The sequence below is a fragment of the Thalassotalea sp. G2M2-11 genome (assembly GCF_017168195.1).
GTDB lineage: Bacteria > Pseudomonadota > Gammaproteobacteria > Enterobacterales > Alteromonadaceae > Thalassotalea_E.
Window position 1 is genome coordinate 403,701 of record NZ_JADNYL010000003.1, and the last position, 230,686, is coordinate 634,386.

At 38.7% G+C, this 230,686-nt stretch carries 211 protein-coding genes, 12 tRNA genes and 2 pseudogenes (1 of these 225 running past the window's edge); 104 read left to right on the forward strand and 121 right to left on the reverse strand.

Annotated features, from left to right (window positions below; translation table 11 throughout):
* Window positions 1–334: 334 nt before the first annotated feature.
* Together IV514_RS12735 and uvrB are read left to right on the forward strand one after the other, a co-directional pair.
* Entirely contained in the window at window positions 335–1,711 is a 1,377-nt protein-coding gene (locus tag IV514_RS12735; protein WP_206485644.1) for an MATE family efflux transporter, read from the forward strand.
* Complete coding sequence (uvrB, locus tag IV514_RS12740) at window positions 1,708–3,714, forward strand: excinuclease ABC subunit UvrB (RefSeq protein WP_206485645.1); 2,007 nt, start codon at window positions 1,708–1,710, stop codon at window positions 3,712–3,714. Before IV514_RS12735 ends, uvrB begins: the two co-directional genes overlap by 4 nt.
* A gap of 21 nt (window positions 3,715–3,735) precedes the next feature.
* Here the strand turns inward: uvrB and IV514_RS12745 are convergent, their stop codons facing one another.
* The 3 genes from IV514_RS12745 to IV514_RS12755 all read right to left on the reverse strand — a co-directional run bounded on the left by IV514_RS12745 (window position 3,736) and on the right by IV514_RS12755 (window position 7,419).
* Window positions 3,736–3,948 (reverse strand): hypothetical protein, encoded by a 213-nt coding sequence (locus IV514_RS12745; RefSeq protein WP_206485646.1) that lies wholly within the window; start codon window positions 3,946–3,948, stop codon window positions 3,736–3,738.
* A 261-nt stretch (window positions 3,949–4,209) separates the two neighbouring features.
* A complete protein-coding gene (locus IV514_RS12750) occupies window positions 4,210–6,255 on the reverse strand; it encodes a diguanylate cyclase (protein WP_206485647.1) in 2,046 nt (681 codons plus the stop codon).
* Window positions 6,256–6,258: 3 nt separating this feature from the next.
* Window positions 6,259–7,419, reverse strand: a complete 1,161-nt coding sequence (locus IV514_RS12755; protein ID WP_206485648.1) for an extracellular solute-binding protein — start codon at window positions 7,417–7,419, stop codon at window positions 6,259–6,261.
* Window positions 7,420–7,679: 260 nt separating this feature from the next.
* Between IV514_RS12755 and IV514_RS12760 the strand changes: the two genes are divergently transcribed.
* The 5 genes from IV514_RS12760 to IV514_RS12780 all read left to right on the forward strand — a co-directional run bounded on the left by IV514_RS12760 (window position 7,680) and on the right by IV514_RS12780 (window position 14,834).
* Window positions 7,680–10,649 carry a M6 family metalloprotease domain-containing protein gene (locus IV514_RS12760; protein WP_206485649.1) on the forward strand — a complete coding sequence of 990 codons (2,970 nt, stop codon included), beginning with the start codon at window positions 7,680–7,682 and terminating at the stop codon, window positions 10,647–10,649.
* Between the two features lie 310 nt (window positions 10,650–10,959).
* A complete protein-coding gene (locus IV514_RS12765; protein ID WP_206485650.1) occupies window positions 10,960–11,232 on the forward strand; it encodes a DUF4242 domain-containing protein in 273 nt (90 codons plus the stop codon).
* A 530-nt stretch (window positions 11,233–11,762) separates the two neighbouring features.
* Window positions 11,763–12,884 carry an MBL fold metallo-hydrolase gene (locus IV514_RS12770; protein WP_206485651.1) on the forward strand — a complete coding sequence of 374 codons (1,122 nt, stop codon included), beginning with the start codon at window positions 11,763–11,765 and terminating at the stop codon, window positions 12,882–12,884.
* Between the two features lie 147 nt (window positions 12,885–13,031).
* On the forward strand, window positions 13,032–13,595 hold the full coding sequence (locus tag IV514_RS12775; protein WP_206485652.1) for an SOS response-associated peptidase family protein: 564 nt from the start codon (window positions 13,032–13,034) through the stop codon (window positions 13,593–13,595).
* A gap of 168 nt (window positions 13,596–13,763) precedes the next feature.
* Window positions 13,764–14,834: a flagellar hook-basal body complex protein gene (locus IV514_RS12780; protein WP_206485653.1), complete on the forward strand. Its 1,071-nt coding sequence runs from the start codon at window positions 13,764–13,766 to the stop codon at window positions 14,832–14,834.
* A 434-nt stretch (window positions 14,835–15,268) separates the two neighbouring features.
* Here the strand turns inward: IV514_RS12780 and IV514_RS17540 are convergent.
* A pseudogene (locus tag IV514_RS17540) lies at window positions 15,269–15,445 on the reverse strand (tyrosine-type recombinase/integrase); the annotation flags it as partial.
* A 475-nt stretch (window positions 15,446–15,920) separates the two neighbouring features.
* Between IV514_RS17540 and IV514_RS12785 the strand changes: the two are divergent.
* The 5 genes from IV514_RS12785 to IV514_RS12805 all read left to right on the forward strand — a co-directional run bounded on the left by IV514_RS12785 (window position 15,921) and on the right by IV514_RS12805 (window position 18,792).
* A complete protein-coding gene (locus IV514_RS12785) occupies window positions 15,921–16,580 on the forward strand; it encodes a hypothetical protein (protein WP_206485654.1) in 660 nt (219 codons plus the stop codon).
* 287 nt (window positions 16,581–16,867) lie between these two features.
* Window positions 16,868–17,074: a hypothetical protein gene (locus tag IV514_RS12790; protein WP_206485655.1), complete on the forward strand. Its 207-nt coding sequence runs from the start codon at window positions 16,868–16,870 to the stop codon at window positions 17,072–17,074.
* Between the two features lie 113 nt (window positions 17,075–17,187).
* Window positions 17,188–17,514, forward strand: coding sequence for a hypothetical protein (locus IV514_RS12795; RefSeq protein ID WP_206485656.1), 327 nt, complete (start codon window positions 17,188–17,190; stop codon window positions 17,512–17,514).
* A 435-nt stretch (window positions 17,515–17,949) separates the two neighbouring features.
* Window positions 17,950–18,453: a GNAT family N-acetyltransferase gene (locus IV514_RS12800; protein WP_206485657.1), complete on the forward strand. Its 504-nt coding sequence runs from the start codon at window positions 17,950–17,952 to the stop codon at window positions 18,451–18,453.
* Window positions 18,454–18,483: 30 nt separating this feature from the next.
* Window positions 18,484–18,792: an antibiotic biosynthesis monooxygenase gene (locus IV514_RS12805; protein WP_206485658.1), complete on the forward strand. Its 309-nt coding sequence runs from the start codon at window positions 18,484–18,486 to the stop codon at window positions 18,790–18,792.
* 304 nt (window positions 18,793–19,096) lie between these two features.
* On the opposite strand, the gene IV514_RS12810 is transcribed toward IV514_RS12805, so the two are convergent.
* Together IV514_RS12810 and IV514_RS12815 are read right to left on the reverse strand one after the other, a co-directional pair.
* Window positions 19,097–19,173 (reverse strand) — tRNA-Val (locus IV514_RS12810).
* A 125-nt stretch (window positions 19,174–19,298) separates the two neighbouring features.
* A complete protein-coding gene (locus tag IV514_RS12815; protein ID WP_241242352.1) occupies window positions 19,299–20,621 on the reverse strand; it encodes an MATE family efflux transporter in 1,323 nt (440 codons plus the stop codon).
* Between the two features lie 108 nt (window positions 20,622–20,729).
* Between IV514_RS12815 and IV514_RS12820 the strand changes: the two genes are divergently transcribed.
* Window positions 20,730–21,353 carry a riboflavin synthase subunit alpha gene (locus IV514_RS12820; RefSeq protein ID WP_206485659.1) on the forward strand — a complete coding sequence of 208 codons (624 nt, stop codon included), beginning with the start codon at window positions 20,730–20,732 and terminating at the stop codon, window positions 21,351–21,353.
* Here IV514_RS12820 and IV514_RS12825 read toward each other — a convergent pair whose 3' ends face one another.
* The 3 genes from IV514_RS12825 to IV514_RS12835 all read right to left on the reverse strand — a co-directional run bounded on the left by IV514_RS12825 (window position 21,354) and on the right by IV514_RS12835 (window position 23,276).
* Window positions 21,354–21,575 carry a CPXCG motif-containing cysteine-rich protein gene (locus IV514_RS12825; RefSeq protein WP_206485660.1) on the reverse strand — a complete coding sequence of 74 codons (222 nt, stop codon included), beginning with the start codon at window positions 21,573–21,575 and terminating at the stop codon, window positions 21,354–21,356.
* A gap of 78 nt (window positions 21,576–21,653) precedes the next feature.
* Entirely contained in the window at window positions 21,654–22,520 is an 867-nt protein-coding gene (locus IV514_RS12830; protein ID WP_206485661.1) for a fructosamine kinase family protein, read from the reverse strand.
* Between the two features lie 63 nt (window positions 22,521–22,583).
* On the reverse strand, window positions 22,584–23,276 hold the full coding sequence (locus IV514_RS12835) for a hypothetical protein (protein ID WP_206485662.1): 693 nt from the start codon (window positions 23,274–23,276) through the stop codon (window positions 22,584–22,586).
* Between the two features lie 197 nt (window positions 23,277–23,473).
* Between IV514_RS12835 and thrS the strand changes: the two genes are divergently transcribed.
* The 7 genes from thrS to IV514_RS12870 all read left to right on the forward strand — a co-directional run bounded on the left by thrS (window position 23,474) and on the right by IV514_RS12870 (window position 29,781).
* Window positions 23,474–25,384, forward strand: a complete 1,911-nt coding sequence (thrS, locus tag IV514_RS12840) for a threonine--tRNA ligase (protein ID WP_206485663.1) — start codon at window positions 23,474–23,476, stop codon at window positions 25,382–25,384.
* Window positions 25,385–25,483: 99 nt separating this feature from the next.
* Window positions 25,484–26,029, forward strand: coding sequence for a translation initiation factor IF-3 (gene infC / locus IV514_RS12845; protein ID WP_206485664.1), 546 nt, complete (start codon window positions 25,484–25,486; stop codon window positions 26,027–26,029).
* Between the two features lie 189 nt (window positions 26,030–26,218).
* Complete coding sequence (gene rpmI, locus IV514_RS12850; RefSeq protein WP_206485665.1) at window positions 26,219–26,413, forward strand: 50S ribosomal protein L35; 195 nt, start codon at window positions 26,219–26,221, stop codon at window positions 26,411–26,413.
* Between the two features lie 15 nt (window positions 26,414–26,428).
* Window positions 26,429–26,785, forward strand: a complete 357-nt coding sequence (gene rplT / locus IV514_RS12855; RefSeq protein ID WP_184422580.1) for a 50S ribosomal protein L20 — start codon at window positions 26,429–26,431, stop codon at window positions 26,783–26,785.
* Between the two features lie 268 nt (window positions 26,786–27,053).
* Entirely contained in the window at window positions 27,054–28,157 is a 1,104-nt protein-coding gene (locus tag IV514_RS12860) for a phosphoribosylaminoimidazolesuccinocarboxamide synthase (protein WP_206485666.1), read from the forward strand.
* A gap of 124 nt (window positions 28,158–28,281) precedes the next feature.
* On the forward strand, window positions 28,282–29,361 hold the full coding sequence (locus IV514_RS12865; RefSeq protein WP_206485667.1) for a porin: 1,080 nt from the start codon (window positions 28,282–28,284) through the stop codon (window positions 29,359–29,361).
* Between the two features lie 9 nt (window positions 29,362–29,370).
* Entirely contained in the window at window positions 29,371–29,781 is a 411-nt protein-coding gene (locus IV514_RS12870) for a phosphate ABC transporter substrate-binding protein (RefSeq protein WP_206485668.1), read from the forward strand.
* A gap of 84 nt (window positions 29,782–29,865) precedes the next feature.
* On the opposite strand, the gene IV514_RS12875 is transcribed toward IV514_RS12870, so the two are convergent.
* Entirely contained in the window at window positions 29,866–30,426 is a 561-nt protein-coding gene (locus IV514_RS12875; protein ID WP_206485669.1) for a hypothetical protein, read from the reverse strand.
* A 132-nt stretch (window positions 30,427–30,558) separates the two neighbouring features.
* Complete coding sequence (locus IV514_RS12880) at window positions 30,559–31,773, reverse strand: HDOD domain-containing protein (protein WP_206485670.1); 1,215 nt, start codon at window positions 31,771–31,773, stop codon at window positions 30,559–30,561.
* 272 nt (window positions 31,774–32,045) lie between these two features.
* On the opposite strand from IV514_RS12880, the gene pheS reads away from it, so the two are divergent.
* Genes pheS through IV514_RS12895 form a run of 3 tightly spaced genes read left to right on the forward strand, consistent with a single transcriptional unit; the run spans window position 32,046 to window position 35,731 of the window.
* Window positions 32,046–33,026, forward strand: a complete 981-nt coding sequence (gene pheS / locus IV514_RS12885) for a phenylalanine--tRNA ligase subunit alpha (protein ID WP_206485671.1) — start codon at window positions 32,046–32,048, stop codon at window positions 33,024–33,026.
* Between the two features lie 11 nt (window positions 33,027–33,037).
* Window positions 33,038–35,437, forward strand: a complete 2,400-nt coding sequence (gene pheT / locus IV514_RS12890) for a phenylalanine--tRNA ligase subunit beta (RefSeq protein ID WP_206485672.1) — start codon at window positions 33,038–33,040, stop codon at window positions 35,435–35,437.
* 3 nt (window positions 35,438–35,440) lie between these two features.
* Window positions 35,441–35,731, forward strand: coding sequence for an integration host factor subunit alpha (locus tag IV514_RS12895; RefSeq protein WP_206485673.1), 291 nt, complete (start codon window positions 35,441–35,443; stop codon window positions 35,729–35,731).
* Between the two features lie 67 nt (window positions 35,732–35,798).
* Here the strand turns inward: IV514_RS12895 and IV514_RS12900 are convergent, their stop codons facing one another.
* The gene (locus IV514_RS12900) at window positions 35,799–36,317 is read right to left on the reverse strand and encodes a DUF2937 family protein (RefSeq protein WP_206485674.1); all 519 of its coding nucleotides are present in this window, start codon (window positions 36,315–36,317) and stop codon (window positions 35,799–35,801) included.
* 119 nt (window positions 36,318–36,436) lie between these two features.
* On the opposite strand from IV514_RS12900, the gene IV514_RS12905 reads away from it, so the two are divergent.
* From IV514_RS12905 to IV514_RS12920, 4 genes are all read left to right on the forward strand, one after another.
* Window positions 36,437–38,239 carry an ABC transporter ATP-binding protein/permease gene (locus IV514_RS12905; protein ID WP_206485675.1) on the forward strand — a complete coding sequence of 601 codons (1,803 nt, stop codon included), beginning with the start codon at window positions 36,437–36,439 and terminating at the stop codon, window positions 38,237–38,239.
* A gap of 1 nt (window position 38,240) precedes the next feature.
* Window positions 38,241–38,789 carry a DUF1415 domain-containing protein gene (locus tag IV514_RS12910; protein WP_206485676.1) on the forward strand — a complete coding sequence of 183 codons (549 nt, stop codon included), beginning with the start codon at window positions 38,241–38,243 and terminating at the stop codon, window positions 38,787–38,789.
* Between the two features lie 104 nt (window positions 38,790–38,893).
* Window positions 38,894–39,676 (forward strand): hypothetical protein, encoded by a 783-nt coding sequence (locus tag IV514_RS12915; RefSeq protein WP_206485677.1) that lies wholly within the window; start codon window positions 38,894–38,896, stop codon window positions 39,674–39,676.
* A gap of 20 nt (window positions 39,677–39,696) precedes the next feature.
* Complete coding sequence (locus tag IV514_RS12920) at window positions 39,697–40,524, forward strand: glucosaminidase domain-containing protein (RefSeq protein WP_206485678.1); 828 nt, start codon at window positions 39,697–39,699, stop codon at window positions 40,522–40,524.
* Between the two features lie 29 nt (window positions 40,525–40,553).
* Here the strand turns inward: IV514_RS12920 and IV514_RS12925 are convergent, their stop codons facing one another.
* The 5 genes from IV514_RS12925 to IV514_RS12945 form a co-directional block, all read right to left on the reverse strand.
* The gene (locus tag IV514_RS12925; protein ID WP_206485679.1) at window positions 40,554–41,846 is read right to left on the reverse strand and encodes an NCS2 family permease; all 1,293 of its coding nucleotides are present in this window, start codon (window positions 41,844–41,846) and stop codon (window positions 40,554–40,556) included.
* Between the two features lie 26 nt (window positions 41,847–41,872).
* The gene (gene ttcA, locus IV514_RS12930; RefSeq protein ID WP_206485680.1) at window positions 41,873–42,805 is read right to left on the reverse strand and encodes a tRNA 2-thiocytidine(32) synthetase TtcA; all 933 of its coding nucleotides are present in this window, start codon (window positions 42,803–42,805) and stop codon (window positions 41,873–41,875) included.
* A gap of 108 nt (window positions 42,806–42,913) precedes the next feature.
* Window positions 42,914–43,843, reverse strand: a complete 930-nt coding sequence (gene uspE / locus IV514_RS12935; protein WP_206485681.1) for a universal stress protein UspE — start codon at window positions 43,841–43,843, stop codon at window positions 42,914–42,916.
* Window positions 43,844–43,987: 144 nt separating this feature from the next.
* The gene (gene fnr / locus IV514_RS12940; protein WP_206485682.1) at window positions 43,988–44,707 is read right to left on the reverse strand and encodes a fumarate/nitrate reduction transcriptional regulator Fnr; all 720 of its coding nucleotides are present in this window, start codon (window positions 44,705–44,707) and stop codon (window positions 43,988–43,990) included.
* Window positions 44,708–44,752: 45 nt separating this feature from the next.
* Entirely contained in the window at window positions 44,753–45,421 is a 669-nt protein-coding gene (locus tag IV514_RS12945; RefSeq protein ID WP_206485683.1) for a sulfite exporter TauE/SafE family protein, read from the reverse strand.
* 250 nt (window positions 45,422–45,671) lie between these two features.
* On the opposite strand from IV514_RS12945, the gene IV514_RS17545 reads away from it, so the two are divergent.
* From IV514_RS17545 to IV514_RS12995, 10 genes are read left to right on the forward strand one after another with little or no spacing between them, the layout of a single operon-like run.
* On the forward strand, window positions 45,672–46,031 hold the full coding sequence (locus tag IV514_RS17545) for a cytochrome c (protein WP_206485684.1): 360 nt from the start codon (window positions 45,672–45,674) through the stop codon (window positions 46,029–46,031).
* Window positions 46,018–47,259: a cytochrome D1 domain-containing protein gene (locus IV514_RS12955; protein ID WP_277601507.1), complete on the forward strand. Its 1,242-nt coding sequence runs from the start codon at window positions 46,018–46,020 to the stop codon at window positions 47,257–47,259. Before IV514_RS17545 ends, IV514_RS12955 begins: the two co-directional genes overlap by 14 nt.
* 2 nt (window positions 47,260–47,261) lie before the next feature.
* Window positions 47,262–47,747, forward strand: coding sequence for an Lrp/AsnC family transcriptional regulator (locus IV514_RS12960; protein WP_206485685.1), 486 nt, complete (start codon window positions 47,262–47,264; stop codon window positions 47,745–47,747).
* 3 nt (window positions 47,748–47,750) lie between these two features.
* Window positions 47,751–48,341 carry an Lrp/AsnC family transcriptional regulator gene (locus tag IV514_RS12965; RefSeq protein WP_206485686.1) on the forward strand — a complete coding sequence of 197 codons (591 nt, stop codon included), beginning with the start codon at window positions 47,751–47,753 and terminating at the stop codon, window positions 48,339–48,341.
* Window positions 48,334–48,804 (forward strand): Lrp/AsnC family transcriptional regulator, encoded by a 471-nt coding sequence (locus IV514_RS12970; protein ID WP_206485687.1) that lies wholly within the window; start codon window positions 48,334–48,336, stop codon window positions 48,802–48,804. The genes IV514_RS12965 and IV514_RS12970 overlap by 8 nt, the downstream gene beginning before the upstream one ends.
* Window positions 48,779–49,330: an Lrp/AsnC family transcriptional regulator gene (locus IV514_RS12975; RefSeq protein ID WP_206485688.1), complete on the forward strand. Its 552-nt coding sequence runs from the start codon at window positions 48,779–48,781 to the stop codon at window positions 49,328–49,330. The genes IV514_RS12970 and IV514_RS12975 overlap by 26 nt, the downstream gene beginning before the upstream one ends.
* A gap of 14 nt (window positions 49,331–49,344) precedes the next feature.
* Window positions 49,345–50,547 carry a heme d1 biosynthesis radical SAM protein NirJ gene (gene nirJ, locus IV514_RS12980; protein ID WP_206485689.1) on the forward strand — a complete coding sequence of 401 codons (1,203 nt, stop codon included), beginning with the start codon at window positions 49,345–49,347 and terminating at the stop codon, window positions 50,545–50,547.
* 42 nt (window positions 50,548–50,589) lie between these two features.
* Window positions 50,590–51,453 (forward strand): uroporphyrinogen-III C-methyltransferase, encoded by an 864-nt coding sequence (gene cobA / locus IV514_RS12985; protein ID WP_206485690.1) that lies wholly within the window; start codon window positions 50,590–50,592, stop codon window positions 51,451–51,453.
* A gap of 28 nt (window positions 51,454–51,481) precedes the next feature.
* Complete coding sequence (locus IV514_RS12990) at window positions 51,482–53,110, forward strand: nitrite reductase (RefSeq protein ID WP_206485691.1); 1,629 nt, start codon at window positions 51,482–51,484, stop codon at window positions 53,108–53,110.
* A gap of 46 nt (window positions 53,111–53,156) precedes the next feature.
* Complete coding sequence (locus IV514_RS12995; RefSeq protein WP_206485692.1) at window positions 53,157–53,792, forward strand: DsbA family protein; 636 nt, start codon at window positions 53,157–53,159, stop codon at window positions 53,790–53,792.
* A gap of 66 nt (window positions 53,793–53,858) precedes the next feature.
* Here the strand turns inward: IV514_RS12995 and IV514_RS13000 are convergent, their stop codons facing one another.
* A complete protein-coding gene (locus IV514_RS13000) occupies window positions 53,859–54,905 on the reverse strand; it encodes a succinylglutamate desuccinylase/aspartoacylase family protein (protein WP_206485693.1) in 1,047 nt (348 codons plus the stop codon).
* Window positions 54,902–56,362, reverse strand: coding sequence for a glutamate-cysteine ligase family protein (locus IV514_RS13005; RefSeq protein WP_206485694.1), 1,461 nt, complete (start codon window positions 56,360–56,362; stop codon window positions 54,902–54,904). The genes IV514_RS13000 and IV514_RS13005 overlap by 4 nt, the downstream gene beginning before the upstream one ends.
* Before the next feature lie 121 nt (window positions 56,363–56,483).
* On the opposite strand from IV514_RS13005, the gene IV514_RS13010 reads away from it, so the two are divergent.
* The 9 genes from IV514_RS13010 (at window position 56,484) to IV514_RS13050 (ending at window position 70,823) form a co-directional block, all read left to right on the forward strand.
* Entirely contained in the window at window positions 56,484–57,407 is a 924-nt protein-coding gene (locus tag IV514_RS13010) for a MoxR family ATPase (RefSeq protein ID WP_206485695.1), read from the forward strand.
* 11 nt (window positions 57,408–57,418) lie between these two features.
* On the forward strand, window positions 57,419–58,390 hold the full coding sequence (locus tag IV514_RS17715; RefSeq protein WP_206485696.1) for a DUF58 domain-containing protein: 972 nt from the start codon (window positions 57,419–57,421) through the stop codon (window positions 58,388–58,390).
* A complete protein-coding gene (locus IV514_RS13020; protein WP_206485697.1) occupies window positions 58,380–60,431 on the forward strand; it encodes a DUF3488 and transglutaminase-like domain-containing protein in 2,052 nt (683 codons plus the stop codon). Before IV514_RS17715 ends, IV514_RS13020 begins: the two co-directional genes overlap by 11 nt.
* Before the next feature lie 174 nt (window positions 60,432–60,605).
* Window positions 60,606–60,932, forward strand: a complete 327-nt coding sequence (locus IV514_RS13025; RefSeq protein ID WP_206485698.1) for a hypothetical protein — start codon at window positions 60,606–60,608, stop codon at window positions 60,930–60,932.
* A 148-nt stretch (window positions 60,933–61,080) separates the two neighbouring features.
* The gene (recC, locus tag IV514_RS13030; protein WP_206485699.1) at window positions 61,081–64,482 is read left to right on the forward strand and encodes an exodeoxyribonuclease V subunit gamma; all 3,402 of its coding nucleotides are present in this window, start codon (window positions 61,081–61,083) and stop codon (window positions 64,480–64,482) included.
* On the forward strand, window positions 64,479–68,039 hold the full coding sequence (recB, locus tag IV514_RS13035) for an exodeoxyribonuclease V subunit beta (RefSeq protein WP_206485700.1): 3,561 nt from the start codon (window positions 64,479–64,481) through the stop codon (window positions 68,037–68,039). Before recC ends, recB begins: the two co-directional genes overlap by 4 nt.
* Window positions 68,036–69,946 (forward strand): exodeoxyribonuclease V subunit alpha, encoded by a 1,911-nt coding sequence (gene recD, locus IV514_RS13040; protein ID WP_346776927.1) that lies wholly within the window; start codon window positions 68,036–68,038, stop codon window positions 69,944–69,946. The genes recB and recD overlap by 4 nt, the downstream gene beginning before the upstream one ends.
* Before the next feature lie 12 nt (window positions 69,947–69,958).
* A complete protein-coding gene (locus IV514_RS13045; RefSeq protein ID WP_206485701.1) occupies window positions 69,959–70,498 on the forward strand; it encodes a DUF3087 family protein in 540 nt (179 codons plus the stop codon).
* 64 nt (window positions 70,499–70,562) lie between these two features.
* Window positions 70,563–70,823: a DUF5062 family protein gene (locus IV514_RS13050; protein ID WP_206485702.1), complete on the forward strand. Its 261-nt coding sequence runs from the start codon at window positions 70,563–70,565 to the stop codon at window positions 70,821–70,823.
* Between the two features lie 15 nt (window positions 70,824–70,838).
* Here IV514_RS13050 and IV514_RS13055 read toward each other — a convergent pair whose 3' ends face one another.
* On the reverse strand, window positions 70,839–71,648 hold the full coding sequence (locus IV514_RS13055) for a crotonase/enoyl-CoA hydratase family protein (RefSeq protein WP_206485703.1): 810 nt from the start codon (window positions 71,646–71,648) through the stop codon (window positions 70,839–70,841).
* 163 nt (window positions 71,649–71,811) lie between these two features.
* Between IV514_RS13055 and IV514_RS13060 the strand changes: the two genes are divergently transcribed.
* The 6 genes from IV514_RS13060 to IV514_RS13085 all read left to right on the forward strand — a co-directional run bounded on the left by IV514_RS13060 (window position 71,812) and on the right by IV514_RS13085 (window position 79,059).
* Window positions 71,812–72,855, forward strand: a complete 1,044-nt coding sequence (locus IV514_RS13060) for an isoaspartyl peptidase/L-asparaginase (protein WP_206485704.1) — start codon at window positions 71,812–71,814, stop codon at window positions 72,853–72,855.
* Entirely contained in the window at window positions 72,848–73,333 is a 486-nt protein-coding gene (locus IV514_RS13065; RefSeq protein ID WP_206485705.1) for a CreA family protein, read from the forward strand. Before IV514_RS13060 ends, IV514_RS13065 begins: the two co-directional genes overlap by 8 nt.
* Before the next feature lie 5 nt (window positions 73,334–73,338).
* Window positions 73,339–74,115, forward strand: a complete 777-nt coding sequence (locus IV514_RS13070) for a hypothetical protein (protein ID WP_206485706.1) — start codon at window positions 73,339–73,341, stop codon at window positions 74,113–74,115.
* A 101-nt stretch (window positions 74,116–74,216) separates the two neighbouring features.
* Window positions 74,217–74,636, forward strand: coding sequence for a CBS domain-containing protein (locus IV514_RS13075; protein ID WP_206485707.1), 420 nt, complete (start codon window positions 74,217–74,219; stop codon window positions 74,634–74,636).
* 117 nt (window positions 74,637–74,753) lie between these two features.
* Window positions 74,754–78,653 carry an ATP-dependent RNA helicase HrpA gene (hrpA, locus tag IV514_RS13080; RefSeq protein ID WP_346776932.1) on the forward strand — a complete coding sequence of 1,300 codons (3,900 nt, stop codon included), beginning with the start codon at window positions 74,754–74,756 and terminating at the stop codon, window positions 78,651–78,653.
* Window positions 78,654–78,759: 106 nt separating this feature from the next.
* Complete coding sequence (locus tag IV514_RS13085) at window positions 78,760–79,059, forward strand: PilZ domain-containing protein (protein WP_206485708.1); 300 nt, start codon at window positions 78,760–78,762, stop codon at window positions 79,057–79,059.
* 18 nt (window positions 79,060–79,077) lie between these two features.
* Here IV514_RS13085 and IV514_RS13090 read toward each other — a convergent pair whose 3' ends face one another.
* A complete protein-coding gene (locus IV514_RS13090; protein WP_206485709.1) occupies window positions 79,078–80,268 on the reverse strand; it encodes a class I SAM-dependent methyltransferase in 1,191 nt (396 codons plus the stop codon).
* Between the two features lie 102 nt (window positions 80,269–80,370).
* On the opposite strand from IV514_RS13090, the gene IV514_RS13095 reads away from it, so the two are divergent.
* Together IV514_RS13095 and IV514_RS13100 are read left to right on the forward strand one after the other, a co-directional pair.
* Window positions 80,371–80,640 carry an acylphosphatase gene (locus tag IV514_RS13095; RefSeq protein WP_206485710.1) on the forward strand — a complete coding sequence of 90 codons (270 nt, stop codon included), beginning with the start codon at window positions 80,371–80,373 and terminating at the stop codon, window positions 80,638–80,640.
* A gap of 18 nt (window positions 80,641–80,658) precedes the next feature.
* Window positions 80,659–81,627, forward strand: a complete 969-nt coding sequence (locus tag IV514_RS13100; RefSeq protein WP_206485711.1) for an NAD(P)H-quinone oxidoreductase — start codon at window positions 80,659–80,661, stop codon at window positions 81,625–81,627.
* A gap of 24 nt (window positions 81,628–81,651) precedes the next feature.
* Here the strand turns inward: IV514_RS13100 and IV514_RS13105 are convergent, their stop codons facing one another.
* Window positions 81,652–81,843: a hypothetical protein gene (locus tag IV514_RS13105; RefSeq protein WP_241242387.1), complete on the reverse strand. Its 192-nt coding sequence runs from the start codon at window positions 81,841–81,843 to the stop codon at window positions 81,652–81,654.
* A 144-nt stretch (window positions 81,844–81,987) separates the two neighbouring features.
* Here IV514_RS13105 and IV514_RS13110 point away from each other — a divergent pair, with 144 nt between their 5' ends.
* Window positions 81,988–82,203, forward strand: coding sequence for a helix-turn-helix transcriptional regulator (locus tag IV514_RS13110; protein WP_206485713.1), 216 nt, complete (start codon window positions 81,988–81,990; stop codon window positions 82,201–82,203).
* Window positions 82,204–82,209: 6 nt separating this feature from the next.
* On the opposite strand, the gene IV514_RS13115 is transcribed toward IV514_RS13110, so the two are convergent.
* From IV514_RS13115 to IV514_RS13140, 6 genes are all read right to left on the reverse strand, one after another.
* Complete coding sequence (locus IV514_RS13115; protein WP_206485714.1) at window positions 82,210–82,419, reverse strand: DUF1653 domain-containing protein; 210 nt, start codon at window positions 82,417–82,419, stop codon at window positions 82,210–82,212.
* Between the two features lie 10 nt (window positions 82,420–82,429).
* Window positions 82,430–85,192 (reverse strand): formate dehydrogenase subunit alpha, encoded by a 2,763-nt coding sequence (fdhF, locus tag IV514_RS13120; protein WP_206485715.1) that lies wholly within the window; start codon window positions 85,190–85,192, stop codon window positions 82,430–82,432.
* Window positions 85,185–86,864: an NADH-ubiquinone oxidoreductase-F iron-sulfur binding region domain-containing protein gene (locus IV514_RS13125; protein ID WP_206485716.1), complete on the reverse strand. Its 1,680-nt coding sequence runs from the start codon at window positions 86,862–86,864 to the stop codon at window positions 85,185–85,187. The genes fdhF and IV514_RS13125 overlap by 8 nt, the downstream gene beginning before the upstream one ends.
* Entirely contained in the window at window positions 86,849–87,739 is an 891-nt protein-coding gene (gene fdhD, locus IV514_RS13130; RefSeq protein WP_206485717.1) for a formate dehydrogenase accessory sulfurtransferase FdhD, read from the reverse strand. The genes IV514_RS13125 and fdhD overlap by 16 nt, the downstream gene beginning before the upstream one ends.
* Window positions 87,740–87,987: 248 nt before the next feature.
* A tRNA-Met gene (locus tag IV514_RS13135) sits at window positions 87,988–88,064 on the reverse strand.
* 192 nt (window positions 88,065–88,256) lie between these two features.
* Window positions 88,257–88,333 (reverse strand) — tRNA-Met (locus IV514_RS13140).
* A 284-nt stretch (window positions 88,334–88,617) separates the two neighbouring features.
* Here IV514_RS13140 and rlmKL point away from each other — a divergent pair.
* Genes rlmKL through IV514_RS13160 form a run of 4 tightly spaced genes read left to right on the forward strand, consistent with a single transcriptional unit; the run spans window position 88,618 to window position 94,674 of the window.
* Window positions 88,618–90,753 carry a bifunctional 23S rRNA (guanine(2069)-N(7))-methyltransferase RlmK/23S rRNA (guanine(2445)-N(2))-methyltransferase RlmL gene (rlmKL, locus tag IV514_RS13145; protein WP_206485718.1) on the forward strand — a complete coding sequence of 712 codons (2,136 nt, stop codon included), beginning with the start codon at window positions 88,618–88,620 and terminating at the stop codon, window positions 90,751–90,753.
* A gap of 3 nt (window positions 90,754–90,756) precedes the next feature.
* Window positions 90,757–90,990, forward strand: a complete 234-nt coding sequence (locus tag IV514_RS13150) for a glutaredoxin family protein (RefSeq protein WP_206485719.1) — start codon at window positions 90,757–90,759, stop codon at window positions 90,988–90,990.
* On the forward strand, window positions 90,990–92,903 hold the full coding sequence (locus IV514_RS13155; RefSeq protein WP_206485720.1) for an ABC transporter ATP-binding protein: 1,914 nt from the start codon (window positions 90,990–90,992) through the stop codon (window positions 92,901–92,903). The genes IV514_RS13150 and IV514_RS13155 overlap by 1 nt, the downstream gene beginning before the upstream one ends.
* A gap of 25 nt (window positions 92,904–92,928) precedes the next feature.
* On the forward strand, window positions 92,929–94,674 hold the full coding sequence (locus IV514_RS13160) for a DUF3466 family protein (RefSeq protein WP_206485721.1): 1,746 nt from the start codon (window positions 92,929–92,931) through the stop codon (window positions 94,672–94,674).
* Between the two features lie 81 nt (window positions 94,675–94,755).
* Here the strand turns inward: IV514_RS13160 and IV514_RS13165 are convergent, their stop codons facing one another.
* From IV514_RS13165 to gap, 11 genes and pseudogenes are all read right to left on the reverse strand, one after another.
* Window positions 94,756–95,157 (reverse strand): GFA family protein, encoded by a 402-nt coding sequence (locus IV514_RS13165; RefSeq protein ID WP_206485722.1) that lies wholly within the window; start codon window positions 95,155–95,157, stop codon window positions 94,756–94,758.
* Window positions 95,158–95,300: 143 nt separating this feature from the next.
* Window positions 95,301–95,531, reverse strand: a complete 231-nt coding sequence (locus IV514_RS13170; protein WP_206485723.1) for a hypothetical protein — start codon at window positions 95,529–95,531, stop codon at window positions 95,301–95,303.
* Window positions 95,532–95,569: 38 nt separating this feature from the next.
* Window positions 95,570–95,902, reverse strand: coding sequence for a hypothetical protein (locus IV514_RS13175; protein ID WP_206485724.1), 333 nt, complete (start codon window positions 95,900–95,902; stop codon window positions 95,570–95,572).
* Between the two features lie 138 nt (window positions 95,903–96,040).
* Window positions 96,041–97,129: an endonuclease/exonuclease/phosphatase family protein gene (locus IV514_RS13180; protein ID WP_206485725.1), complete on the reverse strand. Its 1,089-nt coding sequence runs from the start codon at window positions 97,127–97,129 to the stop codon at window positions 96,041–96,043.
* A 38-nt stretch (window positions 97,130–97,167) separates the two neighbouring features.
* The gene (locus IV514_RS13185) at window positions 97,168–98,445 is read right to left on the reverse strand and encodes a DUF2254 family protein (protein WP_206485726.1); all 1,278 of its coding nucleotides are present in this window, start codon (window positions 98,443–98,445) and stop codon (window positions 97,168–97,170) included.
* Between the two features lie 122 nt (window positions 98,446–98,567).
* Window positions 98,568–98,726: pseudogene (locus tag IV514_RS13190) on the reverse strand (transposase); the annotation flags it as partial.
* Window positions 98,727–98,809: 83 nt separating this feature from the next.
* Entirely contained in the window at window positions 98,810–99,142 is a 333-nt protein-coding gene (locus tag IV514_RS13195; RefSeq protein ID WP_206485727.1) for a hypothetical protein, read from the reverse strand.
* 110 nt (window positions 99,143–99,252) lie between these two features.
* A complete protein-coding gene (locus IV514_RS13200) occupies window positions 99,253–99,855 on the reverse strand; it encodes an ankyrin repeat domain-containing protein (protein ID WP_206485728.1) in 603 nt (200 codons plus the stop codon).
* An 85-nt stretch (window positions 99,856–99,940) separates the two neighbouring features.
* Window positions 99,941–101,554: an ATP-binding protein gene (locus tag IV514_RS13205; RefSeq protein WP_206485729.1), complete on the reverse strand. Its 1,614-nt coding sequence runs from the start codon at window positions 101,552–101,554 to the stop codon at window positions 99,941–99,943.
* Between the two features lie 93 nt (window positions 101,555–101,647).
* Entirely contained in the window at window positions 101,648–102,010 is a 363-nt protein-coding gene (locus tag IV514_RS13210) for a hypothetical protein (RefSeq protein WP_206485730.1), read from the reverse strand.
* Between the two features lie 493 nt (window positions 102,011–102,503).
* Window positions 102,504–103,508 (reverse strand): type I glyceraldehyde-3-phosphate dehydrogenase, encoded by a 1,005-nt coding sequence (gap, locus tag IV514_RS13215; protein WP_206485731.1) that lies wholly within the window; start codon window positions 103,506–103,508, stop codon window positions 102,504–102,506.
* Between the two features lie 256 nt (window positions 103,509–103,764).
* Here gap and gndA point away from each other — a divergent pair, with 256 nt between their 5' ends.
* Window positions 103,765–105,288 carry an NADP-dependent phosphogluconate dehydrogenase gene (gndA, locus tag IV514_RS13220; protein ID WP_206485732.1) on the forward strand — a complete coding sequence of 508 codons (1,524 nt, stop codon included), beginning with the start codon at window positions 103,765–103,767 and terminating at the stop codon, window positions 105,286–105,288.
* A 9-nt stretch (window positions 105,289–105,297) separates the two neighbouring features.
* Window positions 105,298–105,675, forward strand: coding sequence for a peptide-methionine (R)-S-oxide reductase MsrB (msrB, locus tag IV514_RS13225; RefSeq protein WP_206485733.1), 378 nt, complete (start codon window positions 105,298–105,300; stop codon window positions 105,673–105,675).
* Here msrB and IV514_RS13230 read toward each other — a convergent pair whose 3' ends face one another.
* Window positions 105,676–106,479: a DUF2989 domain-containing protein gene (locus tag IV514_RS13230; RefSeq protein WP_206485734.1), complete on the reverse strand. Its 804-nt coding sequence runs from the start codon at window positions 106,477–106,479 to the stop codon at window positions 105,676–105,678.
* A 153-nt stretch (window positions 106,480–106,632) separates the two neighbouring features.
* Between IV514_RS13230 and IV514_RS13235 the strand changes: the two genes are divergently transcribed.
* Entirely contained in the window at window positions 106,633–108,081 is a 1,449-nt protein-coding gene (locus tag IV514_RS13235) for a glyceraldehyde-3-phosphate dehydrogenase (RefSeq protein ID WP_206485735.1), read from the forward strand.
* 140 nt (window positions 108,082–108,221) lie between these two features.
* On the forward strand, window positions 108,222–108,422 hold the full coding sequence (locus tag IV514_RS13240; protein ID WP_206485736.1) for a cytoplasmic protein: 201 nt from the start codon (window positions 108,222–108,224) through the stop codon (window positions 108,420–108,422).
* Between the two features lie 21 nt (window positions 108,423–108,443).
* On the opposite strand, the gene IV514_RS13245 is transcribed toward IV514_RS13240, so the two are convergent.
* The 6 genes from IV514_RS13245 to IV514_RS13270 form a co-directional block, all read right to left on the reverse strand.
* Window positions 108,444–108,776, reverse strand: a complete 333-nt coding sequence (locus IV514_RS13245; protein WP_206485737.1) for a TusE/DsrC/DsvC family sulfur relay protein — start codon at window positions 108,774–108,776, stop codon at window positions 108,444–108,446.
* Window positions 108,773–109,066, reverse strand: a complete 294-nt coding sequence (tusB, locus tag IV514_RS13250; protein WP_206485738.1) for a sulfurtransferase complex subunit TusB — start codon at window positions 109,064–109,066, stop codon at window positions 108,773–108,775. Before tusB ends, IV514_RS13245 begins: the two co-directional genes overlap by 4 nt.
* Window positions 109,067–109,076: 10 nt before the next feature.
* Entirely contained in the window at window positions 109,077–109,445 is a 369-nt protein-coding gene (gene tusC, locus IV514_RS13255) for a sulfurtransferase complex subunit TusC (protein ID WP_206485739.1), read from the reverse strand.
* Window positions 109,442–109,813 carry a sulfurtransferase complex subunit TusD gene (gene tusD, locus IV514_RS13260; RefSeq protein ID WP_206485740.1) on the reverse strand — a complete coding sequence of 124 codons (372 nt, stop codon included), beginning with the start codon at window positions 109,811–109,813 and terminating at the stop codon, window positions 109,442–109,444. The genes tusC and tusD overlap by 4 nt, the downstream gene beginning before the upstream one ends.
* An 85-nt stretch (window positions 109,814–109,898) precedes the next feature.
* Window positions 109,899–110,567 carry a Bax inhibitor-1/YccA family protein gene (locus tag IV514_RS13265; protein WP_206485741.1) on the reverse strand — a complete coding sequence of 223 codons (669 nt, stop codon included), beginning with the start codon at window positions 110,565–110,567 and terminating at the stop codon, window positions 109,899–109,901.
* Window positions 110,568–110,690: 123 nt separating this feature from the next.
* Window positions 110,691–111,293 carry a DNA-3-methyladenine glycosylase I gene (locus IV514_RS13270; RefSeq protein WP_206485742.1) on the reverse strand — a complete coding sequence of 201 codons (603 nt, stop codon included), beginning with the start codon at window positions 111,291–111,293 and terminating at the stop codon, window positions 110,691–110,693.
* Between the two features lie 235 nt (window positions 111,294–111,528).
* Here IV514_RS13270 and IV514_RS13275 point away from each other — a divergent pair.
* The 8 genes from IV514_RS13275 to IV514_RS13310 all read left to right on the forward strand — a co-directional run bounded on the left by IV514_RS13275 (window position 111,529) and on the right by IV514_RS13310 (window position 119,386).
* A tRNA-Ser gene (locus tag IV514_RS13275) sits at window positions 111,529–111,619 on the forward strand.
* Window positions 111,620–111,965: 346 nt separating this feature from the next.
* Window positions 111,966–112,056 (forward strand) — tRNA-Ser (locus tag IV514_RS13280).
* A 441-nt stretch (window positions 112,057–112,497) separates the two neighbouring features.
* A complete protein-coding gene (locus tag IV514_RS13285) occupies window positions 112,498–113,730 on the forward strand; it encodes a CoA transferase (protein ID WP_206485743.1) in 1,233 nt (410 codons plus the stop codon).
* Window positions 113,731–113,967: 237 nt separating this feature from the next.
* Entirely contained in the window at window positions 113,968–115,161 is a 1,194-nt protein-coding gene (locus tag IV514_RS13290; protein ID WP_206485744.1) for a tetratricopeptide repeat protein, read from the forward strand.
* Window positions 115,158–116,108: a M20/M25/M40 family metallo-hydrolase gene (locus IV514_RS13295; protein WP_206485745.1), complete on the forward strand. Its 951-nt coding sequence runs from the start codon at window positions 115,158–115,160 to the stop codon at window positions 116,106–116,108. Before IV514_RS13290 ends, IV514_RS13295 begins: the two co-directional genes overlap by 4 nt.
* A gap of 130 nt (window positions 116,109–116,238) precedes the next feature.
* A complete protein-coding gene (locus tag IV514_RS13300) occupies window positions 116,239–116,796 on the forward strand; it encodes a phosphoribosyltransferase family protein (protein ID WP_206485746.1) in 558 nt (185 codons plus the stop codon).
* 80 nt (window positions 116,797–116,876) lie between these two features.
* Window positions 116,877–118,082 carry an ectonucleotide pyrophosphatase/phosphodiesterase gene (locus IV514_RS13305; protein ID WP_206485747.1) on the forward strand — a complete coding sequence of 402 codons (1,206 nt, stop codon included), beginning with the start codon at window positions 116,877–116,879 and terminating at the stop codon, window positions 118,080–118,082.
* A 92-nt stretch (window positions 118,083–118,174) separates the two neighbouring features.
* On the forward strand, window positions 118,175–119,386 hold the full coding sequence (locus IV514_RS13310; RefSeq protein WP_206485748.1) for an HDOD domain-containing protein: 1,212 nt from the start codon (window positions 118,175–118,177) through the stop codon (window positions 119,384–119,386).
* 111 nt (window positions 119,387–119,497) lie between these two features.
* Here IV514_RS13310 and IV514_RS13315 read toward each other — a convergent pair whose 3' ends face one another.
* The 6 genes from IV514_RS13315 to yejK all read right to left on the reverse strand — a co-directional run bounded on the left by IV514_RS13315 (window position 119,498) and on the right by yejK (window position 125,692).
* Entirely contained in the window at window positions 119,498–120,739 is a 1,242-nt protein-coding gene (locus IV514_RS13315; RefSeq protein ID WP_206485749.1) for a site-specific integrase, read from the reverse strand.
* Window positions 120,740–121,030: 291 nt separating this feature from the next.
* Complete coding sequence (locus tag IV514_RS13320) at window positions 121,031–121,825, reverse strand: transporter substrate-binding domain-containing protein (protein WP_206485750.1); 795 nt, start codon at window positions 121,823–121,825, stop codon at window positions 121,031–121,033.
* A gap of 17 nt (window positions 121,826–121,842) precedes the next feature.
* Window positions 121,843–122,655, reverse strand: a complete 813-nt coding sequence (locus IV514_RS13325) for a M23 family metallopeptidase (RefSeq protein ID WP_206485751.1) — start codon at window positions 122,653–122,655, stop codon at window positions 121,843–121,845.
* Window positions 122,648–123,529 carry a 6-carboxytetrahydropterin synthase gene (locus tag IV514_RS13330; protein ID WP_206485752.1) on the reverse strand — a complete coding sequence of 294 codons (882 nt, stop codon included), beginning with the start codon at window positions 123,527–123,529 and terminating at the stop codon, window positions 122,648–122,650. The genes IV514_RS13325 and IV514_RS13330 overlap by 8 nt, the downstream gene beginning before the upstream one ends.
* 9 nt (window positions 123,530–123,538) lie before the next feature.
* A complete protein-coding gene (gene pyrC / locus IV514_RS13335) occupies window positions 123,539–124,567 on the reverse strand; it encodes a dihydroorotase (protein WP_206485753.1) in 1,029 nt (342 codons plus the stop codon).
* A gap of 60 nt (window positions 124,568–124,627) precedes the next feature.
* Entirely contained in the window at window positions 124,628–125,692 is a 1,065-nt protein-coding gene (gene yejK / locus IV514_RS13340; protein ID WP_206485754.1) for a nucleoid-associated protein YejK, read from the reverse strand.
* A gap of 81 nt (window positions 125,693–125,773) precedes the next feature.
* On the opposite strand from yejK, the gene IV514_RS13345 reads away from it, so the two are divergent.
* From IV514_RS13345 to IV514_RS13355, 3 genes are all read left to right on the forward strand, one after another.
* Window positions 125,774–125,986 (forward strand): DUF1414 domain-containing protein, encoded by a 213-nt coding sequence (locus IV514_RS13345; protein WP_206485755.1) that lies wholly within the window; start codon window positions 125,774–125,776, stop codon window positions 125,984–125,986.
* Window positions 125,987–126,051: 65 nt separating this feature from the next.
* On the forward strand, window positions 126,052–127,728 hold the full coding sequence (locus tag IV514_RS13350; protein WP_206485756.1) for a DUF3413 domain-containing protein: 1,677 nt from the start codon (window positions 126,052–126,054) through the stop codon (window positions 127,726–127,728).
* 86 nt (window positions 127,729–127,814) lie between these two features.
* A tRNA-Pro gene (locus IV514_RS13355) sits at window positions 127,815–127,891 on the forward strand.
* A 154-nt stretch (window positions 127,892–128,045) separates the two neighbouring features.
* On the opposite strand, the gene IV514_RS13360 is transcribed toward IV514_RS13355, so the two are convergent.
* On the reverse strand, window positions 128,046–129,662 hold the full coding sequence (locus IV514_RS13360; RefSeq protein ID WP_206485889.1) for an AMP-binding protein: 1,617 nt from the start codon (window positions 129,660–129,662) through the stop codon (window positions 128,046–128,048).
* Between the two features lie 113 nt (window positions 129,663–129,775).
* Window positions 129,776–132,151: a TonB-dependent receptor gene (locus IV514_RS13365; protein WP_206485757.1), complete on the reverse strand. Its 2,376-nt coding sequence runs from the start codon at window positions 132,149–132,151 to the stop codon at window positions 129,776–129,778.
* 151 nt (window positions 132,152–132,302) lie between these two features.
* Between IV514_RS13365 and IV514_RS13370 the strand changes: the two genes are divergently transcribed.
* From IV514_RS13370 to pepE, 3 genes are all read left to right on the forward strand, one after another.
* Window positions 132,303–133,313, forward strand: coding sequence for an AraC family transcriptional regulator (locus IV514_RS13370; RefSeq protein ID WP_206485758.1), 1,011 nt, complete (start codon window positions 132,303–132,305; stop codon window positions 133,311–133,313).
* Window positions 133,314–133,709: 396 nt separating this feature from the next.
* Window positions 133,710–134,108: a type II toxin-antitoxin system HicB family antitoxin gene (locus IV514_RS13375; RefSeq protein WP_206485759.1), complete on the forward strand. Its 399-nt coding sequence runs from the start codon at window positions 133,710–133,712 to the stop codon at window positions 134,106–134,108.
* A gap of 22 nt (window positions 134,109–134,130) precedes the next feature.
* Entirely contained in the window at window positions 134,131–134,862 is a 732-nt protein-coding gene (pepE, locus tag IV514_RS13380) for a dipeptidase PepE (protein ID WP_206485890.1), read from the forward strand.
* 9 nt (window positions 134,863–134,871) lie between these two features.
* On the opposite strand, the gene bioD is transcribed toward pepE, so the two are convergent.
* Genes bioD through bioB form a run of 4 tightly spaced genes read right to left on the reverse strand, consistent with a single transcriptional unit; the run spans window position 134,872 to window position 138,562 of the window.
* On the reverse strand, window positions 134,872–135,537 hold the full coding sequence (gene bioD, locus IV514_RS13385; protein WP_206485760.1) for a dethiobiotin synthase: 666 nt from the start codon (window positions 135,535–135,537) through the stop codon (window positions 134,872–134,874).
* Between the two features lie 5 nt (window positions 135,538–135,542).
* Window positions 135,543–136,328: a malonyl-ACP O-methyltransferase BioC gene (bioC, locus tag IV514_RS13390; protein ID WP_206485761.1), complete on the reverse strand. Its 786-nt coding sequence runs from the start codon at window positions 136,326–136,328 to the stop codon at window positions 135,543–135,545.
* A complete protein-coding gene (locus tag IV514_RS13395) occupies window positions 136,328–137,470 on the reverse strand; it encodes an 8-amino-7-oxononanoate synthase (protein ID WP_206485762.1) in 1,143 nt (380 codons plus the stop codon). The genes bioC and IV514_RS13395 overlap by 1 nt, the downstream gene beginning before the upstream one ends.
* A 15-nt stretch (window positions 137,471–137,485) precedes the next feature.
* On the reverse strand, window positions 137,486–138,562 hold the full coding sequence (gene bioB / locus IV514_RS13400; protein WP_206485763.1) for a biotin synthase BioB: 1,077 nt from the start codon (window positions 138,560–138,562) through the stop codon (window positions 137,486–137,488).
* Window positions 138,563–138,680: 118 nt separating this feature from the next.
* Between bioB and bioA the strand changes: the two genes are divergently transcribed.
* The gene (gene bioA / locus IV514_RS13405) at window positions 138,681–139,982 is read left to right on the forward strand and encodes an adenosylmethionine--8-amino-7-oxononanoate transaminase (RefSeq protein ID WP_206485764.1); all 1,302 of its coding nucleotides are present in this window, start codon (window positions 138,681–138,683) and stop codon (window positions 139,980–139,982) included.
* On the opposite strand, the gene IV514_RS13410 is transcribed toward bioA, so the two are convergent.
* Window positions 139,979–140,347: a hypothetical protein gene (locus tag IV514_RS13410; RefSeq protein WP_206485765.1), complete on the reverse strand. Its 369-nt coding sequence runs from the start codon at window positions 140,345–140,347 to the stop codon at window positions 139,979–139,981. The genes bioA and IV514_RS13410 overlap by 4 nt on opposite strands.
* Before the next feature lie 145 nt (window positions 140,348–140,492).
* Between IV514_RS13410 and asnS the strand changes: the two genes are divergently transcribed.
* On the forward strand, window positions 140,493–141,893 hold the full coding sequence (gene asnS / locus IV514_RS13415) for an asparagine--tRNA ligase (protein WP_206485766.1): 1,401 nt from the start codon (window positions 140,493–140,495) through the stop codon (window positions 141,891–141,893).
* Window positions 141,894–141,960: 67 nt separating this feature from the next.
* Here the strand turns inward: asnS and IV514_RS13420 are convergent, their stop codons facing one another.
* Entirely contained in the window at window positions 141,961–142,509 is a 549-nt protein-coding gene (locus tag IV514_RS13420; RefSeq protein WP_206485767.1) for an NAD(P)H nitroreductase, read from the reverse strand.
* Entirely contained in the window at window positions 142,506–143,213 is a 708-nt protein-coding gene (locus tag IV514_RS13425) for a DoxX family protein (RefSeq protein WP_206485768.1), read from the reverse strand. The genes IV514_RS13420 and IV514_RS13425 overlap by 4 nt, the downstream gene beginning before the upstream one ends.
* Window positions 143,214–143,371: 158 nt before the next feature.
* On the opposite strand from IV514_RS13425, the gene sppA reads away from it, so the two are divergent.
* Both sppA and ansA read left to right on the forward strand, forming a co-directional pair.
* Complete coding sequence (sppA, locus tag IV514_RS13430; protein ID WP_206485891.1) at window positions 143,372–145,228, forward strand: signal peptide peptidase SppA; 1,857 nt, start codon at window positions 143,372–143,374, stop codon at window positions 145,226–145,228.
* 74 nt (window positions 145,229–145,302) lie between these two features.
* Entirely contained in the window at window positions 145,303–146,310 is a 1,008-nt protein-coding gene (gene ansA / locus IV514_RS13435) for an asparaginase (protein WP_206485769.1), read from the forward strand.
* On the opposite strand, the gene IV514_RS13440 is transcribed toward ansA, so the two are convergent.
* The 13 genes from IV514_RS13440 to lrp form a co-directional block, all read right to left on the reverse strand.
* Window positions 146,300–147,394, reverse strand: a complete 1,095-nt coding sequence (locus IV514_RS13440) for an ABC transporter substrate-binding protein (RefSeq protein ID WP_206485770.1) — start codon at window positions 147,392–147,394, stop codon at window positions 146,300–146,302. The two genes, ansA and IV514_RS13440, sit on opposite strands and share 11 nt — an antisense overlap.
* A gap of 44 nt (window positions 147,395–147,438) precedes the next feature.
* A complete protein-coding gene (locus IV514_RS13445; protein WP_206485771.1) occupies window positions 147,439–150,231 on the reverse strand; it encodes a DUF349 domain-containing protein in 2,793 nt (930 codons plus the stop codon).
* Entirely contained in the window at window positions 150,228–150,539 is a 312-nt protein-coding gene (locus tag IV514_RS13450) for a DUF1315 family protein (RefSeq protein ID WP_206485772.1), read from the reverse strand. The genes IV514_RS13445 and IV514_RS13450 overlap by 4 nt, the downstream gene beginning before the upstream one ends.
* Window positions 150,539–150,868: a zinc ribbon domain-containing protein gene (locus IV514_RS13455; RefSeq protein WP_206485773.1), complete on the reverse strand. Its 330-nt coding sequence runs from the start codon at window positions 150,866–150,868 to the stop codon at window positions 150,539–150,541. The genes IV514_RS13450 and IV514_RS13455 overlap by 1 nt, the downstream gene beginning before the upstream one ends.
* A gap of 83 nt (window positions 150,869–150,951) precedes the next feature.
* Window positions 150,952–152,430 carry an alanine/glycine:cation symporter family protein gene (locus tag IV514_RS13460; RefSeq protein WP_206485774.1) on the reverse strand — a complete coding sequence of 493 codons (1,479 nt, stop codon included), beginning with the start codon at window positions 152,428–152,430 and terminating at the stop codon, window positions 150,952–150,954.
* Between the two features lie 68 nt (window positions 152,431–152,498).
* Complete coding sequence (locus IV514_RS13465) at window positions 152,499–153,626, reverse strand: M14-type cytosolic carboxypeptidase (protein ID WP_206485775.1); 1,128 nt, start codon at window positions 153,624–153,626, stop codon at window positions 152,499–152,501.
* 98 nt (window positions 153,627–153,724) lie between these two features.
* Window positions 153,725–154,129, reverse strand: coding sequence for a TlpA disulfide reductase family protein (locus tag IV514_RS13470; RefSeq protein ID WP_206485776.1), 405 nt, complete (start codon window positions 154,127–154,129; stop codon window positions 153,725–153,727).
* Between the two features lie 192 nt (window positions 154,130–154,321).
* Window positions 154,322–155,602 (reverse strand): serine--tRNA ligase, encoded by a 1,281-nt coding sequence (gene serS / locus IV514_RS13475; protein WP_206485777.1) that lies wholly within the window; start codon window positions 155,600–155,602, stop codon window positions 154,322–154,324.
* 24 nt (window positions 155,603–155,626) lie between these two features.
* Complete coding sequence (gene crcB / locus IV514_RS13480; protein ID WP_206485778.1) at window positions 155,627–156,028, reverse strand: fluoride efflux transporter CrcB; 402 nt, start codon at window positions 156,026–156,028, stop codon at window positions 155,627–155,629.
* A complete protein-coding gene (locus IV514_RS13485) occupies window positions 156,009–157,376 on the reverse strand; it encodes a replication-associated recombination protein A (RefSeq protein ID WP_206485779.1) in 1,368 nt (455 codons plus the stop codon). The genes crcB and IV514_RS13485 overlap by 20 nt, the downstream gene beginning before the upstream one ends.
* Complete coding sequence (gene lolA, locus IV514_RS13490; RefSeq protein ID WP_206485780.1) at window positions 157,363–158,034, reverse strand: outer membrane lipoprotein chaperone LolA; 672 nt, start codon at window positions 158,032–158,034, stop codon at window positions 157,363–157,365. Before lolA ends, IV514_RS13485 begins: the two co-directional genes overlap by 14 nt.
* Window positions 158,035–158,037: 3 nt before the next feature.
* The gene (locus IV514_RS13495; protein ID WP_277601508.1) at window positions 158,038–160,527 is read right to left on the reverse strand and encodes a DNA translocase FtsK; all 2,490 of its coding nucleotides are present in this window, start codon (window positions 160,525–160,527) and stop codon (window positions 158,038–158,040) included.
* A 101-nt stretch (window positions 160,528–160,628) separates the two neighbouring features.
* Window positions 160,629–161,111, reverse strand: a complete 483-nt coding sequence (gene lrp / locus IV514_RS13500) for a leucine-responsive transcriptional regulator Lrp (protein WP_206485782.1) — start codon at window positions 161,109–161,111, stop codon at window positions 160,629–160,631.
* 132 nt (window positions 161,112–161,243) lie between these two features.
* On the opposite strand from lrp, the gene ald reads away from it, so the two are divergent.
* From ald to infA, 5 genes are all read left to right on the forward strand, one after another.
* Window positions 161,244–162,365 carry an alanine dehydrogenase gene (gene ald / locus IV514_RS13505; RefSeq protein ID WP_206485783.1) on the forward strand — a complete coding sequence of 374 codons (1,122 nt, stop codon included), beginning with the start codon at window positions 161,244–161,246 and terminating at the stop codon, window positions 162,363–162,365.
* Between the two features lie 256 nt (window positions 162,366–162,621).
* The gene (gene trxB, locus IV514_RS13510; protein ID WP_206485784.1) at window positions 162,622–163,569 is read left to right on the forward strand and encodes a thioredoxin-disulfide reductase; all 948 of its coding nucleotides are present in this window, start codon (window positions 162,622–162,624) and stop codon (window positions 163,567–163,569) included.
* 13 nt (window positions 163,570–163,582) lie between these two features.
* The gene (gene aat / locus IV514_RS13515) at window positions 163,583–164,284 is read left to right on the forward strand and encodes a leucyl/phenylalanyl-tRNA--protein transferase (RefSeq protein ID WP_206485785.1); all 702 of its coding nucleotides are present in this window, start codon (window positions 163,583–163,585) and stop codon (window positions 164,282–164,284) included.
* Window positions 164,285–164,299: 15 nt separating this feature from the next.
* Window positions 164,300–165,001 (forward strand): arginyltransferase, encoded by a 702-nt coding sequence (locus IV514_RS13520; protein WP_206485786.1) that lies wholly within the window; start codon window positions 164,300–164,302, stop codon window positions 164,999–165,001.
* 83 nt (window positions 165,002–165,084) lie between these two features.
* Window positions 165,085–165,303, forward strand: coding sequence for a translation initiation factor IF-1 (infA, locus tag IV514_RS13525; protein WP_011043571.1), 219 nt, complete (start codon window positions 165,085–165,087; stop codon window positions 165,301–165,303).
* A gap of 103 nt (window positions 165,304–165,406) precedes the next feature.
* Here the strand turns inward: infA and clpA are convergent, their stop codons facing one another.
* The gene (gene clpA, locus IV514_RS13530) at window positions 165,407–167,665 is read right to left on the reverse strand and encodes an ATP-dependent Clp protease ATP-binding subunit ClpA (protein WP_206485787.1); all 2,259 of its coding nucleotides are present in this window, start codon (window positions 167,663–167,665) and stop codon (window positions 165,407–165,409) included.
* A 29-nt stretch (window positions 167,666–167,694) separates the two neighbouring features.
* The gene (gene clpS / locus IV514_RS13535) at window positions 167,695–168,015 is read right to left on the reverse strand and encodes an ATP-dependent Clp protease adapter ClpS (protein WP_206485788.1); all 321 of its coding nucleotides are present in this window, start codon (window positions 168,013–168,015) and stop codon (window positions 167,695–167,697) included.
* A gap of 209 nt (window positions 168,016–168,224) precedes the next feature.
* Between clpS and cspD the strand changes: the two genes are divergently transcribed.
* A complete protein-coding gene (gene cspD / locus IV514_RS13540) occupies window positions 168,225–168,449 on the forward strand; it encodes a cold shock domain-containing protein CspD (RefSeq protein ID WP_206485789.1) in 225 nt (74 codons plus the stop codon).
* 62 nt (window positions 168,450–168,511) lie between these two features.
* Here cspD and icd read toward each other — a convergent pair whose 3' ends face one another.
* The 3 genes from icd to putP form a co-directional block, all read right to left on the reverse strand.
* Window positions 168,512–169,762, reverse strand: a complete 1,251-nt coding sequence (gene icd, locus IV514_RS13545) for an NADP-dependent isocitrate dehydrogenase (protein WP_206485790.1) — start codon at window positions 169,760–169,762, stop codon at window positions 168,512–168,514.
* A gap of 767 nt (window positions 169,763–170,529) precedes the next feature.
* Window positions 170,530–174,354 carry a bifunctional proline dehydrogenase/L-glutamate gamma-semialdehyde dehydrogenase PutA gene (gene putA, locus IV514_RS13550; RefSeq protein WP_206485791.1) on the reverse strand — a complete coding sequence of 1,275 codons (3,825 nt, stop codon included), beginning with the start codon at window positions 174,352–174,354 and terminating at the stop codon, window positions 170,530–170,532.
* 88 nt (window positions 174,355–174,442) lie between these two features.
* The gene (gene putP, locus IV514_RS13555) at window positions 174,443–175,930 is read right to left on the reverse strand and encodes a sodium/proline symporter PutP (RefSeq protein WP_206485792.1); all 1,488 of its coding nucleotides are present in this window, start codon (window positions 175,928–175,930) and stop codon (window positions 174,443–174,445) included.
* A gap of 354 nt (window positions 175,931–176,284) precedes the next feature.
* Between putP and IV514_RS13560 the strand changes: the two genes are divergently transcribed.
* From IV514_RS13560 to IV514_RS13575, 4 genes are all read left to right on the forward strand, one after another.
* Window positions 176,285–176,860 carry an RNA polymerase sigma factor gene (locus IV514_RS13560; RefSeq protein WP_206485793.1) on the forward strand — a complete coding sequence of 192 codons (576 nt, stop codon included), beginning with the start codon at window positions 176,285–176,287 and terminating at the stop codon, window positions 176,858–176,860.
* Window positions 176,857–177,894, forward strand: coding sequence for a FecR domain-containing protein (locus IV514_RS13565; RefSeq protein ID WP_206485794.1), 1,038 nt, complete (start codon window positions 176,857–176,859; stop codon window positions 177,892–177,894). The genes IV514_RS13560 and IV514_RS13565 overlap by 4 nt, the downstream gene beginning before the upstream one ends.
* A 328-nt stretch (window positions 177,895–178,222) precedes the next feature.
* Window positions 178,223–180,796: a TonB-dependent receptor gene (locus tag IV514_RS13570; protein WP_206485795.1), complete on the forward strand. Its 2,574-nt coding sequence runs from the start codon at window positions 178,223–178,225 to the stop codon at window positions 180,794–180,796.
* Between the two features lie 390 nt (window positions 180,797–181,186).
* A complete protein-coding gene (locus tag IV514_RS13575) occupies window positions 181,187–184,015 on the forward strand; it encodes a TonB-dependent receptor (RefSeq protein WP_206485796.1) in 2,829 nt (942 codons plus the stop codon).
* Window positions 184,016–184,192: 177 nt separating this feature from the next.
* Here the strand turns inward: IV514_RS13575 and IV514_RS13580 are convergent.
* From IV514_RS13580 to IV514_RS13625, 10 genes are all read right to left on the reverse strand, one after another.
* Window positions 184,193–184,279, reverse strand: a tRNA-Leu gene (locus tag IV514_RS13580).
* Window positions 184,280–184,345: 66 nt separating this feature from the next.
* Window positions 184,346–184,421 (reverse strand) — tRNA-Gly (locus tag IV514_RS13585).
* Window positions 184,422–184,448: 27 nt separating this feature from the next.
* Window positions 184,449–184,524, reverse strand: a tRNA-Gly gene (locus tag IV514_RS13590).
* Window positions 184,525–184,596: 72 nt separating this feature from the next.
* A tRNA-Leu gene (locus tag IV514_RS13595) sits at window positions 184,597–184,683 on the reverse strand.
* A 4-nt stretch (window positions 184,684–184,687) separates the two neighbouring features.
* Window positions 184,688–184,761: transfer RNA gene (locus tag IV514_RS13600), tRNA-Cys, on the reverse strand.
* Between the two features lie 55 nt (window positions 184,762–184,816).
* Window positions 184,817–184,892: transfer RNA gene (locus IV514_RS13605), tRNA-Gly, on the reverse strand.
* Between the two features lie 158 nt (window positions 184,893–185,050).
* Window positions 185,051–185,632: a CDP-diacylglycerol--glycerol-3-phosphate 3-phosphatidyltransferase gene (gene pgsA / locus IV514_RS13610; protein ID WP_206485797.1), complete on the reverse strand. Its 582-nt coding sequence runs from the start codon at window positions 185,630–185,632 to the stop codon at window positions 185,051–185,053.
* 122 nt (window positions 185,633–185,754) lie between these two features.
* On the reverse strand, window positions 185,755–187,593 hold the full coding sequence (gene uvrC, locus IV514_RS13615) for an excinuclease ABC subunit UvrC (protein WP_206485798.1): 1,839 nt from the start codon (window positions 187,591–187,593) through the stop codon (window positions 185,755–185,757).
* A 14-nt stretch (window positions 187,594–187,607) separates the two neighbouring features.
* Window positions 187,608–188,252 (reverse strand): UvrY/SirA/GacA family response regulator transcription factor, encoded by a 645-nt coding sequence (gene uvrY, locus IV514_RS13620; protein ID WP_206485799.1) that lies wholly within the window; start codon window positions 188,250–188,252, stop codon window positions 187,608–187,610.
* Window positions 188,253–188,406: 154 nt separating this feature from the next.
* Window positions 188,407–188,679, reverse strand: coding sequence for a hypothetical protein (locus IV514_RS13625; protein ID WP_206485800.1), 273 nt, complete (start codon window positions 188,677–188,679; stop codon window positions 188,407–188,409).
* Between the two features lie 161 nt (window positions 188,680–188,840).
* On the opposite strand from IV514_RS13625, the gene fabA reads away from it, so the two are divergent.
* Window positions 188,841–189,356 (forward strand): bifunctional 3-hydroxydecanoyl-ACP dehydratase/trans-2-decenoyl-ACP isomerase, encoded by a 516-nt coding sequence (fabA, locus tag IV514_RS13630; protein ID WP_206485801.1) that lies wholly within the window; start codon window positions 188,841–188,843, stop codon window positions 189,354–189,356.
* A 149-nt stretch (window positions 189,357–189,505) separates the two neighbouring features.
* On the opposite strand, the gene IV514_RS13635 is transcribed toward fabA, so the two are convergent.
* The 5 genes from IV514_RS13635 to zwf are packed head-to-tail and all read right to left on the reverse strand — an operon-like array spanning window position 189,506 to window position 195,145.
* Window positions 189,506–190,156, reverse strand: a complete 651-nt coding sequence (locus IV514_RS13635; RefSeq protein ID WP_206485802.1) for a bifunctional 4-hydroxy-2-oxoglutarate aldolase/2-dehydro-3-deoxy-phosphogluconate aldolase — start codon at window positions 190,154–190,156, stop codon at window positions 189,506–189,508.
* Window positions 190,157–190,165: 9 nt separating this feature from the next.
* Window positions 190,166–191,143 (reverse strand): glucokinase, encoded by a 978-nt coding sequence (locus IV514_RS13640; protein ID WP_206485803.1) that lies wholly within the window; start codon window positions 191,141–191,143, stop codon window positions 190,166–190,168.
* A gap of 2 nt (window positions 191,144–191,145) precedes the next feature.
* On the reverse strand, window positions 191,146–192,966 hold the full coding sequence (gene edd / locus IV514_RS13645) for a phosphogluconate dehydratase (protein ID WP_206485804.1): 1,821 nt from the start codon (window positions 192,964–192,966) through the stop codon (window positions 191,146–191,148).
* 15 nt (window positions 192,967–192,981) lie between these two features.
* Entirely contained in the window at window positions 192,982–193,674 is a 693-nt protein-coding gene (pgl, locus tag IV514_RS13650; protein ID WP_206485805.1) for a 6-phosphogluconolactonase, read from the reverse strand.
* A 1-nt stretch (window position 193,675) separates the two neighbouring features.
* Entirely contained in the window at window positions 193,676–195,145 is a 1,470-nt protein-coding gene (gene zwf / locus IV514_RS13655; RefSeq protein ID WP_206485806.1) for a glucose-6-phosphate dehydrogenase, read from the reverse strand.
* 289 nt (window positions 195,146–195,434) lie between these two features.
* On the opposite strand from zwf, the gene IV514_RS13660 reads away from it, so the two are divergent.
* From IV514_RS13660 to IV514_RS13670, 3 genes are all read left to right on the forward strand, one after another.
* Window positions 195,435–196,283, forward strand: a complete 849-nt coding sequence (locus tag IV514_RS13660) for a MurR/RpiR family transcriptional regulator (RefSeq protein WP_206485807.1) — start codon at window positions 195,435–195,437, stop codon at window positions 196,281–196,283.
* A gap of 43 nt (window positions 196,284–196,326) precedes the next feature.
* Window positions 196,327–197,778, forward strand: a complete 1,452-nt coding sequence (gene pyk, locus IV514_RS13665; RefSeq protein ID WP_206485808.1) for a pyruvate kinase — start codon at window positions 196,327–196,329, stop codon at window positions 197,776–197,778.
* A gap of 173 nt (window positions 197,779–197,951) precedes the next feature.
* Window positions 197,952–198,947 carry an ATP-dependent 6-phosphofructokinase gene (locus IV514_RS13670; protein ID WP_206485809.1) on the forward strand — a complete coding sequence of 332 codons (996 nt, stop codon included), beginning with the start codon at window positions 197,952–197,954 and terminating at the stop codon, window positions 198,945–198,947.
* A gap of 12 nt (window positions 198,948–198,959) precedes the next feature.
* On the opposite strand, the gene IV514_RS13675 is transcribed toward IV514_RS13670, so the two are convergent.
* The 6 genes from IV514_RS13675 to IV514_RS13700 all read right to left on the reverse strand — a co-directional run bounded on the left by IV514_RS13675 (window position 198,960) and on the right by IV514_RS13700 (window position 207,240).
* Window positions 198,960–199,784: a LytTR family DNA-binding domain-containing protein gene (locus tag IV514_RS13675; RefSeq protein ID WP_206485810.1), complete on the reverse strand. Its 825-nt coding sequence runs from the start codon at window positions 199,782–199,784 to the stop codon at window positions 198,960–198,962.
* The gene (locus IV514_RS13680; protein WP_206485811.1) at window positions 199,781–200,854 is read right to left on the reverse strand and encodes a histidine kinase; all 1,074 of its coding nucleotides are present in this window, start codon (window positions 200,852–200,854) and stop codon (window positions 199,781–199,783) included. Before IV514_RS13680 ends, IV514_RS13675 begins: the two co-directional genes overlap by 4 nt.
* Before the next feature lie 169 nt (window positions 200,855–201,023).
* Entirely contained in the window at window positions 201,024–201,374 is a 351-nt protein-coding gene (locus IV514_RS13685) for an HIT domain-containing protein (protein WP_206485812.1), read from the reverse strand.
* Window positions 201,375–201,385: 11 nt separating this feature from the next.
* Complete coding sequence (locus IV514_RS13690) at window positions 201,386–204,478, reverse strand: efflux RND transporter permease subunit (protein WP_206485813.1); 3,093 nt, start codon at window positions 204,476–204,478, stop codon at window positions 201,386–201,388.
* The gene (locus IV514_RS13695; protein ID WP_206485814.1) at window positions 204,475–205,776 is read right to left on the reverse strand and encodes an efflux RND transporter periplasmic adaptor subunit; all 1,302 of its coding nucleotides are present in this window, start codon (window positions 205,774–205,776) and stop codon (window positions 204,475–204,477) included. The genes IV514_RS13690 and IV514_RS13695 overlap by 4 nt, the downstream gene beginning before the upstream one ends.
* Before the next feature lie 3 nt (window positions 205,777–205,779).
* On the reverse strand, window positions 205,780–207,240 hold the full coding sequence (locus IV514_RS13700) for an efflux transporter outer membrane subunit (protein WP_206485815.1): 1,461 nt from the start codon (window positions 207,238–207,240) through the stop codon (window positions 205,780–205,782).
* 316 nt (window positions 207,241–207,556) lie between these two features.
* Here IV514_RS13700 and IV514_RS13705 point away from each other — a divergent pair, with 316 nt between their 5' ends.
* Window positions 207,557–208,180: a LysE family translocator gene (locus IV514_RS13705; protein ID WP_206485816.1), complete on the forward strand. Its 624-nt coding sequence runs from the start codon at window positions 207,557–207,559 to the stop codon at window positions 208,178–208,180.
* Between the two features lie 10 nt (window positions 208,181–208,190).
* On the opposite strand, the gene IV514_RS13710 is transcribed toward IV514_RS13705, so the two are convergent.
* Window positions 208,191–208,637, reverse strand: coding sequence for a hypothetical protein (locus tag IV514_RS13710; protein ID WP_206485817.1), 447 nt, complete (start codon window positions 208,635–208,637; stop codon window positions 208,191–208,193).
* A gap of 162 nt (window positions 208,638–208,799) precedes the next feature.
* On the opposite strand from IV514_RS13710, the gene IV514_RS13715 reads away from it, so the two are divergent.
* The 8 genes from IV514_RS13715 (at window position 208,800) to ccoS (ending at window position 216,537) form a co-directional block, all read left to right on the forward strand.
* On the forward strand, window positions 208,800–209,546 hold the full coding sequence (locus IV514_RS13715; RefSeq protein WP_206485818.1) for a helix-turn-helix domain-containing protein: 747 nt from the start codon (window positions 208,800–208,802) through the stop codon (window positions 209,544–209,546).
* A 416-nt stretch (window positions 209,547–209,962) separates the two neighbouring features.
* Window positions 209,963–211,384 (forward strand): cytochrome-c oxidase, cbb3-type subunit I, encoded by a 1,422-nt coding sequence (gene ccoN, locus IV514_RS13720; RefSeq protein WP_206485819.1) that lies wholly within the window; start codon window positions 209,963–209,965, stop codon window positions 211,382–211,384.
* A gap of 11 nt (window positions 211,385–211,395) precedes the next feature.
* The gene (ccoO, locus tag IV514_RS13725) at window positions 211,396–212,040 is read left to right on the forward strand and encodes a cytochrome-c oxidase, cbb3-type subunit II (RefSeq protein ID WP_206485820.1); all 645 of its coding nucleotides are present in this window, start codon (window positions 211,396–211,398) and stop codon (window positions 212,038–212,040) included.
* 4 nt (window positions 212,041–212,044) lie between these two features.
* On the forward strand, window positions 212,045–212,236 hold the full coding sequence (locus IV514_RS13730; RefSeq protein ID WP_206485821.1) for a cbb3-type cytochrome c oxidase subunit 3: 192 nt from the start codon (window positions 212,045–212,047) through the stop codon (window positions 212,234–212,236).
* A complete protein-coding gene (gene ccoP / locus IV514_RS13735; RefSeq protein ID WP_206485822.1) occupies window positions 212,229–213,200 on the forward strand; it encodes a cytochrome-c oxidase, cbb3-type subunit III in 972 nt (323 codons plus the stop codon). Before IV514_RS13730 ends, ccoP begins: the two co-directional genes overlap by 8 nt.
* Before the next feature lie 163 nt (window positions 213,201–213,363).
* Window positions 213,364–213,858, forward strand: a complete 495-nt coding sequence (locus IV514_RS13740) for a FixH family protein (RefSeq protein WP_206485823.1) — start codon at window positions 213,364–213,366, stop codon at window positions 213,856–213,858.
* 16 nt (window positions 213,859–213,874) lie between these two features.
* The gene (locus IV514_RS13745) at window positions 213,875–216,295 is read left to right on the forward strand and encodes a heavy metal translocating P-type ATPase (RefSeq protein ID WP_206485824.1); all 2,421 of its coding nucleotides are present in this window, start codon (window positions 213,875–213,877) and stop codon (window positions 216,293–216,295) included.
* The gene (ccoS, locus tag IV514_RS13750) at window positions 216,292–216,537 is read left to right on the forward strand and encodes a cbb3-type cytochrome oxidase assembly protein CcoS (protein WP_206485825.1); all 246 of its coding nucleotides are present in this window, start codon (window positions 216,292–216,294) and stop codon (window positions 216,535–216,537) included. The genes IV514_RS13745 and ccoS overlap by 4 nt, the downstream gene beginning before the upstream one ends.
* A gap of 38 nt (window positions 216,538–216,575) precedes the next feature.
* Here ccoS and IV514_RS13755 read toward each other — a convergent pair whose 3' ends face one another.
* From IV514_RS13755 to IV514_RS13855, 20 genes are all read right to left on the reverse strand, one after another.
* On the reverse strand, window positions 216,576–216,785 hold the full coding sequence (locus IV514_RS13755; protein WP_206485826.1) for a DnrP protein: 210 nt from the start codon (window positions 216,783–216,785) through the stop codon (window positions 216,576–216,578).
* Between the two features lie 2 nt (window positions 216,786–216,787).
* Window positions 216,788–218,629, reverse strand: a complete 1,842-nt coding sequence (locus IV514_RS13760) for a VWA domain-containing protein (protein WP_206485827.1) — start codon at window positions 218,627–218,629, stop codon at window positions 216,788–216,790.
* 103 nt (window positions 218,630–218,732) lie between these two features.
* The gene (locus tag IV514_RS13765; RefSeq protein WP_206485828.1) at window positions 218,733–218,981 is read right to left on the reverse strand and encodes a hypothetical protein; all 249 of its coding nucleotides are present in this window, start codon (window positions 218,979–218,981) and stop codon (window positions 218,733–218,735) included.
* A gap of 103 nt (window positions 218,982–219,084) precedes the next feature.
* A complete protein-coding gene (locus tag IV514_RS13770) occupies window positions 219,085–220,473 on the reverse strand; it encodes a cbb3-type cytochrome c oxidase subunit I (RefSeq protein WP_206485829.1) in 1,389 nt (462 codons plus the stop codon).
* A 4-nt stretch (window positions 220,474–220,477) separates the two neighbouring features.
* Complete coding sequence (locus IV514_RS13775) at window positions 220,478–220,924, reverse strand: cytochrome c (protein WP_206485830.1); 447 nt, start codon at window positions 220,922–220,924, stop codon at window positions 220,478–220,480.
* 133 nt (window positions 220,925–221,057) lie between these two features.
* A complete protein-coding gene (locus IV514_RS13780; RefSeq protein ID WP_206485831.1) occupies window positions 221,058–221,414 on the reverse strand; it encodes a hypothetical protein in 357 nt (118 codons plus the stop codon).
* Between the two features lie 301 nt (window positions 221,415–221,715).
* Window positions 221,716–222,294: a cytochrome c oxidase subunit 3 family protein gene (locus tag IV514_RS13790; RefSeq protein WP_241242355.1), complete on the reverse strand. Its 579-nt coding sequence runs from the start codon at window positions 222,292–222,294 to the stop codon at window positions 221,716–221,718.
* Window positions 222,287–223,102: a CbbQ/NirQ/NorQ/GpvN family protein gene (locus IV514_RS13795; RefSeq protein WP_206485833.1), complete on the reverse strand. Its 816-nt coding sequence runs from the start codon at window positions 223,100–223,102 to the stop codon at window positions 222,287–222,289. Before IV514_RS13795 ends, IV514_RS13790 begins: the two co-directional genes overlap by 8 nt.
* 116 nt (window positions 223,103–223,218) lie before the next feature.
* Complete coding sequence (locus IV514_RS13800) at window positions 223,219–223,533, reverse strand: plastocyanin/azurin family copper-binding protein (RefSeq protein ID WP_206485834.1); 315 nt, start codon at window positions 223,531–223,533, stop codon at window positions 223,219–223,221.
* Window positions 223,534–223,542: 9 nt separating this feature from the next.
* Window positions 223,543–224,481 carry a 4Fe-4S binding protein gene (locus tag IV514_RS13805; protein ID WP_206485835.1) on the reverse strand — a complete coding sequence of 313 codons (939 nt, stop codon included), beginning with the start codon at window positions 224,479–224,481 and terminating at the stop codon, window positions 223,543–223,545.
* 128 nt (window positions 224,482–224,609) lie between these two features.
* Window positions 224,610–224,906 carry a hypothetical protein gene (locus IV514_RS13810; RefSeq protein ID WP_206485836.1) on the reverse strand — a complete coding sequence of 99 codons (297 nt, stop codon included), beginning with the start codon at window positions 224,904–224,906 and terminating at the stop codon, window positions 224,610–224,612.
* Between the two features lie 14 nt (window positions 224,907–224,920).
* Complete coding sequence (locus IV514_RS13815) at window positions 224,921–225,082, reverse strand: YqaE/Pmp3 family membrane protein (RefSeq protein ID WP_206485837.1); 162 nt, start codon at window positions 225,080–225,082, stop codon at window positions 224,921–224,923.
* A 52-nt stretch (window positions 225,083–225,134) separates the two neighbouring features.
* Window positions 225,135–226,028 carry a GGDEF domain-containing protein gene (locus tag IV514_RS13820; protein WP_206485838.1) on the reverse strand — a complete coding sequence of 298 codons (894 nt, stop codon included), beginning with the start codon at window positions 226,026–226,028 and terminating at the stop codon, window positions 225,135–225,137.
* Between the two features lie 157 nt (window positions 226,029–226,185).
* Window positions 226,186–226,473 carry a ferritin-like domain-containing protein gene (locus tag IV514_RS13825; protein ID WP_206485839.1) on the reverse strand — a complete coding sequence of 96 codons (288 nt, stop codon included), beginning with the start codon at window positions 226,471–226,473 and terminating at the stop codon, window positions 226,186–226,188.
* Window positions 226,474–226,647: 174 nt separating this feature from the next.
* Window positions 226,648–227,049: a ribonuclease E inhibitor RraB gene (locus tag IV514_RS13830; RefSeq protein WP_206485840.1), complete on the reverse strand. Its 402-nt coding sequence runs from the start codon at window positions 227,047–227,049 to the stop codon at window positions 226,648–226,650.
* An 87-nt stretch (window positions 227,050–227,136) separates the two neighbouring features.
* The gene (locus tag IV514_RS13835) at window positions 227,137–228,408 is read right to left on the reverse strand and encodes an aminotransferase class I/II-fold pyridoxal phosphate-dependent enzyme (RefSeq protein ID WP_206485841.1); all 1,272 of its coding nucleotides are present in this window, start codon (window positions 228,406–228,408) and stop codon (window positions 227,137–227,139) included.
* A 260-nt stretch (window positions 228,409–228,668) separates the two neighbouring features.
* Entirely contained in the window at window positions 228,669–229,328 is a 660-nt protein-coding gene (locus tag IV514_RS13840; protein WP_206485842.1) for a YoaK family protein, read from the reverse strand.
* Window positions 229,329–229,434: 106 nt separating this feature from the next.
* Window positions 229,435–229,947, reverse strand: coding sequence for a thioredoxin family protein (locus IV514_RS13845; protein WP_206485843.1), 513 nt, complete (start codon window positions 229,945–229,947; stop codon window positions 229,435–229,437).
* Between the two features lie 40 nt (window positions 229,948–229,987).
* Window positions 229,988–230,527: a manganese efflux pump MntP family protein gene (locus tag IV514_RS13850; protein ID WP_206485844.1), complete on the reverse strand. Its 540-nt coding sequence runs from the start codon at window positions 230,525–230,527 to the stop codon at window positions 229,988–229,990.
* A gap of 141 nt (window positions 230,528–230,668) precedes the next feature.
* Window positions 230,669–230,686: the end of a helix-hairpin-helix domain-containing protein gene (locus IV514_RS13855; protein WP_206485845.1), read on the reverse strand. 273 nt of this gene lie beyond the right edge of the window; only the last 18 of its 291 coding nucleotides appear in the window; the start codon falls outside the window, past its right edge; the stop codon is at window positions 230,669–230,671.

Here is a 230,686-nt window from a genome sequence, read left to right on the forward strand (position 1 = left end):
TGAAACTAGGGTAAAACGTGTTTTATAGGCTTGGCGTTAGTTTTTGTTGATATCTCTAAAGTCGAGATACTTTAATAAATATAACTATAACAGAAGGTTAAGGTGATTTGTTGTATCTTTTAATCAGTTTGGGTGTTTTTTGTACACTATATGGTTGGTTAAAATATTTTGTGTATTAATTTGCATAAATAGCATCAACAGGTCATTTAATCGTGACATTTATCAACAAAATTGCATATTCAGTTACAAGGAAATCTAATTTTTAAATAGCACCTGTACTCACTATCTTTTACAATATTGCACGTTTTAAAATCTGCTGAAAAGTAATTCATTAATGACAAAAAACACAAACAAGCATCAAATCGATTTATTAAAAGATCCGGTCAGCCAGACATTAAAGGAAATGACCATTCCTATGATATATGGAATGATCTTATTAATGACATTTAATTTGGTTGACACGTTTTTTGTCAGTTTGCTGGGCACTCAGCCGTTAGCTGCTATTAGTTTTACTTTTCCCATTACTTTTACATTGATCAGCTTAACCATTGGCTTAGGTATTGGTACTTCTGCTGTTATTGCAAAATCCTTTGGTAAAAAAGACAATGAATTTGCCAAATGCTCAGCAACTTCCGCGTTAATACTCGCTGCAGTAGTCGTAGGGGGCGTATCTTATATCGGTTTTATTTTTAGTAACGAAATTTTTACTTTATTAGGTGCCAGAGAGGAACTGTTGCCTTTGATCAGAGATTATATGGATGTCTGGTTTTTAGGGAGTATTTTCTTAATTGGTCCTATGATAGGTAATGCAATTCTTCGCGCCAGTGGTGATACTAAAACACCTAGTATGATCATGGGGTTAGGTGGTGTGGTTAACGCGATACTTGATCCTATTCTTATTTTTGGCCTTGGGCCTATCCCTGCACTGGGGATCCAAGGTGCGGCTATCGCAACATTAATTTCATGGTTAATTGGCACAAGTTATGTCATTTACATTGTTGGATATAAACGCCAGTTAATCCACACTTCATTGGAATTTATTAAGCGCTTTATGCAATCGAGTAAAGCGATATTACATATTGGGTTACCAGCTGCAGGTGCCAACATGTTAACGCCAATCGCTGCCGCTGTGTTAACCGCTATTGTAGCTACTTATGGCGACTCAGCGGTGGCAGCGTTTGGTGTAGGCTCTCGCATTGAATCCATTGCGTGTTTAGTCGTATTAGCGTTGTCGATGACTTTGCCACCTTTTATCAGTCAAAATTTTGGTGCAGGTAATATGCATCGAGTGGAGGAAGGTTATAAAACATCTGTTAAATTTGTTTTAATATGGCAAGTGATTATATATCTTATTTTAGTACTGTCAGCGCCTTGGATTGCACAAGCTTTTTCAAAAGAGCAGTCTGTTGCTGATATTATTAAGTTATTTATTTGGGTATTACCGCTAGGCTATGGTTTACAAGGTATTATCATCTTAACTAATTCATCGTTTAACGCGCTGCATAAGCCAATGTTTGCGTTGTTGTTAAGTATTGTCAGATTGTTTATTTGTTATGTGCCATTAGCATATATTGGTAGTTACTTTTTTGGCATTGAAGGATTTTTTATCGGGGCATTATTAGGTAATGTTGTGATGGCGATGATCTCGTATTACTTTTTTGCTAAACAATTTGATCTTGAAATAACAGAAGTTAAGGTAGTTTCTTCATGAAGTCTATGGAGTTAGTGTCAGATTATATCCCCAGTGGTGATCAACCCAACGCAATCAATCAGCTGCTAGAAGGGATTGAATCCGGTTTAGCTCACCAAACCTTGTTAGGTGTTACGGGTTCAGGTAAAACCTTTACGGTTGCTAATGTAGTCGCCAAACTTAACCGACCAACGATGATGTTGGCGCCTAACAAAACACTTGCCGCCCAATTATATGGAGAAATGAGAGAATTCTTCCCACATAATGCGGTTGAGTATTTTGTTTCTTATTATGATTACTACCAGCCTGAAGCGTATGTCCCAACGACAGATACTTTTATTGAAAAAGATGCCTCAATAAATGAGCACATAGAGCAAATGCGCTTGTCGGCAACTAAAGCGTTACTAGAGCGCCGAGATGTGATTATTGTCGCTTCAGTTTCAGCAATTTATGGTTTGGGTGATCCTGACTCTTATTTAAAAATGATGTTACATATCCGCCAAGGCGATATTATCAATCAAAGAGACATTCTCAGGCGATTAGCTGAATTGCAATATACCCGCAACGATGTCGCATTTCAGCGAGCAACCTATCGTGTTAGAGGGGATGTAATAGACATTTTCCCTGCTGAGTCTGATCGATTAGCCGTGCGGGTAGAATTGTTTGATGAAGAAGTTGAGCGTATTAGCCAGTTTGACCCGTTAACGGGAGAAGTTGAGCGCAAAATGGCGCGGGTGACAATTTACCCGAAAACTCATTATGCGACACCTAGAGACAGAATTTTGGCTGCCGTTGATAACATTAAGATAGAATTAAAAGATCGCGCCAAAATATTAAAAGACAATAACAAATTAGTTGAAGAACAACGCATTGTTCAGCGTACGCAGTTTGATATTGAGATGATGACAGAACTTGGCTACTGTTCTGGTATTGAAAACTATTCCCGTTATTTATCGGGTCGTCAATCTGGTGAAGCGCCACCGACGCTATTTGATTATTTACCTGATGACGGATTGCTGATCATTGATGAATCTCATGTGACTGTGCCACAAATTGGTGCTATGTATAAAGGCGATCGATCACGTAAAGAGAATTTGGTTGAATATGGCTTTCGTTTACCATCGGCACTAGATAACCGGCCGATGAAGTTTGAAGAGTTTGAATCCTTAGCGCCGCAAACCATTTATGTTTCAGCAACACCAAGCCAATATGAAATGGAGAAATCATCTGGTGAAGTGGCTGAACAAGTTGTTCGTCCAACGGGGTTACTTGATCCAGAAATAGAAGTACGTCCTGTTGAAACTCAGGTCGATGATTTATTATCTGAAATTCGCCAACGCGTTGAAATAGGGGAGCGTGTTCTCGCTACTACCTTAACTAAACGGATGGCAGAAGATTTAACCGACTATCTTGATGAACATCAGATTAAAACACGTTATTTGCATTCTGATGTTGATACCGTTGAACGGGTGGAAATCATTCGAGATTTTCGGTTAGGGCATTTTGACGTACTTGTTGGTATTAATTTACTGCGAGAAGGGTTAGATATGCCAGAGGTTTCTTTGGTGGCTATTTTAGATGCTGACAAAGAAGGCTTTTTACGCTCAGAGCGTTCATTAATACAAACCATAGGGCGGGCTGCACGTAATATTAATGGTCGGGCTATTTTGTATGCCGATCGTATTACGGGCTCTATGCGTAAAGCCATTGATGAAACTAATAGACGTCGTGAGAAACAGCACCAGTATAATCTAGATAACAACATTATTCCTCAAGGGGTTAATCGAAAAATCTCTGATGTTATGGACATGGGAGATAGCCCTGAGCAAGCGTTACTCAAGCGTAAGCAAAAAGCTGCAGAAGCTGAAGCTAATTATCAAGTATTGTCAGTTGAAGAAATAGATCGTCAGGTCAAAGCACTTGAAAATACGATGTTAGATCATGCTCAAAATCTTGAATTTGAACAAGCTGCGGCGGTTCGAGATAAAATAGCGAAATTACGCCAGCAACAGTTGCTGGCGTAATAGCTCACTGATTTTAGTTGGTTAATGTTTGTCTAACATAGTGTAGCGACTGATAATGCGTGAGATCGCGTCGCTATTACAATGTGTTAACTGGCTAATGTCTTCGATTATTTTATCTTGAACATCAACAGGAAAGAGCATTAATTGCTCCAGATAGAGGTGTGCCTGTGTTTCATTGTTATTATTAATTATCTCTGCTAAACGACTGGCATGGTTTTTCCAAATAGCACTCATAAACAATGTCCTCACAAATGTTAACTCACATTGCATTAAAGCAATGCCAGTGGCTATAAGTTTAGAACAGTGCAGTTTGTTTTTTATACAAAATTAATCTTAAAAAAAATAATCGTTAAATAACTAATCTAATAAAATAACAATCGACTGTTTTTGTTGAGATAATTTGTAAAATCAAGCGTAGTAAAAATAGGGGACTGTGATGTTATTTTGTTTATCTGAGTTAAATCCCATGATATCTCTACGAAATAAATTCGCTACTTATATATGATCAGCTGCTCTCGTGATGAGTTTTTTTTCTTGGTACATGCGTTTATCAGCGAGTTCAAACAAATTTTCTACTGGATCTTGATGACTACTGGCAGCACCACAACTAAATGATAATTGGATCGGAGTCTCTTCATAAAGCAAAACTTCATGTTTTATTTGGTCCATCAGTTTATGGCATAATGGCTCACAGTAATTACTGTCAACTTCAGAGAGTAAAATGGCAAATTCATCACCGCCTAATCGAGCGATAATGTCGCTGCTTCTTACTTGGCTCTTGAGAAATTGACCTACTTTTTGAATTAATAAATCCCCCGCCTTATGGCCGATATCATCATTCACTTTTTTTAGGCCGTTAATATCAATTAACACTAAGCAAAAGTGATATTGCTCGCTAATGTATTTATGATGGTAATCAGTAAGTACTTGATCAAAATAATAACGATTATATAAACCTGTTAGCGCGTCCGTGTTTGCGATGGAAGATAATTTATGTTTCAGGTGTAATTCTTGTATCCTTGACTGTAATGACTGAACCAACACTTCAAGTGCGTGAGCTTGGAAAGAGTTGTGTTTAACGCTATCGCTGACAATATAACCTACACATTCTTCTTCTCGATGGATCAGGGTAAGTTGGTATGTTTCAGCGCTTTGATTGATTTGTTCGATATCAGCTTGATCAAAGTGAACATTATTGAAATGTTGTTTGTTAAGTAAATGCACAAATTCATGATTAGCATTTTCAAGTGATTTAAACCCTGTTTGAAAATGACTGCGGTAAATGACAAGACCGATTGGCTGATGAAGAATGCTGTAAGCTAATCCCAGCGTTAAACAGCCTATATTATTAACATCTTCTTGTGTTCTGATAAATTGGTCGTAATTTAACAAGTTTTGTAATATGTCACTTTGCTCTGAGCTTTGCTCAAAACTGTCGGTCAGTTGTTCGGTTAAATCTGTAAGTTTGGCATTTTGAGTTTTCAGTTTATTGAATTGATTTTGAATAGTTTTAGCCATCGAGCTAAGTAACTGCTTTAATTCATATATTTCAACAAAGCGAGACTTTTCTTTGATCACTAGTGTTTGATTAGAATGCCAATCATGTTCAGTTATTTTACGGGTTAGTAACTTAAGTTTATCGAGTGGTTTGATAAAATAATGAATGATGTAATTGGTTGATAATAATATCAATATAAGAATCATTACTATGATAAATAGTGTTTGCTTTTCTTTGGTCAGTACAGCTGAAATTGTTAACTCATCAGAGAGGTCTTCTGATACTACTAAGCTAAATATTGCGTTATTGCCAAAATCTATAGTGGTTTCATAACTTATTGACTGATTGTTAAGCTCAAATGCTTGATATTGATAAATTATGTCATCACTATGAATGATGGTGATATTTTTGCGTCTTTGGCTATTTATTAAGGCCATCAAATTTTCAACAAAGTCTTTGAGTGGTAATGTTGAAAATACCATGCCATTAACTTCAAAGGGTTGAATAAGTGATTCTTTAGGCTGTAGGATCGGCCTAGCTACCGCAAACAAGTATTTATCAGTGTTATTAGTATTAGGAGCTGGGATAATTATTATCCTAACATTCGGTTCGTTTATGGTCTTTTTATCATTATAGAGCTTGTTTAACTCTGACTTAAATGGGGTTAAATCAATTGCAAGTGCTTCATTGGGTAGGGCTTCAATTTGAAATAAATTCCGATTTAACACCATAATATTCTGAAAGCTAGAGTGGTTTTTGAGAAACAATTCAAGCTCATCAAGTGCTTTACCACTTATAATATCCAAGGTTAACGAGGTGATAATACCGCCATCACTGGCAATTTCATCTATATCAGCAAAGCTTCGCTGAAGCGACGCTTTTAAAGTGCTTATTTGAGAGTTCGTCTGATAATTTAATTGCTGATTAGCTAAGTTGAGAATTTGCTGCTTTGTGTTTTGTATATAACTAAATGATAATAACAGCACAGGGATTAGTGCGAATAGCCATAACAATACCGTTAATACTTTTCTAAAACTTCTCATTAATTAAGGTCTTTTAGTCGTTGCAATTTTTTGCATCAGTTCAGCTGATTGCTCAGCATTGAGTATGCCAGCTTGGTATCTTAAAAACCCCTTACGCATTGCTGACCAAGCGAAACTCATCGCACTGTCTGATGGCATCAACTTTGAGTGTTCGAGGCTAAAAATTAACTGTTGTACCAGTGCAGATTGTGATTGGGTGATACGTTCAAAGACCTTTTGATGCACAGGCAAAGTTTTCATTGTTAACCAAATTTGCTCTTGTGCTACTTGTTGCTGCATAAAATTGATGAGTTTATATAACGCTTCTTTTTTTGGCCCTGTTAAGCTGTTATTGGGAAAGGCGAGTACATGCGTACTAAAATAAGAAACGAGTGGAGTTTGTTGATCAATCGCCGGTAAAGGGGCGATCCCTAAGTCGTCACCAAGTTTTTCATAATATTCTTTAAAAGACCAATCACCATTAATGATATAAGCAAGCTGATGATTAACAAATGAAGAGGACGCACAATCATAATCGCAATCCTTTTGAATAAGTTGATTGTCGGCTAATTGCTTATAGGTAGTTAGGGCATTAGCCATAGCTTGCGTATTTAATGAAATTTTGCCATTGGTAATTGCATTACCGCCAAAGGCATTAAAAAAAGGAGAAAACCAATACATCTCTTGGTAATTCCAAGCAATAAATTTTGTCTTGGGATTTTGTTCTAAAAAGGTTTGTTGTTGTTGATATACTTTTTGCCATGATGTTGCCGGCTTATCAATGAAGCGCTTGTTATAATAGAGCATTAATTGATTACCTTGAACAACCGGTATGCCGAAGGTTTTATTATCACTTAACACACTTTGCCACAGACTGGGGATTGTCTGAGCAGACTGTAACTCCTCTGGGATTTCACTATAGCGCATAAGTTGATGTAACCCGATATGATCAGCGGGGATGAGAACAACATCAGGTGCATTATCTTTTTCAATATATTCCAGTAATTGTGCTTTAAGGTCAGACTGGCTCGCCCAAAGACGTTCAACCACTATTCCTTCGTGTTGGCTGAAAATCTCAATGATTTTTTCAAAGTGCTGTCCTTCATAGGTAAAAACAAACTTTATGCTTGGAGTAGCGAAAGTTGTAAATGATGAAAAGGCAAGTAATAACAACCAGCGAATCATAGAGTTAATACTGATTAGAAGACATAATTTCAGTGTAGCAGTGCTTATTAGGCATAGCAATTATTCCCCCTGATTAAGCAGGCATAATTAGACTAAAGTCGCTATTATGGTTTAATTATAGATAATTGACTTTTCAACTTATGTTAATATTATGTAAATTGTTTTTATTGTTCTCTAAATATCGTTACCTAAAGTGAAAGACACTAATTAAGATAATGGTCTGATAATCAAGTGCGTCGCTTTTATTCTAATGAGGTTGTATGAAATCCCTATTACTGACATCTGTGATCTTGCTTTATTCTTTTATGGCAAATGCAACGACATTACACCAACAAACTGCCCCAAAAGACCCTGGAGTCATTAACAAAAAAGAAATTCTTTTCTGGATGGTGAAAAGGGGGGAGCTAGCTGCCAATGCCAGCGAAGCCGAGAAGCGTTTGGCTATTGATAGCTATTTAGCTGGTATGTCATTTAAAAAGAAAACTTTACCTGGAGATTTTGGCAAGCGTGCCATGTTAGCGCAATCTCTGGATTTCATTCGAGAGGGCAAAAATAAGCGAGATGATAAAAAACTATTGCGCTCGATTGCTAAATCTTCAGCAAGTGCCACAGTCGTCACAGAAGCTAAAATATTGGCGATAATGATCGATTTTCACGATCATCAAGCCGACAAAACAAGCTATCCAGCGAGCCATTACGATGAGTTAATATTTGCTCCAGAAGTTCAAGCGAACAATATTGATTCAGTGTATCAATATTATCAAGCTGAGTCGGGGGGCACATTAAAGTTAGTTGGCTCAGCGAATGGCTGGGTTAGGGCAGACAATGATGCTGCCTATTATGGGGGGAATGATCCAGATAATAACGATGATGATAAGAACGTACCTGCATTAGTCTTAGAAGCGGTGACTAAAGCCGTAGCTGAACTTAACATTAATCTAAATGAATATGATACCGATAACGATGGCATCCTTGATCATGTGATGATCTTTCACTCTAGTATTGGTGAAGAAGCTGGTGGGGGGGAATTGGCCGAAGATGCCATTTGGTCACATCGCTATTATGTGTTTGATGAACAAGGGCGTCCAGTTTCAGTCCCTGGTTCAGATGTTAAATTGTATGGTTATACCATTAATCCTGTAAATGCTCGAGTAGGCGTTGTTGCCCATGAATTTGGTCATGATCTCGGTGTACCTGATGAATACGATACAGATAACGGTACATTTAGCTCTCCAGTGGGCGATTGGTCAATTATGGCATCCGGTAGTTGGGTAGATGGTGGTGCACATCCTTCAGGCTTTAGCCCTTACGCCAGAGATTATTTTCAAACTCGCTATGGTGGCAACTGGATCAATCAGCATGAAATAACCTTTGCAGATTTAACTAATGCATCATTAAATTTAGTCAGTGCGACCAATCATGACTCAAGTGTTAGTAATCAACTGAAAATAAAATTACCGACTAACACTACCGAGTTTGCTCCTTACACTGGAGAGTATCAATACTATTCTTCACAAGGGCATGATTTAAACAGTACTTTGTCGTTTGATGTGAGCTTACCTCAAGGCTCATCAAGCCTAACAATGAAAGCCCATTGGAACATAGAAGTAGATTGGGATTATCTGGTGGTGAAGGTGAATGATACTGTTATTGCTGGCAATCATACAACAGATGATAACCCCTTAGATGAATTGCCGGATGTTTATAATTATATTTCTGCCGATTCAAAATCACTGCCAGAGGCTGAAGGAGATGCTGGCTGGGTTGATTTAACCTTTGATTTATCTGCTTATCAAAATCAACAAATAACGATAACTATCGAGTATATTACTGACACTTATGTTAGTGAATATGGTTTTGTCGCTGATGATATTCGCGTGGTCAATAATGATAATGTTATTTTCCAATCAGGCGGCGAATCTGTCGATGAAGTCAATTTATCAGGCGGTTTTCTCCGCACACAGACATGGAGTTTAGCTGGTGCTGAGCATCACTATTACGTTCAGTTGAGACAACATGAACAGACAGATAAGTATTTATTAAACGCAAAGCACGATCACGGTGTTTTAGTATGGTATCGCAATACAGGCGTTGCAGATAACCGAGTTAACAGCCATCCTGGGGAAGTATTTGTTGGTGTGGTAGATGCAGATCAAAACCCGATCAAACAAGGGAGTAGTTATCGTGATACTGGGAGTCAAATTACCGATGCTGCTTTTAGTCTTTACGATCAATCCGTTAAGGTTAGCGGTGATAGTCATCTAGCTGCGGTTACCATCTTTGATGATAGGTTAGATTATTCAGCACCTTATCAACCAGAATCAGGTATAAAATTACCCAAATATGGCTTGATCTTGGAAGTAACCTCACAAGCAACTAATAGTGCGAATGCAACGCTTAATTTAGCTAAAGTGCCTTTGAGTTATATCGTGGCAGAGCACAATGGTTTAGAAGTGACATTTTCGCTTGATGGTGATCTAGCTTCTGATAATACCAGCTATGAATGGAACATGGGAGATAACACCCTATTAACGGGCACGACGGTAACACACACTTACCTTGCAAGTGGTGCGTATGATGTAACTGTTCGTTATCAAAGTGCACAAGGTGAACAAACCTTAACTTATGCTGTGGTTGTAGGTGAAATAATTACCGGAGATTTTACCAGTGAGGTGACAGGGAAAGAGGTACAGTTTACCCCAGCATTGACTGGCGGAGAAGGAGAATACAGTTATCGTTGGGACTTTGGTGATAATAGTGATATCTCAAATGAAATAACTCCTAGTCATACTTATGAGAGCTATGGAAATTATACCGTAACCTTGACTGTGACAGATGAAACACTACAGTCGTTTGAATTTATACAAACCGTATCGGTGGAAAATGTATTAACTGCGAATATTTCTTATAATGCTAATCATTTAGTGGTCAATTTCACCGCGGAAGTAACAGGTGGCGATGAGAATTATAGCTATGAGTGGGATTTTGGCGATAATGCCACTTCATCGCTAGAAAATCCTCAACACAGTTATGCCAACGCTGGCAGTTATACGGTCATATTAACAGTCACTGATGGTATCGGGCAAACCAGTCAATCAAGTAAAACAATCACTGTTAGTGCCGCTGTCACTACCCCTGCTAAACCAGCTAAAAAGTCAAGCGGTGGTGGGGCATTTGCCGTGCTCTTGCTTATGTTAATTCCTGTGAGATACTTGTGTAGGCGTGCGTAGAAACAACTTTGTTAATCAGGCAAAGCCACCAAAGTAATGATGTTTTGGTGGCATTTCGAGCTGATAAAAACAGAGTTTACTTGTACAAATTCAGTGATAAATTTCGCGTCAACTTAATATTCAGATGCAATTAATTATCGCTTCGGATAATTCCATTATAAAAGCAGTTCATCGAACAGTTGCAGTAATTTACGCGGGTTTGTTACACGCTAAGCATAATAAGTAAATACTGACCTAAAGAGGGCGTTTTTTCTTCGGTTTTTTCAATCTCAACTATACTTTAAACTCCTTAATTAATAGGAGAGTGAAAATGCCTAAATATGTTATCGAGAGAGAGCTTGAAGGGGCGGGGAAATTATCAAGTAATGACTTACAAGGTATTTCCCAAAAGTCTTGTGATGTATTAGAAGCGTTAGGCCCTAAAATTCAGTGGGTTGAAAGTTACGTCACTGACAATAAAATTTACTGCGTTTATATCGCACCAGATGAGACTATGGTTCGAAAGCATGCTGAAATGGGAGAGTTTCCAGTAACCGCCGTAAGTGAAGTTCGTGTTGTTATCGATCCAACAACAGCAGAATAATCTATCAAAAAATAATAACGCCAATAGTTAAATTTTAGCTATTGGCGTTTCTTTTATAAAAAGCCTAAATCAATTAAAAATGATAAACAAATAGTATGAGAGCAGTGAACATCACTTTAATGTACGAGTATTGTTCTTTGGATGTGGGTTAAGTTATATCAATCAAGTTATTGATAATTTTTACTCAGAGTATAAGAGAATATAAAAGAGAACAGCTAAGGAGAAAGTTAGGATACTTCAAGCTAGTATATTTCCAGTTAACCTAACAAGTTTTCACTTCATCAAAAGAGTGTGTTTTTTCATTTAAGTATTCAAGAAAGGTTAGAAAAATGGATGGGGTATGGCGTAATGTAGTATTAATGTCAAGGTGCAACGTCATAGCCGACGTTTAGTATAATGCTGAAAAGATTGTTAATATTAATTTAAAAAGGTTTTAAAAACTTGTTTAAAACTAAAAGTGTATGGTTAAAAGTTGTTCATAAATCAAAACATAGTTATTTTTGCAGGCCATAAAATTTTAAGGAAGAGTTATGTTAATCCGAGTGTTGAGTTTAGCGAGTATTTTGTTTTGGAGTATAGTAACTAGCGCTACTGAGCAACATCAAGAATTGGATGTTACTTCGCTGTCTGAGAATGTGTTTTTACTCACAGGAGAAAGGGTAGGGGCAAATGTTGGTGTCGTGATCACAAATGAAAAAGTTTTGCTAATTGACACACTTGTAAACAAACACTCCGAGAAATTAATTAAGACAATCGAAAAACTGACAAAGCATCCCGTTACACACATAGTTAATACCCATGGAGATTTTGACCACACAGGCGTAAACGAACATTATCGGCAACTAGGAGCACTTGTTATTGCTCAGAAGAATGTCAGTCACTCAAAAGTTGATTGTGACCTTTGCTTTGAAGATTATTTATCTATTAAATTGAGTGATGATGTTCAAGTAGCAATGAAGAGCGCAGTTTCACATTCGTTCTCTGATAATATTGTTTATATCCCAACAGCCAATATCGTGTTTATGGGGGATATATTAACGAACATATCACACCCTACTTTTTATCAAGGTGGAATTGCTGGATTCAATAAAGCAATTTCTTATGCAGTTAGCCTCGGTGATGAAAATACCAAATATGTTGCAGGACATGGATTTACAATAAATGCAAAACAATTAGAAAATTATCTTGCAGTAACTAAAGAGATTGCTGATTTTGTAGTTTTAAATCATGGTCTTGGGGGAAACTCAGAAGAGATCCTTAAAAATCCAAAATTCAATAATCTATATGCTAAATTAGAAAATAAAGTAAGTATTCAAGATACAAGCCCAAATAGGCTTAAACGTTTTATTGACCGAATAGTTGCAACTGAAATTTCTTCAGATCCACAAGTGTATTTAGGAGATTACGCAGGTACATATCAATGGGACGATAATGAAGCTTTTCAACTCGTGCATATAGATAATAAGTTGTTATATAAAGAGCTTGGACAACGCATTATTGAGCTTATTCCTGTAAACAAAAGCAAGTTTATGGTACGTGGCCAGATAGGTCGATATTATCAGTTTAGTTTTGACGATAGAGGCTCAATAGACTCTATGACCTTTGTGACTTCAGAAAAGTCGAGATATGTCGCAACACCAATTGTGCAATAAATTGGATTGACAGAACTACTAATAAGCAAACTTTTGAAGTTGGTACTGTTTATTTGATGTTATATCGTAATAGTCATTATTAGTGTTTATTAAGCGAGCGTGGTACTCAATTGGTACGTTTTAGTCATTTGAAGGTGGTTATAGGTAATGTGTGGACGATTGAATGTTATTGATGAACCGTTAAGTCAAATTGTCAGTGAAACGTTAGGTATTGAGTTTACAACATCTTCAAATAATAACCTTTGTCCAAGCCAAAAAGTTGCTGCTGTGGCTAAAGAAAATGGATGTTTTCAAGTCAATGCAACGTGGGGAATTAAGCCTAATTGGTCAAAAAATGTTTTAATTAACGCACAAAGTGAAACAGTTCATCAAAAAGCAACGTTTGAAAACGCTTTTTTAAACCATCGTTGTGTAGTGCCATGTTCAGGGTGGTATGAGTGGCGTCTAGAAGGTGGTAGAAAGGTTAAGTATTTATTTGAACATAGTGAAAATCAGCCTTTATTTATGGGAGGGATTCTTTATAACCCTCAAAGTCCTCAGCTGGTTACATTAACAGTCAAACCCAATGAAAAATGCAGTCAATATCATCATCGTATGCCGTTATTAATTGAACCTGAAAACCTAGATTATTGGTTTCACTCAACGCCAGATGAATTAATGCCATTAATGCGTGGGGTAAAAGATGATTTAGTTAATGTTTTTAAATGTTAACTTTTTTTATTGCCTGTACTTTTATTTATGTATGATTTACATTGAATTTTTCTATCTTACAAGGTTACCTACCTTGCAATGCATACTAATAGGTTGTTAAATGCCTGTATTCATTGCTAGCATTTTTTAATGCTGGAATTAGGATTTTAAATAACAAGGAATGTAAAAATGAATGCAAATAAATATTTGTTCGTAATATCGTTGTTAGTTCTTGCTGGTTGTAACTCTGAACGGGATGATGTAAATATTACTAATAATTATATAACTGAAATCCAAGCTATAACTCCTGAAAATAATCAAAACCTAATAGGTGACTTTGAATTAAAAACAGCCATTGAAACTGATTTTTTTGTCGTAGCTAAAGAAATCGATTCACTAGAGTTTTATTACTCAAATTCAAACGTTTTCCATTTTGATAAGGACGGATATCTAGTTAATAACTCGGGCTTTCCGCTTATGGTTTTCCCTGTCAACCCTGATGGAAGCTCTTCAAGCGTTAGTATTTCAACAAGTCAGCAGGTGCAGATTAATTATTCTATGGGCAGCCCTGAAGCCACAGATAGAGTAGATATTAGCATAAACCTTCCTCAAAATAGTGGTGAACTTCCTGCTAATGAATTTGATAAACAAGATCCTTTAACTTTCAATCATTCAACATCACTATCAGTATTCGACTCGTTAGGTGATGTTCATATACTCACTTTTTATTTTATTCATGTTAACAATGATAGTAATACATGGGAATTTCGTGTTGCACTTGATGATACGACAGTGCAACCAACTATTGAACAAGTGCTTGATTTTAATTCAAATGGCTCAATAGATTTAAATGACGATGATCTTGATGGCTTTACTACCACAGGGAACGGATTAATCGAAAACATTAATATCCTATTAAACAATGGTGCTGATGATTTAAACATTACTCTAGACTTTACATCTGAAACAACATCATATAATAGTAACTTTGAAGTTAGTTCTCTTGATGCAACTGGCTTTTATACCGGTCACTTAAAAGAGTTTAGAATTGAGTCTAATGGTTTGATAACATTGTCTTATACCAATGGTGAAGATGATTTCATTGGAAGGGTCGCTTTTGCTAAATTCTCTAGCCCATACAATCTAAAGCCATTAGATAATTCTTTATGGGAAGAGACTGAAGGTTCAGGAACACCAACCTACGGAGAAGCTGAGACTAGTAACCGTGGTTCTATAATACCTGTAGTTCATGACTTTTAGGCAGAGCTATTTTTAATCATATAAATAAAACAAAAGCATTTAATGAGTTGCTTAATTGGACACGTAAAGCAAAGCGCTATATACACTAATAATTTGTGCTTATACTTAATTTTTATGCTTTAAAATAGAGGTTGCTATGAAATTGAAATATTTAATTGGTTTAACTTTTACATTGCCATTGCTAGGGCTGTTTTTCGTAAACTTATTTGAAACTAATTTGTCCAGCTTTATCGTATCGACTACTAATTTTGTTTGTTTGGGTGTTCTTTTTATTGCTGTTGTAGATGCTTTATTTATGTATTTTAAACCTCGTAAAATTAATCTAGATGGCAACTAATTTGTACTGTGGTTTGTGCATATAACAAGGCGCTGTTGTCGCCACTAACTTGGCTAGTATGGCTTAGGCTATGCTTGAGCCGCCCCAAAGCAAAGCGTTAAATATTAATTTTAGAAATGGGGTTTAATTTAATTGAATCTTCTAAATGAGTTTTAGAAAAGTGTTCATACTTTATCGTATCAACAATATTTGCATGACCTAAAATTTGTTGTCACACCAAAATGTTGCCTCCGTTCATCATAAAGTGGCTTGTAAATGTATGGCGTAATACGTGTCATTTATCTATTTTTGGGGTGTGTAATGTTAGTTAAACTTGTTGATCTTGGAGCGATACTGTTTAGTTAACTTTAGTGTTTATTGTGAAGTGCAAAAAGTGTTTTGAAAAATAGGTGTGGTACTTTTAAGGTACTTATTGGTTGTTAGCTGTATAAAGTGTTGATGTTAAAGGGAGAGAAAGTGGTACGTCCGAGTGAATTTGATACTTTTATTACGCTATGTAAATCAATGGGTTATATTTAAGTTGTTGATTTTATGTTATATCGTAATAATCGTTATTAGTGTTTATTAAACGAGTGTGGTACTAAACTGGTACTTTTTAGTTAATCGCCCGTACTTTTATTTATGTATGATTTACATTGAATTTTTTGTACCTTACGAGGTTACCTACCTTGCAAGGTCTCACTAATAAGTTGTTAGGCGCATTAGTGTCGCGGGTGGAATTAATAAGTATATAAATTGTAAGGACTAAAATGATTTCATCTAATGAGTTACTAAAAAATCTTTACCAAAAATCATTAAATGATTTTCAGTGTTTTACTGATAAATTTAGTGAAGAATGTCTTCATGGTCCCTTATTGATTAATCCAAAAGCATATTACGGTCAAGAAACAAAGTTACTGATCATTGGTCAGGAAACTTATGGTTGGGCATCAGAATATACTGATATAAATGCGCAAATCTCATGCTATGAAGAATTTAATGTAGGTGAAAACTATGTTAGTTCACCATTTTGGAACGTGACAAGAAAAGTAGAGAGGCTACTTAACATTGAGCCTTATTCATGTGCTTGGTCAAATTTGAATCGCTTTGATCATAATGGAGGCTCTCCCGTTGGTGATGTTGAAATTGAAATGCCACAGTTTGACAGAATCCTAGTTGATGAAATTAAAATTCTTAAGCCAGATATTTGCCTGTTCTACACGAATCATAAATACGACTGGAGATTAAAGAATATTTATGACGGTTTGCTGATGGAGGATATTCACGGATTGCCTACGAAACATTTCTGCAAGCTTTCGCACCCAGATTTACCGTTTAAAAGTTACCGAACTCCTCATCCAAAGACAATGAGAATGCAAGGGTGGGAAAGTCAGTTCATAGAGTATCTAATAAATATAAATGGAGTGTAATTCGCCTAACAAAGCATTTAAGAGTGATTCCCAACGCATGGCATTTTTCATTCCATCGTTGGGTTTTGCGTTTACGGTGGTATGGTTAGGTTTCGTGGTAACGTTGCTCACACCTTAATGCGGCGTTATAAGTCTATGAGAACATGGATATGTTGAAGAAACCTTGCCCTTGGTGCGAAAAGAAAATTTCATTCTGGCAACTAGGCCGGATACGCAAAAAAAAGCTAACATTTCTAACGATACAACATGACTTTTTAATATGTCCATATTGTGCCAAAGCAGTTAAGTTGTCGGGACGATCTTTATACTTATTATGGGCGCTATTACCATTTTTTGTTTTTCCATTTATCTCTATGTTCACTGATATAGAGTTGTTCGATTTACTCCCTATCGATAATCGTTTTTTGATAATGTCTATTGGCTATTTGTTTATTTTGGCTGTGTTTTTTGGTGCGTTAGGTTTTAGTAAATTCGCAAAGGATAACGACTTATAACAAGGCAATCGTGGATGGGACGTCTAAAGCTTGGCTGGCGCTCATTCTTCTCTAATTTTAGCTAAGCTTAATACGCCCCATATTGCGGCGTTAGTTGCCAAGGAGTATACATCATGGAAGAGTCCACATTTGAAGCTTTATTTATTCTTTTATTTGTTGTTTTACCCTGCGGTATTTCTGGGTACTTGATCGCTTATAAAGGGCGTAGAGGCTTAATTTCAGGGTTTAATGAAAATAAATTTTCTAACCCTCAGGCATTTGGGAAAAGCGTAGGTTTAAGTTTAATAATACTTTCCATATTTATGACCTTTATTGCTTATCTTTGGTACTTGGGTGGTCTCACAGAAAATCAAATGTCTTCCTCTGTTATATTTCTCGTTATTGGTGTCGTGGTAAATTACTTTTATGGTATTGTTAAGTATCGTAAAAAAGGCAACTAACTAAGAGAGTATGAAGTACTTTTAGGTGCTTGGAATTGTTCTAAAGAATTAAATTTATTTAACTCAATGAGTGCCAAAATATCTAAGTTAGATGGTACTTAATTGGTACCTCGTGATTTGATTTCATGTAAGCTGTTGAAATTAAATGAAAAAGTGATGCGTCCGAGTGAATTTGATACTTTTGTTACGCTTTATAAATCAATGGGTTACATTTAAGTTGTTGATTTTATGTTATATCGTAATAATCGTTATTAGTGTTTATTAAACGAGTGTGGTACTAAACTGGTATTTTTTAGTTAATCGCCTGTACTTTTATTTATGTATGATTTACATTGAATTTTTTGTATCTTACAAGGTTACCTACCTTGCAAGGTCTCACTAATAAGTTGTTAGTGCTACCTAGATATCGCGCTCATAATTTCGTTAAAAATTCGTATGCAAACTTACAAAGAAGCAGCAATTGAAGAGTCTGACTTACTCACGTCGTTAGTGAGACGGGCCAAAGCCCATTGGGGTTATCCACAAGAATGGATGGAGGAATGGAAAGAGGAATTAACTATCTCTCCAAGTTACATAGCTTCAAACATTGTTGTAGTCCTTGAGTCTGACAAAAAGATAGTTGGATTTTTTGGACTAGAACTTAAAGACGGCTTTGCATACCTGGGCCATTTGTGGATTGAGCCGTCCCATATAGGCACTGGGTTAGGCAAACTATTATTTGCAAAAGTGTGCAAAGAAGCACTTAATCGCGGCTATTCAACAATGGAGCTTGTCGCGGACCCAAATGCAGAGGGTTTTTATCGGCGCTACGGAGCGACGAAAATCGACGAAGTTCACGGCTCTATTCTCGGAACGCCAAGAGTCTTGCCTAGATTGCGGTTAAATCTAAAAAGCACTAACAAATCGCTCAACAACGACGCTGAAAAGCGCGCGTTTTAGCGAGGCGTTAGCACTCAAGGAGGAAAGTAAGTGTTTATAGCAATCTATGAGTTTGAAATAAAAGACGGAATGAAAGCGTCATTTCGGGAAGCATGGCTCGAAGTGACAAAGGTAATTTATCAAAAATGCGGTAGTTTTGGCTCAAGTCTTCACGTATCAGATAAGCCAAATGTTTTAGTGGGTTACGCACAGTGGCCGAGTCGCGAGCAATGGGAAAAAGACCATAATTTAACTGGTGAGCAGTACCAAAAAGCTCGTGAAGAAATGCGCAATTGCTTAGTACAATCGAAAACAGTTTATAAGTTAGAAGTTAGTGATGATTATCTACAATCCACTTAAGCGCCAGAGTGCTATAAGAATTTAAAGCGGGACTGCTAACAGTTTGCTCGGTTTCGCTTCGCTACACATTTTAGCAAACAATTATCAACCCCTTAAATGTGCGTTACCTTTCTACAAAGATTCTAAATGACAATATTTCAACTAAAGAACTAAGAGAGTATGAAGTACTTTTAAATGCTTGGAATTGTTCTAAAGAATTAAATTTATTTAACTCAATGAATGCCAAAATATCTAAGTTAGATGGTACTTAATTGGTACTTCGTGATTTTAATCGTATGTAAGCTGTTGAAATTAAAGGAAAAAGTGGTACGTCCGAGTGAATTTGAATCACCGACCTCTACCATGTCAAGGTAGCGCTCTAACCAACTGAGCTACGGACGTACAAAAGATGTTGAATAACTCAACGTGGCGCTATGTTAGCGATCTGAAATTTGACTTGCAAGTTATTTTCGCGATTTAAAATCATTTTTTGTTTGTTTGATTACAATTCAGTCAAATGTAGGCTCTTATGCGTTCACCATGCTACGTGTTTGTACTATTTTTAAACGCCAGGCGAGTAAAATGGCTGCTACTGTTAGACCTGAAATAAAGCCAATCCAAAATCCATAAGGTCCTATGGCGGGGATCAGCCAATCGGTTAAACCTAAAATCAAGCCAACCGATAATCCGACTAACCAATACGAGCAAAAAGTAATATACAATATTGCTTTAGTATCCTTATAACCGCGTAGGGCGCCAGCAGAGATGACTTGAATAGCATCTGAAAATTGAAAAAGTGCAGCAAGAAACATCAGACTTGCTGCCAATTCAATCACTGCCGATTCTGTTGTATAGATACTGGCGATTTCTGTTCTAAAGATAAGGCTAAGCGCGGCAGTAACTACCGCGATAATTAATCCTAGCATGACAGAATATAGACAAATTGCTTTGGCTTCACTGTGATTATTATTACCTACGGCAAAACCTACTTGAATTGTCACAGCCATGGCTAGGCTGAGGGGAACCATAAATACGAGCCCAGAAAAGTTAATCGCTATTTGGTGACTTGCGACCACTTCTGCGCCAAAAGGGGCAAGTAATATGGCTACGACAGAAAATAAACTGACTTCAAATAGCAGTGATAAGGCTATAGGTACTCCAATAGAAAGAATATATTTAATTTCTTGCCAATCGGGCCAATAAAATTGTTTAAATAAAGGCGTTTGTTTTAATACCTTCGACACAAGACAATAGATCAGCATGGCACCAAACATCACCCAGTAGACAATTGCGGTCGCCAAGCCACAACCAGCGCCACCTAAAGCGGGTAGACCAAATTCCCCGTAGATAAAAATATAATTGGCCGGAATATTAATTAATAACCCGATGATGCTGATGATCATCGTGGGTTTAGTATGAGAAAGCCCTTCAGAATAATGTCTCAAAACGAGGTACAAGCAAAAACCTGGACCACCCCAGATAATATAACCTAAATAATCGAACATGAGCGTTTTTAAGTCATGCTCTAAGGTAATGCGTTCACTAATAGTAGGGCTTAGTAGGTTAAAAAGTAGAATTAATACAATGCCTAATGTTAATGCAATCCAAGCTGTTTGATAGCTTGCTTTGGCTATTTTATGATGCTCATTTGCGCCAGCATATTGTGAAACGATAGCTGCTAACGCCATCACTAATCCATAAATTGTCAGAATAAGTGGTAACCAAATGCTACTGGCAACGGCAACTGCCGCCATATCAGTCGCACTAACGCGCCCAGCCATTACCGTATCGGCAAAGCCCATTAAATTTTGTATCAGCTGTGCAATCAAAATTGGGTATGCCAGCTTCATTAGCTTTTTGCTATAGGAAAAGAAGAGTTCTAAATGCATGATGTAGTTGGGAATGTTTTCCTGCTTTGTTAGAATGAACAATGATGTTGTTTTATAAGTGGATGATATATGTTTACAGGCATTGTGCAATCGCAAGCTCGGGTTAATTTACTAAAAATTGAAAATAATTTAGCGCGCTTAGTGGTAAACACGTCGCCTAAGTTGTTACAAGGCTTAGTCACTGGTGCCAGCATTGCCGTTAATGGGGTCTGTTTAACCGTTGTCGAGTTTGAGCACTTTAGCGATTATGGTTCAATTGCTTTTGATGTCATTGATGAAACGTTACACGTGAGTAATTTATCATCGCTTAAGGTTGGGGATTCTGTCAATATTGAGCGTTCGCTCAAAGTAGGTGATGAATTAGGCGGCCATATTGTTAGTGGTCATGTGCACTGTCAGGTAGTGTTGGCTGATAAAATTGTCACTGAAACAAATTGTACGTTACGGTTTCAGTTACCTGAAACATGGCGTAATTATGTATTAGCTAAAGGGTTTATTACTGTTAATGGCGTGAGTTTGACTGTTGGACAAGTGGTGAGTGAACAAGGCTTTAGTGTGCATTTGATCCCAGAAACATTACAGCGAACTAATCTTGGTGTTTTGAGTGTTGGGGATAAAGTGAATTTGGAATTTGATCAACAAACGATCACTATAGTCAATACCATTAAACAGTTAAACTTGTCACAAGGTTAGTTAAAATATTTGCTCATCATCGCTATCTACGGCTAATTGTATTTTTTGATGATATTCATCGATGTGAAGGTTTAAATGAATGTCATTACAACAGGCAGGGCACTCATCGTAATAATCTTGATCACCAGCAGATGAATCTAAGGCGATAAAAATATGGTGTCCACAATGAGGGCAGGAGATCTTTTGCTCTTTTATTTTATGTACTGAATTATCTTGGGGCATGTTGCCTCCTAGACGCTAACTTTTATCTCATAATCTTTATTATGAACCAGTTTACATAAAGTGCGAGTTATCCCCTCATTAATGTAGAGATAAAATCCTTGATAACACGGCCTTGGATTGATCGATATATATTCCACCAAATAAATTAGCGTGATTAAGTACATGATAAAAATTGTAAATTAATTTTCTTTGCTCATAATTATTCGGCAAAGGATAGGTGTCGTGATAACCAAGGTAAAAATCATCAGGAAGCTGGCCAAATAACTCGGTCATTGCTACATCTACTTCCCGATCACCATAATAACAAGCAGGATCAAAAATCACAGGTTTATGGTGATAAAATCCCATATTGCCTTGCCATAAATCACCATGAACTAAGCAAGGTGTCACTTGATGATGTAATAGCGCGTCGTGGCAAACTTGGGTGATATGGTCAATATTGCCTAATTTAATTGATTTCTCGTGCAATAATTGTAATTGCCAGGCGATGCGTTGCTCGGCAAAAAATGTGCGCCAATTACTTTGCCAGTGATTAGGCTGTAATGTATCACCAATATAATTATCATGTTGCCAGCCAAATTGCCCATGTGTGGCACGTTTATGCATGTAGGCTAATTGTTGACCTAAATGATACCAATCTTTAGCTTCAGGTGTCTCAAAAGGAATATAACTCAGTACTAAAAATGCTTTATCTAAGGTAACACCGTAGGTGATCACTTCTGGGCAGGTAATTTGTTGAGACTGATTAATTTGCTCTAATGCATATGCTTCTGATTCAAAATGCTCTAAATGGCTTTTATCATTGAGTTTGACAAAAAAGTTCTGATGGTAGTTGCTGATCCAATAGCATAAATTGATATCACCACCGGTAGCAGGTTGTTTATGTTTAATGGAAAAAGGTTGATTGGTGACTTGTTCTATCGCATGTTCAATACTGGCCCACATATTAGCAACTCTTTTATCAATGCCCATATTGATAAATTATAGTGAATTATCTCGTAGTTGCGATTATTTCTCGGGCTTTTCTTCAATGATTGGATGCTTTAGTGTCTGATATTTGGACTGGGGAAGTTGCTGAGATATTTTCTCTAATGAAGACCATATACTGCTGAGTGTGACACGATTAGTTAACCAATGTGGCAGGCTGCCATTTGCGTCAGCAATAAATTGATAACGAATATGCAGTGTATTCTTAGTTATTGGTGTGATATGCCATTGTGCGGCATAAAGGCTGATGACAATAGCGTCATCTTCTTGCTCGTTTTGCTTAGCTAAATCGGTGACTGAAATAGTCACTGATAGATCATCGAATTGTCTAACCTCTGATTTTACGGTCATGACTCTTTCAGTTATTGGCCAGAAAGCTTTAAAGCGAATAGAAAGCAAACTCTCGTTGTCAGATACAGCAATCACTTCAAAGGATTTTACTTTATCCAGCCAATTAGCAAGATTTTGTTGGTCTTGAATAAATAAAATAAAGCCGCTTAAGCTTGAATTTACCGTCAGCTCCGCACTTATTTCAATAAGGCCGGCTTTTTTCGTTGATCTTGTTTTTACGCGCTTATTGGCTGATTCTCGCCATATGGTCCATGAATCGGCTGGGTTTTGTATGTCTGTGCTATTAATTGACAGTTTATTGGCATAAGCTGGGTAAGTGAAAACGAACAAGCTCATCATTAAGGTGATAGATAGATAAAGCATAGCAAAATTAACTCGGCGAAATACCGCTTTATGGATTGCAATAATAATCGATTTCCCCTATATTCACCGGCTTGATTGGCGCTTGCCAATGTACACTAATATTATTCGATAATATAGCCTATATCCGGTTGTATTAATCCAGATTTAAATAGTCATGCGACGCTTGGTATGCGCCGCCACTGTAGAAAGGAAAATTCATGCCTGTTATTACGCTTCCTGATGGTTCTCAACGCTCATTTGAACAAGCTGTATCTGTAATGGATGTTGCTCTTGATATTGGTCCTGGTTTAGCTAAAGCGACCATCGCTGGTCGTATCAATGGTGAATTAGTTGATGCTTGTGAAATGATTGAGTCTGATGCAACTTTACAGTTAATCACCAGTAAAGATAATGAAGGTCTTGAGATCATTCGTCACTCATGTGCTCATTTATTAGGTCATGCGATCAAGCAATTGTGGCCAAATACTAAAATGGCGATCGGACCTGTGATCGATAATGGCTTTTATTATGATGTGGATCTAGACCATGCTATTTCTGAAGATGATTTAGCGAAACTAGAAAAGCGCATGACAGAACTTGCGCGCACAGGCTATCAGGTCATTAAGAAAACAGGTTCGTGGCAGGATGCGGTTGATGCCTTTACCGAGCGTGGCGAAACCTACAAGTTAGAAATTTTAAACGAAAACATTGAAAAAACAGATCGCCCAGCGCTGTATCATCACGAAGAATATATTGATATGTGTCGTGGTCCTCATGTACCCAGTATGCGTCATTGTCATCACTTTAAGCTAATGAAAGTGGCAGGGGCATATTGGCGTGGTGATTCGAACAATAAAATGTTGCAACGAGTGTATGGCACCGCATGGGCAGACAAAAAACAATTAAAAGCTTATATTCAACGCCTTGCTGAAGCAGAAAAACGAGATCACCGTAAAATTGGTAAAACATTAGATTTGTTCCACTGGCAAGAAGAAGCGCCAGGCATGGTGTTTTGGCATAACGATGGCTGGACACTTTACACTGAGTTAGAAAAGTTTGTTCGTGAAAAACTTCATGAATATGACTATGACGAAGTAAAAGGGCCGTTAATGATGGATCGCGGGCTTTGGGAAAAATCGGGTCATTGGGACAAGTATGCCGATGCTATGTTTACTACAGAGTCTGAAAAACGTGAATATGCAATCAAACCGATGAATTGTCCAGGTCACGTACAAATCTTTAATCAAGGTTTGAAATCATACCGTGATTTACCATTAAGAATGGCAGAATTTGGTTGTTGTCATCGTAATGAACCATCAGGTGCGTTGCATGGGTTAATGCGTGTACGTGGCTTTACTCAAGATGATGCGCATATTTTTTGTACTGAAGAGCAAGTGCAAGATGAAGTGACTAAATGTATCGAAATGGTGTATGACGTTTATAAATCATTTGGTTTTGAAGACATCTTGGTTAAGCTATCAACTCGCCCTGAAAAGCGTATTGGTGCCGACGAAATATGGGACAAAGCCGAACAAGGTCTTGCTAATGCGTTAAATAACTTAGGGATAGCGTTTGAGTATTTACCTGGTGAAGGCGCATTTTATGGTCCTAAAATTGAATTTACCCTATTAGATTGTTTAGGTCGTCACTGGCAATGCGGTACAGTACAACTTGATTTTGCTTTGCCAGGGCGTTTAGACGCTTCATATATTGGTGAAGATGGTGAAAAACATGTGCCGGTGATGATTCATCGTGCTATTTTGGGTTCACTTGAGCGATTTATCGGTATTTTAATTGAAGAATACAGTGGAAAATTCCCAACGTGGTTATCGCCAATTCAAGCAACAGTGATGAATATTACCGATAAACAGAGCGAATATTGTCAAAATGTTGTTAAAAAACTCAAAGAAAGTGGAATTAGAGTTAAACTAGACTTGAGAAATGAGAAGATAGGCTTTAAAATCCGCGAGCACACTTTAAAGCGTGTTCCATATTTGTTAGTTGTTGGTGACAAAGAAATGGAGAATGGTGAAATTGCCATTCGCACGCGAAGTGGTGAAGATTTAGGTAAGATGTCGGTCGACAGTTTTATTAATACATTAACCGAAGAAGTAGTTTCTCGTCGTTAATTGATTTTAAACAAGGTTTGACGGACATTATTTTTTTCATCTGACATTATTTAATGAAATAATAATAAACAATGTTGGTACAAAGTTCTTTGGAGGAACATGGCTATTAAAGGTGGTCAACGAGGCGGGCAAAAAGAACCTGCACATCGTTTAAACGAGTTAATTACAGGCACTGAAGTTCGATTAATCGGATTTGAAGGTGAAGCGGTTGGAATCGTCTCTTTAGACGAAGCAATGAATAGAGCAGAAGAAGCTGGTGTCGATTTAGTCGAAATCAGCCCAACAGCAAAACCGCCAGTGTGCCGTGTGATGGACTACGGTAAGTTCTTATATGAGAAAGCCAAGGAACAAAAAGAACAACGTAAGAAGCAGAAACAAGTACAGGTAAAGGAAATTAAATTCCGTCCTGGCACAGATGAAGGCGATTATCAGGTGAAATTACGTAACCTGAAGCGCTTTTTAGAAGGGGGCGATAAAGTCAAAGTTACTTTACGTTTCCGTGGTCGCGAAATGGCCCACCAAGAACTAGGCTTAGAGCTTTTAAATCGCGTTAAAGGTGATTTAGAAGAGCTAACAACAGTTGAGTTCTTCCCGCGTAGAGCGGAAGGACGACAAATGGTGATGGTATTAGCACCTAAAAAATAATCAATAGCTTGGTTTTAGCAAGTGGTAATAATGTTTGTTATTGCCCACCACTATTGTTTTTAACCGGTGATTTTAGGCCTGAAAGTAGAATCAATTACCTTAGTTAAAAGGGATGATTTTCGCCTAAGTTGCTAAATTTCAATGGCAATGCTCAAGTAATGTTTGAGTATGAATGTGGAGTAATATTCAATGCCTAAAATGAAAACTAACAAAGGTGCTGCAAAGCGCTTTAAACCGACAGCTAAAGGCTACAAGTTCAAACAAGCGGGTTTACGTCATATCTTGACTAAACGTCGTACGAAAGTTAAGCGTCACTTACGTGCTAAGTGTCATATCGCTGCATCTGACATTAAGTCAGTTAAAAAACTTTTACGTCACGGTTAATAGGAGAGATAGAAAATGGCAAGAGTAAAACGCGGTGTTGTAGCACGCGCACGTCATAAAAAAGTTCTTAAGCAAGCGAAAGGTTACTACGGTGCTCGTAGTCGCGTATATCGCGTTGCTTTTCAAGCTGTAACTAAAGCTGGCCAATATGCTTACCGTGACCGTCGTCAACGTAAGCGTCAATTCCGTCAACTTTGGATTGCTCGTATTAACGCAGCAGCTCGTCAAAATGGTTTATCTTATAGCCGTTTCATCAATGGTTTGAAAAAAGCATCGATTGAAATCGATCGTAAGATCCTAGCTGACATCGCAGTATACGATAAAGCAGCTTTCTCTGTATTAGTTGAAAAAGCACAAGCTTCTTTAGCATAATCGTTGAGTAAAGAAACGATAAAAAGGACGCTGTATTGCGTCCTTTTTTCTTTTTGAGATTGTTGTTTTGAACTGTTTAGCAGAGTTTATGCGTTATATAATGAACGCATTCATTGTTTAATGGGGTATTTCTCTTGAAATCTGGCTAAATAACTTCAAAAATAATGAGCTTTAAAAGTTTGATGATGATGTTGCGAATAATATTTTATGACTGAACTGAAATATTATTCGCAACAGTTTATTAATTTTGAGCTTAAGGTAAGACCCCATGAGTTTGGCAGATAAAGTTTTAGCAGTGAATAATGATTTACCTATTCGTACCGATAAGCCGGTACATAGTGGTAAAGTGCGTTCTGTGTATTGGTTAACAGCCGCTGATAGCCAACGGTTAATTGAAGAAAAGGGCTATGATGTGCCTACGGATACACCACTAGCCATTATGGTGATAAGTGACCGTATCTCAGCATTTGACTGTATCTGGAAAGGCGAAGGTGGTATGCGAGGCGTACCTGGCAAAGGTGCAGCATTAAATGCGATATCAAATCATTGGTTTAAAGTCTTTAAAGAACAAGGCTTGGCAGATAGTCATATTTTAGATATCCCTCATCCATTTGTTTGGATTGTACAAAAAGCACAGCCAGTCATGATTGAAGCTATTTGTCGACAATACATCACAGGGTCAATGTGGCGTGCATATGAAAAAGGTGAGCGTCACTTTTGCGGTATCGAATTACCTGAAGGCTTAACCAAAGACAGCAAGTTACCAAGCTTATTACAAACACCTTCAACCAAAGGGATTTTAAAAGGGATCCCTGGCGTGCCTGAAGTTGACGATGTTAATGTTACGCGTCAAAACATTGAAGAGAATTTTAAGGCCTTTAATTTTAAGAATGTCGAAGATATTAGTTTATATGAGAAGCTGCTAACCGAAGGCTTTAATGTCATTTCTGATGCATTAGCTTCTCTAGATCAAATTTTTGTTGATACTAAGTTTGAATTTGGCTACGTCAAGGATACGCAAGGTAAGGATAAGCTTATCTATATGGATGAAGTGGGTACGCCAGATTCATCTCGTATCTGGGATGGAACTCAGTATAGTCAAGGGCAAGTTGTTGAAAACTCAAAAGAAGGCTTTAGACAATTGCTCCTTAATCATTTCCCAGATCCCGATATTTTATTGAACAAGGATCGGATGGCAGAAAGAGAAGCCTTAGCAGAAAATAACGAATTACCATTAACAGTGTTAATGTCAGTTTCTAAAACATACACTGATATCGCTGAGAAAATTACTGGTGAGAAAATCACCTTAAGTGACAACCCAAAAGCAGAAATTATCGATATATTAAACAGGGAATATCAGTTAATTGATTAATGTTTAAGTCCACTTTATAACCAAAGGCAAGCTGTCAGAAGCTTGCCTTTTTTTGTGCTAACTATTTGTATTAACGATATTTTGAACTATGTTTAAAAAGTACATAGCAATGGGGAGTTGTTTTATGAAAGTTGGTTATTTAGGGGCAATAGCTGTTTGTGCATGTTTTATACCTGGCAGCGTATTTGCTGAAGTGTCTATCTCAGGGTTTGCAAGTATAAATGCTGGAAAGGTTTTAAGTGGTAGTGGTGTGCCACAATATGATGTACCACCGACGTTTCTTGCTGACTATCCAATCGTTTCTGCTTATGAAGAGCAGTGGTCCTTTAAGCCAGAAAGTTTATTTGGATTACAGTTTTCGGCGGATTTAATGGACGGTTTATCTGTAACAGGGCAAGTGGTATCAAGGGGGGCTGATGACTTTGATACGCAATTAGAATGGGCTTATCTATCTTACGAGCTAAATGACAATTGGACATTTCAAGCGGGTAAAAAAAGGCTACCACTATTTTATTATTCAGACTTTTATGATGTTGGTTTTGCTTATGTGTGGATGAGGCCTCCTGCAGATACATATACTTGGCAAGTTTTTAATTACAACGGTGTTAATGCGCTATATTTTGGTGAATGGGGAGATTGGACGGTTAATGGCAACCTTTATTTTGGCCGTGAAGATAGCAGAGAAAATCGATTACTCAGTCAATTTTTCTTTTTAGAGCCAACGCGAGAAATTTGGAAAGACATTATGGGGGGAGTGATCAACCTCAGTAATGACTGGTTAGAAGTACGACTAACCCATATGAGTTATACCAATGAGCGTTATATTGGAGGTGTTCAATCTACTTGGGATGGCAGTAATGAACGTGACGGTAAGTTTTATGGTATTTCTGCTAATGCTGATTGGGGCAACGTTTTTATATTAACGGAACTTAATCGCCTTGATTTGGGAGGTAATTTAGATACTGGCATGGTCACACTTGGCTATCGAGCAGACAATATCATACCTTATGTTGGCTATTCTCGCTTTAAAGAAGATGCCAGTGATGGTGAAAATCACAATAGTACCTTTATTGGTTTACGCTGGGACTTCCATCCTTCTGCAGCATTTAAAGTTCAATACGATGATGTTGAAGATAAATCTTTTGAACTCGCAGTCGCAGGTGATAGTAAATCATTAACGTTTGGCATCGATATAGTTTTCTAAGGAGTTATGATGAAAAAATTACTATTGTCTTGTTTGTTCTACGGGGTGTCTTTGTCTGTTTTAGCAGAAGTTGCTGTGATTGTTAATCCGGCAAATACAAGCACTATTGATAAAAAGCTCATTAAGAAGATATTTACGGGCAAGGTTAAATCATTTCCAAGTGGTAATAGTGTCGTTGCAATTAATCAAGCCAGTGCTAATGAATTAACTGCTGAGTTTAATGACAAAGTATTAAACAAGTCGTCTAGTCAAATCAAAGCATATTGGTCAAAACAATTGTTTACTGGCAAAGGTACACCGCCTAAGGAAGTCGACAGTGACAGTGAGGTGATAAAGCTAGTGGCTAGCGATCCTAATATGATAGGTTATGTGAGTCCTTCATCATTGACAGATAAAGTAAAAGTAGTTGGTCAATACTAAGGTATTCGAGCTTTTAGCAATCGTTGCAATAAAAACCCCGCATATCCAAGTGATAGCGGGGTTATATTATCAGAGTAATGTTGATTAATGTTTATGATTTTTCATCAAAACTTTGCTGTTATCTATGGGGATCATAATATGAGCATATGGCGTACCGCCCCACATAATATATGGTCCACCAACACTAGGATCGGTTGGGATCCCATTTAACAATTCTTTCGGTACAATCACCATTAAGTGGGGACCTGTCTCCACATAGTCTTTCGCATTTTTGTGATCGGCGTGATAGGGTGTTGAATTGCTAACACCTGCACCTTTATCACCTTTTAACATGTAAGATAGTCCAATTCTATCAGCGGTAAACTCCTCTTTATTACCTAAGGCATTCATCATTGTCATCCAAGTTTCATCATTACAGATGGGGTTTTTATCACCAGGCATAACATTGGGCAAACAAGTCCAACCGTTGCTTCCTTTTTTCAAAATTGTACCATCATTATCCATAATGGTGGCATCCTTACTAACAGACATAGGTGCGGCTGACATCGCTCTATTAATTTTGGCTTGTTTAGATTCTCCCGCATAAACGTTAGTCGTTAGTATAAGAAATAGGCCTGTGAGTGTTGTTAATTGTAAAGTTTTCATTTTGATACCTCTCGTTGTTTTTCGTCGACCTGATCCTACAAACATCAACAGGTTGTTATCAGTATAGGTGAAAAATATGGAATGAGAATGAGAATAATAATGGTAATGAAAAGGTAGTATCAGCAGGTAGCTTTAGCAATGATCATATTTGTTAGCCCAAATAACCGATTGTTTATAAAAACCTGCTAATAACTCATAATCAACATTGATCATATCGGCTTGAGATTTTGTTTTAAACCAACTGCCTTTTTCATATTCTTTGACTGTGTTTAATACATATTTTAGTAAGGAAGGTTTCGATGAAAGCAGAGCTTCAGTTACATCATCTACTATTGATAAGTTTTCTAAGACGACTTCCATTGGTTTATCCAACATAGCATCCAACAAGGAAAACAACCCCATAATAAAACAAGCTTCACTTTGTGCAGGAAACGCTTTTTGAGCGATTAATTCGCAAAATCTTGCTCTGATAATGGCTATCCGTGTTAATTCTTTGGGTTTATTCGAAGCAATGATGCCCGTAGCCATCAGTAGAATGAGTTTCTTAATTTGTAAATCACCCAAATAAACAACCGCTTTTTTGATTGAGTCAATTTGTTGGGTAATAGGTAATATACCTGAATTGGTAAACTTTAATAATTTATAACTCAGTGCAGAATCGTGTTCAAAGTACGCGGCTATTTTATTGATGTTAATTGGCGTTTTTAAACTTTCTTGGATCAGGCTGAGTAAAACGGGCTGATTTGTTTCTAAATCATAACTACTGCCCATTTGAGGTTTACAGAAATAATAACCTTGAAAGTAATGAAATCCTAAACGTTTTGCTTCTTCAAATTCTTCTTTTGTTTCTACTTTTTCCGCTAATAACTTTAGTTTCTTTCGTGCTTTTAGCTGAGTAAGTAAAGGAGCAATTTTTTCCAAAGAGGTGGTTTGTATATCAAATTTGATCATTTTAACTAAATTGAAAAAACGTGCCCATTTGGGATCATAAATAAAATCGTCAAGTGCTAAGTGGTAACCTTGGTGATATAACGCTTTACACGCTTGATAAACTTGCTCTGATGGTGTCACAGTCTCTAATACTTCAATCATGACTTGTGATTTTGGTAATAATAATGGCAGACCTTCGATGATTGATTGTTCACCAAAATTGATTAAAGCGGGTTTATTATCGGTAATTGGCGCGATGCCTTGATTTAGATGGGTTTGCATAACAACTTTGGCGGTTGCTTCATGGGGATCGATATTAGGAAAAATATTCTCAGGGCTATCACGATAGAGCAATTCGTAAGCAACAACATGTTCTTTACGGTTTAATATGGCTTGTCTTGCAGTGTAAACTTCCATTTCGCTCCTTGAATTAATTGACCGACTTTACAGCAAAATTATGATTATTATACCCTTAATTTTACAGATTAGAAAAAAAAGTCTCGTTTTGCGAATGTTTCTACCTACACAGAGCATTTTATTTTAAAAATAAGTAGCTTAAATAGAAAAAAATCCCATCTATTGGCTACATTTTTAATCTAAATTTGTGTAAACTATTCGACCATTTTTTCAATACACTAGTCTACCCAAAGCCTGCTAGTTTACGCTTTAGAGTCGTTTTAGAGGAACTCATGAATTTAGACGAAATTATATTGCAAGCAGAACAAGCGATTGCTGCTGCAAATGAACCTGCTGAACTTGATCAAGTTCGAGTTAATTATTTAGGTAAAAAAGGTTTATTTACTGAACAAATGAAAGGTTTAAGTAAGTTACCTAAAGAAGAAAAACCTAAAGCAGGGCAAGTGATCAACCAAGCAAAGCAACAAGTACAGAAACTGTTGACCGAGCGAGGCGAGTTTTTACGCGCTGAAGCAATCAAAGAGACGCTAGCAAAAGAATCTATTGATGTGACACTACCTGGCCGCTCAAATAGCAATGGCGGTTTACATCCAGTGACACGCACCATAGAGCGTATTGAAAGCTTTTTTGGTGATTTAGGGTTTTCGGTGAAACAAGGACCTGAAGTTGAAGATGACTTTCATAACTTTGATGCGTTAAATATTCCTGAGCACCATCCGGCTCGTCAAGACCATGATACCTTTTATTTTAATCCTAAGTTAGTATTGCGCACGCAAACATCGGGTGTACAAATTCGCACCATGGAGAAAGAACAGCCGCCATTACGCATTATTTCTCCAGGCAAAGTGTATCGTAATGATTATGACCAAACCCATACTCCAATGTTCCATCAGGTGGAAGGGTTGATGGTAGATAAAGATGTCAGCTTTACTCATTTAAAAGGTATTTTGCATGATTTTCTGCATCACTTTTTTGAACAAGATCTAGAAATTCGTTTCCGTCCATCATATTTCCCATTTACGGAGCCATCGGCTGAAGTAGATGTGATGGGTAAAAATGGAAAATGGTTAGAAGTGTTAGGTTGCGGGATGGTACATCCTAATGTATTGAAATCAGTAGGTATTGATCCTGAAGTTTATACTGGTTTTGCTTTTGGTATGGGAGTGGAAAGGTTGACTATGTTGCGTTATGGCGTGAATGATCTGCGTGCCTTTTTCGAGAATGACCTTCGCTTTTTGAAACAATTTAACTAGGAAACCAGCAAATGAAATTTAGTGAATCTTGGCTACGTGAATGGGTTAATCCAACGATTTCTTCACAAGAATTGTCTCATCAAATCACCATGGCTGGACTAGAAGTTGATGCGGTTGAACCTGTAGCGGGTGAGTTTACCGGTGTGCTTATTGGTGAAGTTGTTGAATGTGGCCCTCATCCTGATGCAGATAAACTACAAGTGACCAAAATTAACTTAGGCCCAAATTTTAATGACGGCGAGTTAGTTGATATCGTTTGTGGTGCGAAAAACTGTCGTTTAGGACTAAAAGTTGCTGTTGCAACGGTTGGTGCGGTGTTACCGGGAAATTTTAAGATCAAAAAAGCTAAACTGCGCGGTGTGCCATCACATGGTATGTTATGCAGTGAATCAGAGCTTGGTTTAGCAGAAAGCTCTGATGGTATTTTAGAATTAGCATCTGATGCGCCTATTGGTGTTTGTGTCCGTGAATACTTAGATTTAGACGATGTTACTATTGACGTTGATTTAACGGCGAACAGAGGTGATTGTCTTGGTTTAAAAGGCTTAGCTAGAGAAGTAGGCGTATTAAATAGTTTGCCAGTTAATGAACCTCAAATTATTGTGTCACCGCCAAGTATTGATGATGAAAAGCGCATTCAATTAACGGCTGAACAAGCATGTCCTCGTTATCTAGGTCGTATTATCAAAAATATCGATATCAAAGCGAAATCGCCTTTATGGATGATTGAAAAATTACGCCGTAGTGGTATTCGCTCGATTGATCCTGTTGTTGATGTGACAAACTATGTGTTATTGGAGCTAGGCCATCCAATGCATGCGTTTGATTTAGCAAAAATTGATGGTGACATCAATGTACGTTTTGCAGAGCAAGATGAACCATTAACCTTGTTAGATGGCAATGAAGTTACGTTATCAACGGACACCTTAGTGATTGCTGATGACAATAAACCGTTAGCGATGGCGGGGATTTTTGGCGGTCAAGACTCAGGTGTGACTGAGCAGTCAACGGATATCTTTTTAGAAAGCGCCTTTTTCTCACCTTTAGCCATTTTAGGTAAAGCGCGCCAGTATGGTTTGCATACAGATTCTTCCCATCGTTATGAGCGTGGTGTGGATCCAAGTATGCAACGTGAAGCGATGGAACGTGCAACGCAGTTATTGTTAGAAATTGTCGGTGGTCAGGCTGGACCTGTGGTTGAAGCTGTCAGTGAGCAGCATGTTCCACAACCAAAAACGGTAAATTTACGTCGGGCTAAGTTAGATGGCCGAATTGGCTATCATATTGCCAATGAAAAAGTTAACGAAATTCTGACGCGTTTAGGTTTTGATGTCAGCTTTGAAAATGATGTTTGGACTGTAAATGTACCAGCATATCGTTTTGATATTTCAATTGAAGTTGATTTGATTGAAGAAGTTGCGCGAATTTTTGGTTATAACAATATCCCCAATATTTCACCAAGCGCTACTTTAGCAATGCGTGAGCAACAGGAAGCGCAATTGCCGGTATCTCGTTTACGCCAAATTTTGGTGAATCGTGGTTATCAGGAAGCGATCACTTATAGTTTTGTTGATCCTAAGATCCAATCACTTATCCATCCTGAACAAGATGTCATGACTTTACCTCATCCTATTTCATCTGAAATGTCAGTGATGCGTTTAAGTTTATGGACGGGCTTATTGCAATCGGTGGTGTATAACCAAAACCGCCAGCAAAATCGCATTCGTTTATTCGAAACTGGTTTACGCTTTATTCCTGATGAAAATGCGGAAAACGGTGTGCGCCAACAACCAATGATAGCAGGAGTGATCACTGGTAATATCAACCAAGAACATTGGAGCATGGAGAAGCAAGCGGTAGATTTTTATGATATTAAATCTGACGTTGAAGCATTGTTAGCTTTAACGGCAAATGCTTCTGCTTATCAATTTAATAAAGCTGAAATTGCCGCATTACACCCAGGGCAAACTGCAGCGATTTACCAAGGAGATAGCTTGGTTGGTCATGTAGGAACCTTACATCCTGAAATAGAAAGGAAATTAGGGTTAAATAGCCGAACATTTGTTTTTGAATTGTTATTGTCTGAAATTTCGACGAAAAAAATCCCTGAAGCTGGCGAAATCTCTCGCTTTCCTGCCAATAGAAGGGATATTGCCGTGGTCGTTAAAGAAGATGTTGAAGCAAAAAAAGTGTTACAACTCATTGAAAATGTTGGCGGAAATTATTTAGTTGATCTAAACTTGTTCGATGTATACCAAGGTAATGGTATTGAAGCTGGATTTAAGAGCTTAGCGATTGCCATGGTTTTACAAGATCATCAAAAGACACTTGAAGAAAAAGAAATCAATGATGTCGTTGATCGTGTGGTCGATACATTAAAAGATGAACTAAATGCATCACTGAGGGATTAAGCAATGGCGCTAACTAAAGCAGAAGTCGCAGAACATTTATTCGAAAAAGTTGGGCTAAGTAAGCGCGACGCAAAAGAAATGGTAGAAATGTTTTTTGAAGAGATCCGAGAAACATTAGAAGCTGGTGAACAAGTTAAGCTTTCTGGTTTTGGTAATTTCGATCTTCGTCAAAAAAGTGAACGCCCAGGGCGTAATCCAAAAACGGGTGAAGATATTCCAATTTCTGCACGCAAAGTGGTAACTTTTCGACCAGGTCAAAAGTTAAAAAGTCGTGTCGAAGATGGCAACGGTTAATTGTTAGCTGTTTTATATGATGGATTCATTAAAGTCACTTAACGCAAGTTAAGTGGCTTTTTTATTGCTATACGTTAACACGAGCGTCAGCATTAAATAGACGCGTAATGAGGTAAATGCTCAAACTTTTGAGTAAGACTACTGATAATGCCAGTATGGCACCTGTGGCTAATGCTGTTAACTCTAAAGGTATCGCTAAGCTAAAAATTTTAGCAGTTTGCTCCATAATACTCACATCTCCGTTTATCACTAATTGCTGAATCTTTTGCCAGTAAGAGGGGCTTAACATGTTATGAAGGTGTTGCTGCAAATAATTTACTCTAGAGACTAATTGTTCAATAATCGTTGCTGTATCCACTACGCTTGGATCAGAATTTTGCTTATAAGCACGGATCAATAGGTGAAGGTTGCCTTGATGGTGCAACTCAGCCAGTTGTTTGAATTGCGCAAGTTGCAAGTTAGCTTCATTTAAATGGCCAGATAACCGCTGTGAATATTGATTGATAAATTCAGGTAATTGCACACCGCATATAAAAACAACGGTGAAAATACACTTATCGAGTAATTGATTCAAAAAACCAAGCATAAACAGAAACTAATGATAAAGAGGTAATTAACGTTACCATAGCGCAAGATGAAGATCACTGCTTGTATTGTGGGCGTAAACTCGCTAGAGTTTTGTTTTTGATATTGCCTTAAAGTGTTATGCGTCATTCATCTCATCCTACCGTCGATACGAACCCAATCAATTGGCGTGTCCTAAAGCAGTTGTTACCTTACTTACTGGAATTTAAAACTCGAATTTTTGTTGCTTTGTTATGTTTGTTAGCAACGAAATTAGCCAGTGTTTATGTACCATTTATCTTAAAAGATTTAGTCGATACGTTAGATAAAGGTCAAGATAACTCTATCGTTTTTGTACCACTTGTACTGGTGATCTCTTATGGGATAGTAAGATTATCGATAGTGCTTTTTGCTGAAATCAGAGATACCTTATTTGTTAAAGTTACTGAGCGTGCGGTTAGGCGCATTGGTTTAAAGGTTTTTCGACACCTACATCAACTGGATTTAGATTTTCACTTAGATAGGCAAACTGGCGGTATTTCCCGGGATATTGATCGTGGAACTTCGGGTGTTGGTTTTTTGATCAAGTTTATGGTGTTTAACATAGTGCCAACCTTAATTGAAATTGTGATGGTGGTTTCAATTCTTTGGTTTAACTATGGGATCGACTTTGCCATAGTGACAACAGTTGCTATTGCAAGCTATGTCGCTTTTTCAGTCTATGCGACTAATAAGCGTACTCAATATATTCAAGCCGTAAATAAAGCAGATTCTCGTAGTAATACCAGAGCAATTGATAGCTTGATCAATTACGAAACCGTGAAGTACTTCTCAAATGAAGAGTATGAAGCACAGGGCTATGATCGCCAATTAGCCGACTGGGAAGCGGCGAAAATGAAAAATCGACTCTCTCTGTTTGCCCTTAATGGTGGTCAAGCTTTCATTGTTGCGCTTTCGATGACAGTGATGTTAGCGCTAGCAGCGTATCAAGTGGCGCATAATACAATGACCCTTGGTGACTTTGTTTTGATTAATGCGTTTATGATGCAATTATTTATCCCACTAAACTTTTTAGGGTTTGTTTATCGTGAAATAAAAGGCTCGCTTACCAATATTGAGCAAATGTTTAATTTAACCTTAAAAGTGCCCAAGGTCGTTGATGCTAACAATGCAACAACATTACAGGTAACAAAAGGTGAAGTGAGCTTTAATAATGTCTCATTTAATTATAGTGATGATCGCCCCATTATTAACAATGTAAGTTTTGAAATAAAAGCAGGGCAAAAGGTGGCAATAGTAGGCGAGAGTGGCTCAGGTAAATCGACACTCGTAAAATTACTGTTTCGTTTTTACGACGTTGATAAAGGCGCTATCAGTATTGATCAACAACCTATCGATAAAGTCACACAATATTCCCTGCGCAAAAATATTGGTATTGTGCCGCAAGATACCGTTTTATTTAATGAATCCTTGTATAAAAATATTGTCTATGGTGATGTTGAAGCGGATGAGCAAACAGTGCTTGAAGCAATAAAACTGTCGCATTTATCTGCTTTTATTGATGCTTTACCGCAAGGGGTCGAAACAGTTGTCGGTGAGCGGGGCTTAAAGCTCTCCGGTGGTGAAAAACAGCGGGTGGCGATTGCACGAACCATAGTGAAAAATCCGCCTATTTTAGTCTTTGATGAAGCGACATCTTCGCTTGATAGCTATTCTGAACAGGCAATACTCAAAGCGATCAAAGAAGTTGCAAAGAATCATACCAGTTTAGTGATCGCACATCGATTATCTACCATAGTCGATGCCGATAATATTTTAGTGTTACACCGTGGTGAATTAATTGAGCAGGGTGATCATCAAAGCCTGCTAGCAAGAAAAGGTCATTACTATCGCATGTGGCAACTTCAACAAAACAATGAGCATACAATGGCTGAGGAGCGATAATATGACAACACTACATCCTGCAATAGTTAAGACTCAGCAATGGTTAGAGCAAGTGATCATCGGACTAAATTTTTGCCCCTTTGCTAAAAAAGAGTTTGTTAACAACACGATTCATTATTATGTGTGTCCGCAAGCTCGATTAGAAAGTGCATTAGCTGAATTTGCAGAGCAATTACATTATTTAGATCAGCATCCGGAAGTTGAGACTACGCTATTTATTTGTAGTTTAGGGTTTAGAGAATTTACTCACTATTTAGATTTGGTTGATTATGCTAACGAATTGCTTGTGGAACTCGGCTTCGAAGGTGTCTTTCAAATCGCAAGTTTTCATCCCGATTATGTTTTTGAGGGGGAAGCGCCTGATGATGCGTCAAATTACACTAATCGTTCTCCGTTGCCTACACTCCATTTGATCCGTGAACAAAGTATGGCAAGAGTGCTGTCTGTTTATCCAGATCCTGAGTTGATCCCTGAGCAGAATATTGCTCTAGCACGCGAAAAAGGCTCGCGATATTTTAGCCAAATTCTAAAGCGCATTCATCGACGCTAATTTCTTTTTATTCGCTGGTAAATTTTCGGTATAATAAGGCTTTTGTCATTTTATTAAGTTGAAATGGCAGTCATTAACAGTTGTTTGGCAAATAAGGTCATTAAGTGGAAGAGCATTCATTTTTACAGGTTGGCGGAAGTGTTGATAAAGCGTTAAAAGGGGAATATTCCATTAATGTTAAGCAAGTCTTTCAAGAAGCATGGCGCAATACCAATAAATCACGAATATCGATTAACTTAGGGCTACTGTTTACTTTATTTGTTGGGGTACTAGTGACATTAATTGTTAGTAGTTACATGGGAGGAGTTGAAGCGGTATTTAAAGATCAGCAAGCCAGTGCATTACTTAATATTCTTGTTACTTTGATCGTTTATCCTTTTCTCGTTGGTGTTGAGATGATGGGCATATTTCATGCGGTAGGTCTTAAATCAGATGCAAAATTGGTCTTTGCGTTCTTAAAGCGTGGTAGTTGGGTCGCTATCGCTGCCTTACTTTCATCCACATTAGTCACCATAGGATTATCGCTATTTTATCTACCAGGGATTTATTTAGCGGTGGCGTTATCGCTGGTGTTACCACTCGTAGTTGAAAAGCGCTTATCACCAATTAAAGCGATCATGTTGTCGATTCAAGCAACTCGTTTTCAATGGTTTGCCATTTTCTTAATTTATTTACTATTGTTTGGTGCATTAGTAGCAGCAGTGTTACCTTTGGTTTTACTGGCTAAATCTAGTATGGCAATAGTTGGCGGCGTGTTTACTTTATTCGCGTTAACATATTTAGCGCCGATGTTTTATAATGTTAAAGGCATTTTATATCGAGAGATATTTGGGATGCAATTACAATTAAATGCTAAAACTGGCTCAGATAGTACCTTTTCAGCTTAGCAATAAAAGAAGGAAAATGTATGTATAAATCTTGGATCATTAAAGCTAGCCTATTAAGTTTATTCGTTATCGCATTGATTGTGCCCTTATTTAATGACTACTCCGATGCACTTAAAACCGGTGATGATAAAGATGGGGTATCGGTAATTAAAAAGGTTAAAGAGATCCCGCTTCATAACGTCAATTTACCTGAATTTTCACAGATCAGAGATGTTAAAGAAAAGAAAAAACAGTTCTTTGCATTTTTAACGCCGGCAATTATTAATGAAAATAAACGCATTAGTCAGCTAAGACAACAGGTATTAGTGATACAAGAGAAATTGTCTTCTCAGCAAGCATTGAGCTCTCAGGAGAGCCAGCTTGTCCAAGCATTAACAACAAAATACCGAGTTAAGCATGAGTTAAAACCTATTGATAAAGTTGCTGAATTAGTTCGTCGAGTGGATGTTGTGCCTCAGGCGTTAGTATTAGTACAAGCAGCCAATGAGTCTGCTTGGGGGACTTCTCGATTTGCCCGTATCGGCTTAAACTTTTTTGGCATCTGGTGTTTTAAAAAAGGATGCGGCATGGTGCCTAATGGTCGAGATGAAGGACTAAAGCATGAGGTAGCAGCTTTTCAGTCGGTAGAAAATGCCGTACAACATTACCTTTTTAATATTAACACTAACAGTGCCTATCATGTTTTTCGTACTATTCGGGAGCAATTACGCCAACAAAATAAACCTTTATCGCCACAGATTTTAGCAACAGGCTTATTACCTTATTCAGAGCGTGGAACCGATTACGTCTTGGAAATTAGTGATATGATCCGTCATAACCAACACTACTTTACCGACTATAGCGAGTAGTGATAAATAAGTGCTGGTTATAAGCGTGTTTAGCCTAAAAAGATCACTTTAGCTAAAAATACCAAAGCTAAAACGACCACACTGGCATTTAGCTCTTTGATTTGTCCGCTGAATAATCGCACGGCAACATAACTGATAAAGCCAAAAGTAATGCCATGAGCAATTGAGAAGGTGAGTGGCATTGTGATACAAATAATGGCTACCGGTACTGCATCCGATAAGTTATCCCATTTAACGTTTACCAATCCAGCTAACATTAACACTGCAACGTAAAATAACGGACCTGCAGTTGCATAAGCGGGCACCATGCCTGCTAGTGGAGAAAAGAATAAAGCTAGCAAGAACAATGCGCCGACAATGACGGCAGTTAATCCCGTTCGTCCACCAGCAGCTACACCGGCAGTGCTCTCAACATAACTGGTTGTTGTTGAAGTGCCAAGCATACTTCCTGCAACTGTTGCTGAGGAATCAGCTAATAGGGCTTTGCCTAATCGAGGCAGTTTATTGTTTTTATCAAGTAACTGGCCTTTTTGAGCAACCGCGATTAATGTGCCTGAAGTGTCGAACAAATCAACGAACAAGAAAGCAAAGATAACACTGATCATTCCTACCTCAAAAGCACCGGTAATATCTAACTGCATTAACGTAGGTGATAGCGAAGGAGGAGGGGCAATCAAGCCTTGATACTCAACCTTGCCCACTAGTACTGCAATCAAGGTTATGAGTAAAATAGCTAACATTACGGCACCATTAATGCCTTTATTTACTAGTCCTACAATGATAAATAAACCAAGTGCTGCCATGGTAGCTTCAAACGAGGTGATCGCGCCTAAAGAAACTAAGGTGGCAGGGTTATCAATAATAATTCCTGAATTTTTCAATGCGATAAAAGCGAGAAATAAACCAATACCGGCAGCAATACCAAAGCGCAAGGCATGAGGGATAGAGTTTATGATCCACTCCCTTAATTTAAATAAGCTTAGTAAGGTAAAGATAACGCCAGAAATAAAGACTCCACCAAGCGCAACTTGCCAGCTGTAACCCATTTCAAGTACGACTGTATAGGTAAAAAATGCGTTTAATCCCATGCCTGGAGCAAGTGCTATCGGATAGTTAGCAAAGAACCCCATAATAAAACAACCTAAGGCAGCTGCCAGGCAAGTAGCGACAAATACTGCACCTTGATCCATTCCTGCATCAGCTAGCATGGCAGGATTTACGAATATGATGTATGCCATGGTTAAAAAGGTGGTGATACCAGCAATAGCTTCTTGTTTGACTGTCGTGTTATGAGCACGCAGCGCGAATATTTTTTCAATCATGATAAGGTATTTAATGTTTGTAAAAGTTATTTAATTTCGACAATTTCAAGTTGTTGGTTTGTATCAATTGCAACCTGATTTGCCTGCTCCATAGTGAAATGTTCTGTTTGATCAAAGGCAAGGTCACCGCCATCAATAATGCCTGAATTTGATGTTATACCCTTAAAATCAAAAAGTTGGTCGTCACATAAATGGGACGGTACGACGTTTTGCATGGCGGTAAACATAGATTCGATACGGCCAGGAAATTTTTCGTGCCAGTTATTGAGCATTTGTTTGATGTTTTGGCGTTGTAAATTAGGCTGCGAACCGCAAAGGTTACAAGGAATAATGGGAAATTGTTTTAATTGTCCATATTGAATTAACTCAGCTTCTTTACAGAATGCTAAAGGACGGATCACCACATGCTCACCATTATCGGAAACTAATTTAGCTGGCATAGCTTTCAACTTACCGCCATAGAACATATTGAGCATCATAGTTTCGATCATGTCATCACGATGATGGCCTAACGCAATTTTAGTGGCATTGAGTTCTTTTGCTGCTTTGTATAGCACTGCACGGCGTAAACGAGAACATAAACTACAGGTTGTTTTACCTTCTGGAATTTTGTCTTTGACAATCGCGTAAGTATCTTCTTCAATAATTTTATATTCAATATTAAGCGATTGTAGATAATTTGGCAGTACTTCTTCCGGAAAGCCAGGTTGTTTTTGATCAAGATTGACAGCGATGATATCAAAGTTGATTGGTGCAGATTCCTTTAAAATCATAAGGATAGATAGTAACGCGTAACTATCTTTTCCGCCAGATAGACACACCATGACTCTGTCGCCGTCTTCGATCATGTTATATTTTGCAATGGCTTGACCAACATGGCGTCTAAGTCTTTTTTCAAGCTTAGTTAACTGGGTAATTTGCGTTGGTGTTAGCGGGGAGTTATGTACGGTTTGGACCATTTCAGCGCTCATTTAATTCAAAATCATTATTCGGCGCGTATTATAAACAAACTGAGCATTAAGTAACATGATTTGGCTCAGTTTGTTTATAAGTTAGTTTAGCTTAGCTTAACTTTCCATAGGGGATACATAACCATCAGGTTTAAGTGCAAGCACGTCACAATTTAAACGATCGATAACATGCTCGGCGGTATTACCAATTAATGCAGCAGAAAGACCAGTTCGGCCAACAGTACCTAAAATCACTAACTCAGCATCAAGTTCATTAGATACTTTTTCTAGTACATCTTCAGGTAAACCTTCTTCTACATGGGTGTGCTCTGTGCCGATAGAGTATTGCTGAGCATGCTCTGCCATTGCTGTTTTATGGTGATTGAACATGGACTCAGTATATTCACTGGCATTAAATTCAGGAATTTCTATGGCGATATTGACGGGGGTACCTGGGAATGAATTGACTAAGTGTACATTGGCTAAAATTAATTTTGATAAGTTAATTGCTTCTTCGGTAATTTTTGTATTCAGTGATTGATGCTCTTCTTCATCACTGCCAACGTTTAAAGCCGCTACTATGTTGCCATTGATTGGCCATGAATGCTCTTTGACTAATAGTACAGGGCAGGGACATTTTCTCAAAATATGCCAATCAGTAGGCGTAAAAATAACGGATTTCAACTTATCGTGTTGGTGAGTACCTTTAATCACTATGTCATAACCATGTTTGAGTACTTGTTCAATCACTGGCTCGAACGGACGATTGTGCCAAATAACTTTGCTATCTATAGTAATGTCTTTATGCTCTATTGTTGCAATAATGTCATTTAACCATTGAATGCGATCATTGATCAGTGACTGACGCATTGCCTCGCGTTCATCACTTGATAGCATAGTGGTCATTTCATAGGAAAAGTCATAAATAGATAAAAATGCTGTAATAACAGCGCCTGTCTTTTGTGCTAATTCTACCGCGCGTTTAAGTGCTTTCTGGTCGTCTGTCGTTGGATCAATTACCACTAAGATCTTTTGATACTTTTCCATAACCTGCTCCATTGAATTAATTGCTAACTGTTAGTATAGCGACAAAATTTTAATATTGTGTGTTAATACTTTGTTTTAAATCAAGGAGTAGTAAAAGTAAAGTGCACTGTGGCGATAGATTTTGGGGGAGGGGGAATGTGCTACTTAAAGCGCAGCACATTCATTCAATTTATCCATATCTAAAATAGTAATGAGTTTACCATCAACCTGAATGACGCCGCTCTTATGAAAGCGATTTAATAAGCGACTGATTGTCTCAACAGTTAAGCCGATATAATTGCCAATATCACTGCGAGTCATCGTAAGTCTGAATTCTTTTGGTGATAAACCTCGCGCTTGATAACGCACACTTAACGCACTGATAAAAGTCGCTAATCGCTGCTCAGCATTCTTACGGTTTAATAAGGTTAACATCTCTTGGTCTGTTTTAATTTCTGAACTCATCATGCGTAGAATTTGCTTTTTGAGTTTAGGCATTGTATTTGATAGTGAATCTAACGTGTTATAAGGGATTTCACATACCATAGACGTTTCTAATGCTTTTGCAAAACTTGGGTGTTCGGTAGTCGCAATTGCATCAAAACCAAGTAAATCACCTGCGAGATGAAAACCGGTGATTTGTTCTTCTCCACTTTCATTAACGGTAAAGGTTTTAAATGTACCGGAACGGATGGCATATAAAGACTGCATCTTTTGCCCATCTTGAAATAACTCTTCACCTTTATGAATAGGGCGTTTACGATCAATTATTTGATCGAGCGTCTCTAATTCACGATCATTTAATGAGAAAGGTAAACACAACTCACTGATGCTACAGTTTTGACAGTGAATATGTTGTTGAGTCGAACATTGATTTTTATACATAAAATCCTTAATCATTTATATTTGATTTCAATCAAAACTATCTTATTAAAATAGGGTAGAATATGCAATGTTTAATGTAAAAATCCCATAGCAAATAAGTCCAATTGCCACTCCTTTTTTGAAGTACAGATTTTTTAATAACTGCTGGGCTTTAAGCACGCCAAACGAAACAAAAAGTAACGCGGGCAAGGTCCCTAAGCCAAAAAACATCATTATCAGTGCTCCTTGCATCGTATCACCACTTGCCAATGACCAGGTAAGGGTTGAGTAAACTAAACCGCAAGGTAACCATCCCCAGATCGCGCCCATTAATAATGATTTACTGAGAGAATTAATAGGTAACAGCTTCTTACTTAGCGGTGCGATATATTGCCATAGAAATTTGCCTAACTTTTCAATTTTTGTTAGCCCCATAAACCACTGTCCGATATAAAGACCAAGCAAAATAAGAAAGAAACCCGCAATGAATTTTAGACCTGCTATCGGTAGACCAATATTTTTCGCCGCAAGTGAACCACTAAACCCAGCGATAGCCCCTATGATTGAATAAGAAAAGATACGGCCAAAATGATAGCTAAAAATGTAGAGTGGTATATGGCGCACATTTTTAGCCAGTGATGTGGTGAACATAGTATTAATGCCACCACACATGCCGATACAATGCCCAGAACCCATGATTCCGATAACGAATGCGGAAAAGTAATCTATTTCCATTTTGTTGCGAAGTTTTTGATTTATGGCACAAATGATATCACGCTGCTGTCATTTTCTAGATAATTATTTCAGTTTTTTATTGATAAAAAGATTCAATGAAATAATCAGCAAAAATGCAGCAAATGTGATTTAAATCAATAAATTTATTCCGTCAATGTTCAAACCATGATCTTCAACAACAAATTGAGTCACTAGATTCGCTACATTAGCTACCAAGTTATTACTTAATCGTAACAAAGGTATTTGCCCCGTGAATGTTGATATAAAAACGCTTTTACAATTAACAGCAACACTGAGCTTTATTGGTATGTCATACCAAGTTAATGCCCAAAACACTGCATCAAATATTAGTGAACAACGTCAACAGCAGTTGCTTCACTTAGTGAAGCAAGATTGTGGTTCCTGTCATGGTATGACATTAAAAGGAGGCTTAGGACCAGCATTAACGAAACAGGCATTAAAAGATAAACCGTTACTTTTGCTGAAAAATACGATTATTCATGGACGACCTGGCACGGCGATGCCGCCATGGAACAAAATTATTAATGAACAAGAAGCTTTGTGGATCAGCGAGCAGCTAATGCAAGGAATAAAAGATGAGAAAAAATAAGTTTTCAGTATTGTTATCTACCACAATATTAAGTGTTTCGATGCTCACCTCATGTAGCCAAACACCCATAGATAATCGCCAAGAACAAGTCCATCAATTACGTGCTACGGGAGATATGGGAGTGATTATTGAACGGGCAACTGGGCAAGTTCAAATTGTAGAGCACAGCGATAAAACTTTAATTAAGCAACTAGATGGTTTAGGTGATTTATCTCATGCCTCAATCGTTTTTTCGCGAGATGAACGGTTTGCTTACGTTTTTGGGCGTGATGGTGGTTTAACGAAAGTTGATTTACTCAAAGAGCAAATAGATAAACGTATTATTCAATCTGGCAACAGCATTGGTGGCGCTATTAGTCAAGATGGCAAGTTAGTAGCGGTGTCAAATTATACCCCAGGTGGTGTGAAAGTTTTCGACAGTGAAACGTTAGAGTTAGTCGCTGATATAAAAGCAACTGTTGTACCGAGTAAAGGTAAAACTAAAGATGGACAACCTTATCGCTCTAAGGTCGTTGGCTTGGTTGATGCCCCTGGAAATAAGTTTGTTTTCAGTTTATTCGACAGCCATGAAACTTGGGTCGCTGATTTCTCTGAAGCTAAGATGCAATTAACAAAATTCAAAGATATAGGATTATTTCCTTATGACGCGTTAATCAGCCCAAATGGTCGTTATTACATCGCCGGCTTATTTGGTCAAGATGGTATGGCACTGTTAGATTTATGGCATTTGGAAAAAGGTACACGTCTTATTTTATCAGATTATGGCAAAGGCGATAAAAAACTACCGGTCTATAAAATGCCGCACCTCGAAGGTTGGGCAATGGCTGGTGATTACGCATTTGTCCCAGCTGTAGGGCAACATAAAGTGTTAGTTGTCGATACTGCGACATGGCAAAAAGTGGCAGAGATCCCCGCTCATAGTCAACCTGTGTTTGTGATGGCACAACCTGATAATCGTCAAATTTGGGTTAATTTTGCTTTTCCAGACAACAACACGATTCAAGTATTTAACACGGAAACTTTTGAGTTAGTTAACACCTTAACGCCTGGGCCTGCGGTATTACATATGGAGTTCACTCCTAGAGGAGAGCACGTTTGGATGTCTGTCAGAGATAATAATGAAGTGCATATTTATGACACTAAGACACAAACATTACAGAAAAAACTGCCATTAGCGAGTCCTAGCGGTATCTTTTTCACTAATCGTGCTCATCAAATAGGCTTGTGATCATGAGTGAATTTACCTTAACTCGCTTGCAACAACAGATCATTAACCGTTATCAGAAAGGTTTTCCACTAGTTGCACAGCCTTACAAAGCCATTGCAAAGGAACTTGCAGTCACAGAGCAACAGGTGCTATTAGCCATAGAATCATTAGATCAACATGGCGCTTTGTCTCGTGTTGGTGCGGTGTTTGATCACAAAAAAGCAGGTGCTAGTACCCTTGCTGCCATGGCGGTTTCTCCTCAGCAACTGGATAAGGTTGCTGCCATTGTTAATCAGTTTGAGCAAGTCAATCATAACTATGAGCGTGAGCACGAATATAATTTGTGGTTTGTGGTTACCGCCAGCGACTCTGATGCTCTTGAGCAAGTTTTACAAGAGATTGAATTACTCACTGGTCTATCAATTTTAGTGCTGCCGATGGAAGCTTCTTATCATATCGATTTAGGGTTTAATATCGATTTTTCTTCTTCAACGGTAACGGAGCATTAAGCTATGTCATTATCAATCGAAGTTGCAGTGAGCAAGGGGCAATCACATCACGATTTTTCATGCTCGTTATTATCTAAAGCACAACAATCTCAGTTACGAGGACTACTTGAAAAAGGCTTACCGACTACCAGTCAGCCTTATCAACACTTGGCTGAACAAATTAGTAACGTGAATAATCCTGTTAATGAAAACATGGTGATAGAGCAAATAAGTCTGTGGCAAGAGCAAGGTTTGATCCGCCGTTTTGGTTTAGTCGTAAAACACCGAAAACTTGGCTTTAATGCAAATGCCATGGTGGTGTGGAATATCCCTGATGAGCAAGTTGATATGGTAGCTAAAGCGTTATCACAGTGTCAGGAAGTATCACTTTGTTACCGCAGACCAAGACGCCTACCAGATTGGCCATATAACCTATTTTGTATGATACATGGCACAGAGAGAGAGGTTGTCTTACAACAAATTGATGGTATTACAAACGGCTTATCATTATCACATATTGAAAAAAACGTACTTTTTAGCACTCGTGCCTTTAAACAACAAGGCGCACGTTATGGTAAGCAGCATAATATAGTACAGCGGGGCAGCAATGAATAAAACACAAGTCGTGCCTGAATTATCGTCACTCGAACGGGCATTAATCAATGTTTTGCAACATGGTTTGCCTGTGTGCGAAAAACCATTTGAGCAAGTCGCTGAGCAAGTAGGCAGTGATGAACAAACCGTTATTAGCACATTAAATCAATTGCTAGAGCAGAAAGTATTAACACGCTTTGGCCCTATGTATGACGCAGCATGTTTAGGTGGTGCTTTTACGTTGGCGGCTTTGAGTGTACCAGACGATAAATTTGAGCAAGTCACTGAGCAAGTTAATAGTTTTGAGCAAATTGCTCATAACTATAAACGAGATCATGATTACAATATGTGGTTTGTTATTGCCACAGAATCTCAACAAGAAATTGAACAAGTCGTCAAAGCGATAGAAGCTAAAACAGGCTTTTCAGTGTTAAATGTACCAAAATTGGAGGAGTTTTATGTCGGTCTCTACCTCCCAGTCTAAGGAGTTAACCCCCTTAGAGAGACAATATATTTTGTTAACACAAAATGGTCTACCAATCGTCGAAAAACCCTATCATTGGCTTGCTGAGCAATTGGATTTAACGGTGGAACAAACACTTGCAATGACAGAGTCATTTAAAGAAAGAGGCATCATCAGACGCATTGCTGCTGTGCCAAATCACTATAAATTAGGCTATCAATTTAATGGCATGACGGTATGGGACATTAGCGATGAACATGCTTCAGAATTTGGTCGCTTAGTAGGTCAATTACCTTTTGTCAGTCATTGTTATTTAAGGCCACGTCATCTTCCTAGCTGGAATTATAATCTGTTCGCTATGGTGCATGGTACAACACAAGATGAAATACAAAAATATCGAAGCCAGATCAAAGATTTATTACAAGATGTGCTAGTTGAACGCTCGAGTAATGATGCAAATCAAGGTAATACGCTTAGGTCTAATGATATGTTAACCAGTAGCAAAATTTTGAAAAAGACCGGATTGCGTCTTAAACAAAAACAATAGAGGTTGAGCACATTATGTTTAGAATTTCACAGTTATTAAAAACCTTTCATGATGATTTGCCGCCTAATAAAGCGCGAAAAATGCCTGGGCCTGTAGTTATTTGGAATTTAATTCGTCGTTGTAATTTACGTTGCAAACATTGCTATTCCACCTCGCTTGATATGGATTTTAAAGACGAGCTTAATACTGAACAAATTAAAGCTACCATTGATGATTTAGAAGTGGCAAAAGTGCCAGTGTTGATTTTGTCAGGTGGCGAACCATTGCTTCGTCCAGATATTTTCGAGATAACGGCCTATGCTAAGGCGAAAGGTTTTTATGTGGCATTGTCCACTAACGGCACACTTATCGATGAATCGAATATTGAGCAAATTAAGCAAGCGGATTATCAATATGTCGGCATAAGTATTGATGGTTTAGAAGCATTTCATGATGAGTTTCGTCAGCAAAAAGGTAGCTTTAAAACTTCAATGCACGCGATTAAATTATGTAAAGAAGCTGGGATAAAAGTTGGTATGCGCTTATGTCTGACGCGCGAAAATTTTGATGACCTCCCTGCAATGCTTGATTTAATGGAAGAATATCAAGTGGATAAGTTTTACTTATCACACCTTAACTATTCTGGCCGTGGTAAACGAAATGCTCAACAAGATGCCATGTTTAGAATGACTAAAGAAGCGATGGCATTATTATTTGAGCGTGCTTATTCGCACATCGAACAAGGAATTGATACCGACTTTGTTACCGGTAATAACGATGCCGATGGTGTGTTTTTACTGAAATGGGTGACAGAAAAATTTGGCAATCAATATCCAGAGCGTATTAAAAACCTCCATCAACGATTGATTAACTGGGGCGGCAATGCCAGTGGTGTTAATGTCGCGAATATTGATAACACAGGCACGATTCACCCCGATACTTATTGGTGGAACCACCCGATAGGTAATGTGAAACAGCAAAAGTTTTCAGATGTGTGGAAAAATACACAAGATCCTCTGATGTTAGGTTTTAGAGAAACGCCAAGACCGGTGAAGGGGCGTTGTGCTAAATGCCAATATTTGAATATTTGCGGTGGCAATACCCGTACCCGTGCATTTGCTCAAACTGGAGATGCTTGGTCAGAAGATCCAGGGTGTTATTTAGATGATGATGAAATAGGCATTAGTCATTTAGTGGATAATGAGCTGAGTGCTCGTATTCCAGCAGTAGAAATTTAATTAATTAGTGATGCCGATGTAACGGCACAATAGGTGTACAAGATGACCTCAATCAATATGGCAAATTCAGCAGCGTCAATTAAATCATATGGTAAATCACATCTTAATGCTGGCGAAGTTGCGTTAGTCGGCTCAGGACCAGGTGATGCTGAGTTATTAACTATTAGAGCAATGCGCTTTATTGAACAAGCCGATGTTGCTGTTTATGATCGCTTAGTGAGCGAAGAAATTCTGGCTTTGTTACCAGAAGACTGCCAGCGCTTTTATGTTGGTAAAGAACAGGCGAAACATTGTGTACCACAAGATCAAATTAACCAATGTTTAGTGGATTTTGCTCAGCAAGGTAAACGGGTTTTACGCCTAAAAGGGGGAGATCCTTTTATTTTTGGTCGAGGTGGTGAAGAGGCTGAATTTTTATTACAACATGGCATCAGTTGTCACATTTGCCCAGGGATCACCGCCGCTTCAGGTTGTACAACTTATGCTGGTATACCTTTAACTCATCGCGGCGTTGCACAAGGTTGCACATTTATTACCGGTCATATTCAAAATAATGATCAATTAAATTTACCTTGGCAAAGTTTAGTGAGTCCGAGTCAAACGGTAGTTTTTTATATGGGCATTAACACCTTACCTAAGATCACCGAACAGTTAATTAAACATGGCCGAAGTGCAGAAACTCCGGCGGCATTAATCAGAAAAGGGACACAACCTGAACAAAAAACCTATCGTGGTACCATTGGTAATTTGGCTGAGTTAGTCGAAAAACATCAGATCACACCGCCAACATTAATTGTTATTGGTGAAGTGGTTAATCAGCTAACCGAGCAACATTTAAAAACACCTGGCTTTTTAGATGCTGCAGACTATCAAGCAGTGAATACGCTGTCGGTAAAATCCGCTTAATTTTTTGTTTTAAGGTGTTGGAGTTGTTATGAATACAGCCTTTGTTGCTACATCATCAAATCAGCGAGTTTTATCTGGGGTGAAAACACTGTTAAGTGCGTTTACTATCGCTTTTGCATGCGCCAGTAGTGTAGATGCAAAACAAGCAGATCAAACGGCTGAAAAATTATATGAAAAACATTGTCAATCTTGTCATGGTGTTGGCCGTTTAGGGGCAATGGGTCCCGCGTTATTTCCCGAAAATTTATCACGGCTTAGAAAGAAAAAGGCAGTTAAAGTGATAGAAAATGGTCGCTTAGCGACACAAATGCCAGCGTTCGGTAAGCAATTAACTAAGGATGAAGTTTCAAGCTTAGTAGACTATATCTACACTCCTGCAAAAGAAACACCTAAATGGACACTGGCTGATATAAAAGCGACCAATATTCAACATTTTGATCAATCTAAATTAGGCGATAAACCGGTATTTGATGCTGATCTAATGAATTTATTTATTGTTGTTGAGTTAGGGGACCACTCTGCCACTTTGTTAAATGGTGATACTTTTGAGCCGATCACGCGTTTTAAAACACGATTTGCGTTACACGGTGGCCCTAAGTATTCACCAGATGGTCGTTATGTTTACTTTGCTTCTCGCGATGGTTGGATCAGTAAATACGACATTTATAATATGAAAATTGTCTCTGAGGTCAGAGCGGGCATCAATACGCGAAACCTAGCGGTGTCGTCTGACGGTAAATACGCCATTGTCGGTAATTACCTGCCACACAATGTGGTGATATTAGATACTAAAGATTTATCACCAATAAAAATGATCGAAACAAAAGATGAAGAAGGTAATTCATCTCGTGTTAGCGCCGTATATAACGCACCGCCACGTTATAGTTTTATTGTTGCATTAAAAGATGCCAAAGAAGTTTGGGAGATCCCATATAGTGATAAAGGTGGTGTAGAAGTCTATAAAGGCTGGGCTCATGATTATCGAAAAGATAGCGGTGAAGGAAAAGTTGAGAACTGGAAAGTAACCAATGCTTTTCCGATCAGACGGATAAAAACAGAAGATTATTTAGATGACTTCTTTTTTGATCCGGAATACATCAATTTAATTGGTGCTTCTCGTGATAGTCATAATGGTCAGGTTATCAATCTTGATGCTAAGAAGAAAGTTGCAACGATAGAAATGGCGGGCATGCCTCATTTGGGATCCGGTATTACTTGGGATTATCAAGGTAAAACAGTCTTCGCTTCACCGAATATCAAAGATGGACGCGTATCTGTGATTGATATGGATTCGTGGAAAGTGATCAAAGAGATCAAAACTGAAGGGCCGGGTTTCTTTATGCGTAGCCATAGTAAGTCACCTTATGCATGGGTTGATGTATTTTTTGGTCCAAATAAAGAAAAAGTGCATGTCATTAAAAAAGACACGCTTGAAATTGTTAAAACACTCTCGCCAGCGCCGGGGAAAACTGCGGCACATGTTGAATTTACTAAAGATGGTCAATATGTATTATTAAGTATTTGGGATAATGACGGTGCAGTTATTGTTTATGATGCTAATACCTTAGAAGAGATAAAACGTTTGCCGATGAAGAAACCTTCTGGTAAATATAACGTTTTTAATAAAATTAACTATGAGCGTGGTACGAGTCACTGATGATATTGTCGGTTAGCTTGACTGCCATGAATTAGCTGAGAGCACGATGAGTCATCCTATTTCTATCGATTATTATAGCGACCTACTGTGCATTTGGGCATGGGTCGCTCAACCACACCTTGAGCATCTCGAAAGTAAATACGGCAATCGTATTCAACTAAACCATCATTATATTGATTTATTCGGCAATACTAGTCATAGAATGGCAGAACAATGGCTCGAAAGAGGAGGATATGATGGTTTTGCTAAGCATGTGCAACATGTCGCTTTTTCACATGATATGCCAATACATTCCCAACTATGGCAGCAGGTAAAACCAACGACTTCGGCCAATGCTCATATGGTCATTAAAGTGATTGAATCATTACATGGTAAAGCTCAAGCGGCTGAAATTGCGGCTTGCTTTCGTCATGCTTTTTTTCAGCAAGCGAAAGATATTAGTAGCTTGAATGAGCTTATGTCGATCGTAGATGATAAGAATTTAGACGCAACATCAGTGTCAAACGCAATTAAAGACGGTAAAGCAATAGCAAGATTAATGACTGACTATCAACAGGCAAAATCTCTTGGCTTACAGGGTAGCCCAACATTTATTCTTGATGGCGGACGGCAAATGCTCTACGGCAATATCACCATAGAGACCTTATGTGCCAATATTGATGTTCATTTATCAAATTGTTAGTTGAATGATACGATAAGATTAAAAAAATAGGCAGGTATTAACTTGCCTATTTTTTTAAGTATAATTTTATAGAGGTTCTGCGCTAGGAAGTTGTACGATATAAAATAAGCAATCACTTAATGCGATATTTTTATCGGTTGTTGCCATAAATATGCGCATATTGGTGCGACAGACTAACTGGCTATCTCGTACCGTGAAGTATCGTTCAATAACGTTTTCATTAACATCATTGATCAACTCTAAATTTTCTAAGCCGTGCTCATCTAACCAACCGAGTAATTGTCCTTGACGCGCACCACCAAAATTAAACTGTTCGATTCTTGAGGTTAATGTAACGCCATAATATCCTTCATTATGTGTGCTATAGGATAAACTGCGATGAGGCTTCACTTTTAATCGTAACGGTTTATACACCACATCGACTTGTTTTTGTTGATGGCAATTGCTCAAACAAGGGCACTTCGCTATTTTAGTAATACCAGAAAAGGCAACTTCATGTGCTTGTTCATCGTTAGTACCACCGCATTCGATGGTAATTGTTGGACAACCAAAGTCTTGCTCCATTAGAGCACCCAGTTTGATATTTGATAAAATGATAAAATCACAAAAAAATGAGGTTAAGGTCAAACTTTCAGCAGAGATAAGAGGAGAAACAGCAAATGCAGGACCAGAGCCCGAGGTATTGTGTAAATCAATAACGGCTTCTGGGTTTACATCTCTAATTGCCTGCTCGATTAAATTCGCTCTTTGGTAATATTCATGATCATGTGATGAGCCAAAACAACGATTCAAATCCATACCTCCATCTAAATAGCGATGGGTTAGTAATGGTGAAGCATTGGCTGCTTCAACAGAAGCAATGATGAATCTGAGGTTAGTTTCAGGCTGACCTTCAGGAAACTCAGTGGTTAACCAACGATGAATAGCAATTAACCCAGAAGGTTCATTACCATGTAATAAGGTTATTATTACGCGACAACGATCTGGTTGTTTACCTTTAATATCGATGACTGTCGGCACAGCAAGTGATAATAAAAATTGCTGAGAATCCGCTTTTAAGGTGATCTCATCAGGATCGGTTAAATACTCTATGTCGTTAAAGTCTATATTCATAATTGATCCCATGTCGCTACTGGTTGGCAAGTACGACAATTTTTTAAATAACGAAGAACAAGCGCTTGACAGGCTTGCTCTTTATTCATGTTTTTTTCGAGTGCTTTTAATGTTTGCTTTTGCCAAACAGCGCCAGTTAACTGTTTCGTTAAACGTTGTTCGATAATATTCAGATAATAACTAGCTTCGTTTGAACAAATATTGAGAGAGATCAAACCTTGATGAGCGACAGGTAATAATTTTGAAATTACTTGTTTTATATCAATTTCTTGTGGCTGATATTTATTTTTGGCCGGCCATAGAATTTTAGCGTCAAGACCATGTTGGGCCGAACGATAGAAGTTATATTCAGCGAATTTAAATGGCATAAAGGTGATCAATTCATCTATGTTTTTTGCCATACCAGTAGCTAAACCAATCGCAAATGCCGCATTAGCCACCATATCAATACTAGTGGGGCCGGCAGGGATAGCTCTAAACTCTAAGCGAATATGTCCGTTACCAGCAGAATTATAGACGGGACGATGCCAAGGCCAGATAGTACCTAAATGAAAGCACAATTCTGGTAGTTCATTTTCGTGTTCAGCCTGTTTAACGATGGGTAATAACGGTGGATACAAGGCGACTGCTTCGGCAAACAGTTCCCAAATACTATTTCTCACCCAACCCTGTCCAAAATTGACACGGGTAGGTTGTTGCCATTGAAATTGACCTCTGAGGCGAATATCAAGTGCTTGCTTAAATAGCGCTATACGAGTCTCATCCCATAATGACTTACCCAGAAAAATAGGTGAGTTCGCACCAATAGCGGTGACAAAAGGTAAGGTTAATTGTGCTGCATTGTAGATATTGACTAATTGATCTGGCGCTGTCATTAAATGCACTTGAAATGACGTGTTTGCCCCTTCGGCACTGATATCGGAAAAATTGACAGACAGTGCTTCATCGCCGTTGATGTTGATATTAAAATCTTGTCCTCGCTGTTGGTAAATGTGATCTGCTAAACACGAGTAACGGGCGATATTTGTCATACATTGCGCAGTTAAATCTTCTTGAACTAATGTGGGTAAAATACCAATGGGTACAATATTGGTTTGTTGATCAAGCGCAACTTGTTCGAGAATGGCGGTTTTTTGTCTAATTTCATCTAATAATTGAGTGAAAGGTGTCCCTTGTTGAAGGATCGCCGTTAAATTTAATTCTAAATTATATTGATTAAGCTCTGGTTGATACTGAGGGTCATCAAGCGCTGAAAGTAATAATTGATTTGTTAACTTGACTTTGCCTTCGTCATCAATCAAGTACATTTCTAATTCAGCACCAAGCTTTAATGGTTCTTGGCCAAATGTAGGCGCTGCGATGATCGATTTTAATTGTTCAAGCTGCTGAAAAAGGTTGGTTTGAAATTGCGCATAATCTTTCTCAGAAAATTTTGTCTGATCAATATTTTGCCCCATAACCACTTTCCATTTTGTGTACTTAGATTGAGCATGGCATACTCAATTTAAGTTGGTGTTGATTAAGGTCAATAAATTTTGATTATTATATCAACAGTAGGTACAAAGAGGTGCTGAATTTATGCAACAACAAATAGAACAAGTATTGCAGCAAATTAATGCGATTGTCATCGGTAAAGAGCAACAAGTGAAACTGGCCATTGCATGTTTATTAGCAAAAGGGCATTTATTGATTGAAGATCTCCCAGGTATGGGGAAAACCACCTTAGCTCATGTGCTGTCAGCGTCTTTAGGCTTAAGTTACCAGCGGGTGCAATTTACCAGTGACTTATTACCTTCCGATGTCATAGGTGTCTCTATCTTCGATCAAAATAGCCAAAGTTTTACTCTTCATAAAGGGCCACTATTTAATCAAGTGGTGCTTGCTGATGAAATCAATCGTGCCAGCCCAAAAACTCAGAGTGCGTTATTAGAGGCAATGGAAGGACATCAAATTAGTATTGATGGTCAAACAATAGAGTTGCCACAGCCATTTTTTGTCATTGCTACACAAAACCCCATGTTTCATGCGGGTACGTATCCGTTACCAGAGTCACAGCTTGACCGCTTTATGATGAAAATATCGCTTGGATTTCCTGATGTTGCGGCTGAGAAGCGCATCCTCTTGAGTACGGGGGATTTGCAAGGACTTGATAAACTATCTGCCTCGATAAATATTGATCAATTGATTGAAATTCAAAAGCAAGTCGCCAAGGTTCATGTCGCTGAACCGATATTAGAATATATTATTGCGTTATTTCAATTAACGCGAAATGCAGATAGTAATGTAAATCCACTTTCTCCTCGGGCAGGTAAGTCATTAATCGCCGCTGCACGTGCTTGGGCGTATATTGAACATAGAGATCACGTTTTACCTGATGATATTAAAAGTGTCTTTTGTGCGGTTTGTGAGCATAGAATTTCCGGTACTGGATTAGCGCAACAAAGTAGCGAACCTTTAAGTCAACAGCTATTAAAGCAGGTTGATAGTGCAAGCCCTTTATAGGGAATTTTTTCGTGATCTTAACGATTAAAAAGGCTATCAAGCAGCGAATTAGCAATAGCGTTGACCATTGGTTAAGTAAACGTATGCCTTGCCAAGAGCAGCATCAGTTAACTCGTAATAATGTTTTTATCTTGCCAAGTCGATTTGGCTTAGTGTTTTTAATGTTTATTGTCTTGTTGTTTTTACTCGGGACGAATTACCAGAATAACTTGATCTTATTAATGAGTTATTTGTTTATTAGCGTGTTTATTACCACCATGCTTTATAGTTTTTTTAACTTACGTGGTATTAAAGTCGCCGCTAAAGGTGAATATCTTGGTTTTGTTGAGCAAACAATCAATATTCCAGTGACATTATTGTCTGAACAGCCGCGTGTTAATATCAATCTGTTTTTTTACCCATCAGATAGCTGCCTTCAATCACAGTTTGCTCAGCAGATTACTGTTAATGTGCCGGTTAAATTTGATAAACGAGGCGTTTATCAATTACCTCGTCTTACTTTAGAAAGTTATTTCATGTTTGGCTTGTTTCGCTGTTGGACACATCTAGCTTTTGATGTTCAAGTGTATGTTGGCCCTAAACCATTAGCTTGTTCACTCAATTCAATTGCTAATCAGCCAGCCAATGATAGTGAAGTAGGTAATGAAAGTAATGCTATTGCTAGCGATAATTTTTATGAACTGAATAACTACCGAGTAGGTGAACCCTTAAGTCAGGTAGCATGGAAGCAATTAGCAAAAACAGGCCATTGGTATAGTAAATCGTATCAGTCAACAAATAGCGAGCAAGTGATCCTGTCTTTATCTGCGATGCCGAGTAGTCAAATTGAGCATAAACTAGCGCAATTATGCTTTATGATCCTTGAATATCAAAAAGCTGCGATAGATTATGGGATAGAGATAGATCAGCGGGTAACGCCTCCTGATCATAGTCATCACCATTACTTGAATTGTTTGAAACAGGTGGCAAGTTATGGCGGCTAATCTTCAATTTAACATTTTGGCTAATAGCAACCGAAAAAATTCAAGCTCATTTCAATTGTCGCCTAATATTCGTTTACTATTAATCATTTCACAAGTGGCTAATATTTTACCCTTGGTCAAAGAGCTTGCTGTTTGGTTTATCGCCATTGCTAGCCTGTGTGTGATATTCCAGCTGACCATTCATCTAAATCTGATCAAGCAGCCATCGAGAATAGGCAAGTCAATTGTCGCTATTTTAGGCTGTGCTTTATTAGTGGTAACAGGGCGTGAACTTGGCTTGTTGCTTGGTATGATCCATTTGTTATGTTTAGCCTATTTACTCAAGCCACTGGAAATTCGTAATCAAATGGATTTTTACCAATTGATTATTTTAGGTTTGTTACTACTTGCTTGTAGTTTTATTTTTCAACAATCCTTGTATTTTACCTTGCCGGTTTTATTGTTGGTGATCGCTAATTTTTGCCTGTTACTTCGTTATGCTACTCCTCAGGAGAAGTGGCAGTTTCAAGTTAACTTAACGACAAAAATAGTATTGCAGAGCCTGCCGTTAACCGTGATGTTATTTGTTATTTTTCCAAAGATAGCGCCATTTTGGCAGATGCCAACAGCGAAAAGTAGCGAAACGGGGTTAAGTGATAGCGTGAAAGTAGGCGATATTGCGCAACTCGCCTTGTCAAACCAATTGGCATTTCGAGTAGAGTTTGACCAGCAGGTACCTGTATATCAACAAATGTATTGGCGTGCGCTAACCTTGTCAGACTTTGATGGGAGACAATGGACACGGCGCAATATCCCATTTAGCCAGCAAACTGTTATTGACCAACAAGCATTACTAGCACTGTCACAAAAAGCCTCAGGAATTTCATATCAAGTCATTGCTGAGCCGAGTTATCAGTATTGGCTATTTGCGTTGGATATTGGCGTTATTAAAGACAAAAAGGCAGGACTTAATATTGCTCAGTTACAAGATTATAGTTTGCTCGCTCAACGTAAAATCAGCCAGCCAGTATCTTATCAAGTCACTAGTTATACTCAGCAGCCATTAAATCTAGAACGGCTGGATATCAAACAATATACTCAAATTAATCAGCTTGATAACCCTCAATTAGCACAATATGCACAAACATTGAAAGCGAATTATCCAAGTGATAATGTCGCCATAATACAGGCGGTATTAGATAATTTTAGGGAACAAAATTACCGTTATACTCTCACGCCGCCAGTATTAACAAACAATAGCTTAGATGAGTTTTTCTTTGAGACTCAGGCAGGTTTTTGTGAGCATTATGCCAGTAGTTTTACTTATTTAATGCGCTCGGCCGGGATCCCTGCACGTATCGTGTTGGGTTATTTAGGTGGCGAATATAATCAGCAGGGTAATTACTACAGTGTTTATCAGCGCGACGCCCATGCATGGACAGAAGTGTGGCTTGATGGGCAAGGTTGGCTACGTATAGATCCAACATCCGCGGTAGATCCGAGCAGAATTGAAAGGGGATTTTCTGAACAGTTGATGCTTGAGCAACAACAGTTAACGGCAGAGTTTAATTTAAACAATGTGTTTAATCGTGCTTGGTTGCTTCAAATACAAATGCGGCTAGATGCTATTGATTTTCAATGGACCAAACTGGTGATTAATTTTTCCCAAGACAGCCAGCAAAAATTGTTATCTGATTGGTTTGGTCAATATTTTAATATGACAGCTATTTTGGTGATTATAGGAGGGGTAAGTTTTATAGTTATTGCCATCGTTTTGTTAAATATCGCTGCTAAACGTCCTCAAAAGCGTACCATTTGGCTAACACTTTATCTACAAGCACATCACTATTTAGACAAGCTTGGCTTAGGGCGTAATAATGATATGTCCGATCAGCAATTTATCCGTTTGCTTGAAAAAAACAATGTGGAATTGGCAGTTATATATAAAGCGTTTATCTTTAACTTCAATCGCTTACACTATAGTTCACTGGAAAGTTCGGCCAAAAAGATATTAATCGCTAGGATGAAAGAACAATTGATAAAAATAAAGAAGATGGTTTGAATTAACGGTGTTTTTATAACAAAAAGATCTACAATTTATATTTACCTTTAAAACTATCAACTTAGTTCATCTTGTTGTCAATATATTAACAAATCACACATGAGCGCAATTTGATCCTCGGCTATTTAATGGCTAAATTCTAAGTAAGGGAATGAATGAGTAAAGAGGTTTCGTATGCATTATCAATCAGAAAGTAGTATGCAACTTGATATGGTGCGCGTGGTTGCGGTGTTATCCTATTTAACCATTGTTGGTTGGTTAATTGCCGCATTGATGTATGGCAATCAATCATCCTCTTTTATTCGCTATCACTTGCGTCAATCACTTGGCTTAACCATTACTGCAGCATTATTAGTCTTTATTCCTCTTATTGGCTGGCTGTTATTTGCTTTTATATTATTGGCATGGTTGGTTAGCGTGATTTGTGCCGCCTTAGGTTTAAAAAATGTGATCCCTGTTGTCGGTGATTATTATCAAATCCATTTAGATTTTATTAAATAAGCTATTGCTTAATTGTTGGTCTAAATGAAGTTAAAATCCTATTTTTATGAGTAATTTACTAGTGATCTTTACTGTGATGTGATTAAATTTATTTATTCACACTCTAAGTTGCGACTAATACGTGATCTACTTATATCCCGCTAATAAAATGGAAAATTTGTTAGCTCTTGTTGACAAAATCCAGCAAGTTTCGCCATTACCTATTTTCGCTAAAGAAACATTTATTGTTCAAAATGCAGGCATTCAACATTGGTTGAACATGTCGTTGGCTGAGCAGCGGGGAATTTCACTCAATATTGATTACGCGTTACCAGCTCAGTACCTGTGGAAGTTATTGAGAAATATAGTAAATGATGGTGGAGAGCTAGAACAGGCACCATTTTCTCGAGAAGCCTTATGTTGGCGTATCTATCAGTTACTTGCTGACGAAGAAATATTAAACCATCAGGCTTTTTCCTCTGTTACCCACTATTGGTATAGCGCATCGCAAAGAACACCTATCAGCCAGACATTTACTGAACAAGACAATTTAAAACGTTATCAGTTAGCTTGCCAGTTAGCTGATTTATACGAGCAATATTTAATTTTTCGCCCAGATTGGATCGATGCTTGGCATCAAGGGGAATTGATCAATGAAAAAGACTGCTTAACTGGCTTTGATAGTACCCAACAATGGCAAGCGCTGTTATGGCAATTACTCACAAAAGAACAAGCTTATAATCCACGGGAGTTGATTGAACAAGCCATCGCAAGCCTTGCACATAACCAACAGTATTTACCGAAACGTCTCTCCTTTTTTGGTATCAATGCCATGCCTCCAATGTGGCTTTCTTTTATCCATGCATTAAGTGAGCATATTGACGTTCATTTTTTTCATTTAAATCCCTGTTTTAGTTATTGGGGTGATATCGTCACTGAAAAGCAGGCAGTGAAAATGCTGGATAAATGGACTCAAGGTTATCAGGATATCAGTGCAAGTGTAGGGAACCCACTCTTGGCTAATTTAGGTCAGCAAGGGCGAGAGTTTTTAGCACTCTTACAACAGTATTCACATGTTAATATTGATGCCTTTTCAACCATTGAATCTGATGATGTAACAGATAATAAGAAAACTGTATTAGCGCATATTCAAGATGATATTTTAGCTTTAACAGATGCTAGGATAGCGCCTAAAGCAGTCAAAGATGATTCGATAGTGATCACCAGCGCTCATAGTACGCTTAGAGAAGTGCAGGGAGTCCATGATTGGCTGTTACATCAGTTTAATCAAAATCCCAGTTTAACCCCCAAAGACGTAGTGATCATGTGCCCACAAGTTGAACAATATGCTCCCTATGTCAATGCCGTATTTGCACAAGGGTGGCAAGAGATAGGCAGTGATGTTCCACCACTTCCTTGTTCAATTGCTGACAGGGTCAGTAAAGATGCCGATCCGTTAGTTGCTGCATTTTCCGAATTACTGACATTGCCCGATAGCCGCTTTCAAGTGAGTCAAATTTTATCTTGGCTTCGTATTCCGGCAATGCAGCAAAAGTTTGATTTAACCATAGAAGATCTTGATAAAATTACTGTTTGGGTGGAACAAGCAAGTATTCACTGGGGAATAGATCAAACACATAAACAACAGTTACTGGATAATACACCTCAAACCATACAGTTTACCTGGCAGTATGGCTTAGCTCGATTATTAGAAGGTTTTGCCTATTCTTCAACAGAAGCAATCTATAACGACAAGTTGGTTTTACCTCTTGTAGAAGGCAGTGATGCGGTGTTATTAGGTAAGCTAATGTTAGTGATTGAGCAATTACAGTATTTTAGTGCCTCGTTAAATACAGCGCGCGATCCTGTGCAGTGGCAACGTTTTTTACATAGTTTGCTTGAGGAGTTATTCGCTAGTCAAACCGATGATTTTAATGTTATTTATCAAGCGATTGAGCACTTAGTTGAATATTGTCATCATGCAGAATTTAATCATAGTATTCCGCTTTCAGTAGTTAAAGAATTCCTCGAACAGCATTTTAGTCAACCGGATCCTGGTCGACAGTTTATGGTCGGGCAAGTGACTTTTTGCTCGATGTTACCTATGCGTAGCATCCCGTTTAAAGTGGTAGCTATTTTAGGCTTAAATGATGGTGAATATCCAAGACAAAGGCAGCCTCTAGGCTTTGATTTGATGAGCTTAGCAAGCAGTCGTTTAGGTGACCGTTCAAGACGAGGCGATGATAGGTATTTATTTTTAGAAGCGCTTATCTCTGCCAGAAATAATTTGTATCTAAGTTACCAAGGGCGAAATGTTCGCAATAATGCCATTAAACAGCCGTCTATCGTATTAAAAGAGCTAATGGATTATTTGTCAGTTGGATATGGCTGGCAATTGACAGACGATGATGCGGCTGACATCAGGCAATTGGCTCTGCAGCCCTATAGTGAGAAAAATTATCAAGGTGAGTTTGCCAGTTTTGATAGCAATTGGTTAGCGCTTAATCAACAGATGCAAGCAGCTAATAACAATCATCAGTCATCCGATTTATCATGGATGATTGAAGAGCATCATCAAGCTAATGAGTTTACTTTATCAGTAAAAGCGTTATTAGCGTTTTTTCAACATCCATCACGCTATTTTGCTCAGCAAGTGTTGTCATTGTACTTAGACGAGCAACAACAGAGCCTGATTGATGATGAACCTTTTAGTTGTGATCATTTAACCAGTTATTTATATAAGCAACACTTGGTTAATGAGCTATTAAAGCCGCATCATGTCGAGCAAAGTACTGTTAATATAAAGCCTAGTGTTGATGAGCAACATATTGTGGCTTTACAAGCAAGTAAAGCACGGTTATCGGGTAAGTTACCTGATTTACCTCATACTGATGATCTGCTTGATAAGCTCAATGATGATAGCCTGATGCTATTTCATTATATCTCACAGAGTATTGACGCTGAGATAGAAAGTGCTGATCTTTCGGTTGTGCTCAACGTTCCTAGTGCTCAATCTAATGAGCCAATAGCTGAAATAACGGTTACCACCCGAATCTATTTTACCGGCAGCCAACTCGTTTATTATCGACCCAGTTCGCCAAAGGCGAAGGATTTTATGCAGCAATATCTTGATTTATTGTTGCTGCAATCTTGGCAGCAAAGAATGGTCGGCAACGAAAATCTTTCCGCTAAAGAGCAGCGTTTATTAGAAGTTGATACCAGTCATGGTTATTATTTCGATACTAAAAACCAATGCACTAAACATTTTTGTTATCAGTCAGTCGGTGATGCTAAGCAGCTATTGGTGCAATTGTTGTTGATATATTGCCAAGGGCAAAAACAGCCACTGTTATTAAACGGTGCTTTGGCCGAAAAGTACTATAAAGCAAAGCGCTTTGAACAACTAAATTTTGAGCAATTTTGGTACGATGATTATTATGGTGTTGCTTTTGGTGATGATCCTTATATTCGTTATTTTTGGCAACAATGTCCTGAGCTTGAAACTATTTTGCCGCCGTTACAACAGGTATATCAAACCCTTTTTACCGACGTATTGCAGGTCAATCAATGACAGAATTCAAGCCAAGTAAAGCATTTGAGCATTTAGTTGCTCAAGATATTCCTTTATCGGGCATTCATTTAATTGAAGCCAGTGCCGGGACAGGTAAAACATACAACATTACCCGTATTTATCTGCGGTTATTATTAGAAAAGCAATTAACTGTTCAACAAATTTTGGTGATGACCTTTACTAAAGATGCGACCGAAGAGTTACGTGGTCGTATCGATAGTTTTATTCGTTTAGCGTTGAGTCAATGGCATGAGTTGATTGAAACCGATGATTATTTTAAAGCCATCAGTAAAAAAGTTGAGCCACAACAAGCGAAATTAATCTTAAGCCAAGCACTGCTGTATTTAGATGAAGCAGCCATTTATACCATTCATGGCTTTTGTAAACGCGTGTTAACTCAATACGCATTTGAAAGCGGGATTGCGTTTAATTCACAAATGGAAGGCGAACAGCAAACATTAGTGTTACAGGCAGTGCAAGATTGGTATCGACAATTAGCTAGTGATGCCATGGCATTTAAACAAGTGGTGCAGTTTTGGCCTGTACCAGAAAAGTTAATTAGCGACTTTGCCAAAGCACTCAATCAAGACAGCCAATTACAACTGGACGATAGTACAGAAATTATTAGGCATTTTACTACACTTGCCATGCAAGCCTTCGACTCGTTGACTAACAATAAGAGCTTTCTATTTGCTGAGTTAGTCGAGGGTAAACCTGCAAAAGAGCAAGAGAAACGCGAAGTTGAATATCAACAACTGATAGATTGGTTACAAGCGGTTGCTGACGATCATCAACAAGCCGCGAACCCTATGCCTGACAGCTTTATCGATGGTAGGCGTTTTAGTCGTTCAAAGGCAAAAGAACAGCTAGTTGAGGTATTTTCTGCTGCTAATCAAGTAAAATCATTGGCAAAAACGTTGCTCACTGATATTGCCAAACGTGAAGCCTTGGCAATTGTTAAACAAGGTATTGAGCATATTCGCGCGCAAGTGCTCAAACTTAAACAGCAAGCCAATATTTTAACCTTTGATGATCTAGTCGAAAGGCTTGCGTATAAACTTGCTGATCAAACGGATACACGACTTGCCGATAGCTTATTTCAACAATATCCTTATGCGTTAATAGATGAGTTTCAAGACACCGACAGCTCACAACTAGCCATTGCCAAAGCCATGTATTTCAATCGAGAAATAGGCGCATTATTTATGATCGGCGATCCTAAACAAGCGATTTATGGTTTCCGTGGTGGCGATATCTTTGCATATTTATCGGCAAGAAATGCTTGTGATCAGCAGTGGTTGATGGACACCAACTGGCGTTCAACCGTGCCGATGATAAATGGCTATAACCGTTTATTCTACGGTAATGCTTTAACCGATAAACCGGCAGATGTCTTTCGTTTTTCGATCCCTTATCACCCAGTAAAAGCCTCCCCAGTAGCGGTTGAGCGAGCTAAAGAGCAGGTGGCAGCCAGTCCTGCGTTGCATTTTATCCATTTTTCTCCACAAGAGGTAAAAAAGCATGTGCCACAAAGTTTTCGCAGTCAAATGGCGACTTGGTGTGTCAACGAAATAGTCAGTTTACTCAGCGCGGATAAGCCACAAGTTGCTGCAAAAGACATCGCGTTATTAGTTCGTGATGGCACCGAAGCGGCTGAAATTAAACAAGCTTTATTTCAAGCAGGCCTTGCATCGGTTTATTTAAGTGATCGGGCAAATTTATTACACAGTGAACAAACTCAGCAGTTAATTCAATTACTTAATGGCATTTTATATTTAGAAAATGAGCGGCTATTTTGTGCCAGCTTAGCTAGCCCGTTATTACCTTATCATGCGCAAGCGCTATATCAATTACAACAAGATGATCTAGCGTGGCAAGAAATGAAAGTGGTTTATGCAGAGCTACGACGCCAGTGGTTCGACAAAGGCTTTATTGCCATGGCCTTAACCTTATTGCATCAACATTTAGTGATTACCGGCGAGGGCTGTGAACGCACCTTAACCAATTTATTGCATTTGTTCGAAGTGTTACAAACGGCGAGTCAACGCCATCGACAGCCACAAGAATTGCTCCATTGGTTTGATCAGCAACGCCAAGCTGAGCATCCAGACATTGAAAGCGAACTTCGTTTAGAAAGTGAAGCGGATCTAATTAAAATTGTCACTCAACATGGTTCAAAAGGCTTGGAATATCCGGTGGTATTCGTGCCTTTTGCCAGTCGACATAAAGATCCATTAAAGTTCGGTCAGCGTAATGTGTCATTAATTGAATATCATGATGAACAAGGCGTGCAAACAGTCAGTTTAACAGGCTCTGCGAGTGCGAAACAACGGATGAGTGAAGAAGCCTATGCTGAAACGGTGCGTTTACTTTATGTTGCTGTAACACGAGCAGAGCAACGCTGTTATGTATTAACCACGGCCTTTGAAAAATATCATTTATCACCAATAGGGTTAACTTGTCAGTGGCAACAAGATAGCGACATTATACAGCACTTTACCGAAATGGCGGCACAACAGCCTGATGATATTGCGCTAACTGTGATCGACAGTGATGTGCAAGCTGAGCAGATTGGCAGTGATCAACAAATCGAGTTTGAACTTCACGCGGCACAGTTTAGTGGGCAGATTGAAAGAGACTGGTGGCTTTCTTCATTTACCGCGTTGAGTCGAAATATTCGTGATAATGGTGTCTCAGCACCTGATAGAGATAATCTAGCCATTGAGCAAGAAGGTATTGTGCCTGCTCGAGTTTTAGCAACGAGTTCACAATTACGCTTTGTTTTAACCAAAGGGGCAAATACCGGTAATTTTCTCCATTATATTTTTGAACATATCAATTTTACACAGCCGGAGTTTGAGCAAGTATTACAATGGGCGACAATAAAGTATGGTGAATTACCGACAGGATATAGTCAGTCTGATTTAATCCATTGGCTTGAACAAGTATTAATAACGCCTTTAAAAGTTAAGGACGAGCAATTTTGCTTAGCGGATTTATCAGCCAGTAAGGTGCTCAAAGAAGCTGAGTTTTATTTCCCGATGAAAAATGCCAATGTTGAGCAGCTGTCACGGCTGTTAATTGCACATCGGGACAATGCTGAAGGCGGGTCAGTATCTAAACGATTACACATTTCATATCATCGTCAGCTCAAAGGCATGATGCATGGCTTTATTGATCTTATTTTTGAGCATCAGGGAAAATTTTACCTTGCAGATTATAAGTCGAATCATTTAGGTGAGCAGCTTCAAGATTATTCACCACAACGACTGCAATCAAACGTTATTGAGCACCATTATGATTTGCAATATTTAATCTATAGCTTAGCTTTGCATCGTTATTTAACACAAACGCTTGATAATTATCAGCCAGAGCAGCATTTTGGTGGCGTACTTTATCTGTACCTGCGTGGTATGAATCCTGAGCAGGAAATTGAGCAAACAGGTGTTTATTATCGTGAAATTACCGTAGATGAACTTATGCAATTAGATGGTATTTTTGCAGATTCACAAGCTAATAATCTCAAAAATAATGACATAAGCGAGGCAGAATTGTGAGCAAGGAAACAACTCAGCAGATTCTAAAATTGCCTTATGCCCGTTTTGCACAGGCGCAGCAGCAATTACATGATCTAGCGGCAATAGACTACTTTTTTGCCAAACAGTTTAGTGAAATTTTACTGGAGCAACATACTGCTGCTTTCACTAGCGCAGAGTTTGACCAGTGTTATCATAGTTTAATCGCATTAAGTACCAGCTTAAGAGCTGGTCATAGTTGTTTACCTTTACATGCTATTGCCGATCAGACCATAGGACTTTTCAGTGATGAAAATGGCGTGATCACCCATCAAGGTTTTCGTTTTGCAAAAATCGATGTGTTAACCAAGTTATTTAATTGTTTAGCGCTTTCAGTTGATGATGAGCAAGCAATTGTTTTTACTAAGCAATGTTTGTATCTTCGCCGTTATTTTTGTTTTGAACACGTATTGCAAAGCTATATTAATGAACAATCTGGCGCAGCAGTTTTATTCGATGCTAACCATTACCCCCAGTTAACGGATTGTCTTAATTCACTTTTCCCGCAAACTCACGATGATGATCAAAATGATATTGATTGGCAGAAAATAGCCGTCGCCAATGCTTTAAATAAGCGTTTTTCTATCATTGCGGGCGGACCTGGCACAGGGAAAACCTATACTGTGACTAAACTATTAGCTGCATTGGTCAAATTACACCCTGAGCAAGATTTATCGATGGCGCTTGTTGCGCCAACAGGTAAGGCGGCACAACGATTATCTGAGTCTATTAACAATGCCGTTGCTGGCTTTAGAGGAATGATTGCCAATGAAGTATTAAATAAAATTCCTCATGAGACACAAACGCTTCACCGTCTATTAGGTGTGATGCCAAATTCTCCCAATTTTCGTTTTAATGGTGATAACAAGCTCGATCTTGATGTGTTATTAGTCGATGAAGTCTCCATGGTAGATTTACCTTTAATGGCCAGATTGTTAAGTGCGTTGCCAACAAATTGTCGGGTGATATTATTAGGGGATGCACAGCAACTACCATCAGTAGCAGCAGGCAGTATATTAGCTGATTTAACGCCAAATTCTCAGAGCCAATACAGTGCTGATAATTACCACTACCTAAAAGCAATTACTGGCGAGAAACACCTACCAACAGTTGCGAACGGTGCCAATGATCATGTCACCTATTTAACCCATAGTCGCCGCTTTGATGGTAAAGGCGGGATAGGGCTGCTGGCTAATGCTGTCATTAATGGCGAGTTTGAAGCTAGCTGGCAGTTATTACAACAATCTGCACAAGATCGTATACCGCAATTATCTTGGTGTTCTGGGGTAATGTCTTGGTTAACGCCATTAGTTAAGCAATATTATGCCCCCATTCAACACGCAACATCAGTTAGTCATGCTTTTGCGTTAATGGGGCAATTTAGAATACTGACACCAACACGAAATGGTGAAACGGGAGTTGAGCAATTAAATAGGGCGATAGAGCAGCTATTAGTTGAAAATTTTCCGGCCAAAGCGACCCAATTCAATAACGAACACTTATATCATGGGAAGCCAATAATGATCAGCGAAAATGACTATTCATTAGGGCTTTATAATGGCGATATTGGTTTACTATGGCAAAATAAGGCAGGGCATTTGATGGCGATGTTTGAGCAGCAACAAGGGGATGTCAAAGCCATACTCCCGAGTCGTTTACCTAAATTTGAAACGGTATATGCGATGACCATTCACAAAACCCAAGGAAGCGAGTTTGACCATGTTGCTATGGTTTTACCAAAAGATCCTGATAACCAATTGTTATCCCGTGAATTATTGTATACTGGCATAACCCGAGCAAAAAAACAGTTAACTTTAGATAGTAACAAAGCCGTCTGGTTTCAGGGGGTAGAACGTAAAGTGTTACGTTATTCAGGTTTTAATCAATAGTGAGAAAAATTAATGGAAATTAAATCAATCGATAAAGCAATTTACCGTCAACGTTTAACCCGAGTGATTATTGGCTTTATCCTTGTTTTAGCAGTACTTTCGTTAGTATTTGGTAGTGTGATGATAAGTATATTTTCTGAACAAGGGATCAAGCTGACGGCTATTGCATCACAAGAGTCCAATAATTTTAAATATAACTTATTAGGTGTCATTTTATCATTGCTAGCATGTGCAGCCATACTAAATAGCCTGAAAAACCATGCGTATTTTAATGAAATTTACTATGTTTGGCAGGTTAAACAAATCCATAATGCTATTTACCGCAAACTAAAACATATTAAATCTGCTGCATTTAATGATCATAATAGCATAGCCATTATCGTGTTAAGTTATTATTATGCCACGCTAAAACAGATCTATTTTTTAGATGACAACACCTTAACCATGAGCCATGTTTCTCAAGAGGCAAACAAACTGCAAACATTAATTGATGAGTTGTCGCTTGATATCGACAATGAAACGTTTGATAAATCAATGATAAATAAAATTTAGCTGATATAGAGCATTACCGCCCTAAGTATCAATAGCAAAGTAACATTATAGAAAGGTAGTCAGCATGAAAAAAATAAAAAACGAAACAGCGCTCTTAAAAAAAGCCATTGAAATCGGTGAAAAGTATGCCAAAAACCGCGGCTACAAAGGATTTTCGGCAACAGATGCTTCGAAAGAAAAAATTGAGGCTTTGTATCGTTTATTGGTCAATGACAAACTTATTCACCCATTACCGGCTGATAAAGAAGATTTACTCAGTATGAAACATAAATTAGCATTATGGATTGCTAAGCAGTTGCCTGAAGATCATCCGTTATTAAAATGATAGCTATCAGAGTTTTTACCACGGTGATCTCGCTTTAAAAGGTTTTGCTGGCTGATCGGCATTTCGCTGATTGGCCCCTTTAATGAGATAGTTTTTACCCAGTAAAATTTTAATCTGATACCAGCTCTCTTTTGCCAAAGTCAATCCGTTACTTTTCTGCCATGTGCGGTTATACAATTTTTTACAGCCAGCAATCGAATCTGGCGAACAATGACTAAGCTGATTTGCTAGTTGTGTTGCAGCTTGTAGCGGATCTTCAGCCACTTGTGTCAGTAGGTTAAGCGCCAATGCTTGATGACCCGAAAGTTCTTTGCCGCTCATTGCCAGTAGTTTAGCCTGATCAATCGGCATTAACTCTTTTAATGCAATATTGCCACCCATATCGGGGATCAAGCCCCACCTTGCTTCCATAATTGATAGCGAGGCGTCAGGTGTCGCAATTCGAAAATCACCGCCTAATGCGATTTGTAAGCCAGCTCCCCAGCACTTACCATGTAGTGCAAAAATGACAGGAACAGGCAAATCTCGCCATAAAGTAGAAACTTGCTGTGCTTTATTTGAACGCCATGGCAGCACTTTAAACAATAGTTTCATGGCATTTTTACTTGAACCAAACAGCGATTTGATATCAATACCGGAACAAAAGTCTTCACCTTGACCTGAAATAATGACGGCACGCAACTGACGGTCTTTGCGTAATGATTTTGCTAAGTGAATTAATTCCTTAAACAATGTCATATTAATCGCATTATGCTTTTCGGGCCTTGCCAATTCAACATTAGCTATTTGCTGGTTGAGTGTGACGGTTATATATTGATAATCCATGGTTATTATTCTCTGGTATGACCTGATGATAGCTTAACAAGGAAATTGCATAAGTCCAGTGCCATTTTATTTGATAGCTTGTCCTAATTATCATGGGCTTAGCTTGCATTGCATTAGGATTTCTTGCACATTGTTATCTCTTGCTGAAAAAGAGATAACAATAATGAAAAACTTCCCTTTAAAACTTGCTTGTTTGCTTAGCGCATTTAGCCTAGCCAATATCACATTCCCCGTATTGGCAGAACAGCAACCGTTTGCTATTGCTATTCACGGTGGTGCGGGTGCGATCAGTCAAAGTAAAATGACGCCTGAAAAAAGAAAGCGTTATGAATCTAAACTCAGTGAAGCAGTTAATGCAGGTTACCAATTATTAGCACAAGGCAAATCCAGCCAACAAGCGGTGATTGCTGCCATTCAAGTATTAGAACAATCGCCACTATTTAATGCTGGCAAAGGTGCTGTTTATACCTTTGATGGTACGCATGAGCTCGACGCTTCAATTATGAATGGTAAAACCCTTAATGCTGGTGCAGTCTCAGGGGTTAAAACAGTAAAAAGTCCGATTGCATTAGCAGAGCAGGTAATGGAAAAATCAGTACATGTGATGTTAAGTGGAGAAGGCGCGGAGCAGTTTGCCAAGCGTCAGGGAATGGCGATGGTTGATAATAGCTACTTTGATACCGATGCTCGATACCGCTCTTTATTACGAGCAAAGAAAAAATTAATCGAAAAGGAGCAAGAGCTAAAAGATTTCCAAGCAGCTCATCAATTGCTTGATACAGAATACAAAGTAGGCACCGTTGGTGCAGTCGCATTAGATAAACAAGGTAATCTTAGTGCTGGTACCTCAACCGGAGGGATGACAGCTAAGCGTTTTGGTCGTATCGGCGATGCACCAATTATTGGTGCTGGCACTTATGCCAATAATGCCAGTTGTGCTGTCTCAGCAACTGGACATGGTGAGTATTTTATCCGATATCATGTTGCTGCAGATATCTGTGCGCGTGTGCAATATCAAAAATTATCACTTAACGAGGCTGCGGATCAAGTAATTAACCAAGTGTTAGTGAAAGCAGGGGGTTCTGGTGGCGTTATTGCCATTGACCCCAAAGGTAATATTGCTATGCCATTTAATAGTAAAGGCATGTATCGTGCCAGTAAATCTTCTAATGGACAAACAAGCATAGGGATCTTTCATCATGAATAAGTTACTTTGTTTATTATTGTGTGCTTTGGCTTTAACCGGATGTTCGGATGATGTCGGCAAAGTCAGCCTTGGATTATTTACCACAAAAGATGTGGTAATTGTCGCCAAAAAAGATCCTAAAATTGCTGGTGTCACTTGTCATATTAGTCATATTGAAGCCGACTTAGATTTTTCGGACCCTTCTGATATGTCAATTGCTTGTCGACAAACAGGCGCAATAGCTTTACAAGATCTTGCTACCATTGATAAGTCTAAAAATGGCGAAGTGGTATTTAAGGAATCTAAAAGTATCCTGTTTAAAAGCTTAAAAGTCAGACGTATTTACGATCAAGAACACCAAACGCTGATTTATTTGTCTTATTCAACCAAGGAATCCTCTGGCAGCCATCATCATTCTATTTCTACCGTGCCACTCTATGGCTCTAAAGCTTGGCAGCAGCAACAATTACCCGATGGCTTACCCAAAACAAAAGACTAACCAGCATGTTTTCTCTATTTAATCAAAAACCGTTTGTTGATGAAGATACCAGGCAATGGTTGTTAGATACCTTTGCCTGGGCGGATAAATACTTTACAACGAATATCTATCATACTGATGCACAGGTAATTTTACCGACCAATCAATGTTATCCAGGGCGTGTTAATAGCGTAGAGCAATTGGTCGAGACCATTTTCCAACAAACGATACTGTATGCAGGGATGGAAAAGTGGCCGATCACGTTAAACTCTATGACTCATTATGACAATCACACCGCGCCTTTGTTAGCTTTTGCTGGTCCATTACGAGGTGAGAATGTCGATTGTCAAATGATTGAGAGCAGTCAACCGTTGCAAGTGGTTTATAATCCTGCGCAAATCAATCAACCACAAGACTTGATAGCGTTTTATGTCCAGCAATTAGCATATATGCTAATTCAGCAACAGCAAGTGTTACCGCCAGGCGGTAAAGAGCTTATTCCACAAGCGATAGAAGTTGTCGCTTGCGCTATGGGGTTTGGGGTGATTTTTGCTAATACGGCTTATCAGTTTAAAGGTGGTTGTGGTTCATGCTATAACCCTAGAGCTAATAGACAAGCAGCGCTACCAGAACAAGAGGTTTTATATACCTTAGCTATATGGAGCCACGTTAAGCAAGTTCATCCTAAGAAAATATTGCCACATTTAAAGTCTCATTTGCGTTCACCTTATAAAAAAATGACAAAAGAAGTGAGACAACTTTTAGCTGGATCAAAGTCTGAGCAATTTTTATCTCTACAATAGAAAAAAACTTTGACAATATTCTGATAAATTTAGGAAATAATTAAAATATCGGTCTACAGTTAAATTGAAGGCGTTAATAATAATAGTTGAAAGGCTTTGCTATGGAATCTGTACAAGTAAAAGAATATATGAACCACTATCCGGTGACATTTACTCCTGAAATGGTAGTGGAAGAAGCGTCGTTACGATTTTTAAAAACTAAACAAATCGGTGGGCCAGTGATTGATGATAATCATCGATTAATTGGATTTTTGTCTGAAAGTGATGTGATGTCTGCCATGCTCAAGTCCATTTATTTTAATGAGCAAACAAAAGACGTTAATGACTTAATGCGCAAAGAAGTGCTTTCTGTTAAACCCTATGACAGTGTCGTTGAATTAGGCCAGAACATGTTAAAAAACAAGCCTAAAGTCTATCCAGTGGTTGATGATGATGGCAATTTACTCGGCACTATTTGTCGTAACGATGTGTTACATGCATTAGATAAACATCTACGATCGTCTTTCCAAGCAGGCAAATAGATTCCCGATCACCGATATTATTTGGTATTCATAGGGGAGACTTGATAAAATACGCTTTTTAGTTGTTTTTCTGAGAGTATTTTGTCTACAGACGTTTCCCCGAAGCCAGTTATTGTTATTTCTGATGTATTTTCCCAACTTGCTAATACCCGGTTAGCCGATCGTGCGCGCTTAAAAAACCGTCTTCATCAAATTAGAAAATTACGCGATGAAGAAAAACAGCAGCGTCAGTTAGCACACATTCAAAAACAAATTGAACGCTCCATTGAGCATAAAAATAATAAGCAACAACAGCAGCTAGCGATTAGCTATCCCGAAGCGTTACCGGTTTCACAAAATGTGGAAAAAATTGCTCAGGCAATTGAACAACATCAAGTGGTGATCATTGCCGGTGAAACAGGTTCAGGTAAAACCACGCAAATTCCGAAAATCTGCTTACAGCTTGGTCGTGGCATCGAAGGCATGATTGGTCATACTCAACCAAGACGAATAGCAGCACGTACTGTTGGTGCTAGGATCGCGGAAGAGTTAGACAGCCAACTCGGCGATATTGTCGGTTACAAAGTAAGGTTTACCGATCAAGTCAGCGAAAACAGTTATATCAAATTAATGACAGATGGTATTTTGTTAGCAGAAATGCAGCAAGATAGGTTATTGCGTCAATACGACACCATTATCATCGATGAAGCGCATGAGCGTAGCTTAAATATTGATTTTATTTTAGGTTACCTAAAACAAATCTTACCAAAGCGCCCAGATTTAAAAGTGATTATCACGTCCGCCACCATAGATCCTGAGCGTTTTTCTCAACATTTTACTTCCGCGTCAGGTGAGCCAGCGCCGATTATTGAGGTGTCAGGACGTACTTATCCTGTTGAGATGTGTTATCGCCCGTTAAACGAAAATAATGAAGATGCCGACATCATTACTGGAATTTTAGCGGCGGTAGATGAACTATCCAGCTATGGTATGGGCGATATTTTAGTCTTTCTTAATGGTGAACGAGAAATTCGTGATACCGCTGATGCACTAGAGAAAGCAAAGCTTAAACATACGCAAATATTACCATTATATTCGCGGTTAACGGTGCAAGAACAAAACCGTATATTTCAACCGCACCAAGGGCGAAATATTGTCTTAGCCACCAATGTTGCTGAAACAAGTTTAACGGTACCTGGCATTAAATACGTGATTGATCCTGGCACGGCAAGGATCTCTCGCTATAGTTACCGTACCAAGGTGCAACGGTTGCCGATTGAACCTATTTCACAAGCAAGTGCCAATCAACGTGCTGGTCGTTGTGGTCGTGTTTCTGAAGGTGTGTGTATTCGTTTATATTCTGAGGATGATTTTTTATCGCGTCCTGAATTTACAGATCCTGAAATATTACGCACTAACCTTGCTACCGTTATTTTGCAGATGCTGACGTTAGATTTAGGCAGTATTGCCGACTTTCCATTTGTACAAGCGCCAGATAACCGTAATATCAATGATGGCATTCGCTTGCTCGAAGAGCTTAATGCCACTTATAGCAAAAAAGGCCGTACTCATTTAACTAAAGCAGGGCGACACCTTGCTAAATATCCAGTTGACCCACGTTTAGCTAAGATGGTATTAACCAGTATTGAGCTAGGATGTGTTGAACAAGTATTTATTATAGTCAGTGCGCTTAGCATCCAAGATCCACGAGAGCGTCCATATGAGAAACAACAAGCAGCTGATGAAAAGCATAACCGCTTTAAAGACAAGCAGTCAGATTTCTTAAGCTTTTTAAACTTATGGCATTATATTCAAGAGCAACAAAAACAACTATCTAACAACCAGTTTAGAAAGTTATGTCAAAAAGAGTTTTTGTCTTATATTCGCATACGTGAATGGCAAGATATTTTTAGTCAACTGAAATTGGCGTTAAAAGATAGCAATATTGCCATGTCATCGCTTGAGTTTTCAGAAGAAAATAGCCAGGCACAAGAGGTTATCCACCAATCAATTTTGTCTGGTTTGCTTAGTCACTTAGGGCAGCTTGATGAAAATAAAGAATTTAAAGGTGCGCGCGGCTCTAAGTTTTACATTTTCCCAGGTTCTGCCTTAGCGAAAAAGCCACCCAAATGGATAATGACCGCGGAACTGGTAGAAACTAGTCGGTTGTTTGGGCGTATGGTAGCGAAAATTGATCCTCTGTGGTTGGAGCCAATGGCAGGGCACTTAGTGAAACGTAGCTACAGTGAACCTCATTGGGAGAAAAAGCAGGGCGCTGTGATGGCGTATGAGCAGGTTTCGTTATATGGCTTGATCATTGTTAGCAAACGTAAGGTTAATTTTAATCAAATTGAACCTCAGACATGCCGTGAGATTTTCATTCGAGAAGCCCTAGTCAATGGTGACGCAACAATCCGAGAGTCATTTTTTCAGCGCAATCGAGACTTAGTTCGTGAAGTTGAAAAACTAGAACAAAAAGCGCGCCGTAAAGACTTTCTCGTCGATGAAGAGCAGCTATTTGATTTCTACAGTAGTAAAATTCCGTCTGATGTTATTTGTCAAAGAAGCTTCTTATCTTGGTGGAAGAAAACCAAAGAAAAGCAGCCAAAATTACTTAATTTTACTCGTGAATTTTTGCTGAATGAAACCAGTGAAAAAGTTAGTAAAGCGCAGTATCCTGATGTTTGGCAACAAGGTAATTTAACCTTTGCTTTAAGTTATCATTTTAGTCCTGGTGATCCTGATGACGGGGTAAGTGTGCATATTCCCATTGGCATCTTAAATCAAGTGCAAGACATAGGTTTTGACTGGCAAATTCCAGCGTTACGATATGATTTGATTATTGCACTGATCAAAGGTCTGCCTAAATCACTTCGACGTAATTTTGTCCCAGCTCCTAATTACGCTGACGCTTGTTTAGCTGCCATTACACCCGATAACAATCGCATTAAACAAGCCGTTGCTAAGCAGTTATTACGTATGACGGGCGTGAAAATATCAGACGAGGATTGGCAAGGCGTTACTGTGCCTGAACACCTTTGCATTAACTTTAAAGTGATTGATGATAAAGGGAAAGTACAAGCACAAGGGCGTGATCTCATTGCTTTACAGCAACAACTTAGAGGTAAAGTTAAAGCGTCAATCAAAAAGGTGGCTGAAAAAGGCATAGAGCGAACTAACATTACAGAATGGGATTTTGCAGAGTTACCAAAAAGTTATCAGAAGAAAGTCGCTAACTTAACCATTAAAGCATTTCCTGCTGTGGTGGATAAACAAAAAACAGTGGCGATTGAGTTATTTGAACAGCAAGCGTTAGCTGAGCAAGCTATGCTATCAGGGGTAGCTCGTTTAGTGTTGTTAAATATCCCTTCACCAATTAAATATTTACAGCAAAAATTGCCTAATAAAGCCAAACTGGGTTTATATTTTAATCCATTTGGCTCGATGAACGAATTATTGAATGACTGTGTCTTTGCCGCTTGCCAGTATTTAATTAGCCAATTACCTGAAATACCTAATCATGAGCAGGCATTTGTTCAAGCAAAAGACCATGTGCGTGCTGAAATTGCCGATACGGTATTAAACTTAGCGATCAAAGTTGAGCAAGTATTGAGATTAGCGCATGAGATCAATAAAAAGCTAAAAGGAAATGTGCCGCTAAACGTTATTCAATCTCATGGTGATATTAAACAGCATTTAGCTCAGTTGGTTTATAAAGGTTTTATTACCCAATCGGGTTTTGAAAAAATGGCTGACATTGAGCGTTATTTAAAAGCGATACAAAGACGATTAGAAAAATTACCGGTCGATCCTAATCAAGATCGTTTAAAAATGCTGGATATCGCAAAAGTTCAGGAGTTATATCAACAAAGCTTGGCGAAAGTGCAACATGATCCATCATTATCGGCTCAAGTGAAACAAACACGCTGGATGATAGAAGAATTTCGCGTTTCATTATTTGCGCAAAATTTGAAAACGGCTTATCCAATATCGGCAAAGCGGATCAACCAGCATTTAGCCTCTTTGGTCAGTGATTAGCTGCTGGTTTTCACTTAAGTTTACCCAGTGCAAGCAATTTGACATGCATTTGTGCAATGGGTATAACTGAGTTAAGCGGCAATAATAATATATGGAGTAGTAATTAATGGTTAATTACGATGATAAACGCAGCTTTTACCGCATGATGCTTAATAGTGATGTTACGGTGACTATTATCGATGATGAAGCCAACAGCATGGTCACAGCCACTTGTCGTGATTTAAGTGCTACTGGCATCGCAATTGAAATGCCACACCCAATAGAAATTAATACTAATGTTCGAGTGAGTGTAGATTCTGCAGGCAATGCCGTACAACCTCTAGATGTTCGAGGAAAAGTCGTACGAGTCACAGAAGAAGGGCCGGAGTGCTTCTTAGTCGGCATTAATATTGCCGAGATAGATTAGCTAGCGGTGGCCAAGTAGTTATTCTACTTGGCACACTAAACCTTTCAAATAATATCCTTCAGGATAATTGGATGAAACAGGGTGATCTGGGGCTTGATGTAAGCGCTCAACGAAGTAGGTATTTCGTTTTGCATCTAATGCTGCATCCGCGACCACTTTTTGAAATAAGCTCGCTTCCATTAAACCTGAACAAGAAAATGTTAACAATGTGCCATTTGGATTGAGCAATTGCATGGCTAACATATTGATATCTTTGTAACCACGACATGCCCCCGTTAATTGTGCTTTAGATTCGACAAATTTTGGCGGATCTAAAATAATCATATCGAATGTTCGCTTTTCTGCGCGAAAACGTCGTAATAACTTAAACACATCTTCTTTAATAAAACTGACGTTTGCATCATCGAGTTGATTTAATGCTAGGTTTTGTTTGGCAATATCTAGGGCTTGTTCTGAAACGTCAACATTGATCACTTCTTTTGCCTGATTTGCTGCACAATGCAAGGAAAACGTACCGGTATAAGAGAAGCAATTCAGCACCGATTTACCTTTCGCATAACGCCCAGCGGTTACGCGTGACTCTCTTTGATCGAGATAAAAGCCAGTTTTATGGCCTTGTGCGACATCGACGTGGATTTTAATGCCATATTCTTCGATGACTGTTTGGGTAGTGGTATGTGGAGCGGTTAACCAACCCGTTACAGGTTCTAAACCTTCTTTTTTACGCACATCAACATCAGAGCGTTCATAAATATGACAATCGGGATAAAGTGATTTTAAGCATTCTACTAAGGTGTATCGGTGAAAGTCGGCACCGGCACTAAGTAGCTGGCAAACAATAAAGTTATCGTACTTATCTATGGTAATGCCAGGGAGTCCATCCGATTCACCAGCAATTAATCGATAACCTGTTAATTGGCCTTGTTCGATAAACCAGTCACGTCTTTTTTGGGCATTTAACAATTTTTTACGAAAAAATTCCTGATCAATCTCTTCACTTTGATCAAATGTCCACACTCTTATTCTAATTTGAGATTCTGGTGAATAGGCACCGCGTGCCAGCCAGTTTCCTTTATGATCACAAATATCAACCGTGTCCCCCAACATAGGATTCCCTTTGATTTTATTGATCGCTTTTGAGAACACCCAAGGGTGTTTCCTCAATAATGACTTCTCACGACTGACTTTTAAATAAATAATTGCTGACATTTGCCTATACTTAGTAATGCATTAATAAATTGCGCCGAGTTTAGTCAATGCTATCATTAGGTGCAATCATCTATTTAAAAAAATTAACAAGAGAGATGAGTGATGAGTGTGAGTTATCTAGCCCGAGTTAGTGGCAAAGTACAAGGCGTATACTTTCGTGCTTCTAGCCAACAAATGGCAATTGAGTATGGTTTAAGCGGATACGCTCATAACCTTGGAGATGGAGATGTTGAAGTATTAATGTGTGGTGAACAGGAAAATGTTGATAAAATGATCCAATGGTTAAATCATGGTCCTGAGTCAGCAGAAGTCACTAATGTCACTACCAAAGAAGTACCTTGGCAAGATCATAATCATTTCTCAATTGGCTAACAATAAAAGGGTAAATCGTTGAAGTTTATTGATGTAGACCAGCAGCAATCGCTGGTGTTTAATAGTATCGCTACGCCTACAATTAGCGAAAAAGAATGTTTAGTAAAAGTAAAAGCCATTGGTGTTAATCGCGCTGATATTTTGCAAAGAGCCGGTCAATATCCACCACCAAAGGGAGAATCGACGGTACTAGGTATAGAAATTAGCGGTGAAATTGTTGCCTGTGGCGATCAGGTCACCAATAAAGCCGTTGGTGATAAAGTTTGTGGATTAGTGCCTGGCGGAGGCTATGCGGAGTACGTGAGGGTCAAAGCAGATCATCTAATTGAATTACCAGCTCATTATGACTATGTTCAGGGGGCAGCCCTTGCAGAAACCTTTCTAACTGCCTATCAATGTTTATTTTCTATTGCTTCATTAAAACCTAATGAAAGAGTATTAATCCATGCCGGAGCCAGCGGCGTTGGCACGGCGGCGATTCAACTGGCAAAAGCTAAACAAGCCTATGTGGTGGTTACCACTAGTAATCAGGAGAAAGCACAGGCTTGTTTAGCATTAGGGGCAGATCACGTGATTAACTATAAAGACACTGACTTTGTGGATTATTGCAAAGATAAAGCGCTCAGTTTTGATGTTATTATCGATGTGGTAGCGGGGGATTACCTCAGTAAAAATGTTAATGTGGCTGCGCTTGATGGCCGAATTGTCATTTTATCCATGCTTGGTGGGCGTTACTGTGAACAGCTTGATGTGGCAAAATTATTAATGAAACGCCTTTGTATTAGCGCGACAACGTTGCGTAATCGAAGTGATCACTATAAAAGTGAACTGGTATCTGAGTTTTTGCAGCAATTTAGTGCATTGATCATTAAAGATGAAATAAAGCCCGTGATTGATAGCACTCTGCCTTGGCAGCAGGCAGAGCAGGCGCATCAAATATTAATGACCAATCAAAATATCGGTAAAGTAGTGTTAACTCTGGATTAGCTGATAATTTGTAAAGTTTGGTGGTTAAACAACAGATACTTCATCTTTAAAAACTAATACCGCCAGATAAATTAACGCAAATGGTGGTAAACATGCCAAAATAAAACCGATGATTGCCGCCATTTTTGGATTATCGGTTTTTGTTTTCCCTAATCGATAACTAAGCACAGTAATTATTATCAGATACAATATTGCAATGATTGGTATAAAAATCACATACATAACTCATTTCCCTTTGTGGTTGACTTTTGAGCAGATAAGTTTCACTATAGAGACAAATTTATCGATAATCAATAAATATTTATCGTTTATCGATAAAGTCATTCACCCAACACGCAATTGATAATCAAAAAATCACAGATGGCAAAACAGGTACGAATTAATTTAGATGCTTTGTTAGCGAAAAATAAAATGTCGCTGACCGAGCTATCGCAAACGGTTGATATCACTATCGCTAATTTATCTAAGTTGAAATGTGGTAAAGCCAAAGCATTACGCTTTACCACACTGTTAGCTTTATGTGACGCGCTAGACTGCCAGCCAGGGGATTTATTGGCTGTAGAGCAGGTCAATTAACAATGATTATTCACCCACATACTTAAAGCGCTTAAAAGATTCTCCCTCACGTTCTATGATTTCATCAAACATGGAAAGCGGCCTTATCCAAATTTCTCTTTCACCATATTCTGGTTGATAAACCACATGGTATTCTTCGGTTTCACTGTGCTTTGCTAAATGTAGCACTTGATAATAATTGCCTTTAAAGTGTTGATAGCGACCTAATTTAATCATTGTGCCTCCTCTAAATAACCTGAGTGTTGGGTGTTTTGTCACAGCGCTCAATGTCAACAGAAACAACTTTATATTCGGGACATTTTGTCTCGTTGTCAGTGACATCGCCAGTAACACGATTGATCATTAATTCTGGAAAATGAAACGTAGTAAATAAGATACCGCTATTTACCTTATCACTGATTTCAGCTTTGAGCGTGATTTCACCGCGCGCAGAAAATAACCGAACGGCTTGGTGATTACCTATGCCTTTATCTTTAGCATCTTGCGGGTTGATCAATAAAATATCTTCACTAACAATTTTTTCATTACAGGTTCTTCGGGTCATAGTACCTGCATTGTAGTGCTCTAAATTACGTGATGTGGTTAATATAAAAGGAAATTGCTCGCCATTTTGAGTTACTTCAACACTTTCTTCAAAGGGGTAAAAATGGAATTTACCCAAACCTCGTTTAAAGGAATCAAGGTGCAGAATCTGTGTATCTTCTCCTGATGGTTTCACAGGCCATTGTAAGCCGTTATCACCAAGGTTATCCCAAGTGATACCCGCAAAAAAGGGCACCACTTGAGCGATTTCTTCTAACATAGTTGCAGCATCATAGTCAGCTTGTTGATAACCAAGGGCATTCATCATCTCAACAATGATCTGACCATCGGTTTTACAACCTTGTTTGGGCGCGACAACTGCGTTCACTTTTTGCACACGGCGTTCACCATTGGTAAATGTGCCGCTTTTTTCCAAAAAGGAGCTGCCAGGTAATACCACATCAGCCATTTTCGCCGTTTCTGATAAAAATATTTCTTGTACTACTAATAAATCTAAGTTTGAAAGCGCTGCAATGACATGATTTTGATTAGGATCGGTTTGTACAACATCTTCACCTAAAATCCAAAGCGCTTTTAAATCACCGGCAATGGCGGCATTAAACATTTCAGGGATTTTGTAGCCAATTTCCTTTGGGATTTCACTTTGATAATGAGCTTGATAATATGCGTGACTTTCATCAAGGTTAACAGGGAAATAACCAGCACCCTGATGAGGTTGACAGCCCATGTCGGCGGCACCTTGTACATTATTTTGACCGCGCAGTGGGTTCATCCCTACGCCTCTGCGGCCAATGTTTCCGGTGAGCATCACCAGATCGGCAATAGACATAATCGCGCGGCTGCCTTGGCTGTGCTCTGTCACACCTAAACCGTGAAAGCTCATGGCGTTATCAGCTTTAGCATAGGCAAGAGCTGCACTTTTTACTAAGTGCTTATCGACACCAGCTGTATGCGCTAACTCGTCAATATCGAGTGATAAAATAGCTTGTTGATAGGATTGATAAGCCTCGGTGCGACTTTCAATAAATGCTTTATCAACCAGTTCTGCTTCGATGATAAAATAGGCCATCATATTCAGTACCGCCACGTTAGTACCTGGTCGTAATTGAATATGCCAGTTGGCGTATCGGGCTAACTCTGTTTTTACCGGATCAATGACAATTAAAGGCGTACCTTTCATCACTTTTTGTTTGATTTTTGCACCCGTTACTGGGTGTGCTGCTGTCGGGTTTGCGCCAATCAGCATGATAAAATTGGTATCTTTGATATCATCGATTGAATTGGTGGCAGCGCCCGTGCCAAAACTGTGCTGCATACCATAAGCTGTTGGTGAGTGGCAAACACGCGCACAGCAATCAATATTATTGGTACCGATGATCACGCGGATCATTTTCTGTAATAAATAGTTTTCTTCGTTAGTACAGCGAGCCGAAGAAATACCTGCGATGGCATCACTTCCATGGGCCGATTTTATCTGTGTTAATCGCTTAGCTAAATATTGAAACGTTTCTTGCCAGCTAGCCGGTTGTAATTCTCCATTTTTACGGATCATTGGACTGGTTAATCGGTCTGGGTGATTGTAAAAGCGCCAAGCATAACGTCCTTTTAAACAGGTATGCCCAGCATTGACTTTAGCATCTTCCGGCGCTTCAATTGACTGTATTTGATTATCTTTTACTGACACTTCTAAATTACAACCCACGCCGCAATAAGAGCATACGGTACGAATTTTTTCAGCATCTTGAGTGACGTTAGCGCGAAAAACATCAGAAATAGCCCCCGTTGGGCAAGTTTGTGCACAAGCACCACAAGAGACACAATCTGACTCGGAAAAAGTGACATCTTGCCCCTTAATTATCCGACTATTAAAACCGCGTCCTGTAGCACTTAATACTTGCTCACCTTGTATTTCATCACAAGCGCGAATACAACGATTACAATCAATACATTTAGTTAAATCCATCCGCATATATGGATGACTTTGGTCGAAACTGACAGCGGGGAGGTTATCCGCGCTTTTTTTCGGGTTAACAAAACGTACTTCTCGTACACCTGTTGCTATTGCCACATCTTGTAATTCACAGTTTAAGTTGGATTCGCAGTCGCCACAATTGTCTGGATGATCACTGAGTACAAGCTCAACAATGTTTTTACGTAACTTCTCAACGCGCTCTGAATGAGTAAAAATATGCATACCTTCATTAATGGGGGTATGACATGAAGCCATCACTTTTCGCGGGCCATCTGCTGTTAAGGCAACATCAACAGAACAAACTCGGCAGCTGCCATAAGCATCTAATCGGCTATCATCACATAAAGTAGGGATTGCTTGCGCTAATCGGCGACTAAAATCTAAAATCGATTCCCCTTTGATAATCGGATAAGCAACCCCGTTTAAAAATGCTTGCGCTGTAGGAGAACTTTCTTGCGTCGTTAGCTTAGTCATGTGCTTGTCCTCCATCATTTATCGCTTGTTGAGTATGTTCATCTGCATCAGTTTTAACATAGGGCGATATTTCATCACTAAAATACTGTAAAATATTTTTTATCGGTAGAGGTACACCACCACCAAGCGCACAAAGAGAGCCTAATTCCATGGTTTCCAGTAAGTCACTTAATAAATTCATATCGATGGCGTCATCGCCTTGTTTCGCATGTTGGATGATTTCCTGACCACGAACTGAACCTAATTGACAGGGATAGCACTTACCGCAAGATTCGGCTGCGGTAAATTCAAATAAGTGCTCGAGATAATCAATCATTCTAATATTTTCAGGAATACCAATGACACTGGCATGACCGAGTAAAAAACCCTGTTGGGCAAATGACTCAAAATCAACACTAAGTTGTGATATTTTTTCTATCGGAACAACGCCACCAAGCGGCCCACCAATTTGTAGTGCTTTAAGCGGTCTAGCAAATCCGCCAGCACGTTTAAATACTTGCTCAAGTGGTGTTCCCATTGCAACTTCATAAATGCCGGGTTTATTAAAGCTGCTATCTAGCGAAATTAATTTGCTGCCAGTGGATTTGCCATTACCGATGGCTTGATAACGAGCTTCATTGCCATCTAATATCCAATGAATAGCGGCAAAGGTTTCGACATTATTTAATACTGTAGGGCAGCCAAATAAACCGCTTTCTGTCGGAAAAGGGGGTCTGACCGATACTAATGGTCGTTGTCCTTCAATTGAGCGTAATAATGCGGTTTCTTCGCCACAAATATAAGCACCCGCTCCACGTATGATTTTAAAGGTAAAATCAATCGGCAAGTTAAGTGCTGTATATTCCTTGATTGCCTGTTCACAGGCGCTGATCGCTGCGGGATATTCATCACGGATATACAATACCCCAGTGCTTGCGCCAACTAAATAACCCGCCATCAGCATGCCAAACAATACCGCATGTGGGCGCTGTTCTAGTAGATAACGATCACTGTATGCGCCAGCATCGCCTTCATCGGCATTACAAACAATGTATTTTTCTTGTGCGGCAATATCTCGACATGATTGCCATTTAAAACCGGTAGGAAAACCTGCACCACCTCGTCCGCGAAGCCCTGATTGCGAAATTTTATCTAAGGTTTGCTGTGGTGTTTCTGTAGTTTGTAGCTGGGTGAATAACTGATAATACTCTGATGGGTTATCGATATTAGCAGTTAACATAGCTTCAGCCATTAAACATTCCACATGATAATGTTCAGCTGAAGTAAAATTACTATCGCTGAGAATGTGGCTCAGTTGTTCAATATTATTGCCTGAATAGTTTATTTTATTAATTTGAAAAGCACTATTTTCACTACAGCGCCCTAGACAAGTAACATGACCAATCTCTTGTTCGTCAAACTCAGTTAACAACTGTTCTTTCACCCGGTCTTGGGTACCGGCACACAAGCAAGAAGAGCCATTACACACATAGGCTTTTTTATTGGCATTAGCACCGTCAATAAAGTCATAGAAACTTGCTGTACCATAAACGATAGCTTCACCAATAAGAAAATCTTTTGCTAATGCGTTACGTTTAGCCTTAGAGTGACTGTCTTCACCCACGACTAATTGTTGAAATAGAGTATTATCAATTCCTTTTCTACGTGCCAATTGCGTTAAGTTTTTCGACATTTTGTTTCCTCTGGTATCTCTTTTAGTCGCCATTGACCATGGTATAAATTAAATGTTTGTGCGCTGGCAAAACCGATTAATGTTAAATTAAAACGTTTAGCCGCTTTTATCGCAAGTGCTGTTGGCGCGCCAACGGCAATAAGTACTGGAATGCCTGCCATGACAGCTTTTTGTATTATTTCAAAGCTAACACGACTGCTGATAACTAATGCGCTGCAATCAAGAGGTGCGGTAGTGGTTGCAATTAAATGACCGATTAATTTATCGAGTGCATTGTGTCGACCTATATCTTCATAGATATCAATAAGCTTGGCGTGTTGATCAAATAATGCGGCGGCATGAACACCGCCTGTCTGATCGAACATCAGCTGCTCGTCTCTCATTTTTTTAGGCATGTGATAAATTACATCAGTTGCTAACCATTGTTTTTTTCTTGATAAATGAGGGGGACTTTTAAGTTCAAGAGATTTAAGTGAGGTGGTCCCGCATAAGCCACAGCTACTATAACTGACTTGAAACCGTTCTAAACTTGATAACTGAGGTTGGCATTGATTATTCAGTTTTACTTCCCACTGATTGTTTGATTCATGATCTGGGGAAATATAGTCAATATCTTGCACGGTTTGGATCACTCCTTCACAAAAGAGCAATCCTGTAATTAATTGTTGATCATTACCTGGCGTACGCATGGTAATGGTAAATACTTTATTATTTACTTGGTTATTTTCAGTCCACAACAAGCGAATTTGCAACGGCAATTCAACAATTACATTATCGTGTTGCAATTGCCTGCTGTTATTGTGGTAGACATATTTACTGACTGTGTCTATCAATAAATTATCGTCTTTTGTTTCTGTATGAAGTTGTTTCGTCATAACTTTAATCAATTACTACCAAATCACATATTACGTTGTTCATTGGGTAGATAAAAGTTTTATAAAAAGGAGAAAGTCTGAACAGTAGGGCAAAATGTACAGCTTTTAGTCCAGAAGCTAATAAACTTTTCAATCAATATAATAAGAAAATAACGAGAAAGCTGTCTAACGAATAAAAGAGGTAACCGACGACTTGAAGGTCGTTCATTGTTCAAACTGTAAATTAGATTACGGATATAAAAGAGAATTGGTTGCGGGAGCCGGATTTGAACCGACGACCTTCGGGTTATGAGCCCGACGAGCTACCAGGCTGCTCCATCCCGCGTCCGAATGGTTTAGAGGAATCTCTAAACAAGCCAAGTAAGTTTGAATTCTATACTTAAGAATGCTGTGTCTGTTTTAATTCTAACACAAAAAGAATTAGTTCTGGGAGCCCGTTATTTGATATGAGCGAACTGACGACCTAAGGTCGAACATCCCAAAAAGTTTTATTTTGATTCTAAACTTAATAAAGAATTGGTTGCGGGAGCCAGATTTGAACTGACGACCTTCGGGTTATGAGCCCGACGAGCTACCAGGCTGCTCCATCCCGCGTCCGAATGCCTCTTATCGAGGAAAGCCAATAATGTTTTAATTCGATTATTAACGAATGTTTTCGGTGTCTTGAAAACGAGGCGTATCTTAAGGATAGTTCGTGGAGAATGCAAGGCGTTTTATTAAGTTTTTTTGATTTTATTACTTGGTTGCTCATATGTTGGACAATTAGCAGTAAAAGTAACCGACAATAGTTAATTTTAGTGAGTTTTCAGGGGAAAACACCTATGAGTTAACCGCGTCTTTGTTTATAATCGCGCTCAATTATTTTCAGGAATTTTATTATGCATCAATTTTTAGCGCTGACATCACCCGGTATTGAAATTTTACTGGCGGACGAATTAACTTCATTAGGTGCTGAAAATGTCATTCAAAAACCTGAAGGGGTATATTTTACCTCATCGATTGATAACGCTTATCATATTTGTTTATGGACACGCCTTGCTACTCGTATTTTACTTAATATTGGTCATGGCGAGGTAAAAAATAAAGAAGAGCTATTTAATGCGGCAGCTGCAATCGACTGGTCGTCATTATTTAGCCCAAGTGCCAGCTTTGCCATCGATTTTGTTGGTAAGAGCGATGAAATCCGTAACAGTCAATTTGGCGCATTAACCGTTAAAGATGCGTTAGTCGATCATTTTAGAGATCAAGGGCTAGATCGTCCATCAGTTGATAAAAATGCCCCTGACATTCGCTTTCAAGCGCGGTTATTAAAGCAAGAAGTTAACATTTATCTAGACTTTTCTGGTCGCAGTTTGTTCCAACGTGGCTATCGTCAACATTCGGGGGCTGCGCCGCTAAAAGAAAACCTTGCTGCGGCTATTATCAAACGTTCTGGCTGGTTAGAAGATACCACTAAGCCTTTAGTTGACCCAATGTGTGGCTCAGGCACGATATTAATTGAAGCTGTTTCAATGGCGGCTGGCTATGCACCGGGTATTGATCGCCAGCGATGGGGCTTTGAACATTGGTTAGGTTATGATGATGAAATCTGGCAACAAGCTTTAGCATCAGCAACTCAAGCATCCAATCAAGGACTAGAAACGCTCAAAGTGAAAGTGTTTGGTCTTGATATTGACAGCCGAGTGATAAAAACAGCACAGCAAAATGCCAGAAACTCAGGGCTACAGCAATATATTGAGTTTTCTTGTAAAGACGCCAATAAGATGAACAATGTCTTTGGCGGCCCCGGTACCATTTTGTTTAACCCGCCTTATGGCGAGCGTATTGGTGAGTTACCAGAGCTGGTTGAGAGCTTTGTTTTATTAGGGCAAAAACTGAAAAGCCAATTTTCAACATGGCGAGTTGCCATTTTGACCGCCAATATAGAATTACTGCAAATGCTAAAACTCACTAGTTTTAAGCGTTATAAATTTAAAAATGGCCCGTTGGATTGTCAATTAGCCATGTATAATATTGATGAAAAGCAAATGGCCAAAGATAAACTACTGCCAAGTAGTGAGTTTGCCGAACAAGACTCAGCATTTGCTAATCGTCTAAAGAAAAACAAAAAATCATTAAAGAACTGGCTTAAAAAAGAGCACATTCAATGTTACCGCTTATATGATGCTGATATCCCAGAGTACAATGTCGCTGTAGATGTGTATAACGATCATTTAGTGATCCAAGAATATGCTGCACCTGCTAACATTGAGCCTGAAAAAGTTGCTAAGCGCCTACAAGAAGTCATTTATTTTGCCCCTAAAGTGCTTGAAATTGGTACCGACAAGGTCGTGCTAAAAACACGTGCCAAGCAAAAGGGCAGTAATCAATATCAAAAAGTTGCCCAAACCCACCAAGCGATAACGGTAGATGAATATGGTGCAAAATTAAAAGTTAACCTTTGGGATTATTTAGACACTGGCTTGTTTTTAGATCATCGAAAAACTCGTCAAATCGTTGCAGAAAAAGCTAAAAATAAATCGTTACTGAACTTATTTGCCTATACCGGTTCTGTATCAGTTCAGGCTGCCTTACATGGCGCCGATTCTGTGACAACGGTTGATATGTCGAATACTTACCTTAATTGGGCGCAAGATAACTTTGCTTTAAATAAGTTATCGGGTCACAAATATCAATTTGTCCAAGCCGACTGTTTACAGTGGTTAAAAGAAAATAAGCAAGGGTATGACATTATTTTTATTGACCCGCCGACATTTTCAAACTCAAAGCGAATGGGTGAGAGCTTTGATGTACAACGTGATCATATCAAGGTATTGTCAGACGCGCTCAACTCATTAAACCCTGAAGGTGAAATTATTTTTACCAATAATAAACGCAATTTTAAAATGGATAATGAGCAATTAACCGCGCTTGGGCTATCAGCTAAAAATATAAGCGAACAAACCCGAGACAAAGATTTTGCTCGCAATAAGCATATTCATAATAGTTGGCTCATTACTCGAGTTTCGGAGTAGCAAATGACAATTACATTTAATTTATACAGTAGTGAAGGCTGTCACTTGTGTGAACAGGCACTACAACTATGTCAGCAAGCAAAGCTGGAGCCATCTTTACAGGTCGTCGATATTGTTGAGCATGAACATTTGGCTGAGCAATATGGCGTGCATATTCCTGTACTTGAGCGCTTATCAGATGGACAAAAATTGTTTTGGCCATTTACCCAACAACAAATTGAAGAGCTGATGCATTAATGGAATTAATACGGATAACGAAAGGTGAACTGGCCTTTGGTGAAGACAGTATCTTAGACAAAGCCGATCTTACCATTAAACAAGGTGAGCGAGTGTGTTTGGTAGGGCGAAATGGCGCGGGTAAATCGTCATTAATGAAAATCCTTAATGGTCAGCAACTACTAGATGATGGCCAATTACTTATTTCAAGTGATGTACATATCGCCATGTTAGAGCAAGATCCGCCAGAGTCTTGTGCGATGTCAATATTTGATTATGTTGCTCAAGGCGTTGAAGAAAATGCCGAGCTTATCAAACAATATCATCAACTTATTTCTATCGTTGCCGAAGATCCAAGCGAAGACAATTTAACTCACTTGGCCAATACTCAACAAGCGTTAGAGCAAGCCAATGCATGGCAAGACGAACAACGCATTGAACAAGTATTATCAACTTTATCGCTTAATCCTGATCAACTCGTCAGTGATTTATCCGGTGGTTGGCTAAGAAAACTTGCATTAGCCAAAGCCTTAGTGTCATCGCCTGATGTTTTGCTGTTAGATGAACCGACAAACCACTTAGACATAAAAAGCGTGTTGTGGTTAGAGCAATTTTTAAAAAATTTCTCTGGCACCATAGTGTTTATCAGTCATGATAGGGCATTTATTCGCGGCTTATCTACTCGGATCCTCGATTTAGATCGTGGTCAACTGACCAGTTATCCTGGAAATTACGACTTATACATTGAGCAAAAACAGCACGATTTACAAGTTGAAGCGACACAAAATGCGCTATTTGATAAGAAATTAGCTGATGAAGAAGTGTGGATAAGACAAGGTATTAAAGCTCGTCGCACCCGTAATGAAGGGCGTGTTCGTGCTTTAGAAAAACTGAGACTTGAACGACAAAAACGTCGTGAAGTACGCCATCAAAGTGATATGAAAATTTCTCATGGTGACCGCTCAGGCAAATTGGTTTTTGAATCAGAGCAATTATCCATGGCCTTTGATGGTAAAACCATTATCAAGCAATTAGATTTGTTGATCACTCGCGGTGATAGAATTGCACTTATTGGCGCTAATGGTACGGGCAAATCGACTTTAATAAAGTTGCTAATGGAACAGTTAACGCCAACCTCTGGCAAGATGCGAGTGGGTGTAAATTTAGATATTGCTTACTTTGATCAACATCGTGAAGCTCTTGATCCCGATAAAACCGTGCAAGACACTGTTGCCGATGGTAAGCAAGATATTACCGTCAATGGTAAAACACGCCATGTTTTAGGTTATCTACAGGATTTTCTATTTAGCCCTAAACGCGCACGCACACCGGTAAGGGCACTTTCTGGTGGAGAAAAAAATCGACTACTACTTGCGAGATTGTTCTTACGTCCTAGTAATTTACTGATCCTCGATGAACCAACCAATGATTTGGACATAGAAACTTTAGAGTTATTAGAAGAAGTCGTTGCAAATTACGCAGGAACCGTTATTTTAGTCAGCCATGATCGCGATTTTGTCAATAATTGTGTGAATACGTGTCTTTACTTTGATGGAAGTGGACATATTACACAAATTGTTGGTGGTTATGATGATGTAGACAGTTATAACGCCCATAAAGAACAGCAGCGAAAACATATGGCAGCAAGTGTTGAGTCTGATACAAAAGAAACCAACAAAGCTGAAGCTAAGAAAACACAAGCAAAACCGGCAAAGAAAAAATTGTCGTATAAAGAGTCACGTGAGCTTGAATCACTACCAGAGTTAATCGATGAGTTAGAACAAGACATCGCAACTTTGCAGGAGCAGGTGAATGATGCTGACTTTTTTACGCAGGAAACTGAAATAACAAAGAAAATATTGAACCAGCTTGAAGAAAGTGAGTCCAAGCTCGAAGTTGCTTATGCCAGATGGCAAGAGTTAGACGAAAAATAGCAAGAAGTGAGAGTAATTTAGTTAAATGAAAAATTTTGTAAAAACAATATTAACCATTAGTGTCAGTAGTGCGTTAATGTTATCGACAGCACAGGCCGCAACTTACCAAATTATCGATAAAGGTGCTGCGGATAAGCTTAAATATACCTACTCTCAGCAAGAAAACAATGTGGGTCAAATGGCTATCTCTGGTACGGGGCTTTATAACTTTCCCGTGCAATTTCAATACTTAGATGAAACTGATTTCGACGAAATAGTGCGTCTTGCTGATTTACAACATGAAAATGTTCACGAACTTGGCAACATTGAAGATGAAACTGCCTTAAGAGCAGGCAACCCAACGGGAAATGATCTATCCTGGGTGATCCGTTTTTTACAGTCAAAAGCGTCTAGCCTTTATTACCAAAAACACGGTGATGTGATGGCGTTAACCAATTTTGGTGGCGAGTCGAAAGAGTTCATCGTTTTTGACCAATATTTTGAAGGTACCCAAACTTATACCCGTTCAACGATTGATTATATTAATGGTATTACCGATCAAGGTTGGATATATGGTAATAGTTCTGCGCCACACTTACCGTTAGATTTTACCGAAGATGATGGCGATGAAGTCACTTTATGGTTGAGAGAATTTACCTCGCGTGGTTTTTTATCCCCGGATCGTGGTGAGACTATTATCCCAATTATGCCATCTGAAAACCGTTATGGCGGTGCTTCAGCCGTATTGGATATCAATGATAACGGTCTTGCTGTTGGCTATGCCAGTACCGAAATTAACCAAGATGCGGTGGATTTAATTGAAAATGAAGACGGTGGTTGTAAAGATCCTGACAATTTAAAGAATTTACCATTTGAAGCTTGTGTGCAACGTATTGGTGAGACCATGTACAATACCGAAGCATTCAAGTGGCAACTAGATATCAATGGGGAAGTTTCAACTGAGGCACTTGGTTATTTAGTCACACCTCATCCTGAAGATACTCGTCAACAAGTCAGTGTCGCGCAAGCAATAAATAATCATGGCGTGGCTGTTGGTTATGCGACCGGCTGGATTGATGAAACGGTAACTGAACCAAGTTCGAGAGAACGAGCCAGCACTTATGCGGTCGTTTTTAAAGATGGGCAGGTAACTGACTTCACCGAAGATCACAGTAAATATTTTGAATCTCGTGCTTATGATATTAATGACGCGGGTATTGCTGTTGGCCATGCTAGAACGTTAAGTAATGGTTCGTTCCGCGAAAAGTTTTATTATGTAGATACCAATGCAGAAAACCCTGAAATGGTGTTACCACAAGGCTTTTTTACTGGTTCGGCAAGTAGTGCAAGAGCCATTAATGAACATGGTATCATCGTTGGTGATGCCGAGTTTGAAACTCATAATGATAGCGGCTCTAATCCGCGTCGTACGCACGGGTTTATGTACGATATCAATACAGATACCTTCTCAGATCTTAATAGTTTCTTAAGTTGTGATTCTGAATATACAGTGATTGAAGCGCGCGATATTAATGAAAACAATGAAATTTCTGCAACAGCCATTGTTAAAGTACATCGTCGCGATGCAAAAGGTGAACTGATGTATGACGATAGTGGTAATGCATTAACAGAAGATGTATTGCGTGCTGTTAAGTTATCACCGATAGCTGGCGAAGTTGAAGATTGCTCAGAAGTTCAAGAAAAAATTGAACGTAAAGGGGCAGGATTTGGTTGGTTAACCGGTATTTCATTATTCCTGTTTGGGTTACATCGTCGACTGATTAAACGATAAGCTAACTAATACTTAACCAACAAAAAAGCGCTATTTAGCGCTATTTAGCGCTTTTTTGTTGGCTAGAAGTTACATATACGTTTATTGAGGGAATTGTTTATATGATTTAATGCTTTCTAATTCACAATCCCAATTTGCACGACTAGCAGTAAAAATATGTGCATTGGGTTTAATGGATATATTTTCATTAAGACTACCCGCTGGCACAACAAGTAATTTATCATTCATTTGTACGCTTGGTAGGGCAGAACCACAGTTAGAACAAAAGCTTCTGATATGCTTCGTTGAAGGTAATTTATAAGTTTTTATGTTTTCTTGGCCAGATCGCCAAATAAGCTTTGCTACAGATGAAAATAAATTTGAAGCATGTGTTGAACCTGTATCTTTTTGGCAATACTGACAATGGCAAAGATAAAAGCTTTCAAAATCCCCATCGATTTCAAAATTAACCTCACCACATAAACAAGAACCAGATGCGCTCATTTCCTATCCCTCTTATATACATAACGACTGATACGGGCTCTTCATTCGTCTTCAATGTGCCAAAGTGAAGTTGTCCCAGACCATAGTTTTGGCAAGGTTTATAGCCTTGTTATGCGAGTATTTTTGATTCACATAAATTTAAACTACTTTCCCATTTTGTCAATTTTTGGTGCACCGTACTCGGCTTCAAAATCACGAAAAGCTTTTTCCAAAAACTTTGAGTCAGCGACATCATCAAGTGACTCTAAGAGTATGGTAAGTATGTAGTTATTGCCAAAACCATAATGCGCATTTAAGGCGCGAAGTTTATCGTATGCTCTTTCAGAAAGAGCTGCATTGAAACGTTTTGGTAATGGGTAACGTTTAGCACTCATTGATGAATTCTCCGTTTAAACGTCTTGTATAGAAACGATTAGTTAAAAGTAAATGTAACTTTATCCATCTTGGCAACTAAGCCACTATTTGAAGCTGTATAAGTTACTTTATCCGCTACCGCTACAGCATTGTTAAGGATAATTTCTACATCACCTTCCATAACGGTTTTACCATTTTCAAAACGCATAACTGCTGCTTTAGTCTCTGGCTGATTATCATCAGCAAATGAAATGCGGACATCACTAATATACGTTTGAACTTTAGTATTTTTAGAGAACATTTGTTTCTGTGCAGAAATTTCCATTTCATTTGCAGAAGCAAAGCTTGATACCATAACGGTTAATAGTGCTAGTTTTTTAAATAACTTCATTTTCATTCCTTTTTTGAGTTTAAATAAATACTACGTGCTAATGCCGCGTTTTATTTGCTTTTTTGAAGCGCAGCGAAAATCCAGTACGCCAATAGTGCTTTGTTAGGCGATTGATTTCCACATTTAACGAGATTGCTCTCACTTAGACTCTCCTAGAGCTGGCACATCTTCCTTGCTCACACCCTGTTCTTCTGCTATTTCTTTTGACCACTCATGGTTAGAACCATCATACTCTAAGCCTTCTTGATAAACTCCTCTCTTAGGTGAAAATGTCAATATAGTCAGTAAGGCGAAATGATCAGAACCGAACGAAGGTAATCGTTTAATTGTGTTTAAAATAAAATGTTTGCTGTGAAATAAGTGATCTAGAGGCCAGCGCAGAAAAGCAAAGTCTGCATGAAAAGTGTTGAACATTCCACGCCCGACTCGCGGATCTAACAAACCACTTATTTTACGAAAAAGGCGCGTGGTAGCTGACCATGCTACATCATTAAGATCGCCTGTGACTATGACAGGTTGATCACTTTCGGCAACACTTTGAGCCAATATTACTAATTCGGCGTCCCGCTCAGCCGACTCTGGGTTTTCAGTTGGGCTAGGTGGCGCTGGGTGAACAAAATGCATGCGAACTGTTTTGCCTGAGCGTAACCTCAAAGTTGTGTGTATGGACGGAACATCGTCTTCGACTAAATAACATATTTCTTGCTCGTCTAACGGTAATTTTGAAAAAACATGCATACCATAAAGGTTGTCCAGCGGACATTTCACGCAGTAGGGCATATCGACTTCAAGTACCTTAAGCTGATCTTCCCACCATTGGTCAGATTCAAGTGTGACAAGCACATCGGGGTTATACTCTTTTACCAATTGAATTAACTGGTCTGCTTTTCGGTTGGGAGTTAGAACATTGGCGGTCAAAATACTAATTTGATTTTCAAAGCTGATGTTACTCGCTTTCTTAACTTCGGTAGGCCACAAGAAGGTATAAGGTAAAATCCACCATAATTGCCAAATTAAACACAATGCGGCGATTGAGATTAGTAGCCAAGTTAATACCGATTGCAAATTGAGGAACATAAAATCGACAATAAGCAAGCTAGCTATGAAAGTAGCAAATTGTAAGCGCGGAAAGTCCATCACCCTGATGATCCAGTGCGGATGACGGAATAGGGGAAGTAACGTAAACACTAGGGCTAATGCAGTGCAAAAAACAAGTATTAATGTCATGTCTCGGTCCATGTAATCATTAGTTTTTAAATTTGACTCTAACTTGGCTGCGGATTGCTTGCAGCCTTTTTAACAGCAGCTAAATCTTCATCTATATCAAGTACTTTACTTGCCCGTTTTAAAGCTAAATCTCCGTGATATCGGGCCGCTTTTTTAACTTCCTCATTGTCGAGTGACTCAAGGGAACCCAGAGCCTTTTGTAAACGAACGCAAACCTCTACAGACCCAGCGCCATCACGTGCTATAGAGGTAAAAGCATCTTCAAACATATCAGATATCAAGATCTGTGGCACAGCAATTCGGTTATACTTAGCGTCGTTTTCATTCACCGTTTTTGAAGGGCCATTAAAAAGAGAAATTAAACGTATTAATGAGCCAATAACTTTTATCGCTGTGCCTGGGTCGTTGACTCCCGGTGAGAGCGCTCGGGCTGCAATTTCAGATAACGTGACCAAGCCAAATCGTGGATCATCTTCGAAGGTGCGGTCGTTGCCAATCTGGAAAGAGTTGAGCAAGCAAGTATAGTCAATTCGAGCTTGTTCACTTGATGAAACGGTGACATACGCTAACGCCTGATTGTGCAGAGTAAAAGTGCCAGGTAAAGCCGACACCACCACCCGCGCGTCAATATCCTCTGCCCATGCTTGAATTGCCTTCATGTCGATATGCTGCACATAACCAATTTTTGCTGCATATACGGCTTCACCTGACACCGGTTCACCTGATATTGATATTCCACCAAGTGTCGGTATCTCTAACCGTCTTTTAAGCGCAATTTCCGTTGCACTTTCAACTTTTTCAATGGTTGAACCAATTCGTCCCAATCGCGCAATTGCGTCAACCCATCGTACAAACGTGACGATGACGATAACAAAGACAAACACTGTGACAATGAAAAGAATAAACAAGCCTGCTTGGTCATAGAAAGCGTTTTTCACTGCAGTAAGTGCTACTACACTGAAAATGAATGCGCCAACAAAGGTAGAGAGCGCATTTTGCGAAACGTCATCTGCAACTACAAGAGAGAATGAGCGTGGAGTCGCTGAGCTGCTTGCAGCTGCGTATGCTGACACCATAGATGCAACCGAGAAGGTGGCTATCACTAACATACTGGCCGACAATAATGAGAGCAGTGTTTCAATGGAATCTTTTGCGATAACAGGAGTCAAGTTTGCAGACTCAGATCCATCTATAATTTTGGCCGCAAAGACCGCAACTAATGAGAGTAGACATACCACCAATGGACGCAGCCAGAGCCGCTCTCTAAAGCGATTAAACAGAAACCGGAGGCGGTCTAACGAAACTAATGAAGTCATGACGGTATCCTATGTTCTTCTTAACGAATGAGATGGACTCCCCCTGACTTTGGCATATTTGTGAAACTTAAAAAAGGATCCATCATGAATAACATTAAAACATTTGGTATCGATTTAGCCATAAATTCTTTACGCCAACGGCAGAGCATTAACGGATGAATATCGAGTGCTTGTGCAACATCCTTAGACATAACATTGTCGTTTAAGCTTAGTTCGACTGCTTTGATTTTGAAATCGACAGGATAAAACCATGTCTTTTTAAGTTGGGTATATCTAGGCATTGTAGCCTCCTCAATGTAATGAGGAGGTGTCCACTAAAACGAGACAAGTCCATTGTCCGATTTGAGCGCCTTGTTAGCAACGATTACTTAAAAGTAAATGTAACTTTATCCATTTTGGCAACTAAGCCACTATTTGAAGCTGTATAAGTTACTTTATCCGCTACCGCTACAGCATTGTTAAGGATAATTTCTACATCACCTTCCATAACGGTTTTACCATTTTCAAAACGCATAACTGCTGCTTTAGTCTCTGGCTGATTATCATCAGCAAATGAAATGCGGACATCGCCAATATACGTTTGAACTTTAGTGTTTTTAGAGGCTACTTGTTTCTTAGCAGAAATTTCCATTTCATTTGCATAAGCAAAGCTCGATACAGCAAGGGTTAATAGTGTTAGTTTTTTAAATAACTTCATTTTCATTCCTTTTTTTAGTTTAAATAAATACTACTTGATTGAATATAGTTGCGAACGAATACAGCAATGGTGGAGTTCGCTGACTGTACTTGTTAGTTTTATTAAGCTTGTTAGGTACTCTTTTCATATACCAGTGCAACAAACTTGAGATACCACTCGTAATATTTACTACCTTTTTTTACTCCTGCATCCTCAAACTTTTCAAGTTGCTCAACTGGAGTGTAACCCCATTTATTCTCGATCTTTAATGATGCACCACTCAAAACCAGAAAATGTGCAATATCATAGTTTTTAACAGCTATAGCCAAATGAAGTGGCGTATTGCCACTTTTATTCTGAGCATTCAAGTTAGCGCCATGCTTGACAAGTAATTTAACGTTTGCGAGCCGCGAATGTTTTGCAGCTTCAAGAATTACAGGTGAACTTTTGTACCCATCAAGAATATCGGGATCGGCACCATGCTCTAAACATAACTGCAAAAACATTGGGCTCTCATGAACTGCGGCTTGCTCCATAACCACAGGTCGATTTTGTGGGTCACCTTTTTCATCCCTGTAATTCGGGTCTGCACCATCCAATAAAAGCTGCTGAAACTTTTTTAAGTTATCGTCTTTAATAGATAGCAAAAGATCGTCATTAATATTCGAGCCTAATGCTTCACAACTAAAAATGATGATCGTTATAGCAACACAGAAATATGACGCAAATCTCATTGAATACCTAACGCCCGCATTTGCGGCTGGTTTGGAGCGCAGCGGAAAACCAGTCCGACAACATGCGCTTGTTATATGCTTATCGCTAACCGAATATCTCATTTTCGATCTCTTGGTATACCTTGGTTTCCTGAGTAACCAAAGGCGCAATCGTATCCCTAAGAAAAGCGCACTTATTGTTGCCGCATTGCGTTAATCCGAGGATTCTTTTTACTTCAGTGAAGATTTTTCCGCTTGCTGATTTTATATCGTCTTCAGGGTTACCCCTACCAACACTCTCTTGAATAGCTAGAGATTTTGCCTGAAGGCACCGATCAATGAATTCCTCCTTCCCAGTTGACGAACATAATTTCGTAATTATCTCATCGTCAAGTAGGTAGCATTCAATGTGTCTTCTAGTAGAAGTCCTTACTCCTTTTGCCAAGAACTCGGCTACCTCTTCATCACTTTTATCATCTCGGTCGACGAACTTGATGATCTCCGATGACTTCAATATATTGGATATAATTTTTACAGATTGGTTTTCGATGTTTTCTATTTCTGAACATGAACCGACAGATACGAACGTGGCTCCATGATATTTTTCGCCCAATATCTTTCCGTAAATCAATGAATCAAAATCCCGATATTTTCTTCCTTGGCTAGTCCCTTCGCAAAACACAATTTTCTGAGGAGATATCAGTTTTGAGAAGTCAGCAAACGCTAGATCAAAGAACCGATCCCAAATAGCTCTACTAATTTGAGTTGGCTGAATTACCTCAGCTAAATCGAAGTCTCTGTTGTCAAAATCAAGAAATACAACTGTTCCTGGATTTTTCTCTTCAATATCTTCTGCTTCCTTAAGCATTCCTATCGAGTGCGTGGAAACCCAAAGTTGTGAGTTATCAGGGGTTAAATCATATAGCTCTCTTAGAACTTTAGACTGAAGCTTTGTATGCATGTGTGCTTCTGGCTCATCAATACAGAAAACAGCATCAGAATAAAAGCTAGACTTGATAATCATATCTAAAACCAAGTCGAATACTGACTTTTCACCAGCGGATAGGTTTTTGTAATGAAAGTCTTTTGCGGTACCTTTTTCAAAATAAAAACTGCCATTAGATAACGGATCACCAATAGAGCTTAAATTTAGATCCTCAAATATCTTAGATAGAGAATTTTTGATTTTTCCTATCAGTTCATCTCTAAGCTGCTCAACAGTTTTGGTATTGTTGGATGACTCATAAACACCTGCGAGTGTTTGAGCCACAAGCCGCTGGTAGTTTTCGGAAACAGTCTGGTCGTTCTGCATCAAATTCTGAAGTTTTATAGTCTCCACAGGGTTGTTCTGCTTGTTTAGATGAGAAACAGTAAAATCAGGCTCATTTCTGTAAGCAGTACGAAAATAGAACTTCCCCTTTATTTGTTCTCGATTTAGCTGTTGGTCATTGTGAAAGGATATCTCCACCTTATTCTGTGAAATTTGCTGCCAAGTTTGTGGGGTAGATATCTCTCCATCATTCTTTTCCAAGTAATCTTGGATACCACGATCATTGAAACCTTTGAATTTATACCAATGATTTAAAGCCTCAAAAAGAGACGTTTTTCCACTTCCGTTCGGCCCAACCAGCACTATAAGCTTTGCGGTTTCAGGGATGTTCGTTAACTTGAGATTGGTAAAACGTTTGAATCGATTTAATTTTACTTCTTTTATCTTCACAGACATTCCTTAGGCTAAATACTGACAGGCTCAGGCATATAACGTCCGCTTAAGCGGAAAAATATAGCTGCGCTTGTTATAAGTACAATTACACTAAACCAAGAGACCATTTGTTAATAATACGGGTAAGAAGAAGCCGACAGATAAAACAAATGACCCCGTTAAGATCATAGCAACTGAACAAAACACTGCATGCGTGGTAAAAACTTTAGGCTGAAACAATGCACTATTAAGAAAACCAACTTTAGCTATGTTAATTTGTGAGGATACCCAATTGATTTTTGGTTGAGCCCTAACTATAAAAGGCTTGCAATAGACAAGTAAAAAGCCAAAGGCTAATTCCATGCCTCCAAAATCTAATAGCATCATCATTTCTGGTGCAGCAAAAGCTGATGCAGCAATTAATAAGCCGATTACCACCTTTTGAATTAGACTCAAATCTTTCCAGTTACTCATACATTTCCTTGTGCTTATAACGCTTATTATCGAGCATTTAGTATAAAGTCCTAGACACTTTTTCAAGTGAAGGATTTTTACTAGTGCTAGAGAATTGATTTAAATAGATAAAACGTCCGTTGTTTGATTGGTTTGTCATCGTCTCTCCATGAACAAAGTGAGAATTCTTTTAGCGAGAATTTCTTTTACCCTATTAAATAGCATTTAAAAAATGATTTCTACCAAAAATTAATCACTTATTTATTAGTTAGTGTACAAAGCGAGAAGTGGTGACAATATTTAATAGGGCAAAAAATTTAGTATTTCCATGATTTTTTATTATACCTGTATTCATATACAGGTGAATAAATAAGGAAATAATAGCGTGTAACTCACTTAATTCTTATGAAATAGGGGAGATTGGTGCTGGGTAAAATAGTTAAGGTCTATAGCAACAAAAAAACGCCTGATGATCAAATCACCTGGCGTTTTTTATTACAACAATTAACAGTGATTAATTGTCGTAGTGATAAATGTAAGCGGCTAAATCAAGCACTTTATTTGAGTAACCAATTTCATTATCGTACCAAGAAACCACTTTAACAAAATTATCAGTTAGTGCGATACCAGCACCAGCATCAAAGACTGAAGTACAAGTTTCACCAACAAAGTCATTCGATACCACTTGATCTTCGGTGTAGCCTAACACGCCTTTCAAATCACCTTGTGCAGCGGTTTTCATTGCTTGGCAGATTTCGTCATAACTTGCTGGTTTATCAAGATTAACCGTTAAATCAACAACAGAGACATTTGGGGTTGGCACACGGAATGACATACCGGTTAATTTACCATTTAATTCAGGGATAACTTTACCCACAGCCTTTGCAGCACCTGTTGACGAAGGAATAATATTTTGTCCTGCGCCACGACCACCACGCCAATCTTTAGCAGATGGGCCATCAACAGTTTTTTGCGTTGCTGTTGTTGCGTGAACTGTTGTCATTAATCCGTCAGTAATGCCCCAATTGTCATTTAATACTTTAGCAATTGGCGCTAAACAGTTAGTGGTACAAGATGCATTAGAAACAATGTCTTGGCCTTGGTATTTATCTTGGTTAACACCAATAACAAACATTGGAGTGTCATCCTTGGAAGGGGCTGACATTACAACTTTTTTCGCACCTGCTGCAATATGTTTGCGTGCAGTTTCATCAGTGAGGAATAGGCCAGTTGATTCAACCACAACATCTACGTCGATTTCATCCCACTTTAATTGAGCAGGATCGCGTTCTGCCGAAACACGAACAGTGTTGCCATTTACCACTAGTTGACCATCTACAACTTCTACCGTACCGTCGAAACGACCGTGTGTTGAATCATACTTTAACATATAAGCCATATAGTCAACGTCAATTAGGTCGTTAATACCGACCACTTCAATATCATTTCTTTGTGCCGCAGCTCTAAAAACAAAACGGCCGATGCGACCAAAACCGTTAATTCCTAACTTAATTGTCATAATGAAAACCTATATAACTCGATTATGTAGTAAAATTACATCATTTTAAGAAAATTACAAGTAAAACTTGTTAAATAATGCTATAAAATTAACAAATCGTTGTTATAATTACAGCTAAATAAAAATATATTACATATGAAACACAATAAAATTATCTTCCGATAATTTTTTGGGTACTTCAATAACTAGCGTGTTAAAATACGGGCTAGACTAAAATTATAAAATTTACTTTTAACCAGTTACCTTTGGATGACGCATGACGCAAGAACAACAACTTTGTGATATAGGCTTTATTGGCCTTGGAGTTATGGGCAAAAACCTTGTATTGAACTTAGCAGATAATGGCTACACCATTGCAGCTTTTGATTTGGATAATGCAAAAGTTGTGGATGCCATCGCTCAAGATGAAATCGAAAATAAAACTGACTCCAGTCGTGTTATTGGTTGTTCTTCATATACTGAATTACTTGCCAAATTAAAAGCGCCACACCTTATTGTGTTGTCTGTGCCAGCTGGAGAGCCAGTTGATCAAGTTTCACAAAGTTTAATTGGTGCTGGCATTCAACCAGATGATATTGTCATCGATACTGGTAATAGTTTATGGGTTGATACTGTTGCACGTGAAGAAAAATACAAAAATGATTTTATTTTGTTTTCATCAGCCGTTTCAGGTGGAGAAGAAGGGGCACGTTTTGGTCCTTCACTGATGCCAAGCGGTTCACCTTACGCGTGGACACGGATAAAGCCTATTTGGGAAGCAATAGCCGCAAAGGTTGATCCACAAACTGGAAAACCTATTGAACGCACGCAGCCAGGACAAGTGATAAATCATGGCGATCCTTGTACTGCTTATATCGGCCCTGCTGGTGCAGGTCATTATGTAAAAATGGTTCACAATGGTATTGAATATGCTGACATGCAAATTATTTGCGAAGCGTACCATGTGTTGCGTGAAGGTTTGGCATTATCAACGGATGAAATTGCAGATATCTTTGAACAATGGAACCAAGGTCCGTTAGATAGTTATTTAATGGAAATTTCGGTGCAAGTATTGCGTCACAAAGATGCCGAGAATACGCCGTTAGTTGATCTTATTCTTGATAAAGCAGGGCAAAAGGGCACAGGTCTTTGGACGGCAGTTAGCAGTTTAGAAGTTGGCGCACCTGCACCGACTATTGCGCAAGCGGTTTATGCACGTTCAATTTCATCGTTTAAATCACTGCGTGAACAGGCTGATACTTTACTTTCTGGTCCAGAAAAAACAGATTATTCATCGCAAGAAAAATCAGCGCTTATTAATGATCTTCATGATGCTATTTATTGTGCGAAAATTTGTGCTTATGCCCAAGGCTTCCAGTTGATGAAACTAGCTGAGCAAGAGCATGGCTGGAAACTTAATTTTGCCAGTATCGCGAAAATCTGGCGGGCAGGCTGCATAATACGTGCGGTGTTCTTACAATCAATTACGGATGCTTTTGAACGTAATGAAGAGCTTGAAAACTTATTACTTGATAAATTTTTTGCCGAGCAATTAAGTAAATACCAACAATCATGGCGCAGAGCAATTGCGAATATTACTTTAATGGGAATACCAACTGGCGCGTTATCGTCATCGTTATCTTATTACGATTCAATGCGTACCGCTGTTTTGCCTGCTAATCTATTACAAGCTCAGCGTGATTTCTTTGGAGCTCATACGTTTGAACGTTGTGATAAAGCGAAAGGCAAAAAATATCACGTTCAATGGTCAACCGCTGAGCAAGAAATTATAGAAATATAGGTGAATTACATGGCAGATGATCGTTATAAAGATAAATTGTCAGAAGAAGCATTTAACGTTTGTCGTTTAGCGGCAACGGAACGCCCATTCACTGGCAAGTATAACGATCATTGGCTAACAGGCTGTTATCACTGCGCATGTTGTGAGCAACCTTTGTTTGATTCTACCACTAAATTTGATGCTGGCTGTGGCTGGCCAAGTTTTTTTGATTGTATTGATGATCGGGTCAGTTATTTACCCGATCATTCTCATCAAATGATCAGAACCGAAATACAATGTCAGCAATGCCAGTCTCATTTAGGCCACGTGTTTGATGACGGGCCGTTACCAACAGGCAAACGTTATTGCGTGAACTCTCTCAGCTTATTATTTGTTGCAAAGCGATAATCAAAACTTTGGTGCAACAAAAGTAGATGAGGTGATTTTATCTAACGTGTTTTGCGCTACTTTATTTAGAAACTCAGCGTCTAGCTGATAACCATCAATATAGTTTTGCAAGGTATTTGCGCTAATATCAGGATCTTCTGGGTCAAAAATTTGTAAGACTTTTAACCAAATATAAGCTTGCTTAACTTCTTGTTTTTCAGCATAAATACTTGAAAGTGTTTTAAACACTTCATTATTCACTGTACTGTTTTCATCAAATAATTCCAACGAATGAAACAGCAACTGTAAGGTCTTTTTCTGGTCTGTTTTGGCGTAATAGGTTGCTAATTCATATTGAGATTCAGGTGTTTCTACCGCCTTAGTTCCCTCAAGTGCTAAAAAGCTTTCTAATGCTTGTTTATCAAGAAAACGTGACCAATGATAATACAATAACCTTGGGTGTTGAGCGCCTTTAGTTTGCTCAGCAATTTCAGAGATGCGTGCACGCGCTTTCATCATGCTTTCAATACGACGGGCTTTTTTATCTTTCGCCTTAATATGTTCTATTTTGGCCGCATGACTAATACACTTTTCATATTTCTCATAAGCAATTAGCTGATTAAATTGATGGATACCCTTAGGTTGCTGTTTTTGGGCAAGATTAGCTTTACCAACATTGATCCGTTCGGCTTTACACCAAGAATCGTCATGTAACTCATTACAAATTTCAGGGTTGTCTTGGCAAAGTTGTTGATAATCGGGGGCAGAATCACAAGCTGAGAGTAATCCAAGCAAAATGATCATAGAAAAATGAATTGTTTTCATCAAGTGACTCAAAAATATATTAATAAAACGTTTGTAACCTATGGCGAAACATTTCATGTTGCATTACAATACGCCCGCATTTTGTTACTATTATTCACTACTATAAAGAATATTAGTACATCGTTCAATTGACTGATATAAAAGGTTTACGCAATGACTTCTCATCTTGAGGAACAATATCAAACTAGCTGGCAAGAACGTCAAACTTTTGCTGAAAATATGCAACCTATCATAGGACAGCTTTTTAGAAACAAAGGTATTGAAGTATCCATCTATGGGCGCCCATTAGTGAATGCTTCTGCTATCGACATTATTAAAGCACATAAGTCGGTTGCATTACACGAAGAAAGCAAACTTCGTTTACGTGAAAGCTTCCCATTTATTGAAGCGCTTAGCAAAATGGATCTAGCTCCAGCACGTATTGATGTAGGTAAATTAGCCTATCGCTATTTATTCCTAGGTGGTGCCAACGGTATCTCAATTGAACAATATTTAGAAAAAGAATTAACTGACATTTGTAAAAACCCGGAAGAGCAAGCTGCTCAAGACGTAGTTTTATACGGTTTTGGTCGTATCGGTCGCTTGTTAGCACGCTTGTTAATTGAACGTGCGGGTCCTAGCTCAAAATTAAATTTACGTGCAATTGTTATTCGTCCTGGTAAAGATGGTGATTTAGCTAAACGTGCTAGCTTATTACGTCGTGACTCTGTTCATGGCGCATTCAACGGTAGCATTACCATTGATGAAGAAAATAATGTGATCAAAGCAAATGGTGCATTTATTAAAGTGATTTATGCTAAATCACCTTCAGAAATTGATTACACCGCTTACGGTATTAACAATGCGTTAGTTGTTGATAATACTGGTATCTGGAGTGATGAAGAAGGGCTAGGACAACATTTACAATCAACTGGTGTGAATAAAGTATTATTAACAGCGCCAGCAAAAGGTGATATTAAAAATATCGTTTATGGTGTGAATGAGGACATGATTTTAGCAGAAGATAAAATCATCTCAGCAGCAAGCTGTACCACAAACGCTATTACTCCTGTCTTGAAAGCGCTTAATGATCATTACGGCATTAAGAATGGTCATGTTGAAACGGTTCATTCTTATACTAACGACCAGAACTTGATTGATAACTACCATAAATCACCACGTCGTGGTCGTAGCGCACCGTTAAACATGGTTATTAGTACAACAGGTGCCGCTAAAGCCGTAGCAAAGGCATTGCCTGAATTGAAAGGCTTGTTAACGGGTAACGCTATTCGTGTACCTACGCCAAATGTTTCAATGGCGATCATGAACTTGAATCTTAAACAAGAAACTTCTAAAGAAGCATTGAATGATTACTTACGTAACATTTCACTTAATTCAAAATTACAGAATCAAGTAGATTACACTGCGTCAACTGAAATTGTTTCTACTGACTTAGTTGGCTCTCGTTATGCCGGTGTTGTTGATTCACAAGCAACGATTGTTGACGGTGACAGAGCGGTACTTTATGTATGGTATGACAATGAATTTGGCTATAGTTGTCAAGTTGTACGAGTGATGTTGGAAATGGCAGGGATCACCATTCCTACTTTGCCGCAAAGCTAAAAAAGCTACTGTAACTAATAGCAAATAAGAAAAGATGCAAAATTTGCATCTTTTTTTTTAAGTTTTCTAATTTTTAGCCGATACTATCAATGGACTTATGAAAAAACGTAGTACTTTTATCAATCACTAAGAGAGGTTTTATGTCTATCACTATCGGCTCTAGCAGTGCAGTTCAAACTAACACTGAATCAGCACAGGCGATTTTGACTGCCAAAAAAGCACAAACCCAGCAAGAAATTGAAGGGCAAATGGCGCTTAAATTAATTGAATCTGCAAACCCTGAAACTGCCGCTATGCCAGCTGTTGGTAACAGTGGTCATAACATTAATATTAAAGCGTAGATTTTGCGAATTAAATAAATGTTAAATACATCGTGCTGGCTTAGGTAAGCCAGCATATTTTGTTGCCTGTTTAGCAGGTCCTTCAGGAAATAGCCGGTATAAATATCGACTACTGGCTTTTTGTTCACCAAACTCTGCTTTCATCGCTTTTGTTAATGCGCGAATAGCTGGAGAAGTATTATAAGTTATATAAAATTGGCGAACAAAACGTATTACTTCCCAATGTTGTTCGGTTAAGGTAACGCCATCTTGTTCCGCGATTACTTCTGCTAATGGCTCTGACCATTGCGTGTGATCTACTAAATATCCTTGGTGATCAGTTGCTATCTGTTGATGATTAAAACTAATAGTCATGCCCAGGTTACCGAATTGTGATGTGAAAATACTAACGCATTCAAAGTCGCTAATGAGATTAATGAAACAGCTTGATTACTTTCTAAGGCTCTTGCATCGACGTGCGACTCAATCGCATATAATTGTGTGTGTTTTTCTAGCAACTTTTTAAGATTATGATGATGTAATAAATAACAGCCGTCATCGATTAACACGACACTATCATTAACGCTCATATAATTAACCATTAAATCAGCTTGTTTGTCTGCAAAGGGTGAACTTCTCAGGATATGTAGAGTATTACCTGACATAAAACTGCTCCTAAAAGGTTAATACTGTGTGATGCTGCTTTAGCTGATGAGAAAAGCTTTCAGTTGATAATAGTTGCACGTTTTTAATATGAAAATCAGCTGCTAATCCTCTCTCATCTAGACTTTGCTGGCAAACATAAATGTCTTCTATATCGTAAAATTCAAAAGCTGAAAAAGTTTTCAAAAAGTCTTTCACATTTATTTTACTAGGATCTTGCTTTGACTTTAGTTGCCACACACCATCACCTGCAAAAAACAAATATGTTGGTTGTTCAAAGCTCCCCATGATCATGGCAATATCTAAAGCATCTTTTGCATTTGGTGAAGCAAAAGGTGCGGTGGTATTTAATAGCGCGATAGATTTTTCTGTTTTGATCATAACTGTATGACTCTCTCTGCCGAGGTATGTAATTGTACTAATTCGCCAAGGCCAGCCATAGTAAAAGCAGAGTCAATTAGCTTTGTTTGTGTTTGGCTTTCATCGATTAGCCCATGTTTTTCGGCAGCGGTGCTACATAAATATAAAGGAAGGTTGGTGCTATTTGCCAACTGTTGCCAACGCGGTAATAGCGGGAATTCATCATTTGGAATGGTTAAATGCGCACTTGCGTTCAATACACCTGCTTGATAAAAAAACACGCCGATCACATTTATTTCCTGTTCAATCGCTTGCTCAATAAATTGAAAAGCGGTTTCAGTAAAATGATGATTAGGGGGCGTTGTTACTATAACAGCTAAGCTATCCACGAAAGTTACCTTAATAAAATATGTTAAGTAAAAAAAAGCCTCGAATAATCGAGGCTTTTTATTATACGTTAATTTTTAGCAGAGATTAATCATCACCGCCAAATGCGCCTAATAAATGCAGTAGGCTAGTAAAAATATTATAAATATTTAAATAAAGCGATACTGTGGCACGAATGTAGTTACGCTCACCGCCGTGTATGATACGACTAGTATCAAACAAAATAAGGCCTGACATGATCATAATAATCGCAGCACTTAACGCTAATGAAACGGCTGGAATCGCAAAAAAGATATTCGCAATCGCCGCAATTATTACCACGATTAAGCCAACCATTAAAAAGCCACCCATAAATGAGAAGTCTTTTTTACTGGTTAATGCATAACCTGAAAGGGCAAAGAAGATGAGTGCTGTACCGCCTAATGCTTGCATAATTAATGATGCACCGTTTGGCATTGCAGCATAATAATTAAGCATTGGACCTAAAGATGCGCCCATTAAGCCAGTGAAAGCAAAAATCCAAAAAATACCATTAGCTTTATCAGCTTGTTTATGTACAACAAATAACAAACCGAAAGCAACTAATGTCATGACTAATGCTGCCATATGAGACAAGCCTACAGCCATTGAAATACCTGCGGTTACCGCACTAAACGCCAATGTCATTGATAATAACATATAGGTGTTTTTTAATACTTTATTGATTTCAATCGCTGAGCTTTTACTCGCTGTTTGAAAACTCGTATTTGATTGCATAAACATTCCTCTAATAACTTTAGTTATATATGTAAGATAAGGCTTAAATTCATAAGTTCAATAGCTTACGGTAAAAATTTAAAAAAGCCTTGTGACATATTATGACATGTAAATTAAAAATTGCTACGGTTTTTCTTGGTTAAATTGTTTAATAATTTGTGATCTTCGATAACAATCAACAGTGTGATCATTTACCATGCCACAGGCTTGCATATGGGCATAACAAGTGGTGGAACCAACAAATTTAAAGCCGCGTTTTTTTAGATCTTTACTGAACATATCTGAAATTTCGCTGGTGGCTATAAAGTCTTCTTTGCTTTCAAACGTATTAACAATGGTTTTGTTATCAACAAAAGACCACATATATTCACTGAAACTACCAAATGCATTTTGGATCTCTATAAAGCGGTGCGCATTATTTATGGCGGCTTCAATTTTTTTGCGATTTCGAATGATGTCAGTATTTTGCATTAATCGTTCTATGTCTTTTTCATCAAACAATGCGACTTTTTGTACGTCAAAGTTAGCAAAGGCGTTCCGATAACCTTCACGCCTTTTTAAGATGGTGTACCAACTGAGCCCAGCTTGTGCAGACTCAAGAGTAAGGTACTCAAATAATTTATTATCATCATACACAGGGACTCCCCATTCTTCATCGTGGTATTTAACATAATCAGGTTTTGACGTGTCTAACCAAGGGCAACGGGTGGGTTGTTTATTTGTCATAAGCTATTGATCTATTTTTTTATCATTAACCTTACTTTCAACACTTCATGAGTACAATTGTTATCACTCATCAGTAGGGTATAAATAACACTAAAGGCCTTGCTGATTGACTAAATAGCCAGCAAAACGGTCATTTAACTAGCAAACGATTCAGATTAGAAAAATAATTACTTTACAAGTGTTTTTCTAGCCATTAATATTCGCCTCGTCTTAAGGCAAGTCCTTAACGATATCTGGTGAGATGGCTGAGTGGTCGAAAGCACCGGTCTTGAAAACCGGCAAGGGTTTGTAGCCCTTCTAGAGTTCAAATCTCTATCTCACCGCCATATTCAGTACAAAACCCCAACAGAAATGTTGGGGTTTTGTCGTTTTAGCAGATAATAAAATATCTTAGGGTTTGTAGCACAACACCTTAATCAGAGTTCAATTTGTTAAATCGAACTAATCAAAACCGATAATTAGGGCAGGGCTATCAATATTAAGGTAGATTTAATAATTAGCACCAGCAAACACATTGTTTGTTTAATCACCAAATATTGCGTTAAAATTTATCACAACAGACAAACGTATTATTTATTTATAATTTTTTAACATTATTTGTAAAAAACCACTTTACAAATAAGAGAGTTATCTTTAATATTCGCACCGCTTTCTAGGAAGCAACAACACTATGGTGAGATGGCTGAGTGGTCGAAAGCACCGGTCTTGAAAACCGGCAAGGGTTTGTAGCCCTTCTAGAGTTCAAATCTCTATCTCACCGCCATATTCGGTACAAAACCCCAACAGCAATGTTGGGGTTTTGTCGTTTTAGCAGATAATAAAATATCTTAGGGTTTGTAGAACAACACCTTACCCAAAGTTTAACTTTCTATCTCACCGCCATATTTAGAAAAGCCGCTATTTTTATAGCGGCTTTTTGCTTTCTAAGGCTTCGTAAATTTAGGGTTCGTAGCATAACACCTTAATCAGAGTTCAATTCTCAATCTTTCCGCCATATTTAGTATAAAACCCCAGAAGTGATGATGGGGGCTTTTCGTTTTAGCTAATGATAAATTACCAAGCCAATATTCGAATTTTTTGTTCTCGCTTTTAGTTAATCAATTAAAAGCTCTACGATTAATTTATCATTACAGGTAACTAGAGCAATATGATTAGCGCTTAACATTTTATTAAGGTTAAAATAAAAGAAAAGGGTGTTTAAAAGATGGAAGATAGTTCAACAACAGCTGAAGCTTTACAAGGAATTAAAGTTTTAGATTTAAGCAGAATTTTAGCTGGCCCATGGGCCTCTCAAATGCTGGCAGATCTCGGCGCTGAAGTGATCAAAGTTGAACGTCCACAAGTAGGGGATGATACCCGATTCTGGGGGCCTCCTTTTGTTGTCGAGGCTTCTGGGCAACAACCGCCACAAGCGGCATATTATCATTGTGCCAATCGAAACAAAAAATCCATTGCCATCGATATCACCACTGAACAAGGCCAAAAAATTATTCGCGAGCTTGTATGTAAGGTTGATGTGGTCATTGAAAACTTTAAAGTGGGTGGCTTAGCTAAATATGGTTTGGATTATCCTACTTTAAAAAAGTTAAATCCTGAATTGGTGTATTGTTCTATCACAGGTTATGGGCAATCTGGCCCTTATGCACATAAAGCAGGGTATGATGCTATGATCCAAGCAGAGGGCGGTTTAATGAGCCTAACTGGTGAGCCTGAAGGTGATCCTATGAAAGTTGGGGTTGCTGTTGTTGATATCATGACAGGTTTATATAGCTGTAATGCAATTTTAGCCGCATTAATGGCTAGGCATCATACTAAACGAGGCCAGTACATTGATATGGCGCTACTTGATGTGCAGTTTGCTACCCTTGCTAATCAATCTATGAACTATCTCACCACCCATGAAACCCCAGATCGATATGGCAATGGTCATCCTAATATTGTGCCATATCAGTGCTTTGCAACCAAAGATGGTAATTTAATGCTCGCCATTGGTAATGATCAACAATTCAAGCGCTTTTGCCAATTAGCTCAATTAAGTGAACTGGCACAAGATCAGCGTTATGCTACCAATGAACAGCGAGTTAATAACAGAGCTGAATTAATTGATATTCTTACTCAAAAATTACATTCACAAACAACAGCTTGGTGGATTTCGCAACTTGAGAAAATTTCAGTGCCATGCGGTGCGGTGAATGATTTAGCACAGGTGTGTAATCATCCTCAAATTCAAAATCGTGAAATGATCAAACAGCTTCCTAATATAAATAATGTGCTGGTTAATAGTGTGGCTTCACCGATTAATCTGTCTGATACCCCAATTAAATATCATCATGCAGCGCCCGAATTGGGGCAACACACCTATGAAGTATTAACCAGCACCTTAGCTTATGATGAGACTACTATCAGAACGTTATATCACCACAACATTATCGCTTGATCCAGCCGTCTATTCACTGAAAATACTTAACGGTTTTGCAATCTTAGCTCAACCATCATTTGTGCCAAGCACACTTTCTATAACCAGAAAACATGAATATACTGATATCTATAGTTTGTTATTTAGCCAACTAAATTGTAAACAAAAATTAATATCGAGTAATTTTTAACCTCCTACGAAGTTTTTAGTTTATAGTTAAGTTATACATAAGCTCGTTTAAATGTGTTTGGAGGTTTTATGTTGCGTCTTTTTTATTGTCGTATGACACGTTGGTTAATTGTAGTATCAAGCCTGTTGCTTGTAGCATGTCAAAGTACATCCACAGTTCAAAACAGCATTCCGGTCAATGACTCCCTTTATTTAGATCACGAGTTTCCAAATTATCAGGCACAAGCTATTGAAAGTGAGCATGACGTGTTTGCCATAGATGATGAAATGAAAGAGATGGTTAGATCTAAACTCTTAGTGGTAAGAGAAAATAAACGACGTGCCAAGCGCTTATTAGATCATATATTTTCGAAAAAAAACATTGATCTAATATATGAAAGCTCAGCAAATTTAACCGCACAAGAAGCCTATCATAGCCAAGTTGCCAATTGTATGTCACTCACAATAATGGCTTATGCGCTTGCTAAAGAAGCGGGTCTCGATGTGAGATTTCAAGATGTTAAAGTGCCTGAATATTGGATTCGTAATGGTGAATACAATTTACTTACAGGGCATGTCAATTTAGTGATCACTGAACCAAAATCACCACATAAATTAATTGCTTTAGGTAAAAATCTCCTGCAAATTGATTTTGATCCCGCCATGGCTCGAAATAGGTTTCCAAAGAAAACAGTCAACAAAGACACAGTGCTTGCTATGTTTTACAATAACAAAGGAGCGGATGCCTTAGTTGATAAACAATACTCACGTGCGTATGCCTATTTTAAACAGGCCACACAATTAGCCCCATCATTTTCACCAGCTTGGGGAAATTTAGGCATTCTATATAAATTAACTGCAAACTATACTGAAGCGGAAAAAGCTTACCAATACGCCATAGCTATTGATCAAGATAACCTAACAGCTATGGGAAATTTAGCCTTTTTACTTAAATCTTTAGGCAAAATTGAACAGGCTGATGATTTACATCAAGTTATTCATAACAAACGCATTACCAACCCCTACTATCATGCATTACTAGGTGATGAAGCCTTTTTTAGAGGAAATAATGATTTAGCGTTACATCATTACAAAACAGCACTTAGAATGAATCGCAAAATACACGAGTTTCATTATGGTATTGCCAAAGTTTATTATGAATTAGGCCAAATAGATAAAGCAGAGAAAGCGATGCAAAGAGCAATTTCATACAACGATGGTGCATTGGTTGAATCTCAATATGTCGCAAAACTTAACTTTTTTAAAGAAAGCTCAGTTCAGTGATTAAATATTTTACCGTTAGTTGTTGTCTGATACTGGCTTTGCTGGGCTGCCAGTCGCAAAATATCAACACTCGCACCCTTGAACATGCATTAGATGAGCACTATTTATTGACGCACTTTCAATACTTGGCGTCAGATGAGTTACAGGGCCGAAAGGTAGGTACGAAAGCGAATACAGTAGCTCAGCAATATTTGGTGCAACAATTTAAGCACTTATCTATTCCACCTTTCGAGTCAAGTTATCTACATCCTTTCACTTTTAAATGGCTTTTTACAAACGAAGTGTCTGGTAATAATGTTATTGCCCAAATTAAAACATCAGATAGTAATGATTATATTGTATTAACAGCCCATTTTGATCACATAGGGCATAACGGTGAGAGAATTTATAATGGGGCAGACGATAATGCTTCAGGTACTGCCGCAGTATTAGCGATTGCAAAACAATTACAACAAAATAAGCAACAGCTTAACCATAATATTTTGTTCGTTCTCACCGATGGGGAAGAAAGTCACTTAAAAGGGGTAAAAGCATTTATTCAACAGCAGTCTCAATATGTTCCTAGGATCAAACTCAACATTAACTTAGACATGTTAGCCGGCAGTAAACACAGTAAAAACTTACATTTTATGAGCAAAAAATTAGATTTATTATTGAATGAACCTGAGCTACAAAGCTTTTATCAGCATCAAAATTATACAAACTTTAGAGTGATTAAAGGATTTAAACGACAATTAACCATAGAGAACCAACGTGTCAGCTGGCTTAAAGCCAGTGATCATTTTGGCTTTTACCGTGTAGGTATTCCGATTATTTACTATGGCGTAGGGGTTCACGAAAATTATCACACGCCAAAGGATACGTACGAAAACACAAATCATCAATTACTTATTCAATCTGCTAATACCGTTTACCATCAACTGATGTTACTGGACCAATTGATCTAATTACCGATAGTATCAATTGTGTTGATATTTGTTGCAAAACAAGGAAATTTTACTTTGATTTAACTATTGTGAACAAACCAAGGTATAATGTAGTTTATTCAAGTAAATAGTAAGTAATGGAAGTAGATAAATGCAAAAGCGTTTTATAACTGCACAAGAATTATTAGAAGATTCATTTCGAGTCGCTGCAAAGGCTTTTGAAGACGGGTTTCGCCCTGATTACATCGTTGGCATATGGCGCGGTGGTGCACCTATAGGTATTGCTGTACAAGAATTCTATGATTTTAAAAAAGTTGAAACCGATCATATCGCGGTAAGAACATCATCTTATTATGGTATTAACCAGCAAAGTAAAGAGATCAAAGTGCATGGGTTGCATTACATTATTGAGAATGCCAATGCAGATGATAGCTTATTAATTGTTGATGATGTGTTTGACTCTGGTCGTAGTATTGATGCACTGATCAAGCAACTTAAAATACAGACTCGTAAAAACATGCCATCGGATGTTCGCATTGCTTGTCCATGGTATAAACCAACGAATAACAAGGTTGATTTACAACCTGATTATTATATTCATGAATCAGATGAATGGTTAGTGTTTCCGCATGAGTTATCTGGTTTATCACCAGAAGAGCTCTTAGAAGGAAAAACAGATTTAGCCAACATAAAAGACTTATTTGTCTGATCACTATCTTGTCATAAAAAAGCATAATAAGTGTATTATTATGCTTTTTTATTAGCTCTGCGCCCCAGAGATATACTCATATGCGTTTATTGATACTGCTGTTAATACTTTTAACATCCAATGTATACGGTAAAAACCCTGTCATAGTGATCTCCATTGATGGTTTCGCTTATGATTACCTAACTAGATTTAAGCCTAAGCACTTATCTAATCTCATCACTAAAGGTGTTAGTTCAAAAGGGCTATTGCCGGTATTTCCTTCCAAGACTTTTCCAAATCATTTAACAATCGCTACAGGTGTTTATCCCGCTAATCACGGTATTGTGCATAATAAGTTTTATCACCGAGGGTTAAAAAAAACTTACGCGTTAGGGGATGGTAAAAACAATCATGCCTGGTTAACAGCAAAGCCAATTTGGACATTAGCCGAGCAACATGGCATTACTTCGGCCATTTATTTCTGGCCTGAGTCAGAAGCTAAAATTGAGCAACAACTCCCTAGCTATTATTTTCCGTATAACAGCCATACCTCAGACCAAACTAAAACTGCGCAAATTATAAAATGGTTGCAATTGCCAGCATCCCAACGTCCTGGCTTAATTCTTAGTTATTTTTCAACAATAGATTCTATTGGACATCGTTATGGTGTACATTCAGAACAATTAGCGCAAGCAGTTTCCCAAATTGATGCCTTGATAGGGCAATTAGTTATTGATATTCAAACAAAAACAAAGGTCACTCCGAATATTGTCTTAGTCTCTGATCATGGGATGATAGATATCAATGAAGGGAGTCAGATAAACAGAAATCGATTGCTAAAACCTTTCCCTGATTTACATGTTATCAATGGTCAAACACAATTATATATTTATGACGATAATGCTAAACGTTTAAATGATGTCCGATCACACTTAAGCCAACACAGGCAAGCACATTTGTATGACGTTTATCAGCAAGGGCAATTTCCTGAGCATTGGCATTTTAATCAGCAAAATAATGTAGTTCCCGACATGATAATTAATGCCAAGGCCCCAGCTACATTTGTAGAAAAGTTTTCATATACTGGTGCCGCAACTCATGGCTTTGATGTTAAAGAAAACGATGCGATGAAAGCCATTTTTATTGCCTTTGGACCTGACATTAAACAAGGGCTTAGTATTGAACCTTTGAGTAATACTCAAGTGTTTCCTTTTCTGTCGCTATTATTACAATTACCACAAGCGCAAAAAATAGCGAAAGAGCAGGCATTATTAGCAAGCTTTCTAAATAAATCTATCACAAATTAACAACTTTATAACATTATGGAATGTTAAAGCTTTACCTTCACAGATAAAATAGGGTATTTTATCGTGACAGTTAAATCGTAAAATTTGTTGAGATGTATAGTACTTATATTGCACGTCAGGCTATTCTAGATCGTAAGTCGAACACTATCGGTTACGAATTATTATTTAGGGATTGTCCTGAAAATAAATTTCCAGAAATTGATCCGGATGTTGCCAGCTCTAAATTAATTATCCAGAACCATCTTCAAGGAGATATTAACGCCATTAGTCTGGGCAAATTGGCATTTATCAACTTCACAGAAAAGTGCTTAATCAACAAGTATCCACTGATGTTTGACAAGCAATCAATTGTCATTGAACTTGTCGGTCATTCATCACCAACAGAACGATTAGTTAAAATACTGAAGTATTATCACAGTAAAGGATATCGTATTGCCTTAACTGAATATGATGTTAATGATAAGTGGGACGAGTTATTCCCATATCTTTCTATTATTAAAGTAGACGTTGAAAAAATAAATCCTAAACGATTACAGCCAGTGCTTGAGCGGATAAAGCCGTTCAATATAAAATTAGCCGCTGAAAAAGTAGAAACTAATTATCAGCTTCAATCGCTTGCTGAAGTTGGCTTTAATTTTTATCAGGGCTACTTTTACCACGAACCGGAAATCATAGAAGGGCAAACATTAGCACCAATGAAAGCGCAAATGTTGCACCTGATCAGTGAAACATTTAATACGCCGCTTGATTTTGATAAAGTTGCTGAGATCATCGGTCATGATGTCAATCTGACCGTTGGCTTACTTAAGATGGTTAATAATGTAGGCACCGGTACTCGCGTTGAAATTACCTCATTAAAACAGGCAACAGCTTACTTAGGTGAAGAAAAGCTCAAACAATTTGTCACTATTTTAGCATTATCTAAACTTACCAGTGATAAATCTAATGAATTGACCCATCAATCACTGATCACAGCAAAATTAATGACGGCCATTGCACTTAATAGCTGCTTTAATGAAATAGCAGAATTTGCTTTTATCACCGGTTTACTCAGCGGCATAGAAGCAATTTTACAAATGCCAATGGATGAAATCATCAAAACCATGCCGCTAGCATCGCCGATCGTAAAAGCATTAGTCAATCAAGAAGGTCCTTTAGGGCAATTATTAAAGTTAACCACAGATTACATCACAGGTAATGGTGATAATATCAATACAATGATTGAAACCTACGACTTAGATAAGCACTTTTTACACAAAGAGTTTGTCGAAGCTAGCCGTTGGTGCAAAGAGTTAGACATATAATCGTGTTTTTTCGGCATTAGCTTGTAAAAAATATTGGCTAATGCCGAGACTAAACACTAAAAGTTGATTGGTGAAAGCCGTGCAAGAAAATAGGGCGCAATATTATTTTAGTTAATCAACTTTACGTTTTTTACCGCTTTCTGCGCGCATTTTATTCTCAGATTGTACATAAATAGTATCGGTTGTAGCCATACTGGCGTGACCTAAATCTTCTGACAAATCTTTTAACGCACGTCCACGTTCCACTTCCATGCTTGCACCCGTGTGTCTAAGCCAATGCGTTGTCGCTTCTTTGAGTTTTAACGCTCGGTTTTCACCTTCTATTTGCTTCATTTTATCAAATGCGCGATCAAATACATGCTGTACCAAACGCCTTAAATGACGTGATGTCATGCCGCCTTGACCGCGAATTTTTTCAACCAGAACCGTATTTTCATTCATCGTTGGTAAATTAGATAAACCACGTGCATTTCGATAGCGGGTTAAAAATCGTAAAAAAGCTGGAGGGACAGTAATATCACGTAATTTTCTACCTTTACCAAAGACTTTTAACCACCAGTTTTCATCATCATCCTGCCAAAAATGTCCCATAATGGGTGACCAATTGGCACGTTCAGATAATTCTGAGATACGAAGAAATAATGTTTTTAATGCGGCAATGACAAAGAGATTGCGTTCATAGACAGGATCTTCATTGGCCATTTCCAATGCTGTATCAAATAAGTATTGCCATTGATCTGCAGATAAACGTTTAACTTCTTTCACTTGTGCATCATTAATAAAATGACGACAATCTTTTTTAGCAATATGGGCAGGATTACCATAGCAAAGTTCTTCGCCCATTAAATAGTTATAAAACACCACAATAGCTGTAAATGTTGCTGTTAGTGTTTGTTGCGATGGTCGGTATTTCTTCTTGTCGATGTCTTTAATTTGTTGGCTTTTACTGGCTTGAATTTTAAATGGTCGCCACGAAGTGTTTATGGTGAAATAACCATTTTCCAATTTAAAACGTTCTTGATTACTAGTGCCGATCCAATTGACTGGCGGCTGCCAGCAATAATCCGCATATTCTAAAATATCTGCTTTGCGTAATTCATCAATGGGGGTTTGCTTAACAAGACATGACCACAAAATAAATTTTTCTATTTCATTTCTAAACCGATCGTAGGTATGGATCGATTTGTTACGGCCAGTATATAACAGAAATGATTTTCCCCATTGCCATTGAGTTTTCCACCATGGTGTCTGCTGAATAAATTCAGCTAACTGAGGATAATCTTCAAATTCAAATTCTTTTAATTCAACATAGGTTGGAAACAGCGGATACGGCAGAGAAACTTTTTTACTCATAGGATTAATCGTTATTTACATTGTTTAATGCTAATTCGCTTACTATACGTTGAACTACACACTAAGTCCAATACTAAAAAGTATCGGACTTAGTGAGCTGTGTGAAATCTAGGTAAGTATTCCCTGTAATCAGCCTCAGAATGAAAATTTGAATGATACTACATAACCATACTTTGTAGTTTTGCAATACTGTGGTGTTGTTCCTTACTTATCTCTCGAAGCATGTTATGAAATGACCGTGCTCACTCATGCTCGTTATATTTAGGATAACTACTCAAACTAAAAAGCTAACTAAGGCAATTTATCAACTTGAATTAAACTGGACCAACGCTGAGTGATTTTTTCAATAGTACCATTTTGCTTTAATGTGGTTATTGCTTGATTAAAGCGCTCAAGCATTGCTTTATCGATATTTTTTTTACTTAACATTAAATGTATATCGTCTTGATAAATACTCAATGGATGTTGTTCAAATTCACCGGTGAGTTTATATTTCTCACAAAAAGCAGCTAAAGTTATCGGATCAACTAAAAATCCATCTATATGACCTTTTAGTAGTAAATTGACATTTTGTTCTAAATCAATCACTTCAGTAATTCGCGCTTTAAACTCACTGGTTTTGATTAACTCTTGGTACTTGGGCCCATAATAATAACCGCCTTCGACGCCTATCATATAATCGCTATGGCTTAGATCTGCCAATGAAGAAAGATTAACCTGTTGTTTACGCCCTTTTTTCACAAATAAACTGACTGATTCATAGCGATACGGTTGAGTAAAGTACGCATATTCAGCTCGTTCATTAGTAAAAGACGCTCCCATAGCAACATCCATTTGGCCTGTTTTTACATATTGCAAATGACGTTTCCACGGTAATTCGGTATAGGTTGTTCGCAGGTTTGCTTCTTTTAAAATTGCGTTATAGATATCAAAATCTAAACCAACCAATTGTTGTTTGTGGTTATGATATTGATACGGATACCATAACTCCCAGCCGGTAGCTAAAGTTGTTGCATAAGATCGCGTTGAATAGGTGGAATAAAGAACCATGGAAATTAAAAAGATACAGTTAATATTTTTTGCCATGATTCCTTCCTTAAAGATTATTTTATTGGGATTACTTTTAATACCAAAGCAGGATCTAAACGCTCTTGAAACCAGTTAACCCGCCAATCAAGATGAGGCCCTGTTGCACGCCCACTGGCACCAACAGCAGCGACTATTTGCCCTTTTGATACTTTATCTCCAACATCTACATACGCATCGCTTAAATGAAGGAAACTAGAAGTAATACCATGACCATGATCGATGATCATAGTACCACCCGAATAGAACATGTCTGGTACATATAAAGTAACCGTACCATTAGCAGGAGCTTTTACCGGATCTCCCGTTTTACCCGCATAATCAAGGCCATAATGAGGACTCTTTGGTTTACCATTATAGTAGCGTTGACTGCCGTAGACTCCTGTGATTTTGCCTTCAATTGGCGGGATAAAACCTTGCGCAAATGCAATATAATTAGTTTTTATCTCGCGTGCGGCTCTAACTTGTTGACTGTCTTTCTCTGCTCTGGCAACTGCTTTAGGATCAGGGTTCATGATTTTTTTAGCGATCCCTTCAACCCTTTGTATTTGATACTGACGCTTTTTAGGTGTCAGTGTGGTTGTTTCTTTGTTGCCATCAGGGTAAGTAATATCTAATTGATGCTTTTTACTGTCATCTCGCCCAAAACCAAACACAAAATCACCCTGTTTAGAGACAGCTAGTGGCTTACCATCAAAGGTTACTATCGCACTTGGCTCAGTTTTACCCAGCACTAAACCGCCCTGGATAATTTCGCCAGAAAGTTTCACCTGAGCAAACGCATGTAATGTCACAGGAAATGCTAGCGTAGCAATTAACCATTTACGCATTAGCAATCGCACCTTTACCAACGCCTTCATAAGCTATTACAGTATAATCATGTTTAGCTTGTTGCGCTTTCAATTGCCTGGCAATGTAATCAGCAAGTAATTCTACGGTGGAATCACAATCAACCACTTCTAACACATTTTGTTCTACGGCAATATCAAAACGGCCTTGTGGCGCAACATAAGCAAAAAATTGATGATCGGGTGACAAATCATTCATTGCACTTGTCGATAATTCAATCTGATTTTGCGATACGCGATCATCTTCAGAGGCAATATAAATGTCTTGCCAGCGATTACACCAAAAATATTCTAAATCAGGGCAACGCTCACCGTTTTTCATTAATTCAATTTTCGATCGATGACCATGTGCAATTCGCTGACAGTTACCATCATGCAATTTTAAACCATGTGTGTAGTGATAAAAGTCACCTTTTATCACTTCTGGACGTAAGGTTAATGTTAAGCCCTGCACATTTTGCGGCAACTGCTCTAATATAATGTCAGTTAAATGCTTGGTCACAGTGTTAATGGTGATTTGCTCGGCATCAATCTGTGCAAAGGCGCATTGAGGTGATTGTAAAAAATAACTGGCGCGTTTGGCTCTTAAATCTACGTATTGATGATCTTGATGATGGCTAGAATCACTGACAGATATCGCAGGGTTTTTGATCGGGATAACTAACTTATGATCAACAGCTTCATCAATAATGGCTTTTATTTGCTTTTTAACAACAGCAAAGTCTAACACCATGCTCATTTCATTGAGTGCACCATCAAGCAGAACATCAACTATCCAACTTTCACCGACAATTCCACGATGTTGGCAGCAATATGAAAAATCAATTACGGTTAAATCATTTACAAATAATTGCATTTATACCTCTTATTTTACCTGCCATGCAATTGAATCACTTGCCTTAATTGGCACGACTTTATCTTGACCAAAGCTTAAAGTAGCTGGCACTTGCCATGCTGTTTTTTCCAATGTGATGGTGTCTTGGTTAACAGGCAAGTTATAAAAGGTCGGCCCATTTATACTGGCGAATGCTTCAAGTTTATCTAACGCACCTACTTGCTCAAATACTTCTGCATATAGTTCGATAGCTGCATGAGCTGTGTAAGAACCAGCACAACCACAAGCCGACTCTTTTGCTTGCTGAGCATGAGGAGCAGAATCAGTTCCTAAAAAGAATTTTGGATTACCACTGGTAGCTGCGTCTATTAATGCTTGTTGATGAATATTACGTTTTAAAATAGGTAAACAGAAATAATGTGGGCGAATACCACCAACGAGCATATGGTTTCGATTATAAAGTAAATGGTGCGCAGTAATGGTGGCTGCAACATTTTTGCCAGCGGCCATAACAAATTCAACCGCATGTTTAGTCGTAATATGCTCCAAGACAATTTTTAAATCAGGAAAGTTTTTCACCAATGGCGTTAATATTGTCTCGATAAATACCGCTTCACGATCAAAAATATCAATCTCATTATCAGTGACTTCACCATGAATTAATAACGGCATTTGCTGTTCTTGCATGGCTGCTAACACATCATAAATATTGGCAATATCAGTAACGCCTGAAGATGAGTTGGTTGTAGCCCCTGCTGGATACAACTTAGCAGCATAAACTAATCCACTAGCTTTAGCTTGTTGAATGTCTTCTACGCTTGTGTCATCCGTAAGATATAACACCATCAAGGGAGTAAAGTGTTCTTGCGGATTTTGAGCCATAATACGGGCATGATATTCACGGGCAAGCTCAACATTAGTAACAGGTGGTACAAGGTTTGGCATCACGATTGCACGGCCAAAATAGCGGCTAATATCCGCGACGGTATTTTTTAATACATCGCCATCTCGTAAATGTACATGCCAATCATCGGGTCTAGTGATGGTTATCTGAGTCATAAATTGCCTTAAATCTTGTTCTTAAGTAAACATTTATAGTTTACGTTTAATCGGAATAAATTAAAAATCTTGTGATGATTGCTCTTCTTTATCTTGCGCTTGTAATAAAGATAGCAATTGCTCTTTTAAATTAGGCGGAACCTTATAAATAGTAATGCTGTCATTGGCAGGATTATACACGACATCTTGGCCAAAATGGCTACGTTCAAAACTGAGAGAAATACCCGCGCCATAGCCTGAATACTTGGTGACCTTATTGACAATCGCTTGTTCATGAGGGAAAGATTCCTCTAGCGGATAAGATTGCTCCTGACAAAATTGATAGAAATCATGCTCAGTTTCGCCCTCTTTACTGATAACAGAACCGACTTCTTTAATTGATACATCCTGAGCAGAGTCTTTTTGTTCCTTACAGTAATTTAGTAACTCTTTGCGAGTCGCCTGTTTTTCTTGCGCATCTAGTTGTTGTACCGAAACAAAATCTTCAACCGCTTGAACGAGTGTTTTAGTTTGTTCCTTGGCATCAAGCCCTTCTTCACAGCTTAAAAAGTCTAAAAAGAAGTCTGAAATTTTACGACCTGCTCGTCCTTTAATAAAAGAGATGTACTTATTGCCTTGAGCGTTTTGTTGATAATCAAATAAATCAATGCGCGCCGCAAGTTGTAAACGTGCTGTATCTAAGTGTTGATCAGCTGAAATATTCAGTTCACCATCAACTGAATAGTGCTCTGACACAGGGATAATGGCGACTAATAAATATCTGCCTCCCATGTATTCATAATGACAAATGACTAAGTAACCCGTTTCGGCTAAGTCATATTTTTCTAGTTCATTTTTTAATAAATTAGCCGCTTGTTGGCCAAAATCAGTAAAACTTTGCATTTCTGATAAATAACTTTCCATAACATCAACAAAGCGTGCGTTATCGCTTTGTGCTGGCATTGTTGAAAAGTGGCCGTAAGCCTTACTACCTTTGCCGTTATAAATGGTGTGTAAGCCATCAACAAAGGAGTCAATTTTTGAGGTGATGTCAATAGAATCGGGACCAAAGCGAAGGATCACTTCTCCCGTTTCTTCTTTTTTAGATAAATAATGCAGGGCAATATTTGAAATAATTAAGCTCATAGTTTAATGGTCTGTATGATATTGTCTAAGCATTTGGTAAACTATTTAATTAATCAACCAAATGCAAACTTTATAAATTATATGCCTATTGTATCTAAGTATTCGAACGAACGTGTAGAAAAAATTAACCAAGATTTACTTAATGTACTAGTTTCTGCTTCCGCCACTCCTGATCTCGCCTTGATGTGTTTAGGTAACACCATCACCGACATTATTCAAAATGAAGTACCAGAGAAACAACGGGCAGCGATTGTTGAAAATTTTACTAACGCGTTAAAACAGTCTATAAAATAAAACAGTAATAAAACCAATATTATAGCCACGCATACAATAATCAATAATGAGAATAATAATTATCCATGGTTTCTGCTGATCAAAAAACATATAGCAAACGGTTGCTTCAACTTGTTAGTTGGAGTCACTGGTTTACTTTTTTTAATATTATCGCGGCTATTTTACTGTCGTCATTTTATTTATTTACAGAATCAAGCCCTGAAACATTTTTAGGTACGGTATATTTATTTACCACTTGGGTAAGCCATATGGGCTTTTTAACCTTTATTGGTTTTGTACTCATTTTATTCCCATTAACCCTGATCTATCCACAAACGCGATTTATTCGTGGTACAGCCTCTGTGGTATTTACCTTAGGCTTATTATTACTGTTATTAGATGCCTTTATTTATAGTCGGTTAGGTTATCATTTGAATGCGTCATCCAGTGATCAAATTCTGGCGCTTATTAATACCCAAATACAGCAAAATAATCGTGCTTTTTGGTTCATCAGTATTGTTTTATTCTTCTCGATACTTATGTTCCAACTGGTGGTGAGTAACTATGCCTGGAAACACTTACGTGATTTACAAAAAACAGTGTTTGCTAAGTTTGTCGTTATCGGCTTAGTGGTATCATTTTTTTGCAGCCATATTATGCATATTTGGGCTGATGCTAATTTAGAATACGATATTCTAAAGCAAGACACGGTATTGCCTTTGTCTTATCCGTCAACAGCAAAAACATTATTAACCAAATACGGTTTGTTTGATCGCAGCGATTATATTGCCAGAAAAACCAGCCCTATTTCATTCACCGAATCTTTAGGTGATTTAAGCCAGTCTACGGCACAGTGTCAAAGCGCACAAAATTTAACGCAATCAAGTTATTTGTTGTTAACTAAACATGCTTTATCAGAATCACAAGTGGCACGTTTTTCTCAACGAGCCAATGCCAATAAACTTAATTTAACCAAACATATCGATAACGCGTTACCAAAAGATTCATGGTTTAATCTCTTATACAGCCTGCCCTCTGTCTATGAAAATCAGATATTAGCGTCTGGATATCAGCCTTTACTTTTTAAAACGTTAGATGATAATGCGCTACCTGCTAATTTCACTTTAGTTGGTCAACCATCGGCAGATGATGGTTATCAAGACTATGTAAACTTGTTTGATAATGAGCAATACCTCGATGATATTTCCTCTTTGGTGATCACCAATTCATTGAAAAATACTCAACCAGGTTTACATGTCTTTTATTTTAATGGTGATGATAATTATCAGTTCGAGTTGTTTATTGATGCCCTACTATTATCGCAACGTGACAAGGCAGTAAAAGATAATATTTATATCAGTTCAATTGGCAATGCAGACCGTACCACTGGTTTATCAATCAAGCCTGCTTTATTGATTGCTCCTAATAGCAAACATAGCTCTGTTCGCTATTTAACTAGCCAGATGGATATTCAGCCAACATTAGTGAAAAACTGGCTAAATTGTGATGTCGAGATCATTAAGTATTCTGCGGGTACCGATATCACTCGCTTAAATGAGAATCGTGTTATTGCTAACACCATGGATGAAGGTATTATGGTGTTTAATAAAGACAAATCGGTGTTTATTGATCAAAATGGAAACTTTCAAAGTTATTCTAGACAATTAGAAGCACCTATCACCGTTAGCTCAGATTTTCCTTTAATGATTGATGGCGTTAACTTTATTAAACGATTTGCTAAACATAACCAAGCTGAACAATAAATGCGCATTTAAACACGGAAGAGACAATATTCATTGCAATCATGGACGATTCTATTATTATACAGCGCAAAGCATCATTGCTATTTCGGGATATAGCGCAGTCTGGTAGCGCGTGCGTCTGGGGGACGTGAGGTCGCAGGTTCAAGTCCTGCTATCCCGACCATTTCTCTTATCACCTTATCAGTGTAATCAAAATTAATAGTATACTAACACACGCTAACTATCATAAGTTGATAAATTATCACTCGATCAATGTTGGGGACGATAAAATCCACACTAAGCTATATTTAATCACCTAGCGTGGATAATACTCAGCGTTAACGAAGTTTTCGACGTAACATTTTTCCGACACTTGATTTTGGTATGCTGTCAATAAAACAGATCAATTTAGGCACTTTATAACTGGTTAAGTTTTCTCGGCAAAAGGCAATAACATCTTGCTCAGTAAGATTAGGATCTTGCTTAACAATAAAGAGTTTTACCGCTTCTCCGGTTTTATCATCATTTACACCAACACATGCAGACTCAAGTATACCAGGCATTTTGGCAACTTCGGCTTCAATTTCATTTGGGTATACATTAAAGCCAGAGACCAAAATCATGTCTTTTTTACGATCAACAATATGAAAATAACCATCATCGTCCAACATGGCTATATCGCCGGTTTTAAAATAGCCATCTTCAGTCATTGCTTCTTTGGTTGCAGCATCATTATTCCAATAACCAAGCATGATTTGCGGGCCCTTGGCACATAACTCACCAGAACTGCCTTGAGGTAAGGCTTTATCGTTCTCATCACGAATACTGATGTCCGTCTCTGGCACAGGGATCCCTATCCCAGTTGTTGAACAGTGATTATTTAAGGTTAATACCGGCGAGGTTTCAGACAAGCCATAGCCTTGATTAAGTTGAGTACCAGTAACTTGCAGCCACTTATCTGCTACCGCTTCTTGTACCGCAGCGCCACCGCCTATCACTAACTTCAACGCGGAAAAGTCTACTTCCGCAAAGCTTGGTGTGTGTAATAAGCCATTGAATAAGGTATTCACACCAGTAAAAAAAGTCACTGGATTATTTTTCCACGCGTCAATAAATGTGTCGATATCTCTTGGGTTAGTGATCAATACATTTCTTGAGCCAAACCAGAAATAACATAGGGTGTTGGCCGTTAAAGCAAAGATATGATACATAGGGATTGCAGTGATCACGACTTCCTCACCACATTTTACGTACTCTTGAATAACTTCTCTAAACTGGAGAATATTAGAAACAATATTACCGTGAGTTAATACTGCACCTTTTGATAAGCCAGTTGTTCCACCTGTGTATTGAAGAAACAACAAATCGCTATGAGATAATTTGGGTTCATTCAATGGCTGTTCGTTACCAACTGCCATTGCTTGCTTCAATGATACTGCGCTCTTCATGCCTTTTTCATGAGCAACAGCAGCACTGTCAGTCGTATTTGTCAGCTCATTTAAATCGATAGTGATCACTTTTTTGATCGAGGTTTCATCAATAATTTCTGCCAATGTATCAAGTGACTGAGAAAAAATAATGATAGTTTCAACTTGTGAATCATTCAGTTGATGTTTTAACTCTCTCGGAGTGTACATTGGATTCACATTGACTTGCACTGCACCTGTACGCACTATGCCCCAAAGCGCTATTGGGAAACACAACATATTAGGACACATTAATGCGACCCGATCACCTTTATTGATTTGCTGAACAGTTTGTAGATATGCTGCAAGATCTCTTGATAAACAATCAACGTCATTATAAGTAATTTGCTTATCAAGCTGTTGATAAGCCACTTTATTTTTATACTTTACAACACTCTCATGAAATATATCTAACATTGAATGATATTGCTGAGTGTCTAATTTATCCTTCATATAGCTTGGATAATGTTTTAACCATGGCTTAACCATCATGTCTCCAGTCAACTTTCTAAATTTAACAATAACAAAAAGGTAATGAATTGCACTCACTGTAACAATTCATCCCTTTTTTCACACTTACATCTTAATAGTTAAACTATTGATTAAAAATTATAGTCCACTTGAATACCGTATACGGCTGGACGATCAACAAAACCATAAAAAGTGTTGGTACCGAAGGTACTGCCTGACAGTGGCGCATTGCCAACATAAGTTAACACTTTTTCATTGGTGATATTTTTACCAAATAACGCAACATTCCAGTTTTCACTTTCCAGTGCTACTCGAACATCAACTTTATTATAGGCATCTACTTCATATAATGGGTTTAAGTTAACATCAACATTTTGCTTAGATGAATGATATAAACCAAGCGTTCCTCTAAAATACTCAAAGCCAAGCAATGATGTTTCAGTGAAATAATCTAAGCCAATATTACCGGTTAATTTAGGCGTATATTGACCAGATTTACCCGTATAATCACATAGTTGATTTCCATCAGCGCCTATAACACCATCAGGTATTTGTCGGTTGTGACAGTTACCGTTTTTAAAGTCTTTATATTCATGATCTAAATAGGCGACTCCGTATTGCATTGTTAAGTTGTCTAGGATCATCCAACGACCTTCAAGCTCAACACCTTGAACCACGGTTTCTTTAGCATTACCAACGTTAAAACCTAAAATTCCGTCAAACTGACTCACTTGTAAGTTATCGTATTCGGTACGGTATAACGATAAGTTGATCTCAAGTGTTTTATCTAATAATAATGATTTGATCCCTGTTTCATAAGCGGTTGCATCTTCTTCATCAAATTCCCAAGAATTCACATTATTTGCTCTGGCATCAAAACCACCTGCTTTAAAGCCAGTTGTTGCCGAAGCATATGCCATCACATCTTGACTTAATTTATAACTGACATTAATTAACGGTGTAAAAGAACTTTCATCTCTTGCTCCGGTTAAATTATGTCCCTGAGGCGATAAAGGGCTTTGTTCATTTTCAATACCAAATGCCGCATTAAACAAAATAGCTGCCATAGGATCTTCTGCTATCGCACCTGTTGCAGTATTGGTGATATTCATTGATCTACTGGCCGTTTTTTCTTCACTGGTATAGCGAGCACCCAGCGTTAAAGTTAAGGCATCAGTAAAATGATAACGCCCTTGGAAAAAAGCTGACCACATATCTGTGTCTAATTGATAGCTGCGCCCTGCACCATTACCTGTTATTGGTGCTAATGCTCCACCAGATAATAAACCAAGCACACTATTGGTTGGCACTTGGATATCATCCTTAAAATCAAGTTCACTGGTTTGGTAAAATAATCCCCCTAACCAGTCAAATTGCTCACCAACGGGAGATACTAAACGGATTTCTTGACTAAACTGTTGATATTCTTCATCAATGAATACCGAGAAAACAGGGGCCGCAGTATAATCACAATCACAAGTTTCAATAAAATCATAGGAAACTAAGCCAGATACAGCCGTTAACGTGTAATCCCCTAGCTCAAAATTTGCTGTTAATGTAGCGTTGTTTAAAGTATTAGTACTACTTTCTTCCGCATCGGCTTGTCGAACAAAATCAAGTTTACTGTCTGTGATTGCTCCTGGATGACCTAATATACCGAGGATTTGTTCAAAATTAACACCAGGGATAGGTGAACCAGCTAAAGCAGGATCGTCTTGAATGATTTCAATTTGGCGACCAGTGCCATCGAATTCATCCCGTTCAACTTTGAACAGAAAATTCATATCATCTCTTGGTTCCCACAGAAGGCTTAAACGAACAGCTTGCTCATCACGAATGGTTTCATCTCTGTCTTTAAAGGTGTTTTCGATATAACCATCTTCAGAATAATCACGAACGGCTATGCGAGCAGATAGGGTGTCAGTGAGGCTGCCTGATGCCATGCCAGTAAGTTCTGTTGCTCCAAACTTTGGTTGATGTTGTAAACTAAAATGTAGCTCAGTATCCTGTGTTGGCTTAGCAGAGCTCAAGTTTAAAGCCCCTGCAACAGAGTTTTTACCGAACATGATCGATTGTGGCCCTTTTAAAACTTCAGCCCTTTCTAAATCGAGGAACGGCATACGTAGTAATTGTTGGCGACCGTAGTAGATACCATCGATATATTGGCCGACAGATTGCTCAAATCCTTGGTTGTTCCCTGTGCCTATCCCTCTAATAAAAATTTGAGTACTAATACCTGTTTCTGTCATATGCAAATTAGGCACAGCGTATTGTAAATCATCAATTTTCTCGATGCTTTTCTCTTTTAATGCGCTGGCATTTAAAACATTCATCGAGATAGGTGTTTCTTGTGCATTTTCAGCACGTTTTTGTGCGGTTACCTCAATAACCTCTAAGCCTGATTGTTTTGTATTCTCTGTCTTATTTTGATCTTGAGCTGTTGCTGTAAATACAGCCAATGCACAAGCACTCAAAGTAAAAAGACCTGTTTTCCCCATATTTTTCATGTCTTGTTCTCTATAGTTATTATAATGTCATTTTCTATATAAACAGTTTTTAATTATTTAAATAAGGTGAATATCGGTCAAAATTTAGTTTAAAACGGTCAAAATTAATGCTTTACTATATGCAAAATGGACAACAACAATCCGAATATCGATGGAATCAAATAATTTACTTGGCCATATTTTTGCCCACAAACTTAAATTTATTACCTCAGTTCTCATTAAAAATGGTATTAGTTATTCAACATTGCTTGATGGTGTGAATATCTCAATCGAAGAGTTAGACGATCAGGATACAAAAATAAACAGAGAACAAATTATTCGCTTCTATCGCAATATTGTTGATCTTAAGATTCCAGGCATAGGGTTAATTTTAGGCAAGTCTGTACGAACCAATCATTACGGTTTGTACGGTTGTACTATGCTCAGTTGTATTGGTTTACGCAAAACATTGGAATTTGCTATTCGCTACCATGATTTAGCAACCCGAACGATCAACATGTCACTTGTTGCAGACAAAGAGCAAGAAATAACCTATTTTCGATTTGAAGATCTGATCAGTGTCCCCGAGCTATACCAATTTAATATTGAGCTACAAGCCGCCATAATGTTAACTCTTTCACAAGAGTGTTTAGGGGATAACAGTTTTTATTTTGATGAATTGAAATTCAGCTACCCTAAGCCAAAACATGCTCATTTATACGAAGAGTTTTTTCACTGCCCTATCAGTTATGATCACGCCCATAACGAATTTGTAATGACAAATGATAAGTTGTTATTGCCAACACAACGCAGTAACCCTTTTGCTATTCCCATTTTACTTGATCAATGTGATGCGGTGTTAAATTCAATCGAAGCAAAAAATGAATTTTTGATCACCATAAACCAATGGGTCGCTACCAATATGCAGAAAAACATTTCTGCGGAGCAGTTATCTGCCTACTTATGTATTACGCCCCGCACACTAAGACGAAAGTTAGCTGAGCACGGCACTAACTTTAGGGAAATATTACAGAAACTTCGTTGCGATGCTGCGAAAAAACTTATTACTGAAACACAATTAACAATGGAAGATATTGCCAGTGCGATTGGTTTTAGTGATGTTTCAAATTTTAGAGCCGCGTTTAAAAAGTGGACGGGGCATTCACCATCTAGCTTGCGATAACTAGCCATTCACTCTTTGACTCTGACACAAGCTCCTCCTTTATAATTCAAAAAAGGTTTTTACTCTCGTTCAGATAACGCAGAAAAGCTAGTAAGCATCTGATCTAAGACCTCATGCCGAGGTGAAAAATTTAATCGTTACTTTCATTATCACCACTCTGATAACTCTTAATCGTTTATAAAAACTTTGCTGCGTAGCTTAGTAAACACACCTTATTTTTAAGTGTACATACAAAAAGTAATTACTTGCTTCACTATTCCTAGGAGTTATAAGGGTTACAATTAAAAGTCAATCAAGGGTTATCAGGGTTAGTTTGTGTTTTTTATATAGAGTTGCTAGGGTTATAGAAATGTTGTACGGTAGGGGTTATAAGAGTTATTTAAAGGTTAGAGAAAAATGAAGTATCCAGTTAAAATTATTCGAATAAAAGAAGATAATAACTACCAGCTAACAGTGCCTGATTTACCAGGCTGTAAAGTATCAGGTGCTAGTATCGAAATGGTTATGAATGCTGTTCATCACACCATAGCCGATCATTTACAAATATTGGCGGAATATGGCGAGTCTATCCCCCACGCGAGCACTATTGATAATTTAATAACACAACAGCCAAATGCGATATGGGCAATAGTCGATTTTGATATAGTGCCGTATTTAGGGAAAAGTCATAAAATTAATGTTACTTTACCTGAATTGCTCATTAAGCAAATTGATGATCGGGTCAGTAAAAGCGAACAATACCGTACTCGTTCAGGATTTATCGCAACCGCTTGTGTTGCTCAATTAAGTAAATAATAAAAAGTATGTAAACACCATGATGAAAAAAAATTTACTGCTCTTAAGTAGTTCTCGTGTAGGGCAAACCGATTATTTAGTGCATGCTCTACCATTAATAAATAAGCAACTCTGTGCTGCAAATGTGACCGAGGTGTTATTTATCCCTTTTGCTGGCGTTACAATGAGCTATCAAGCTTATAAAGCAAAAGTTGAACAAGCGATGTCAGCGATCAATATCAAGGTGAGTAGTATTGATGAGTTTGATGATCCAAAACTTGCGGTTGAGCAAGCACAGGCTATTGTTGTTGGTGGTGGTAACACTTTTAGATTATTAGAACGTCTTTATCATTTTGATGTGATCACATCGATCCAAAAGAAAGTTGCACAAGGCACACCATACATAGGTTGGAGTGCAGGCAGTAATATTGCTGGTTTATCCATCAGAACAACCAATGATATGCCAATTATTGAGCCACCGAGCTTTGCTGGCTTGGCGTTAGTGGGGGTTCAGTTGAACCCACATTATACTGATTACAACCCGCCTGGTTTTAACGGTGAAACACGCGAACAACGTTTGGCTGAATTTATGGTACTCAATCCTGATATCAGTATTATCGGCATTGAAGAAGGCTCTGGCCTTAAAGTGGATAATGATAATATGAAGTTAGTGCTTGGTAATAATGTCTCGGCGAATGGCTTTTTATTTAAACAAAATCAAAAATTTATCATTTCGACAGAAGATGACTTATCTGAGCTAATTAAAGAGAACTAATATCCTTAATTAAAGTGGTGATGTATCAAGTAACATCGCCACTTTTTTTATCTCTTGTTCATATGGTACTTTACCCAAAAACGGCGCTTGGATAAGCGATGCCAACTCTTCAATATTATCTGACAAGTACGGCATTTCATCTGGGCAATTTGCTACCCAGCCAGCACAATTAAGACCATCATGTAGAATTGCCTGATAAGTTAATAGCGCGTGGTTTAAACAACCAAGCTTCATATTTACCACTAAAATAACGTCTTGTTTACTTTGTTGTGCAAACTCAGAAAGAAAATGTCCATTCCCTAAAGGAAGACGCCAGCCACCTGCTCCTTCAGTGATAACCACATCAGGAGAGAGTTGACAAATCGTTTGATATACCGATTTTATCTGACCCACATCAATAGCTTTATTGTGCTTATCTGCTGCAATATGCGGAGCGATAGGCTCTTCAAAGGCAATTGGATTAATCTGAGTTATGGCTTGGTCACAGTTACTCTGCATCATTAATAACTCTGCATCTTGATTAATCAATTGACCATCACGCCATTCACAACCAGCAGAAATAGGCTTATACACAGCAACTTTTTTACCTTGTTGTGTTAATGCATAAACAAGCGATTGGGCAATTTGGGTTTTACCCGCGTCAGTATCTGTTGCGGTAATGAAATATTTTTTCATATCTACTAATAGGTTAATTTAACTAACATTCCTGAATATATACGATACGTGGCAGGATAGATGCCATTAGGCTCAACAAAGTCTTGATAGCTGGTGGTCATTTTTTGCCATTTATCTTTTCCTGCCAGCCCTTTTGATAGTTTATTCGGTACTTTATTGGCACCTAAACCTTTTAATTCACGTGCAAGGTGGATAACATTTTCATATTCTAAAATAATATCTTTGCTTTCTTGTGTTAACAGCTTGCAGCGTTCACCGTTAAACAAAGTATTTAATTCTTGTTCCGTTCTAAAATCGATAACATGTTTATCATTATCTACCTGTGCCCAAGAAGATTTTAATTCAAATAATGTACCATCGATCAATGTCGAAAAAATGAATAAACCGCCAGGTTTTAATACCCTAAGCAGCTCTGTTAGTACACTGTCTAAATCCGCACACCACTGGATCATTAGGTTTGAATAAATCAGATCTATTGAGTTATCCGCAATGGGTAATTTATATGCGTCGGCTTCAAGCCAGGTGATCACATCACTACGTTGTTCCTTGGCAAAATGCAGCATCTTATTAGAGAAATCTAAACCAATCACTTGGTCAAAATGTTCAGCAAGTATATTAGTAAAAAAACCAGTGCCGCAGCCTAAATCTAAAACGGTTAAGTCATTACGATTAGGTAACCAAGGCATTAAATATTTGCCAGAATAACGCTGTAATCTGGCTGAAACATCGTAGGATTGACTCGCTGAACCAAAAGATTTTGCAATTTTAGCGCGCACTTTTTCATTTGGCATTAATTAACCACCTCATTAATTTTATCCGCTAAGTATCTGATATCATTATGACTATGACCAGCGCAAATAGTAACGCGTAACCTTGAAGTTCCTTTTTTTACCGTTGGTGGTCTGATGGCAGACAGCCAAATTCCGTGAGATTTTAATTTTTCTGCAATTGCTAGCGCACTTTCTTCACTGCCTAAAACAATGGCATGAATTGACGAAGATGTGGGTAGCAATTTCACTGAAGACTTAAGTGTAGTCGAAAATATTTGGCTTAATTCAACAATTTTATCACGTCGCCATTGTTCTTGTTGCAACAATTCAATACTGGCTTTAGTCGCCCATGCCATTGCTGGTGACATTGCTGTTGAATAAATGTAGTCACGACAAAAGTTAAGTAAATAATCATAGAGTGTTTCATCGCAAGCGACAAATGCCCCGCTAGTGGCGATGGCTTTGCCAAATGTCGCCATGGTAATTTCAATTGGCTGCTGAGAGCTTGCACTGCCCTGACCTTGCTTACCGATCACACCAATACTGTGCGCATCATCAAGATACAACCAAGCCTGGTGTTTATTAGCGATATCACGAAGCTTGGAGACATCAGCCTGATCGCCATCCATACTAAATACACCTTCAGAGACAATCAGATTATTTTTACCCTGTTGTTTAGACAATAAATTGTCTAAGTGTTGATAATCATTATGAAAAAAACGCTTAGCGTTTGACTGTTTAGTAAATGCACCATCAATGAGTGAAGCGTGGGATAACTTATCAAGCCAAAAATAGTTATCATCACCAGCGAGTGCTTTTAACACGCCTGAGTTTGCGGAAAAGCCACTATTAAATAACACACACTTAGGTTTATTTAACCATTGACAAATGGTGTCCTCAAGCGCTTGATGGGCATAATGATAGCCAGTGATCAGACTCGAGCCGGTTGAACAAGCACCATAGTTATCAACGCCATATTGCATGGCTTTATTAATACTTGGGTGCTGATTTAGGCCGAGGTAGTCATTAGAAGAAAAATTGAGATAAGATTTCCCTGCTATTTTAATCTCTCGGCCCGCCGCTTGCTCGACTAATTGTCGATACCGATATAAGTGTTCTCTTTTTTGCCTAGCAAGTTGTTGCGTTAAATATGAAAAACTCATTATTTCATAAAGGAATTATTTAGCGGCATTATAGAAAAGATCACTGTGTTGCTGCTCAGCAACTTGAGCAGCAATTTGTTGTTGTTCGAATGATTCATCCACCTCATTAGCAACCGTTTCGGTATTGATGCCTAACTTTTTGAATAACAACACATCTTGATTGGTTTCAGGGTTAGCAGCTGTGAGTAATTTACAGCCAAAAAATATCGAATTAGCCCCAGCTAAGAAACACATTGCTTGCATTTGTTCATTCATCGCTTCACGGCCTGCAGATAAACGGACATGGCTTTTCGGCATCATGATCCTCGCAACAGCAATACAACGGATAAAGTCAAAATTATCCAGATCTTCTACTTCAGATAATGGCGTACCTTCAATTTTAACTAACATATTGATCGGTACACTTTCTGGTTGTGGAGACAAATTAGCCAGTTGTACAAGTAAAGAAGCGCGATCATTTGCCTGCTCACCTAAACCAACAATACCACCACTACATACCTTCATGCCGGCACCGCGCACATTATCTAAAGTATCTAAACGATCTTGGTAAGTACGTGTTGTGATGATTTGGTTATAATGTTCAGGAGAAGTATCTAAATTATGGTTGTAATAATCCAAGCCTGCAGCTTGTAATTCGTTGGCTTGGTCAGATGATAACATGCCGAGTGTCATGCAAGTTTCTAAACCAAGTGATTTAACGCCTTTGACCATTTCAACCACATAAGGCATGTCTCTTTCTTTTGGATTGCGCCATGCTGCCCCCATACAAAAACGGGTAGAGCCTTGCTCTTTCGCTTTCTTTGCCGCTTCAAGTACCTTTTCCACTTCCATTAAGCGTTCTTTTTCAATGTCAGTTTTATAACGAGCACTTTGAGAGCAGTATTTACAATCCTCAGGACAAGCCCCGGTTTTAATAGACAATAAGGTACTTACTTGAACTTCATTGGCATTAAAGTGTTGGCGATGCACGGTTTGTGCTTTAAACATAAGGTCATTAAAAGGTAAGGCAAATAATGCATTAACTTCATCGAGTGTCCAATTATGACGGATGCCCTCAGTAATTTGAGTTGAAGAGTGATCTATTTGAGTCATTTGTACTACCTATTTACCTTTAAAACCTGAAGAAATGAAATTGCATCGAGCTATTTTAACGGGTAGTCTATGCGCAAAACCCACATTGTCAACAAGTTGTTATTTTAAAAGTTTACAAATGAGTAATAATTATACAGAAAAGCTTGAATTTGACCGTCAACATATTTGGCACCCTTATACTTCGATGAGTACGCCATTACCTTCCTACTTGGTGAAGTCAGCTCAAGGTGTCTATATTAACTTAGCTTCCGGCGAGTCGTTAATTGACGGTATGTCATCATGGTGGTCCGTTTTACATGGTTATAATCACCCCACTCTTAATGACGCCTTAACTAGCCAGATTAGCCAAGTTTCTCACGTGATGTTTGGTGGTCTAACGCACGACCCCGCCATCAAGCTCGCTCAAACGTTAATCGATATTACTCCAAATGGGCTTGATAGAATTTTCTTCTCAGACAGCGGCTCAGTCTCGGTCGAAGTTGCCATTAAAATGGCATTGCAATACTGGCAAAGTCAAGAAAAAGCAGGTAAACATAAACTAATGACGGTGAGAAATGGCTATCATGGCGATACGTTTGCCGCAATGTCAGTGTGTGATCCGGTAACGGGTATGCACCAAATCTTTGATAATGTTTTGATGAAAAGTATTTTTGCTCCTGCGCCGCAAACCGCCATTGATGAAACTTGGCACGAGCAAGAACTTGAAACACTTAACACCTTATTTAAAAACCACCATCATGAAGTGGCGGCGTTTATTATTGAGCCTATCGTTCAAGGTACCGGTGGTATGCGCTTTTATCATCCACAATACCTAAAAGCGCTTCGTGCCTTGTGTGATCAATATGATGTCTTGTTAATTGCCGATGAAATAGCAACAGGCCTTGGCCGAACAGGAAAGCTTTTTGCGTGTGAATGGGCAGAAATTTCACCAGATATTATGTGCTTAGGTAAAACCCTTACTGGAGGTTATCTTACCTTAGCAGCTACCTTGTGCCGGTCTGATATTGCAACAACCATCAGTGAGGGTGAAGCCAGTTGCTTTATGCATGGCCCAACTTATATGGCTAACCCACTGGCCTGTAGTGTAGCTAATGCCAGTATTGATTTGCTTCTTAAGCAAGATTGGCAAATGGTAGTAGGGAAAATCAGCGAACAACTGAGCCAAGAGTTATTACCGTTAAAGGTAATAGACAAAGTTGCTAACACTAGAGTACTAGGCTCGATTGGTGTGGTAGAGACTACGCATGTTGTTAATGTTGCCCAGATACAAAAACGATTTGTTGAATTAGGCGTATGGATCCGCCCATTTGGTAAGCTGATTTATATTATGCCGCCTTTGATCATTAAACCGGAAGAAATTTCGAAACTAGTCAATGCTATTAAAACGGTGTTAACTGAACCTGAGTGCTTTAACGGTTAACGGTTCATTAAATGAAAGGCAATATAAATTATCCATGCCACTGATATGACAAATAACAAGATAAAGTTGAAATGTTTATTATCGGTTTTGCGCCGACTACGGTATTTATTAATGATCAAACAGAGGTAGCTTAAAAAGGCGCTACACCATAATAGAACATACAAATATCCTGTTAATGGCGTTAGCCAAAACTTGCGAATTGTGATTTCTCGATAGCGTAATACACCATAATCATGTTCAGGGGCGGCATAATAAGAAACAAATAACGCAATAATAAAAATTAGCCATGCAAGCACCGCTATAATTTTAAGCGATTTGTACCAAAAATCTTTAGATTGTCGTCTTTCTTGTTCAGGTAAATGCATGGTTGAGATCCTTTTCGCAAAAATTTTTCATTTTTGTTAAAAAATTAGACCGTATTACTCAAGTTTTACTTGTTAAACCGAATGATCACGGTAACATATCCCTCCCTAATTCGAGAACAAAATTTAATAGTAAAGAGGTTGATAAATGTCAGTTATAGCAATTACTGATGTATTAGCAGGGAAATTTCCTGTTGATAAAGAAATCACCGTACATGGTTGGATCCGTACCCGCCGTGATTCAAAAGCCGGGATTTCATTTTTAGCGATTCATGATGGAACGTGTTTTGATGCAATTCAAGCCATTGCCCCCAATGAATTAGATAATTATCAATCTGAAGTATTAAAGCTAACTACCGGCGCAGGCGTTCGTGTTACTGGTTTATTAGTAGAATCACCAGGCAAAGGTCAATCATTTGAAATTCAAGCCACTAAAGTGGAAGTGTTAGGGTTAGTTGAAGATCCTGATACTTATCCAATGGCTGCAAAGCGTCACTCGATTGAATTTTTACGTGAACATGCACATTTACGTCCACGCACCAATATTGGCGGTGCGGTTACGCGGGTAAGAAATTCCCTTGCACAAGCTATTCATCGTTTTCTTCATGAAAAAGGCTATCTGTGGATCAGCACCCCGTTAATTACAGGTAGTGACTGTGAAGGCGCAGGTGAGATGTTCCGCGTTAGTACATTAGATATGGAAAACTTACCTCGTACCGATAAAGGTGACGTTGATTACAGTGAAGACTTTTTCGGCAAAGAAACCTTCTTAACGGTTTCTGGCCAATTGAATGTTGAAACCTACTGTTGTGCGTTATCAAAAGTTTATACCTTTGGTCCAACTTTCAGAGCGGAAAACTCTAATACCAGTCGCCATCTTGCCGAGTTTTGGATGATAGAACCAGAAATTGCTTTTGCGGATTTATCAGATGCAGCAGATCTGGCAGAAGAAATGCTGAAATATGTATTTAAAGCGGTATTAGAAGAACGTGCTGACGATATGGCATTTTTCCAACAACGTGTTGATAAAACAGTTATTGACCGTTTAAATTCAGTGATCAATAGTGAATTTACCCGCATGGATTACACCGATGCCATCACTATTTTAGAAAACTGCGGTAAAAACTTTGAAAACCCAGTTGCCTGGGGGGTTGATTTAAATTCTGAGCATGAACGTTACTTGGCTGAAGAGCATGTAGGCGGCCCAGTAGTTTTACAAAACTACCCGAAAGACATTAAGTCATTTTATATGCGATTAAATGACGATGGTAAAACAGTGGCAGCAATGGATATATTAGCACCAGGTATTGGTGAAATTATCGGTGGCAGCCAACGTGAAGAACGTTTAGATGTATTGGACGAGCGTTTAGCTGAAATGAATTTAGATCCTGTTGACTATGGTTGGTATCGCGATTTACGTCGTTACGGCACAGTGCCACATTCTGGTTTTGGTTTAGGCTTTGAACGTCTGGTTGCCTACGCCACAGGTATGCAGAACGTTCGTGATGTGATCCCATTTCCACGTACACCAAATAACGCTGCGTACTAAATAACTCAATATTATTGAATTATCATAAAAATGCCCTCGATTGAGGGCATTTTTGTTTAGATATAAACTACAAGTAACTAACGTTATCTGAGTAATATCTCGTCTCTTTCTGAGCAAGTTGTTTAGTTGGCGTGCCAATATATAAAAAACCGACAATGTCGTTATGCGCTTCAATCGATAATTGCTGTTTGACTACTGAATTGATACTGAGATCCCCTGTTCGCCACATTGCACCATAGCCAAGTGTAAATGAAGCCATTTGCATGGCATGAGTACAGCACCCTGCGGTGATCATTTGCTCATGATGTGGCACCTTTTCATGCTGTTGATACTGCGTTGAAACAACGATAATTAAAGGGGCACGAAATGGCATCTTTGCCGTTTTTTCTAACTTCGCTGTATCTGGTGCACTTTCACTAATAGCTTGAACAAAAATATCACTAAGCTTTTGTAGTCCTTGCTCTTTGACCACAGTAAAATGATAAGGTTTTAATGCGCCATGATCCGGCACTCGCATCCCTGCAGTTAATATCGTCTCTAAATCTTCATCACTGGGCGCTGGCGCTGTTAATAAAGGAGTTGATTGGCGGGTTAGTAATAAATCTAAACCATTCATAAATACTTATTATTCTCAATTCGTGGCAATAAATAATAAGTATACAGGTAATGATCGACACTGGTAAATCGTCCAGCGCCAATAAATAATAACGCAAGCAATAAAATAAAATAGGTTGCAGCAAATTCAATCCCATTATTAAGTATCACAATATTGCCTTTTTCATAGAGCCAAGGTGTATGGCCATTTTCTGCTAAAATAGCTCGCATGCGCGCTAATCGTTCACTAGCTTGTTCACTATTTGTCAAACTTTGCGCAGCACCGTCACTGCCTAACCAGTAAAACACTTTTGCAGGACTAATATTGGCGTTAGTTGGTGTTATCGCAAACCAACCATTTTCGGCATGAACCGTTGTTGCCGCGATCACCATAGTAAACAGCAATGGAATTGTGATCAGCCTAGTTAATAAACCAACAAGTAATAACCAACCACCAAAAAATTCAGTCCACGCGGCAAGGTTTGCTAATAATTCAGGAAAAGGTAAACCTAAGCCCCACTCAGCATTACCAAACCAATTAATAATATCTTGTTTGGCGAAAATGGATGAAAGCCCACTACTGTCGGGATCTGAAAGTTGTAATTTACTGTAGCCTGCCATAATAAAAACTGGCGCTAAATAAATACGAATTAATAAGGCAGAAATACCATCTAAAAACTTAAGTTTCTGTACGGCAGAATGATAAAAAGAAATTATGGTCATCATATCAATGTGAGTATCAGTAAAAAAATAAAGTATAGTTTATAAGAACCTAGAGGGTAGAGATTCCTTTCAACAAAAATTTATTTAGCTTAGCCACTATTTTACTCAAGCACTATTCAGTAAAATATATTTATCAACAACGAATTAGATTAATTATGACCATGAACGAACAGCCAAGTGCGATTAAACGGATTTTTCAGAGTATCTTTCAATTATTAAATGTTTCTAGAAAGATCATCGTAAACCTTGTGTTTTTCACTGTGCTTATCATTTTGATCAGTGCACTTTTTTCAGGTGAAGAACCGGTAATTGTTCCTGAACGGGCGGCGTTAGTGCTCGATATCACAGGAGATATTGTTGAGCAAAAAGTAGAAGTTGCGCCAATGGATGCCCTACTCAATGAAGCCTTTGATCAAAAAGAACAGCGCCCTGAAGTGTTACTTTCGGATGTACTACAAGTGATTGAACGGGCAAAAAGTGATGATCGCATTCAAGTGTTAGTACTGAAATTACAACACATGAAACGGGCAGGTATCACGAAATTGCGCATGATTGCCGAGAAAATTGAAGAGTTTAAAGCCAGCGGCAAAAAAGTCATCGCTTATGGCGATCAATACCTACAAGATCAGTACTATTTGGCAGCCTATGCAGATGAAGTATGGTTAAACCCTAATGGCTGGATGTTATTAGACGGTTATGGCAGCTATCAGATGTATTTTAAATCGGCACTCGAAAAATTAGCAGTTAGCCAACATATTTTTCGTGTTGGCACCTATAAATCGGCGGTTGAACCCTATATGCGTGATGATATGTCACCAGCTGCAAAAGAAGCGAATACGCAGTGGTTGCAAGACTTGTGGCAGCAATACAAAGCGGATGTGGCTGCACAGCGAGAGTTTAGTGTCGACAACTTTGATGAAACAGCACAAGGCCTGTTAGAAAAACTCGAAAAAGTTGATGGCAAAATAGCGCAGTATGCGTTAACCAATCACTGGGTTGATGCCTTAAAAAACCGCGAACAAATTCGCCAAGCGTTAATCAACTTAGTGGGCGAAAACAAACATGACAGTTTTAATCATATCAACTTTAAACGCTACTTAAGAGCGATAAAGCCTGCTTTTCCAATTGAGCAGCCAAACTCCAATAAAATCGCCATTGTTATCGCCAAAGGGATCATTTTAGATGGTAACCAAGATCCTGGTACCGTTGGTGGTGACAGCACCGCACGCTTCTTAAGAGAAGCACGTTTAAATGACAATGTTAAAGCCGTAGTTCTAAGAGTTGACAGCCCAGGCGGTAGCGCTTTTGCGTCAGATATTATCCGACAAGAAGTTGAGTTATTGAAAGCTGCGGGCAAGCCTGTAGTTGCATCCATGGGCAGTGTTGCAGCTTCCGGCGGATACTGGATTTCAGCAGCTGCCGATAAAATATTTGCCGCACCAACGACTATCACTGGTTCAATAGGTATTTACGGCTTTTTTATGACTTTAGAAAACTCTTTAGCAAAATTAGGCGTTTATACAGACGGTGTTGGTACTACAGACTTCGCAGGCTTTGGCATTACTCAGCCATTAAGTGATGAAATGGCAGATATTCTGCAATTAGGTATTGAAAGAGGCTATCAAGATTTTCTTGAGCTTGTAGCCAATAACAGAGATATGTCGTTACAACAAGTAGACGCTGTTGCACAAGGCCGTGTATGGTCTGGCATGAAAGCTAAAGAGCTCGGTTTAGTGGATGAATTAGGTGACTTAAACCAAGCCATTGATGAAGCGGCATTATTAGCTGGTATCAATCAATTTGATACCTTGTTAATTGAAAAGAAACTTAGCCCTCAGGATTTGTTTTTACAAAATTTCTTTGGCCAAGCCGTTAAGTTTTTACCGATACAAGCTGAGCTTAAGGCATCGAACATTGAACAAGCGATCATGTTATTAAAACGCGAATACCAAACAGTGAGCCAGTTAAATGATCCGCAAGGTGTCTATGCTCATTGTTTAGTTTGTAAGATAAATTAACCCTTTGAAATAAGAATCGAGAAACTGGTGATATGTTCACCCGTAAATTGAGTTTTTACTAGGTAAAACAATTAATGAAAAAACGTATTTATGTTGCGTACACAGGCGGTACAATTGGAATGAAAGCCAGTGATCATGGCTATATTCCTGTGCCTGGTCACTTAACCGAATCAATACAAGCGATGCCTGATTTTTACCGACAGGAAATGCCTGAATTTACCATTAATGAATATAGCCCACTAATAGATTCGTCAAATATGACCCCTGCTGATTGGCAACGTATTGCTGATGATATTCATCAACATTACCATGAGTTTGATGGTTTTGTGGTGTTGCATGGTACTGATACCATGGCTTATACCAGTTCCGCATTGTCATTTATGTTTGAAAACTTATCTAAGCCTGTCATTGTGACAGGCTCGCAGATCCCATTCAGTCAATTAAGATCTGATGGGCAAGTGAATATATTAAATTCGTTATTTATTGCTGCAAACTATCCAATTAATGAAGTGGGGTTGTACTTTAATAATCGCTTATATCGTGGTAACCGCGCTATCAAAGCTTATGCTGATGGCTTCAACGCTTTTGATTCTCCCAATATGCCTCCACTGTTAGAAGCTGGTATTAATATTAAAGTGATCAGTGGACAAATTTCTCAACCGGTAGATGATGAATTAATCTTAAGCCGCATAACACCTCAACCGATAGGCGTGGTACATCTTTACCCAGGTATTAATGCTCAACTGGTGGAAAATATTATTCAACAACCAGTAAAAGCATTGATCATAAGAAGCTATGGCGTCGGTAATGCACCACAAGACGAACAGTTGCTTGCCTGTTTAACCAAAGCCAACGACCAAGGGATCATCATCGTTAATTGTAGCCAATGTATTCAAGGTAAAGTCAATATGGGGGGTTATGCCACAGGCACATCACTGAATAATTGCGGTGTGATCAGTGGTCAAGACATGACACTTGAAGCAGCATTAACTAAACTGCATTATTTACTAAGCCAATCATTATCAGCTAGTGAAATCAAAGCACAACTAGTAAAATCAATTCGTGGTGAGCTTAGTCATTGATTGTTGGCTGTTGTAATAATTGCACTAAATGAGTGAATGAAAATTGATACTGAGCTTGCTTAGAGTGAGTTAACGTAAAGCTTTTAAAATCTATTTTATCCCAATCTACTTTTTGTGCTAAAAAGCGAAAGTGTTCAATGTTCTTTTGAGTAATTGCTTCTAACTCATAGCTTTTCCCACTCACTCCTTTTTTAAAAACGTTTACGTTGTGCTGATGATCGTAAAGTTTAATTAATGCCCATGCCGCTTGCATAAAGTGCCCACCTACGCTGGCCACTAAATTGCCTTGACTGACTTGTTCTATTGCTTCCACCGTCCAATCTATACCACCAACCACAATATTGGGATTGAGATTTTTATCGCCACTTGCAACAGAATCAAGCACGCCCAACGCCATGCCGTCTGACGCAGCCCAAACAATGTCGATCTCACCAAAACGATTTGCTAATTGATAAATAATACGGCGGCTGCGCTCCCTACTCCAGTTTGCATGAACAACCTGAAGTAAATGCACATCATCATGCTGATTAAGACTGGCTTGCAAGCCTTCGACTCTATGGCTAGATTCGCCACTAAAACTGCCAGATATTGCTGCAATTTTTAAATCTGAGCGTTTAGATTGCTCAGAGGCAGCGTTAATTAAGCTGTTAGCTAACAGTTTACCTGCACTAACATTGTCATGAAACACTTCACCTAACCAATAATGAAATTTTACTTGTGGTAAACCTAATTCGGCTTGTTTATCTGCGTGTACCGTTCGCTCTATCGTGACAAATGGGATCTTAGCATGCTCTAATAATTGAAAGGTATGTATGGCATTACCATCAAATGGCATAAAGATAACGAAATCAGGCTTGTACTGACTTTCGGCAATCTTCTTGATCGCATCAAAATGAAAGATCCGATTATCGCCGCCATATACTATGGAAAGGTTAAAGTTGAGATCATTGGCGGCTGCTCTAGCAGCTGCACTTACACGATCCCAAAATGGTGTACCTGGTACCGAAGGATTAACAAAAGTGATATTTACCCCCCAGCTAGCACTTGGGAATAAAAGCGCGAACATAAAGATTAAATATCTCATTCAGATTTCCTTCCTCTAATTGTATTTAACTATAGCATCCTCTATTAGATATTAAGTAATACTTGCTTGATCCTCACTAATAATGGCTTATCTTGTGCCGTAATTTGCCCGAGGTTGAGCCACTGTTCGAAAACATCGAATACCGCTAACGACTGTCCTGAGTTCATTTGTGTTTGCATTAATTCAACCTGAAGTGCTAAACGGCGATCTTTATCTGCAGCAGGTGAATCAACTCCCGCCAAGATTTCAATCATAATGGTTTTATCTGTACGCAAACGTTGATCTGCTTCTTGATCAGGTATAGCTGATAATCGTTTAGCCCAACTTCTTGATAAATCGTTTAATTGTTCAGGCTGAAATTGACCATTGCAGTGTTCTAATAGAGTAAACACGGTATTAAGCTCAAGCTCTTTTTGGGCTTGTTGTTGCTTAGTGACTTGTTGTTGCAGTTGTAATTTGTGTGTCACTAATTGTTGATTAACCGATTTAACGAGTTGATGATCTTGTTTAACTGACAGTATTAATTTATCAATCGCTGAAATTGCTTGATTAAGTTCAGCCATTGATGAGTCGTCAGAAATCGATGAAGTGATATCATCCAATTGCCGCGTGATTGCTTGTTCTTGCTCAATACTTTCTTGCTTTTTAGACTCATTGACTTCATTACGACGCGCAAAGATTTGATCATTGATCGCACGAAACTCTTGCCATAATTTATTTTCATAACGAGGGCCGCAATAACCAACTGTGCGCCACTGCTCCTGTAAAAGTTTAAGCTGTTCAACAGAAGCAGTAATATCATCCAGCGATAAACATTGCTGTGCCTGAGCAATTAACTGTTGTTTATTCGCGATATTAGCCTGATGAAATGCTTGTAAAGCAGTTTTTAGCGGTGTCGTTAATTCATTAAAACGACGGCGAAGTGCTTGGTATTTTGACTTTTCTACCTCTCCTGCACTGCGCCACTTCTGGTTAAATTGATTGAGCTTACTATCAAGCTGCTTCCAATTAATATTATCTTGTTCAAGAACTTGGCTAAATTGGGCTATTTCTTCCAACAAAGCTTCACGTTGCACTAAATGTTGTGCGCGTATTTTTTCTTGTTCTGCATAATATAAACGACATGGCGCAAAAGCTTGTTCACATAACTGGTTAAACTCATGATTGAGTTTTTGCTCAATATCATCGTCAGCATGGCCTAAACTATTCCATTGTTTACGATAGCTTTTTACCTTTTCTGCCTGCTCTAATGGGTTATCACAAGGTTGTTCGACTAACACGTTGACTTTATCTAGCAACGCTTGTTTACGGGGTGTGGCGATATAATGTTCCCAATCACTTAACTCGTTAAGTTTTTCCTGCGCAAATTGATAGTCTCTTGCTAATTTTACTTGTTGCTTGTCACTCAGTTGCTTATAGAAACTGTCTGCTTTGTTAAAGACCCCAAATGCCGCATTAAACTTGCCACTATGGATCAATCGTTTTACATCAGCTAATTTTCGTTGCACTTGATGAAAGAGTTTCTTTTGCTCGGCTTGAAATGGTGCTAATGCTTGTTGCCATTGTTGGCTAAGTTCTTGATATGCATTGGTAATTGACTCAGGCAAAGTACCATGCGATTGTTTTTTTACTTGCTGAAAACTTGCCCGCCATTGATGAAAAACAGATTCTTTTTCAATAGCTTGTGATAAGTCTTTTGGCAGCGAAAGTTGAGATATTTTTGAAATCAGGTGCGTTGCTTCTGTCACAGAAGCAGCAATCTCAGGTAACTGACTAAGCTTGCTTTCAATGTTTACTAATTGATTTGAAAAAGACTGTTGTTGCTTTTCGGAAATAACCGATTGCTCGATTGAATTTTTAACTTGTATGATAGCTTGGTGAAACTGCGTTTCATCTATCGCGTTATGCTCAAAAATTGAATTACTGAGCGACTGCTCAAGTGCAGCTAACGCTGTGATAATATTCTCACTTTCTGTGGTTTTTTGCTGTTCAAGGGCATGGGCAATTTTTTGTTGTTCGAAGGCCTCTGCTTTTGGCGCTAATATTTTTTCAACTTGCTGAGAAATTTCTTGGAATTTTTGCTCAAAACCTTGCTGTTGCTCAGCGGTTAAACAATCAAACTGACGAGTATTTTCTTGCCACTGTTCAATCAAGCTTTGCTGTTTATCAAGCACCTGTTGATAATCACTGACATCTTTTAAGGCCAGTAACTTAGCCAGCACTAGTTTGCAGCTTTTTACTAATAATTTGGGCTTTTGCTGCTGCTCAATGATCTGTGCAATCTTCTCTTCTATTGCCAGTTTAACCTCAGCTAACTCAGTACGCTTATTGAGCTTTTCTAATAGCTCTTGTTCATCTACTGTAGAAAGTAAAGCAAGTTGTAGATCACTTTGTTGGCGTTTAGCAAAGAGACTAGTGAGTAATTGCGGCTTAGCCAATTGCTGAAATATTTGCACCGCGAGATCAACATCAGACTCACTAAACAGCCAAGACTCCAGCGTGCTTGATGAGTTAATCTGCGTGAGCAATTGTTTTTTTTGCTCAACCGACAATGACATTGAGTGCTCGCCGGTAAGCATTTCTTCAATTTGCTGTTTAGCAAATTCGCGAATTTTTTTCTCAGAGTTATGCAAACTGGCTTGATACCAAAGTTCAATGTCATTGCACTTTAGTAATACCGAACGACGAACAAGTTCATTTTTATCTTCGTTTAATAACGTAAGTAAAATTGTTTTATCATCAGGGTTAGTGAAGGACAACTCGTCATTAATTGCAGTGATGCGGACATTACTGTCTTTACTTTGCCAAGGACGTTTAAAAAGTTTAGCTAAAATCATAATTCAGTAAACCTAGCAATATCATGTTCCTTATTGCATTTAGTAATTTCGGTATCTTTATGCTTGCCTTTAAACTGATCTTTTAATTGTCGTTTTGATTTATTCACAATTGCACCATCGGCGCCTATGGTTAACATTTCATCAGAATTTAAATGTCTTGCTTGATAAGCCATGGTTAATTGCAAGGCAGAATCACGTTGAGCTTGATCAACAGGAGTACCTTCTGGCCATTTACCGGTTTCTGCGGCATGTTTTAATCGTAAATACATTTCTTGCGACATATTGTCGACAACAGCTAATACATTCATTATTTACTACTTCTTTTTAATAAAATGAGTTGTACACGGGTAAAAATATACAGGACAAAACCACTAATTGTACTGCCAACCGAGAGGTAATACTGCCAAGAACCGGGTTGAACATTTTGCCAATAGTAAAACAAGAAACCACCACAAAAAAGTAACATAGCAATAAATGATATGGTCATAATTTGTTGAGATTTTTGAATTTTTTGTACCTTTTTCAAATTAGCGAGTTTCTCTTCATCAAGATCTATCAGGTCAATTTGACAATGCGTACACACTTTTGCTTTATCAGATATCTTTTTTTGACAATTAGGGCAATTAATAATGGCCATATACAACTCCACATTTTTGATGTCGACATTCTACAAAAAAAAACGCCCTAATGGGCGTTTTATGTCATATTTTCAGCTTTTTTTTAAGAATTTTTCTTTTCCCAAAAATCCGCATTTTTAATGCCAAGCTTTTTCGGGTCGAATGTGTAATGCGTTACTTTCTCTTTTTGTTGACGTTCATAATCTCGAAGCGCCTTAACAGCAGGTTTTGCCATAAAGAAAATGATCAAAATACCAATAATATTTAACCATGCCATTAAACCAACACCTACATCGCCCATACCCCAAGCAGCATTTGGTTGAGCCACCGTGCCATAGAACACAGCTCCCATTAGCATTAGTTTTAGAAAAAACTTAAGGGCAGGCATTTTTAACGTACGATTAATATATGAAATATTATTTTCGGCAATAAAGTAATAGGCAAGTACTGTGGTAAAAGCAAAGAAAAACAATGCTAACGCAATAAACGGCTTACCAACACCCGGTAAAACACTGTCTACTGCAATTTGCGTAAAGCCAGGTCCGTTGATCACTGTATCTTGGGCAACATTAACAACAATTGCAGCACTGCCTTCTGGAATAACATTGTAAGATTGCGTAATTAGGATCATAAACGCCGTTGCTGAGCACACAAACAAGGTATCAATATAAACGGAAAACGCTTGCACTAAACCTTGTTGGGCTGGATGCTCAACTTCAGCCGCAGCTGCTGCATGAGGACCGGTACCTTGACCGGCTTCATTGGAGTAAACTCCACGTTTAACCCCCCAACCAATCGCAGCACCAAAGCCAGCCATTGGCGTAAATGCGTCCGAAATGATCGCAGTAAAAATCCCCGGCAACATATCAATATTTAATGCGATGATCGAACACGCAATAATGATGTAGGCTAACGCCATAAATGGCACGACAACTTGCGTGAAATTAGCAATACGCTTGACCCCACCAAAAATGATAAAACCTAAAATAAGGACAATAAATACGGCGGCGTAGACTTTCGTCAACGGCAATTCACCTAAAAATGAGTTAACCGTACCACCAGCGCCGAAAACATTCACTAATGAGTCACCAATGCCATTCGATTGCACTACCGGCAATAATAAGCCACAAGCGATAATAGTAGATAACGCAAATGTCCAAGCATACCACTTCTGTCCTAGTGCCTTTTCTATATAATAGGCAGGACCACCACGATAAATACCATCTTCTTCTTCTTTGAAAATTTGTGCATTGGTTGATTCAATGTATGCCGTAGCTGCACCCAAAAAGGCAACAACCCACATCCAAAAAACCGCTCCTGGACCACCAAAGCCAATGGCTGCAGCAACACCAGCTATATTACCAGTACCGACACGACCAGAAAGAGATACAGCTAATGCTTGAAACGATGAAATCCCTTGCTCCGAACTTTTACCTGACATCAACAGGCGCCACATTTCTCTAAAATGTCGAACTTGCGCAAATCTGGTAATGATAGAAAAGAAAATGCCTGCACCTAAACATAAATAGATAAGGTACGGACTCCATATGTATCCATTAAGAAGATCCACTAATTCTTGCACTACTAACTCCTGAAATTATTATAATTATTTATTATTGTTATGATCTGACCAGTGATTCTATCAAATGCTTAACGTAAGTCACCTACAATGCGATAGATGGCAGTCAACATATCCCGACCAAATAAACTTGAACGGTTATCTGACCAACCCACACTTGGATCAGGCAATAATTCATTGTCTTTAAAAGGCATTTCTACAGTAAATGCTAAGCATTTAAATTGCTCCCCTACCCAGTTTGATGCAACCGTTAGGTTAGCTTGGCCAGCAGGATCTTTGTCATAACCTTTGTCATCCTGAAACTCTGGTGTGATTGCCAGTAATATCGATTTAAAGTTGTCTTCTAAAGTTTTAAGGCGTTGATCGTATGAAGGGATCCCTTCACAACCCGCGACAAAATTAACAGGCAAAGCTTCATCACCATGTATATCAAGGTGCATATCAACACCTGTAGCTAACATTTTCTCACGTACCAGATAAACTTCAGGGCTTTTATCTAAACTTGGTTCCAGCCATTCTCTATTGAGATTGACGCCTAAAGCATTTGTACGTAAATGCCCGCGTACACAGCCATCTGGATTCATATTTGGTACTAAATAAAAAACAGCTTTGTTAAGTAATGCTCTCGCAACGCCATCATCTTCATCTAATAAACGGTCGATGAATCCTTCCATAAACCATTCAGCCATAGATTCGCCTGGATGTTGTCGAGCGGTAAGCCAAATGACTTTTTTATCTTGTGCTTCTTCACCCACTTTTAAAACAGAAACATCACGGCCATCAATGGTCTGACCGAGCACCTGTAATTGACAATCAATGTCTAACTGCGCGTTATGCAATAAATCCTGATGACGTTCGTAACTGTACGGCGCAAAATAAGCAAAATAAACGCTATCGTATTCAGGAGTTAGTGTGATCGTAAGGTTTTGACCATCGAATTCAGTGGGTACTCTGAACCAATGGTCACGATCATAAGAAGCCACGGCTTGGTAATCTTGCCAGCCTTCTACATAGGCTGACTGCCCTGCATTGGTAATATGTAACACATGTTCACAGCGTTGATTATTATGTAATTTGAAGTGAAACCATTGATAGAAGTCTGATTGATGATCTTTATTTATCGCTAATTCAATATTGCTTGGATCAGTGGCCTTGATAACTTTAATATTGCCACTATCAAATTGTGAAGAAATTTGCATGTATAAATCTGCCTTGATAAATGAAAGCAATAGTGTACACAATCACATAAGAGATCAGAAGTGGCTGTCACGGTTAAATAACGTTAAATTGCAATATCCTATAATGTTCGCAAATATAAGCCAAATTCTGAGGAGTACCCCATAGATTTTGCGGTAATAATATTGTTCTCATTCACTACGTAATAGCTAGGATAGCCTGATATCTTATAAGTGTGCTTGATCTGTTCATTACCGTAGGCAACAGGAAAGGTTAATTGATGCTGCGCCACAAAGTCATCAACTTCACTACGGTGCTTGAAATCTAACCCGACAGCAATCACATCGATATGGTCATTTTTCTGATAGATTGCTTGTAGGTTTTCTATACTGGCATGACAAATAGAGCACCAGGGCGCAAAAAAATAGATCACTGTTTTACGCTCAACATTAAGCGAAACTGTCTCACCCACTGTTGTTGGTAACTGGTAGCCGTATTCGGCAATATCAGTATCTGAGGCATGCATATCCAGTTCTTTAAACCAAGATAATATCTGGAAGATACAAACAAAGACAACAACTTGTATTACTAAACTTCGTACCAAAACAATTCGTCCAACAAAACTATTCGTGTCTATTTAGACCTTATTAACTAAGATATAATTTTCACCAATAAAAAAATCCGGTAAAAACCGGATTTTTCAAAGGTAAATTGATTATTAACCAATCTTCGTTTGCCCTTTCATATAAGGTTGAAGCACGGTTGGAATATTAATACTACCATCGGCTTGTTGGTAGTTCTCTAACACTGCCACTAAGGTTCTGCCCACCGCTAAACCTGAGCCATTTAAGGTATGCAATAATTCCGGTTTATTGGTTTCGCTATTGCGGTAACGCGCTTGCATACGACGCGCTTGGAAATCCCCCATGTTTGAGCAAGAAGAGATTTCACGATAGGTATTTTGTGCCGGTAACCACACTTCAATATCAAATGTTTTGGTCGCACTAAAACCAATATCTCCCGTACATAACACAACCGTACGATAAGGTAATTCAAGTTTTTCTAAAATCTTTTCGGCATGAGAAGTAAGCTCTTCTAATGCTGAAAATGAGTGCTCTGGTTTAACCAATTGCACCATTTCAACTTTATCAAACTGATGTTGGCGAATAAGGCCTCGAATATCACGCCCTGATGAGCCCGCTTCACTTCGAAAACATGGCGTATGGGCACACATTTTAATTGGTAGCTCTGCTTCATCAACGATTTCATCACGAACCAGGTTTGTTAAAGGTACTTCAGCCGTTGGGATCAATGAAAATTGACGGTTCGCTAAATCGGTGTGGAACAAATCTTCACCAAATTTGGGTAACTGACCCGTACCATACAATGAATCATGGTTAACTAAGTAAGGCACATACATCTCTTGGTAACCATGTTCTTCGCTGTGTACATCCAGCATAAATTGAGCTAAAGCTCGGTGAAGTTTCGCAATCGCACCACGCATAACGGCAAAGCGTGTGCCTGCTAATTTAGCACCACTTTCAAAATCCAGTCCTTTATCTAACGCTGTCGCTAAATCGACGTGATCTTTCACTTCAAAGTCAAAATCTTTCGGCGTACCCCAACGTTTAATTTCGACATTATCGTCTTCACTCTCGCCGGTAGGCACTGATGTATGAACAATATTAGGCACTGCTGACACTATGCTTTCAATCGTAGCGAGTACTTGATTTTGCTCTTCTTTGGCTGCTTCCAATTCGTCACCCAATTGACTAACTTCCGCCAACAAGGGTTGGATATCTTCACCTCGCGCTTTAGCTTGTCCAATAGACTTCGAGCGTGTATTACGTTGACTTTGTAATTCTTGGGTTTTGACTTGAATAGCCTTACGTTGCTCTTCAAGTGTGACTAATTCAGCAGTGTTTAAGGTAAAACCTCGTTTTGCTAATTGCGCCGCTGTCGTTTCGATATCTGTTCTAAATAATTTAGGATCAAGCATGTTAAATACGTCTATCTGTCGAGTTTACTTACTAAAAAAAGTTACTAAATAAATGCCAATACCCGCTGCAAATACACATAAGCTAACGTTTAACATAACATTTATTAAAGCTTTGAATAATTCACCTTGTTGCATTAATAGCAGCGTGTCGAGTGAAAAAGTAGAAAAGGTGGTAAATGCACCCAAAAAACCAATACCTATCAAAGTTCGGTATACGCTCACTTCGATAACACCCTGCTCAATTAAGCCGTATAATGTTCCCATTATCAATGAGCCGGAAATATTAACCGCCAACGTCGCAAAAGGGAAACCTTTTCCAAGGTAATTTAAGATTAATTGCGAAAAATAAAAACGTAAGCTAGCACCACAGGCGCCACCAATGGCGACAAATGCGTACAGCGTAAAATTACTTATGGGATGAGTCATATCGATGTATTTCTGCTGATTGATTTAATTGATCTAAAAATTCACGCTTTTGCTTTAGTTGCTTCTCTAACCCTCTATCCGTTGGATGATACAAACTCGTACCTACTAATGGTTCAGGAAAATAATGCTCACCAGCGGCAAAGGCATTGGGTTCATCGTGGGCGTAACGATATTCTGCGCCATGACCAAGTGATTTTGTTAATTGGCTAGTGGCATTTTTTAGGTGTAATGGCACATCAATATCCGCGGTTTCTTTTGCTAATTGTAAGGCTTGCTTAAAAGCCGTATAGACGGCATTGCTTTTTGGCGCTAACGCCATATAAACGGTAGCTTGTGCAATGGCTCGTTCACCTTCACTTGGCCCAACACGATGAAAAGTATCCCATGCATTAACGGCTAATTGCATTGCCCTAGGGTCAGCATTACCAATATCTTCACTGGCAATGGCTAATAAACGTCTAGCCACATATAAAGCATCACCGCCACCGGTAAGGATCCGCGCATACCAATAAAGAGCTGCATCAGGATCTGAGCCACGCACTGACTTGTGAAAAGCACTAATTAAATCATAAAAGGCATCGCCACCTTTGTCATACATGGCAATTTTATCACCTGCCACTTGCTTGATGAGCTCTGTCGTAATAACAACGTGCTCATTGTGCTCACTGATCAAATCAAGACAGTTTTCTAATAAATTTAATAATCGTCTAGCGTCACCATCAGCTAGCGCGATTAATGCATGCTCAGCATGCTCAGCAAAATCGACCGTTTGTTTTTTCTGCTCAACTAAGTATTGAACTGCATTACCGAGCACTAATTTAAGATCTTCAGCTTGCAGTTTTGTTAAGGTGTATACTCTCGCGCGAGACAATATTGCCTGATTTAATTCAAACGCAGGATTTTCAGTGGTTGCGCCGATAAAAATAATGGTGCCATCTTCAATATGTGGTAAAAATGCATCTTGCTGGCTTTTATTAAATCGATGAACTTCATCTACAAAGAGCACCGTTCGGCGCTGCTGATGAATAGCACGCTCTTTGGCATTACTGATTGCTTGTCTAATATCTTTAATACCTGATGTCACTGCTGAAACTCGTTCGATTTCAGCGTTTGCGTGACTTGCAATAATTTCTGCTAAGGTCGTTTTTCCGGTACCTGGAGGCCCCCAAAAGATCACCGAGTGGCATTTACCTTGCTCTATTGCTTGTGTTAACGGCATATCAGGCGCCAAAATATGTTGCTGACCAACATATTCATTCAGTGTTTTGGGCCTCAGTTGTGCGGCTAACGGTAAAAATGCATGATTATCATCAAACGTTAACGCTAATTCTTGGTTAGCGCTGGTCATCTAAATACGTACCTTCAGGTATAGTAAAATGAAACAACTCTTCATCAATGGCTGTCTTGCTATCAAGATTTTCCAGACTCACAATACTTGTTTGTCCGGTAGAGTCTAAGATCTCCAGTTGTGACAATATTGCAGAGCCTTGCTTAAACGTTAAGGTTAATTGTGCTACTCGGCTATTTAAATCGCGACTTTTAATAACATATTTATTGGACTGTTCTTGAGTAATCGCATATTGCTGCCAAAGTAACTCATCGGTTGAAGTTAACAATAAAATTGGTGTGTTTGCGATAGATGCATCAACCGTATAGACACTCACTTGTTCAACAAAGGGATCATAGAACCACAAACTATCACCATCTGAAACTATTAATGATGGATCCGGCTGTGTCGTCTGCCAATAAACTAAATTAGGTTTTTTTACAATCAATTTGCCTTGGCTTTGTTGTAATTTACTGCCCTGCTCATCGAATACTTGTTGAGAAAAATCAGCAGAGAAAAAAGATGTTTTTGCCAGCTGAGTCATTAACTGAGCTTTAGCATCGGTAACTTGCTCAGCAGATGATTCAACCACAGTAGCAGTAGTGCTGGTATCAGCAAAACTGACAAACGATTGTAGAGCTAACGAGAAAATAAAACTTGAAGTGATAAGAGAGCGCATTTATTAATCCTTTATCGGTGGTGGTGCTAAAACTTCACGAGCACCATTTTGCCCAGGACTACTGACAACCCCCTGAGATTGCATGTCTTCAACAATACGGGCAGCACGATTATAACCAATTCTAAATTTACGTTGAATACTAGAAATAGACACTCGACGTGTTTCAGTCACAAATGCTAATGCTTCATCGTATAATGTATCTAACTCATTATCACCGCCTTCAGCAAGTTCACTCGGTAATAACACATCTTGATCGGTATCACCGGTTAATATGTCATCAATATAGGCCGGTTCACCACGTGATTTCCAGTCTTTGACCACCGCATGAACTTCATCATCATTGACAAAAGCACCGTGAACACGAGTAGCAACAGCTTCGCCCGGTGCTAAGTAAAACATATCCCCCATACCAAGTAACTGTTCGGCACCTTGTTGGTCAAGGATGATACGAGACTCCATTCGAGACTGCACTCTAAGTGCCATTCGCGTTGGAATATTCGCTTTGATTAAACCAGTGATAACATCGGCTGAAGGACGTTGTGTCGCCAGAATTAAATGCATACCGGCAGCACGTGCTTTTTGAGCTATGCGAGCAATAAGCTCCTCGACTTTTTTACCCGCAACCATCATCATATCGGCAAATTCATCAACAAGAATAACGATAGACGGTAATTTTTCTAATAATGGTGGCGTTTGACTAAAGGCATCTGTCGGCTGCCACAACGGGTCAATCAGAGGCTCACCAGCTTCGATAGCTTTGGTAACTTTGTCATTAAAGCCCCTTAAGTTACGAACACCTAGAGCTGACATTAACTTATAGCGACGTTCCATCTCACCAACACACCAACGCAGTGCATTCGCTGCTTCTTTCATATCGGTGACAACTTCAGATAATAAATGTGGAATACCGTTATACACAGAGAGCTCTACTTGCTTAGGATCAATCATGATCATTCGCACGTCTTCCGGAGTCGATTTATACAAGATACTGACAATCATAGTATTCACAGCCACAGATTTACCTGAACCTGTAGTACCAGCAACCAGTAAATGTGGCATTTTTGCCAGGTCTGTGATCACAGGCTTGCCTGAAATATCACTTCCTATCGCCATTGCTAATTTAGACGAGGAGTCTTCAAAGCGTTTATCGGATATCACATCGGTAAAGAAAACTGTTTCACGAAATTTGTTTGGTAATTCAATGCCTATGACTGATTTTCCTTCGATAACTTCAACCACACGGACACTTTTAGCAGACATTGAACGCGCAATATCTTGTGAAAGACCACTGACTTTACTTGCCTTTACCCCGGGTGCTAAGTCTAACTCAAAACGAGTGATCACTGGCCCTGGGAAAACGTCAACCACCTCTGCTTTAACGCCAAACTCGGCTAATTTTTCTTCAACCAAGCGACTAATTTGTTCGAGCTCTTTGGCATCAATTGGGTTTTCAGAACGATTTGGCTTATCCAGTAAATCTAAAGATGGCATACCAAGAAACTCGTCATCTGCTGGCTTCGCTTGTGATCCGGCCGTTTCACTCGGTTGTTCATCAACCATAATTGGTTCAACACGTTCAAATGCGGCAACAATTTCATCATCACTGACATGCTCTTGAACATTGATGGCTAACGGCTCCCCCATTAACTCATCGATATCGACAAACGGTTCTATTTGTTCATTTTTCTCAAACGAGACATCATCTTTACTTTCGGCAAAGGTACTGTCTGACTCATCATTGGTGATCTCATCTAAATTGGCGTGAAAATCAACTTCTTGATTGTTATTGTCGACAGCTTTGGTAGTAGTTGTGTTATCAAGTCGCTCCAATGAATCATTATTTTTATGATCGGTCAACGTATCTTGTTGTGGGTGAGCACTGAATTTTTCCGATAACAAACGCGGTAATTGAATTAACCATAGCGTGAATGAAATAGCGAAAGCACCTATTGCATCGATCAATTTTAATAAAGAAACGCCAGTTAATAACACAAAACCTGTGCTGATCAGCATTAAAAATAATAAGGTACTACCGACAAAAGAAAGGTATGGTAAAACACTGTCGCTTAGGATATCACCTAATATACCACCAGCAGAAAAATAGAAAAAATCGTCAAAGTTCATACTGGCAATCGAAGTGATACCAATATAGAACATAATAAAGCCGATGAACTTTAACCCTAAAGTAAGGTAATCTAGCTGGATTAAACGGTAATATTTTTGAAAAAGTAACCAACCTAAAATCGCAATAACGAATGGTAAGCTATAGGCAATGATGCCAAAGACATTTAATAATAAATCGGATAAATAAGCCCCGACAGCACCACCTAAGTTACGAATATTTGATTGATAACCAGTTTGCGACCAGCCAGGATCAGCGGGATCAAAACTGAATAATGCCATCATCAAATAAAGGGCAAAAACACAAGATACCAGCAGGCCAGCCTCTAATAATCGCTGTATACCATTTAATTTAGTTGAATCTGTAGACAATCTAAAAACCATCAATAGCTATTGTTGTTATATACAGTAAAATAACAAACAATTGCATTGAGATAAACGCTTTAATCAATGTTAGCGAAATATAAGGCGAATTAACGTTTGATCGGTAAAATATTAGACGATTTCACCTCTTCCATCACCACATAAGTACGACTTTCACTAACTGCAGGAAGGCGCAGTAAGGTATCGCCAAGTAATTCACGATAAGCCTTCATATCTGAAACCCGCGTTTTCAGCAAAAAATCAAAATTCCCCGACACCAAATGGCATTCCTGTATTACATCCAAGGTGTGCACCGCTTTTGCAAAATCATCAAAAACATCAGGACTCGTTTTCGTTAAGGTTATTTCAACTATGACTAATAAAGCACAATCTAACTTGTGCGGGTTCAAAATCGCTTGATAACCAGTAATATATTTATCTTTTTCTAAACGTTTGACCCGCTCTAAACAGGGTGTAGGACTTAAACCTACGCGTTTTGATAATTCGACATTAGATAATCGGCCATCTTTTTGTAATTCAGCTAAAATATTCTTATCAATACGATCTATGTTCTTTTTACCTAGAGGCTTCATTTATTATCATCCGAAAAATAGCAAAAAATCAGTTTAATATATCGTAAATAATAAATATACGATAGGTTATTCTTTATAAATGACACTATACTAGCCACAAATATTACAACTCACATTTGATAGAGAAAACATATGATTATTGGTGTACCTAAAGAGATTAAAAATCACGAATACCGTATTGGCTTAACACCAGCTGGTGTAAAAGAGTTTGTTGTGAACGGTCATGAAGTTATTGTTGAACATAATGGCGGCGCGGCAATTGGTTTTGATAACGAGCAATATGTTGCTGCAGGTGCCAAAATCATTGAAACAGCAGCTGAAATCTTTGCAACCGCTGACATGATCATTAAGGTGAAAGAACCTCAGCCTGTCGAATGTAAGATGCTTCGTCCAAATCAAATTTTATTTACTTATTTACACTTAGCACCAGATCCAAAACAAACAAAATTGCTTGTTGCTTCAGGTTCTACATGTATTGCATACGAAACGGTTACAGGCCCTACTGGTGGTTTACCGTTATTAGCCCCGATGTCAGAAGTTGCTGGTCGTATGTCGATTCAAGCTGGCGCACATGCCTTAGAAAAAGCGCAAGGTGGCTTAGGCGCCTTATTAGGTGGTGTACCTGGAGTAGCACCAGCTAAAGTATTAATTGTTGGTGGTGGTGTTGTTGGTACTCAAGCTGCCCGTATGGCTGTAGGCATGGGGGCTGATGTGACAATTTTAGATCGTTCTCTTCCTCGTTTGCGTCAACTGGACACAGAGTTCAATGGTCGCTTAAAAACGGTATATTCTACTGCAGATGCAATGGATCAATTAATTGTTGATGCTGACTTAGTGATAGGTGCTGTGCTCATCCCTGGTGCTGCTGCACCAAAATTAGTAACAAAAGAACATATCAAATCAATGAAAAAAGGTGCTGTTGTCGTTGATGTTGCGATTGACCAAGGTGGATGTTTTGCCACATCTAAAGCAACCACGCACCAAGAACCTACCTATATCGTCGATGATGTTGTTCATTACTGTGTTGCCAACATGCCTGGTGGTGTAGCGCGTACATCGACAATCGCATTAACGAACGCAACGCTACCATTTGCCTTAACGCTTGCCAACAAAGGCGCGAAACAAGCAATGTTAGACGATGAGCACTTAATGAATGGCTTGAATGTATTAGGTGGTAAAATTACGTACCTACCCGTTGCACAAGACTTAGGCTATGACTATGTACCGGCAAAAGAAGCTATCGCGACTCTATAATTACGCTAATATAGCTATAGCGTAATTATTGCTATTGTAAAAAAGCCGTTAATCAGATGATTAACGGCTTTTTTTATAACTAAAAGCTCAAGCGCACAGATGTGATGAAAATCTATCCAGCGTACAATTAAGCGCGCACTTTTTATCTTTTGATTATATTTTTTATTGAAAAGATATTTTACCCCCTTGAGATCTTTGCTTAAAATCCCAATTAAATAAACATAAATTAATGCATTCAAACGATTTGGAGTAATTCATGAGCGAAGCAAGACATTGCCCGTTACTCATTTTGGGTTCAGGCCCAGCAGGTTATACCGCAGCAGTATATGCAGCCCGAGCCAACTTAAACCCAGTGATGATCACTGGTATGCAACAAGGTGGTCAACTCACAACAACAACAGAAGTTGAAAATTGGCCTGGTGATGCTGATGATTTAACCGGTCCTGTGTTAATGGAGCGTATGCAAAAGCATGCTGAAAAATTTGATACTGAGATCATCTTCGATCATATCGAATCGGTTGATTTTTCTGTCCGCCCTTTTAAATTATCAGGTAGTAATGAATATACTTGCGATGCATTGATTATTTGTACAGGTGCCTCTGCCCAATACTTAGGCTTACCTTCTGAAGAAGCATTTATGGGCAAAGGGGTTTCTGCCTGCGCGACTTGTGATGGTTTCTTTTATCGCAATCAAAAAGTTGCGGTTGTCGGAGGCGGTAATACGGCGGTTGAAGAAGCGCTTTATTTATCAAACATTGCTTCAGAAGTGCACTTAATTCACCGAAGAGATACTTTCCGTTCTGAAAAAATACTCACTGACCGTTTAATGGACAAAGTAGAAAACGGGAATATTACCTTGCACTTAGACCGTACCTTAGATGAAGTTTTAGGTGACGACATGGGCGTTACTGGTGTACGTATCAAAGACACTCAATCGGATGCCACAGAAGAAGTAGATGTAGCAGGTTGTTTTATCGCCATAGGCCATAAACCGAATACCGATATATTCAAAGGTCAATTAGACATGAAAGATGGCTATTTAACCATTGAAAGTGGTACTAACGGTAATGCGACACAAACGAGTGTTAAAGGTGTATTTGCTGCTGGTGATGTAGCAGATCATATCTACCGTCAAGCAATCACCTCTGCAGGTGCTGGCTGTATGGCTGCATTGGATGCCGAACGTTATTTAGATGCAAAATAAGGATCAATAACTAATGTCTAAGGCATTACCATGGCTAACTGCCGACTGCCTTAGTTTTCCCTCTCCCGATAGCGCGTTATCCGATCCTAACGGTTTGCTCGCTATTGGGGGTGATTTATCGGCTAAACGATTAATTACAGCCTACCAACTGGGCATTTTCCCTTGGTTCAACCAAGGTGAACCTATTTTATGGTGGTCCCCTTCACCCAGAGCCGTGATACCTGTTGATGCGTTGTATATCAATCGCAGTTTAAAAAAAGTGATCAATAAGCAACTTTATACTGTGACGCTAAATCAGGCATTCGATCAAGTAATACATATGTGTGCTGACGCACCATTTAGAAAAGAAGGCACTTGGATTAACCAACAGATGCTTGACGCCTATACCAACTTGCATCGTTTAGGTTACGCTCATTCGATTGAAGTGTGGCATAATCAACAATTAGTTGGCGGCTTATATGGCGTCGCTATCAATGGCGCATTTTCGGGTGAATCTATGTTTTATATAAAAGATAATGCATCAAAAATTGCATTAGTGGCACTGTCGAAACTTCTAAAGCCACACGCGCAGTATATTGATTGTCAAATTCTAAATCCTTTCTTAGCTGCCATGGGATGTATTGAAATTTCACAATCAGAGTTTCAAACCGCTCATCAACAAGCTCAAAAAAAACAGCTAACCCCGTACTTTTGGCAGCCTAGGATCATTTTCTAAGCTATAATAAACTGTATGAATAAGAGTTATCAGCTAGCCATAAGCCAAAGCTTTCCATGTAACTACCTGCCTGATCAAGAGGAAAGATTGCTAATAGCAATTGATCAGGAATTACAAAGTGCTAAGCCTTATTCCTGGTTAATGTCACAAGGCTTTCGCCGAAGTGGTGATCAAATCTATCGACCCCATTGCGTCAACTGTCAAGCTTGTCAGTCATTAAGAGTATTAGTTCAAGAATTTTTACCATCACGCAGCCAAAAACGTTTATTGAAAAAAAATCATCAGCTCACCATCACGACCCAAGATAAGTGTCAAGACTACTATTACCCGCTTTATGAGCAATATATTAATCATGTCCATCGAGATGGCTCTATGTATCCTGCTAACTTTACGCAATATATCAACTTTATCGAATGCCAATTAACAGAGCAGTTATTTATTGAAGTATGGGATAAACAACAATTAATCAGTGTAGCCGTGACAGACGTACTTGATAATGCATTATCGGCGGTCTACACCTTTTACCACCCAGATTATCGAACTAAAGGGATCGGTGTTTTTTCTATTCTCAATCAAATCACAATCGCAAAAAAAATGGCAAAGGATTTTCTCTATCTGGGTTATCAAATCGACCAATGCCAAAAGATGAATTATAAGAATCGTTTCTTTCCACACCAGATTTTAACAAAAAACACCTGGTTAACCGTAAATAAATAACACTATAGCTTTACTTTAGCCGCTCATTTGGGCATTATTCGCCCAGCTTTTTATTAATGCACAAATTAGAGGTTTAACGCCCAATGGCGAAAGAAGAAAATATTGAAATGCAAGGTACGGTTTTAGATACCTTACCAAATACTATGTTCCGTGTTGAATTAGAAAATGGACACGTTGTTACCGCACACATTTCGGGCAAAATGCGTAAAAACTACATTCGTATTTTAACTGGCGATAAAGTAACGGTAGAACTGACACCTTATGACTTATCAAAAGGTCGCATTATTTTCCGAGCTAGATAAAAATTTATGCATAGCGAATAAAAAAGCCCTACATTAACATGCAGGGCTTTTTTGTAATTGCTGACCCACCTTAAGATGGGTCAAATCCGTTAGCTATTTGTGCTTAATGTTCAACTAATTCTTTCTTAGCTTCGTAACTTAACACTAGCTTGTCTTTTTTGACACTGATCTTAGCAACGCCACCTTGTGTCAAATCACCAAACAATAATTCATTAGCCAAAGGTTTTTTCAGGTGCTCTTGGATCACACGTGCCATAGGTCTAGCCCCCATGGCTTTATCATAACCATGCTCTGCTAACCATTTCTTCGCGTCTTTGGTTAATTCAAGCGAGACACCTTTTTCATCTAACTGAGCTTGTAATTCAACAATAAACTTATCAACCACTTGCTGAATAACTTCATCAGTAAGATGATTAAACCAAACGATATTATCTAAGCGATTTCTAAACTCTGGCGAAAACACCCGATTAATTTCATCCATGGCATTTAAACTATTGTCTTGTTGTTTAAAACCGATAGATTGACGTGTAGTTTCCTGCACACCAGCGTTTGTAGTTAAAACCAAAGTAATATTTCTAAAATCGGCTTTACGTCCGTTATTGTCAGTCAAAGTACCATGATCCATTACTTGCAATAAGATGTTGTATACATCTTCATGGGCTTTTTCAATTTCATCAAGTAACACGACTGCATGTGGATGTTTTAATACTGCATCTGTTAACAAACCGCCCTGCTCATAGCCTACATAACCAGGAGGAGCACCGATTAAACGACTAACAGCGTGTTTTTCCATGTACTCAGACATGTCATAACGCAATAATTCGACACCTAATATTTTAGCTAATTGTTGCGTAACTTCCGTTTTACCTACCCCAGTAGGGCCTGCAAATAAAAATGAGCCGACTGGTTTTTCTTCACTTCCAAGACCAGCACGAGATAAACGTATTACTGAACTTAGCTCATCAATGGCATGATCTTGACCAAATACCACAAGTTTTAAATTGCGATCCAACGTTTTTAAACTGTCTTTTTCTGACGACGACACTGACTTTTCAGGAATACGGGCGATCTTTGCGACAATTGTTTCGATATCATTATCGTTGATCACTTTCTTACGCTTAGATGCTGCAACCAGTTGCTGTTTAGCGCCTGCTTCATCAATCACATCAATGGCTTTATCCGGTAGAAAACGCTCATTAATATATTTATCAGCTAATTTAGCAGCAGCCTTTAACGCTTTATTGGTGTAACGAATACCATGATGCGCTTCATACTTATCTTTTAAACCCAGTAAAATTTTAGTCGTATCGTCAACACTAGGCTCACCTATGTCTATTTTTTGGAAACGACGCGCCAATGCCCGATCTTTTTCAAAAATACTCTGATACTCTTGATAGGTGGTCGAACCTAAACATTTTAGCCTACCCGAAGATAAAAGCGGTTTTATCAAGTTTGAGGCATCCATCATACCACCAGAAGCAGCTCCTGCTCCGATAATAGTATGAATTTCATCGACAAATAAAATTGCATTACCTTCTTGCTCTAACTCTTTTAACAAGGCTTTAAAGCGTTTTTCAAAGTCACCTCGATATTTGGTACCCGCTAGCAGTGCTCCCATATCGAGTGAATAAATTGTCGTTTCAGCAAGAAATTCTGGGACATCTTTAGAAACAATCAAATTAGCTAGCCCTTCAGCGATGGCGGTTTTACCTACCCCCGCTTCTCCGACAAACAACGGGTTGTTTTTACGTCTACGCCCTAATACCTGCATTGTACGTTCAAGTTCACTGTTGCGACCGATAAGCGGATCAATATTGCCGTTTTTTGCTTCTTCATTAAGGTTAGTGGCAAAATTTTCTACGGTACGAGGCTCTTCTTCCGTTGGTGTCACTGTTTGTTCTTGCTCAGATTGCGAGTTGTGATGTTCAACTTTTGCAATGCCATGCGAGATATAATTGACGATATCTAAACGACTAATATCAGACTTTTTAAGAAAATACGCGGCTTGTGACTCTTGCTCACTGAAAATCGCCACTAAAACATTAGAACCATTAACTTCACTTTTACCAGACGACTGTACATGAAACACAGCGCGCTGTAATACACGCTGGAAACCTAAGGTTGGCTGTGTTTCTCTATCATCCTCGCCAGCAGGGATCACAGGAGTGGTTTCCCCGATAAACTCCATTAATTCTTTACGCAGCTTCTTCATATCTGCACCACAAGCCGTTAATGCTTCGATTGATGATGGGTTATCAAGTAAAGCCAATAACAGGTGCTCAACCGTCATAAATTCATGACGAGACTCTTTTGCCTGACGAAACGCCATATTTAAGGATATTTCTAAATCTTTGTTCAACATAGGCTACTCCCAATCAAAACTTAGTACCATTACGCTTTTTCCATAGTGCACTTTAGTGGGTGCTCGTTTTCCAGCGCGTAATTACATACTTGACTAACTTTCGTCTCTGCAACTTCTGCAGTATATGTGCCACACTTACCTTTCCCTTTATAGTGAATATCTAGCATAATATCCGTCGCTTTTTCTTCATTCATATTAAAAAACTTACGTAACACTGCAACAACAAAATCCATTGGGGTATAATCGTCATTCAATAACACCACATGATACATTGGCGGCTTTTGATGCTGTACAACTTTCTCTTCTTCAAGAATCTCCTGATTCTCAAATGACTCTTTCCACTTACTCATAATTTTATTTTAGTCTGTTAACATGAATTTTGCTTCATCATTTTAGCTAAATTCTCTTTAAATTGCTGTTAAATAGTTGTGAAATTGACTTGACTATTTAAATATATTATCTACGATTTAAGAGGTGGCTTTTTTTTAGTCACTTTCAGATGATGATGCTTTTGGGGAAGCATAACTAATTACCGCGGATTTTAGAAGGAAGTTGATGTATGGCTCACGGTACAGTTAAATGGTTTAATAACGCTAAAGGGTTTGGTTTTATTCGTCCTGAGGATGGTGGTGAGGATATTTTCGCTCATTACTCTACAATCCAAATGGAAGGATACCGTACATTAAAAGCAGGTCAGGATGTAAATTACGAGCTTAATGCAGGTCCAAAAGGACACCATGCTGCAAGTATTACTCCTACTGATGTAGAAGACTCAAACGAATAAATCATTCGTTTAATGATAAAAAAGCACAACCTCTGGTTGTGCTTTTTTGTTTGTGCTGCAAATTACATATGTTCAACAATGCAGTCAGCAAACTGAGAACAAGTCACTAGTGTAGAACCTTCCATCAAGCGCGCGAAATCGTAAGTAACCGTTTTAGCATTAATTGCCCCTGACACTCCTTTTAACAATAGATCAGCAGCTTCAACCCAACCAATGTGACGTAGCATCATTTCTGCGGATAAAATCACAGAACTAGGATTCACTTTATTTAAGCCAGCATATTTGGGTGCAGTACCATGAGTCGCTTCAAATACCGCAATTTCTTCACCAATATTTGCCCCTGGCGCAATACCAATGCCACCAACCTGAGCAGATACCGCATCAGAAAGGTAATCGCCATTAAGGTTCAACGTTGCTATTACACTATATTCCGCCGGACGTAATAACGTTTGTTGCAGCATAGAATCGGCAATAACGTCTTTGATGATAATCTCTTTACCCGTGTTTGGATTAATCAACTGACACCAAGTGCCACCATTCATGGTTTTAGCGCCAAATTCATTCTTTGCTAACTCATAGCCCCATGCTTTAAAAGCCCCTTCGGTATATTTCATAATGTTGCCTTTATGGACAATAGTCACCGAAGAGCGATCGTTATCAATCGCATATTGTATTGCTTTGCGTACTAAACGTTGTGTGCCCTGTTTTGACACAGGTTTGATGCCTAAGCCACAATCTTCTGAAAAGCGAATATTATTAACCTGTAATTCATCCTGTAAAAAGCCCAACAATTTTTCTGCTTGTTCACTGCCGGCCTCAAACTCAATACCAGAATATACATCTTCTGAATTTTCCCTAAAGATCACCATATTAACTTCTGAGGGCTTTTTCATTGGGCTGGGCACGCCTGTAAACCACTGCACTGGACGTTGACAAACATACAGATCTAATACTTGTCGTAAAGCAACATTTAATGAACGCATACCTCCACCTACAGGGGTGGTTAGTGGTCCTTTAATTCCTACTTTGTATTCTTTAAATGCTGCAAGTGTTTCATCTGGCAACCATGTTTCACTATCATAAACTTGAGTTGATTTTTCACCGGCATACACCTCCATCCAAGCAATTTCACGATCACTACCATAAGCTTTAGCAACGGCAGCATTAACCACAGTTAACATGGCAGGTGTAACATCCACCCCGATACCATCACCTTCTATGAACGGAATAATCGGCTTATTAGGCACTAACATACGACCATTGTCATAGGTAATTGCCTGGCCATTTTCTGGAATTGAAATGTGTTTGAACATGGTTAGTTTCCTCGTATCTAGGTGCATAAAGGTTATTATTATTTTTATTACCTAATGCTTAAGCTAAATGATTATAAGAAATTACACTAATACAAATAACATGATAGCGAACATAAATACGATGAATGATTCAAACATGCGTTTGAAATTTAGCCGATACGGGTAATACAAACGTTACCGTAAATATATTTATAATGTTAATTTTTTAACTATCAGTTAATTTAAAGAGTTCTTTTTTAAAAAACCTTCTTTAGATAAATATAAGATAATATTTCAATATTTATATTATTTATTTAATAAATTTGATAAGTATTTCATCAAGCGCACACTAGATCGTTCAACACCCTTTAGTGATAACTCTATATAACTCAGCAATGTATCGAATTTTTTTAAATCGCTTCCATACATCATTTGCACTTCTTTTTGATATATCAGCTCAGCAAAGCACTAACCATCATCAAAGGCATTACTCAACAAACTATCGTCTTCATAACGAAGCGATCCTGGCTGTTAGCAGTGATCAATTAGTTGTGAAAAAGAAGATGTACAACGGGTAATAGCAATGCTTGAAAACATCAAAATCAGATAGCGTTATTCAAAGCTTGCGAGCGACAAGCTAATACCGAGAAATACCTTTCGTACTTGTTAATGAAGCTACAAGCGGAACTTGGAGAAATACAAGCTGACCATCCCCCCCATCAACAGAACATAAAGCAAAAACGGGTATTAAAAATACCCGTTTTTATATTAACAGCTCTTAATGTAAACTATTCATCTTCCACCAAGGTCATAAGAGATGTATTACCTCCTGATGCGGTAGTATCAATACTGATAGTTTTTTCCGTCAATAAACGTTGAATTAAATTGTCGAGATATTCCGAACTGATCACTGGTAAAATAGCCCCTTGACGCTCAGCTAATTTCTCACTGATATAATGCTTTCTACTACAATGACTATCAACAACAACTCCTGCTAACTCAGGGTAGGACAACATTGCAGATAAATGGCGTAATCTTGCCACTTGAAAAATATGTTGATTGGCACCTGTGGCAAGAAATTTGTCTCTAAACGCGATAGCTTCATCGTAGAACAAATCAGAAACCACCGAAATAACCGTGTTACCGGTTGCTAATGCGGTGACAATAGATAACGTCCAAAAATGAAAACTGACATTTTTATCCGCAAAACATATTACATTACCGCGATTTTCTAGATACAGGATATTAGATTCACCTGTTGGCCCTGGCAATACTGCCGGCTTTTTAAACCGTTTTTCGATACTAATTAATTGCGCGCGCGCCGCTGTTAACGTACGGTTTAAATCATCAGCCAAATCATCAACAATTTCAACATGGGCTATTTTTGCTAGCAACTGGCGTACATAAGAAATACGAGTATTTAATTCAGTTAAACGCCAATCTTTTTCCGCAATAGTTGCTTGGTCCATCATGACAATGGCTTCAGCTGTCGCTGTTGCATCACTTTCCAGTGCTTCTGCTTGTTCGGGTAACACGTGAAATTGCTCGGTATCTGGTGTAGCCTTTTCTTTTACTAAGCGCGATAAATAATTAGGTCCACCCGCCTTAGGTCCGGTACCTGAAAGACCACGACCACCGAAAGGTTGTACACCAACAATAGCACCTATCATATTGCGATTGATGTAAATATTCCCTGCGCGTGAAAGTTTTGCCAATTCAAGGGCACGTTGGTTAATACGGGTGTGAATCCCCATGGTTAAACCAAAACCTGTGCTATTGATCTTATCAATAATATTTTCAATGTCTTCACCTTTAAAACGTACCACATGTACGCAAGGCCCAAAGACTTCTTTCTTTAACACACTAATATCATCAATTTCATAAAGTCGAGGGGCAAAAAAGAAATGCTCCTTATCAGAGACTTCTGCTGAAATGGCACATTGATAAAGCAGTTTTCCATGGCTTTTCATGTAATCACTGTGTGCAGTAAGCGCATCCAACGCCTTTTTATCGATTACCGGACCAATGTCCGTGCTTAATTGAGCAGGATCACCAACGTGTAATTCTGCTAATGCCCCTTTAAGCATAGTGATCACGCCATCGGCAATGTCTTCTTGTAAAAATAGCACGCGTAGCGCTGAGCAACGTTGTCCCGCTGATTGAAAACCAGAAGAAATAATATCATCAACCACCTGCTCAGGTAACGCAGTAGAATCAACCAACATGCAATTTTGACCACCAGTTTCGGCAATTAAAGGAACTTGATCACCACCGCGCTCAGCTAGGGTTTGTGAAATCTTGCTGCCTGTTTCGGTTGAACCAGTAAACATTACTGTTTGAATACGATTATCAGGAAGAATCATGCTACCAACATCACTACCTTGAGCAATAACCGCTTGAACGACGCCATCAGGTAAACCTACTGATTTCATTAATTCAATTGTATACAAAGCGATTAGTCCTGTTTGCTCGGCAGGTTTAGCTAGTACTGTATTACCTGTTGCAATTGCAGCGGCCACTTGACCTAAAAATATCGCTAAAGGAAAATTCCATGGGCTAATACAAAGGACAACACCTCGAGGTTCAAGACGTTCATCTTCTGCCAGTTCGATTGCCCGTTCAGCATAATAACGACAAAAATCGACGGCTTCTCGCACTTCATCGACACCATCTTGAGCTATTTTACCCGCTTCTTTAATACACATGGCAATAAGTTCATCCATATGGCGCTCAAGAATATCTGCTACACGGCGCAACAACGCAGCTCGTTCTATTACCGGGGTTTGTGACCATGAATAAAACGCAGTTTCTGCCGTATCAATCATAGCTACCATATCATTTTTGTCATGAAAGCGATGAAAGCCAATAATTTCACTATGATCAGCAGGATTTCTAACCGCTACAGCATGCTTAGGTACCTCATCAGCGTTAATCAGATGACTAGCAAACCAGTTTTCTATTGACGTTTTTAATGTACTTAATTGGTCAATGTCTGTTAAATCAACACCAATCGAATTATCTCGGCCTACACCATTGCTATCGTGATATAAAGCGATAGGTTTAACGATTTGATTGTTATACTTATCTTTTAAACGCTGAGTCTTTTCTACCGGATCTTCGAGTAAAGATTCGACCGGTTTCGACTCATCAACAATCGCATTAACAAAAGATGAGTTTGCGCCATTTTCTAATAATCGACGGACTAGGTAAGCTAGTAGATCTTCATGATGACCAACAGGGGCGTAAATACGACATTGAATGTTTTCATCCGAGACGATTTGATCATATAAAGAATCCCCCATGCCATGTAAACATTGAAACTCAAAACCTTCTTTATCGTCACCAGCAAGCTCGACAATAGTCGCTGCGGTATACGCATTATGCGTGGCAAACTGAGGATAAATGCTATCTCTGTACTCTAATAGCTTATTAGCACAAGCATGATATGAAACATCAGTAGAAGATTTACGGGTAAATACAGGGAAGTGGTTATGCCCGTCTTTTTGAGTATTTTTAATTTCTGTATCCCAATAAGCTCCCTTAACTAAACGTACCATCATTTTTCGATTAACACGCAATGTTAGCATGCGTAACCATTCAACCACCCAAAGAGCCCGTTTCTGATAGGCTTGTAATGCGATGCCAAAACCATTCCAATTGGCTAAATCGTTATCGCTAAATACCGCTTCAATAATGTCCAGCGAAATATCTAATCGCTCAGACTCTTCCGCATCTACCGTTAAGCCGATGTTATAGTTTTTAGCTTGTAAACACAGTTCTTTCAGTTTTGGCACAATTTCAGCCATAACACGTTCTTTATGGCTAAACTCATAACGCGGATGAATGGCTGATAGCTTTACCGAAATACCCGGCACTCTGCGCGGATCATTTTTACCTGAAGCTTGAGCGATGCTACCAATGGTTTCAATTGCGTCTTGATAAGATTTTAAATAGCGTTCGGCGTCTTTCATGGTTCGAGCACCTTCACCGAGCATATCGTACGAATAAACGTAACCATGTTGCTCTTTTGTGGCAGCACGCTCGGTTGCAGCCTCGATTGTTTCCCCCATGACAAACTGTTTACCCATGATTTTCATAGCAAAATTCATTGATTTTCGAATAACTGGTTCACCAAGGCGACCAATAGTTTTCTTTAACAGTCCGAAATTATCTTGCTTACGCTTATCTGCGTAGTTAACCATAGAGCCGGTTATGAGCAACCCCCATGACGAGGCGTTAACAAACAGTGACTCACTACTTCCTAAATGGGAACTCCATTGGCCTTGGGAAATTTTGTCACGAATTAGCGCATCTTGAGTTTTCTTGTCTGGTACACGCAGCAACGCTTCAGCGAGGCACATTAACACTACGCCTTCTTCACTTGATAATGAGTATTCATTTAACAAAGCATCAATAGCGCCATTACCCTCTTGGTCTTGACGAATTTTCAATACTATTTTACGCGCTCTATCCCATGCCCTACTTCTTGCACTAACATTAACTTCTGCGACTGGCAGAACATGGTCTACGGCGATATTTTCATCGATACGATAAAATTCTCGAATTTTCTGCCGAATTGGACAGTCAGTGATCAACGAACCATTAAAAAGCATTTACTTGTCCTCAAAATTATTAAAAAGCGTTCTACAACGGCTTAAATTATCTACAACTGTATCCTGCTACAGCGATATATTGATGTGTTTAACTGTGGTGTATTAACATTTCATCGTGCTTGGCTAAAACCAGAACATCTTCTTGTGGAGTCAATTGACTAACGAGGTATATGACTAATGAAGATAAAAGAAAACCAGGAACTATTTCATACATTACTGAACTAAGTGATTGACCATTGATAGTGATAGGAGCGTAAATCCAAAACAATACCGTTAATGCACCTGTTATCATGCCAGCCAAAGCGGCATTTCTTGTCATCTTTTTCCAGTATAAACAACCTATCACCACTGGACCAAAAGCTGCGCCAAAACCGGCCCAAGCGTTACTCACTAACGATAATATAGATGAGTTTCGATCGTAGGCTAAGTAGATAGCAACTAAGGCCACTAAAAATACCGAAATTCGTCCTACCAAAACTTGCTGTTTTTCGCTCGCGTCGCGATGCAAAAAGGTTTTATAGAAATCTTCCGTTAGTGAGCTTGAAGTCACTAACAGCTGAGAAGATATTGTACTCATAATAGCCGCCAAAATTGCCGCTAATAAAAAGCCAGCGATCAGGGGGTTAAATAAAATTTGCGATAATAAGATAAAAATAGTTTCTGCATCATCAAGCTTAAGATCGGTTTTCAAAACAAACGCGATACCCGCAAAGCCTGTCGCCATAGCCCCAGCAATAGACACTATCATCCAGCTCATGCCAATACGACGTGCAGTTGGCATGTCTTTAACGCTACGTATCGCCATAAATCGAACAATGATATGTGGTTGACCAAAATACCCTAACCCCCATGCCATCGCTGACAGTATGCCAATAAAACTCATACCGCTAAAAATATCTAACAAAGCGGGATCTAAAGAATTAATGCTTGAGTGCATTTCAGATAAACCACCTACTTCATTAATAGCAACAACGGGCACTAAAACTAAAGCGATAAACATAATACAGCCCTGAACAAAATCCGTTAAACTCACCGCTAAAAAGCCACCAAATAAAGTATAAGCAACAACGACACCAGCGGTAATATACAAACCTAACTCATAATTCAGACCAAAAGAGCTTTCAAATAACTTGCCACCAGCAACAATACCGCTTGACGTATAAAGAGTGAAAAACACTACGATAACAACGGACGACACTACCCTTAACATGCGAGAATTATCATTAAAGCGATTTTCAAAAAAGTCAGGCAAAGTGATCGAGTCATTGGCTATTTCCGTATAGGTTCTCAGACGTGGCGCGACAATAAGGTAATTTAAAAAAGCGCCAATAACTAAACCAACGGCAATCCATAAACTACTTAATCCTGAAATATACATAGCCCCTGGCAAGCCCATTAACATCCATCCACTCATGTCAGAAGCCCCAGCAGACAATGCTGCAACACTTGGACTTAAACTCCGTCCTCCTAGCATATAGCCTGAAACATCGCTTGTTGATTTACGATATGCATACAAACCTATGGCAAGCATAGCTACAAAATAAACACCTAAAGAAAAAAGAGTTTCAAGTTCCAAAATAATATCCACCTTTATATTTTTTATATTGTGATACGCCATGTTGAACATCAACGTTCATCCAACAGATTCAACACACCTGAGTAAATTTATTGTTTGATATTGTTAAAGAGCAGAACTGATCATAAATCCATAAAATATTTATGGTGAAATTGAGATGGAACACTTCTTATTGATATAAAATATTTAATGTTATTTTTTATGTATTTGAGCGTGAGTATCAAATATATGTATTATTTAACAACACAACATTGCCCAAAAAATTACTGGTTATACTATATTTTTAATAAAATAATTGAGGATTACGCCGAGTTAAGACTCTTTAGGATAACCATGTGTTATTGGAAACATTAAATGCCGCCAATTAAGCAGTCAAATAATAGAGTATTAAAAGCATTTCAATCATGCAGGGATGGCTTAGTGCGTTCTATTATGAAAATGAGCGTAGAGCAACAGGATGTAGATGATATTTTACAAGAAACCTTTATTAGAGTGTTACATTCAGACGCTCAACAACAAATTAAATCTCCTAAAGGTTACTTATTTGTCGTTTCTAGAAATTTAGTTCTCAATAAATTATTACAGAAATCAAAAGAAATACATACTGAATTAGATGAAGCGTTATTAGAAAATGATGTTGATGATACTGTTGAAAAAAATCTTTATCAAAAACATAAATTTGAACGTTTTAGTAAGGTATTAAGTGCGCTACCCGAAAAACATCGCCGCGCCATATTATTAAGAAAACTCTATTGTTTAAGCCACAAAGAAATCGCGAAGAAAATGAATGTTTCAGTAAGTTCCGTTGAAAAATATATAGCTAGCGGTTTAAAACAATGCAAACAAGCACTTTATGCTCAAGGATATGAAGTTAATGAACTTAAACTCCCGGTACAGCTAAGTCAATCAAATGAAGAGCGTAAAAAATGAATACAGATAACAAAGTAGTTTCACTTCATACAACAAATACGATTGATGACGAAGCATCTATTTGGTTAGTAAGACTCGACGATGGCAATTTATCTGAAGCTTCAAAAAAAGAGTTAAAGGCCTGGTTAGCTGCAGATAAAAGACATCCAGCAGCATTAAAAGCGATGGCCGATATCTGGGATGACATGGATGAAATCCTCAATATTGTCGATGATAAAAACACATCAAAAAACATAAGCTTATGGCCAGTGTTACAACCAGTGTTAAAACCGGTTATGTTGGCGGCAACCATTAGTTTTCTCGCAATATTTATTTGGTTAACACCAGCTGACAGTATACAAAAAAGTACGTATGCCACATTAGTTGGACAACAGATGGATACAGTGTTTGATGATGGTTCTATTGTGCATTTAAATACTAATAGTCGTATAGAAGCAGAGTATTCTGATGAAAAACGAATAATTAAGTTAGTTAAAGGTGAGGCGTTATTTGAAGTAGCCCATGATGCTGAACGACCATTTATCGTTTACGTAGGAGATCGTTTGGTTCAAGCGATCGGAACAAAGTTTGTGATACATTTTGCAGCTGAAAATATTCAAGTCACTGTTACCGATGGTAAAGTCAAAATGTCAAAAGTAGCGCTTAATAAGCAGTTGGCAGATATTAAAGACTTGGATCCTAGCGCTATTGAAAAAGATGATGTTTATATTGCTAAAGGTGAAAAAGTGTTAGTGGGAAGTGATAAACATCCAACATTAACCCAGATAAAACCCGAGCTAATAAAACGTGAACTTTCTTGGCTAGATGGCAAATTAATTTTTGACAATGAAGAGTTGTTTGACGTAATTGCAGAAATTAATCGTTATTTTGATATTACAATTGTGCTCAAAGATCCATCGTTACACAATATACGTATAAGTGGTCGTTTTGATCTTGGCGACAGTGATGCATTAATTGAAGCGTTAGAACTTTCTTTTAATATTAAATCTCAACGCCTTGATGCTAATAAAGTATTACTAACTAAAAAAATATAGCGATACCTATCGCTTTTTTCGAGGTTTTATTATCAACTCATCCATAATAAAACCTCAATTTTCACTATGAGCCTTTTCACTCCATTTCACTCCATTTCACTAAAATATTAATTAAAAAATCGCCTGACGTTGACGCCAGAATATACGTGAAACTTGCACTATTTCATGTTGATAAATATCTCCAGCTTAATTAATAAACAATAAAAACAGAAAAAAATTACGGGTTTTTACCTTCTCACACTCTTTAACTTAAGTTGCAAAAAAATTAACTAAATAGCAACTGAAGTACATAACTAAAAAACTATTTAAAAATCTTGAAGGAAATAACATGTCGACAAAATTTAAAACAGCGAGTTTATCTCTTGCTGTCGGTATCGCATTAGGCGTCGCCCCCTCACATGCTGCTGAGGCAGATGGAGCGACCAAGATTGAACGTATTGCAGTTGTTGGTACACGTAGTGCACCACGATCGGTAGATGACTCTCCTGTACCTATTGACTTGATTGGCGCTGAAGAATTAGACAAAGCGGGCAATACCGATATGTTAGAGTTAGTAAAAGGTACGGTGCCATCTTTTAACGTACAAACAAACCCGATATCTGATGCTGCCAGCTTAGTTAAACCTGCTAACCTTAGAGGCCTTTCATCAGATAGTACTTTGATACTCGTTAATGGTAAACGCCGTCACCGCGCCTCAGTCATCGCGTTGCTTGGAGGCGGTATTAATGATGGCGCACAAGGCCCCGACATTTCTGTTATTCCTAGTGCAGCACTCAAGCAAATTGAAGTATTACGTGACGGTGCAGCGGCGCAATATGGTTCCGATGCTATCGCAGGTGTCATGAATTTTGTATTAAAAGATGACGCTGAAGGCGGTTCTTTCTCAGTACGCCACGGTTCATATTATGAAGGCGACGGTGACACGACTGAAATGAACGGTAATATCGGCATGGAATTGAGTCGAGATGGCTTTGCCAACCTGAGTTTTCAATATAAAAATGCTGATGCGACAAGTCGAAGCGTTCAACGCCCAGATGCACAAGGGTTAATTGATGCAGGTAACACCAATGTTTCCAATTTAGCACAAATCTGGGGGTCGCCAGAAATTAATGACGATATTACTATTTTTGGTAACTTTGGTTTAGATTTAGGACACAACCGTGAAGCCTATATGTTTGGCAATTACTCAGAACGAGATGTTCGTGGTGGTTTCTATTTCCGTAACCCTCATATTCGCGGTGGCGTTTATTCGGGTGATGGTGGTAATACTTTACTTGTAGCTGACTTAGACGGCTTAAATAATGGTATCGAATGTCCAACCGTTAACATCACCACTGGCAACGTGTTAGGACAGGCTGATTACGGTCTTATCGCCGATCCTAATACTGCTGTTGGACAAAACTGTTTTGCCTTTAATGAAATGCTACCCGGTGGTTTTACCCCTAACTTTGGTGGCAATATTATCGATACTTCGTTAACTATGGGTACTCGAGGTGAGTTTAGTGAATCGCTCTCGTATGACATCAGTGGCTCAGTAGGTCGAAACGCATCAAGCTACGTCATCTTTGACACTCTAAACGCATCATTAGGACCAGAGTCTCCGCGTGATTTCCACCCTGGAAAACATATTCAGCTAGAAAAATTCTTCAACATAGATTTAGTTAAAGAACTTGATGTAGGATTTGAATCTCCACTAGTCATTGCTGGTGGCTATGAATATCACCAAGAAACGTTTGATGTTATCGCTGGCGATGTCGAATCATATACCGCAGGTCCTTATACCGAGCAAGGTTTTGGTATAGGTTCTAATGGTTTTCCTGGATTTAAACCGTCTGCTGCAGGTTCGTTTTCTCGTCAAAACTATGCGTTATATTTGGATGTTGAAGCCCAGTATACTGAAAACTTTTTGATGGGTTATGCATTACGTTTTGAAGATTACAGTACCTTTGGCAACACCACGAACTACAAAATATCGGCACAGTATAATGTAACGGATGATTTTTCATTACGTGGCTCTATCAGTTCAGGATTCCGTGCCCCTACTGTTGGTCAAGCGAACTATTCGAATGTACAAACCTCATTAGAAGGTGGCATATTAGTCGATTCCGCATTGTTACCTGCGACAAACCCTGTCGCAATTCAATTAGGGGCGACAGAATTAACACCTGAAGAGTCTGACAGCATTGCTTTTGGTGCGGTTTGGAATATCGAAGGATTCCACTTCACTCTTGATTATTACAATATTGAAGTGACGGATCGTATCTCGCAATCAACCAAATACAATTTATCAGACGAAGATAAAGCAAAACTAAAAGCTGACGGTGTGCCAAATGTTGATTCGATTCAACAAGTAAGCTTCTTTACTAACGATTTTGACACTACGACTGAAGGGATTGATTTTGTAGCAAATTATTCGACAGATTTATTAAATGGTAGCACGGTATTTAGCCTTGCTTATAACTGGAATGAAACAACCGTTGATAAATACTCCGCCATCACCGGTGAAGGTAAAGTATCTCGTTTAGAAAATGATTTACCTAATCACCGCTCAACATTCACCTGGGCTCAAAGCTGGGAAGACATTAATATGTTTACTCGAGTCAACTACTATGGTGAATTTCAGGGTGTACACGTTGACTGGATAGGAACGCCAGACGAGCCAGGCACTGAAATCAACGCTGATGCAGAGATTACAGTTGACGTTGAAGTTACCTATCATGTAACTGAAGCACTTCGTCTTAGTGTTGGTGCGCAGAATGTATTTGATGTGTACCCAAGCAAACTTGACTTTGAAAAGCAAACAGGTGCGCCAAATAATAGCTGGGGCGGTAAATACTATGAAACATCGCCTTTTGGCTTTAACGGTGGATTCTACTACTTAAAAGCCACTTATAGTTTTTAATCACTTAGTTGCTAATTAATAAGACAAAAAACCTCAGCTTTTGCTGAGGTTTTTTTATCAATAATACGACTTAGTTAAAATTAACATCAATGGTTGAATACCAGTTGTAATGATAAGATGAAGCCAATACTATTTGACAGAAACGAGCATGTCATTGTTATATCCTTGCAGTAAGCAATTGTAACTAGCGACCTTTACCGTCTTCAAATATTATTAATCAGGAGGTTCAAAGAGCAAGACAATCCTAGCAATAGTGATAATATGTTTCCTTAATAGGAGCAATTTTTAATGCTAACTAACAGACATCGAGATATCTATTAAGTGTTTAAACGCCTAAAAAAACATAGAAAACGAAAATACCTAAAGGCTAATATCGTATTTGGCCTGTGTTTGTTAAGTAATTCTTTACTATGTCTCGCAACTGAACGCTACCAATTCAAACTACCAGCAATGAATGCCGCTAAAGCGTTAGACAAGTTAGCAGATATCTCTGGTTATTCATTAATTTATCCATTTGACGACTCAATTGTCGTTATGACAAACCCGCTTTACGGTACATATTCACTTAGCGATGCCTTAAAAAAACTTCTTTTAAATACTCCTCTTAGTGCCGTTGCTACAAAAAAGCAGGTGATAGCCGTATCCGCCATTTTAAACAATAACAAAACAACAGAGACATTACCCATCTCGTTACCAGCCAAAAGCGCTAACACTAAAACCGAACAAAGTGCTGATGAAGATGCTAATAAAGAAAATAAAGCAGAACGGATCCAAATTATTGGTTCACGTCGCCCCTATCGCTCACCTAGTGATGCGTTAGCACCGTTAGATATCATTAATCAGCAAGATTTAAAGGCGCGCGGTAACAAGGATATTATCTCAACCCTATCAAGTGTTATCCCCTCATATAATGCAAGGCAAGAAGCCATTAGTGATGCGGGTACTTTGGTAAGACCGCCTAATCTTAGAGGTTTACCCACAGATAGCATGTTGGTTCTGGTTAACGGTAAACGACGTCATCGTAGTGGTGTTATTTACGAATATATTTCAGGATTGAATGTCGGGGCGCATGGCGTCGATCTCGAGCCTATTCCAAGTATCGCCCTTAAAAGTGTCGAAGTATTAAGGGATGGTGCCGCTGCACAATATGGCTCTGATGCGATTGCTGGTGTTGTTAATTTTCGTTTAGAAAACAATCCAGATATACAACACATTGAGTTACGCACTGGTCAATACTATGCTGGTGACGGCAAGAAACTTGAACTTTCAGGAATATTAGGCACCCAGCTAGGTAACGACGGCCTTGCTAACTTTTCCTTTGAATTATCCCAAAGCGATCCAACCTCGCGCGGAATACAAGATCCTGCTGTGCAGAGTTTAATTGATAGTGGTATCAGCAAAAATGATATTCAAGACCCTGTAGTGATTTGGGGTGCACCTGAAATAGCCAACAATATCAAAACATTTGCTAATATAGAAATGGATATTGGCGAGCTAAACCATTATCAGCAACTTTATCTATTTGGCAACTGGGCACAACGCAATGTCGACGGCAGTTTTTTTTATCGTAATCCAAATACGAGAGCCAGTGTCTTTACTAACCCGAATGATGGCACACGCTTGTTTTTTGATATGACCAGTGACCATACAGGAAATTGCCCTTCCCCAACTATTCCAGGTAGTGAAGGTGATTCAGAGGCCTTGGCGGCAGTCATGGCTAACGATAACTGTTTTGCTTTTAACGAACGCTTTCCTGGCGGCTTCACCCCTCGATTTGGCGGTGTAATTACCGACACCAGCATAGCCGCTGGCATACGTGGAGCTTTAGCCCATGGTGATGCTGAATTAAGCTATGATATCAGTATGGTATTAGGTAAAAATCATATCGATTATGAATTACATAAAACCGTTAATGCATCATTAGGTGAAGATTCCCCAGTAGATTTTAATTTAGGTTCTCAAATTCAAACAGAGCGAGTATTCAACGCTGACTTTACCTATCCACTAGAAGTGGGTTTTGAATCTGAGTTAAATATTGCCTTTGGCTACCAAAATCACTTTGAGCAATTTGAAATTGTCGCAGGAGATCGCGCCTCATACCAAGCAGGTAGTTTTTCAAACAATGGCGAAGCCGTAGGAGCCAATGGTTTCCCAGGTTTCTCTCCTGATACAGCGGGTGTTAATCATCGCACATCAAGCGCGTTATATTTAGATATTGAAGGTGATGTAACTGAAAACCTTTTAGTCTCTCTTGCAATGAGATATGAAAAAATAGGGAAGATAGGTAATACATTTGATGGTAAAATTTCAGCACGTTTACAAGTAACAGATGACATTGCCTTTCGCTCAACGCTCAGTAGTGGCTTTAGGGCACCTACGGTTGGGCAGTCTACCCTTGAGCGCATATCGACCTCAAACTCTGTGATTGATGATGTCGTCGTTCAACAAAGCTCGCAACTCGTGAGTGCGTTAAGTCCAATAGCAACAGCTCGCTCGGGAGGCAAACTAGAGCCAGAAAAAGCCACTAGTTTTAGTTTTGGGGCATTATCAGAGATAGGGCCAGTGAATATCACTTTAGATTACTTTTATATTGACGTAGATGATCGCTTATCACTATTCACCAGTGAAATTGTCGCAAGTGATGCGTCATTGTTAGCTGCTTCTGGAGTAGGCTCAAACGTAACAAATATTCAATATTACGCGAACGATTTTAATTCTACGACCCAAGGCCTTGACTTAGTAGCAAGTTTGCCATTTGAATTCGCCAACGGAAGCAACTTGTTGTCATTAGCATTAAATTACACCGATACAGCTTTAGAAGTCACTAACGACAACAGTCCGATCTCAAATCTTAATGAACAAAAAGAGCGTGAAGACGGCCTCCCTAAAACTCGTGGAGTATTAACCTACTCATACTCACAAGGAGATTTAACAGCAAGAGTTGGCCTTAATTATTATGGCAGCTTTTATAATGCTCAATTTAACGACGTATCCCTTATTGAAAAAGTAGCCCCAATTGTGATGACCGATGTAGAAATTTCCTACAACATTACTAATAAACTAGTTGCTGCGTTTGGTGCTAAAAATATTTTTAATGTTTTTCCTGAAGAATATAGTGAAGGACGCACCCCCGGATTTTTAGGTGCTATATATCCGTTAAACTCCCCTACAGGCTTTAATGGCGGACATTATTATCTGCGAGTAGGTTGGGACTTTTAACGTAAATATCGGCTTGCTAGCAGCTATGAGCTTAGCATCTTTATTTTGATGTTTTTACAAATCATCACAAATAGATAAGAGATAACAATAGAAATTGTTTTATGAAAAACGTGATCGTACATCTTTAACCGACATGTTTTGGTTAAAAGCGTAATCAATGAACGTTTTGATAAATAATGGTACCCGGGGCCGGACTTGAACCGGCACGCTGTTACCAGCGAGGGATTTTAAATCCCTTGTGTCTACCAATTCCACCACCCGGGCATAAGGGAAGTTTTTTATAGTAGGTATTGGTTTGACCTACTCTCTCATTAGCGAGCCAATGAAAATTGGAGCGGCTAACGAGACTCGAACTCGTGACATTCACGTTGGCAACGTGATGCTCTACCAACTGAGCTACAGCCGCTTATTAATTTTTACCTACCTGAAAGATTGGAGCGGCTAACGAGACTCGAACTCGTGACATTCACGTTGGCAACGTGATGCTCTACCAACTGAGCTACAGCCGCATAATCGTTTTTCAGGTCGCGCATTCTAGCGCATTGTTTTTTCTAATTCAACTTCAACTCTAGCGGATGAAATGGTACCCGGGGCCGGACTTGAACCGGCACGCTGTTACCAGCGAGGGATTTTAAATCCCTTGTGTCTACCAATTCCACCACCCGGGCAGTATGGAGGCGGGTCCCGGAGTCGAACCGAGGTCCACGGATTTGCAATCCGCTGCATAGCCACTCTGCCAACCCGCCGTTTCATCAACTACGAGCTGAGTAGTATTCCTTAGAATTTTCTCTTAAAGAGAATTGGAGCGGCTAACGAGACTCGAACTCGTGACATTCACGTTGGCAACGTGATGCTCTACCAACTGAGCTACAGCCGCTTCATCTGTTGACTCCCTGTCAACTGGTGGTGCATTCTACATTGAAATATTTACGAGTCAACTATTTAATTTCATTTTTATTTTAAGTGGTTAAAAACCGTCTAAAATGATGTTTTTTTAGCTGACAACAAGCTGTTTTGCTTGGTTTTTAAACAGTATTACTCCCCTTTTAACTCTGGCCATGCCGCTTTGAAATATTCCAACATGGTCCAAACCGTTAAAATAGTTGCAATAAAATAAAACGCATAGGCAGCAAACATTAAAATTTCATGAGGAAAATGAAAGAAAATAAGTGGGATATCATAATCGGGTTGCCAAATTAAGCCCATGATACCAAGCATTTGTGCTGCAGTTTTATATTTGCCTAATTGCGAAACCGCCACTATGCTGCGTTTGCCTCGTGAAGACATAAATTCGCGCAAGCCACTAATAAAAATTTCTCGCGCAATCATCAACATTGCAGGCACCGCGATATACCAATGCTGAAAATCAACTGCAATCATGATTAATGCAGTTGCTACCATTAATTTATCAGCGACGGGATCAATAAACGCACCAAACGCGGACGATTGATTTAATTTTCTCGCTAAGTAACCATCTAAGGCATCACTGATTGAAGCTAACCAAAAAACAGCAAACGCGCCAAAATGATTCCATGAGATAGGTAAATAAAAAACAATAATAAAAACTGGGATTAAAATAATTCTAAATAAAGTTATTTGGTTTGGAATAGTCCACATATATCCACACTACATTATTAGTACATCTAGTAAATCGCTAGCAAGAAACTATTAATCACAGCCATTAAAAACTAAAAGTAAACGATATAATTGTTATATCGTTATTCTACACAGATATTGAATTAATTGTCATGTAAGGCGTCATAAATATTTTGTGCTAAAGCAGAGCTAATGCCTGGTACTTTTTCTAACGTTTTTTGATCTGCCTTAATCACTTCCTGTAATCCACCAAGATAATTCAATAATGCTTGGCGTTTTTTAGCTCCTATACCAGGAATTGACTCTAAGGTGGATGTTTTACCCACTTTTTGTCGTTTAGCCCTGTGACCTGCAATCGCAAAACGATGGGATTCATCACGAATATGCTGCACTAAATGAAGTGCGGGTGAGGTACCAGGTAGTGAAATCAATTGATGACTGCCTGCCATAATAAGCGTTTCTAAGCCAGGCTTTCGTGATTCTCCTTTGGCCACCCCCACTAATAGAGGAGTTTTATCTAGTGCAAGTTCAGCAAAAAATTGCTCCGCTTTTGCCAATTGCCCTTTACCGCCATCAATAAAGACAATATCTGGCATATTATCGCTTGAAGTCACCTTGCCATAGCGTTTATTTAAAGCAAAGGCCATAGCGGCGTAATCATCTCCAGGAGTGATGCCATGAACATTATATCGACGATAATCACTCTTTAATGGCCCTTCTTGATTGAACACCACATTTGACGCGATGGTTTGCTGCCCCATGGTATGGCTGATATCAAAACACTCGATACGATTGATGCCATTGGGTAACTCGAATACGTCATTTAATGCAGAGAACCGTGCCTGCATTGACTCTTTATGACTATTTTTACTGGCTAATGCATTCTGGGCGTTAGTATTAGCAAGTTTTAAATACTGAGTGCGCTCAGAACGTACATTGGCTGAAACTTTAACATCATGCCGTGCCTGCTCCGCCAGTAATGATGTAAGTTCTATATCAGTATCTAAAGCAAATGGCAGTACGATTTCTTTAGGAATGTTCCCCGCCGCAATATCAACAGCGAAGTAATGCTGTTCGATAAATGCAATTAACACTTCGGTGTCCTGAGTATCAATAGGAATCGTGGGGAAAAAGCTTTTGCTACCTAAAATTTTATGATCTCGGATAAACAATAAATGAATACAAACTTGCGATTGTTGACGATAAAAACCGATAACATCCATTTCTGCCGCCATGCCACTGACAAATTGCTGTTGCTGTACCTTTCGTAAGGTCGCTATTTGATCACGATATTTAGCGGCTTTTTCAAACGCCAACGATCGGCTTGCCTCTTCCATTTTAACGACAAGTTGTTCAATCACTTGAGAGTTTTTTCCGCGCAAAAACAACTTAGCTAAAGCCACTTGTTGGTGATAATCATCAACTGAAATTCGATCTACACAAGGTGCAGAACAGCGGCCTAATTGATATTGCAAACAAGGGCGACTCCGTGCCCGATAATAACTATCTTCACATTGTCGAATAGGAAATAGTTTTTGCATCAGCCTTAAGCTTTCCCAAACGGCACCCACCGTTGGATAAGGACCAAAATACTCACCTTTGACCTTCTTCCCACCTCGATGCAAGCCTAGTTTAGGGTGCTTATGATCGGTGATTAACAAGTAGGGGTATGATTTATCATCACGCAGTAAAATATTATATTTAGGCTGATATTTTTTTATGTAATTATTTTCTAAAAGCAGCGCTTCCCCTTCGGTATGGGTCACGGTGACATCTATTGCACAAATTTGTTTAACTAAAGCTTTGGTTTTATTACTGCCAACATCTTTACGAAAATAACTGGCTAAGCGCTTTTTTAACTGTTTGGCTTTACCAACATAAATCACTTTTTGCTGGTGATCATACATGCGATACACCCCTGCTTGTTGAGAAACAGAGGCTAAGAATGCTTGGTGATCAAATGAGTTTTCTGGGGTAGACAATGGTTTATTAGCGATTAAAGTTTTTCTGTTTTTAACATGCCGTGGCGTATGGCTAAATGCGTTAATTCAACATCATTACTCACACCGAGTTTTTCGAACATACGATATCGATAGCTGTTTATCGTTTTCGTACTTAATACGAGTTGTTCTGATATATCAGGAACTTTTTCACCACGAGTGATCATTAGCATAATTTGTAATTCACGCTCTGATAATGCGTTAAAAGGATTTTCATCGGCAGATTTAAATTGGCTGAGTGCCATTTGTTGGGCAATTTCAGGCGTTAAATAACGTTGGCCAGAATGAACCGCGCGAATGGCATTAACCATTTCATCAGGACCAGCGCCCTTAGTTAAATAGCCCGCCGCGCCAATTTGCATAACTTTGGTTGGGATAGGATCTTCGCAATAAACCGTTAACACGATCACCTTGACATCCGGCGCATAGCGAATAATTTTTTTCGTCGCTTCTAAGCCACCGATCCCCGGCATATTCATATCCATCAAGACAACATCCGGTTCTGTTTTACGACAAAATTGTACGGCTTCTTCACCCGTTTTTGCTTCTCCGATCACCTTAAAACCTTTGATTTCGTCAAGTATTTTTCTAATACCTGTACGTACTAATTCGTGATCATCTACTAATAAAACATTTATCAAGGGAGGCTACCTTTATTTATCTTTTTCACTAGGTGTAAACAGCAAAGAACCGATAGAATAAAACCAAACTTTACCAAACACAATCGAAATCATACCAAAGTAAATTAAAATTTTATCGCGACTTATCCGACTTATAATCAGTATAACAGATCAATTATAACTTATGTTTATTAAGCCAATTATTTAATAACCCTATTTGACCGTTTTTATAAGCAGCAAAAGTTAAGCGGATGGCATTGCTGAGTATGATGCTATCATTCCAGCCAGTTTGCTCAGCTATCATTTGATAGCACTTTTTAGCTTCAGGAGATAAATAGCCACGCATTTCCTGTTTACCTTTCTCTTTTTGCCGATCACGATATCGTTTTTGCTTTTCAGCATTACTCAATGCTTTTTTCTTTCTATTTATCAATTCATTATCAGACATAAAACACAACTAAATTCTGGTTACGTATAACCACATTTTACCGATTGTTTGCGTTAACTCAAATAAATATTAATTAATTAACTGTTCAGAGTTGTTTAGTGTACAAGTGTTCGCTAAAGTAGCGCTTTTAAAAATTTATGAAACTAGAGTAATTATTACCCATGGAACAAAAGAATTCATTTTCCAAAGAAGATTTGATTTTAGCAGGCACTACCGACTTTTTTGGTGAAGGTAACAGTAAACTGCCTTCTGATAACATGTTAATGATGGACCGTATTAACCTTATTACCGAAGAAGGTGGTTTATTTGATAAGGGTGAAATTATCGCAGAGCTCGATATTACTCCAGATTTATGGTTTTTTGACTGTCACTTTAAAGGTGATCCGGTAATGCCTGGATGTTTAGGTTTAGACGCTATGTGGCAACTGGTTGGCTTTTATCTCGCATGGGCAGGTGGTCCAGGTCGTGGACGTGCTTTAGGTGTTGGTGAAGTTAAATTTACCGGTCAAATCTTACCAACCTCGAAAAAAGTAACTTATAAAATCGATTTAAAACGTGTTATCAAGCGTAAATTGTTTATGGGTATTGCTGATGGTACAGTCAGCGTCGATGGTAAAGTGATCTACACAGCAAAAGATTTGAAAGTGGGCCTATTTACCGATACGTCTTCGTTCTAACTAGTTCAAATACGCTCTATCACAAAGCTCAGCCGTTAATTATAGTCAATATAATTAACGGCTGATTTGTTTCTAAGCAAGCCATAGTTACACAAAAAAAGCACAAGGGTTACTTGTGCTTTTCATTGTCTAACCCTGTTATTTTACGCTTACGACTTGATATGCGTTAGTGCTTGTTGAGTTAGTTGAGTAATTTTAGACCAGTCTTTTTGTGCAACAATATCATCTGAGACTAACCAAGAACCACCACAACACATGACATTTTTTAGTGCAAGATAATTGTTAATATTGTTTATGTTAATGCCGCCAGTAGGACAAAAACGTATATCTGGGAACGGACCACCAATTGACTGGATCGCTTTTACACCACCAGATGCTTCTGCAGGAAAGAATTTAAAATGATCATAACCGTAATCAATACCATCCATTAATTCAGAAATTGATGAAATACCAGGAATTAATGCTACATTCCCTTCATTACCTGCTTGTAATAAATCTTTTGTTAAACCGGGGCTGATAGCAAATTTAGCCCCCGCATCGGCTGAACGTTGAAGTAATTCTCTATTTGTTACCGTTCCTGCGCCTACTACTGCTTCTGGTAGTTCTTTGGCAATAGTTCGGATCACATCAAGTGCGGCAGGCGTTCTTAAAGTGACTTCTAACACTTTCACATCGGCAGCAAGTAAAGCTTCTGCTATCGGCAACGCATCTTCAACGTCTTTAATAACTAACACAGGCACGAGTGGTCCCATCGCGAAAAGGTCTTGCGGCATAACTTGCCATTTCTTAGTTAGGGTCATAATTTCTTTTTATCCTAGATGTTGAAGATTATGTTGGCGAAGGTAAGCCGAAGCACCCAAAATGCCGGGTTGTGATTCAGTAATAACGTAAGTTGGAATGTTTTGATTAAAGTCTTCGAAGCGCCCTTTGCTTTCAAAGCGGCTTCTAAATTCACTTTGTTCAATAAACTCTATAAACCTTGGAACTATGCCACCAGCAATGTACACCCCGCCAAAACTGGCAAGAGTTAATGCTAGATTGCCAGCAAAACTTCCTAAAATACTACAAAATTGTGCTAATGATTGCTGACAAAGCTGACATTCTTTTGTCAATGCTTTAGCGGAAATGTCTTTAGCCGTGAGTTGAGGTAACTGAGCGTTATAAATGTGGTTCAATGCTTGATAAATCTGCTCTAAACCTAAACCAGATAACAGCTGTTCATAAGAAACATGCTCATATTTAGTAAACAAGAAAGCCAGTATTTCACTTTCAATTTTATTGACAGGGGCAAAGTCAACATGCCCTCCTTCACCACCTAATGCATGCCAATGCTCACCAATAGCCAAAGCATTAGCGACACCAAGGCCAGTGCCAGGACCACAAATAGAAATAGGTTTGCCTGCTACTGCCTTACCACCACCAATTTTCACTTTTTGGTTATCTTTAAGATGAGGAATGGCGTGAGCAATGGCTGTGTAATCATTGATCAACACCAGCTTATTAAGGTTTAACTCTTGTTTAAGCTCTCTTTTAGAAAAGCGCCAAGGCAAGTTTGTCATTGAGATCCAGTCATTTTCGACCGGACAAGCAATTGCTAAACAAGCATTAATGGTTGCATTGCTTAAACCTACTTCTTCAATATAGGTTTTTAATACGGCTGATAAACTCTCATACTCAGCGCATTGATACACTTTAATGTTGCCTGCGGCTTCTTCATTAGCAAAATAACCAAGGCGAATATTAGTGCCGCCAATATCAGCTACAATATTAACAATAGTATGTGACATGGTTATTCTTGACCCTCAAATAACGAACAAGCACCCGTATTTGCCGAGCTTAAATTGTTACGCATAAAACCGAAGAGCTCTCGACCCATGCCCTGGTGATGTCCATTGACATTAAATTGTGCATTTTCACGCTGCGCTAACTCTTGCTGATCAACTAACAAAGTTAACTGACCAGATTCACCATCGACTAACATCATATCGCCTGTTTTTACTTTAGCGATCAAACCGCCATCAAGTGCTTCAGGAGATAAATGAATAGCAGCAGGTACTTTACCTGATGCACCAGACATACGACCATCGGTAACCAACGCAACTTTAAAGCCTTTATCCTGTAACACACCTAATGGTGGCGTTAATTTATGTAATTCAGGCATGCCCCGTGCTTTAGGTCCTTGAAATCGAACCACAGCAACAAAATCTTTTTCTAATTCACCCGCTTTAAACGCCGTTTCAAGTTCATGTTGATCTTCAAAAACAACCGCTGGTGCCTTAATAACAGTGCTGCCTTCACGTAACGATGATGTTTTAAGCACCGACACACCTAAATTACCTTTAAGTACTTTTAAGCCGCCATCTGCTTTAAACGGAGCATCAACTGTCGCAATAACTTCTGGATCGCCTGACACATCGACACTATCAACCCACTGTAATTTTCCATCAACCAGTTCTGGCTGTTTGGTGTAACGATTTAGACCATGGCCGCAGACAGTATCGACGTCTTCATGAAGTAAACCAGCCCCAAGCAACTGTTTAAATAATAACGCCATACCACCAGCCTGTTGGAAGTGATTAATATCAGCAGAACCATTAGGGTAAATACGGGTAATTAACGGCACAGCATCAGATAAATCATTAAAATCTTGGAAATTAATGATGATGCCTGCAGCTCTTGCAAATGCTATTATGTGCATGGTTAAGTTAGTTGAACCACCGGTTGCTAATAATGCCACGATGGCATTAACAATAGATTTTTCAGTGATCATTTTGCCGGCAGGCATGTAGTTACCAGATTGTTGCGTTAAACGGGTAACCTGACGCGCAGCAGCTTTAGTCAATTCTTCTCTCAATGGGGTATTAGGTGAGACAAATGATGCACCTGGTAAGTGTAACCCCATCACTTCAACCACCAATTGGTTAGAGTTGGCTGTGCCAAAGAAAGTACAAGTGCCAGGCGCATGATATGAAGCTGATTCAGCTTCTAATAATTTATCTTCGCCAATTTCACCTTTAGCAAATTGTTGACGAACACGAGCTTTCTCTTTATTAGGGATCCCTGAAGGCATCGGGCCGGCTGGCACAAAAACGGTTGGTAAGTGGCCAAATGTCATGGTAGCAATTAGTAAACCAGGGACAATTTTATCACAAATCCCAAGCATTAATGCGCCGTCAAACATGTTATGTGATAACGCAACAGCGCTTGACATTGCAATAACATCTCGACTCATTAAGCTCAAATCCATACCAGGCTGACCTTGCGTGACACCATCACACATTGCAGGTACACCACCAGCAAATTGGGCAACCCCGCCTGTTTCACGTACGGCTTCTTTAATCACTTCAGGATAAGTTTCATAAGGTTGATGCGCAGACAACATGTCATTATAGGCAGACACAATAGCCACATCAGAATGGTTAATACCACGTAAAACATCTTTATCCGATTTACCACAAGCAGCAAAACCATGAGCTAAATTACCACAAGATAAACTCGCACGATGGACAGTTTGAGACTTAGCAGCATCAATTTTAGCCAAATATGCTTGGCGTGATGCTTTACTTCGTTCAACAATACGCTCCGTGATTGCTACTATTTGTTGATTCATTTTATTCGCCATAAGTTACTCCGCCCAAAATACTTGGGTATTAATTACTGGATCATGAAGAAATGCTCGAATAGGCATAGCTTTGATATCACTGTTGGCACAAGCTTGTTCAAGTACCGCTTTTTTGCTGTCACCACTAATATGTAAAAAGGTGTTTTTACTTTGCTTTAACGCATTGAAACTAAAAGTAATGCGATCATGTGGTGCCGTTGTTGGTACGACTTTCAATAATGAAGGACAATCAGCTGAAAGTGCCTGATTAATTTGTTCGCTACAAGGGAATAACGATGCCGTATGCCCGTCTTCTCCCATACCTAAAATGAGAACGTCAAACGGTAACAGGGCTGAATCAGCGGCTAAATTCAAATCAGCAAGTGTTTCTTCTGATAATTCTTCCCCTTGTTTTAAGTGAAAAAATTTCGCGTTAACAGCTTGGTTTTGTAATAAATTTTCGTGAACTAATCGGGTATTACTGCTGTCACTATCAATATCCACCCAGCGTTCATCCGCTAACGTAATGGTAATATCAGCCCAAGGCAGTGCTTTTTGTGACAATTCGGTAAAAAAACCTTTTGGCGTTGAGCCGCCAGAAACAGCGATACTCGCTTTACCTTTCATATTCACTGCATCGGTTAAAATCGCAGCAACTTTATCAGACAATGCAGTATCTAATTCACTGCGCTGAGAAAATTCATTTAATTGATACATATTATTCTACCCATTGGCGATCATCACGCGCGATTAAAGCAATTGAAGAAACAGGTCCCCATGAACCAGCAGGATAAGATTTAGGCGGCTCATTCGTGGCTTGCCATGCTTCAATAATGCTATCCGCCCATTGCCAAGCAGCTTCAACTTCATCACGGCTAACAAATAATGACTGATTACCATTAATCACTTCGAGCATTAAACGTTCATAAGCATCAACAACACGTTGATTATCGTAAGTATCAGAAAAGCTAAGATCGAGTTTGTTTTCATGAAGATTCATCTGGTTAGCAATACCGGGGATTTTATTCATCATTTGCAGCTCAACCCCTTCATCGGGCTGGAGACGAATTGTCAATTTATTTGCAGGTAGATCGGCATAACTATCTTTGAAAATATTGTGAGGTTGCTCTTTAAAATGAACAACAATTTCGCTGTGCTTCGCTGGCATTCTTTTACCTGTGCGTAAGTAGAAAGGTACACCTTTCCAACGCCAGTTATCAATTTCAGCTTTAATTGCAACAAAGGTTTCGGTATTACTGTTTGCTTTCGCACCATCTTCATTCAAATAGCCAGGTACGGCACTTCCATTTAAAAAACCATCGGCATATTGGCCACGCACAGTTTTTTCTTTAACGTTTGAACGATCAATGGGGACTAAGGCTTTAACAGCTTTAAGTTTTTCGGCGCGAATACTCTCAGCACTTAAATCAGCAGGAGGCTCCATCGCAAGTAAAGACAGAATTTGCAGTAAATGATTTTGCACCATATCACGCATTTGACCAGCATCATCATAAAAGCCCCAACGGCCTTCAATACCGACACTTTCTGCAACCGTTATCTGAATATGATCAATAGAGTTACGATCCCAATTATTAGTTAATAACGAGTTAGCAAAACGTAATACCAGTAGATTAAGGACTGTTTCTTTACCTAAATAATGATCAATACGATAGATCTGATTTTCTTTAAAGTGCTTTGACACTTGATCATTAATCACTTTTGATGATTCAAGGCTATGGCCAATAGGTTTTTCCATCACCACTCGTACATCGTCAGTGATCAGCCCTGCCGCATGTAAACCATCAGACATATCACCATAAATAGCTGGCGGTGTTGAATAATAAAAAACACGGGTTTGATGCCCTTCCGCTAAAGTATCTGCCAATTTGCTATAGGCGGCTAAATCCTTAAAATCGAGTTGCTGATACACCAGTCGGCTGAGGAATCGAGCAAGGGTTTCTTTGTCGAGTCCCTCTTTAACAAAGTTAGTTAAATTCTCTTCTACTAACGCGATTAACTCTGTTAAAGGTAAATCTTGACGAGCTACGGCAACAATGCGGCTTTCTTGATGTAACAACCCAACATGGTCTAACTGATAGAGTGCAGGAAGTAATTTACGGCGAGACAAGTCACCTAAAGCACCAAAAATAACGAATTCACTTGCAGACTGATAATCAGAGTTTTTCATAAGAAGTATTCTCTTGTTTCTAATCTTTTTATTGTAACTAAACTACATTTACAACTAATTTATCGCGTGTGAACCACGCAGTAAAGTGTTTTTTGTAATTTTACTACAATTAATTAAACTTAACGGTTATAAAGTATAATTTAAAAATAAAGTGCACAATATAGTATTAAACATTTGCAAAAAAATGCCATTTTGATTTATATTGTATGAAAAATGAAATAAATTTTCATTTTCTCTTTCATGTTAGAGAAAAAAAATTACAGTTAATAAAAAGATCTAGGGTTAAAATATGAATATTTTAGAAAAGATTGCCAATGAACTAGACACATTTAGTAAATCAGAGCGCAAAGTTGCCGAAGTCATTCTAGCACAGCCGAGTACTGTTATTCATGCAAGTATTGCCGCATTAGCAAAGCAGGCCAATATCAGTGAGCCTACTGTCAACCGCTTTTGTCGTCGCTTAGATACTAAAGGATATCCCGACTTTAAATTACACCTAGCGCAAAGTCTTGCAAATGGTACACCTTATGTAAATCGCCACGTCGATGAAAGTGATACTGCAGATGAATATACCGCAAAAATTTTCGAATCGACTATGGCAAGCCTTGAATTAGCCCGTAAAAGTTTAAACACGGCAACAATTAACCGTTCGGTTGATTTGTTGACACAAGCCAATAAGATTTCTTTTTTCGGATTAGGCGCTTCAGCCGTTGTGGCACATGATGCCTTGAATAAGTTTTTCCGCTTTAATGTGCCGGTCGTCTATTTTGATGATGTATTAATGCAGCGTATGAGTGCGATTAACAGCCAGCAGGGAGATGTTGTTGTCGTTATCTCACATACAGGCCGAACTAAATCATTAGTGGAAGTAGCCAGTTTAGCTAAAGAAAATGATGCAACGGTTATCGGCATTACCACAGAAGGCACTCCCCTCGCGAAAGAATGTAACATTGTGCTATCTGTAGACGTTGCAGAAGATACCGATCTTTATATGCCAATGTCCTCTCGCATTGCGCAACTAACTCTAATCGACATATTAGCCACAGGCTTTACTTTACGTCGTGGTACCAAATTTAGAGATAACCTGAAAAAAGTGAAAGATAGTTTACGAAGCTCACGATTTGAGCGCAAAGAATAGCAATACCATTACTTAATAATTTAGTTAAATACTAAGGATTAAAATGCCTAGAAGAACGAAGATAGTTGCGACATTAGGCCCAGCAACTGAAGATAGAGAAACCTTGAAACAAGTGCTTGCAGCCGGCGTGAATGTTGTTCGCCTTAACTTTTCACATGGCAATGCGGAAGATCATATTCAACGTGCTAAAACTGTACGTGAGTTAGCAAAAGAACTAGGAATCTACGTAGGTATTTTGGGAGACTTACAAGGGCCAAAAATTCGGGTGTCTACTTTTAAAGATGGTCCGATCACATTAGCCGTTGGCGATAAATTTGAATTAGATGCCAGTTTACCCAAAGGTGAAGGTTGCCAAGAGAAAGTAGGTATTGATTATAAAAACTTACCAAAAGATGTCACAGCGGGTGATATTCTTTTACTTGATGACGGTCGTGTACAATTAAAAGTACTGAGCACCGACGGTACATCCGTGTTCACTGAAGTTACGGTAGGTGGACCTTTATCCAACAATAAAGGGATCAACCGTCAAGGGGGAGGATTAACTGCTCCAGCATTAACCACCAAAGATAAAGAAGACATCAAAACGGCGGCAAAAATTAATGTTGATTTTCTTGCGGTTTCATTCCCAAGAGATGCTGCCGATATGCGTGAAGCACGATTGCTTGCACAAGAAGCAGGTTGTGATGCCCGTTTAGTCTCTAAAATCGAGCGTGCTGAAGCTGTTAATGATGACAAGGTATTAGACGATATTATTCTTGCCTCTGATGTTGTTATGGTAGCTCGTGGCGATTTAGGCGTTGAGATTGGTGATGCAGCACTGGTTGGTAAGCAAAAACACATTATTGCTCGTTCTCGTCAATTAAACCGAGTGGTGATCACTGCCACACAAATGATGGAAACGATGATCACTCAACCTATGCCAACACGTGCAGAGGTAATGGATGTTTCAAATGCCGTATTAGATGGTACAGATGCAGTGATGTTGTCTGCTGAAACAGCAGCAGGTAAATACCCTGTTGAAACTGTCAAGGCAATGTCAGAAGTATGTCTTGGTGCTGAAACACATCGCTCAGTCAATACCTCAAGACATAGAATTGAGCTCATGTTTTCGGAAGTTTCTGAAACTATCGCATTATCAGCAATGTATGCAGCGAACCACTTAAATGGTGTTAAAGCCATTATTGCGTTAACCGAATCTGGTCATACAGCAAAACTGATGTCACGAATTACTTCAGGCTTACCGATTTATTCATTGTCACGCCATGATAAAACCTTAAGCAAAAGTGCCATCTACCGTGGTGTTTACCCTATTGCATTTGATTCAACTTCAAGCAACCATGATAGCTTGGCTCAAGATGTTTTACATGCAGTCGTCAGTAATACCTCTTTAGTTGCTGGCGATAAAGTCATCTTCACTCATGGTGATTTAATGGAAACAGTCGGCGCTACTAATACATTGAAAATTTTGACTGTTGAGAAGTCGCACTTAAAATAACTACGGCTTATCATCGCAATTAAAGGCGGCTTCGGTCGCCTTTTTTATTAGTCAATCATCAAGAAATTTGCATCACAAACAGACTTCTTTGACTGTCAAATAATTAAGCATTGGTATAAGCTATTGCTGACTTTAATAGTGTTGATAACACATCAATCTAATGGAGAACTTTGGTGACAAAACGCATAGCTTTATTAACCAGTGGTGGCGATGCACCTGGTATGAACGCAGCAATTCGTGCCGTTGTATTAACAGCACAGCATTATCACATGCAAGTATTAGGTTTTCACCACGGTTACAACGGTCTACTCAATAATGAATTTACCCAATTATCTCTCTCTGACATCAATGGCATCATTCACCGAGGGGGCACCATTTTAAAAAGTGCACGTTGTAAAGACATGCGCAGTGACTTGGGGTTAAAACAAGCTGCCAATGTGTTATTTAAAAACAAAATTGATGCACTGATCGTGATAGGTGGTGATGGTTCATTCAATGGGCTTATTGCCTTAAAGCAGTTTTGGTCAGGACAGATGATCGGCATCCCTGGTACCATTGATAATGATATTGACGGTACCGATAATACTATCGGCTTTGCTACCGCAGTAAATACGGCGATTGACGCCATTGATAAAATACGCGATACCGCTGACGCCTTTGATCGTGTTTTTCTTGTAGAACTGATGGGGCGAAAAAGTGGGCACATTACCTTTAATGTGGGAATATCGTGCGCCGCTGAACAAGTATTATCGTTTGAAAACTTTCAAATAAATGATGAAAAGCAAGTTTTAAATAAAATTGCAGCACAAATTAAAGCCGCACAGCAAGAGCGTCATAAAAGTTATTTGATCGTCATAGCAGAAAATTTATGGCCTAACGGCTCTCAGGCATTGGCAGATGGTCTAAGTCAGTTAACAGGTATTGATTGCCCATTATGTACCTTAGGTTATATTCAGCGTGGCGGCTCACCTGTAGCCAAAGATAGATTACTTGCTACGCGTATGGGAGTCGCATCAATTCAAGCCATTGTCGATGATAAAACAGATATGATGATCGGGGAGCAAAATAACACCATGAGCTTAGTCGCATTAACACAAGCCATTAAACATGAAAAACGGGTAAGCCAAGCTCTTGTTGATGCACAAGAAAATATCTTAGCATTAAACTGACACTATACTTGCTTACGCAGTTACGGCTTGTTTCACCCTGTCTTTATAACTACGGCTGACTTTTAATTCTTTACCATTTTTAAGAACTAAATAGTACTCGCCATTGAGTTGACTACAAAACTTATCAACATAATGTTTGTTAACGATTGTTGAACGGTGACTGCGAATAAATAACTGAGGATCTAACGTTTCTTCTAACTCTTTCATGGTTTTTCGTAAAATATGAGTATTAGCGCTGGTATGCACACACATATAATCACCAGCAGCATCAATCCAAATAATTTCTTTCACTGGTACCCTGCTCACTTCACCAGCATCTTTAATCGCCAGAACATCTGAATAATTCGAGTAATTGGTTAACTTATTGGCGGCTAAGTCTTGTAAAATCTCTTCACAGTCATTGCCTGTCACATCACTGACAAGCTTAACTAACTGCTCTTTATGTAATAAATTTTCTTCACTTTGAATTTTTTCACGTATTTTATCAATCGCTTGTGATAAACGCTCATCATCGACCGGTTTCAATAGATAATCAAACGCATGCACATCAAACGCTTTTAACGCATACTGATCATAAGCGGTTACAAAAACCACCATCGGCATGGATAAACCTTGCTCAATAATGGACTGCACAACTTCGAAACCATCTAGACCAGGCATTTGAATATCTAAAAATATCAAATCTGGCTGATATGCTCTTATTGCCTCTATTGCTTCCCTGCCATTACCACATTGAGCTATCACATTAATGTCATCATGGGCTTGCAAACGAATGGCTAAACCTTTACGAGCTAACGCTTCATCATCAACAATTATGGTTGATAACACTTTACTCATGATACTGTTCCGATTTCAAATGGGATCCTAATATTTACTTTAACACCTTTTGGCTCATTATTGGCAACCACTAATGAATAGTTATTTTTATACATAGCCTCTAATCGTTCACGAGTATTGACTAAACCAACACCACTTTCACGATGTAAATTACCATTAACAATTTCAGCCCCAGGGCCATTATCAGCTAATGCAATTAATAAATCATGACCAAATTTATCCACACTGATGTTAATAACTCCGCCTTGCTCTTGCACTGCAATCGCATATTTAATGGCATTTTCAGCTATAGGCTGCAAGATCATACTTGGTACAAGCGCCTGCTCACAGCCCTTTGCCACATGGTAATTAACCTGTAAACGTTCTTCAAAGCGCACTTTTTCAATGTCTAAGTATAACCGTAATGCTTGTAACTCACTTTCTAGCGACACTTTTTTCATCGGATCTTTATCTAAAGAGTAGCGTAAAAACTCACTGAGTTTTGTCACCATAGCATTGGCGGTATCGTTTTCTTTGACCAGCACTAAGGTAGAAATTGCATTTAAGGTATTGAATAAAAAATGCGGATTTAACTGATATCGTAGCATCTTCAGTTGAGCCTGATGAGCAACAGTATTGGCTTTAAGCACATTTTGACGCTCTCTTTGCAGCATTTGATAATATTTAGTACCGAAATACAACACACTCCAGCTCAACATAATAGACACTGAAAAAAGGCCATTTTTAGTATAAAAAATCAATTTTTCAGGTCGATAGCCGTGCTTATAGATTTCCCAGTAATTAATGTTCTGTACCACTTGCCAGAGCAAGCCAGTAATGGCGGAGCTAAATAAGACATAAAGCGCTATTTGTAACGGGGTATGGTTCCAAATATGACGATATATGTACCGTAAAGGAATACTGAATAACCAACCTGCGTAAGCGTTAAGAAAGATGATAATGACAAATATATCTCTTAAATCATGTAATAATGAGCTCAGATAATATACTAAGGCGAAGCCAAACCAACCCGCGGTATGAACAAACCAAAATAAGTTGCTTTTATCTTCTAATATTTTTGTCCACTTCACAAAAAATACCGATAGACTGATAATAAATGATAAGTATGAATGAGCATTAACCAGAGTGCATTACCACTAAGCTTATCTAATTAACGTTTTGTCTCATTTATCTTTACCGCTAGTTCGTCAGTTAACACTACTGTCACATGTGTGCTAACCGACGGAGTAGGAAAACAACTTAAAGATTCAGCATTTTCCCTAAAGGCTGTCCACCCACTAAATGCATATGAATGTGATACACTTCTTGCCCACCATGTTGATTGCAATTCATGATCAAACGGTAGCCATTTTCATCAATGCCCTCTTGCTTTGCTAACTGCTTAGCAACCGTAAACATTCTCCCCATGGTAAGTTCATCATCTTGTTCAAGATCATTAACCGTTGGGATCAATTTATTTGGCACGATAAGAATATGACTCTCAGCTTGTGGCGCTATATCTCTAAACGCGGTAACTAAGTCATCTTGATACAATAAAGGTGTTGGGATCTCTTGTCGTATTATTTTTGAAAAAATTGTTTCTTCTGCCATGAGTCACTCAGTTATCTACTTGCTACTTTCATTGATGATAGTTTAACAAAAGTACGCGCTCGTTCTACTATTAAATAATTAACAGGTACCAGTATTAAAGTAATTAATGTGGCAAATATGATACCAAAGCCTAGCGAAACAGCCATAGGGATCAAAAACTGCGCCTGAGTTGCTTTTTCAAATAGCAAAGGCATTAAACCAATAAAGGTAGTCAGCGATGTAAGCATCACGGGCCTAAACCTTGCTTGGCCTGCTTTTAATACAGCATCAATTAACAAGACACCTTGCTGACGCTTCTGATTAATAAAGTCAACCAACACCAAACTATCATTAACCACTACGCCAATCAGTGCCATCATCCCCAATAAACTCATGATGGTTAGATCCATTGACATGATCCAATGACCAACAATGGCGCCAATCGCCCCAAACGGGATCACTGACATCACAATTAGTGGCTGCGAATACGACTTAAACGGAATCGCCAGCAAGCAATATATAATAAAGAAAACAAAAATTAGCCCTAGCTTTAAACTACTAAATGATTCTTTTTGCTCCCTTGCTTCCCCCTCAAGACTGTATTTAACACTTGGGTACTTTGAAACTAACTCTTGTAAATAAGCTTTTAAATCAGCATTAAGTACTGTCATGTTAGTATTTTGTTTATCCACATCAGCCGTAACGCTGATGGTGCGATAGCGATCTATGCGCTTGATCGCAGAAGGGCTTTTCCCTGGAATTAATGTAGCAACATGAGAAAGCGGCACTTTAGCTCCATCAGGCGTATTAATTAGCATATCTTTTAAACTGGCAACAGATTGCCTATCAGCTAGAGGGAATTTAAGCATCACTCGCACATCATCTCGCCCCCGTTGAATGCGTTGGATCTGAGCACCAAAAAATGCCTCCCTTACTTGGCGCGTTATCGTCGTTCTTGAAATGCCCATCGCATGGCCTTGTTCGGTCAACTCAATTTCCAACTCTTGTTTGCCATCGGATAAACTATCAGCAATTTCAAATACCGTCGGATATGTCGCCAAGCGCGATTTAACCTGCTCTGCCACTAAATTTAATGTATTGAGATCCTTGGCTGATAATTGAATATCTATCGGATCACCTGCCCGTCCAAACTCGGCGCGAAAAGTCAAACTTTCAGCCCCAGGAATATCACCAATCATTTGTCGCCATTCTCGTACAAGTTGTCTAGTGCCTATACCGGTATCATTTTTATCAGCGGGTAAAATTTCAAAGCGCACTCTGCCAACTTCATCACGGGTGATCGCTAAGGTATTTAAGATAACGCTATCGCCTTGTTCATTGCGATATTTGTCTTGTAGCTGGTTTGCAGCTAATGCCATTTTTTCCACATAACGATCAACCACATCAAAACTGGTTCCCACAGGCATGGTTAAATTCGCCCGAGCGGTTTCACTAACAATACGAGGAAAGAAGGTAAACTTTGTCCAGCCACTGACGATAAAGGCATAAATAATCACAAATGTAGCAATAAACAATGACAGCGTGGTTAGTTTATGATTAATCGCTTTAGCTAATAACGGCTGATAATAAGTTAAAATCAGTCGTTCAAAACCATCAGCAAAGCGTTGTTGCCACTGACTAAAACGTGAAGACTTTGATACATCAGAGCGTAAGCGTAAGTTTTTCAAATGCGATGGTAGAACGAACTTTGATTCTATCAACGAAAACAATAAAACCGGTATCACAATCATTGGAATTTGTGCAAACAGTGCACCGCGTCGCCCTTCAATAAACGCCAAGGGCAGAAATGCCGCAATGGTAGTTAAAATACCAAAGGTGACTGGTAATGCGACTTCTTGTGTGCCCTTAATCGCAGCATCTAAGCCTGATTTTGCTGTTTGAGTATGACGGTAAATGTTTTCACCTGTCACAATAGCATCATCAACCACAATGCCTAACACTAAAATAAAACCAAATAGACTAATAATATTAATCGTGATATCGAAAAGTGGCATTAAAATAAATGCCCCCATAAAACTAATAGGAATACCAATAGAAACCCAAAAAGCAATAGACGGTCGTAAAAATAGAGTTAACAGTAACAGGACTAAGAAGCCACCTTGTAACGCATTAGAAATCAATGTGTTGAGACGACTTTTAACAATCTCTGAATCATCATCCCAGTAACTTAACTCAAAGCCTTGAGGTAGTGTTGCTTGTCTTTGTTTAATGTAATTTTTAACGGCATCGGCGACATCAATAGCATTTTGTTGACCGATGCGATAGACATCAATTAATGCACCACGTTTACCATTAAAACGTGCTCTTAACGGTTTTTCTTCAAAACCATCATTGACCGTTGCCACATCGGTTACGTAAAGAAATGAACCATCACTTTGAGTTTTCACGACAATATGTTCAAAATCATCACGTCGATACGCTTGTCCTTTACTGCGCAATAATACATCGCCCCCTTCAGTGCGAATATTACCCGCAGATAAGTCAACAGAGCTTGCTTTAATTGCGTTAGCAATGTCAGATAAGCTTATCTCATATTGCTGAAGTTTATCTGGGCTAACCTCAATGGCAATTTCGTAATTTCTTACTGCATCTAATGACACTTGAGTCACATCATTAAGCGCAAGCAGATCATCACGCACCTGCTCGGCAAATTCTCGAATCTCTTTCTCACTGTAGATAGAAGCAACGGTTACAGAAATGACATTACGCTTACGTTGTTGAATCGAAACAATCGGTTTTTCTGCTTCCACAGGAAAAGTGTTTACTGCATCCACACGGCTTTTAATATCCGCTAACAAATCACGAACATCATAACCTTCTTCAGCTTCAATTCTGACATTCGCAGCACCTTCAACGGATGTGCTGACGATTTTTTTAACCCCTTGTAAGTCTTGTATCGCCTCTTCTACGCGAATAGCAATACCTTGTTCGGTATCTTCAGGTGTAGCGCCACGTAGTGTCACCCCAACATTGACAATGTCGGAATCAAATGACGGAAATACTTCTAATGGAATATTACTTTTTAGTGAAAACACCCCTAACAGCAAAATAGTGATCATCAACAAATTTGCTGCAACATGATTACGGGCAAACCAAGCGATCATAGTTGCTCACCTTTGTTGTTATCAGTATTCTCTTTACTAGGCTGTTGAGAATTTTTCTCTTGCATAGCTGGTTTATTCGGCCGTTTAGCTGTAGGTTTTGCTCTTTTTACGGGGACACCATCAACCATATTAATACGTACGCTAGTGCCAGAAGTGACTTGTCCAAGCGGCGTTAATACTAAAAACTGTCCTTGCGATAACCCTGATTCAATCACAGCGACATCATTATTTTGCCAAGCAATATTGACATTTATTCGTTTTAAAATGCCCTTTTCCACGACATAAACATAGGTTCCTTGGTAAATAGTACTATTTGGTATAACAATGACTTGCTCAGCAGTACGACCAGAAATCTGTGCTTTTACATATTGTCCTATTTTTAAGGGTAAACCTGAGCGGGGTATATTTTTATAAGGATCATCAATTTGTGCTACCACATACAATTGTTGTGAATTCTTATCATATGCACCTTCGGTACGTACCACTTTTCCCTGCCATGTTTGATCCTCTGCAAGCTCAGAATAAATGGTTACATCCGGTAAGGGGGTCGAACTTGTATTACTTAAACGACTGTTTTCCGGTAGATCAATGAACCGAAGGTCTGTGTTTTTAAGCGGGAGTCTAATTTCAACATAATCCACGGCATAAATTTCTGCTAATCGAGTACTAGGTGACACCAGCTGACCTAAATCGACTTCCTTGGTTAAAATTCGTCCGGTAAAGGGCGCTTTTATTTTACTGCGCTCAAGTGCTAAATCAGCTTTTTCAAGAGTCGCTTGTGCTGAATACAGTGTTGCTTGCGCCGCTAGAAGTTGCGGTTTTCTTAACACAAGATCTGGCGCATTTTGCTCGCTACCTAAACGTTGCCAATCTTGTTTCGCTTGCTCTACACGTGCTTTTTCTTCAATTAAACTTTGTTTAGCGCTATATAAATTAGCTTGTGCGATTTTAACTTCCGCTTTGAGATCACGATCATCAAGTTCAATTAACACATCACCTTTGTCAAAAAAGGCGCCCGCTTGAAAATTTCTACTGACTGCCATGATTTGCCCTGACACTTGTGGAAATAAAATACTCTGTGTTCTGGGTTTAATGGTGCCATAACTATCAATCACCATGGGATAATCGACTTTAGCTAATGTTTGTACTTCCACATTGATCTGTGGTGCCATACTCGGGCGACCACGCTTTGCCGTAGGCGGATTATTAGTGATCAAATAAAAGCTGACCACGGTCACTACCAAGATAACAATGGGTAATAAAATGGTTTTGTATCGAGAGTTTGCAGCTAAAGACATGGGCTATTGACTACCTAAAGAAAAAGAAGTTAAACGATGATCTTGATTATTTGGTTGTTCAAATTGATATCCACCACCTAAGGCAAGGTAGAGCGCAATTTGATTTTGTATTAATTGATTCTTCACTTGTATCACCGCGGTTTGTGCATCAAATAAACGGCGCTGGGCATCTAGCACAGTGGTATAGCTTACCAACCCCTTTTGATACTGAGCAAACGATAGTTGCTCTGCTTGGTTGGCATTTTCCTGTGCTTGTTTAAGATATAAGTAGCGCTGTTTCAGTGCACTATGATTATTCAAGCCATTTTCAACGTCTGAAAAGGCCTGATAGACCTGCTTAAGATACAACTGCTCTTGCTGAGCCAAGCGTAACTTTGCTTGCTGCTCTTGTGCAGCCAGTTTACCCGCATTAAAAATAGGCATGGTGATATTACCAATTAATGACCATGCTAACGCACCACCGTCAAGTAAATCCCCTAATTCGTTTGAGCTATCTCCCAAGGTAGAAGTTAATGCAATTCGAGGAAAACGCTGCTTATGCGCAACTGCCACACCAGCGTCTAATGCTAATAACTGATACCAAGCAGCGACAAGATCGGCGCGTTTAGTTAACAATTGTGCAGGCAAAGCGTTTGGCAAAAATGGTTCGGTGTCTGGTAATTGCTGATTAATGGAAATCTGTCCATTGGGATACTGTCCAATTAATAGCTCTAAAGTGCGCTTTCGCTCGACAACCGTTTGTTCCTGTTGAGTAACTCGAGCCAACTCACTATTTAAATTATTTTTAGCAAGATAAACATCTAACGCATCTTTGAGCCCTAATCGATAAGACGATTCGATCATGGCTAAACTATCTTCTTGGTTCTTTGCTCTTGCTTGGTATAAGGCTAACAATTGTTGAGCTTCAACCGCACTAAACCATGCTTTACTCACATCTGCAATTAATTGTTGTTCTTGTTGAAAATAGTTATTTTTTGCTGACAAATAATCCAGTGATGCCTGATGTTGCTGATCAGAAAGCTTGCCCCAAAGATCGAGTTCATACGATAACTGTAAATTTACATCGGCAGTTGTCTGATAATTAATGTTGTCATCATTAACCACTTTTCTACGGCTATTACCTTGGGATAACGTAATATCTGGAAATTTAGTCACCCCAGCAATTTCCGCCGTTTGTTTTGCTATATCAACGACAGCTTGGCTCGATTGTAATAAATGGTTTTTTTGTTTGGCTAGAATGATCAATTGCTGTAACGCTTCATCATTTAATAACGTGTGCCATTGCATACTTTTTCGCGGATCAAGCGTTGAGCTATCAAGTACATCAGCATTTGACCATGCGGCAGGCAATGATAGCTGCTTAACAGGATTATCAGTTTTGGATGTACTAACACAGCCAGCTACAGTGAGTGATATTGCCAAACTCAGTGTTTTAACAAGAGTGAAATTATTTTTATTGTTCATTATCGCTAGAAATACTCTCATGCTCTTCAAGGAGATTAATTGGTTATAGCCTATGCGTAATTGACGGTAACAACAATCAAATTTACATAGATTTACAGTGTTACAATATTAACCGTAATAAGTGCAAACACATTATCGACTAGGTCAGCTATTTTTTCGGTGTTATAAATAGTTAGCGCTATTTTAGTGCACATATAGTTCACTGGTTAAATTCGCTAAAAGTATACTAAATGTGTAGTGAACAATATTTCACTCTAGGCACTTTGCCACTTTATCGCTATCATAAGTTACGAATTTTATTACCGTTAAGATCACTTTGCTTGATTTCACTTTAATCGCTTTATTTATCCCAACTTTTTTTATGGTCAGTATTACCCCTGGTATGTGCATGACCTTAGCAATGACACTCGGGATGACCATTGGTATTCGTAAAACGCTGTGGATGATGTTGGGCGAATTACTTGGCGTAGCCACTGTTGCCATTGCGTCTGTCGTTGGTGTTTCAGCCATCATGTTAAAAATGCCGTTTATATTTAACATATTCAAATTATTAGGCGCAGGCTATCTATTTTACATTGGAGTAAATATGTGCCGCTCTAGGGGAAAACTGGCAATATCAGATCAACCAACTAGGCTCACAGATATCAAAAAACTTACCTTATTTCATCAAGGGTTTTTCACCGCCATCGCCAATCCAAAAGGTTGGGCTTTTATGGTGGCTTTATTGCCTCCATTTATCAATAAAAATTACGCGTTACCAATACAACTTACTGTTCTAGTAGCAATTATTCTTATTTCTGAGTTTATTTGTATGATGCTTTATGCCACGGGTGGTAAAACGATTGGCAAGGTATTAACTAGCAGAAACAACGTTAAAATTTTAAACAAAATCTCTGGTAGTTTAATGATAATGATCGCTCTTTGGCTGGCGTTAAGTTAAAAGTAACTGATTAATCACGTTCACTGGTAAACTCAATAAAACGACTCACTGTTTTTTTATCGGTAGTGGCATCTGCAATTGTAAACCACACCACCCAAGTCATTTTTTCTTCACTACAGCTACCTAACATTGCATCACTCACGTAATGCTTAGCCTGTTCATCATATTGAAAGAATAAAGGAATTTTCCCCATATACATCTCCTTACCTTCTAAATAAGCAGAAACCGTTAAGTTAGCTGGCAAGTTATTACCGGAGAGATATATTTTAAACAATTGTTCAGTCTGTATTTTTTCTACATTAAATGAAACATTGACCTGACCAAAGGGGGACTGAAAGTCACATTGACTTTGTTGAGCAATACACAGAGGTTTAACGAACAGTGAAGGCGTTTTTTTAGCCGGAGTACAGCTTACGACTGAAAGCGTTATCATCCATAGTAAAACAAATTGCCTCATACCCTCTTCTCAACTCAGGTTTGTTATCCGATCAAACCTGAATTTGATTATGATCAGCTTTTTAAATTTATAACTCAGTATAATAGCAGGCAAGATAACAGAAGTTAACCAAACCTTTTTATTTAATATCAATTAGATAAACGAAATAGAGCGTAATAAGCCATGACACAATGTAAGCTAGATATGGAAGCCACTGGTGAGAAAAATCACAAGTACATTGCCTGTGAACGATGTGCCATGCAGCCGATATGTTTACCAGTAAAGACCCAGCAATCAACGACATTAAGTCTGACAGACCAATATTTAGCTAAACGAACCCCTTCACAAAAAGATCATTATTTATTTACTCAAGGTCAACCACTTACTGACATTTTTGCCGTATGCTCAGGTACCTATAAGCTAACTAAACTATCTAAATTTAACGAAGAAAAGGTATTAGGTTTTCGTTTTCCAGGTGAATTAATCGGTGAAGATGCCTTGCACCCTAAAACATACACCCACAATGCCATTGCTATTGGTGACAGTTCAGTTTGCCGTGTCAATGTTGATAATCTACTTGCTTGCTCGCAAGCGGTACCCGATCTTCAATTAAGTTTAGTAGAATTATTGACCAGACAAAGCTTTATCTCACAAGCACAATTTGAATCATTAATCGCCAAAAAATCGGCTGAAAGTTTAGTTGCTGCATTTTTACTCAACCTTAAACAACGCTTATCATCAAATGAACAGCCATCAAACGAATTAACTTTATCGATCAGCAAAGATAATATCGCCAACTTTTTAGGACTTAGGCGAGAAACTTTAAGTCGTATCTTTTCAAAATTTCAAAAGGAGCAGTTAATTCAACAGTCTAAAAAACAGATCATTATTTTGGCTCCTGAAACATTAGAAAATATGGCTAACAGTTAAGGCAAAATGACCAAAAATAGATATTTTGTCTGACATCGAATTTACTTGATTTCACTTTTCTACAACAAACTTACTGTTAACCAACCAATTCTGTATTAGCTAATTTGCCTTTGAGTTCGATCTAAGCCTCACTATGTACTACCTTTTAAAAGGTATTTTGTACAATACCAGTATATAAAATAAGCAATTTGCCGAATTTTACCCTTACTCTGTGTGGGGTTTTAATTTTTATTGATTTAAATCATGTTTTTGTATTGATCTAAATCATACGCGGAAGGTAAAATTGTCACTGATTTTAGGGTGTTCACGCATTTTGTGTGACTTAAATCACACACTAAAATTTCAACCATAGAAATGCGCTAATTGTAAAAATCTCGAGATTAGCAAAACTAACTTTGTTAACGGAACCAATAAAAATGACAACAACGCTTGATCAGCCGTCATATAACTTTGATGTGGTACGTCAGTTTACCGTCATGACAGTTATTTGGGGAATCGTTGGTACGCTTGTAGGTGTAATTATTGCGGCTCAATTAATTTGGCCTGCATTAAACTTTGAAACACCTTGGCTGACATATTCCCGTCTTCGCCCACTTCACACCAATGCAGTTATTTTTGCATTTGGAACTAGTGCCTTATTTGCCACTTCATACTATGTAGTACAACGCACATGTAAAACAACATTATTTGGTGGCTCACTCGCAAGCTTTACTTTTTGGGGTTGGCAAGCAGTGATTGTTTTGGCCGCTATTACTCTACCTTTAGGTTACACATCAAGTAAGGAATATGCAGAACTGGAATGGCCAATTGATATTTTGATTGCTGTCGTTTGGGTGTGTTATGCCATTGTATTCTTCGGTACACTTGTTAAGCGTAAAACTTCGCATATTTATGTAGCTAACTGGTTCTTTGGTGGTTTTATCATTACCGTTGCAGTACTTCACATTGGAAACTCTATGGTTATTCCAGTGTCGATGATGAAGTCTTACTCATTATATTCAGGTGCAATCGATGCAATGATGCAGTGGTGGTACGGACACAATGCTGTTGGCTTCTTACTTACCGCTGGCTTCTTAGGGATGATGTATTACTTTGTTCCTAAACAAGCAGAACGTCCTGTTTACTCTTATCGTTTATCTATCGTGCATTTTTGGGCGTTAGTTTCATTATATATTTGGGCAGGTCCTCACCATCTTCATTACACCGCACTACCAGATTGGGCACAAAGCTTAGGTATGGTAATGTCAGTGGTGTTATTCTTACCATCTTGGGGTGGTATGATTAATGGTATTATGACCTTATCTGGTGCATGGCATAAATTACGTCACGATCCAATTTTACGCTTCCTTATCGTGTCACTTTCTTTCTATGGTATGTCTACCTTCGAAGGACCAATGATGGCAATTAAATCAGTGAATGCCTTATCGCACTACACTGACTGGACTGTTGGTCACGTTCATTCAGGTGCACTTGGTTGGGTTGCTATGGTATCAATTGGTGCTATGTATCACTTAATCCCTGTGTTATTTAATCAAGGCCGTATGTATAGCATTCGTCTGATCAACATTCATTTTTGGATGCACACTGCTGGTATCGTTTTATATATCGTTGCCATGTGGATTTCAGGTGTAATGCAAGGCTTAATGTGGCGTGCAGTAAATACTGACGGAACATTAACCTATAGCTTTGTTGAAAGTCTTACGGCTTCATACCCATTCTACTTTATTCGTTTCTTAGGTGGGGTTTTGGTTGTTGCTGGTTTCTTATTAATGGCTTACAACATGTTTAAAACTATCGCAGCTAAAGACGGCAGTCTTAAGCCTGTTGAAGTAGCTTAAGGAGACCAAACATGATTAATAAACATGAAAAAGTCGAAAAAAGCGTAGGCTTATTCTTTATCTTTACGATATTTGCGATCAGTATTGGTGGTTTAGTTGAAATTACCCCATTATTTTTCCAAAAAGAAACGACACAACCTGTCGATAATTTACGCCCATACACTGCGTTAGAAATGGAAGGTCGTGATATCTACATCCGTGAAGGTTGTAATGTATGTCACAGTCAAATGATCCGTCCATTTAGAGCAGAAACTGAACGTTATGGTCATTACTCTGTTGCTGGCGAACACGTTTGGGAGCATCCTTTTTTATGGGGTTCCAAACGTACTGGTCCTGATCTAGCTCGTGTAGGTGGTCGTTATAGTGATGATTGGCATCGTGCGCATTTGATTGACCCGCGTTCTGTTGTTCCAGAATCAAACATGCCATCGTTTAAATGGTTAGAAGAAAAGACCCTTGATGGTGAGTTAACAGCTAAGAAACTTGAAACTTTTAATTTCTTAACTCGAAATAAGAGCCATAAAGATGAGCAAGGTAATCCTATCCCACTCTACTCTGCAGAAGATATTGCTGGTGCAAAAGCCGCAGTAAAAGGCAAAACAGAGATGGAAGCACTTATTGCTTACTTACAATCACTCGGTCACGCATTGAAGTAGCACTATGGATTACGGAACGCTTAGAGGCATTATCGCCTTTATAATTTTGGCACTATTTATCATCATTGTGATTTGGTCTTACAGTAAAAAACGTAAAGCAGATTTCGATAAAGCTGCTAATTCGATTTTCGAAGAAGATAGCCAAACAACAGATCACAAAGAAGAAATTAACAAACAGGGGACTAAAAATGTCTAGTTTCTGGAGTATATGGATAACGGTTCTTTCGCTCGGCACTTTAGTAGGTTGTTACTTATTATTGCGCTGGTGTTTAAAGAACTTCGCAGGGGTTGAAGAAGGTAAGTCAATGGGCCACACCTTCGACGGCATTGAAGAGCTTAATAACCCATTACCCAAATGGTGGAGCACCTTCTTCTTATTAACAATTATTTGGGGTTTTGGTTACCTACTGGTTTATCCTGGTTTAGGTAATTGGGCAGGCTTATTCGGTTGGACTAGCTCGAACCAAAGTGTAATGAACCTTGAAGATTCAAACGCACAAGCTGCAAACGCTAAAGAAAACGGCCTTATTGTACAGTATGATATGGAAGTTAAAGCGGCTGAAGAAAAATTCGGTCCCATCTTTGACGCCTTTGCTGCACGAAGCATTGAAGAGTTAGCGGCTGACGAAGAAGCGTTGAAAGTTGGTCAACGCCTATTTATCCAAAACTGCTCGCAATGTCATGGTTCTGATGCACGTGGTACAACAGGCTTCCCTAACCTAGCCGATAAAGACTGGTTATACGGTGGTTCGCCTGCTGAAATCAAGCATACCATTATGGATGGTCGAAAGGCTCAAGGGATGATCGCATGGGAAACTATGTTAGGCGGAGAACAAGGCGTTAAAGAAGTCGCCGCGTTTGTGCTTAGCTTGAGTGGCCGTGAAGTAGATGCAGCAGCTGCTAAAGAAGGACAAGAAAAATTTGCTATGTGTGCTGGATGTCACGGCGCTAATGGTGAAGGCAGTGTTGCTATGGGTGTTGGTGCCATTGGAGCCCCTGCCCTAAACGACAATATCTGGTTATATGGTGGTTCTCAACGTGTCGTTGAGCAATCGATTAAACATGGTCGTGCTGGCGTTATGCCCGCTTGGAAAAATATTTTAGGCGAACAAAAAGTCCATGTTATTAGTGCTTATGTCTATAGCTTATCGCAAGACTAATATCTGCTAATATCGAAAAAAAACCTTAGTGAAATCACTAAGGTTTTTTTATGCCTGATAATTAAAAATAGCAAAATAAATTGTCAATCAACGCATGAATTCAATGGTTTGCATTGGATAAAATGCGTATAATATCCACACAAAATTTTGATAAAGAAAACAGATGAAAACACCTTGGTATAAAGAGCCGTGGGCTTGGCTAGTATTTATTCTTCCATTATCAGCCGTTGTCGCTGGCATCACTACAGTGATCATCGCTAATACGGATCCTGACAGCTTAGTTGTTGGCGATTATTATAAAAAAGGTAAGGCAATTAACCTTGAAATATCCAAGATCAAACAAGCTCAAAAGCTAGGTATCAAATTTGGCCTTCAATTGAAAGATAATGAATTAGTGATAAAGCCAACAGGCATTGAAAAGCAATTCCCGCTATTAAATGTTAATTTTTATCACCCAACCCAAGAAGAAAAAGATTTCTACTTTGCCCTAACTGCTGATGGTTCTGGTCAGTTTAGACAATTTATTGATCACGATGTCACGGGTAAATGGCGTATCACCATCACACCATTTGAACAACACTGGAAAATCCAACAATCTATCACTCTGCCACAATCAGAATTTATTGATATTGTGCCAACACCTACACAAGCTAATTAATTGTTAGAAGCATTTTATGTCTAATTGTTGTTTTCATTGTGGCGAAACAATACCTAAAGGTATTGATCTCTTTGTTACCATTAATCATCAAGATCAAGCTATGTGCTGTGTCGGCTGTCAGGCCGTTGCTCAGACCATTATTGATAATGACTTGGGAGATTACTATCGTTTTCGTACCGAAGCGGCTCCTAAAGGTGAAGCTCTTGTTCCTGAGCAGCTTCAACGCACCGAATTATTAGACGATGATAATCTGCAGCAAGAATTTACTTATAAAGATGGTGAGATCAAAGAAGCCATTCTCACCATTGAAGGCATAAGCTGCGCTGCTTGTGCTTGGTTAATTGAAATGCAGTTAAACCATCTTACTGGTTTACAATCTATATCAGTCAATGCAACAACACAGCGAGCAACGGTACGCTGGATAGATGGTGAAGTCAAACTCAGTGAAATTATCTTAGCGATTGAAAAAGTGGGCTATCACGCCTTACCATTTAAAGCCAGTGAAGTAGAACAAAGCAATAAACGGCAAAGCAAAACCTTTATTAAACGTTTAGGCATTTCTGGCATTTTAATGATGCAAGTGATGATGATCGCTATCGGCCTATACTTTGGTGCGTTTTCCGATATGTCAGCACACAACCTCGTTTACTTACGCTGGATAAGCTTAATATTAACCATACCTATTGTTAGCTACGGTGCATTTCCATTTTATCAAGGAGCGATAAACGCATTAAAAGCCAAGCGTTTATCCATGGATGTGCCCGTCTCGATTGCCATTGTCTTAGCTTTTAGTGCCAGTGCATGGGCAACCATCACTCAAAGCGGTGAAGTCTATTTTGAATCGGTCTCTATGTTCACCTTCTTGTTATTGATTGGCAAATTTCTAGAGTTTCGTGCACGCAACCGTGCCGCAGAAGTATCAGCAAATTTACTGAAATTAATGCCCATGACAGCAACCCTGCTTCGCGGCGATAAAGAAGAGTTTATTATTGCCAGAAAATTACAAGCACATGATCTGGTGTTAATTAAACCGGGAGAAACCATTCCTGCCGATGGCATTATCTGTCAAGGCAGCAGTCAAATAAATGAAGCCATGTTATCGGGTGAACAATTACCAGTAACTAAATCTATTGGTGAGCAAGTATTTGCCGGTACGATCAATGGCGATGGTAACCTTACCGTAGAAGTGAAACATGCCACGCAATCTTCTTTTTTAAGTCAATTAATTCGCCTTAGTGAAGCGTCGCAAACCCATAAACCTAAAATTGCGCAGCTCTCTGATAAAATAGCGCAATACTTTGTCGCAATCATTTTATTTACCGCCATAGGCACCGCAATTTATTGGCAACAGCATTTGCCCGATGAAGCTTTTTGGATCACTCTCTCAGTATTAGTTGCAACTTGTCCTTGCGCGTTATCATTAGCAACACCTACAGCGTTAACTTGTGCAACCACGCGCCTTAACAAGGCTGGCATAATGATCAAATCAGGGCATGTCATGGAAACCTTACCCACAATCGATCACTTTGCTTTTGATAAAACAGGCACACTAACTTCTGGCGACTTTACAGTTGATCAACTCGAGCTGATAGATAGTCATTATAGTAAACAACAAGTGTTAGCTATTACTGCTGCACTTGAAGTGCATTCTGAACACCCTATTGCAAAAGCTTTTACTCCCTATCGCGATTTTAATGATAGTAGCCAAGAGGTCGAGATTATCGCTGGGGCAGGCATTCAAGGCAGCGTCAATCAACAAGAAGTTAAAGTAGGTAAAGCCAAATGGTTATTTGATTTATCATTACTTACACCAGCACAATATCAGCAATATAAAAGCGCGTCTTGTGTACTTATTATCGATAAACAATTAGTCGCAGCATTTAGTTTAAAAGATCATATTCGCCCTGATGCCCAACAAGTCATTGCAAAACTGCAACAATCACAAATCACCACCACCATGTTATCTGGTGATCATCAATCAGGTTGTGATGCCGTTCAACAAGTCTTAACGCTTGATCAGGTCTACAGTCAATTAACCGCAACACAAAAACTGGAAAAAATTAAGCAACTACAGAATCAACATATCGTCGCTATGATTGGCGACGGCATCAATGATACGCCGGTGTTTGGCGCAGCTCACGTTTCAATCGCCATGGGAAGCGGCACCGATATCGCCAAAAGCGGTGCGGATGTGATATTACTGAATAACCACTTAAGCGCAATTCATACCCTATTACAAGTTGCCAAAAAAACTCAGCAAGTGATCAAACAAAACTATGGCTGGGCTTTTGGGTATAATGCAATTGTACTCCCGTTGGCTGTTTCAGGTTATATTACTCCGTATATGGCGGTTATCGGCATGTCGTTAAGCTCGATATTGGTGATCACCAATTCGCTAAGGTTGTTAAAAGTTAAGCAAAAATTGGAGCTAAGATGAGCGTCATTTATATTTTGATCCCCATAGCGATTATTTTAACCGCCATCGGTATTTATCTATTTTTCTGGGCAGTAAAAACCGATCAATTTGATGATCTGGAAAAGCAAGGCTTAAGTATTCTGTTTGATGACGACACAGAAAATACTGCTGATAAAACAAACAAAGCAGCATCCGAAAAAGCATCGCAAAGTGAAAAAACACCTTCAACGGCAGAAAAAGTGCAAACTAACAATAATGATTAACTGCATCAAGCACTACAAACCACAAGTTTACCGATAAACTACCGCGGTAGATAAAAGATCATCACTAAGCAAAAAATCACTATCGCCCAAAAAAAGGGTAAAAAGCGTTTAAGCCTTGATAATCTGCCTTCAGGTGCATGTTGCGTTAATGGCATGCCACAGTTTTCACAATTACCAATATCATTTTGCTCATTGTCGATTTCATTAGGGCTTTGACAATACAAACAGGTGATGACTTCTTTTGACATGATCAGTGACTCGTTAACTGGTGGTACAATTGAGGTAATTTTATCGGCAATTGCGATGGTTTTAAAATCACCGTATAGCCATCGCTTCCGAATAAATACGGCAGATATTCCTCAGCTTCAACGTCTATAGTAATGCAGAATGGCTTGATCCCTAGTTTTCTTGCTTCTTGAATAGCTTGATGGGTATCTTCAATACCAAAGCGACCTTCATAGTGATCAATATCATTCGGTTTTCCATCGGTTAAAATCAGCAACAGTTTTTGTGTGCTGTTTTGCTCAGCCAAAATGTTGAGCGATTGACGGATGGCTGCCCCCATTCGCGTATAAAAACCAGGACGGATCGCTTGTACTCGACCTCTGATCTGATCGTTATAACTTTCATTAAAGTTTTTTAATAGGCTAAATCGCACATTAGTACGTTTTACCGATGAAAAACCATACATAGCAAACCTATCGCCTACGGTATGCAAGGCCTCGCCAAATAACAACATGCTGTCTTGAACAACATCTATCACCCGAGTGTTATCATCTAAATGGGCATCAGTCGACATTGAAATATCAGCTAACAACAAGGTAGAGATATCACGGTTATTACCCCGAAAACTCTGATAAAGTCCCTTTTCTTGAGTAGGTGAAATTTGACTCTCCACGTGAAAATCTAACCACGCTGTCAAATCCAATTCTTCCCCTTGCGGCTGCCCTTTTAGCCAATAACGTACACTTTGCAATTGTTCAAACTGTGATTGAATGACCTTCGCCGTTTTCTGTAAACGCTGAGGCAATTTTTGCGCATGACAATCGCGTGGCATCATTGGTTGCAATAAACAACGATCTTGCTCTAATTGTTGTGATTTGTAATTAAATTCAGGTAACTTGATGCCTTCACCTAGCGGAATATCATCTTCTGATGCTGAAGGTAAATCCAAATCAATTTTGATATTGGCACTTTTCTGATTTTGCTGCTTTGATAAGGTAATTTTATCAAGATCTTCGGCGATACGATGATATTCTTCTTCATCTTCTTCACTGTCATCCGTTCCCCGATCAAGCTTACTAAATTCGCTCCATGAAAACATACTTTCAAGTCGGAAAATCATCATGCCATCACGACATTCAGGAGAATCAATTCGTTCAGCCTTTTTACGACTTGCCTGACTTTTTTTCGATTGACTGTCGTTATCGTTTTGCTCTTCAGTAATGTCATTTAAGTTTTCAGGTAAAACAAACGGATCTAATTTTGCTGAGGGATAGAGCCATAAATACACGGCTTGTGGTGCAAAATTGACTCGTGGAAATTCTGTGACACTGCCTGGAGACAGTACCGCATTAATAATCGCCTGTTCCATTTGTTGTTCAGCCTGTGGCCGCTTACTATGATCAGCCCGAGTTGCTACAAATGCCTGAGCTAAACGCTGATACCTTGGTTTCAACGATGGGTATTGTGTTAAGACATCAACAACAAGTTGCTGATTATCTATCGCCCAATGCTTAAAGCCACTTTGTTGCTGAGCAGCTAATACTGCCAACCAAATATACAAATCACGGTTTAAATCGGCGCTAGGAAATACGGCGAGTGATTCTGGTAAGCGTAAACTTTCTTCGTCTTGCCAAGCAAGTGAAGATTGCATATTCTCACCGGAAATTTTTTGCAGGAAAGTACGTCTGACTTGATAGTCTCTACTCGATGCTGCTTCGACACGTTTAATGGCGTCACCACCAAGTGCTCTAAACACCATACCAACTGACTTATTAACGTCAGTAAAATTGACTCGTGCTTCTTGATAATCTTGACTGGCTTTACGTGTAATGTACTTATGCCAAAGTTCACCAACCCATTCTTCCATTATTTTATAACCCGCTATTTTCTATGTGTTTAGACTATCAAATTGACAGAAAAATAACGTGATATATATCAAGAGTTAGGATTATTTTCACACAAGTTAAAGGCTATTTATCATGAATTTTTAGATCAGGAAGATCGGCACTACCAATGGTATGAAGCACTAAACCAACGGTAAAAAAGAAAAAAGCGGTTGCCCCCATACTTGCTTTTAACACCTTATCGTCCCCATCAGCAATAGTGTATAAAAAGATACCACAACCAATTGCACTAACAGTTGAAAGATAGCTGATCACTTTAGCTATTTTCTGTAATTTACGTTTTTTTGTGCGTTTAACAGGGAGTTCACTATCCACAATAACACCTCAATAATGTCGTTAAATTAATTTATCTTGATTATAAAAGAAAGCCGCGGCCCAACACCACGGCTTTCAATCACAAAGACTGTGCTTTAATGATTTATGCTTGTGCTTTTTCTTTTGTGAAGAAGCTTGTTAAATAACAAATTAAGCCAATCAAGAAGAACACACCGGCAATTTCACGTAACCAATAGAAAATTGTTAATTTCTCTTGTGTTGCCATAAAGCTTAATGCTTCACCTGTTTCTGGTAAACGTTGTAACCACACTTGCAGTACACCAGCACCTGTTAAGAACAAGGTGATAAATACCATAGCAATAGTCATTAACCAAAAGCCCCACATTTCACGTACTTGTGCACTATTTGGCATCGCTTCACCAAAACCACGGATCTTAGGCATTGCATATGAAATGATTGTCATCACGATCATTGCATAAGCACCATAGAACGCCATGTGACCATGAGCAGCTGTTATTTGTGAACCATGAGTATAGAAGTTCACTGGCGCTAACGTGTGTAAGAAGCCCCAAACACCAGCACCTAAGAATGCCATTACAGCAGTACCTAATGCCCATAAAGTGGCCGCTTTGTTAGGGTGTTCACGACGACGACGGTTAACCATATTGAAGGCATATAATACCATAGCGAAGAAAGGTAACGGTTCCATTGCTGAGAAGATTGAACCAACCCACTGCCAGTATTCAGGTGTTGCTAACCAATAGAAGTGGTGACCTGTACCTAAAATACCAGTGATTAACGCCATTGCAATGATAACATATAACCATTTTTCAATAACTTCGCGGTCAACACCTGTAGTTTTGATCAAGATGAACGCTAAAATTGCACCCATGATCAATTCCCATACACCTTCTACCCATAAGTGAACAACAAACCACCAGAAATATTTATCTAAGGCAATGTTTGCAGGGTTGTAGAAAGAGAATAAGAAGAATACCGCTAAACCAACCAAACCAGTTAATAGCACCATGTTGATGGCAGTTTTACGACCTTTTAAGATAGTCATACCTAAGTTATATAAGAAACCTAGTGCCACAACAACGATACCGATTTTAGTAATGGTAGGTTGCTCTAAAAATTCACGCCCCATCGTCGGTAAATATTCATTACCTGTAATATGAGCTAACGTTGAATAAGGTACTAATAAATAACCTAAAATGGTTAATACACCTGCCGCAGCAAATATCCAAAATAAGGCTATTGCTAATTTAGGACTATGAAGCTCAGTTTCTGCTTCTTCAGGCACTAAATAATAGGCTGCCCCCATAAAACCAAACAATAACCATACAATAAGTAAGTTAGTGTGAACCATACGGGCAACATTGAATGGGATGGCACCAGCAAGGAAGTCACCTACAACATATTGCATCCCCATAATTAAGCCAAATAGAATTTGACCAACGAATAAAATCAATGCAAATACAAAATAAGGCTTTGCGACCGCTTGAGATTGATATTTTAAAGTACTCATGCTCTTATCCTTCATCATTTGGTGGCCAATCATTAACATCCATTTCTGCAGTAAACTTCAGAAATTCAGCTAAATCATCGATCTGTTGATCGTTAAGATGAAAATTAGGCATTTGACGACGACCAGGAATGTTCAATGGTTGAGCTTTCATCCAACCTTGCATGAAACCTTTAAAAGTCTCAATATTTCCACCGCCGCGACGAACGTAAACATTGCCTAGCTCTGGCGCAAAGTACGCACCTTCACCAATTAATGAATGACATCCAACACAGTTGTTATCTTCCCATAACGCCTTACCGCGCGCTACAGACTCACTAAGGTTGACTCGATTGTCTCTCTCAGGCATTTCTTTTGTTGTATGAAAGGTTAAGCTCAAAAATATTAGAAAGAAGAAAACACTTCCACCATAATAAATGTTACGAGCCATGCCCTTCGTAAAGCTTTCTGACATGGTATTTCCCTTATTAAAAGTAATAAAAGCAAGGTCATAATATACTTGTAATTAAGAAAACATCTTGATGGAAATCAAGTTTTTAGAATTGTGTAACAAATCGTGATGAAAAGCAGAAAGAGTTTGTTCTACATCAAAAAATTGGTAGCTTTCTTGCCATAGCTCTGGAAACATTAAACATCCCTAAGAGCACTAATAATGCGTGAATAGTAACAAAGTATACCAGCATCACCATGATAGATGCTTCGAATGCATCACTTCCATAGACAACGATTAATGGGATCAGCACCAGCAACACACCAGCAATTATTGCCAGTTGCAGCGCTCGATATAAATGAATACGCTGCCAACCTTTATTATCTTTGTGCTTAAAAAACAGCCAGAGCAGGCCAAGAAAACAGAAACCGGGGAGTAATAATAAATTAGCTAAATATAAAGACTGATAAATAATTGCATAATTTTTATCATGCTGTTCAGTTGAAGTATCCATTTGACATCCTTATATTATTTTGATGCTAATACCTTATAAAATATAGATTATTAACAGCACAAATGGAACCAATAAAACATAACTCATGATTAATAATCGCCACCTTTTAGGTGCATGTTTAAGTTCCATAAATACATCAACTATCTGTTGTCCCTTTAAAAAAACGATTAATAACACACAGGTGATGAATATTGCAGGCTGGTCAAATACTTTGCCGATATACACAGACAACAAAGTCAGTAAAATGAGTACTGTCCAGCTTACGAGCGATTGTTTTTTATTCATTAACATATTCAACTACTTAAATGACATAAATTAATGGAAAGAGAATAATCCATAACATATCAACCATGTGCCAATAACATGCGCCTGACTCAAAACCAGCAACATCTTGCTGGTAATCCCCTTTATTTGTTCGCACCATGATATAAGCTAAGATCACCATACCAAGTAGCACATGCATAAAATGAAATAGTGTGATCAAAAAATACAAAGTAAAAAAGGTATTAGTTTCAATATCAATACCTTGTGCAAATAGTGATTGATATTCCCAACCTTTTACCACCAAATAAACAACGGCAAAACACTGGGCAATGATCAGCCATTGAACTGACTGCTTAAACTTTTTGCTTTTAACTGCCGTAACTGCAAAGGCAACAAATAAACTACTGGTGATCAAAGCGATGGTATTGACCAAACCAGCTCCAGCATGCAACTTAGCTTTGCCAAGAGCAAACATTTCTTGATTGAGCTGCTCTGTGACCGCAAAACCGATAAAAAATAAAGCAAAAACGGTTAATTCCGCCAAAATAAAAAACCACATGGCAATATCGCCAGGTAGTTTTTTATTGAGTTCAGAGACTAAAACTTGGTTATTCATCAAAATATATTCTGGCAACATCCATTAAGGCATTTATGGTTTGAGGATCATCAGACAATGGCTCTGCTAAACAGCAACGGCATACATCTAATGGCTTCATACCACTGGACATCATTTTTGCTGCATAAATTAACAAGCGAGTTGAGGCAACTTCATCGAGATCGTTCTGCTCAAGTTTACGTAACGCTTGCGCTAACTCAACCAAGGTTGCCGCCAGATAAGGTTCAACACCTGTTTCTTTGATCAAAATATCCTGCTCTATCTTAGATTCAGGATAATCAAAGCGCATAGCAACAAAACGTTGGCGCGTACTTGGTTTCATGCCCTTAAGCAAATTCTGATAACCGGGGTTATATGAAACCACCAGCATAAAATCAGGGTGAGCTTCTATCAACTCCCCTGTACGCTCTAAAGGTAAGACACGACGGTCATCAGCTAAGGGATGAAGTACAACCGTGGTGTCTTTACGCGCTTCAACCACTTCATCTAAATAACAAATACCGCCTTCTCTGACTGCTTTTGTCAGTGGACCATCTTGCCAGTAAGTGCCATCAGGGCCAATTAAGTGACGCCCGACTAAATCAGCGGCGGTTAAATCGTCGTGACATGCAACGGTATATAAAGGTTTATTTAACGTTTCCGCCATGTGGGTAATAAAACGCGTTTTACCACAACCTGTAGGGCCTTTGATCAGTACAGGTAACTGATGTTGATAAGCATATTGAAACAAAGATATTTCATTGTGTTGTTCTTGATAAAATGAGCTTTGCTCTGCTTGTTGTGCTGTTTGAATATTAATTGCTGTCATAATGATCCAACTTTATCGCTAATTCACGGATGTAACATACGGTTTTGTTGTATAAGCCGCAAATGAGAATGATACTTACTTGATTGCGATCAAACTAATGTAGCTTATGAAATATATTACGGTTTAACGGTCACAACCCCTGTCATTTTAGGGTGAGGACCACAAATATAAGGAAAAGTACCTACGTCGTTAAAAGTGCGTTGATACGTTTCGTCAGGAAAAAAATAATCCGGTTCTTCTTTTTGTAATTGTTTAAACCACACACTATGGTACTGGCGCTTTTCAATGTTTTTCCAAATAACAGTATCACCTTGCGCTATGGTGATTTCAGCCGGGATAAATTTTTTCTTATATATCTCCACCACCACTTCTTTGGAAGAACATGTCCAACTGATGATAATTAAACTAATAAATAGCATTACTCTTGTCATCGCTCTCTCCTAGTTAACTTCTTTAATTGCAATCGTATCACTTTTATATTTAGCAGCTTCACGATCAACTTCAACCGCATCATTGCCTGAAGCCCACCGTAACAAGCTACCTTGTGGGTTATCTTTTTGTACTGTAGCGCAGGCAGAAATACACTGAGCACATTGAGTACACGTAAATTTAGCCCGTTTCATATTACGCGTTGGTAAGCGCATAGGACAAGCTTGATCACAAGGTTTTCCCTTATGGTAATGAATACAATCGCGACATAACTTGGCGCGTTGTCGATCAAATTTCACCACCATCGCCGTTTTATTTGCCATCCAAATTAAACTTTGGAATAAGCCTAAAGCACAGCCATATTTACAAAACAAATGACGAGCAAAAATAAAGTCACAAGTAAACACTGTGGTGGCCGCTATAATAAAAATACTCGAACCAAAACCCACCGACAAATGACCAATACTGGTCAGCAATTCAACGGGATTCACTAAATAACTCAATAAACCAACAGCCCAAATAAACGCCATAGAAAGTGCACTAACAAATACTAGAACTTTGGGTAGTACACCTCGCGTTTTTTTACTTGCCGCTTCCCACAAAGTAACACGATTCAATTGCTTCAACATCAGGTGGTTGATCATTTCAACCACAGAAAAATGTGGACAAAGCCAACCACAGTAAATGCGCCCATAGCGCCAAATCAACCAAGCCGCAATTGCGACAAAAATCATGCCTGGCAGCAATACTCGGGTAAATATTTTAATGGCGGCATCTACGCTATCTCCGCCACCATATAAGATCGAATCGATACTGATGGTCCACGCTTGCCCAAAAATAATAAAATGACCTAAATCCAGATCAAATCTAAATATATTGAGTAACGGTGCGAATAAAAATAACAGAAAAAACGCAACCTTAGCGCAGATTCGCCATTGTTGAAGCGACATAACTTACTTCTTCCAATCAATCATTATGTCTATTGTAGCGAGTTAACTATGGCTTTTGATTAATCTAGATCAGTAAAAAGAACAAAAAATGTGATTTATCGCACAAATTGTGCGGTAATCAATTGTTATTAGTAAAACAATGTTCGCAATGCTTGCTGATGACCAATAAACAAACTGAGATCGTTTACATCAGGCTGAGTGCAGGGTTTAGCATCAAGGGGTTGTGCAATTTCACCAAACAGAGGTGAAAGATAAAGCTTGAGCTTACAATGTAAACCACCTTCAGTTTCATAACGAAGAAAAGCCGCCATCTTGTCAGGAGTGTTCGCTCTGGCAACAGCAAAGATCAGTACTGACTCAATTTTAGCTAATTTAGCGTCTGCCAACATGGCATCGCCTAGATTTATGACCCACCAAGTGTTCATACATTAGGTGATTTTTAGTCTTTGGTTATAAGCCAAAGAGCATGCAAAATGCCAGGAACGTAGAAAAACAAGCATAAAATGATATTGATAACTAAGTCTTTACCTACACCACTTTTTAGAAATACAGCCACAGGAGGCAGTAATAACGCCAAGATAATATGTATAATTTTATTCATAAATTTGCTCCAATTAGCCTTGTACTGTAATAAGTTTCAACATCAATAAAGATTAACACACACAATTTCGGCTAGACTCTTTTGCCTCATGCATCCGCTTATCCACGCGCTGAAATATCGAGCTATGCTCTTTATCTGACTCTTTCACTACTGAAACGCCAATACTTACCGTCATTTTTATATCTCCAGCAGCAGTCTTTAAGGTATATGCTTCAATCATTTTTCTTAATTTTTCTGCGATAATATACGATGTTTCTTTATCGGTTTCAGGTAGTAATAGGCAAAATTCTTCACCTCCCATACGTGCGACGGTATCGTATGAGCGACTATGCTCCTGGCATAACTTGGCAATCGTTTTAATCGCCTCATCACCTATGGTGTGTCCATATTGATCATTAATTTGCTTAAAATGATCAATATCAACCATTAACATGGCATATTCCGTACCTTTTCGCTTAAATCGCTGAAACTCTTGCGCCGAGGTTTCGTAAAAAGCCCTTCTGTTTAAAATCTTGGTCAGGTGATCGGTTCGCGTTAGCACCTCTAGTTGCAATTCAAAATCTTTTTGTTCGGTGACATCTCGCTCTATGGCTACAAAATGACTAACCTCTCCATTGGCATTTTTTAACGGCAAAATGCTCAAATCAAGCCAGTACGCATCACCAAACTTTGAAAAATTTTTTAATGTTACCCTCACGGGGGATTGATGTGCTAACGCATGTCTAATTTTCGCTTTCTCATTTACGTCAGTTTCATCCGATTGCAGTATTCTTGGGCTCTTTCCTTCTACCTCAGCCAAGCTATAGCCAGTTAACTCAGTAAAAGCTTTATTGACATAGACAATTTCTGGCCCAGGTTCATTAATCGGTGATGCTTTAGTAACCACCACCACATCCTTGGCATACTCCACAATATCTCTGAAACTGAAATCATATTCTTTCATCATATTTACTTTTGATCTGGGTTAAAAGAGTGTTGTGTTAACTTGAATAACAACCAGTATGTTCACACTTAACTGGCTGAATCAAGTGTTTTATGACTTAAAAACTTATTAAAACACTGACAAACATGAAAATTTGTCAGTGTTATTGAGGGAGGTAAAATTACTGATGTGCAATGGTTTTATCGGTAAAAAGGTAATCTTTTAATTCTTTATCAAAGCAAGGATCTTTACGCCTGATCCATTCAAGCACCATAGCTGCATGTTCTTTTTCTTCATCTCGATTATGAGCAAGAATAGATTTAAGCGCTTCATCTTTACAAGCATCTATACGCTGATTATACCAATCAACGGCTTCTAACTCTTCCATTAAAGAAGTGATCGCTCGATGCATATCCCGTGTTTCATCGCTGAGCTCATTAATTGGCTCATGATAACCTTCGTTCGCCATATTGTATCCTTATTAATTTGATTGTTTTAACTCAAGTTAACCTAATAGCCTGCATGATATTACAGCCCGTAACAGGTAAAAACACACACCCATCACAGTTTTATCTTGTGTGACAACACACAAAAAAGCAAATATTGACCTACAATTTTAGTGAGCGAAACAACAGCTAAAACACTATTTCACAACAGCTGCACCAAAGCCTATGGGATAACAAGCACCAGATGGCACAAATGGCGACAACTGCGCCCTGTGACGAGCTATTTCTGCCGCATTTAACTTCATCTCTTTACTCACTGTAGTTGACCAGCTCATCCTTTGCTTAGAATATGATACATAGTCAGCTTCATACCCGAGTGAATCGGCTTTATCTGCAATACTGGTCACTAACCCTTTATCTTTACAATCAATTAAAAAACTTACCCAATGAATTTTATTAGCATCCGTTCCCCTGTTAACCAGAGCTTGAATAAGCGCTTTATCTGTTTGACTGTGATCAACACCTAATGGTTTATTAGCTTGTTTAGCACAAGCTGTGATCAGTAAAATAAGAGCTAGCAGAAGTATAAATTGACGCACAAACGATCCTTTTCAAAACATATAAAACGATACTGGTTGAGACAGAGATTGAAGCTGTCCCAACCGACTCAATAGCGATGCAATGACTTACGCCTTGTCCAAAGCTTGAGCAACATCAGCAATAATATCATCTATATGTTCGATACCAACCGAAATACGAACTAAATCTTCGCTAACACCTGCCTTCGCTAATTCCTGCTCGTTTAATTGTCGATGAGTAGTTGATGCGGGATGACAAGCAAGCGATTTGGCATCACCAATATTAACCAAGCGTAAAATCATCTCAAGGGCATCAATAAATCGAGCACAAGCGTCAAAGCCACCTGCAATGCCAAAGCTTAAAATTCCTGAAGCTTTACCCTTTGACACTTTTTGACAGTTTGCATTGTATTGGCTATCAGCTAAAGCAGCATAATTGACCCACTCAACTTTTGGGTGATTTTGCAAATACTCAGCCAGTTTTTCGGCATTTTCACAATGCCGATCCATACGTAAACCTAAGGTTTCCAAACCTTGGAGAATTTGGAATGAGTTCATTGGTGAAATAGCTGCCCCAGTGTTTCGTAAAGGCACGGTGCGACAACGACCTATATAGGCTGCTTCCCCTAACGCTTCGGTATAAACAACACCGTGATATGACGGATCAGGCTCATTCAACACTGGAAAACGTGTTTTATTTGCAACCCAATCAAATTTACCTGAGTCGACGATAATGCCACCAATAGAGGTGCCATGACCGCCAATATATTTGGTTAATGAATGGACAACAATATCAGCACCAAGCTCAAAAGGACGACACAGATAAGGGGTAGCTACAGTATTATCAACAATCAGCGGTACACCATGTTTATGGGCAATTTCAGCAAGACGTGGAATATCAACCACATTGCCTGCGGGATTGCCGATTGATTCACAAAATACTGCCTTAGTCTTTTCATCAATGGCTGACTCAAAGCCTTCAAAATCATCATACGAGCACATTCTTACCTCAACCCCTTGCTTGGGCAGAGAATGAGCAAAGAAATTATACGTTCCACCATATAGCTGGCTGGTGCTTATGATATTGTCCCCCATTTCAGTAATACACTGAAGAGCATAAGTAATTGCAGCCATACCTGACGAAACTGCTAATGCACCAACGCCCCCTTCCATCGCAGCCACCCGTTTTTCTAACACATCGGTAGTTGGATTCATAATGCGCGTATAAATGTTACCTGGCACAGCAAGGTTGAATAAATCGGCACCATGTTGCGTATCATCAAAGGTAAATGACGTCGTTTGATAAATAGGTACAGCGGCGGCTTTTGTGGTTTCTTCTGACTGATAACCTTCATGTAATGCAATAGATTCTAGTTTCATAAAACGTCTCATTTTGTAAGGTAAATTAAAAGCACAGTATTCACGCACTTTTGATAAAAATGCACATAACAGCCAGAGCCAGAATAGGTTTATCCAATAACTAAAGCGCCGGCTAACATAAGTTACCATAGCACAAATTTTGCGTAGGTAAACGCAGAAACACATGAGGATAAAACACAACTTCTCATTAAAAAACAATTAGATAACTAACAGGTACTTTATAGACTATATCAGAATAACTTAGAGCCAATTGAAAAAGATTAACTTTGCTTAGCTGAATACAGCCGATAGCTTACTGACAATAATAAACAAATAAATGCTGGAATTAACAACGCTTTGAAATTCAACACGTTAAATATCAACGCACCGAATGTTCCACCGAGAATAAAACCTAAGATAATTAACAAAAATAAGATTGCTTTTCTTTTATCAAACAACTGACCTCTAAAAACGGCTCCTAGCATAATACCAAAATCGGTAAAAATGCCGGTTAAATGAGTGGTACGTATGATTGCCCCACTATAGGTGGTTGCTAAGGCGTTTTGCATGCCACATGCAGCAGAGGCGGCAAAATGCCCATAAAAACTACCTTGAGACAACAAATAATATGCTGCAAAGATAAGTAATGACTCTACGAATAAGGCAGTATCATAGTGACGTCCTAATTTTAACGTCGAGCCATGCAATAAAAAACCAGAAATTGACGAGCCGAAAAAAAACGACAACAACACACCAGCCAGATGAGCAATGTCTTGCCAAGAACCATCTATCACACTGGTACCCAGTGAGGTAGCCGTGCCTGATACATGAGAAACAGATTGATGCTCAAATCCTAATAAACCGATCGCATTAATACACCCAGCAACGAAGGCTAAAATAAAAGCGCCAGACTCTATCCATTTGGGCAATTTTGAGATCAAACCATTACCTTTTACTTTTCACCTGTTTCAAAGAAATACACAACTATGCTATTTATTTCCTACCTTTTGTAATTATTAGCAAAAATCATCTATTGGCACCAAAGCGTTATTTTATTAACCCTTGCAATTGTTGCATCGTTAACGCGCCACTTTTTCTTGCAGCTTCTTCGCCGTTATTAAAGACGATGACAGTCGGTAATCCTCGAACTCCGTACAACTGACTGAGCGAAGAATTTAAAGAAACATCTACTTTTACTACCAGCAAATCATCCGCATGCCTGTGTGCCAATTCATTCAAGGTGTTGTTCATCAATAAACATGGGCCGCACCACTGCGCCCAAAAATCAACTAACACTTGCTCATGCTGAGCTATTAACGCTTGTAACTCTTGCGCTGAGCGAACATTTATCGGCTCACCTACAGCTGGTGATGACTGATTAAACTTGCGAACTATCACCACAACAGGCCATTGAATGATTGCTATGATATTGGTAATAATTAGCGCAATAAAAAGTACGATCCAACCTAGGATCTTTACAGGAAACAGATAATTAGCACTGTTTTCATTAAAGCTTTCTATTGAGTTTAGCTTAGCCGTAATTTGTTCCCCAAGACTCATTTTTGCTCCTTTACATACATAAGTAGTTAGCTACGCACCGCTAAAACAATAACACTTTGAAACCAATTAAAATCAACACCACGCCTCCTAAACACTCGGCTTTGCTCTCTAAAAAGGTACCACTACGAGCCCCGACAAACACACCAATGTAGCTAAAAACCATGGTGGTCACACCAATAATGGCACAAGCAATAAATGGGTTAACCTCCAGCAAAGTTAAGGTAAAACCCGCAGCCATGGCATCAATACTTGTCGCAATCGCTAAAATTAATAAGACTCTATGGGTGATCTGCGCTATATCTTCTTCAATACCTTCAGACAGTGACTCATAAAGCATTTTCCCGCCAATTAACAACAGCAGAAAAAACGCCAGCCAATGCGCGTAATTTTCTACCCATACAAATACACCTTTGCCGCCCAAAAAACCAATCAATGGCATGAATGCTTGAAATAAACCAAAATAAACCGCAGCGAGCACGGCGAGTGTAACTGGCTTATGTTCATGTTTTGCGCCTAGGCCAATAGATACAGCAAACGCATCCATGCTCAGCGCTATCGCTAACACTAAAACTTCAATCATTTAGTTCTCTTTCTTAAACGCTTAAAATCTGATAAATTTTGACAGATAAAACAGTACTTAACAATTTATTCAATGTTATTAATGTGTTGAAAGCATAAACTGGCTAACGTTACCTAATTAATTGTCAAGATAAAGGCTATTTTATCGTTGAGATTGAGC

What these genes read in the sequence shown, in the direction of transcription:
- IV514_RS12735 (WP_206485644.1), top strand. Translation starts at nt 335, where the DNA reads ATGACAAAAAACACAAACAAGCATCAAATCGATTTATTAAAAGATCCG.
- uvrB (WP_206485645.1), top strand. Translation starts at nt 1,708, where the DNA reads ATGAAGTCTATGGAGTTAGTGTCAGATTATATCCCCAGTGGTGATCAA.
- IV514_RS12745 (WP_206485646.1), bottom strand. Translation starts at nt 3,948, where the DNA reads ATGAGTGCTATTTGGAAAAACCATGCCAGTCGTTTAGCAGAGATAATT.
- IV514_RS12750 (WP_206485647.1), bottom strand. Translation starts at nt 6,255, where the DNA reads ATGAGAAGTTTTAGAAAAGTATTAACGGTATTGTTATGGCTATTCGCA.
- IV514_RS12755 (WP_206485648.1), bottom strand. Translation starts at nt 7,419, where the DNA reads ATGATTCGCTGGTTGTTATTACTTGCCTTTTCATCATTTACAACTTTC.
- IV514_RS12760 (WP_206485649.1), top strand. Translation starts at nt 7,680, where the DNA reads ATGAAATCCCTATTACTGACATCTGTGATCTTGCTTTATTCTTTTATG.
- IV514_RS12765 (WP_206485650.1), top strand. Translation starts at nt 10,960, where the DNA reads ATGCCTAAATATGTTATCGAGAGAGAGCTTGAAGGGGCGGGGAAATTA.
- IV514_RS12770 (WP_206485651.1), top strand. Translation starts at nt 11,763, where the DNA reads ATGTTAATCCGAGTGTTGAGTTTAGCGAGTATTTTGTTTTGGAGTATA.
- IV514_RS12775 (WP_206485652.1), top strand. Translation starts at nt 13,032, where the DNA reads ATGTGTGGACGATTGAATGTTATTGATGAACCGTTAAGTCAAATTGTC.
- IV514_RS12780 (WP_206485653.1), top strand. Translation starts at nt 13,764, where the DNA reads ATGAATGCAAATAAATATTTGTTCGTAATATCGTTGTTAGTTCTTGCT.
- IV514_RS12785 (WP_206485654.1), top strand. Translation starts at nt 15,921, where the DNA reads ATGATTTCATCTAATGAGTTACTAAAAAATCTTTACCAAAAATCATTA.
- IV514_RS12795 (WP_206485656.1), top strand. Translation starts at nt 17,188, where the DNA reads ATGGAAGAGTCCACATTTGAAGCTTTATTTATTCTTTTATTTGTTGTT.
- IV514_RS12800 (WP_206485657.1), top strand. Translation starts at nt 17,950, where the DNA reads ATGCAAACTTACAAAGAAGCAGCAATTGAAGAGTCTGACTTACTCACG.
- IV514_RS12815 (WP_241242352.1), bottom strand. Translation starts at nt 20,621, where the DNA reads ATGAAGCTGGCATACCCAATTTTGATTGCACAGCTGATACAAAATTTA.
- IV514_RS12820 (WP_206485659.1), top strand. Translation starts at nt 20,730, where the DNA reads ATGTTTACAGGCATTGTGCAATCGCAAGCTCGGGTTAATTTACTAAAA.
- IV514_RS12825 (WP_206485660.1), bottom strand. Translation starts at nt 21,575, where the DNA reads ATGCCCCAAGATAATTCAGTACATAAAATAAAAGAGCAAAAGATCTCC.
- IV514_RS12830 (WP_206485661.1), bottom strand. Translation starts at nt 22,520, where the DNA reads ATGTGGGCCAGTATTGAACATGCGATAGAACAAGTCACCAATCAACCT.
- IV514_RS12835 (WP_206485662.1), bottom strand. Translation starts at nt 23,276, where the DNA reads ATGCTTTATCTATCTATCACCTTAATGATGAGCTTGTTCGTTTTCACT.
- thrS (WP_206485663.1), top strand. Translation starts at nt 23,474, where the DNA reads ATGCCTGTTATTACGCTTCCTGATGGTTCTCAACGCTCATTTGAACAA.
- infC (WP_206485664.1), top strand. Translation starts at nt 25,484, where the DNA reads ATGGCTATTAAAGGTGGTCAACGAGGCGGGCAAAAAGAACCTGCACAT.
- rpmI (WP_206485665.1), top strand. Translation starts at nt 26,219, where the DNA reads ATGCCTAAAATGAAAACTAACAAAGGTGCTGCAAAGCGCTTTAAACCG.
- rplT (WP_184422580.1), top strand. Translation starts at nt 26,429, where the DNA reads ATGGCAAGAGTAAAACGCGGTGTTGTAGCACGCGCACGTCATAAAAAA.
- IV514_RS12860 (WP_206485666.1), top strand. Translation starts at nt 27,054, where the DNA reads ATGAGTTTGGCAGATAAAGTTTTAGCAGTGAATAATGATTTACCTATT.
- IV514_RS12865 (WP_206485667.1), top strand. Translation starts at nt 28,282, where the DNA reads ATGAAAGTTGGTTATTTAGGGGCAATAGCTGTTTGTGCATGTTTTATA.
- IV514_RS12870 (WP_206485668.1), top strand. Translation starts at nt 29,371, where the DNA reads ATGAAAAAATTACTATTGTCTTGTTTGTTCTACGGGGTGTCTTTGTCT.
- IV514_RS12875 (WP_206485669.1), bottom strand. Translation starts at nt 30,426, where the DNA reads ATGAAAACTTTACAATTAACAACACTCACAGGCCTATTTCTTATACTA.
- IV514_RS12880 (WP_206485670.1), bottom strand. Translation starts at nt 31,773, where the DNA reads ATGGAAGTTTACACTGCAAGACAAGCCATATTAAACCGTAAAGAACAT.
- pheS (WP_206485671.1), top strand. Translation starts at nt 32,046, where the DNA reads ATGAATTTAGACGAAATTATATTGCAAGCAGAACAAGCGATTGCTGCT.
- pheT (WP_206485672.1), top strand. Translation starts at nt 33,038, where the DNA reads ATGAAATTTAGTGAATCTTGGCTACGTGAATGGGTTAATCCAACGATT.
- IV514_RS12895 (WP_206485673.1), top strand. Translation starts at nt 35,441, where the DNA reads ATGGCGCTAACTAAAGCAGAAGTCGCAGAACATTTATTCGAAAAAGTT.
- IV514_RS12900 (WP_206485674.1), bottom strand. Translation starts at nt 36,317, where the DNA reads ATGCTTGGTTTTTTGAATCAATTACTCGATAAGTGTATTTTCACCGTT.
- IV514_RS12905 (WP_206485675.1), top strand. Translation starts at nt 36,437, where the DNA reads ATGCGTCATTCATCTCATCCTACCGTCGATACGAACCCAATCAATTGG.
- IV514_RS12910 (WP_206485676.1), top strand. Translation starts at nt 38,241, where the DNA reads ATGACAACACTACATCCTGCAATAGTTAAGACTCAGCAATGGTTAGAG.
- IV514_RS12920 (WP_206485678.1), top strand. Translation starts at nt 39,697, where the DNA reads ATGTATAAATCTTGGATCATTAAAGCTAGCCTATTAAGTTTATTCGTT.
- IV514_RS12925 (WP_206485679.1), bottom strand. Translation starts at nt 41,846, where the DNA reads ATGATTGAAAAAATATTCGCGCTGCGTGCTCATAACACGACAGTCAAA.
- ttcA (WP_206485680.1), bottom strand. Translation starts at nt 42,805, where the DNA reads ATGGTCCAAACCGTACATAACTCCCCGCTAACACCAACGCAAATTACC.
- uspE (WP_206485681.1), bottom strand. Translation starts at nt 43,843, where the DNA reads ATGGAAAAGTATCAAAAGATCTTAGTGGTAATTGATCCAACGACAGAC.
- fnr (WP_206485682.1), bottom strand. Translation starts at nt 44,707, where the DNA reads ATGTATAAAAATCAATGTTCGACTCAACAACATATTCACTGTCAAAAC.
- IV514_RS12945 (WP_206485683.1), bottom strand. Translation starts at nt 45,421, where the DNA reads ATGGAAATAGATTACTTTTCCGCATTCGTTATCGGAATCATGGGTTCT.
- IV514_RS12955 (WP_277601507.1), top strand. Translation starts at nt 46,018, where the DNA reads ATGAGAAAAAATAAGTTTTCAGTATTGTTATCTACCACAATATTAAGT.
- IV514_RS12960 (WP_206485685.1), top strand. Translation starts at nt 47,262, where the DNA reads ATGAGTGAATTTACCTTAACTCGCTTGCAACAACAGATCATTAACCGT.
- IV514_RS12965 (WP_206485686.1), top strand. Translation starts at nt 47,751, where the DNA reads ATGTCATTATCAATCGAAGTTGCAGTGAGCAAGGGGCAATCACATCAC.
- IV514_RS12970 (WP_206485687.1), top strand. Translation starts at nt 48,334, where the DNA reads ATGAATAAAACACAAGTCGTGCCTGAATTATCGTCACTCGAACGGGCA.
- IV514_RS12975 (WP_206485688.1), top strand. Translation starts at nt 48,779, where the DNA reads ATGTCGGTCTCTACCTCCCAGTCTAAGGAGTTAACCCCCTTAGAGAGA.
- nirJ (WP_206485689.1), top strand. Translation starts at nt 49,345, where the DNA reads ATGTTTAGAATTTCACAGTTATTAAAAACCTTTCATGATGATTTGCCG.
- cobA (WP_206485690.1), top strand. Translation starts at nt 50,590, where the DNA reads ATGACCTCAATCAATATGGCAAATTCAGCAGCGTCAATTAAATCATAT.
- IV514_RS12990 (WP_206485691.1), top strand. Translation starts at nt 51,482, where the DNA reads ATGAATACAGCCTTTGTTGCTACATCATCAAATCAGCGAGTTTTATCT.
- IV514_RS12995 (WP_206485692.1), top strand. Translation starts at nt 53,157, where the DNA reads ATGAGTCATCCTATTTCTATCGATTATTATAGCGACCTACTGTGCATT.
- IV514_RS13000 (WP_206485693.1), bottom strand. Translation starts at nt 54,905, where the DNA reads ATGAATATAGACTTTAACGACATAGAGTATTTAACCGATCCTGATGAG.
- IV514_RS13005 (WP_206485694.1), bottom strand. Translation starts at nt 56,362, where the DNA reads ATGGGGCAAAATATTGATCAGACAAAATTTTCTGAGAAAGATTATGCG.
- IV514_RS13010 (WP_206485695.1), top strand. Translation starts at nt 56,484, where the DNA reads ATGCAACAACAAATAGAACAAGTATTGCAGCAAATTAATGCGATTGTC.
- IV514_RS13020 (WP_206485697.1), top strand. Translation starts at nt 58,380, where the DNA reads ATGGCGGCTAATCTTCAATTTAACATTTTGGCTAATAGCAACCGAAAA.
- IV514_RS13025 (WP_206485698.1), top strand. Translation starts at nt 60,606, where the DNA reads ATGCATTATCAATCAGAAAGTAGTATGCAACTTGATATGGTGCGCGTG.
- recC (WP_206485699.1), top strand. Translation starts at nt 61,081, where the DNA reads ATGGAAAATTTGTTAGCTCTTGTTGACAAAATCCAGCAAGTTTCGCCA.
- recB (WP_206485700.1), top strand. Translation starts at nt 64,479, where the DNA reads ATGACAGAATTCAAGCCAAGTAAAGCATTTGAGCATTTAGTTGCTCAA.
- IV514_RS13045 (WP_206485701.1), top strand. Translation starts at nt 69,959, where the DNA reads ATGGAAATTAAATCAATCGATAAAGCAATTTACCGTCAACGTTTAACC.
- IV514_RS13050 (WP_206485702.1), top strand. Translation starts at nt 70,563, where the DNA reads ATGAAAAAAATAAAAAACGAAACAGCGCTCTTAAAAAAAGCCATTGAA.
- IV514_RS13055 (WP_206485703.1), bottom strand. Translation starts at nt 71,648, where the DNA reads ATGGATTATCAATATATAACCGTCACACTCAACCAGCAAATAGCTAAT.
- IV514_RS13060 (WP_206485704.1), top strand. Translation starts at nt 71,812, where the DNA reads ATGAAAAACTTCCCTTTAAAACTTGCTTGTTTGCTTAGCGCATTTAGC.
- IV514_RS13065 (WP_206485705.1), top strand. Translation starts at nt 72,848, where the DNA reads ATGAATAAGTTACTTTGTTTATTATTGTGTGCTTTGGCTTTAACCGGA.
- IV514_RS13070 (WP_206485706.1), top strand. Translation starts at nt 73,339, where the DNA reads ATGTTTTCTCTATTTAATCAAAAACCGTTTGTTGATGAAGATACCAGG.
- IV514_RS13075 (WP_206485707.1), top strand. Translation starts at nt 74,217, where the DNA reads ATGGAATCTGTACAAGTAAAAGAATATATGAACCACTATCCGGTGACA.
- IV514_RS13085 (WP_206485708.1), top strand. Translation starts at nt 78,760, where the DNA reads ATGGTTAATTACGATGATAAACGCAGCTTTTACCGCATGATGCTTAAT.
- IV514_RS13090 (WP_206485709.1), bottom strand. Translation starts at nt 80,268, where the DNA reads ATGTCAGCAATTATTTATTTAAAAGTCAGTCGTGAGAAGTCATTATTG.
- IV514_RS13095 (WP_206485710.1), top strand. Translation starts at nt 80,371, where the DNA reads ATGAGTGTGAGTTATCTAGCCCGAGTTAGTGGCAAAGTACAAGGCGTA.
- IV514_RS13110 (WP_206485713.1), top strand. Translation starts at nt 81,988, where the DNA reads ATGGCAAAACAGGTACGAATTAATTTAGATGCTTTGTTAGCGAAAAAT.
- IV514_RS13115 (WP_206485714.1), bottom strand. Translation starts at nt 82,419, where the DNA reads ATGATTAAATTAGGTCGCTATCAACACTTTAAAGGCAATTATTATCAA.
- fdhF (WP_206485715.1), bottom strand. Translation starts at nt 85,192, where the DNA reads ATGACTAAGCTAACGACGCAAGAAAGTTCTCCTACAGCGCAAGCATTT.
- IV514_RS13125 (WP_206485716.1), bottom strand. Translation starts at nt 86,864, where the DNA reads ATGTCGAAAAACTTAACGCAATTGGCACGTAGAAAAGGAATTGATAAT.
- fdhD (WP_206485717.1), bottom strand. Translation starts at nt 87,739, where the DNA reads ATGACGAAACAACTTCATACAGAAACAAAAGACGATAATTTATTGATA.
- rlmKL (WP_206485718.1), top strand. Translation starts at nt 88,618, where the DNA reads ATGCATCAATTTTTAGCGCTGACATCACCCGGTATTGAAATTTTACTG.
- IV514_RS13150 (WP_206485719.1), top strand. Translation starts at nt 90,757, where the DNA reads ATGACAATTACATTTAATTTATACAGTAGTGAAGGCTGTCACTTGTGT.
- IV514_RS13155 (WP_206485720.1), top strand. Translation starts at nt 90,990, where the DNA reads ATGGAATTAATACGGATAACGAAAGGTGAACTGGCCTTTGGTGAAGAC.
- IV514_RS13160 (WP_206485721.1), top strand. Translation starts at nt 92,929, where the DNA reads ATGAAAAATTTTGTAAAAACAATATTAACCATTAGTGTCAGTAGTGCG.
- IV514_RS13165 (WP_206485722.1), bottom strand. Translation starts at nt 95,157, where the DNA reads ATGAGCGCATCTGGTTCTTGTTTATGTGGTGAGGTTAATTTTGAAATC.
- IV514_RS13170 (WP_206485723.1), bottom strand. Translation starts at nt 95,531, where the DNA reads ATGAGTGCTAAACGTTACCCATTACCAAAACGTTTCAATGCAGCTCTT.
- IV514_RS13175 (WP_206485724.1), bottom strand. Translation starts at nt 95,902, where the DNA reads ATGAAGTTATTTAAAAAACTAGCACTATTAACCGTTATGGTATCAAGC.
- IV514_RS13180 (WP_206485725.1), bottom strand. Translation starts at nt 97,129, where the DNA reads ATGACATTAATACTTGTTTTTTGCACTGCATTAGCCCTAGTGTTTACG.
- IV514_RS13185 (WP_206485726.1), bottom strand. Translation starts at nt 98,445, where the DNA reads ATGACTTCATTAGTTTCGTTAGACCGCCTCCGGTTTCTGTTTAATCGC.
- IV514_RS13195 (WP_206485727.1), bottom strand. Translation starts at nt 99,142, where the DNA reads ATGAAGTTATTTAAAAAACTAACACTATTAACCCTTGCTGTATCGAGC.
- IV514_RS13200 (WP_206485728.1), bottom strand. Translation starts at nt 99,855, where the DNA reads ATGAGATTTGCGTCATATTTCTGTGTTGCTATAACGATCATCATTTTT.
- IV514_RS13210 (WP_206485730.1), bottom strand. Translation starts at nt 102,010, where the DNA reads ATGAGTAACTGGAAAGATTTGAGTCTAATTCAAAAGGTGGTAATCGGC.
- gap (WP_206485731.1), bottom strand. Translation starts at nt 103,508, where the DNA reads ATGACAATTAAGTTAGGAATTAACGGTTTTGGTCGCATCGGCCGTTTT.
- gndA (WP_206485732.1), top strand. Translation starts at nt 103,765, where the DNA reads ATGACGCAAGAACAACAACTTTGTGATATAGGCTTTATTGGCCTTGGA.
- msrB (WP_206485733.1), top strand. Translation starts at nt 105,298, where the DNA reads ATGGCAGATGATCGTTATAAAGATAAATTGTCAGAAGAAGCATTTAAC.
- IV514_RS13230 (WP_206485734.1), bottom strand. Translation starts at nt 106,479, where the DNA reads ATGAAAACAATTCATTTTTCTATGATCATTTTGCTTGGATTACTCTCA.
- IV514_RS13235 (WP_206485735.1), top strand. Translation starts at nt 106,633, where the DNA reads ATGACTTCTCATCTTGAGGAACAATATCAAACTAGCTGGCAAGAACGT.
- IV514_RS13240 (WP_206485736.1), top strand. Translation starts at nt 108,222, where the DNA reads ATGTCTATCACTATCGGCTCTAGCAGTGCAGTTCAAACTAACACTGAA.
- IV514_RS13245 (WP_206485737.1), bottom strand. Translation starts at nt 108,776, where the DNA reads ATGACTATTAGTTTTAATCATCAACAGATAGCAACTGATCACCAAGGA.
- tusB (WP_206485738.1), bottom strand. Translation starts at nt 109,066, where the DNA reads ATGTCAGGTAATACTCTACATATCCTGAGAAGTTCACCCTTTGCAGAC.
- tusC (WP_206485739.1), bottom strand. Translation starts at nt 109,445, where the DNA reads ATGATCAAAACAGAAAAATCTATCGCGCTATTAAATACCACCGCACCT.
- IV514_RS13265 (WP_206485741.1), bottom strand. Translation starts at nt 110,567, where the DNA reads ATGCAATCAAATACGAGTTTTCAAACAGCGAGTAAAAGCTCAGCGATT.
- IV514_RS13270 (WP_206485742.1), bottom strand. Translation starts at nt 111,293, where the DNA reads ATGACAAATAAACAACCCACCCGTTGCCCTTGGTTAGACACGTCAAAA.
- IV514_RS13285 (WP_206485743.1), top strand. Translation starts at nt 112,498, where the DNA reads ATGGAAGATAGTTCAACAACAGCTGAAGCTTTACAAGGAATTAAAGTT.
- IV514_RS13290 (WP_206485744.1), top strand. Translation starts at nt 113,968, where the DNA reads ATGTTGCGTCTTTTTTATTGTCGTATGACACGTTGGTTAATTGTAGTA.
- IV514_RS13300 (WP_206485746.1), top strand. Translation starts at nt 116,239, where the DNA reads ATGCAAAAGCGTTTTATAACTGCACAAGAATTATTAGAAGATTCATTT.
- IV514_RS13305 (WP_206485747.1), top strand. Translation starts at nt 116,877, where the DNA reads ATGCGTTTATTGATACTGCTGTTAATACTTTTAACATCCAATGTATAC.
- IV514_RS13310 (WP_206485748.1), top strand. Translation starts at nt 118,175, where the DNA reads ATGTATAGTACTTATATTGCACGTCAGGCTATTCTAGATCGTAAGTCG.
- IV514_RS13315 (WP_206485749.1), bottom strand. Translation starts at nt 120,739, where the DNA reads ATGAGTAAAAAAGTTTCTCTGCCGTATCCGCTGTTTCCAACCTATGTT.
- IV514_RS13320 (WP_206485750.1), bottom strand. Translation starts at nt 121,825, where the DNA reads ATGGCAAAAAATATTAACTGTATCTTTTTAATTTCCATGGTTCTTTAT.
- IV514_RS13325 (WP_206485751.1), bottom strand. Translation starts at nt 122,655, where the DNA reads ATGCGTAAATGGTTAATTGCTACGCTAGCATTTCCTGTGACATTACAT.
- IV514_RS13330 (WP_206485752.1), bottom strand. Translation starts at nt 123,529, where the DNA reads ATGCAATTATTTGTAAATGATTTAACCGTAATTGATTTTTCATATTGC.
- pyrC (WP_206485753.1), bottom strand. Translation starts at nt 124,567, where the DNA reads ATGACTCAGATAACCATCACTAGACCCGATGATTGGCATGTACATTTA.
- yejK (WP_206485754.1), bottom strand. Translation starts at nt 125,692, where the DNA reads ATGAGCTTAATTATTTCAAATATTGCCCTGCATTATTTATCTAAAAAA.
- IV514_RS13345 (WP_206485755.1), top strand. Translation starts at nt 125,774, where the DNA reads ATGCCTATTGTATCTAAGTATTCGAACGAACGTGTAGAAAAAATTAAC.
- IV514_RS13350 (WP_206485756.1), top strand. Translation starts at nt 126,052, where the DNA reads ATGGTTTCTGCTGATCAAAAAACATATAGCAAACGGTTGCTTCAACTT.
- IV514_RS13360 (WP_206485889.1), bottom strand. Translation starts at nt 129,662, where the DNA reads ATGGTTAAGCCATGGTTAAAACATTATCCAAGCTATATGAAGGATAAA.
- IV514_RS13365 (WP_206485757.1), bottom strand. Translation starts at nt 132,151, where the DNA reads ATGAAAAATATGGGGAAAACAGGTCTTTTTACTTTGAGTGCTTGTGCA.
- IV514_RS13370 (WP_206485758.1), top strand. Translation starts at nt 132,303, where the DNA reads ATGGAATCAAATAATTTACTTGGCCATATTTTTGCCCACAAACTTAAA.
- IV514_RS13375 (WP_206485759.1), top strand. Translation starts at nt 133,710, where the DNA reads ATGAAGTATCCAGTTAAAATTATTCGAATAAAAGAAGATAATAACTAC.
- pepE (WP_206485890.1), top strand. Translation starts at nt 134,131, where the DNA reads ATGAAAAAAAATTTACTGCTCTTAAGTAGTTCTCGTGTAGGGCAAACC.
- bioD (WP_206485760.1), bottom strand. Translation starts at nt 135,537, where the DNA reads ATGAAAAAATATTTCATTACCGCAACAGATACTGACGCGGGTAAAACC.
- bioC (WP_206485761.1), bottom strand. Translation starts at nt 136,328, where the DNA reads ATGCCAAATGAAAAAGTGCGCGCTAAAATTGCAAAATCTTTTGGTTCA.
- IV514_RS13395 (WP_206485762.1), bottom strand. Translation starts at nt 137,470, where the DNA reads ATGAGTTTTTCATATTTAACGCAACAACTTGCTAGGCAAAAAAGAGAA.
- bioB (WP_206485763.1), bottom strand. Translation starts at nt 138,562, where the DNA reads ATGACTCAAATAGATCACTCTTCAACTCAAATTACTGAGGGCATCCGT.
- bioA (WP_206485764.1), top strand. Translation starts at nt 138,681, where the DNA reads ATGAGTAATAATTATACAGAAAAGCTTGAATTTGACCGTCAACATATT.
- IV514_RS13410 (WP_206485765.1), bottom strand. Translation starts at nt 140,347, where the DNA reads ATGCATTTACCTGAACAAGAAAGACGACAATCTAAAGATTTTTGGTAC.
- asnS (WP_206485766.1), top strand. Translation starts at nt 140,493, where the DNA reads ATGTCAGTTATAGCAATTACTGATGTATTAGCAGGGAAATTTCCTGTT.
- IV514_RS13420 (WP_206485767.1), bottom strand. Translation starts at nt 142,509, where the DNA reads ATGAATGGTTTAGATTTATTACTAACCCGCCAATCAACTCCTTTATTA.
- IV514_RS13425 (WP_206485768.1), bottom strand. Translation starts at nt 143,213, where the DNA reads ATGATGACCATAATTTCTTTTTATCATTCTGCCGTACAGAAACTTAAG.
- sppA (WP_206485891.1), top strand. Translation starts at nt 143,372, where the DNA reads ATGAACGAACAGCCAAGTGCGATTAAACGGATTTTTCAGAGTATCTTT.
- ansA (WP_206485769.1), top strand. Translation starts at nt 145,303, where the DNA reads ATGAAAAAACGTATTTATGTTGCGTACACAGGCGGTACAATTGGAATG.
- IV514_RS13440 (WP_206485770.1), bottom strand. Translation starts at nt 147,394, where the DNA reads ATGAGATATTTAATCTTTATGTTCGCGCTTTTATTCCCAAGTGCTAGC.
- IV514_RS13445 (WP_206485771.1), bottom strand. Translation starts at nt 150,231, where the DNA reads ATGATTTTAGCTAAACTTTTTAAACGTCCTTGGCAAAGTAAAGACAGT.
- IV514_RS13450 (WP_206485772.1), bottom strand. Translation starts at nt 150,539, where the DNA reads ATGAATGTATTAGCTGTTGTCGACAATATGTCGCAAGAAATGTATTTA.
- IV514_RS13455 (WP_206485773.1), bottom strand. Translation starts at nt 150,868, where the DNA reads ATGGCCATTATTAATTGCCCTAATTGTCAAAAAAAGATATCTGATAAA.
- IV514_RS13465 (WP_206485775.1), bottom strand. Translation starts at nt 153,626, where the DNA reads ATGCAAATTTCTTCACAATTTGATAGTGGCAATATTAAAGTTATCAAG.
- IV514_RS13470 (WP_206485776.1), bottom strand. Translation starts at nt 154,129, where the DNA reads ATGCATGCCTCAGATACTGATATTGCCGAATACGGCTACCAGTTACCA.
- serS (WP_206485777.1), bottom strand. Translation starts at nt 155,602, where the DNA reads ATGCTTGATCCTAAATTATTTAGAACAGATATCGAAACGACAGCGGCG.
- crcB (WP_206485778.1), bottom strand. Translation starts at nt 156,028, where the DNA reads ATGACTCATCCCATAAGTAATTTTACGCTGTACGCATTTGTCGCCATT.
- IV514_RS13485 (WP_206485779.1), bottom strand. Translation starts at nt 157,376, where the DNA reads ATGACCAGCGCTAACCAAGAATTAGCGTTAACGTTTGATGATAATCAT.
- lolA (WP_206485780.1), bottom strand. Translation starts at nt 158,034, where the DNA reads ATGCGCTCTCTTATCACTTCAAGTTTTATTTTCTCGTTAGCTCTACAA.
- lrp (WP_206485782.1), bottom strand. Translation starts at nt 161,111, where the DNA reads ATGAAGCCTCTAGGTAAAAAGAACATAGATCGTATTGATAAGAATATT.
- ald (WP_206485783.1), top strand. Translation starts at nt 161,244, where the DNA reads ATGATTATTGGTGTACCTAAAGAGATTAAAAATCACGAATACCGTATT.
- trxB (WP_206485784.1), top strand. Translation starts at nt 162,622, where the DNA reads ATGAGCGAAGCAAGACATTGCCCGTTACTCATTTTGGGTTCAGGCCCA.
- aat (WP_206485785.1), top strand. Translation starts at nt 163,583, where the DNA reads ATGTCTAAGGCATTACCATGGCTAACTGCCGACTGCCTTAGTTTTCCC.
- IV514_RS13520 (WP_206485786.1), top strand. Translation starts at nt 164,300, where the DNA reads ATGAATAAGAGTTATCAGCTAGCCATAAGCCAAAGCTTTCCATGTAAC.
- infA (WP_011043571.1), top strand. Translation starts at nt 165,085, where the DNA reads ATGGCGAAAGAAGAAAATATTGAAATGCAAGGTACGGTTTTAGATACC.
- clpA (WP_206485787.1), bottom strand. Translation starts at nt 167,665, where the DNA reads ATGTTGAACAAAGATTTAGAAATATCCTTAAATATGGCGTTTCGTCAG.
- clpS (WP_206485788.1), bottom strand. Translation starts at nt 168,015, where the DNA reads ATGAGTAAGTGGAAAGAGTCATTTGAGAATCAGGAGATTCTTGAAGAA.
- cspD (WP_206485789.1), top strand. Translation starts at nt 168,225, where the DNA reads ATGGCTCACGGTACAGTTAAATGGTTTAATAACGCTAAAGGGTTTGGT.
- icd (WP_206485790.1), bottom strand. Translation starts at nt 169,762, where the DNA reads ATGTTCAAACACATTTCAATTCCAGAAAATGGCCAGGCAATTACCTAT.
- putA (WP_206485791.1), bottom strand. Translation starts at nt 174,354, where the DNA reads ATGCTTTTTAATGGTTCGTTGATCACTGACTGTCCAATTCGGCAGAAA.
- IV514_RS13560 (WP_206485793.1), top strand. Translation starts at nt 176,285, where the DNA reads ATGCCGCCAATTAAGCAGTCAAATAATAGAGTATTAAAAGCATTTCAA.
- IV514_RS13565 (WP_206485794.1), top strand. Translation starts at nt 176,857, where the DNA reads ATGAATACAGATAACAAAGTAGTTTCACTTCATACAACAAATACGATT.
- IV514_RS13570 (WP_206485795.1), top strand. Translation starts at nt 178,223, where the DNA reads ATGTCGACAAAATTTAAAACAGCGAGTTTATCTCTTGCTGTCGGTATC.
- pgsA (WP_206485797.1), bottom strand. Translation starts at nt 185,632, where the DNA reads ATGTGGACTATTCCAAACCAAATAACTTTATTTAGAATTATTTTAATC.
- IV514_RS13625 (WP_206485800.1), bottom strand. Translation starts at nt 188,679, where the DNA reads ATGTCTGATAATGAATTGATAAATAGAAAGAAAAAAGCATTGAGTAAT.
- fabA (WP_206485801.1), top strand. Translation starts at nt 188,841, where the DNA reads ATGGAACAAAAGAATTCATTTTCCAAAGAAGATTTGATTTTAGCAGGC.
- IV514_RS13635 (WP_206485802.1), bottom strand. Translation starts at nt 190,156, where the DNA reads ATGACCCTAACTAAGAAATGGCAAGTTATGCCGCAAGACCTTTTCGCG.
- IV514_RS13640 (WP_206485803.1), bottom strand. Translation starts at nt 191,143, where the DNA reads ATGTCACATACTATTGTTAATATTGTAGCTGATATTGGCGGCACTAAT.
- edd (WP_206485804.1), bottom strand. Translation starts at nt 192,966, where the DNA reads ATGAATCAACAAATAGTAGCAATCACGGAGCGTATTGTTGAACGAAGT.
- pgl (WP_206485805.1), bottom strand. Translation starts at nt 193,674, where the DNA reads ATGTATCAATTAAATGAATTTTCTCAGCGCAGTGAATTAGATACTGCA.
- zwf (WP_206485806.1), bottom strand. Translation starts at nt 195,145, where the DNA reads ATGAAAAACTCTGATTATCAGTCTGCAAGTGAATTCGTTATTTTTGGT.
- IV514_RS13660 (WP_206485807.1), top strand. Translation starts at nt 195,435, where the DNA reads ATGAATATTTTAGAAAAGATTGCCAATGAACTAGACACATTTAGTAAA.
- pyk (WP_206485808.1), top strand. Translation starts at nt 196,327, where the DNA reads ATGCCTAGAAGAACGAAGATAGTTGCGACATTAGGCCCAGCAACTGAA.
- IV514_RS13675 (WP_206485810.1), bottom strand. Translation starts at nt 199,784, where the DNA reads ATGAGTAAAGTGTTATCAACCATAATTGTTGATGATGAAGCGTTAGCT.
- IV514_RS13685 (WP_206485812.1), bottom strand. Translation starts at nt 201,374, where the DNA reads ATGGCAGAAGAAACAATTTTTTCAAAAATAATACGACAAGAGATCCCA.
- IV514_RS13690 (WP_206485813.1), bottom strand. Translation starts at nt 204,478, where the DNA reads ATGATCGCTTGGTTTGCCCGTAATCATGTTGCAGCAAATTTGTTGATG.
- IV514_RS13695 (WP_206485814.1), bottom strand. Translation starts at nt 205,776, where the DNA reads ATGTCTTTAGCTGCAAACTCTCGATACAAAACCATTTTATTACCCATT.
- IV514_RS13700 (WP_206485815.1), bottom strand. Translation starts at nt 207,240, where the DNA reads ATGAACAATAAAAATAATTTCACTCTTGTTAAAACACTGAGTTTGGCA.
- IV514_RS13710 (WP_206485817.1), bottom strand. Translation starts at nt 208,637, where the DNA reads ATGAGGCAATTTGTTTTACTATGGATGATAACGCTTTCAGTCGTAAGC.
- IV514_RS13715 (WP_206485818.1), top strand. Translation starts at nt 208,800, where the DNA reads ATGACACAATGTAAGCTAGATATGGAAGCCACTGGTGAGAAAAATCAC.
- ccoN (WP_206485819.1), top strand. Translation starts at nt 209,963, where the DNA reads ATGACAACAACGCTTGATCAGCCGTCATATAACTTTGATGTGGTACGT.
- ccoO (WP_206485820.1), top strand. Translation starts at nt 211,396, where the DNA reads ATGATTAATAAACATGAAAAAGTCGAAAAAAGCGTAGGCTTATTCTTT.
- IV514_RS13730 (WP_206485821.1), top strand. Translation starts at nt 212,045, where the DNA reads ATGGATTACGGAACGCTTAGAGGCATTATCGCCTTTATAATTTTGGCA.
- ccoP (WP_206485822.1), top strand. Translation starts at nt 212,229, where the DNA reads ATGTCTAGTTTCTGGAGTATATGGATAACGGTTCTTTCGCTCGGCACT.
- IV514_RS13740 (WP_206485823.1), top strand. Translation starts at nt 213,364, where the DNA reads ATGAAAACACCTTGGTATAAAGAGCCGTGGGCTTGGCTAGTATTTATT.
- IV514_RS13745 (WP_206485824.1), top strand. Translation starts at nt 213,875, where the DNA reads ATGTCTAATTGTTGTTTTCATTGTGGCGAAACAATACCTAAAGGTATT.
- ccoS (WP_206485825.1), top strand. Translation starts at nt 216,292, where the DNA reads ATGAGCGTCATTTATATTTTGATCCCCATAGCGATTATTTTAACCGCC.
- IV514_RS13755 (WP_206485826.1), bottom strand. Translation starts at nt 216,785, where the DNA reads ATGTCAAAAGAAGTCATCACCTGTTTGTATTGTCAAAGCCCTAATGAA.
- IV514_RS13760 (WP_206485827.1), bottom strand. Translation starts at nt 218,629, where the DNA reads ATGGAAGAATGGGTTGGTGAACTTTGGCATAAGTACATTACACGTAAA.
- IV514_RS13770 (WP_206485829.1), bottom strand. Translation starts at nt 220,473, where the DNA reads ATGAGTACTTTAAAATATCAATCTCAAGCGGTCGCAAAGCCTTATTTT.
- IV514_RS13775 (WP_206485830.1), bottom strand. Translation starts at nt 220,924, where the DNA reads ATGTCAGAAAGCTTTACGAAGGGCATGGCTCGTAACATTTATTATGGT.
- IV514_RS13780 (WP_206485831.1), bottom strand. Translation starts at nt 221,414, where the DNA reads ATGGATACTTCAACTGAACAGCATGATAAAAATTATGCAATTATTTAT.
- IV514_RS13790 (WP_241242355.1), bottom strand. Translation starts at nt 222,294, where the DNA reads ATGAATAACCAAGTTTTAGTCTCTGAACTCAATAAAAAACTACCTGGC.
- IV514_RS13795 (WP_206485833.1), bottom strand. Translation starts at nt 223,102, where the DNA reads ATGACAGCAATTAATATTCAAACAGCACAACAAGCAGAGCAAAGCTCA.
- IV514_RS13800 (WP_206485834.1), bottom strand. Translation starts at nt 223,533, where the DNA reads ATGACAAGAGTAATGCTATTTATTAGTTTAATTATCATCAGTTGGACA.
- IV514_RS13805 (WP_206485835.1), bottom strand. Translation starts at nt 224,481, where the DNA reads ATGTCGCTTCAACAATGGCGAATCTGCGCTAAGGTTGCGTTTTTTCTG.
- IV514_RS13810 (WP_206485836.1), bottom strand. Translation starts at nt 224,906, where the DNA reads ATGAACACTTGGTGGGTCATAAATCTAGGCGATGCCATGTTGGCAGAC.
- IV514_RS13815 (WP_206485837.1), bottom strand. Translation starts at nt 225,082, where the DNA reads ATGAATAAAATTATACATATTATCTTGGCGTTATTACTGCCTCCTGTG.
- IV514_RS13820 (WP_206485838.1), bottom strand. Translation starts at nt 226,028, where the DNA reads ATGATGAAAGAATATGATTTCAGTTTCAGAGATATTGTGGAGTATGCC.
- IV514_RS13825 (WP_206485839.1), bottom strand. Translation starts at nt 226,473, where the DNA reads ATGGCGAACGAAGGTTATCATGAGCCAATTAATGAGCTCAGCGATGAA.
- IV514_RS13835 (WP_206485841.1), bottom strand. Translation starts at nt 228,408, where the DNA reads ATGAAACTAGAATCTATTGCATTACATGAAGGTTATCAGTCAGAAGAA.
- IV514_RS13845 (WP_206485843.1), bottom strand. Translation starts at nt 229,947, where the DNA reads ATGAGTCTTGGGGAACAAATTACGGCTAAGCTAAACTCAATAGAAAGC.
- IV514_RS13850 (WP_206485844.1), bottom strand. Translation starts at nt 230,527, where the DNA reads ATGATTGAAGTTTTAGTGTTAGCGATAGCGCTGAGCATGGATGCGTTT.